Annotated in this window: 236 protein-coding genes, 6 tRNA genes, 6 pseudogenes and 1 riboswitch (2 of these 249 running past the window's edge); of the genes and pseudogenes, 131 read left to right on the top strand and 117 right to left on the bottom strand. The window is 40.2% G+C overall.

Translation table 11 applies throughout. The features are described from left to right. The 12 genes from FA584_RS12405 to FA584_RS12460 all read right to left on the bottom strand — a co-directional run. On the bottom strand, positions 1-137 hold the 5' portion of the coding sequence (locus tag FA584_RS12405) for a twin-arginine translocation signal domain-containing protein (protein WP_096047473.1). Its footprint begins 61 nt before the window's first position; only the first 137 of its 198 coding nucleotides appear in the window; its start codon is at positions 135-137; the stop codon falls past the left edge of the window. Positions 138-220: 83 nt separating this feature from the next. Next, on the bottom strand, positions 221-964 hold the full coding sequence (locus tag FA584_RS12410) for a TorD/DmsD family molecular chaperone (RefSeq protein WP_167749648.1): 744 nt from the start codon (positions 962-964) through the stop codon (positions 221-223). Positions 965-1,314: 350 nt separating this feature from the next. Beyond that, positions 1,315-3,312 carry a TonB-dependent receptor plug domain-containing protein gene (locus FA584_RS12415; protein ID WP_167749649.1) on the bottom strand — a complete coding sequence of 666 codons (1,998 nt, stop codon included), beginning with the start codon at positions 3,310-3,312 and terminating at the stop codon, positions 1,315-1,317. Positions 3,313-3,397: 85 nt separating this feature from the next. Beyond that, complete coding sequence (locus FA584_RS12420) at positions 3,398-4,186, bottom strand: ABC transporter ATP-binding protein (RefSeq protein WP_167749650.1); 789 nt, start codon at positions 4,184-4,186, stop codon at positions 3,398-3,400. After that, positions 4,183-5,199 (bottom strand): FecCD family ABC transporter permease, encoded by a 1,017-nt coding sequence (locus FA584_RS12425; RefSeq protein WP_167749651.1) that lies wholly within the window; start codon positions 5,197-5,199, stop codon positions 4,183-4,185. Before FA584_RS12425 ends, FA584_RS12420 begins: the two co-directional genes overlap by 4 nt. Further along, the gene (locus tag FA584_RS12430) at positions 5,196-6,212 is read right to left on the bottom strand and encodes an ABC transporter substrate-binding protein (RefSeq protein WP_167749652.1); all 1,017 of its coding nucleotides are present in this window, start codon (positions 6,210-6,212) and stop codon (positions 5,196-5,198) included. Before FA584_RS12430 ends, FA584_RS12425 begins: the two co-directional genes overlap by 4 nt. Next, the gene (locus FA584_RS12435; RefSeq protein ID WP_167749653.1) at positions 6,209-7,243 is read right to left on the bottom strand and encodes an LLM class flavin-dependent oxidoreductase; all 1,035 of its coding nucleotides are present in this window, start codon (positions 7,241-7,243) and stop codon (positions 6,209-6,211) included. Before FA584_RS12435 ends, FA584_RS12430 begins: the two co-directional genes overlap by 4 nt. Continuing rightward, complete coding sequence (locus FA584_RS12440; RefSeq protein ID WP_167749654.1) at positions 7,240-7,785, bottom strand: globin domain-containing protein; 546 nt, start codon at positions 7,783-7,785, stop codon at positions 7,240-7,242. The genes FA584_RS12435 and FA584_RS12440 overlap by 4 nt, the downstream gene beginning before the upstream one ends. 9 nt (positions 7,786-7,794) lie before the next feature. Beyond that, positions 7,795-8,487: an energy transducer TonB gene (locus FA584_RS12445; RefSeq protein ID WP_191342055.1), complete on the bottom strand. Its 693-nt coding sequence runs from the start codon at positions 8,485-8,487 to the stop codon at positions 7,795-7,797. Then, positions 8,480-8,689: an ExbD/TolR family protein gene (locus FA584_RS14615; protein ID WP_167749656.1), complete on the bottom strand. Its 210-nt coding sequence runs from the start codon at positions 8,687-8,689 to the stop codon at positions 8,480-8,482. The genes FA584_RS12445 and FA584_RS14615 overlap by 8 nt, the downstream gene beginning before the upstream one ends. Beyond that, positions 8,661-8,888: an ExbD/TolR family protein gene (locus FA584_RS14620; RefSeq protein ID WP_167749657.1), complete on the bottom strand. Its 228-nt coding sequence runs from the start codon at positions 8,886-8,888 to the stop codon at positions 8,661-8,663. Before FA584_RS14620 ends, FA584_RS14615 begins: the two co-directional genes overlap by 29 nt. Further along, positions 8,878-9,324 carry a MotA/TolQ/ExbB proton channel family protein gene (locus tag FA584_RS12460; protein ID WP_167749658.1) on the bottom strand — a complete coding sequence of 149 codons (447 nt, stop codon included), beginning with the start codon at positions 9,322-9,324 and terminating at the stop codon, positions 8,878-8,880. The genes FA584_RS14620 and FA584_RS12460 overlap by 11 nt, the downstream gene beginning before the upstream one ends. 271 nt (positions 9,325-9,595) lie before the next feature. Here FA584_RS12460 and FA584_RS12465 point away from each other — a divergent pair, with 271 nt between their 5' ends. The 6 genes and pseudogenes from FA584_RS12465 to FA584_RS12490 all read left to right on the top strand — a co-directional run bounded on the left by FA584_RS12465 (position 9,596) and on the right by FA584_RS12490 (position 14,893). Next, entirely contained in the window at positions 9,596-10,369 is a 774-nt protein-coding gene (locus FA584_RS12465; RefSeq protein ID WP_167749659.1) for a TOBE domain-containing protein, read from the top strand. A gap of 194 nt (positions 10,370-10,563) precedes the next feature. After that, positions 10,564-10,938 (top strand): globin family protein, encoded by a 375-nt coding sequence (locus FA584_RS12470; RefSeq protein WP_167749660.1) that lies wholly within the window; start codon positions 10,564-10,566, stop codon positions 10,936-10,938. Between the two features lie 7 nt (positions 10,939-10,945). Further along, positions 10,946-11,137: pseudogene (locus tag FA584_RS12475) on the top strand (globin domain-containing protein); the annotation flags it as partial. A gap of 37 nt (positions 11,138-11,174) precedes the next feature. Beyond that, positions 11,175-12,197, top strand: coding sequence for an ABC transporter substrate-binding protein (locus tag FA584_RS12480; RefSeq protein WP_167749661.1), 1,023 nt, complete (start codon positions 11,175-11,177; stop codon positions 12,195-12,197). A gap of 79 nt (positions 12,198-12,276) precedes the next feature. After that, positions 12,277-14,058, top strand: coding sequence for a radical SAM protein (locus FA584_RS12485; protein ID WP_167749662.1), 1,782 nt, complete (start codon positions 12,277-12,279; stop codon positions 14,056-14,058). A gap of 70 nt (positions 14,059-14,128) precedes the next feature. Further along, positions 14,129-14,893: a class I SAM-dependent methyltransferase gene (locus tag FA584_RS12490; RefSeq protein WP_167749663.1), complete on the top strand. Its 765-nt coding sequence runs from the start codon at positions 14,129-14,131 to the stop codon at positions 14,891-14,893. 34 nt (positions 14,894-14,927) lie between these two features. Here the strand turns inward: FA584_RS12490 and FA584_RS12495 are convergent, their stop codons facing one another. The 5 genes from FA584_RS12495 to FA584_RS12515 form a co-directional block, all read right to left on the bottom strand. After that, positions 14,928-15,137, bottom strand: a complete 210-nt coding sequence (locus tag FA584_RS12495) for a TOBE domain-containing protein (protein ID WP_096047483.1) — start codon at positions 15,135-15,137, stop codon at positions 14,928-14,930. A gap of 86 nt (positions 15,138-15,223) precedes the next feature. Then, the gene (locus tag FA584_RS12500; protein WP_167749664.1) at positions 15,224-16,303 is read right to left on the bottom strand and encodes a sulfate/molybdate ABC transporter ATP-binding protein; all 1,080 of its coding nucleotides are present in this window, start codon (positions 16,301-16,303) and stop codon (positions 15,224-15,226) included. 9 nt (positions 16,304-16,312) lie between these two features. Beyond that, complete coding sequence (gene cysW, locus FA584_RS12505; protein ID WP_167749665.1) at positions 16,313-17,149, bottom strand: sulfate ABC transporter permease subunit CysW; 837 nt, start codon at positions 17,147-17,149, stop codon at positions 16,313-16,315. A gap of 9 nt (positions 17,150-17,158) precedes the next feature. After that, positions 17,159-17,989: a sulfate ABC transporter permease subunit CysT gene (gene cysT, locus FA584_RS12510; protein WP_167749666.1), complete on the bottom strand. Its 831-nt coding sequence runs from the start codon at positions 17,987-17,989 to the stop codon at positions 17,159-17,161. Continuing rightward, complete coding sequence (locus FA584_RS12515; protein ID WP_167749667.1) at positions 17,986-19,005, bottom strand: sulfate ABC transporter substrate-binding protein; 1,020 nt, start codon at positions 19,003-19,005, stop codon at positions 17,986-17,988. Before FA584_RS12515 ends, cysT begins: the two co-directional genes overlap by 4 nt. 373 nt (positions 19,006-19,378) lie before the next feature. Between FA584_RS12515 and crcB the strand changes: the two genes are divergently transcribed. The 4 genes from crcB to FA584_RS12535 all read left to right on the top strand — a co-directional run bounded on the left by crcB (position 19,379) and on the right by FA584_RS12535 (position 22,506). Further along, complete coding sequence (gene crcB / locus FA584_RS12520; protein WP_167749668.1) at positions 19,379-19,768, top strand: fluoride efflux transporter CrcB; 390 nt, start codon at positions 19,379-19,381, stop codon at positions 19,766-19,768. Further along, positions 19,765-20,076 (top strand): DUF190 domain-containing protein, encoded by a 312-nt coding sequence (locus tag FA584_RS12525; protein ID WP_167749669.1) that lies wholly within the window; start codon positions 19,765-19,767, stop codon positions 20,074-20,076. The genes crcB and FA584_RS12525 overlap by 4 nt, the downstream gene beginning before the upstream one ends. A 491-nt stretch (positions 20,077-20,567) precedes the next feature. Then, complete coding sequence (locus FA584_RS12530) at positions 20,568-21,380, top strand: helix-turn-helix domain-containing protein (RefSeq protein WP_167749670.1); 813 nt, start codon at positions 20,568-20,570, stop codon at positions 21,378-21,380. A 73-nt stretch (positions 21,381-21,453) separates the two neighbouring features. Then, positions 21,454-22,506, top strand: a complete 1,053-nt coding sequence (locus FA584_RS12535; RefSeq protein ID WP_167749671.1) for a hypothetical protein — start codon at positions 21,454-21,456, stop codon at positions 22,504-22,506. A gap of 24 nt (positions 22,507-22,530) precedes the next feature. Here the strand turns inward: FA584_RS12535 and istB (FA584_RS14935) are convergent. From istB (FA584_RS14935) to FA584_RS12575, 8 genes and pseudogenes are all read right to left on the bottom strand, one after another. Further along, positions 22,531-23,348, bottom strand: a pseudogene (gene istB / locus FA584_RS14935) (IS21-like element helper ATPase IstB). Beyond that, the gene (locus FA584_RS12545) at positions 23,323-23,694 is read right to left on the bottom strand and encodes a hypothetical protein (RefSeq protein WP_167749672.1); all 372 of its coding nucleotides are present in this window, start codon (positions 23,692-23,694) and stop codon (positions 23,323-23,325) included. Before FA584_RS12545 ends, istB (FA584_RS14935) begins: the two are co-directional and overlap by 26 nt. Beyond that, the gene (gene istA, locus FA584_RS12550; RefSeq protein WP_167749673.1) at positions 23,691-24,449 is read right to left on the bottom strand and encodes an IS21 family transposase; all 759 of its coding nucleotides are present in this window, start codon (positions 24,447-24,449) and stop codon (positions 23,691-23,693) included. Before istA (FA584_RS12550) ends, FA584_RS12545 begins: the two co-directional genes overlap by 4 nt. A gap of 67 nt (positions 24,450-24,516) precedes the next feature. Next, complete coding sequence (gene fdh3B / locus FA584_RS12555; RefSeq protein WP_167749674.1) at positions 24,517-25,038, bottom strand: formate dehydrogenase FDH3 subunit beta; 522 nt, start codon at positions 25,036-25,038, stop codon at positions 24,517-24,519. A 10-nt stretch (positions 25,039-25,048) separates the two neighbouring features. Then, entirely contained in the window at positions 25,049-27,874 is a 2,826-nt protein-coding gene (locus FA584_RS12560; RefSeq protein WP_369805721.1) for a formate dehydrogenase subunit alpha, read from the bottom strand. A gap of 21 nt (positions 27,875-27,895) precedes the next feature. Next, the gene (locus FA584_RS12565) at positions 27,896-28,099 is read right to left on the bottom strand and encodes a Tat pathway signal protein (RefSeq protein WP_167749676.1); all 204 of its coding nucleotides are present in this window, start codon (positions 28,097-28,099) and stop codon (positions 27,896-27,898) included. Between the two features lie 222 nt (positions 28,100-28,321). Next, on the bottom strand, positions 28,322-29,035 hold the full coding sequence (locus tag FA584_RS12570; protein ID WP_167749677.1) for a TorD/DmsD family molecular chaperone: 714 nt from the start codon (positions 29,033-29,035) through the stop codon (positions 28,322-28,324). Beyond that, positions 29,032-30,714 carry a 4Fe-4S binding protein gene (locus FA584_RS12575; RefSeq protein WP_167749678.1) on the bottom strand — a complete coding sequence of 561 codons (1,683 nt, stop codon included), beginning with the start codon at positions 30,712-30,714 and terminating at the stop codon, positions 29,032-29,034. The genes FA584_RS12570 and FA584_RS12575 overlap by 4 nt, the downstream gene beginning before the upstream one ends. 204 nt (positions 30,715-30,918) lie before the next feature. On the opposite strand from FA584_RS12575, the gene FA584_RS12580 reads away from it, so the two are divergent. Genes FA584_RS12580 through selB form a run of 5 tightly spaced genes read left to right on the top strand, consistent with a single transcriptional unit; the run spans position 30,919 to position 37,542 of the window. Further along, positions 30,919-32,082 (top strand): ABC transporter substrate-binding protein, encoded by a 1,164-nt coding sequence (locus FA584_RS12580; RefSeq protein ID WP_167749679.1) that lies wholly within the window; start codon positions 30,919-30,921, stop codon positions 32,080-32,082. Position 32,083: 1 nt separating this feature from the next. After that, positions 32,084-33,715, top strand: a complete 1,632-nt coding sequence (locus tag FA584_RS12585) for a sensor histidine kinase (RefSeq protein ID WP_167749680.1) — start codon at positions 32,084-32,086, stop codon at positions 33,713-33,715. Then, positions 33,696-34,370 (top strand): response regulator, encoded by a 675-nt coding sequence (locus FA584_RS12590; RefSeq protein WP_167749681.1) that lies wholly within the window; start codon positions 33,696-33,698, stop codon positions 34,368-34,370. Before FA584_RS12585 ends, FA584_RS12590 begins: the two co-directional genes overlap by 20 nt. Continuing rightward, on the top strand, positions 34,367-35,707 hold the full coding sequence (gene selA / locus FA584_RS12595) for an L-seryl-tRNA(Sec) selenium transferase (RefSeq protein ID WP_167749682.1): 1,341 nt from the start codon (positions 34,367-34,369) through the stop codon (positions 35,705-35,707). The genes FA584_RS12590 and selA overlap by 4 nt, the downstream gene beginning before the upstream one ends. Beyond that, complete coding sequence (gene selB, locus FA584_RS12600; protein ID WP_167749683.1) at positions 35,707-37,542, top strand: selenocysteine-specific translation elongation factor; 1,836 nt, start codon at positions 35,707-35,709, stop codon at positions 37,540-37,542. Before selA ends, selB begins: the two co-directional genes overlap by 1 nt. Before the next feature lie 76 nt (positions 37,543-37,618). On the opposite strand, the gene FA584_RS12605 is transcribed toward selB, so the two are convergent. Beyond that, positions 37,619-38,134, bottom strand: a complete 516-nt coding sequence (locus FA584_RS12605; protein WP_167749684.1) for a hypothetical protein — start codon at positions 38,132-38,134, stop codon at positions 37,619-37,621. Positions 38,135-38,311: 177 nt separating this feature from the next. Here FA584_RS12605 and FA584_RS12610 point away from each other — a divergent pair, with 177 nt between their 5' ends. The 5 genes from FA584_RS12610 to FA584_RS12630 all read left to right on the top strand — a co-directional run bounded on the left by FA584_RS12610 (position 38,312) and on the right by FA584_RS12630 (position 41,478). Beyond that, a complete protein-coding gene (locus FA584_RS12610; RefSeq protein ID WP_096047499.1) occupies positions 38,312-38,767 on the top strand; it encodes a MarR family winged helix-turn-helix transcriptional regulator in 456 nt (151 codons plus the stop codon). 61 nt (positions 38,768-38,828) lie between these two features. Beyond that, a complete protein-coding gene (locus tag FA584_RS12615) occupies positions 38,829-39,395 on the top strand; it encodes a YceI family protein (RefSeq protein ID WP_096047500.1) in 567 nt (188 codons plus the stop codon). A gap of 118 nt (positions 39,396-39,513) precedes the next feature. Further along, on the top strand, positions 39,514-40,221 hold the full coding sequence (locus tag FA584_RS12620) for a pirin family protein (RefSeq protein WP_167749685.1): 708 nt from the start codon (positions 39,514-39,516) through the stop codon (positions 40,219-40,221). Between the two features lie 18 nt (positions 40,222-40,239). Beyond that, the gene (locus tag FA584_RS12625) at positions 40,240-40,452 is read left to right on the top strand and encodes a CDGSH iron-sulfur domain-containing protein (RefSeq protein ID WP_096047502.1); all 213 of its coding nucleotides are present in this window, start codon (positions 40,240-40,242) and stop codon (positions 40,450-40,452) included. 111 nt (positions 40,453-40,563) lie between these two features. Beyond that, positions 40,564-41,478, top strand: coding sequence for a DUF234 domain-containing protein (locus FA584_RS12630; RefSeq protein WP_167749686.1), 915 nt, complete (start codon positions 40,564-40,566; stop codon positions 41,476-41,478). Positions 41,479-41,666: 188 nt separating this feature from the next. Here FA584_RS12630 and FA584_RS12635 read toward each other — a convergent pair whose 3' ends face one another. Both FA584_RS12635 and FA584_RS12640 read right to left on the bottom strand, forming a co-directional pair. Beyond that, on the bottom strand, positions 41,667-42,641 hold the full coding sequence (locus FA584_RS12635) for an HD domain-containing protein (protein WP_167749687.1): 975 nt from the start codon (positions 42,639-42,641) through the stop codon (positions 41,667-41,669). A 28-nt stretch (positions 42,642-42,669) separates the two neighbouring features. Next, entirely contained in the window at positions 42,670-42,876 is a 207-nt protein-coding gene (locus FA584_RS12640; RefSeq protein WP_096047504.1) for a hypothetical protein, read from the bottom strand. A 94-nt stretch (positions 42,877-42,970) separates the two neighbouring features. Between FA584_RS12640 and FA584_RS12645 the strand changes: the two genes are divergently transcribed. The 13 genes from FA584_RS12645 to FA584_RS12705 all read left to right on the top strand — a co-directional run bounded on the left by FA584_RS12645 (position 42,971) and on the right by FA584_RS12705 (position 54,477). Further along, the gene (locus FA584_RS12645) at positions 42,971-43,690 is read left to right on the top strand and encodes a thioredoxin domain-containing protein (protein ID WP_096047505.1); all 720 of its coding nucleotides are present in this window, start codon (positions 42,971-42,973) and stop codon (positions 43,688-43,690) included. A 58-nt stretch (positions 43,691-43,748) separates the two neighbouring features. Further along, positions 43,749-44,888 carry a PAS domain-containing protein gene (locus tag FA584_RS12650; RefSeq protein WP_167749688.1) on the top strand — a complete coding sequence of 380 codons (1,140 nt, stop codon included), beginning with the start codon at positions 43,749-43,751 and terminating at the stop codon, positions 44,886-44,888. 107 nt (positions 44,889-44,995) lie between these two features. Next, complete coding sequence (locus FA584_RS12655; protein WP_167749689.1) at positions 44,996-45,676, top strand: response regulator transcription factor; 681 nt, start codon at positions 44,996-44,998, stop codon at positions 45,674-45,676. Continuing rightward, positions 45,673-46,905: an ArsS family sensor histidine kinase gene (locus FA584_RS12660; RefSeq protein WP_096047508.1), complete on the top strand. Its 1,233-nt coding sequence runs from the start codon at positions 45,673-45,675 to the stop codon at positions 46,903-46,905. The genes FA584_RS12655 and FA584_RS12660 overlap by 4 nt, the downstream gene beginning before the upstream one ends. Positions 46,906-46,926: 21 nt before the next feature. Beyond that, complete coding sequence (locus FA584_RS12665) at positions 46,927-47,547, top strand: DJ-1/PfpI family protein (protein ID WP_167749690.1); 621 nt, start codon at positions 46,927-46,929, stop codon at positions 47,545-47,547. Between the two features lie 77 nt (positions 47,548-47,624). Continuing rightward, positions 47,625-47,939, top strand: coding sequence for an ApeI family dehydratase (locus FA584_RS12670; protein ID WP_167749691.1), 315 nt, complete (start codon positions 47,625-47,627; stop codon positions 47,937-47,939). Next, positions 47,926-48,633 (top strand): glycosyltransferase family 2 protein, encoded by a 708-nt coding sequence (locus FA584_RS12675; RefSeq protein WP_167749692.1) that lies wholly within the window; start codon positions 47,926-47,928, stop codon positions 48,631-48,633. The genes FA584_RS12670 and FA584_RS12675 overlap by 14 nt, the downstream gene beginning before the upstream one ends. Further along, positions 48,630-49,496: a lysophospholipid acyltransferase family protein gene (locus FA584_RS12680; RefSeq protein ID WP_167749693.1), complete on the top strand. Its 867-nt coding sequence runs from the start codon at positions 48,630-48,632 to the stop codon at positions 49,494-49,496. Before FA584_RS12675 ends, FA584_RS12680 begins: the two co-directional genes overlap by 4 nt. Further along, positions 49,493-50,182, top strand: a complete 690-nt coding sequence (fabG, locus tag FA584_RS12685; protein WP_167749694.1) for a 3-oxoacyl-ACP reductase FabG — start codon at positions 49,493-49,495, stop codon at positions 50,180-50,182. Before FA584_RS12680 ends, fabG begins: the two co-directional genes overlap by 4 nt. Then, entirely contained in the window at positions 50,182-50,715 is a 534-nt protein-coding gene (locus tag FA584_RS12690) for a hypothetical protein (RefSeq protein ID WP_167749695.1), read from the top strand. The genes fabG and FA584_RS12690 overlap by 1 nt, the downstream gene beginning before the upstream one ends. A 3-nt stretch (positions 50,716-50,718) precedes the next feature. Further along, a complete protein-coding gene (locus tag FA584_RS12695; protein WP_167749696.1) occupies positions 50,719-51,201 on the top strand; it encodes a hypothetical protein in 483 nt (160 codons plus the stop codon). Continuing rightward, positions 51,185-53,299 (top strand): MMPL family transporter, encoded by a 2,115-nt coding sequence (locus FA584_RS12700; protein WP_167749697.1) that lies wholly within the window; start codon positions 51,185-51,187, stop codon positions 53,297-53,299. Before FA584_RS12695 ends, FA584_RS12700 begins: the two co-directional genes overlap by 17 nt. Before the next feature lie 2 nt (positions 53,300-53,301). Next, complete coding sequence (locus tag FA584_RS12705) at positions 53,302-54,477, top strand: AMP-binding protein (protein WP_228448221.1); 1,176 nt, start codon at positions 53,302-53,304, stop codon at positions 54,475-54,477. Between the two features lie 33 nt (positions 54,478-54,510). On the opposite strand, the gene FA584_RS12710 is transcribed toward FA584_RS12705, so the two are convergent. The 6 genes from FA584_RS12710 to FA584_RS12735 all read right to left on the bottom strand — a co-directional run bounded on the left by FA584_RS12710 (position 54,511) and on the right by FA584_RS12735 (position 58,674). Next, on the bottom strand, positions 54,511-54,909 hold the full coding sequence (locus tag FA584_RS12710; protein WP_087439545.1) for a hypothetical protein: 399 nt from the start codon (positions 54,907-54,909) through the stop codon (positions 54,511-54,513). A 98-nt stretch (positions 54,910-55,007) separates the two neighbouring features. After that, positions 55,008-56,330, bottom strand: a complete 1,323-nt coding sequence (locus tag FA584_RS12715) for an alpha/beta fold hydrolase (protein WP_167749699.1) — start codon at positions 56,328-56,330, stop codon at positions 55,008-55,010. After that, a complete protein-coding gene (locus FA584_RS12720; protein WP_167749700.1) occupies positions 56,327-56,689 on the bottom strand; it encodes a hypothetical protein in 363 nt (120 codons plus the stop codon). The genes FA584_RS12715 and FA584_RS12720 overlap by 4 nt, the downstream gene beginning before the upstream one ends. Next, positions 56,686-57,330, bottom strand: coding sequence for a beta-ketoacyl synthase chain length factor (locus FA584_RS12725; RefSeq protein WP_167749701.1), 645 nt, complete (start codon positions 57,328-57,330; stop codon positions 56,686-56,688). Before FA584_RS12725 ends, FA584_RS12720 begins: the two co-directional genes overlap by 4 nt. Next, positions 57,327-58,436 carry a beta-ketoacyl-[acyl-carrier-protein] synthase family protein gene (locus FA584_RS12730; protein ID WP_167749702.1) on the bottom strand — a complete coding sequence of 370 codons (1,110 nt, stop codon included), beginning with the start codon at positions 58,434-58,436 and terminating at the stop codon, positions 57,327-57,329. Before FA584_RS12730 ends, FA584_RS12725 begins: the two co-directional genes overlap by 4 nt. Then, positions 58,423-58,674, bottom strand: a complete 252-nt coding sequence (locus tag FA584_RS12735) for a phosphopantetheine-binding protein (RefSeq protein ID WP_096047522.1) — start codon at positions 58,672-58,674, stop codon at positions 58,423-58,425. The genes FA584_RS12730 and FA584_RS12735 overlap by 14 nt, the downstream gene beginning before the upstream one ends. Before the next feature lie 391 nt (positions 58,675-59,065). Between FA584_RS12735 and FA584_RS12740 the strand changes: the two genes are divergently transcribed. Then, the gene (locus FA584_RS12740) at positions 59,066-60,856 is read left to right on the top strand and encodes a DEAD/DEAH box helicase (protein ID WP_167749703.1); all 1,791 of its coding nucleotides are present in this window, start codon (positions 59,066-59,068) and stop codon (positions 60,854-60,856) included. 85 nt (positions 60,857-60,941) lie between these two features. Here the strand turns inward: FA584_RS12740 and FA584_RS12745 are convergent, their stop codons facing one another. Together FA584_RS12745 and FA584_RS12750 are read right to left on the bottom strand one after the other, a co-directional pair. After that, positions 60,942-61,475, bottom strand: coding sequence for a hypothetical protein (locus tag FA584_RS12745; protein WP_167749704.1), 534 nt, complete (start codon positions 61,473-61,475; stop codon positions 60,942-60,944). A gap of 71 nt (positions 61,476-61,546) precedes the next feature. Next, positions 61,547-62,173, bottom strand: coding sequence for a LysE family translocator (locus tag FA584_RS12750; RefSeq protein WP_167749705.1), 627 nt, complete (start codon positions 62,171-62,173; stop codon positions 61,547-61,549). Positions 62,174-62,322: 149 nt separating this feature from the next. Between FA584_RS12750 and FA584_RS12755 the strand changes: the two genes are divergently transcribed. Beyond that, entirely contained in the window at positions 62,323-62,874 is a 552-nt protein-coding gene (locus FA584_RS12755; protein ID WP_167749706.1) for a GumC domain-containing protein, read from the top strand. A 14-nt stretch (positions 62,875-62,888) separates the two neighbouring features. Here FA584_RS12755 and FA584_RS12760 read toward each other — a convergent pair whose 3' ends face one another. From FA584_RS12760 to FA584_RS12780, 5 genes are all read right to left on the bottom strand, one after another. Beyond that, positions 62,889-63,164 (bottom strand): heavy-metal-associated domain-containing protein, encoded by a 276-nt coding sequence (locus tag FA584_RS12760; protein WP_167749707.1) that lies wholly within the window; start codon positions 63,162-63,164, stop codon positions 62,889-62,891. Continuing rightward, positions 63,161-63,493 (bottom strand): mercuric transporter MerT family protein, encoded by a 333-nt coding sequence (locus tag FA584_RS12765; RefSeq protein ID WP_167749708.1) that lies wholly within the window; start codon positions 63,491-63,493, stop codon positions 63,161-63,163. The genes FA584_RS12760 and FA584_RS12765 overlap by 4 nt, the downstream gene beginning before the upstream one ends. Positions 63,494-63,496: 3 nt before the next feature. After that, positions 63,497-64,585: a transglutaminase-like domain-containing protein gene (locus FA584_RS12770; protein WP_167749709.1), complete on the bottom strand. Its 1,089-nt coding sequence runs from the start codon at positions 64,583-64,585 to the stop codon at positions 63,497-63,499. A 186-nt stretch (positions 64,586-64,771) separates the two neighbouring features. Continuing rightward, positions 64,772-64,987 carry a hypothetical protein gene (locus tag FA584_RS12775; protein WP_088437503.1) on the bottom strand — a complete coding sequence of 72 codons (216 nt, stop codon included), beginning with the start codon at positions 64,985-64,987 and terminating at the stop codon, positions 64,772-64,774. Between the two features lie 47 nt (positions 64,988-65,034). After that, on the bottom strand, positions 65,035-66,012 hold the full coding sequence (locus FA584_RS12780) for a DNA adenine methylase (protein WP_167749710.1): 978 nt from the start codon (positions 66,010-66,012) through the stop codon (positions 65,035-65,037). Between the two features lie 86 nt (positions 66,013-66,098). On the opposite strand from FA584_RS12780, the gene FA584_RS12785 reads away from it, so the two are divergent. Further along, a complete protein-coding gene (locus tag FA584_RS12785) occupies positions 66,099-66,455 on the top strand; it encodes a response regulator (RefSeq protein WP_096047532.1) in 357 nt (118 codons plus the stop codon). A 45-nt stretch (positions 66,456-66,500) separates the two neighbouring features. Here FA584_RS12785 and FA584_RS12790 read toward each other — a convergent pair whose 3' ends face one another. The 12 genes from FA584_RS12790 to FA584_RS12845 all read right to left on the bottom strand — a co-directional run bounded on the left by FA584_RS12790 (position 66,501) and on the right by FA584_RS12845 (position 80,111). Continuing rightward, complete coding sequence (locus FA584_RS12790; protein WP_167749711.1) at positions 66,501-66,896, bottom strand: allophanate hydrolase-related protein; 396 nt, start codon at positions 66,894-66,896, stop codon at positions 66,501-66,503. Continuing rightward, complete coding sequence (gene atzF / locus FA584_RS12795) at positions 66,893-68,221, bottom strand: allophanate hydrolase (protein ID WP_167749712.1); 1,329 nt, start codon at positions 68,219-68,221, stop codon at positions 66,893-66,895. The genes FA584_RS12790 and atzF overlap by 4 nt, the downstream gene beginning before the upstream one ends. Beyond that, a complete protein-coding gene (locus FA584_RS12800; RefSeq protein ID WP_167749713.1) occupies positions 68,218-69,099 on the bottom strand; it encodes a DMT family transporter in 882 nt (293 codons plus the stop codon). Before FA584_RS12800 ends, atzF begins: the two co-directional genes overlap by 4 nt. A 5-nt stretch (positions 69,100-69,104) precedes the next feature. Beyond that, positions 69,105-72,713 carry an urea carboxylase gene (uca, locus tag FA584_RS12805; RefSeq protein ID WP_167749714.1) on the bottom strand — a complete coding sequence of 1,203 codons (3,609 nt, stop codon included), beginning with the start codon at positions 72,711-72,713 and terminating at the stop codon, positions 69,105-69,107. A 99-nt stretch (positions 72,714-72,812) separates the two neighbouring features. Next, on the bottom strand, positions 72,813-73,436 hold the full coding sequence (locus tag FA584_RS12810) for an urea amidolyase associated protein UAAP2 (RefSeq protein ID WP_096047537.1): 624 nt from the start codon (positions 73,434-73,436) through the stop codon (positions 72,813-72,815). Between the two features lie 9 nt (positions 73,437-73,445). Further along, on the bottom strand, positions 73,446-74,183 hold the full coding sequence (locus tag FA584_RS12815; RefSeq protein ID WP_167749715.1) for an urea amidolyase associated protein UAAP1: 738 nt from the start codon (positions 74,181-74,183) through the stop codon (positions 73,446-73,448). Continuing rightward, positions 74,180-74,959 (bottom strand): ABC transporter ATP-binding protein, encoded by a 780-nt coding sequence (locus FA584_RS12820; protein WP_167749716.1) that lies wholly within the window; start codon positions 74,957-74,959, stop codon positions 74,180-74,182. The genes FA584_RS12815 and FA584_RS12820 overlap by 4 nt, the downstream gene beginning before the upstream one ends. Beyond that, positions 74,956-75,774, bottom strand: a complete 819-nt coding sequence (locus FA584_RS12825; protein ID WP_167749717.1) for an ABC transporter permease — start codon at positions 75,772-75,774, stop codon at positions 74,956-74,958. Before FA584_RS12825 ends, FA584_RS12820 begins: the two co-directional genes overlap by 4 nt. A gap of 37 nt (positions 75,775-75,811) precedes the next feature. Then, a complete protein-coding gene (locus tag FA584_RS12830) occupies positions 75,812-76,879 on the bottom strand; it encodes a putative urea ABC transporter substrate-binding protein (protein WP_167749718.1) in 1,068 nt (355 codons plus the stop codon). Between the two features lie 46 nt (positions 76,880-76,925). Further along, positions 76,926-77,025: riboswitch (guanidine-I (ykkC/yxkD leader) on the bottom strand. Positions 77,026-77,132: 107 nt separating this feature from the next. After that, on the bottom strand, positions 77,133-78,425 hold the full coding sequence (locus FA584_RS12835; protein WP_167749719.1) for an ArsS family sensor histidine kinase: 1,293 nt from the start codon (positions 78,423-78,425) through the stop codon (positions 77,133-77,135). After that, positions 78,418-79,089, bottom strand: coding sequence for a response regulator transcription factor (locus FA584_RS12840; protein ID WP_167749720.1), 672 nt, complete (start codon positions 79,087-79,089; stop codon positions 78,418-78,420). The genes FA584_RS12835 and FA584_RS12840 overlap by 8 nt, the downstream gene beginning before the upstream one ends. Before the next feature lie 74 nt (positions 79,090-79,163). Further along, entirely contained in the window at positions 79,164-80,111 is a 948-nt protein-coding gene (locus FA584_RS12845) for an EF-hand domain-containing protein (RefSeq protein ID WP_167749721.1), read from the bottom strand. Between the two features lie 208 nt (positions 80,112-80,319). Here FA584_RS12845 and FA584_RS12850 point away from each other — a divergent pair, with 208 nt between their 5' ends. From FA584_RS12850 to FA584_RS12860, 3 genes are read left to right on the top strand one after another with little or no spacing between them, the layout of a single operon-like run. Next, positions 80,320-81,966, top strand: coding sequence for a CFI-box-CTERM domain-containing protein (locus FA584_RS12850; protein WP_167749722.1), 1,647 nt, complete (start codon positions 80,320-80,322; stop codon positions 81,964-81,966). Continuing rightward, positions 81,963-83,141 (top strand): hypothetical protein, encoded by a 1,179-nt coding sequence (locus FA584_RS12855; protein WP_167749723.1) that lies wholly within the window; start codon positions 81,963-81,965, stop codon positions 83,139-83,141. The genes FA584_RS12850 and FA584_RS12855 overlap by 4 nt, the downstream gene beginning before the upstream one ends. Beyond that, on the top strand, positions 83,138-83,905 hold the full coding sequence (locus tag FA584_RS12860; RefSeq protein WP_167749724.1) for a hypothetical protein: 768 nt from the start codon (positions 83,138-83,140) through the stop codon (positions 83,903-83,905). Before FA584_RS12855 ends, FA584_RS12860 begins: the two co-directional genes overlap by 4 nt. A gap of 3 nt (positions 83,906-83,908) precedes the next feature. On the opposite strand, the gene nspC is transcribed toward FA584_RS12860, so the two are convergent. Continuing rightward, complete coding sequence (gene nspC, locus FA584_RS12865) at positions 83,909-85,036, bottom strand: carboxynorspermidine decarboxylase (protein ID WP_167750648.1); 1,128 nt, start codon at positions 85,034-85,036, stop codon at positions 83,909-83,911. A gap of 145 nt (positions 85,037-85,181) precedes the next feature. On the opposite strand from nspC, the gene FA584_RS14805 reads away from it, so the two are divergent. Continuing rightward, positions 85,182-87,311, top strand: coding sequence for a methyl-accepting chemotaxis protein (locus FA584_RS14805; protein ID WP_167749725.1), 2,130 nt, complete (start codon positions 85,182-85,184; stop codon positions 87,309-87,311). A gap of 23 nt (positions 87,312-87,334) precedes the next feature. Here FA584_RS14805 and FA584_RS12875 read toward each other — a convergent pair whose 3' ends face one another. From FA584_RS12875 to mltA, 5 genes are all read right to left on the bottom strand, one after another. Continuing rightward, the gene (locus tag FA584_RS12875) at positions 87,335-88,168 is read right to left on the bottom strand and encodes an SDR family NAD(P)-dependent oxidoreductase (RefSeq protein WP_167749726.1); all 834 of its coding nucleotides are present in this window, start codon (positions 88,166-88,168) and stop codon (positions 87,335-87,337) included. Next, on the bottom strand, positions 88,165-88,503 hold the full coding sequence (locus FA584_RS12880) for a DsrE family protein (protein WP_167749727.1): 339 nt from the start codon (positions 88,501-88,503) through the stop codon (positions 88,165-88,167). The genes FA584_RS12875 and FA584_RS12880 overlap by 4 nt, the downstream gene beginning before the upstream one ends. Positions 88,504-88,686: 183 nt before the next feature. Beyond that, a complete protein-coding gene (locus FA584_RS12885; RefSeq protein ID WP_167749728.1) occupies positions 88,687-89,901 on the bottom strand; it encodes a saccharopine dehydrogenase family protein in 1,215 nt (404 codons plus the stop codon). A gap of 221 nt (positions 89,902-90,122) precedes the next feature. After that, entirely contained in the window at positions 90,123-90,713 is a 591-nt protein-coding gene (gene rdgB / locus FA584_RS12890; RefSeq protein ID WP_167749729.1) for an RdgB/HAM1 family non-canonical purine NTP pyrophosphatase, read from the bottom strand. Between the two features lie 48 nt (positions 90,714-90,761). After that, positions 90,762-91,832, bottom strand: coding sequence for a murein transglycosylase A (gene mltA, locus FA584_RS12895; RefSeq protein ID WP_167749730.1), 1,071 nt, complete (start codon positions 91,830-91,832; stop codon positions 90,762-90,764). 221 nt (positions 91,833-92,053) lie between these two features. On the opposite strand from mltA, the gene FA584_RS12900 reads away from it, so the two are divergent. From FA584_RS12900 to FA584_RS12920, 5 genes are all read left to right on the top strand, one after another. Continuing rightward, a complete protein-coding gene (locus FA584_RS12900; protein ID WP_167749731.1) occupies positions 92,054-93,370 on the top strand; it encodes an MFS transporter in 1,317 nt (438 codons plus the stop codon). Positions 93,371-93,373: 3 nt separating this feature from the next. After that, positions 93,374-93,796: a YqaA family protein gene (locus tag FA584_RS12905; RefSeq protein WP_167749732.1), complete on the top strand. Its 423-nt coding sequence runs from the start codon at positions 93,374-93,376 to the stop codon at positions 93,794-93,796. Beyond that, complete coding sequence (locus tag FA584_RS12910; RefSeq protein ID WP_167749733.1) at positions 93,793-94,059, top strand: transcriptional antiterminator Rof; 267 nt, start codon at positions 93,793-93,795, stop codon at positions 94,057-94,059. The genes FA584_RS12905 and FA584_RS12910 overlap by 4 nt, the downstream gene beginning before the upstream one ends. Positions 94,060-94,151: 92 nt before the next feature. Beyond that, the gene (locus FA584_RS12915) at positions 94,152-94,595 is read left to right on the top strand and encodes a hypothetical protein (protein WP_138070113.1); all 444 of its coding nucleotides are present in this window, start codon (positions 94,152-94,154) and stop codon (positions 94,593-94,595) included. Positions 94,596-94,902: 307 nt separating this feature from the next. Continuing rightward, positions 94,903-96,330, top strand: coding sequence for an SLC13 family permease (locus FA584_RS12920; protein ID WP_228448013.1), 1,428 nt, complete (start codon positions 94,903-94,905; stop codon positions 96,328-96,330). Positions 96,331-96,557: 227 nt separating this feature from the next. Here FA584_RS12920 and FA584_RS12925 read toward each other — a convergent pair whose 3' ends face one another. From FA584_RS12925 to folE, 9 genes are all read right to left on the bottom strand, one after another. Then, positions 96,558-97,592, bottom strand: coding sequence for an ABC transporter substrate-binding protein (locus tag FA584_RS12925; RefSeq protein ID WP_167749734.1), 1,035 nt, complete (start codon positions 97,590-97,592; stop codon positions 96,558-96,560). A 44-nt stretch (positions 97,593-97,636) separates the two neighbouring features. Next, positions 97,637-97,843, bottom strand: coding sequence for a CPXCG motif-containing cysteine-rich protein (locus tag FA584_RS12930; protein WP_167749735.1), 207 nt, complete (start codon positions 97,841-97,843; stop codon positions 97,637-97,639). A gap of 89 nt (positions 97,844-97,932) precedes the next feature. Beyond that, positions 97,933-99,147 carry a molybdopterin molybdotransferase MoeA gene (locus FA584_RS12935; protein WP_167749736.1) on the bottom strand — a complete coding sequence of 405 codons (1,215 nt, stop codon included), beginning with the start codon at positions 99,145-99,147 and terminating at the stop codon, positions 97,933-97,935. Then, complete coding sequence (locus tag FA584_RS12940) at positions 99,144-99,590, bottom strand: molybdopterin synthase catalytic subunit (protein WP_096047563.1); 447 nt, start codon at positions 99,588-99,590, stop codon at positions 99,144-99,146. The genes FA584_RS12935 and FA584_RS12940 overlap by 4 nt, the downstream gene beginning before the upstream one ends. Positions 99,591-99,593: 3 nt before the next feature. Further along, the gene (locus FA584_RS12945) at positions 99,594-99,815 is read right to left on the bottom strand and encodes a MoaD/ThiS family protein (RefSeq protein WP_096047564.1); all 222 of its coding nucleotides are present in this window, start codon (positions 99,813-99,815) and stop codon (positions 99,594-99,596) included. Positions 99,816-99,883: 68 nt separating this feature from the next. Beyond that, a complete protein-coding gene (locus FA584_RS12950) occupies positions 99,884-100,873 on the bottom strand; it encodes an iron-sulfur cluster assembly scaffold protein (RefSeq protein WP_096047565.1) in 990 nt (329 codons plus the stop codon). Between the two features lie 25 nt (positions 100,874-100,898). Further along, complete coding sequence (locus FA584_RS12955) at positions 100,899-102,089, bottom strand: NifS family cysteine desulfurase (RefSeq protein ID WP_087439591.1); 1,191 nt, start codon at positions 102,087-102,089, stop codon at positions 100,899-100,901. Positions 102,090-102,181: 92 nt separating this feature from the next. Then, positions 102,182-103,486 (bottom strand): flagellar protein export ATPase FliI, encoded by a 1,305-nt coding sequence (gene fliI / locus FA584_RS12960; RefSeq protein ID WP_087439592.1) that lies wholly within the window; start codon positions 103,484-103,486, stop codon positions 102,182-102,184. Further along, entirely contained in the window at positions 103,486-104,061 is a 576-nt protein-coding gene (gene folE / locus FA584_RS12965) for a GTP cyclohydrolase I FolE (RefSeq protein ID WP_167749737.1), read from the bottom strand. The genes fliI and folE overlap by 1 nt, the downstream gene beginning before the upstream one ends. A 128-nt stretch (positions 104,062-104,189) precedes the next feature. Here folE and tig point away from each other — a divergent pair, with 128 nt between their 5' ends. The 13 genes from tig to FA584_RS13030 all read left to right on the top strand — a co-directional run bounded on the left by tig (position 104,190) and on the right by FA584_RS13030 (position 112,594). After that, positions 104,190-105,488, top strand: coding sequence for a trigger factor (tig, locus tag FA584_RS12970; protein WP_167749738.1), 1,299 nt, complete (start codon positions 104,190-104,192; stop codon positions 105,486-105,488). Further along, positions 105,488-106,078, top strand: coding sequence for an ATP-dependent Clp endopeptidase proteolytic subunit ClpP (gene clpP / locus FA584_RS12975; protein ID WP_096047570.1), 591 nt, complete (start codon positions 105,488-105,490; stop codon positions 106,076-106,078). Before tig ends, clpP begins: the two co-directional genes overlap by 1 nt. Positions 106,079-106,098: 20 nt before the next feature. Next, a complete protein-coding gene (locus FA584_RS12980) occupies positions 106,099-107,190 on the top strand; it encodes a GGDEF domain-containing protein (protein WP_167749739.1) in 1,092 nt (363 codons plus the stop codon). Then, positions 107,187-107,702 (top strand): peptide deformylase, encoded by a 516-nt coding sequence (gene def / locus FA584_RS12985; RefSeq protein WP_096047572.1) that lies wholly within the window; start codon positions 107,187-107,189, stop codon positions 107,700-107,702. Before FA584_RS12980 ends, def begins: the two co-directional genes overlap by 4 nt. Positions 107,703-107,704: 2 nt before the next feature. Continuing rightward, positions 107,705-109,240, top strand: coding sequence for a YifB family Mg chelatase-like AAA ATPase (locus tag FA584_RS12990; protein ID WP_167749740.1), 1,536 nt, complete (start codon positions 107,705-107,707; stop codon positions 109,238-109,240). Between the two features lie 9 nt (positions 109,241-109,249). Continuing rightward, entirely contained in the window at positions 109,250-110,647 is a 1,398-nt protein-coding gene (locus FA584_RS12995; RefSeq protein ID WP_167749741.1) for an NAD(P)H-hydrate dehydratase, read from the top strand. Further along, positions 110,638-111,210 carry a phosphoribosylglycinamide formyltransferase gene (gene purN, locus FA584_RS13000; protein WP_167749742.1) on the top strand — a complete coding sequence of 191 codons (573 nt, stop codon included), beginning with the start codon at positions 110,638-110,640 and terminating at the stop codon, positions 111,208-111,210. Before FA584_RS12995 ends, purN begins: the two co-directional genes overlap by 10 nt. 9 nt (positions 111,211-111,219) lie before the next feature. Continuing rightward, entirely contained in the window at positions 111,220-112,011 is a 792-nt protein-coding gene (locus tag FA584_RS13005) for a thiazole synthase (protein ID WP_167749743.1), read from the top strand. 76 nt (positions 112,012-112,087) lie between these two features. Next, positions 112,088-112,165: transfer RNA gene (locus FA584_RS13010), tRNA-Pro, on the top strand. Positions 112,166-112,191: 26 nt separating this feature from the next. After that, positions 112,192-112,268, top strand: a tRNA-His gene (locus FA584_RS13015). A 23-nt stretch (positions 112,269-112,291) separates the two neighbouring features. Next, positions 112,292-112,368 (top strand) — tRNA-Arg (locus tag FA584_RS13020). A gap of 16 nt (positions 112,369-112,384) precedes the next feature. Next, positions 112,385-112,461 (top strand) — tRNA-Arg (locus FA584_RS13025). Between the two features lie 48 nt (positions 112,462-112,509). Then, positions 112,510-112,594 (top strand) — tRNA-Leu (locus tag FA584_RS13030). Positions 112,595-112,597: 3 nt separating this feature from the next. Here FA584_RS13030 and FA584_RS13035 read toward each other — a convergent pair. Both FA584_RS13035 and FA584_RS13040 read right to left on the bottom strand, forming a co-directional pair. Next, entirely contained in the window at positions 112,598-113,629 is a 1,032-nt protein-coding gene (locus FA584_RS13035) for a tyrosine-type recombinase/integrase (protein ID WP_167750650.1), read from the bottom strand. Between the two features lie 153 nt (positions 113,630-113,782). Further along, complete coding sequence (locus FA584_RS13040) at positions 113,783-114,547, bottom strand: hypothetical protein (protein ID WP_167749744.1); 765 nt, start codon at positions 114,545-114,547, stop codon at positions 113,783-113,785. A gap of 117 nt (positions 114,548-114,664) precedes the next feature. On the opposite strand from FA584_RS13040, the gene FA584_RS13045 reads away from it, so the two are divergent. Further along, on the top strand, positions 114,665-115,378 hold the full coding sequence (locus FA584_RS13045) for a helix-turn-helix domain-containing protein (RefSeq protein WP_167749745.1): 714 nt from the start codon (positions 114,665-114,667) through the stop codon (positions 115,376-115,378). Between the two features lie 41 nt (positions 115,379-115,419). On the opposite strand, the gene FA584_RS13050 is transcribed toward FA584_RS13045, so the two are convergent. From FA584_RS13050 to FA584_RS13060, 3 genes are read right to left on the bottom strand one after another with little or no spacing between them, the layout of a single operon-like run. After that, entirely contained in the window at positions 115,420-115,623 is a 204-nt protein-coding gene (locus FA584_RS13050; protein ID WP_191342057.1) for a hypothetical protein, read from the bottom strand. Between the two features lie 53 nt (positions 115,624-115,676). Continuing rightward, positions 115,677-117,323 (bottom strand): restriction endonuclease subunit S, encoded by a 1,647-nt coding sequence (locus FA584_RS13055; RefSeq protein WP_167749747.1) that lies wholly within the window; start codon positions 117,321-117,323, stop codon positions 115,677-115,679. Continuing rightward, positions 117,316-117,960 (bottom strand): N-6 DNA methylase, encoded by a 645-nt coding sequence (locus FA584_RS13060; RefSeq protein WP_167750651.1) that lies wholly within the window; start codon positions 117,958-117,960, stop codon positions 117,316-117,318. The genes FA584_RS13055 and FA584_RS13060 overlap by 8 nt, the downstream gene beginning before the upstream one ends. Before the next feature lie 85 nt (positions 117,961-118,045). Here FA584_RS13060 and FA584_RS13065 point away from each other — a divergent pair, with 85 nt between their 5' ends. Genes FA584_RS13065 through istB (FA584_RS13075) form a run of 3 tightly spaced genes read left to right on the top strand, consistent with a single transcriptional unit; the run spans position 118,046 to position 119,965 of the window. Beyond that, positions 118,046-118,438 carry a helix-turn-helix domain-containing protein gene (locus FA584_RS13065; protein WP_167749748.1) on the top strand — a complete coding sequence of 131 codons (393 nt, stop codon included), beginning with the start codon at positions 118,046-118,048 and terminating at the stop codon, positions 118,436-118,438. Next, positions 118,389-119,156 carry an IS21 family transposase gene (gene istA / locus FA584_RS13070; RefSeq protein ID WP_191342058.1) on the top strand — a complete coding sequence of 256 codons (768 nt, stop codon included), beginning with the start codon at positions 118,389-118,391 and terminating at the stop codon, positions 119,154-119,156. Before FA584_RS13065 ends, istA (FA584_RS13070) begins: the two co-directional genes overlap by 50 nt. Continuing rightward, positions 119,147-119,965 carry an IS21-like element helper ATPase IstB gene (istB, locus tag FA584_RS13075; RefSeq protein WP_025344704.1) on the top strand — a complete coding sequence of 273 codons (819 nt, stop codon included), beginning with the start codon at positions 119,147-119,149 and terminating at the stop codon, positions 119,963-119,965. The genes istA (FA584_RS13070) and istB (FA584_RS13075) overlap by 10 nt, the downstream gene beginning before the upstream one ends. On the opposite strand, the gene FA584_RS13080 is transcribed toward istB (FA584_RS13075), so the two are convergent. The 4 genes from FA584_RS13080 to FA584_RS13095 form a co-directional block, all read right to left on the bottom strand. Beyond that, a complete protein-coding gene (locus FA584_RS13080; RefSeq protein ID WP_167749750.1) occupies positions 119,962-120,321 on the bottom strand; it encodes a recombinase family protein in 360 nt (119 codons plus the stop codon). The genes istB (FA584_RS13075) and FA584_RS13080 overlap by 4 nt on opposite strands. A 1,129-nt stretch (positions 120,322-121,450) precedes the next feature. After that, on the bottom strand, positions 121,451-122,386 hold the full coding sequence (locus tag FA584_RS13085) for a YajG family lipoprotein (RefSeq protein WP_167749751.1): 936 nt from the start codon (positions 122,384-122,386) through the stop codon (positions 121,451-121,453). Beyond that, the gene (locus FA584_RS13090) at positions 122,386-122,697 is read right to left on the bottom strand and encodes a hypothetical protein (protein WP_167749752.1); all 312 of its coding nucleotides are present in this window, start codon (positions 122,695-122,697) and stop codon (positions 122,386-122,388) included. The genes FA584_RS13085 and FA584_RS13090 overlap by 1 nt, the downstream gene beginning before the upstream one ends. 12 nt (positions 122,698-122,709) lie before the next feature. Continuing rightward, on the bottom strand, positions 122,710-122,964 hold the full coding sequence (locus tag FA584_RS13095; protein ID WP_167749336.1) for a hypothetical protein: 255 nt from the start codon (positions 122,962-122,964) through the stop codon (positions 122,710-122,712). Positions 122,965-123,109: 145 nt separating this feature from the next. On the opposite strand from FA584_RS13095, the gene FA584_RS13100 reads away from it, so the two are divergent. The 8 genes and pseudogenes from FA584_RS13100 (at position 123,110) to FA584_RS13130 (ending at position 130,669) form a co-directional block, all read left to right on the top strand. Beyond that, a complete protein-coding gene (locus tag FA584_RS13100; protein WP_369805717.1) occupies positions 123,110-123,340 on the top strand; it encodes a helix-turn-helix domain-containing protein in 231 nt (76 codons plus the stop codon). Positions 123,341-123,563: 223 nt separating this feature from the next. Then, entirely contained in the window at positions 123,564-123,857 is a 294-nt protein-coding gene (locus FA584_RS13105; protein WP_167749753.1) for an MBL fold metallo-hydrolase, read from the top strand. Positions 123,858-124,334: 477 nt separating this feature from the next. Continuing rightward, positions 124,335-124,706, top strand: a pseudogene (locus FA584_RS14940) (hypothetical protein); the annotation flags it as partial. A 315-nt stretch (positions 124,707-125,021) separates the two neighbouring features. After that, positions 125,022-125,672: pseudogene (locus FA584_RS14565) on the top strand (HD-GYP domain-containing protein); the annotation flags it as partial. Positions 125,673-125,727: 55 nt separating this feature from the next. Then, entirely contained in the window at positions 125,728-126,684 is a 957-nt protein-coding gene (locus FA584_RS13115; protein WP_167749754.1) for a hypothetical protein, read from the top strand. A gap of 529 nt (positions 126,685-127,213) precedes the next feature. Then, positions 127,214-127,651, top strand: a complete 438-nt coding sequence (locus FA584_RS13120) for a hypothetical protein (RefSeq protein WP_191342059.1) — start codon at positions 127,214-127,216, stop codon at positions 127,649-127,651. Positions 127,652-127,678: 27 nt separating this feature from the next. After that, positions 127,679-129,268 (top strand): hypothetical protein, encoded by a 1,590-nt coding sequence (locus FA584_RS13125; RefSeq protein WP_167749756.1) that lies wholly within the window; start codon positions 127,679-127,681, stop codon positions 129,266-129,268. Between the two features lie 230 nt (positions 129,269-129,498). Then, positions 129,499-130,669 (top strand): annotated as a pseudogene (locus FA584_RS13130) (IS256 family transposase). A 281-nt stretch (positions 130,670-130,950) separates the two neighbouring features. On the opposite strand, the gene FA584_RS13135 reads toward FA584_RS13130, so the two are convergent. Continuing rightward, the gene (locus FA584_RS13135; RefSeq protein ID WP_167749757.1) at positions 130,951-132,078 is read right to left on the bottom strand and encodes a Fic family protein; all 1,128 of its coding nucleotides are present in this window, start codon (positions 132,076-132,078) and stop codon (positions 130,951-130,953) included. Positions 132,079-132,183: 105 nt separating this feature from the next. Beyond that, on the bottom strand, positions 132,184-133,425 hold the full coding sequence (locus FA584_RS13140) for an ATP-binding protein (protein ID WP_167749758.1): 1,242 nt from the start codon (positions 133,423-133,425) through the stop codon (positions 132,184-132,186). A gap of 764 nt (positions 133,426-134,189) precedes the next feature. On the opposite strand from FA584_RS13140, the gene FA584_RS13145 reads away from it, so the two are divergent. The 13 genes from FA584_RS13145 (at position 134,190) to FA584_RS13205 (ending at position 151,177) form a co-directional block, all read left to right on the top strand. After that, complete coding sequence (locus FA584_RS13145; protein WP_167749759.1) at positions 134,190-135,413, top strand: MdtA/MuxA family multidrug efflux RND transporter periplasmic adaptor subunit; 1,224 nt, start codon at positions 134,190-134,192, stop codon at positions 135,411-135,413. Further along, complete coding sequence (locus FA584_RS13150; protein WP_167749760.1) at positions 135,410-138,493, top strand: MdtB/MuxB family multidrug efflux RND transporter permease subunit; 3,084 nt, start codon at positions 135,410-135,412, stop codon at positions 138,491-138,493. Before FA584_RS13145 ends, FA584_RS13150 begins: the two co-directional genes overlap by 4 nt. A gap of 2 nt (positions 138,494-138,495) precedes the next feature. Next, positions 138,496-141,561: a multidrug efflux RND transporter permease subunit gene (locus tag FA584_RS13155; protein ID WP_167749761.1), complete on the top strand. Its 3,066-nt coding sequence runs from the start codon at positions 138,496-138,498 to the stop codon at positions 141,559-141,561. A gap of 14 nt (positions 141,562-141,575) precedes the next feature. Beyond that, complete coding sequence (locus tag FA584_RS13160; protein ID WP_167749762.1) at positions 141,576-142,979, top strand: efflux transporter outer membrane subunit; 1,404 nt, start codon at positions 141,576-141,578, stop codon at positions 142,977-142,979. 143 nt (positions 142,980-143,122) lie between these two features. Then, positions 143,123-143,503 carry a GtrA family protein gene (locus FA584_RS13165; RefSeq protein ID WP_167749763.1) on the top strand — a complete coding sequence of 127 codons (381 nt, stop codon included), beginning with the start codon at positions 143,123-143,125 and terminating at the stop codon, positions 143,501-143,503. Continuing rightward, entirely contained in the window at positions 143,500-144,447 is a 948-nt protein-coding gene (locus tag FA584_RS13170) for a glycosyltransferase family 2 protein (protein ID WP_096047598.1), read from the top strand. Before FA584_RS13165 ends, FA584_RS13170 begins: the two co-directional genes overlap by 4 nt. Further along, positions 144,431-145,336, top strand: a complete 906-nt coding sequence (locus FA584_RS13175) for a carbohydrate deacetylase (RefSeq protein WP_167749764.1) — start codon at positions 144,431-144,433, stop codon at positions 145,334-145,336. The genes FA584_RS13170 and FA584_RS13175 overlap by 17 nt, the downstream gene beginning before the upstream one ends. Next, a complete protein-coding gene (locus FA584_RS13180; protein ID WP_167749765.1) occupies positions 145,320-146,780 on the top strand; it encodes an ArnT family glycosyltransferase in 1,461 nt (486 codons plus the stop codon). Before FA584_RS13175 ends, FA584_RS13180 begins: the two co-directional genes overlap by 17 nt. A gap of 37 nt (positions 146,781-146,817) precedes the next feature. Beyond that, a complete protein-coding gene (locus FA584_RS13185) occupies positions 146,818-147,393 on the top strand; it encodes an undecaprenyl-diphosphatase (RefSeq protein WP_167749766.1) in 576 nt (191 codons plus the stop codon). A 170-nt stretch (positions 147,394-147,563) separates the two neighbouring features. Beyond that, positions 147,564-148,610: a DUF362 domain-containing protein gene (locus FA584_RS13190; RefSeq protein WP_228448017.1), complete on the top strand. Its 1,047-nt coding sequence runs from the start codon at positions 147,564-147,566 to the stop codon at positions 148,608-148,610. A 23-nt stretch (positions 148,611-148,633) separates the two neighbouring features. After that, the gene (locus tag FA584_RS13195) at positions 148,634-149,122 is read left to right on the top strand and encodes a nucleoside 2-deoxyribosyltransferase (RefSeq protein WP_167749767.1); all 489 of its coding nucleotides are present in this window, start codon (positions 148,634-148,636) and stop codon (positions 149,120-149,122) included. A gap of 126 nt (positions 149,123-149,248) precedes the next feature. Then, the gene (locus tag FA584_RS13200; protein WP_087439620.1) at positions 149,249-150,745 is read left to right on the top strand and encodes an aldehyde dehydrogenase family protein; all 1,497 of its coding nucleotides are present in this window, start codon (positions 149,249-149,251) and stop codon (positions 150,743-150,745) included. 54 nt (positions 150,746-150,799) lie between these two features. Beyond that, positions 150,800-151,177 (top strand): DUF779 domain-containing protein, encoded by a 378-nt coding sequence (locus FA584_RS13205; protein WP_087439621.1) that lies wholly within the window; start codon positions 150,800-150,802, stop codon positions 151,175-151,177. A gap of 19 nt (positions 151,178-151,196) precedes the next feature. Here FA584_RS13205 and FA584_RS13210 read toward each other — a convergent pair whose 3' ends face one another. After that, positions 151,197-151,631: a hypothetical protein gene (locus tag FA584_RS13210; protein WP_087439622.1), complete on the bottom strand. Its 435-nt coding sequence runs from the start codon at positions 151,629-151,631 to the stop codon at positions 151,197-151,199. A gap of 149 nt (positions 151,632-151,780) precedes the next feature. On the opposite strand from FA584_RS13210, the gene FA584_RS13215 reads away from it, so the two are divergent. Next, positions 151,781-152,701 carry a phosphoglycerate dehydrogenase gene (locus tag FA584_RS13215; protein ID WP_167749768.1) on the top strand — a complete coding sequence of 307 codons (921 nt, stop codon included), beginning with the start codon at positions 151,781-151,783 and terminating at the stop codon, positions 152,699-152,701. A 63-nt stretch (positions 152,702-152,764) separates the two neighbouring features. After that, positions 152,765-154,024, top strand: a complete 1,260-nt coding sequence (locus FA584_RS13220; protein WP_096047607.1) for a hypothetical protein — start codon at positions 152,765-152,767, stop codon at positions 154,022-154,024. 3 nt (positions 154,025-154,027) lie between these two features. Here the strand turns inward: FA584_RS13220 and FA584_RS13225 are convergent, their stop codons facing one another. Next, positions 154,028-154,249: an SHOCT domain-containing protein gene (locus FA584_RS13225; RefSeq protein ID WP_096047608.1), complete on the bottom strand. Its 222-nt coding sequence runs from the start codon at positions 154,247-154,249 to the stop codon at positions 154,028-154,030. A 123-nt stretch (positions 154,250-154,372) separates the two neighbouring features. Here FA584_RS13225 and FA584_RS13230 point away from each other — a divergent pair, with 123 nt between their 5' ends. From FA584_RS13230 to FA584_RS14810, 3 genes are all read left to right on the top strand, one after another. Continuing rightward, entirely contained in the window at positions 154,373-154,642 is a 270-nt protein-coding gene (locus FA584_RS13230; RefSeq protein WP_167749769.1) for a metal-sensing transcriptional repressor, read from the top strand. A gap of 12 nt (positions 154,643-154,654) precedes the next feature. Further along, positions 154,655-155,530, top strand: a complete 876-nt coding sequence (locus FA584_RS13235) for a nickel/cobalt efflux transporter (RefSeq protein ID WP_228448568.1) — start codon at positions 154,655-154,657, stop codon at positions 155,528-155,530. A 167-nt stretch (positions 155,531-155,697) separates the two neighbouring features. Further along, a complete protein-coding gene (locus FA584_RS14810) occupies positions 155,698-157,332 on the top strand; it encodes a methyl-accepting chemotaxis protein (RefSeq protein ID WP_087439627.1) in 1,635 nt (544 codons plus the stop codon). A gap of 23 nt (positions 157,333-157,355) precedes the next feature. Here FA584_RS14810 and FA584_RS13245 read toward each other — a convergent pair whose 3' ends face one another. The 3 genes from FA584_RS13245 to FA584_RS13255 all read right to left on the bottom strand — a co-directional run bounded on the left by FA584_RS13245 (position 157,356) and on the right by FA584_RS13255 (position 160,849). Continuing rightward, on the bottom strand, positions 157,356-159,473 hold the full coding sequence (locus tag FA584_RS13245; protein ID WP_167749770.1) for a helix-hairpin-helix domain-containing protein: 2,118 nt from the start codon (positions 159,471-159,473) through the stop codon (positions 157,356-157,358). Positions 159,474-159,572: 99 nt separating this feature from the next. After that, on the bottom strand, positions 159,573-160,193 hold the full coding sequence (locus tag FA584_RS13250; RefSeq protein WP_167749771.1) for a hypothetical protein: 621 nt from the start codon (positions 160,191-160,193) through the stop codon (positions 159,573-159,575). Positions 160,194-160,291: 98 nt separating this feature from the next. Beyond that, on the bottom strand, positions 160,292-160,849 hold the full coding sequence (locus FA584_RS13255) for a hypothetical protein (protein WP_096047614.1): 558 nt from the start codon (positions 160,847-160,849) through the stop codon (positions 160,292-160,294). Positions 160,850-161,112: 263 nt separating this feature from the next. Here FA584_RS13255 and FA584_RS13260 point away from each other — a divergent pair, with 263 nt between their 5' ends. After that, the gene (locus FA584_RS13260; RefSeq protein ID WP_228448569.1) at positions 161,113-162,498 is read left to right on the top strand and encodes a PDC sensor domain-containing protein; all 1,386 of its coding nucleotides are present in this window, start codon (positions 161,113-161,115) and stop codon (positions 162,496-162,498) included. A 5-nt stretch (positions 162,499-162,503) separates the two neighbouring features. Further along, positions 162,504-162,869 (top strand): annotated as a pseudogene (locus tag FA584_RS14570) (methyl-accepting chemotaxis protein); the annotation flags it as partial. A 190-nt stretch (positions 162,870-163,059) separates the two neighbouring features. On the opposite strand, the gene FA584_RS13265 reads toward FA584_RS14570, so the two are convergent. The 7 genes from FA584_RS13265 to FA584_RS13295 form a co-directional block, all read right to left on the bottom strand. Further along, entirely contained in the window at positions 163,060-164,154 is a 1,095-nt protein-coding gene (locus FA584_RS13265; RefSeq protein WP_167749772.1) for an ABC transporter permease, read from the bottom strand. Continuing rightward, entirely contained in the window at positions 164,151-165,242 is a 1,092-nt protein-coding gene (locus FA584_RS13270; protein ID WP_167749773.1) for an ABC transporter permease, read from the bottom strand. The genes FA584_RS13265 and FA584_RS13270 overlap by 4 nt, the downstream gene beginning before the upstream one ends. Then, positions 165,232-166,944, bottom strand: a complete 1,713-nt coding sequence (locus FA584_RS13275) for an ATP-binding cassette domain-containing protein (RefSeq protein WP_167750655.1) — start codon at positions 166,942-166,944, stop codon at positions 165,232-165,234. The genes FA584_RS13270 and FA584_RS13275 overlap by 11 nt, the downstream gene beginning before the upstream one ends. A gap of 2 nt (positions 166,945-166,946) precedes the next feature. Continuing rightward, positions 166,947-167,927: an HlyD family secretion protein gene (locus tag FA584_RS13280; RefSeq protein ID WP_167749774.1), complete on the bottom strand. Its 981-nt coding sequence runs from the start codon at positions 167,925-167,927 to the stop codon at positions 166,947-166,949. Positions 167,928-167,929: 2 nt separating this feature from the next. After that, positions 167,930-168,616, bottom strand: coding sequence for a CerR family C-terminal domain-containing protein (locus FA584_RS13285; RefSeq protein WP_167749775.1), 687 nt, complete (start codon positions 168,614-168,616; stop codon positions 167,930-167,932). A 141-nt stretch (positions 168,617-168,757) separates the two neighbouring features. Next, positions 168,758-169,513: a nitroreductase family protein gene (locus FA584_RS13290; protein ID WP_167749776.1), complete on the bottom strand. Its 756-nt coding sequence runs from the start codon at positions 169,511-169,513 to the stop codon at positions 168,758-168,760. A 9-nt stretch (positions 169,514-169,522) separates the two neighbouring features. After that, the gene (locus FA584_RS13295) at positions 169,523-169,816 is read right to left on the bottom strand and encodes a putative quinol monooxygenase (protein WP_167749777.1); all 294 of its coding nucleotides are present in this window, start codon (positions 169,814-169,816) and stop codon (positions 169,523-169,525) included. A 435-nt stretch (positions 169,817-170,251) separates the two neighbouring features. On the opposite strand from FA584_RS13295, the gene FA584_RS13300 reads away from it, so the two are divergent. The 12 genes from FA584_RS13300 to FA584_RS13355 all read left to right on the top strand — a co-directional run bounded on the left by FA584_RS13300 (position 170,252) and on the right by FA584_RS13355 (position 181,592). Beyond that, a complete protein-coding gene (locus FA584_RS13300) occupies positions 170,252-171,352 on the top strand; it encodes a GTP pyrophosphokinase (RefSeq protein WP_167749778.1) in 1,101 nt (366 codons plus the stop codon). 10 nt (positions 171,353-171,362) lie between these two features. Then, positions 171,363-171,965 carry a pentapeptide repeat-containing protein gene (locus FA584_RS13305; RefSeq protein WP_167750656.1) on the top strand — a complete coding sequence of 201 codons (603 nt, stop codon included), beginning with the start codon at positions 171,363-171,365 and terminating at the stop codon, positions 171,963-171,965. 136 nt (positions 171,966-172,101) lie between these two features. Beyond that, positions 172,102-172,650 carry a hypothetical protein gene (locus FA584_RS13310; protein ID WP_167749779.1) on the top strand — a complete coding sequence of 183 codons (549 nt, stop codon included), beginning with the start codon at positions 172,102-172,104 and terminating at the stop codon, positions 172,648-172,650. A 117-nt stretch (positions 172,651-172,767) separates the two neighbouring features. Then, positions 172,768-173,064: a c-type cytochrome gene (locus FA584_RS13315; protein WP_167749780.1), complete on the top strand. Its 297-nt coding sequence runs from the start codon at positions 172,768-172,770 to the stop codon at positions 173,062-173,064. A 94-nt stretch (positions 173,065-173,158) separates the two neighbouring features. Then, entirely contained in the window at positions 173,159-173,818 is a 660-nt protein-coding gene (locus FA584_RS13320) for a Crp/Fnr family transcriptional regulator (RefSeq protein ID WP_167749781.1), read from the top strand. Positions 173,819-173,883: 65 nt separating this feature from the next. Beyond that, positions 173,884-175,161, top strand: coding sequence for a TolC family protein (locus FA584_RS13325; protein WP_167749782.1), 1,278 nt, complete (start codon positions 173,884-173,886; stop codon positions 175,159-175,161). After that, on the top strand, positions 175,158-176,306 hold the full coding sequence (locus FA584_RS13330) for an efflux RND transporter periplasmic adaptor subunit (RefSeq protein WP_167749783.1): 1,149 nt from the start codon (positions 175,158-175,160) through the stop codon (positions 176,304-176,306). Before FA584_RS13325 ends, FA584_RS13330 begins: the two co-directional genes overlap by 4 nt. After that, on the top strand, positions 176,303-177,439 hold the full coding sequence (locus FA584_RS13335) for an ABC transporter permease (RefSeq protein WP_167749784.1): 1,137 nt from the start codon (positions 176,303-176,305) through the stop codon (positions 177,437-177,439). The genes FA584_RS13330 and FA584_RS13335 overlap by 4 nt, the downstream gene beginning before the upstream one ends. A 4-nt stretch (positions 177,440-177,443) precedes the next feature. Further along, entirely contained in the window at positions 177,444-178,145 is a 702-nt protein-coding gene (locus FA584_RS13340; protein WP_096047622.1) for an ABC transporter ATP-binding protein, read from the top strand. Between the two features lie 153 nt (positions 178,146-178,298). Further along, a complete protein-coding gene (locus FA584_RS13345; protein ID WP_096047623.1) occupies positions 178,299-178,979 on the top strand; it encodes a tRNA-uridine aminocarboxypropyltransferase in 681 nt (226 codons plus the stop codon). Between the two features lie 25 nt (positions 178,980-179,004). Further along, positions 179,005-180,090 (top strand): glycoside hydrolase family 3 N-terminal domain-containing protein, encoded by a 1,086-nt coding sequence (locus FA584_RS13350; RefSeq protein ID WP_228448024.1) that lies wholly within the window; start codon positions 179,005-179,007, stop codon positions 180,088-180,090. Positions 180,091-180,116: 26 nt separating this feature from the next. Next, positions 180,117-181,592: an amidohydrolase family protein gene (locus FA584_RS13355; protein ID WP_167749785.1), complete on the top strand. Its 1,476-nt coding sequence runs from the start codon at positions 180,117-180,119 to the stop codon at positions 181,590-181,592. Positions 181,593-181,653: 61 nt separating this feature from the next. On the opposite strand, the gene FA584_RS13360 is transcribed toward FA584_RS13355, so the two are convergent. Continuing rightward, positions 181,654-182,283 (bottom strand): LysE family translocator, encoded by a 630-nt coding sequence (locus FA584_RS13360; protein WP_167749786.1) that lies wholly within the window; start codon positions 182,281-182,283, stop codon positions 181,654-181,656. Positions 182,284-182,415: 132 nt separating this feature from the next. Here FA584_RS13360 and FA584_RS13365 point away from each other — a divergent pair, with 132 nt between their 5' ends. After that, positions 182,416-183,081 (top strand): nitroreductase, encoded by a 666-nt coding sequence (locus FA584_RS13365; RefSeq protein WP_167749787.1) that lies wholly within the window; start codon positions 182,416-182,418, stop codon positions 183,079-183,081. On the opposite strand, the gene FA584_RS13370 is transcribed toward FA584_RS13365, so the two are convergent. After that, positions 183,065-183,634: a GNAT family acetyltransferase gene (locus FA584_RS13370; RefSeq protein ID WP_167749788.1), complete on the bottom strand. Its 570-nt coding sequence runs from the start codon at positions 183,632-183,634 to the stop codon at positions 183,065-183,067. The genes FA584_RS13365 and FA584_RS13370 overlap by 17 nt on opposite strands. A gap of 53 nt (positions 183,635-183,687) precedes the next feature. Here FA584_RS13370 and FA584_RS13375 point away from each other — a divergent pair, with 53 nt between their 5' ends. The 5 genes from FA584_RS13375 (at position 183,688) to FA584_RS13395 (ending at position 186,700) form a co-directional block, all read left to right on the top strand. Beyond that, a complete protein-coding gene (locus FA584_RS13375; RefSeq protein WP_228448026.1) occupies positions 183,688-184,239 on the top strand; it encodes a GNAT family N-acetyltransferase in 552 nt (183 codons plus the stop codon). 100 nt (positions 184,240-184,339) lie between these two features. Continuing rightward, entirely contained in the window at positions 184,340-184,843 is a 504-nt protein-coding gene (locus tag FA584_RS13380) for an NADPH-dependent FMN reductase (protein WP_096047629.1), read from the top strand. 142 nt (positions 184,844-184,985) lie between these two features. Next, positions 184,986-185,423: a MarR family winged helix-turn-helix transcriptional regulator gene (locus FA584_RS13385; protein ID WP_167749789.1), complete on the top strand. Its 438-nt coding sequence runs from the start codon at positions 184,986-184,988 to the stop codon at positions 185,421-185,423. Continuing rightward, positions 185,417-186,127 carry an SDR family NAD(P)-dependent oxidoreductase gene (locus FA584_RS13390; protein ID WP_167749790.1) on the top strand — a complete coding sequence of 237 codons (711 nt, stop codon included), beginning with the start codon at positions 185,417-185,419 and terminating at the stop codon, positions 186,125-186,127. Before FA584_RS13385 ends, FA584_RS13390 begins: the two co-directional genes overlap by 7 nt. Before the next feature lie 117 nt (positions 186,128-186,244). After that, positions 186,245-186,700 (top strand): hypothetical protein, encoded by a 456-nt coding sequence (locus FA584_RS13395; RefSeq protein WP_167749791.1) that lies wholly within the window; start codon positions 186,245-186,247, stop codon positions 186,698-186,700. A 39-nt stretch (positions 186,701-186,739) separates the two neighbouring features. On the opposite strand, the gene FA584_RS13400 is transcribed toward FA584_RS13395, so the two are convergent. The 4 genes from FA584_RS13400 to FA584_RS13415 are packed head-to-tail and all read right to left on the bottom strand — an operon-like array spanning position 186,740 to position 192,367. Beyond that, positions 186,740-189,817 carry an efflux RND transporter permease subunit gene (locus FA584_RS13400; RefSeq protein WP_167749792.1) on the bottom strand — a complete coding sequence of 1,026 codons (3,078 nt, stop codon included), beginning with the start codon at positions 189,815-189,817 and terminating at the stop codon, positions 186,740-186,742. Beyond that, entirely contained in the window at positions 189,814-190,800 is a 987-nt protein-coding gene (locus FA584_RS13405; protein ID WP_167749793.1) for an efflux RND transporter periplasmic adaptor subunit, read from the bottom strand. The genes FA584_RS13400 and FA584_RS13405 overlap by 4 nt, the downstream gene beginning before the upstream one ends. Beyond that, complete coding sequence (locus FA584_RS13410; RefSeq protein ID WP_096047635.1) at positions 190,797-191,981, bottom strand: TolC family protein; 1,185 nt, start codon at positions 191,979-191,981, stop codon at positions 190,797-190,799. Before FA584_RS13410 ends, FA584_RS13405 begins: the two co-directional genes overlap by 4 nt. Continuing rightward, positions 191,981-192,367: a FixH family protein gene (locus tag FA584_RS13415; RefSeq protein ID WP_167749794.1), complete on the bottom strand. Its 387-nt coding sequence runs from the start codon at positions 192,365-192,367 to the stop codon at positions 191,981-191,983. The genes FA584_RS13410 and FA584_RS13415 overlap by 1 nt, the downstream gene beginning before the upstream one ends. A gap of 128 nt (positions 192,368-192,495) precedes the next feature. Here FA584_RS13415 and FA584_RS13420 point away from each other — a divergent pair, with 128 nt between their 5' ends. Further along, a complete protein-coding gene (locus tag FA584_RS13420; protein ID WP_167749795.1) occupies positions 192,496-193,377 on the top strand; it encodes a hypothetical protein in 882 nt (293 codons plus the stop codon). 6 nt (positions 193,378-193,383) lie between these two features. Here the strand turns inward: FA584_RS13420 and FA584_RS13425 are convergent, their stop codons facing one another. Then, on the bottom strand, positions 193,384-193,680 hold the full coding sequence (locus FA584_RS13425; RefSeq protein WP_167749796.1) for an STAS-like domain-containing protein: 297 nt from the start codon (positions 193,678-193,680) through the stop codon (positions 193,384-193,386). A 140-nt stretch (positions 193,681-193,820) separates the two neighbouring features. Further along, positions 193,821-195,065, bottom strand: a complete 1,245-nt coding sequence (locus tag FA584_RS13430; RefSeq protein WP_167749797.1) for an EAL domain-containing protein — start codon at positions 195,063-195,065, stop codon at positions 193,821-193,823. Between the two features lie 294 nt (positions 195,066-195,359). Between FA584_RS13430 and FA584_RS13435 the strand changes: the two genes are divergently transcribed. The 14 genes from FA584_RS13435 to mnmA all read left to right on the top strand — a co-directional run bounded on the left by FA584_RS13435 (position 195,360) and on the right by mnmA (position 208,455). Then, positions 195,360-196,022 carry a response regulator transcription factor gene (locus FA584_RS13435; protein ID WP_167749798.1) on the top strand — a complete coding sequence of 221 codons (663 nt, stop codon included), beginning with the start codon at positions 195,360-195,362 and terminating at the stop codon, positions 196,020-196,022. Then, positions 196,003-197,178, top strand: a complete 1,176-nt coding sequence (locus tag FA584_RS13440; protein WP_167749799.1) for a sensor histidine kinase — start codon at positions 196,003-196,005, stop codon at positions 197,176-197,178. Before FA584_RS13435 ends, FA584_RS13440 begins: the two co-directional genes overlap by 20 nt. Positions 197,179-197,324: 146 nt before the next feature. Then, a complete protein-coding gene (locus tag FA584_RS13445) occupies positions 197,325-197,552 on the top strand; it encodes a DUF2061 domain-containing protein (protein ID WP_096047641.1) in 228 nt (75 codons plus the stop codon). Next, positions 197,549-198,244, top strand: a complete 696-nt coding sequence (locus FA584_RS13450; protein WP_167749800.1) for a phosphoadenylyl-sulfate reductase — start codon at positions 197,549-197,551, stop codon at positions 198,242-198,244. Before FA584_RS13445 ends, FA584_RS13450 begins: the two co-directional genes overlap by 4 nt. A gap of 4 nt (positions 198,245-198,248) precedes the next feature. After that, positions 198,249-199,127, top strand: coding sequence for a sulfate adenylyltransferase subunit CysD (cysD, locus tag FA584_RS13455; RefSeq protein WP_096047643.1), 879 nt, complete (start codon positions 198,249-198,251; stop codon positions 199,125-199,127). Further along, the gene (locus FA584_RS13460) at positions 199,127-200,515 is read left to right on the top strand and encodes a sulfate adenylyltransferase subunit 1 (RefSeq protein ID WP_167749801.1); all 1,389 of its coding nucleotides are present in this window, start codon (positions 199,127-199,129) and stop codon (positions 200,513-200,515) included. Before cysD ends, FA584_RS13460 begins: the two co-directional genes overlap by 1 nt. A 34-nt stretch (positions 200,516-200,549) precedes the next feature. Then, positions 200,550-200,756 carry a sulfur carrier protein ThiS gene (gene thiS / locus FA584_RS13465; protein ID WP_096047645.1) on the top strand — a complete coding sequence of 69 codons (207 nt, stop codon included), beginning with the start codon at positions 200,550-200,552 and terminating at the stop codon, positions 200,754-200,756. Continuing rightward, positions 200,753-201,559 (top strand): HesA/MoeB/ThiF family protein, encoded by an 807-nt coding sequence (locus FA584_RS13470; protein WP_167749802.1) that lies wholly within the window; start codon positions 200,753-200,755, stop codon positions 201,557-201,559. The genes thiS and FA584_RS13470 overlap by 4 nt, the downstream gene beginning before the upstream one ends. After that, entirely contained in the window at positions 201,556-201,951 is a 396-nt protein-coding gene (locus FA584_RS13475; protein WP_167749803.1) for a M67 family metallopeptidase, read from the top strand. Before FA584_RS13470 ends, FA584_RS13475 begins: the two co-directional genes overlap by 4 nt. Positions 201,952-202,148: 197 nt before the next feature. After that, the gene (locus FA584_RS13480; protein WP_167749804.1) at positions 202,149-204,434 is read left to right on the top strand and encodes a ferredoxin-like domain-containing protein; all 2,286 of its coding nucleotides are present in this window, start codon (positions 202,149-202,151) and stop codon (positions 204,432-204,434) included. Continuing rightward, positions 204,431-205,699, top strand: a complete 1,269-nt coding sequence (cobA, locus tag FA584_RS13485; RefSeq protein ID WP_167749805.1) for a uroporphyrinogen-III C-methyltransferase — start codon at positions 204,431-204,433, stop codon at positions 205,697-205,699. The genes FA584_RS13480 and cobA overlap by 4 nt, the downstream gene beginning before the upstream one ends. A gap of 155 nt (positions 205,700-205,854) precedes the next feature. Continuing rightward, positions 205,855-207,078 (top strand): aminotransferase class V-fold PLP-dependent enzyme, encoded by a 1,224-nt coding sequence (locus FA584_RS13490; protein WP_167749806.1) that lies wholly within the window; start codon positions 205,855-205,857, stop codon positions 207,076-207,078. 102 nt (positions 207,079-207,180) lie between these two features. Next, positions 207,181-207,256 (top strand) — tRNA-Thr (locus FA584_RS13495). A gap of 179 nt (positions 207,257-207,435) precedes the next feature. Beyond that, entirely contained in the window at positions 207,436-208,455 is a 1,020-nt protein-coding gene (mnmA, locus tag FA584_RS13500) for a tRNA 2-thiouridine(34) synthase MnmA (protein ID WP_167749807.1), read from the top strand. Positions 208,456-208,472: 17 nt separating this feature from the next. Here the strand turns inward: mnmA and FA584_RS13505 are convergent, their stop codons facing one another. The 8 genes from FA584_RS13505 to FA584_RS13540 form a co-directional block, all read right to left on the bottom strand. Beyond that, the gene (locus FA584_RS13505; RefSeq protein ID WP_167749808.1) at positions 208,473-208,934 is read right to left on the bottom strand and encodes a C-GCAxxG-C-C family protein; all 462 of its coding nucleotides are present in this window, start codon (positions 208,932-208,934) and stop codon (positions 208,473-208,475) included. Further along, positions 208,934-209,173: a thioredoxin family protein gene (locus tag FA584_RS13510; RefSeq protein ID WP_167749809.1), complete on the bottom strand. Its 240-nt coding sequence runs from the start codon at positions 209,171-209,173 to the stop codon at positions 208,934-208,936. The genes FA584_RS13505 and FA584_RS13510 overlap by 1 nt, the downstream gene beginning before the upstream one ends. Then, positions 209,170-209,631, bottom strand: a complete 462-nt coding sequence (locus tag FA584_RS13515) for a rhodanese-like domain-containing protein (RefSeq protein WP_096047654.1) — start codon at positions 209,629-209,631, stop codon at positions 209,170-209,172. The genes FA584_RS13510 and FA584_RS13515 overlap by 4 nt, the downstream gene beginning before the upstream one ends. Before the next feature lie 10 nt (positions 209,632-209,641). Continuing rightward, the gene (locus FA584_RS13520) at positions 209,642-211,075 is read right to left on the bottom strand and encodes a sensor domain-containing diguanylate cyclase (protein ID WP_167749810.1); all 1,434 of its coding nucleotides are present in this window, start codon (positions 211,073-211,075) and stop codon (positions 209,642-209,644) included. Positions 211,076-211,126: 51 nt separating this feature from the next. After that, positions 211,127-212,086: a permease gene (locus FA584_RS13525; RefSeq protein WP_167749811.1), complete on the bottom strand. Its 960-nt coding sequence runs from the start codon at positions 212,084-212,086 to the stop codon at positions 211,127-211,129. Continuing rightward, positions 212,079-212,486, bottom strand: a complete 408-nt coding sequence (locus FA584_RS13530) for an arsenate reductase ArsC (RefSeq protein WP_191342060.1) — start codon at positions 212,484-212,486, stop codon at positions 212,079-212,081. Before FA584_RS13530 ends, FA584_RS13525 begins: the two co-directional genes overlap by 8 nt. Before the next feature lie 115 nt (positions 212,487-212,601). Then, positions 212,602-213,609: a rod shape-determining protein gene (locus tag FA584_RS13535; protein WP_167749812.1), complete on the bottom strand. Its 1,008-nt coding sequence runs from the start codon at positions 213,607-213,609 to the stop codon at positions 212,602-212,604. Between the two features lies 1 nt (position 213,610). Next, positions 213,611-214,354 (bottom strand): TerC family protein, encoded by a 744-nt coding sequence (locus tag FA584_RS13540; protein WP_096047659.1) that lies wholly within the window; start codon positions 214,352-214,354, stop codon positions 213,611-213,613. 118 nt (positions 214,355-214,472) lie between these two features. Here FA584_RS13540 and FA584_RS13545 point away from each other — a divergent pair, with 118 nt between their 5' ends. Both FA584_RS13545 and gdhA read left to right on the top strand, forming a co-directional pair. Beyond that, entirely contained in the window at positions 214,473-215,144 is a 672-nt protein-coding gene (locus FA584_RS13545) for an MqnA/MqnD/SBP family protein (RefSeq protein WP_096047660.1), read from the top strand. 21 nt (positions 215,145-215,165) lie between these two features. After that, a complete protein-coding gene (gene gdhA / locus FA584_RS13550) occupies positions 215,166-216,527 on the top strand; it encodes an NADP-specific glutamate dehydrogenase (RefSeq protein WP_096047661.1) in 1,362 nt (453 codons plus the stop codon). A 50-nt stretch (positions 216,528-216,577) separates the two neighbouring features. Here the strand turns inward: gdhA and upp are convergent, their stop codons facing one another. Genes upp through gltX form a run of 3 tightly spaced genes read right to left on the bottom strand, consistent with a single transcriptional unit; the run spans position 216,578 to position 219,881 of the window. Continuing rightward, positions 216,578-217,210 (bottom strand): uracil phosphoribosyltransferase, encoded by a 633-nt coding sequence (gene upp, locus FA584_RS13555; protein ID WP_167749813.1) that lies wholly within the window; start codon positions 217,208-217,210, stop codon positions 216,578-216,580. Further along, entirely contained in the window at positions 217,211-218,488 is a 1,278-nt protein-coding gene (locus FA584_RS13560; protein ID WP_167749814.1) for a malic enzyme-like NAD(P)-binding protein, read from the bottom strand. A gap of 1 nt (position 218,489) precedes the next feature. Continuing rightward, positions 218,490-219,881 carry a glutamate--tRNA ligase gene (gene gltX, locus FA584_RS13565; protein ID WP_167749815.1) on the bottom strand — a complete coding sequence of 464 codons (1,392 nt, stop codon included), beginning with the start codon at positions 219,879-219,881 and terminating at the stop codon, positions 218,490-218,492. A 199-nt stretch (positions 219,882-220,080) separates the two neighbouring features. On the opposite strand from gltX, the gene FA584_RS13570 reads away from it, so the two are divergent. After that, a complete protein-coding gene (locus tag FA584_RS13570) occupies positions 220,081-220,932 on the top strand; it encodes a peptidylprolyl isomerase (RefSeq protein ID WP_167749816.1) in 852 nt (283 codons plus the stop codon). Positions 220,933-220,978: 46 nt separating this feature from the next. Here FA584_RS13570 and FA584_RS13575 read toward each other — a convergent pair whose 3' ends face one another. Both FA584_RS13575 and accB read right to left on the bottom strand, forming a co-directional pair. Continuing rightward, positions 220,979-222,310, bottom strand: a complete 1,332-nt coding sequence (locus tag FA584_RS13575) for an acetyl-CoA carboxylase biotin carboxylase subunit (protein WP_087439691.1) — start codon at positions 222,308-222,310, stop codon at positions 220,979-220,981. Then, on the bottom strand, positions 222,310-222,771 hold the full coding sequence (accB, locus tag FA584_RS13580; RefSeq protein ID WP_096047665.1) for an acetyl-CoA carboxylase biotin carboxyl carrier protein: 462 nt from the start codon (positions 222,769-222,771) through the stop codon (positions 222,310-222,312). Before accB ends, FA584_RS13575 begins: the two co-directional genes overlap by 1 nt. A gap of 91 nt (positions 222,772-222,862) precedes the next feature. Between accB and dcd the strand changes: the two genes are divergently transcribed. Genes dcd through FA584_RS13595 form a run of 3 tightly spaced genes read left to right on the top strand, consistent with a single transcriptional unit; the run spans position 222,863 to position 224,535 of the window. Beyond that, positions 222,863-223,423: a dCTP deaminase gene (dcd, locus tag FA584_RS13585; protein WP_167749817.1), complete on the top strand. Its 561-nt coding sequence runs from the start codon at positions 222,863-222,865 to the stop codon at positions 223,421-223,423. Between the two features lie 6 nt (positions 223,424-223,429). Continuing rightward, positions 223,430-224,068, top strand: a complete 639-nt coding sequence (locus FA584_RS13590; RefSeq protein WP_167749818.1) for a GNAT family N-acetyltransferase — start codon at positions 223,430-223,432, stop codon at positions 224,066-224,068. 11 nt (positions 224,069-224,079) lie between these two features. Further along, entirely contained in the window at positions 224,080-224,535 is a 456-nt protein-coding gene (locus FA584_RS13595; protein WP_167749819.1) for an SAM-dependent methyltransferase, read from the top strand. An 18-nt stretch (positions 224,536-224,553) separates the two neighbouring features. Here the strand turns inward: FA584_RS13595 and FA584_RS13600 are convergent, their stop codons facing one another. The 5 genes from FA584_RS13600 to FA584_RS13620 all read right to left on the bottom strand — a co-directional run bounded on the left by FA584_RS13600 (position 224,554) and on the right by FA584_RS13620 (position 228,724). Continuing rightward, entirely contained in the window at positions 224,554-225,324 is a 771-nt protein-coding gene (locus FA584_RS13600) for a hypothetical protein (protein ID WP_167749820.1), read from the bottom strand. Positions 225,325-225,415: 91 nt separating this feature from the next. Further along, positions 225,416-226,588 (bottom strand): class I SAM-dependent rRNA methyltransferase, encoded by a 1,173-nt coding sequence (locus FA584_RS13605; RefSeq protein ID WP_167749821.1) that lies wholly within the window; start codon positions 226,586-226,588, stop codon positions 225,416-225,418. Further along, positions 226,581-227,363 (bottom strand): alpha/beta hydrolase, encoded by a 783-nt coding sequence (locus FA584_RS13610; RefSeq protein WP_096047671.1) that lies wholly within the window; start codon positions 227,361-227,363, stop codon positions 226,581-226,583. Before FA584_RS13610 ends, FA584_RS13605 begins: the two co-directional genes overlap by 8 nt. After that, positions 227,360-227,947, bottom strand: a complete 588-nt coding sequence (locus FA584_RS13615; RefSeq protein ID WP_096047672.1) for a class I SAM-dependent methyltransferase — start codon at positions 227,945-227,947, stop codon at positions 227,360-227,362. Before FA584_RS13615 ends, FA584_RS13610 begins: the two co-directional genes overlap by 4 nt. A 27-nt stretch (positions 227,948-227,974) precedes the next feature. Further along, the gene (locus FA584_RS13620; protein ID WP_167749822.1) at positions 227,975-228,724 is read right to left on the bottom strand and encodes a flagellin; all 750 of its coding nucleotides are present in this window, start codon (positions 228,722-228,724) and stop codon (positions 227,975-227,977) included. Between the two features lie 130 nt (positions 228,725-228,854). Here FA584_RS13620 and pseB point away from each other — a divergent pair, with 130 nt between their 5' ends. After that, the gene (pseB, locus tag FA584_RS13625; protein ID WP_167749823.1) at positions 228,855-229,844 is read left to right on the top strand and encodes a UDP-N-acetylglucosamine 4,6-dehydratase (inverting); all 990 of its coding nucleotides are present in this window, start codon (positions 228,855-228,857) and stop codon (positions 229,842-229,844) included. Further along, a protein-coding gene (gene pseC / locus FA584_RS13630; protein WP_167749824.1) for a UDP-4-amino-4,6-dideoxy-N-acetyl-beta-L-altrosamine transaminase crosses the window boundary here: on the top strand, positions 229,841-230,686 show its 5' portion. Its footprint extends 276 nt past the window's final position; 846 of the gene's 1,122 nt are visible here — the first part of the coding sequence; it begins with the start codon at positions 229,841-229,843; the stop codon falls past the right edge of the window. The genes pseB and pseC overlap by 4 nt, the downstream gene beginning before the upstream one ends.

Genomic DNA, 230,686 nt, shown 5'->3' on the forward strand with positions numbered 1-230,686 from the left:
TTTTTAGATTTACCTACAACAACGCCATTTGAACCTTTTGAACTAGAAGAACTTGCTTGTGCACCCACTACACCAACGGCAGCGACAGCACCCACAAGTGCAGCTTTTGCGACAAAGCCACGTCTGCTCTCATTCATACAATGCTCCTTGTATACATTAATCCCTTTTGCAAGAGATTGCTCAAAAAAATCACTATTTTCTTGAGCAACCTCTTTCGTTGCTAGCGCAGGGTACGCTCTACTTTTGCATCCAGTCCCGCTATCTTTTTAGCTTTATTGTCCGCTCTTCGTTTTGCTTCTGCTCCAGAGATCACTTCCACAGGCTTTTGAACCCTAATTTTTTCTTTGAGAGGTGGTTTTGCGACTTCAAAATACATACGCTCAAATGCCATAAACGCATTAAGAACAATTGCAATAGATTGGTATGTTTTTGACATCGGGTGCTCATAGACATTGATGATAAACTCATCCACGAAAGGGTTAATCACTTCGGTGAAAAGACAGTGCTGGATAGTTTCATACTCTTTTTGATTTTTCATAATAAGTTCAATGAGCTCGTGCATAAAGGTAAAGATAAACCCAACGCTGTCTTCGTTCTCTTTGAAGTTTGTTTCATCCCGTCTGATTTTTGTTTTGGCTAAGAAATTTTTAACAGCTAAGCGTTGATGCCCACTCTCAACACCCTCATCGTAATAGGACGCGGTATTGCGAACGACTTTATAGGCAGGATTATGGAAGATGTCATCGTACTCTTGAATCAGTGCATTTTGACCTTTTTCAACCAAAAATATTTTAATTTCTTTGAGTGCTTCAGCGGAATTTTCATCAATCGGGTTTTCGATCATCACATCAAGCGCTTCTGAAACACCTTTATAACGATCTATACTTGTTGTAAAAACAAATATTTTGCTCAAGAAGCCATAGTAGAGTGAGCGGGCTTTATTAACAGATTCTTTATTTATCATTTTTTTGTTCCTCATTTCTTAAAGTCAACAAAACTAGACCAATTGAGTCCAGATTCATTGAAACAGCTTAAAAAGCTCGAAAACAAGGGGAAACACGGTATCTTTGTAGAGACAAGACCCTCTTTTTACGATGCGTTATGTGATTTTAGTAAACAACTGTTTACCGATTTGTAGTAAATTTACCACAGATTTGCTTAGGTGAAAATGGTAAAAAAAGAGTAGTTTAAAAACTTAAAAGTAACTTAAATATTCAAATTAAGCATATTGCTTGGAGGTTTATAGCAGTGAAAGAAAGTATAGTTCAGAGAACATTAAAGCTCTCTGAACTGTTTTACATGTAAAAAATAATTTTAGAAGCTATAACGCGCATTAGCGTAGTAACTTCGGCCTTCTTGAGGATAGCCATAGCTATAAAAATAATCTCGATCAAAGATATTTTTAACGCCAACAGCCAGCTCAAGAGCTTTAACTGGGCGATAGGCAACTTTCAAATCCATTAAGAAAAAATCTTTGGTTTGATAATCACCATATCGGTAATCATTGCTTACATAACGTTCACTTTCATAACGAACTTGAGGAATAATATCAACCATTGCGATTGGAGAATATTTTAAACGTCCAGCAAAGCTATGTTTTGGTATATCCGTAACGTAAGGATTGATTGGATTATCTTTAATATCTGCATCAATATAGGTATAGGATACGCTACTACTTAAATATTCATCCCAAAAAGAATCTAAAGAGACTTCAACGCCTTTATGTTCTTCTTTCCCTATATTTTGACTTTGCTTGCATTTACCACCTGTACAAATACCTGCGACATCTGGAACATTCACGGAAGCGATATAATCATCCGATTCGGATAAGAAAAGAGCTACATGCGCCACGTGTGCATCCGTTAATTTTTGGTCAATACCCACTTCATAATTAATAGATTGTTCCGCTTTTAAATCAGGATTGGGGATATACGTACCCAGTTTAGTTGAATATCTATCTTTTAAGGTAGGCATATTACTTTTTTTGGCAATACTTCCATAAAGAGTCGTCGCATCACTGAGTTTATAGTAGAGTGCTGTTTCTGGATTAAACGCATCAGTATCATATTTTGGGAACTCTTTAATGGCTGTACCACTACGATATTCTGCTTTATCAATTTTATTCTCATCATAAGAGGCGCCCGTAACCCATGTGATTTGATCAGTCACTTTTAATGAATATTCTAATCCATAAGAAGTTGTTGTTCCCTCAGCTTTTATATCAACACCTGGTGTAGCAGAATCAATGTCTTTATGATAATCTTTTTTTTGCGTAACCGATAATTTTAACATTTGGGCTTCTGTTAACTTAAAATCTAACTCAGCATTACCGCCTAATGTATAATCATCATACTCCGTTACTTCCGTTATTTTAGAGCTTGTTGAAGGTAAATTATTGTACCAATTTATCTTATTATAAAACTCATCTCTGTACCAACGCGTCTTTAACATAATTGCATCATTGAGTGCTGTTTTTGTCAAGAAATAATAACTGGTTTTGTCCCAATCTGGCCAATACCAATGTCTATTTGTTGCCATAGCAACTGGTGCCGTTATATCGCTAGCAAAATACGGTTGCCCTTTTTCTCCACGTTGTGCAATATAATTAAAAGCATATTCATCTGTATCGTTGGGTGTATATCCAACTTTAATATTTATTTTTCGATCTTGGGAATCTGAGTTTTCTCGTTTACCGCCATTTTCATACCCATTGGCAGTATAATCATTTGATAATTTAAAATAATCTCTTTCGTAGTTTGAAACAGAGATTAACCCATAATATTTCCCTTGATTGGTTCCCATTGTTAAATACTCTTCTTGCCCATTACCGCTAAAAACACCTGCACCCACTTCGCCTTCAAACTCTTTCGTTGGTTTTTTGGTGATAAGGTTAACAGCTCCACCCATTGTATTTGCCCCATACATTGGAGATACATAGCCTTTTGATACATCAATCTCATCAATATCATAGGTTGTGAAGCGACTTAAATCCGTTGTTTTATCATATGGTACATAAACAGGAATACCATCTACATAGATAGGCACACGACTTTGATTAAAGCCTCGGATACGAATACCTGTATCGTTTCTAGCACCTGTTTGTTGAATATAAGTACCTGGAATGTTTTCCAATGCTTGAGCAACTGTTTTACTCTCTGTATCTTTTATTGTTTGTGCATCTACAGATTCTGTCGTCTGATTTGCACTAATATCTTTTGATTCACTGACCTCAATTTTTCCTAACTCAAATGTCTCACCCATCAACACGGATGCGGTGATCAATGAAAGCGCTAAGCCAACGTTGTATTTCATATTTTCTCCTTTTAAATGTTTAGCAAACATAGTATTTTATTTTATATAACGATAGATCTGCCCTGCCCAAAAACCGACCAACCTCCTATACTTTAGAATTATGAACAAACGAAGGGATACATACAGGATAGCCACACGAAGTCTGTTTGAGCTCAATATCCGTATGATAAAGTTCGTTGATAAGCTCTTGTGTAATTGTTTTACATGTAAGCCCGTGTGCCAAAATGTGACCATCTTTCAGCGCATAGGTATAACCACCGAGCATTAAAGCATGTTCGGGGAAATGGGTTGATTTTAAAAAGGTGTAACCCTCTTTGGAGAGGTTCATAATCGTTTCCAAAAGGCGCAGCTGATTGCCATAATCCAGCCCCGAAACCGGCTCATCCATGACCAAGATTTTTGCCCCTTGCGCTAAAGAACGGGCAATGAGAACCAACTGTTTTTCCCCACCACTCAGGGTTTGGAATGTGCGTTTTTCCAAATGTAAAATACCCAACCGCTCCATCGCCTCGCGTGCCAAGTGTATGTCAGCTTGACTTGGCTTTTTAAACCATGTCTCAAAAGCGATGCGACCCATAAGCACAATATCGAGGGCAAAAAAGGCAAATGCCACTTGTGTGCTTTGCGGAACATAGCTTACATGTAAAGCGCGCTCTTTAATAGAATAATTCTGTAATGTTTTGCCTTTTAAGATCACTTTGCCACTTTTTGGGGTTAAAAGCCCCAAAAAGAGTTTCATCAATGTACTTTTTCCTGTTCCATTGGGACCTAAAAGTGAGACTATACTGCCTTCTTCAATCGAAAGGTCAACACCTTGTAAAACGGGTTTGTCATTGTAAGAAAAAAAGATATTTTCCGCTTGGTAAAAACTCATGCAAATCCTTTTTTCGCGTTTTTAAGCGCAAAGACAAAAATCGGAATACCAATCAGTGATGTAGCAATGCCGATGGGAATTTCAACACTCATCGAAGTACGGCATAACGTATCAACGACCACTAAAAATGTCGCACCCAAAAGGGCACACATGGGAAGCAAAATGCGGTTATCTGCTCCTACCAAAAAACGTGCGATATGCGGAATGATAAGCCCTACCCAACCAATCATACCTGCAACGACTACTGTGAGCGTACTCAGAAGCGTGGCGAGTAAAATGGCACTGTTACGCACCCACGTTACCCGTATACCAAGCGCTTTGGCATCATCATCACCAAGGCTTAAGACATTGAGGTATTTACCCATTAATGAAAGCACAATCGTGCTCAGAATCAGAGGCATTGCAACACTAGAGAGTGTTTTCATATCTACCGCGCTGAAAGAGCCCATCAGCCAGTAAACAATGGTCGGAAGTTTATTGTAAGGATCCGCAACATACTTCACCGTAGAAAGCAGTGCAGAGAAAAGTGAACTAGAAATAACACCACCTAAGACTAAAAGAATGGTCTGTGAGCCACTTCGACCATAAATCTTTGCCACGCCAAGTGCCACTAAAACCGCCACAAAACCAAAAACAAACGAAAAGAGTTGCACCCCAAGCCAGCTATTGGAAATCATAATGCCAAGGGCTGCACCAAAAGAAGCCCCCGCAAGCACACCTAAAATTCCAGGAGAAACCAGAGGATTCACAAACATCGCTTGAAACGCTCCACCTGAAACCGAGAGGGCTGCTCCCACAAGAACAACGGCTAAAATACGTGGTAAACGTATATCAAAAACAATATTTGAAAGTAGTGCTACTTCGTTAGGCGCACTGCCTATGGTAAAAAATTTCCATAATAAAAGCTGCAAAAGGGTACCAAGATCGATCTCATAGCGACCAAGGGCGAGCGAAATGAGCAGGCTTGCGCTCAGTGTTGCGATCATCATGCTAAAAAGAAGCGAGTTTTTCATACAGTGCCCAAAATAGAATTGATTTGCGTATCGTTCAAATTAATATTTAAAAAGAGTTTGTAAAATTCACGCATTTCTTGTGTAAATTGCTCTGAATTTGGCGTATTGTAAAGGATATGTGTTAACCATCTTACCCCTAAAAGGCGCATAAAGGATGGTGGACGATCAATCCAGTTAAACGGTACCTTCGGAACTAAAAAAATCTTACCCTCACGAACGGCCTTGATAGAGTTCCACCTTGCATCGCTTTTGACTTTCTCAACAAATTCTCGCTCTTGCGCCACAATGACATCAGGATTGTAGAGGATGACTTGCTCTAAAGAGACTTTTTCCATCCCCATGCCACTTTTAGTGGTGCATAAATGCGGGTTAATACCCCCTGCAAATTTGATTGCTTCATAATGAAACGATTGGTCGCACTCGGTGGCAAGTCCATCCGCCCCCTCAGCGTAGTAAACAACAGGGCGTTTAGCGGCATTGGTTTTGACAACCTCTTTTGTTTTTTCAAGTGCTTTTGTTGCATAGTCTGAAAGTATCTTCGCTCTTTGCTCTTTGCCTAAAACCTCACCAAAGAAGAGATAGGCTTTCGGTAAACTCTCAACACTTTCAAGATCAACATCAATGCTCGGAATTTTGCTACTTTCAAAGAGATACTGCGCCAGTTGGCTAGAAGCATCGTTATTCCACAAAAAGACGATATCGGGATGCAACGAGAGCAAGGTTTCACGGTTCATGCTGTTCCCTCCCCCTTGAAGACCTCCCACAACAGGAAGCGCCATAAAGCGAGGATCGAGCATGTTGGAGGATTCATTATTCCCACGGGCATGGTTAAAGTTAAGCCCCACAATCAGTGAAGAATCAATCGTATAGATCATGTAAGTTGAAGGCGGTGACGTACCAAACACTTTGGTAATGACATCAGGAATTTCGACTTTTTTACCACCCATATCGACAATTTCACGCGCACTTAGGCTTAAAAGTAAACACAAAAGTACCCACACTATTTTTTTCATACCAGTTCCTTTTTTTCATTGCAATAAGGGCGTACCGCTTCATTGAATGTTCGTAAAAGCGTTATATTTTCAAAGAGATCAACACCAAGTGGTTTAAGCGTTATCGTGACATTGTCTAAACATGCTTGAATGGCTTTGATTTTAGAAATACATGTTTTTGTATCGCCGATAATGCCACAATCAAAAAATTTCTGCCCATCAAAAAAGGTGCTCCGTTCAGCTATAAGCTGTTTGTATCTGCTTTGATCAAAATGGGGAGATTTATGGAATGAAGATGCCGCACGCATTGACTTCGCAAAATGGTCAATCGCAGGACGTGCTTTATAAGCGGCTTCTTCATCACTTTTGGCAACATAAAATGTCCGCAAAAGTACGATCTGTGGTTTAAATCCAGCAATGGTTTCATACGCTTGGCTTACGCGTGCACATTCATCTAAGTCAACCCCTTGCGAAAGCATCAGCCCAAAACCTTTTCTGGCTGCATATGCGATGGTTTCATCTGAGGCAAACGTTGCAATGTACGTGGGAATCTTTGCTTGAAACGGTTTTGGCTCAATATCAACTTCTGAAAAATTAATAAATTTACCCTCAAAACCAACGGGTTTATCCTTTACATGTAAAAGCTGTGTAACAGCATCCACACACTCAAACATCATCGGGCGAAGGTTTTCCACCGTGACATTAAAATGCTTTGAATCGGGTGCAAAAGCGCCTTTGGCAAAGCCTAGATTGATTCTACCTTGACTTAAGTGATCTAGCGTTGCGACCTCTTCCGCTAAGCGAATCGCGTCGTAAAAAGGGGCTAAAAAACCAGCACATCCCAGCCTCACATACTTCGTTCGTGCCGTAGTGTACGCTAAAAGAAGTGACGGAGAGGGGCAAATGCTAAAATCATTAAAGTGGTGCTCTCCCAGCCAAACTTCATCAAAACGCATTGCATCGACCAATTCAATCAGTTTGAGCTGATTTTCAATCGCTTGGTTGGCATTGACATTAAAGCGCTCAAAGAGGCAAAAAATTCCCCATTTCATAGAATCCCAAACTCCTCTTTCATATCTTTATACAAAAAACGCTTCATGGGTCTTGTCGAACTTCGACGGTTCACCATTCGCATGGAAAAAGGCTCTATCCAGTTCCAAAACTCTTCGATCAACTCTTTAGGAAAATCAAGATCATGAAGCGTTTGCTTGTACATCATAAGCCATACTTCCCTACTTTCATCGTCAATAGCAAAAGGAGCATGGGTGCGACAAAGGGCAGGTGGACCATAACTATACGTATAGGTTTTTTCACCCCCTAAGGCTTGAATCAGAAAATGACTCGCTTTGGTCACACCTTCTAAAAAATGAGCATCATCGGTTGGGTACATCTGGGCAATAGCACTTTTTTGCAGCAAGCGATGGTGATGTAATACAATTTTAGGAATAGTTTCAGCGCCCACTTTGTCTAAGAAACTGGGCGTTGGGAAAATAATCGGAGGTAAAGAAGCTTTGAGATCAAAGCTACTCCATTTAAGGGTTTCGCTTTTTTTGGGAGTAGCCAGTTTATGAAGAAAGTGATGACCATTGCACATAAAATTTCCTTAGGATTTGAGCTTGAAAACAACCGGTATTGCGATTTCTAACTCCTCTTTGGGTGGGAGTTCAAAAGGAATAGCATCTAAGACAGCATCCATGGCATTACGATCTAAAATCGCTTTACCACTTGATTTTGCAATCTTAATAGACGATGCATCTACCATACCATTGGCATGAATCAAAAACTGCACAACCGCCTCACCCTCTAAGCCCATTTTTTTAGCCATTGAAGGATAACGAAGACTCTCTTGGATCTTATGCCTTACTTTGGCGAGATAGATAGAGAGTAGATCATCATTATGAGGGGAAGATGGCGCAGAAGCTTTTTCTTGCGTTTTGGCACTTACGGGTATTTGCACTGTTTGTTCAACAAAAGAGTCACTTGATGGAGCTGACGATATGATAGGCTCTTGAATGTGTTTTTGAATGGGTACGGTTTTAACAGGCTCTTTTTGAACTTTTTTTTCAGGTTTTTTTTCTATGATTGATTCATGTTTAAGGGGAACTTCTGGTTTAATCTCTTCTGCAGGTGGTGTAGGTTTTGGCTCTTCTAAGAAGCTTACCTGTGTCACGACAAATTCGTGTATAGCAGGTTTTGGAATCATCATACTCCCCATAATAAGGGCATACGCAATCATTACACATGTAAAAAGAGTGTTCCAAAAGAGGCGACGAAAAAATGCGATGCTTTCATGCACCCCCCTTAGTCGTTTGAATTGCAAACGTACTGATACGATGTTTTTTGCAAATATCAATTACTTTGACGACATATTCAAATGGCGTTTTAGCGTCACTGCGAAGTACAATATGAGGTTCTTTCCCCGTAACCTGTGCGATTTTTGCATCCAAATCATCCAGTGAAAGTGCCTCATCATCCGTAATAAAGTTCTCCCGTTTCACTCAAAGAGAGCGTGATGGGCTTTTGGTCATCTTTGTGATTTTCAGCATTCGTTGCTTGTGGCAAATTCAAAGGGATTTTACCTTGTGTTACAAAGGTAGCTGTTACCATAAAAATAACCAAGATAACCAGCACAATATCGACAAAAGGAGTCATATTGATCTCAGCAATATCACTCTCGTAGACAGGTTCACGCCTCATTGAGTTGCGCTTCTTTCTGTGTTAAAACCACCTTCACACGTCGGGTAAAATAGTTATACGCAATCACACACGGAATAGCAACAAATAACCCTGTTGCAGTTGCAATCAAAGCTTCAGAAATCCCTTGCATAATGGGCTGTACATCAAAAGCGTTGGAAGAGCCTATCATATGAAACGCTTGAATAATGCCCAAAACGGTTCCAAAAAGTCCTATAAAAGGGGCGTTATTACCAAATGTGGCTAAAATACCTAAATGGGCTTCAAGACTCAAACGTAATGTATAATAATCAATACTTTGATAGTTTTTTTGAATCGCTCCAAATGCCAATAAACGCTCAATTATCACTCCAACGGCAATGACACTCATGGAAACCAACACCCAAAGTACTGGGTCGATTCCTACAAGAGCGAATGATAATAATTTTTCACTGAGCATTTTTTCTCCTTACAACAAATACAAAACCCTTTTCGCTCAATCGCTATATACTATACCTAATAACGGTTGAGCGAAAAAAAGCAGACAACAAGAAACGAGAACATTATATCGCAATATATTTACAAATACAACGTAAAATATACACTTTACAGTATTCATTCTGTTTAAAAAATAGGCATGCTATACTGAAAAAAACACACGAAGAGCGCTTCATTCGACTTTTGTGCTATACTTATTTCTTAATTTCACCTCTAAAATAGATAGGAATACCATGTTAGAAGCACGACTTTGGATGAAAAAAAGCGATAAAAATTATCTGGGTAAAGGGCGTATAGAGCTTTTAGAACACATTCGAGAACATGGCTCCATTCATGCGGCAGCTAAAGCGATGAAGATGAGTTATAAGGCTGCTTGGGATTCAGTGGATGCGATGAACAACCTTTCTGAAATTCCACTGGTGCAAAAAACAAGCGGTGGTAAAGGCGGTGGAGGAACACTTCTAACCCCTAAAGGTGAAGAGGTCATCGCAGCATTTCACAACTTACAAGAAAAACATCAACAATTTTTAGATCTTTTTGCAAACAGTGAAGACCTACTTACTATCGTTCAAACACTCAGTCGTCTCTCTTTAAAGCTCAGCGCACGCAACCAACTGATAGGTACTATTAGTGCTATTAATGAAGATGCGGTGAATGTTGCCATTGAACTTACCATTAAAGCTGCTGATAAAATTTACGCAAGCATCACTAAAAACAGTTATCAAGAACTTGGTCTTCATCTAGGGGAGAATGCTATTGCTATCATTAAAGCAAGTTCAGTGTTGCTTTCTAAGAGCAAACCCGCTATTGCCTGTGAAAATTTACTTAAAGGGACTATTATTCAAATTCTTAGTGATACCTCCAATACAGAAGTCACGTTGGAGCTTGAAAGTAAAAGTACCATCACTGCTACCATTGCCAATGATGCGTTTGAGCCATTAAACCTCAAAGTCAATGCAGAGGCCTATGCCTTTTTCAAAGCATCTAATGTTATCTTAGGCGTTTAAAACTGTTTTAACGCCTCTTCTCTCTTTCAAAATGCTTAAATAGTAACCATTTTATTGCACACTAAATAATTCCTATCCCTTTTATCTCTTTAAACTCTTGCCATATACATTTTTTCCTGCTACCATTATGTTTTAATTTATATAACGAATGTGAGTAAAAATTATCAACTATTTTAATAGTTCAAGGAGACACTATGCCCGTTATGATTGATGGTGTTCAAGTACAACTCTTTAGTGAATGTAACCCCAACGCCCCTTTCCCCCAAACCGATGAAAATCCAAGACGTGCCCACCCAAAGATTGATGTGATCTTTCCAGAACTTTTTTTTCCTTCCAATAAAACTTATCTAGCAATTGGGGAAGCCAAAATTCGTGAAGTGGTTAAACGACATCATGATCTCGTACGTAAAAGCAAAATAGGTCATCTTTATCCTCAAGATGAAGCTGCTTTTATTGCAGCCACAACCAAAATTGAAGATTTTTTTGTGCAAATGTTAGGCGGTGCTGATCTGACCCTATACCTCCAAACAAGGCCATCCAAAACTCAGAGAGCGTCACTTTCCCTTTGAAGTCACTGAAACAGGGCGTGACATCTGGCTGATGTGTTTTAAAAAAGCACTCAAACAAGCTCACGTTCCTAAAGAGCTCTTACCCGAAATTTGGAATTGGGTTGAGTCCATCTCAATGCGTATGATCAATAGACGCACCAGTATGGAGATGCTCAAACGTTATCCTTATGAAAGCATACAATCTTATTTTGATGCTTAATGCTCTTTACATGTAAAAATTATCCAAAGGATTTTTGATGCGCTATTTACTGCTCTTTTTACTTTTTTTTAGCTCACTTTTTGCCAATAATACACGCACATTTACTGATATTTCGGGCAAAACGATCAACTTGCCTGAACATATCACACGTATTTATGGCTCAGCACCTCCTATCACTTTTATGCTCTATGTCATCGATGACGCACCGTTGATTGGTGTAAATTTTCCACAGACAAACAAAGACAATAGTGATGGTGAGAAATTTTTGAGCAAACACTTCATGAGCCTTCCCGTGCTAGGGGGATGGCATGGAAACAACACCCCTAACTTAGAGGCAATTATCGCAGTAAAACCAGATGTCATTGTGACATGGGATACGCCACTTCTCAATGAAAAAACGTCCAAAGATTTAGCACGCATCAACATCCCTGCTCTTAAAGTGAATATTGATGACTCTCGTAATTACCCTGAAGTCTTTCGCTATCTTGGAAAAGTGATGCACAAGGAAGAGCGTGCCAATCAGCTCGCAAATATGGCACAAAATTATTTGGACGAGCTTAAAAATTTTGTAGCAACTGTTCCTGAACAAGAGCGTACCAAAGTTTATTACGCCGAAGGTGATTTCGGACTTCAAACAGAGTGTGACGTCTCATTTCACTCTGAACCTCTAACGCTTGCTGGAGGAAATTTAGTCCATAAATGTATTCAAAACAGTGTTATTGGATTGCAAGAAGTTAGTTTTGAGCAAGTTCTCATCTATGCTCCTGATGTCATTATTGTGCAAAATCCTGCTTTTTATAAAACGATTTTTACCGATAAAAAATGGACTATGCTTAAAGCAGTTCAAACCAAAAGAGTGTACTTAGTACCAAAATCCCCTTTTAATTGGACAGATCGCCCCCCTTCCTTTATGCGTATTATTGGGGCACATTGGATTGCAAGTAAACTCTATCCAACACGTTATCCTTTTAAGATTCAAGAGAAAGTGAGAGCATTTTACCAACTCTTCTTTGGCGTTGCACTAAGTGACGAAGATCTCAAAACTTATTTTGAGCTTTAAAGGCTAAGGCTCTCTCATCGAACCTTTTAGAGAGCCTTTGGTTTGTAATAAAACCTACTTTTGATGAAAGGAACACCCTATGATCTGCTCAATTTGTGAACGAAGATGCCGTGTTGAAGAGAACAATATTGGTGCGTGTGGACGTTATCAATGTCACAACAATACCATGATCGAACGCTTCCCCAATTCCTATCTTGTAGTAGCTCCTATTTCTGCTGAGACGATGCCCGTGCTTCATTTTCATCCCCGTGCAAAATTTTTACAAATTAGTACCACAGGGTGTAATTTTGACTGTTTGGGGTGTATTTCAACGGTAGTTGCCAAAGAGATGGATGTGCAAAGTCCCGCGCTTAAAAAACTCTCTCCCATACAAATTGTGAACAAAGCGTTGGAGCAAGAGTGCGATGGTATTGCTTTTTTAATGAACGATCCCCTCGCCTCTTTTTATAGCTTTCTTGAAATCTGCACTCTTGCCAAAGAGTGTGGGCTACTGACAGGCTGTTCCACCAATGGCTATTTCACACCCGAATCGCTTAATCTCCTCGCTCCACATTTGGATTTTGTCAATATTGGACTTAAAGGCTTGTGCAATGACGTCTACAAAAGTTGTGGCGCAAACAGTTACAAACCCGTTTTACGCAATATTGAGCTCTTTTACCGTAAAGGTGTGCATGTTGAAGTGGCGTGTATTCATAAAAAAGATAATGATGATGAAGTCCTTGCTATTGCAGATACTATAGCAAAGATTTCAAAAGAGATTCCGCTTCAAATCATGCGGTTTATTCCCATTGATGATGCCAGTATTAACCTTGAGCCATCTATCTTAGCTTCTGAAAAGCTTTATAAAAAACTCACATCCCACCTTGATTATGTCTACCTTTTTAACTCCCCAGGCTCAGAGTGCCTGAACACCTATTGCCCCGAATGTGGTGCGCTCATTTTTGAGCGAGATTTTTACGGTCCAATGGGTTCCAAATTAAGAACGATCAGCCACCACTATCAGAACAATACCTGTTCGCACTGTCATCACAAACTGCCTATCGTAGGAAACCCTTGCCAAAAAGTGTTTGATGAAGATGGTTTTGAAGGTGGATACCCTCTTACTAGAGCACTCGAAATTGTCGAAGGAACACTCGCAACACTCGGAGTGACAGAGCAAAAAGAGGTTACAAGATGTTGGGAAGAACTTTTACGTGGAGATGGACTAAAACGTTTACATGTAAACATTCAAAATTTTGAAGATTATGCCAACACCATCCATTATCTTGCCACAATGACCCACACAGAACCTACCGCCAAAAAACTTTTAACCTTTATGCGAGATAAAATTGCCATGATTGCGCAAGAACTCCCCAAGGTAGTAACAAAGCCACATGTTTATTACGTGATGGGCAAACCTTTATTTGCACTCGAAGAGGAGCGACTTGAAAATCAATTGGTCGAGATGGCGGGTGGTATTAGTGTCAATAAAACGCTCAGTTTAAAAGGAAGACCCGGACGGAAAATCTCTGTTGAAACACTCAATGAACTCAACCCAGACGTTATGTTTATCTCTTCTTTTTTGGATTGTCCGTTGGACGAGTTTTACACTTTTTGTGAAGAGCAAGGTATTGTTGTCAATGCTGTAAAGAGTAAACGCATCTATACACACCTAGCCCCTTGCTTTGATTTTGGGAGCCCCCGATGGATTTTAGGCTTGATGCACATCGCCAATATGTTGCATCCTGAACTTTATCATTTTGATGTTTTACACGAAGCAAAGGTCTTTTATCAGGAGTTTTATGACACACCATTAAATATACCTTCTATCAATCGCTCCTTTGCAAAACCAAGTCCATACCACAAGATGCTTCATATTTAAGCAGTACCCTCTTGTACTTATGGTTAAATTTCGTTATAGTTCCAAGTATATAACGTATAAAGGATGTTTTATGGAACCAGCGTTTAATTTTTGGGACAACATGGCGAAGCGCTACCCACGCTTTAACGATATAACAATGAGTCAAGACGTCAATCATATTTTAAATTGGTGCCAAAATAAAAATGTTTCATTTGAGGGTGCTTCTATTTTAGATATTGGGGCAGGAACTGGAACCATTGCCATTCCGTTGGCACAAAAAGGCGCACAGGTAACTGCTATGGATATTTCAGAAGGAATGTTGGCAGCACTCAATGAAGATGCAAAAGAACAAGGACTCAGTGCAAAAGTTTCTACGCACCAAAGTGATTGGGACTCATTTCCATTAAACCAAAAATACGACATTGTCATCGCTTCAATGACTCCTGCGATTAGTGACCTACAAAAAATTGAAAAAATGCTTGGAGCTACAAAAGGGATAGGTATCTATGTTGGTTGGGGAAAATACCGCATTAATAAATTGGTAGAAGCTCTCGTGAAAGCTCATACAAAAGAAGAAGAGGATTGCGCATCAGGTGGCTGTATCAAAGCCAATCAATTTATTGAAATTTTAAAAGAGAAAAATATTCCTTTTGAGAGCGATTTTTTTGCAACATCTTGGGTCGATATGTACACTTTTGATGAGGCAAAAGAGTATTCTTATGATCAACTCAAACGTAAAGAGATAACCCCTGATGAAGAGATTGTAGAATCTATTTTAGTCTCGTTTCTTAAGGATGATAAAGTCCATGTAAAAACGGAAGCAGAAAAAGGGATGGTTTTGTGGAACGTCGCTTAAGAAGATACCCTTAATTGGGCATCTTCTTTTTTATTTATTCTTTAATCAATAAAACGTTAACGGCTTTAACAATGACTTTGACTTTATCACCCTCTTTGAGTCCCATCTCTTCGATGGATTCCATGGTCATAACGGAGCTCATTTTGTTAGCAATAATATCACCAACATCAACCTGACACATCACTTCGCCTTTTTTGATCTTCTTAACTGTTGCTATAATTTCATTTCGTGCGCCGTATTTCATTGTCATACTCCTCGGTTTAAATAGAACAAAATGCTACTCCAAAGCCTTATAACCTGTCAATTCCAAACGCTTTACATGTAAAAATTTTAAATGACATAATCATTCCATAAAGCCTCATTCGTATAGATGCGTGCACTCTCAAAATGGACAAACAAAGCGCCATTTTCATACGCTTTAATTGCTTGCCATTCGGTTTTTGAAATCTCAGCTTCCACCTTTTGGCGCTCATGCAGTGTTTCAAGCTCTACCCTCACGCGAGGACCTACCAGTCTCCAGCCAATCAGTTTCGCTTCAATGCCACCACCAAGGGCGTTATCAATACTAATGTGAATCTCATGCGGACGAACAAAAAGCGATGCTTCTTTGGAGCTCCCAAGATCGGGCGTATTTAGCTCGGTGTTTTCAAGATGGAGTGAGCCTTGCTCCACGCGGGCGTGAAACAGATTGACATTGCCCAAAAAGCCATAGACAAACGGATTAGCAGGTCGGTCATACACCTCTTCGGGCATGCCAATTTGCTCGATTTTGCCTTGATTCATCACAACGATTTTATCGGAAACTTCAAGTGCTTCTTCTTGGTCGTGGGTCACAAAGACACTGGTAATGTGAATTTCATCGTGCAGATTACGAAGCCATTGGCGCAGTTCTTGGCGCACTTTAGCATCGAGCGCACCAAAAGGCTCATCCAGTAACAATACTTTTGGCTCCACTGCAAGGGCACGCGCTAAAGCGACACGTTGACGTTGACCACCTGAGAGTTGTGAGGGATAGCGATTAGCAATCCAATCTAGCTGAATGAGTTTCAGCAGTTTATGGACCCGCTCTGTAATCTCCTCTTCACTCGGACGTGTTGCTTTGGGACGCACACGAAGTCCAAAGGCAACATTTTCAAACACACTCATATGGCGAAAAAGCGCGTAGTGCTGAAATACAAACCCCACTCCCCGATCACGCACATGCGTTGCGGTCGTATCTTCACCGTTAAAATAAATCGTTCCACTATCCGCCTCTTCTAGTCCTGCAATGATGCGAAGCAGGGTCGTTTTCCCTGAGCCTGAAGGGCCAAGAAGCGCTACAAGTTCACCATCGGGAATGGTCAAATTGATGTTATCGAGGGCTGTAAAAGTATCAAAACGTTTATTAATATTTGAAATCTGAATACTCATTCTTTATCCTTAATGCGCGAGTGAGCGTTTTTTACCGATGCGCCACTCAATGAAACTTTTTAGCACCAACGTTACCAGTGCTAAAAGGGTTAAAAGTGAAGCAACCGCAAAGGCCGCGGTGAAAAGGTACTCGCCATATAAAATCTCTACATGTAAAGGCATTGTGGTAGTCAAACCCCTGATGTGACCTGAAACAACTGCAACCGCACCAAACTCGCCCATCGCTCTGGCGTTACTTAAAATCACGCCATACAGCAGTCCCCATTTGATGTTAGGAAGCGTCACTTTCCAAAAGGTTTGCCACCCTGTTGCTCCCAGCGTTAAAGCAGATTCTTCTTCATCTTTGCCTTGCTCTTGCATCAAAGGAATGATCTCACGTGCCACAAACGGTGAGGTGATAAACAAGGTTGCAAGGATAATGCCGGGTGTGGCAAATACAATGCGTATATCATGCTCCCCAAGCCACGCGCCAAACCAACCTTGACTTCCAAATAACAGCACAAAAATCAGACCTGCAATGACGGGTGAAACGGCAAAAGGCAGATCAATCAGAGTAATTAAAAACCCTTTACCCCGAAATTCAAACTTGGCAATCAACCAAGCCGTGGCAACACCAAAAACGGTATTGAGCGGAACGGTAATGAGCACGACTAAAAGGGTTAGCTTAATCGCAGCAATGGCGTCAGGTTCACTGATAGATTCCCAGTAGATTTTCCACCCTTTTGCAAGCGCTTCACTAAAAACAACCGCCAAAGGAAGCGCTAAAAAAATGCCTAAAAAAAGAAGCGTAATACCCAATAAAAGCGGTTTCAGCCACTTCGGTTCTAAACGATGTTCTGTTTGCATCTTCTCTTCCTATAAACTTTTTTCACGACTGTAAATCTGAATCGCATTGATCAAAAATAAAATGATAAATGTGGCAAGTAACATCACCGTTCCCACCGCTGTTGCGCCCACATAATCAAATTGTGAAAGCTTAGTTACGATGATCAGTGGCACGATTTCACTCACAAAGGGCATATTGCTTGAGATAAAAATAATCGAACCATACTCTCCCAGTGCCCTTGCAAATGAGAGTGCAAATCCTGTTAGAAGTGCTGGCAATAAAGAGGGTAAAATCACTCTTGTAAACGTTTGCACCCACGATGCACCCAAACTTGTCGCTGCTTCTTCAAACTCTTTTTCAAACTCTTCAATGACAGGCTGAACGGTACGCACCACAAAAGGAAGCCCGATGAAGATGAGTGCGACCACAACACCTGCCCTAGAATAGGCGATCACGATGCCTAAGGGATCTAAGAGTCTTCCAATCCAACCTGTTTGTGCAAAAATAGCCGCAAGGGCAATACCCGCAACCGCTGTGGGAAGGGCAAAAGGCAAATCAACCAGTGCATCAACAATTTTTTTACCCAAAAAGTTATAACGCGCTAATGCCCATGCGATAATTAGTCCAAAAAAGAGGTTGATAACTGCCGCAATCAGACTCGCTCCAAAACTCAGTTTAAACGAAGCTAATACTCTAGGGTCTATAATGACCGCACTAAATTCGCTCCATGAAAGTTTGGTCGTATAAAGCAGTAACCCTCCCAGTGGAATGAGCACTAGGAGGGTTACGTAAGTCAGGCTAAAGCCAAGCGTTAAGCCAAACCCTGGCAAAACACTGGGCTTTCTAAAGCGCCATTTCATCGCTTAATTGAAGCGAAGATCTTGTCAAACTCGCCACCGTCCGCAAAGTGTTTCTTTTGAGCTTCCCCCCATCCGTTAAAGAGCGCATCAATCGTAAAGAGTTTTAGTTTTGGAAATGTTGATTCACTCTCTTTAATAATTTCAGGATCGGTTGGACGGTAGTAATTTTTAGCCGCAATTCTCTGTCCTTCTTTAGAGTAGAGGTACTCTAAGTAGGCGGTTGCTACCTCTTTCGTTCCTTTTTTCTCAACGTTTTTATCCACAATGCTCACACTTGGCTCAGCTAGAATACTAATACTGGGAACAACGATGTCAAATTTATCGGGACCTAATTCTTTAATTGACAAGATCGCTTCATTTTCCCAAGCAATTAAGACATCGCCCAAACCTCTTTGAACGAAGGTATTGGTAGCTCCTCTAGCGCCTGAGTCAAGGACGGGGACGTTGGCGTAAATTTTAGAGACAAACTCTCTGGCTTTCTCTTCACTGCCGTATTTTTCAAGCCCATAGCCCCACGCCGCTAAATGGTTCCAACGTGCTCCACCTGAAGTTTTAGGATTGGGCGTTATAACTTTAACATCGGGCTTTGCTAAATCATCCCAGTCATGAATTCCTTTAGGATTGCCTTTTCGTACTAAGAAGACAATGGTAGAGGTATAAGGGGCACTGTTATGAGTAAATCGTTTTTGCCAATTAGGATCAATCGCATGCGCTTTTTCAGCAATCGCATCGACATCGTACGCAAGAGCTAAGGTAACCACATCTGCATCCAAACCATCGATAACACTTCTGGCTTGCGCACCTGAACCACCATGTGACTGACGTACGGTTACGTTGTCACCTTTAATCTCTTTCCAATGTTTAGCAAAGGCTTGGTTATACTCTTTGTAAAACTCTCTAGTTGGGTCGTACGAGACGTTAAGCAAGGAGATATCTGCGGCGTGAATGGAAGGCACGATAAGTGCCAAAACTGCAACAGCTAATGAAAAAAGACGTTGTGTGTATAAGAATTTCATGTTTTTTCTTTCTGATTTTTTTCTGGAGTTCTCAAAGAACTCTTGTGATGACTCTTGAGTCAAGCTCAAAAGCTCTGCTAAACGCTACTTGCCTCTTACACAAAGAAATTTTGCACAACTGAATGCATTTCTTTTTACATGTAAGACGTTTTTTTAGCAACACATCAGACAAAAAACATGAGTACTCTTTCCATGAACAATGGCTTGTTTAGACTTCATGGTTTACCTCCTTGTTTTAAAGTGACGAAATAATAGCAGAATTATTTTTTATTGTCAATAATACCAAGCGATTTACTAATGTATTATGGGTTTTCTCATCTCTTTTAATGCAGTTATGTTATAATCTCATCAAATTCACTCAAAGGTCTCTTTGATGTTTTATACCGTTTTGGCTATTTTTTCAGGTGCTGGTTTTGGTGCACTTTTGCGTTGGTTTTTAGGAACAAAACTGAACAGCATTTACCCGTCCATTCCTCTTGGAACACTCAGTGCCAATCTTATTGGCGGTTATCTCATCGGATTATTCATTGCTTTTTTTGCTTCCAATACAGCCTTAGCACCAGAATGGCGACTTTTCATCATCACAGGTTTTTTAGGCGGACTTACAACGTTTAGCACGTTTAGTGCCGAGATCGTCTCCCTTATTCAAGAAGGGCGTCTTAGTATGAGTATCGTTGCCGTTCTTTTACATGTCATGGGTTCTATCGCTATGACATTTTTGGGTATTGCCAGTTACACCCTACTTCAAAAAGGAAGTTTATGAAAGGTTTTCAACTTATTTTTTCAACATTACAAAGTCGCAAACACCCCAATGGTGAGCACATTAGCCATTGGCTCGTTGAAGTTACCGAAAAAATTGGCATTAAAGGCGTCACGATTTTAAACGCTGCACAGGGGATCGGTCGTGACGGAAAACTCCATTCATCAACCTTTTTTGAGCTTGCGGATGAACCACTTGAAATCATCATGAACGTAAGCGATGCAGAATGTGAAAAACTCTTTACTCTTTTAAATGAAGAAAAATTAGGACTTTTTTACACAAAAACTGCTATCGAGTATGGAACAGTTTGAGCATACACTATATTATTTAGATAAATAATTCTCTTTTCAATATTCATCATAGACTATAAATTTATATTATATTTACCCACTTATAAATAGACGAATTTTATATTTATCATTTTTCTATCAATTATTTCAAACACAAATAACTAGTGTTATATACTTTTCATAACCATATCAAGTATATTTTATTAAATATACTAAAAGCATAAGAATACAAAAACACAATTATGTTCTAAAAGTACCATAAAAACGCTCTAAAATGTATATTTTAGACACTAAAAAGACACTTTTAGTACAAAATGTGGGCTTAAAAGTACAATCATTTCTCTCTAAAATCCATTTCTATTGAACTTACCTATCTGATATACTTCACAAAAATATAGAAATATTAAGATTTCGTTATTCTTTTTTTGCACATTACTGACGAAAAAAATATAACTAATTTAATGTATCTATACATTTTAATCCATCAAATTTTTCCAAATAAGGAGGGAATGATGACACTACCTATCTTTACGATTAAAGAAGACCATTTTAAAATAGATAAAATAGACTATCTTTCTCCTGTGCCTAGGCATAAACATGATTGTTATGAGCTTTTCTTTATTTTTAAAGGAGAGGGAACATTTTATGTTGATTGTCAAAGTTATGAAATTCACGAGAATTCATTTTTTTTAGTATCTCCTAATCAAATCCATGGATGGGAATATACACAAAATCTTCATGGTTATCTTCTCAAGTTTGATATGTCTTTCTTTTCAGAAAGGTCATTTATTGAATATCTGTCTATTTTCCACTTTGATACGGTCAATGTTAGCGAGTCAGAATTTTTATCCTTTGAAACTATTTTGAAAAGCTTACATGTAGAATATAGGATGACAAAATCATTTAAAGAGTGCACGATTACGAATCTCATTCAAATTTTGCTCATCTATGTAAAACGCGCCTTGCCTGCTAAACCAGCATCTGTCATGACAAATACACTCTTTACAAAGCTCAATGATCTTATGCATGAAAATAACTATCAACTCACACCTGTGACTTACTATGCAAAAAAATTAAAAACAAGTATTAAATTGCTGAATCAAGCAATTAAAGAGAGTACCGGGTTTAATTGCAGTGAGTTTATTCGTTCAAAAACAATACAAGAAGCCAAAAGACTTCTCAAATATGACACGATGTCTTGCAATGAAATTGCTGACCATTTAGGCTTTATCGACCCCGCTTATTTCAGTCGTTTCTTCAAAAGAGAGGTTGGTACTTCTCCTAAAAGCTTTCGAAATGAATTGGACGAAAAGTACAATTTTTAATAATGAAAATCCATTTTAAAAATAAATGTTACAAGTTATAATTTATCTGAAATTAAATTTTGGAGGAATTACAATGAAAAAATTCGCTGTTGTACTTTTAAGTACCGTTGTTTGTGGCACTTTGGCGAGTGCTAAGATTGTTCAACAATTTGAACCAGAAAAAGACACTTCTGCTTTTAAAGGTAAACCAGAAGTCAGTTTTGCAGTTGACTTATCTTTCTATTATCAAGGAATAGACCAAGCGTGGAGTGCCTCTAAGTATGCACCTCATGTTGATGCTAATACATGGAATGTTCCAGGTAATACAGGTGCAGGAGTTGGTGATGCAGAGTCAGCTTTAAGCTTGCCAAGTGCCAACTTAGATATCAATGCAAAAGTGATGAGCGGCTTTAATGTTAAGTTACAAACTATGCTAGCATCTCACCATCACAATGAGACTTATGTTAAAGGTGGTTATGCAACCATTGATAACCTTGATTTTATCGCTCCCGGATTCCTATCTGGCTTTATGAAAGATGCAACCATTAAAATTGGTGTTAATGACATTGACTATGGTGATGATCAATATAGAAGAACCGATAATGCAAACGTAATGAGAAATCCATTTATTAATAATTTAGCTGTTGATGCTGAAGATCAAGGCACTCACATTGAATTACTTTATCGTATTCCTGCGATTAGTTCTTTTGTCGTAATGGGTGTTACCAATGGTCAAGCCAATCCTCAAGATACAGCAGAAAGTGATACCTATGGTACGACAAGTAATACCTATGCAGTCTATGGAAAAATAGGCTTTGATCATGAATATACTGATGACTTAAGACTCAGAATTACAGAATCTGTTTACAATGTTTCTGGTGTCAATAGACAAGATTTATATGAAGGTGATAAAGCAGGTAATGTTATTCGAAATGTTTATGGTACTGTTAATTCAGCTGTTTTATCTTCTGGTTGGGATCCTACGAGAAATTATGTTAATTATAAGGGCACAAAACAATTTTCATCTGCTCCAGATCTTTTAGCCTCTAAAACCAATCTTTTTATAAAATATCAAGATACAGAATTATACGGAATGTATGAAATTATGGATGCTGTCAAGCGAAGCGCAGAACTGGTCAGTTTATAGTGTAAAAAAGTTGCGAATTGAAACTTAAACCACCTCTTGATTTTGACCTTCTATGTTTGAAGATTTAGCTTCAAACTTATAGATTTCTGAGTGTAAAACTCCTGTTTGTTTCTTCTCTTTAAGTCGGTAGCTATCTCCTTGAATATTGATGATATGTGAGTGATGTAACACTCGATCTAATATAGCGGTTGTAACGATTTTATCTCCTGCAAAGACTTGAACCCATTTACTAAATACAAGATTTGAAGTAAAAATGGTAGAGCTTTTTTCATAGCGTTTAGAAATAATTTGAAAAAAGTGATTGGCTTCTTCTTTGCTCATATTGAAATATCCAATCTCATCAATGACAAGTACCGATGGAGAGGCGATAGATTTCAAGAAGCTATCATATTTTTCTCTTTTTTGGCTCTATTTGCATTACTTAAAAGCTCACTTATGGTGGTAAATCTTACTTTATAGCGATGTTGCACCGCTTTGAGTGCTAGCGCAATAGCAAGATGTGTTTTACCCACACCACTTTCACCTAAGAGGATGATGTTCTCATACTTTTTAACAAATATTAGGCTTGAGAGTTCTTCAATCTGTTTACGGTTCACGCCAACGGAGAAAGTGTAATCAAACTGCTCTAATGTCTTAATAACTGGGAATCCTGCGAGTTTGGTCAACATATTTTTAGACCTTCCTAGTCTATTATCTACTTCCACTCGTAATACCTCCTCCAAGAACTGTGTATATTGCCAATTCTCTTTAGCTGCCATACTGGCAATATCATGATATTTTTCGCCTATGATAGAGAGCTTGAGTTCTTTACATAACTCATCGATAGAGGTATCTAACTCCATAATGCACCACCATAAAATCCAACAGGAAGGATGATGTTTGCAACCATGGGTATAAACTCATCGTAACATTGAATGTCTCTATTGGGGATATATAATTTTTCCAAGTCTTTGTGAGAATTGATTGGGGAATATTTTTAGCTACACTTTCAATCAAAGCTTTAGGGTGGATTCCTTGATAGGCTTTAGGCACAGGAAGTAGCTGTAACTGCTCCTGTGCTAACAACTCAAATGGCATCTGTAATGTCGTTTGGTGGATGCGTTTATTGGCGGTATTGTCCAACCATTTTAGAACTTCCGCATTTGCATTATCAAGCGTTAATGTGTAATGTTTCATAGAGAGTCTCACTCGTAATCCATTATGAAAGTTATACCGCAGATAATGGTTAAATCTCTCAACTTTTCCTTTGGTTTTAGCGCGATAGGGTTTGCATACTTTGATACTAAATCCACAGTGTTTGGCAAAGTCAGCAAACAAGGGATTGAATCTATGATCACCTTACCATAGTCATTTCGTGACAATATGACAGTTTTCATATTGTCATATAAACACTCTTTTGGAACACCACCAAAGTAGGCAAAAGCGTTCATATGGCACCCTATCAAGGTCTCAATCTTCTCATTATTAACGTATTCCACATAAGATGCTCTAGAGTAACCCATCGTCGCTACAAAGGCGGATAAATTATCCTTGGGAAACTCTACCCAGTCAACTTGCATCTGCTGGGCTGGTTTGGTTTCAAAGCGTATAATAGGCTCATCTAATTTGGCTCGAGCTCTAAGCTCATATCTTAGTATGACTTGTTGAAGCCACCTTAGACTTCCATCATATCCAAGCTTCTTAATCTCTTCATAAATGACGGTTAAGGGTATTTCACTTTTCTGCTGCTCTGCCGTCTCTAACATCTTGGCGATATGTGGCAAATAAGGATCAACACTGTTAATCACAGGAGGTCTATTGATATGGGGAATATAATCATCTGGAAGATTGGCATAGCGCCTTACAGTTTCTCTTGAAATACCTAACTTTCTAGCAATGGCACTTTTACTAAACCCTTCAGCTAAAAACTTCTTTATCATTTTAATTTCACCTTTTTTTAACATTCAACTCCTTTCCAAAAAATTGAAAATGGAGTTTAACCAATTTAACTTGGTTCTTTAAGGTTTTAAATCAAAATGCAACTCTCAAATTACATTTTCTACTGACCAGTTTAGCAGTTCGTTTGACACACATCGGTACTTTCCCCTCTGCGATACGGTTTTGACCGTAAAGTTCTCGTTCATGAACCGAGTTTGTCTCAAGCGGTCCACCAGCACACATCGTACATTTATCCATAGCTCCCTTAGCGCCAAATGCGCCATCTCTTGGGAACTGCGGCGCACCGAATGGACATGCGTACAAGCAGTAACCACAACCGATACATTTGTTTTTATCATGAAGCACGATACCGTCTTCACGAATGTAGAAACAATCTACCGGACAGACTTGCTCACAAGGAGCATCGGTACAGTGCATACAAGCGATTGAGGTTGACATTTCTTTCCCCTCAACACCATCTTGCAATGTAATGACCTTACGTCGGCTAATACCTGTTGGAAGATCATGCGCTTCGGCACACGCAACAGAACAAGCAAAACATTCGATACAACGATTCGTATCACAATAAAATTTCATTCTTGATAATTCACTCATCATCCACCCCCTATGCTTTCTCGACGCGGCATAGACCGGCGTTGAACTCTGAAATTTGTGTGATCACATCAAAACCATAGTTTGTGATAGTATTTGAACTCTCACCGATAGCATACGGCTTCGTACCTTCTGGATAATTCGCACTCAAATCGATTCCTTGGAAAATACCCGCAAAGTTGTACGGCATACAGATACGATCCGGTGTTACACTGTGATTATGGTATGCTTTAACCTTAATTTTTGTACCTTGAGGCGCGTGAATCCACATCATATCGCGATCTTTAATGCCATGTTTCAGTGCCAAATCTGGGTGAATGTTACAGAACATCTCTGGCGTAATGGCGGAGAGGTATTTACTGGTTCGCTCTAGCATACCCGCACCGGAGAGGTTAACAACTCTCATACTGACCAACATGGTTGGGAACTCTTTAGACCAGTCTTGCTTTTGTTGCTCAGACTTAAATTTTGTCTCAACACGGAAGTTTTTAGGCTGATCATCATAGGTCGGATATTTCGCGACCAAATCCCAGCGTGGTGAGTGGATCGGCTCTCTATGCAATGGTACTGGATCTGGGAATTCCCAAACAATCGTACGTGCTCTTGCATTTCCATACACACAAACCCCTGCTTCACGTGCTTTTTGCTGAATGAGTCCACTAAAGTCCATCGCCCAGCTTCCACCCATTTGCGCTTTTTCTTCTTCAGTTAAAGTAATGCCAAGCACTTTTTCGATGTTCTCTTTGGTAAGTTGTGGATAACCACCCTCGACTTTTGAGCCCGCAACCGTGACACTCTTATCGGCCAATTGGCTGACACCATTGTGCTCTAAACCAAAGCGATTTCTAAAGCCCATACCGCCCTCAGCCACAGGCACATCACGACGATAAAGAATCGGAGAGCCCGGGTGTTTGTCATCCCAACACGGCCATGGAAGTCCATAATACTGACCTTTCATCGGTCCTTGTCCTTCTAAGGTAACAGGATCGAACATGTGCCAGTTCTCTTGGTGTGCACGAAGACGCTCAGGTGTCCAACCGCTTAGACCAATCGATTTGATCGTTCTGGCGATTTCTCTTTGCGCATCATCTGGCCATTTAAAGTCATTTTTCACTTGAACGACTTTGCCATCTTTGACATCCATCTTCATACCCTGAACAAACTGGTCATAGAAGCCAAATTTTTTCGCAAAAAGGAACATAACCTCTTCATCTGTTTTGCTCTCATAAAGAGGCTCAACGACTTTGGTTCTCCATTGAGATGAACGGTTTGTTGCAGTTACGGTTCCTTCAGACTCAAATTGTGTTGCCACTGGAAGAATGTAAATGCCATCTTTGCGACTGCTAAGCACAGCGGCTTCATTGACAAATGGCTCTGCAATAACCACAAGATCAAGTTTGTCCAATGCTTCTTTAATTTTCGCTTGTTGAGACATGGAAGTAATACCCGTTCCTTGAATCCAAACAGCGCGAACAGGGCTCGAAGAGTATGTTTTTACCTCTTGAAGAACACCTTGCCACCATTGAGAAAGCGAGTAACCTTTTTCATTCATCCATTTTTTCTCAAAGAATCTGCCTTTGAGCCATTCGTAATCCACACCCCAAGACTGCGCGAAGTATTTCCAAGCACCATCATCAAGACCATAATAGCCTGAAAGTGAGTCTGCAAGGTTACCCATATCGGTTGCGCCTTGAACGTTGTCATGTCCACGAATGATGTAAAGACCACCACCTTTTTTACCCATATTGCCAAGAGCAATTTGAAGGATTGGAAGGATTCTGGTATTCGATGAACCAACACTGTGTTGTGTAATACCCAGTGACCATGCAATAGCGCTTGGAGTATTTTTAGCAAAAAGTGTTGTTGCTTGAATGATTTGATCGACCGGGATGCCTGTAACATCAGAAGTGAGTTCTGGTGTCCATTTAGCAGCTTCTGCACGGATTTGATCCATCGCATAAGAGCGTGTGTCGATAAATTCTTTATCTTCCCAACCATTTTTAAAGATGATGTGAAGCATACCGTACACAAACGCGATATCTGTACCTGAACGAATACGTAGGTAAAGATCTGCTTTTGCAGCACTTCTGGTATAAATTGGATCAACAACGATCAATTTCGTTCCAGCTCGATCTTTTGCTTGTAAGAAGTGTTTAAATCCAATAGGGTTCGCAACCGCTGAGTTTGCACCAATCATCATAATGACTTTTGCATTAACCGCATCACCAAATTGTTGTGTCATAGCACCGTATCCAAATGTATTCGCAGCACCTGCGACGGAAGCACTATGTCAAATTCGAGCGACGTGATCTATATTGTTTGTTCCCCACATTGCAGCAAATTTTCTAAAATAGAAAGATTGTTGCAAGCTGAATTTTGCAGAACCTAGAAACTCTACAATGTCTGGGCCATTTTCGGCGCGCATTTTAAGCATCTTGTCTGAAATCTCGTTAACGGCTTGATCCCAACTGATACGTTGCCATTTTCCATCGACTTTTTTCAAAGGATACTTAATACGTTGTTTGCTCTTAATCAAATCAATCTGGTCAATACCTTTACAACAATGACTACCTTGACTAATCGGGTGATCTTGTGCCACATCTTGGCGAACCCACACACCATTTTGAACTTCAGCGATAATACCGCAACCTGCAGAACAAATACTACAAATCGTTTTGACTTTCTTCGAACCTGGGAATGGATTTTTCACTTCTTCTTCGGTAGCTGGTCTGATTGAATCACTGGATGCAAACGCACTGCCTGCTCCAAAACTCGCTCCGATCGCTGCCATTTTAAGAAATGATCGTCTTCCCATGTGCAAAGAGGCGTCTTTTAACATCTCTTTACTCATCTAATCTCCTTAGACTGCCGCGTGATAATACGCGTCCCAATTAGCTGTTTTTTTGTAGAGAATCTCTTTTTTCTTCGATTTTCCCTTAACAACACCATTACTTCCTGCTATTGTGACACCGCTTTCGTTAGCAATTGCACTAACGCCAACAGCGGCAACAACAGCACTTGCGCCTAGAGTTTTTTTAAGAAAACTCCTTCTTTGATCTTGCATGGTCATTTTCTCCTTGCAGAATTTCTCTTTGGAGTACAAAGAGAGAGCTAAAAAAACCGTGATTTCCTTAGCTCAACCTCTTTACATGTAAAGATTTTAACTATGCAAAATAAGCATATTAATAGAACATAGAGCACCAAAGGTGCGTGGGCTTTCTGCTAAAGATTGCCCAGTGTTAACGTAGTCTTTAGAGCTTTGCTTTAAAGACGTATCAAGAGTTTTTTAAAGGACAAACTCTTCCATATTTTTCTTCGGTCTTGGCGTCAGTGGTTTATGGGGTTTCTTAAACTCTTTGGTAAACACTCTTGGCGCTTCACTCTCGCGTAATGGTTTTTTCACATCCAGATAAAGCCTCTCAAGCGCGACAAACGATTGCATAATGATTGCGACATCTTCGTAAAAATGGCTGTCCTCATGGATATGAAGGGCGGCGATAAACTCATCAATAAAGGGATTTAAAATCTTCTCAAAAACTTCACGTCCTAGTTGTGCGCTCTTCTCATTACCCAATAACTCATCTTCGATCATTTTTTGCATAAACAAAACAATAAAACCGATGTGATCTTCTAACTCTTTAAATTTTTCGTTATCGCGTCTATAATTGGAACTTAAAACATATTTCACCATTTCTTGACGCATTTTGCCATCGTCTCTGTTCTCTACAAAAAACGAAGCGGTGACAGGAATATACGCTGAATAGGGACTAAAAAAGACTTTGTCGCTTTCCTCTTTTAAAAGCGTATAGCCTCCAGTAATAAGCAAATTTTGCATATTGCTAAACGCCAAATGACTCTCTTCATCCAGTGGATTCTGCGCTAGTACATCAATCGTTTTTTGAATCATTCCAAGATCACTTGAATTGTCAAAAAACGTTAAAAGGGAGGCAAAGAGCCCATAATAAACGGCTCTTGCTTTATTGATCGCCTCTTTATTCATACGTTCATTCCTTTCATTTCGTTTTCCATGTGTGCTTTAAACATCACTTTGGGTTTGCATGCCGCACAGCAGTAGAGTGTTCGGAGTTTTACCTCATCATTGCCAAAAAGTGGTGTCATGACCGCTGCAATTTTTTCAACGGCTTTAACGGTCGCAAACGGCATTCCACACTCAAGACAGGTAAAAAGTTCGTCTTTTGCCATAATACGTTGGCTAAACCAACTTGGTTTCAAACTGATCTCATCGCGCACAACGGTTAAACACTCTTGCTCAGGACAGGTCACTTCACAATAGGTACAATTTGTACAAATCGAAGCATTAAAACGAAGGGAATTGTCTTCTGGATGAGCCGTTAAAGCGCGAACATTACAAGCACCCACACAACTAAGGCACAATGTACATTTACTCTCATCAATTTTGATGTCACCGTAATGAACATGCTCACCCGCTTTAACCACACCTAAATCTTCATCACCCACTAAGTGAGCAAGGCGTGCAGAGAAAATTTCACGTTTGCGAAGTCCATCCTCATTGATGCCATACATACACTCAGGAAAACTTTCCATCGTTTCAAAAATACGCGCTAAATCAGCTGTGTCTTCACACACATAGATCGCTTTTTTATGGTACTTTCGCTCAAAAATCTCATTGATCATGCGAATGACATCGCCCGTGCCTTTCGAGATAAAGTCCGTGTAAAAGATAATTGGATTGCCACTGGTTTGCAAAAGCGTCATTAAATGCGCTTCGTGCAAATACTTCTCACCTTCGATCATTAAAGGCAATACGCCCTCATACAGAGGAATATCAATCAAGCCTAAATCCATTTTATGAGGAATAATCAGTGCCGTTGCACCTTTAAAATACGCACATAAATGTGAAAAAGCAATGCGTGGCATTTGGGTATAATCAAGCGCGCCACTGGGGCATACGCTAATACATCCACCACATCCATGACAATCAATGTGCGAAAAGACTAAATGCTTCGTTTCATCTTCTTTCAAAATAGCGACGGTGGGACAAACCTCAGCACATTTGCCGCAAATCTCTTCGCGTCTTTCATGATACTGACAAATGGAAGGATCGTAATTAATATAATTTTTATAGTGGTACTCACCTTTGTTGTCACGAAGCTTTTTGAGCGCACCTTCTAAACCAAGAAGTGCTGGGTCATACACACCACTTTGTTTCATGGCAAAACTAGGAGCATTCCACCAAATGATCTGATCGCACTCTAATTCAAGAAGTTCATCCTCTTTTTTCAGCGTTACATGTAAATCCCCAATGTGTCCATTCACATCTAAAATCATCGAAGGGGAAAGAAGCATGACCGTAAAATCATCCTCTCTTAACTCCTCTTTCAATGCTTCATGGCTTGCATCTTCACTGACGATTAAAACCTTACCGCCGACCTCTTGTGAATAGTCCATATCTTGTGCAAAATCAAATCCAAGCGCACGCATCGCGTAAAGTTTTGTAACATTATTTATTTTTTGTGCAATGGTATCATTGGATTGTTTGAGGTAAAAATTGATCTCTGGCGCGTAAATAATCGCTTCTGCCTCAGGGTGATTGGAGACAAGATACTCGCCTTTAGAAGCCACTTTGACAAGCTCTATCTCTTCACTCAGTGGAAAATCTAAGCCGATGTTATCGTAAAAAATATATTCTTTTTGCATTTTGTTTCCCATATTGGTAAATCATTGTTTACCTAATTGTAAAATGAATTGGTTTAAACGGATCTTAACAAGAGAAAGTTTATCCGCTTGAATATCGTTATATATATATTTATATAACAAATTATAGGGGCTTCTTTCACTATAGGTTGCGTTAATCTTCTTCCGCTATAATAGCTATCATCAAATAATGAAGGTGACTTTATTTTGGTAAACAAAAACTTTCTGATAATGAGCTTTTTTGCTCTATTTCTTATCCTATTTTATTTTATGGTCGCTCCACAGTATCAAACCTATGAAAAAAATACGATTCTATTGGGCGCTTCACTTCCGCTAAGCGGTATCAATAGCCATTTAGGGAAAGATATTGTTGTGGGTGCAAATACGTATTTTAGCCATACCAACGCTAGAGGTGGTATTCAAGGTAAAAAGATAGAATTTATCCAATATGACGATAAATATGAGCCAGAAAATACGTTTAGTAACACGATCAAACTTATTACCAAAGACGAAGTTTTTGCTCTTTTTGGCTTTGTAGGCACACCAACGGTTAAACGAGTACTTCCCCTCATTATAGAAAGCAACATTCCTTTCATTGCGCCCTACACGGGTGCTTCGTTTTTACGTACCAAAGATACCGATAACATTGTTAATTTTAGAAGCTCGTATACCAATGAGCTTGATGCCTTAGTGGAGTATCTTACGAAGCAAAAAAACATTACGCGCTTTGCGATCTTCTATCAAAATGATGACTATGGAGAAGAGGGGTACATCGCACTCACAAACGCACTCTCCAAACGCAACTTATCACTTATCGCAGAAGGCACCTACAAACGTAATACCCTCTCCATTCGTCATGCCATCCATGAAATTGAAGCGGCAAAACCTGAAGCTATCATCTTAGTCGGTGCGTATAAACCAACGGCACGTTTTATTGAGAAAGTCAAAGAGTATGGTTCTTCCAAAATTATTTTTTGTCCCATTTCCTTTGTCAATGCAGATGCTTTAATGGGAGAACTACAGGGAAAAGGCGACAATATTCTCTTCTCGCAAACCGTTCCCTCTTATGATGATTTTTACTCCAAAGAAGCGGTAGAGTACCTCAGAAACCTCGCATTTTACTACCCTGAGGAGAAACCTTCTTTGGTCTCATACGAAGCGTACCTTTCCGCCAAAACAACCGTTGCAGCACTGCGATCGATTAACGGAACCATTACCCGTAGCAAATTTCTAGACAAACTCAAACATGTTTCACCTCGCACACTGGATAACATTCCTCTTTTGTACCACAATGCTCAACTTTTAAACCAAGTGTATCTTTCAAACTACGTCAATGGCAAATTTGAGATTATTCAAAAGTATGAGTATTAAGATGACTTTCTTTCAATTTATTAACCAAAAACTAGAAACGATCAAGTTTTCCAATAAAACAAAAATTCTCATCTTTATCATCTTAAGTGGCACGATGACGATTGGTTTTTTGATGTTCGTCTCTATTTTTGCGCTCAAATATGACTACGAGACACTGTTTCAAAAACACACCCAACCTCAAGTTGATTTGGAAGAGATTAAAGACAGTTACAGAGTCAATATCGCTGAAACACTCCATGACATACGCGAAAAGCAGATTAGTAATGATGATGCTATTGAAGTCATCTATCTGAGTCAACAGATCATCCACAAACAATGGAATAGCTACCAATTTGCCACCAATCGCCATATTGGTGGGCTTCCTTATTACGCGAGTAAATGGCTCAGCCTCTTTTTGGTGACTCCCGATATTCCTGAAAAAACACTCTTTCAACAAGGTATTGTGGAAAAGGTGAGTGTCAAAATGCAAAATATCGATAGCAAAATCAATATTATGCTTGAACTGTTAAAATACTCTAAAAATGAGCAAGCTAGTTTTTTAATCGACGATATTCTTTTAGAAACCAACTCTTTGAATATCTACCTCTCTAGCCTGATTACCACGCATCTTAAACAGTCCATTACCGAAAAACAGGTCAATGACAGTCTCTTTCAAACCAGTACGGTGATGCTCATTCTTCTCATCGGTATGATCTTCTTTTTTATTACCATGGTGCTTCTCATCATCATCAACCATTTTAAAAATCTGCACAATTACCTTGAAGAGAACGTCTTGATTAAAACCAAAGAACTCCGTGATCTCAATGATTCGCTCGAACTTCGCATCAGACGTGAAGTCGAAAATAGCCGTAAAAAAGACAATATTATGTTCCAACAAGCCAGACTTGCGAGTCTGGGCGAAATGCTGCAAAACATTGCCCATCAATGGAGGCAACCGCTGGGGTCTTTGATGATGATTATCCAAAGTTTTGAAAGCAAATTTTTTGCCAAGAAACTCGATGAAACCTTCATTGCTTCACGTGTTAAAGATGCACAACTGCTCTCTTCCACGATGTCAGATACCTTAGAAGATTTTCGTACCTTCTTTAATCCGAACAAAAGTAAAAAAGAGTTTAGCATCAACGCTGTCATTCAAAAAGCGATTGACCTCTCCAAATATCAACTAGAGCGTGAGGAAATCACCCTTGAATTGTTTATCAAAGATGATCTAGAAGTCTTTGGCTTTAAAAATGAACTGATCCATGTTTTGCTCAATCTTATTGGCAATTCTAAAGATATTTTAGCAACCAAAACCGATCAATCAGCCAAGATCATACATATCATTGCCAAGCAAAATTCTGAGCGTATTTACATCAATGTTATTGATAATGGTGGTGGAATAAAAAGTGATATAATACCCAAAGTTTTTGACCCCTATTTTACGACCAAACACAAGAGTGTAGGTACTGGAATTGGGCTTTATATGTCCAAACAGATGGTCGAAAAACATATGCACGGTAAGATTACATGTAAAAATATTCGCCATAAATTAGGAACAAAACTTTTTTGGGCGTGTACGATGTTTACGATAGAAATACCAAAAAATTACATCAATACAAATGAGGGTGATGACGATGAACAAGCGCAATTTTGAATTACTTGGGAGCTTCACGATTCTTTACATTGAAGACGAGGCTGATCTACTGAAGCACACGACAGCTGTTCTTGAAGATTTTGTGAAAAAAATCTACCCCGTTCAAACCATTGAAGAAGCTTTGAAAATTATACAAAGCGAAAAAATAGACGTCATCGTCGCCGATATTCACCTCAAATACAGTAATGGTCTTGACTTCTTGCGTACCCTCAAAGATGATCTTGAAATTGAACTTCCCTGCATTGTGACGACCGCTTTTACCGATACGGAATATCTACTTGATGCGATTAAACTCCATGTCGATAATTACATCATCAAACCCGTTAACATCAAAGAACTTTTAAATTCCTTACACGATGTGCTGCTTCCTAAAATTCAAGCCAAAGAGATTGAGCGCTCTTACAATATCATCAAAACCATTTCTGCCGTAACCGATAGTAAGCAAGTGGAGATCATTCGATTTATCATTAAAAATTTGGACTATGAGAACATACTCAACTATTCGTATAGCGAGATTATGGAACAAGTTAATGTGAGTAAACCTACGGTTATTAAACTCTTTAAACAACTGAGTGACCAAGGAATTCTAACGAAGATTCAAAACAAAAAATACCTTTTTGATGAGACCAAACTACCGCTTCCGGTGAATGCATGAATAGCCTAAGAGCCCTTCCTAAAGTAGACAAATGCGTTGCACACTCCCTTTTTGAAGGCTGTAATGCAACCTTAGTGATGAAAATTGCTAGAACAAAAATCGAAGAAATACGCCAAAAACTAATCCACAAAGAGATCGAAAGCTTTGATGAAGAAGCTTTGATGCACGAGATCAAAAAGGCATATGATGCCCTTTTTGAGCCTTCCTTGATACCCCTCATCAATGCCACAGGTGTTATTTTACACACCAATATGGGCAGAAGCCTCATCTCTAAAGCCTTGCTGGATCGCGCGAGCGAAGTCATCTGCAACTACTCTAATTTAGAGTATAACGTCGCATTAGGAAGTCGCGGAGAGCGCTACGAACATGTTAGCACGCATCTGAAAGAACTTTTGAATGTTGAAGATGTACTGGTCGTCAATAACAATGCCGCAGCCGTTTTTTTGATCTTAAATACTTTTGCCAAGAACAGAGAAGTGGTCGTTTCACGAGGTGAGCTTGTTGAAATCGGTGGCAGCTTTCGCATCCCTGAAGTGATGAAACAAAGTGGCGCTATTTTGAATGAAGTTGGAGCAACCAATAAAACCAAAATCATCGACTACGCCAACGCCATTAATCAAAACACGGCAATGCTGATGAAAGTGCATCAGTCCAACTTCTCTATCGAAGGTTTTAGCGAAGCGGTAGAGTATGAAACACTCAAACAACTGGCTTCAAACAATAATCTTTTGGACTACTACGATCTAGGAAGCGGCTATGTCCCCAAACTGCCCTACAACCTCGGTAACCGTGAGCACTCCTTAGAAGAAATTCTTGCATGTCATCCTTCCTTGATTAGCTTTAGCGGTGACAAACTCTTTGGAAGTGTACAAGCGGGCATTATCGCGGGACGCGCTGATTTGATCGCAAAATTGAAAAAGAACCAACTTCTTCGTATGCTTCGTGTCGATAAAATCACGCTGAGCTTACTTGAAGAGAGCATCAAAGCGTATCTGGCAGAAGAGTATGAGCAAATTCCTACCCTTTGGCTTCTGTTTCGAAGTGTCGAAGCATTGAAGCAAAGAGCGTTACATGTCAAAGAGAGTGTCGGCAAAAATACATGTGAAGTTATCGAGAGTGAAACGTACATGGGCGGAGGTACATTGCCCAACCGACGCTTCCCCACAATCGCTTTACATGTAAAGGGTAAAGCGACTGCGTTGGAGAGACAATTTCGTGAAAAGCATGTCATCGGGCGCATTGAAAATGATCAATTTTTGCTCGACTTTCGCACCATTCTTCCAAACATTGAAGAAAAACTCATTGAAATCATCAAAAGTATTGTAGGCAAGCAGTAATGGAATATAGCATCATTGGAACCGCAGGACACGTCGATCATGGTAAAACAGCCCTTATAACCGCGCTTACAGGCTTTGAGGGGGACAGTTTAGAAGAGGAAAAACGTCGAGGCATCACCATCAACCTCAGTTTTTCCAGTATGCAAGATGAGACCAAAAACGTCGCGTTTATCGACGTTCCAGGGCATGAAAAGCTGTTAAAAAATATGATTGCTGGAGCGTTTGGATTTGATGCAAGCTTGGTGGTGGTTGATGCCAATGAAGGTATTATGCCACAAACCAAAGAGCATTTAGAGATCTTAAATCTTTTACATGTAAAGAATATTATCGTAGCACTGACTAAAAAAGATCTTGCAACCCCAGAGATTCTTGAACAACAAAAATACGAAATCACCGAACATCTCAAAACATTGAAAAACCTTCATTTGGTAGAGATTATCCCCGTCAGTATTTATGAGCCTTCCTCCATTCAAACCCTTAAAAACGCGCTTTTTGCGCTACCCGTAACGCCTAAAAAAAGTAATGGACTTTTTCGTTACTACGTCGATCGCTCTTTCTCCATTGCAGGAGCGGGAACGGTTGTGACGGGAACAGTGCTTGATGGAACCATTAAAGTCGGTGAAAAGCTTTTTGCACCTGAACTGGAGAAAGAGTTCGTCATCCGTAACCTTCAAGTCCACGACCACGACGTTGAGAGTGCCTACTCCTCTCAGCGAACCGCAATTAATCTTCAAAATGCTCAAAAAACCTCTTTCGAAAAAGGGGCATTGCTGTGCAAAAAAGGGTTTATTCGTGGCTTTGACTGTGCCGATGTGTGGGTTGAAAGCATTGGAGGACATTCTCTCAAACACAATGCTAAAGTGATTTTGTATGTGGGTACGAAGCAAGTGGAAGCACGCATTTTGTTTTACGAACATGACGATAAAGCGGACAAAGGCTATGCTAAACTGCAATTTAACCATAAACTCTTTTTAGTCCACGATGAGCCGTTTATCCTCTGCTCCAGTGGTCGCACAATCGGTGGTGGACGCGTACTGAACCCAATCAATGACCCGATGAAGAAAAGGGTTAAATTAGAGCTTCTCAAAGCACTGGATACTAAAGATTTTAAAACGACATTTACCATTTTAGTGGAAATGCACAAGCACGGTTTTGGACTCATCTCGTCTAATCAACGCTTTGGACTGAACCACGAAGAAGCCAAAGAGATTGCCAACGAAATGAGTGATGTTTTTGTCGATGAAAAGGGCTTAGTCCTCTACCCTATAACGATGCAAGAAGAGTTGGGACGCATCGTTCAAGCCATTTACGCTAAAAATGCATATGCCCTCCTCTCAGCGAACTCTCTCTCTTTAAAACTCAAATGGGCGAGTGTTGCTTTAGTGGAGAGTGTGTTACAAAATCTTTGTGATGAAGGTATCCTTGATTTTGTGAATGGTGTCTATAAAAATGCGCAAATCGATATCGACAATATCGAAACCCTTATCGAAGATAAACTCTATGACACCTTGCTCAAAGCTGAATTTACACCCGAAGCACCCTATAACATTTACGATGAACTCGACATCGACCGTAAAATGGGTGATGATGCACTCAAAAGCCTCACCCGTGCTAAAAAGGTCGTACGCTTAGAGCATAACCTCTTTGTCACCACCATTGCATTAAGTGCCATGATGGCGCATCTAAGAGACATTATGCGCAAAGAAAACGGCATCGACATCAAAGCCTTTAAAGAGCACTTCGATATCAGCCGCAAATACTTAGTTGCCTACCTTGATTATCTCGATAATTTTGAAGATGTAAGAAAAGAGGGAAACAGAAGAGTTTTAGGGTAAAAATGGTTGGAAATTCACTATTTTTACCCAAATAGTGTCATTGAGAAGCTTTACATGTAAAGCTTCCTTTCATTTGCTATTCTCCCGCTTTAATGCATTTTTCGCATTTTTCCCGCTCCCACTTGTGCTTCATCCCTTTGATGTAGACAATTAAGATAAAAAAGAGTGCAGAAGTAACGCCCAGCACGAGTAAAAGCAGTGTTTCAGAAGGGTCTGTTTCTAGTAAGATGAGCTTTCGCACCAACACGACAAACGAAATCTCAAGAAAGGTCACGGCATAGTCAAACCCATCTTGTATAAAGAGCGTTTTGACAATCGCCAAAACAATCAAGATAAACAAACCATCGGTCAAAATGATCTTGATAGAGCTAAAATCAAGTGCCCCTTGTGAAATGGTAAAGGAAATCATCTTATAGCCAAGACTGATAAGACACTGCCCCAAATAGACAATCATCATAACAATAAAGACATAACGCGCGATATTGAGAACATTGAGCAGTAATTTTTCTACTTTACCCTCTAAAAATTCATTGAATGCGAACACTTTACTTGAGATATTTTCATTGCATTTTTCGTTATTTTTTTCTTCCATCGTTTCTCCTAGTGCATTTTACTTGGTAAAATGCGGCGCAATTATATAATAATTTCTGTGAATTCAGTTCTCATTTCCAGTCAAAATGACATTTTTGTTCTTTTTGAAGAAAAAATTCATTTTACTCTTGACATTATTACTAATTAGTAATATAATTTCGGCAAAGGAAGGAAAAAGATGAAACTGAGATCAAATGTGAAAAGCTATGGTGAACGCACCGATAGAAGTATGCAAACCTGGATTCAAATCCTACGTGCATTTCAGAAAATCCGTGCCAAAGAGTTGAAGTACATCAACGCATCAGGCTTAAGCATGAATCAATTTGAAGTCTTAGAAGTCCTTTACCACCGTGGCGATTTGAATATAGGTGCTATCACCAAATTGATCGAAAGCACGCCTGGCAATGTCACCGTGGTTGTGAAAAATCTCATACGAGATGGTTTAATCGAAGCACTGCCCTCACCTGAAGATAGCCGTGTACGCATTGTCAGCATTACCGAGAAGGGAAAAGAACTCATCGGGAGCATGTTTCCTCAGCATGCAAGCAATCTGCAAAGCTATTTTGACGTGTTGAGCGATGAAGAGTTGATCGCATTGTACGATCTGTTACGTAAATTGCAAAAAGCGCAATAGGCTTCGTGTAAGCACGCATTTTTTTGCTCAAATACTACTAATTAGTAAAAAAGGAACTATTATGAAAATTAAAACATTACTCGCATCTTCTTTGTTGGCAGGAACTGCCCTATTTGCCGGAAACTATAACGTTGATCCTATGCATTCCAGTGCAGATTTTAGTGTTAAACACGCCATGATTTCAACCGTCAAAGGAAATTTTTCAACATTTAACGGAAGTTTTGTATACGATGAAGCAACCAAAACGCTTAAATCTCTCAATGGAACGATTCAAGCCGCAACTATCGATACAGGCATTAAAGACAGAGACGATCATTTACGTTCTGCTGATCTTTTTGATGTTGCAAAGTATCCAACCATTACGTTTGTACTTGACGAAGTTAAAGGTGACAAAGCGTATGGAAAATTGACTATGAAAGGGGTTACAAAACCCGTTGTGTTAGCTTTTGAAAACGGTGGCGCTGCAACGGATTTATACGGTAACAAACGTGTAGGACTGGGTCTTACTGGTAAAATCAACCGAAGCGATTTTGGTATCTCATGGAACAAAGCCCTTGAAACAGGCGGTGTGATCGTGGGTGAAGAGGTGAAAATTGATGTTGCCTTAGAGGGAATTTTACAAAAATAGTTTTCCTTATTATTCAATGTGTGGGCTCTCTGCCGAAGAGAACCCAGTGTTAGCGTAGTTTTTAAAGCTCAACTTTAAAAACGTGTCAAAATAGTTTACATGTAAAGAGGAGTCAACCATGTCATTGTCCATTCATAAAGCCAACCAAAGAGGCGTTGCAGAGCATGGTTGGCTTCACAGCCGTTTTAGTTTTTCCTTTGCCGAGTACTACAATCCTTCCCGTATGGGATTTGGCGCGCTTCGCGTTATCAATGACGACATCATCGAAAAAGGCGAAGGATTTGGGATGCACCCGCATCGCGACATGGAGATCATCTCCATCGTGACACAAGGGGTTTTGATTCACAAAGACTCTTTTGGTAATCATGGTGAAATTCATGCCGGTGAAATTCAGTATATGAGCGCAGGCGAAGGGGTATATCACTCCGAATTTGCCTCAAAAGATGAGACAACGGCTCTGTTTCAAATTTGGATACACCCCAATCAAAAAGGCGGAATTCCACTCTACAATCAACGCGATTTTAGAGATGTCACTAAAAAAAATCAATGGGTTACACTGGTTTCTCCTGATGGTAGAGAGAGTTCTATTGCGATCAAACAAGAGGCGTTTATCGCCACTACCGAGTTAGAAGAAGGTAAAACTATTTCCTTAGCACCTTCTACTCCAAATCGTGGTAAACTCGTACTTGTTGTCGAAGGAAGCATTGAAATCGATGGTGTCGTACTTGAGAAAAGAGATGAAGTACAAATGACCGAAAGTAAAGCTTATGAGATAAAAGCGTTGAAACCCGCGTGGGTTTTAGTTTTTGATGTGCCGATGCACTAAATTACGTAAGGAATAAAAATGTCACCTGTTAAAATGTCACTCGAAGCCAACAAAGAGTATCACTTCTGCACCTGTGGTAAAAGTGCAACAAAAGTTTTATGTGATGGTAGCCATAAAGGCTCAGGTTTTACACCCAAAGCGTTCACGGTTACGGAAGCAAAAGAGTACTATCTTTGCGCCTGTAAAAAAAGTGCCAATGCTCCTTTTTGTGATGGAAGTCACGCTAAATAACCAAACGCTCTTGAAGTCGCAAAGAGATCTTTGCGACTCTTCTTTTTCTGCTCCTTTGAAAATCCTTTTATTCGTGTATAATTGTTAAAAACAATACAAAGGTCTCGTTTCATGCCAAAACATCCAACTCTTTTACACCAATTTCGCTCTTTTTGTCTCCAAAATCATGCCGATGATATGGAAAAAGCCATTGAGTATTTTTCTGTATTTGGAGGGACAAGCTGGAAAGTGGATATGCACAAGCCTCTTTTAGAGCTTATGGAGACTAAGATTTTCAAAAATTATCCCTACATTCACAGTGACATTGCCAAAATAACCTTCAGCAACAAGCTCAGTCATACGCTTTTAAGCGCTATGGCAACGGGAGATCGTCGGGTGCATTCAACCTTTAAGAGAGCACACATTAGCCGAGAAGAAGGCGAATCTGCACTCGATACCCTTTTAGACAGTGCGCTGATTCGTTTTGAGTATTCACTGGAGCGTCCTGTCAATATCGACGACGATAACTCCGATAAACTCAGTTTCATGACCCCTTTTATGCGCTTTTGGTTTGCCTTTGTCTCACCGTTTTATAAGACAATCAAAGAGGGTGATTACAGTGAAGTTGAAAAATCATTTGCTTCTCGCGAACAAGAATTTTATGAACTTATCTTTAAAAAACTCTCATTTGAGCTTTTGCGAAAACTAATGCCTGATGACCCGATTGTGGAAGTGGGAAGCTATTGGGATAAAAACGCTGAAATTGATATTTTGGCTAAGACAGTCTCAGGAAAGCTCATCGCAGGAAGTACCAAATACAAAAATACCAAGGTGAAAAAAACCGAACTTACCAAACTTAAAGAGCAATGTGCCAAAGCAGACTTTGAGCCTGATCTGTTTGTGATTCTTTCCAAAAGTGGATTTACTTCTGAACTTAAAGCGCTTAAAGGTGACGATCTAAAACTCTTCACGATTAAAAGCATGAAAGCGTTGGTGGAAGATGTGAGTGAAAAAGAGTTAATTCCGTGTGAGGGGAAAAAATATTAACACGTATCAAAAAGGGATTTGACTCCCTTTTTGATACGATTGCCCTTGATAAATTATCGCGCTAGAACAACACAGGTTGCGACAAAGGCGACGACCTCAGGGGTGTATTTGATATAGTTTATCCATACACGCATGACTCATCCTTTTGTTGTGATATTTACAACCTAAGCATACTTCGTTCCAAAGCGTTACATGTAAAGTGGATATGCCTCAATTTTTTCATGCAGTTTATGGGCTAAATAGTAATGCGCATAGCCAAGTTCGCTCAAAATCAACTTCGCTTCTTCAAGGTATTTTTGTTTTTTTGCTTTATCCCAGTGTTTGGGAGGCACACCCAAATTGGTAATGCGATCGGCAAGTTTGACCAGTGCTACGCAGTTTTGACGCTTTTTCAGTCGCTCAAGACTGTCTCGCATCTGCGCCTCTTTAGAAGGCAGGGTTTTATCTTTGGTAAGCGCTTGTACCCCTTTGGCGATCACTTCACTATTGCCTGCTAAAAAACTCTCTTTGGTAATTTGAGTGGTTGTATCTTCATTGACATCATGCAAAAGCGCGCACGCAATGGCAACATTGTTTTCATCGAAACTCAGTGGTTCCATATAAAGAGCGTTAATCACTTCACTAGCAACACTTAAAAGGTGCATCGAGTAAGGCAAGCCGTGTGGGGTTTTTTGCTCACCGTGCGCGAGAAGAGCAAACGCGAGATTTTCTTTAAAAAAATCCACACTAAAAAGCTCTTTAGGCAAAGACTCTTCACTGCGTTTGACCTGTGGTAATGAGGGTTTTTTATCTTTTTCGATTTTGGCATAGTGTGCCTCTTCCTCATCCTCGCTGAAGAAAAACAGATAACTGCCTTTTTCACAGACAAACTCCAACTCTTCAAAACGCTCATGCTCACCAACAGTGGCATAAAGGTTTACATGTAAAATCTTTGTGAACATTTCACTCGGAGAATAAGGCATTTTTGCAGGGGGAAGTGGAATGCTGTCGAACTTAAAAAACTCAAAATAGCCCAAAGAACCACCTGCAACATGAAAATTAATGGTGAGGCTTTTAGGTTTCCCCTCTTTGAGATAAACAATTTCGATGAGCGCATGCAGCGTATAAAGACCGATGACTTCACACCCTTCAATGTCGTTTAAATAAGCCCATTTTTTATCCATAAGTGACCTTTACATGTAAAGAGTGTAACTACTTTTTACAGAGTTCATCAAACCATGCGTCATTTTCAGAGGAACGGTTCATTTTGGAGCGTAAAAGCGTTTCGCGTACTGAGACCAAATCGTCTAATTCTAAGAACTCTAACATTGAAAAGGAAGAAATTGGAGCATTTGGATCAGATTCTATCAATTTTTCGATTTCTTCTATAAGTGCCATTTTGTCGGCATTCTCTGGCATACATTGACCTTTCGTTAACAAACTATGACTCTTTTTATTGTATAATACCTTACATTTCATGCAGATTAGTTTCTGTAACTTATAAGGAAAATGAATGAAAAAACACATTTTATGGTTAGTTGCGCTTCTTTCTAGCACACTTTTTGCCGCAACAGACGCACAGATTGTTGAACACTTTAAATCAACGATTCAAGTACCCAATATTACCATTGAAGTTGTCTCTCGCAAAAGCGTTGATGGCATTGATGGCATGGATTTCGTGACTCTCAATCTTACCGATGGAACACGTTCACAAAAACTCAGCATCTTTACCAAAGATGATTTGATTTTCCCTGATGTTATCAGCATCAAACAAGGCGGAAGCATCAAAGAGATGATGGAGATGGCAGAGCTTCAGAAAAAGCTTTCAGCAATCTACAAAAAAGAGGAAAAGAAAAATATAATCTCTTTAGGTAATGATCCTAAAAAAGATACCTTGGTCGTTTTTACCGATCCTGAGTGCCCTTACTGCAGACAAGAGCTTGCTCAAATCGAACAAAGACTTACAACTAATAACCTTAAGTTGATTTTCACACCGGTTCATGAGCGAAGCTCTCTTGAAAAAGCAGCTGTTATCTACACGGAAACTGCCAAAGTCAAAACCGATGCAGAAAAAATCAAAATCTTGAAAAAATACTACGATGAAAACATCAAATTTGATCAAAAAGTTAGCGATGCTGAAGTCGCTCACATTGATGAACTTAAAAACAAATACTTTGGTGCTGGTATCAAAGGCGTTCCATTCATCGTTAAAGAGAAAGAGCTTTTAAAATAGTCTTCGCCTTTCTATCCCGCTTCTAAAGGCGGGATAACTCTAGTTCAAAGAGGTTTGTATGACAGAGATTGCCCTTTTTGCGTGCATTGGTGTGTTACTGGCTTCTACTACAACTCTGTTTATACTTCTTCAAAATCAAAAAAAACAAACAACACCTCAGAATGTTGCCTCTTTCGATGATATTTTTCAATCCATTCCCCTTCCCTTTCTCTACAAAAAAGAGAATAGACTTTATTACAATAAAGCGTTTGAAAAAGCGTTTGGATCTTTTTTGAAAGCAACCATAGATCGTATTAGTACACTTCCCAAAAGTGGTGAACACCCTCTTCTACTCACCTTTGACAACAATATACCTAAGCAAACAACCGTTCATATGTCAACCCTCTTTGATGCTCAAAATAGTATTATAGGCTTTGCATCACTGATAGTTGACATCTCTGCACTGCATAAAAGCAAAGAGCTTCTTTTAACGCAAAAAGAGAGATTGGAACTTGCGCTTGAAGGAAGTGATGAAGCTTTTTGGGATTGGGATATGAAAAGTGACGATGTCTTTTACTCTCCAAAATGGAAACAGCTCATGGGCTATCATGAGACTGAAACCCCTTCAACACTCTCCTCATGGCTAAATTTAGTCCATTCTAAAGATATGGCTCTGGTCAACGAACGTCTTAAAGCGCACTTGGATGGTCATAGCGAATACTTCATGGTTGATCATCGCATTCGTCAAAGTGAGCCTCTTCGTTGGGTGAAAGTTCGTGGTCGCGTTATTCGTGGGAAAAATGATCGCAATATCCGTATGGTTGGTATTATTCGTGATATAAGCCAACAAAAAGCCAGTGCCGCTCAAGAAACTATAGAACATGAACGGTTTATCGCTTTTGTGGAGCATATTCCCGCTCCCGCTTTTATCAAAAATGCGCAAGGGAAGTATCTTTATATGAACCAAGCGTATCAAAAATTTATCGGCTTCAAAACATGGAAAAACAGAAATGCCGCCGATATTTTTGACTCTCATACGGCAGAAGAAATTGCCGAAACAGACCGTCTTTCTCTTTATGAAGGAATCGTGACACACGATATTAGCTTACCGACTGCAGAGGGAGCTAAGAGTTATTTTCATCTTTATAAATTTGGTATTGAAAGCGAAAATGAAAAATTACTCTGTGGCTTTGGTATTAACAAACCGTTCAAAGAGTAAGTGTATTATTTGACAAGATTTTGGGCAGAGGTCTTCTCCAGCCAACCGTCTTGGCATAGCAAAGACTTTTGATACATGCCCCTATAAAATCACGATAGGACAAAACCATGCAACCCAACCTTTTAATGATTGAAGATGATGTCGAACTTGCAGAAATTTTATGCAATTTTTTAAAACGCTACAACATCATCGTCACCAACTATGAAGACCCCTATCTAGGCATTAGTGCCTTAAGCCTCACCAAATATGACCTGCTGATTTTAGACCTTTCTCTGCCAGGGATGGATGGATTAGAAATTTGTAAAGAGGTGCGTTCTAAAAGCGATATTCCTATCATCATCTCCTCTGCTCGTAGCGATTTGGAAGATAAAATCATAGGTTTAGAGCTGGGAGCAGATGATTATTTGCCCAAACCTTATGAGCCCAAAGAGCTTTATGCACGCATTATGAGTGTACTCAGACGCTATAAAAAAAGTCACTCTACCACCGAAGACGTCTCATCATCTGCCCTTTTACTGAAAGAAGAGAGTCATACTATTTTATTTAACAACACCCCGCTTACCCTCACCCCTGCAGAGTACGATGTCTTAGGTCACCTCATCAAAAAAAATAACTGTGTTGTTTCTCGAACGGAACTCCTCAATAGCACACTTAGCCTGAACGAAGATAACGAAAGTAGAAGCCTTGATGTCCTTATTAGTCGCATCCGAACCAAATTAGGAGAAAGTTCTAAAGAACCTCATTTTATTCACTCGGTACGTGGCATCGGTTATAGGCTTCAAGCATGAGATGGTATCATTCGATTATTACGCGTATTACGCTTATCTTTGCGCTCGCGCTTATCGGCATTGGCGCTATCTTTTTTTCACTTACCATGCATGAGCGAGAGACCAATCTAAGACGCATGCACGATTATTCGCATCTTGCTGTGCGTTCCGCCATTGATCCTTCCACCAAACAACTTGATTTTAGTAAACTTGATGAAATGGGCTTTATTCTCGTAGAAGATAAAAAACTTCGGGAGAAGCTTCTTTCCTTGCCTAAACCGCCTCGTCCTTTTCCTATAATCAGACAAATGGAAGAGAAGATGCGACTGGGACTCGATGTCATTCCCTATGGCATTCATATCTATGCTATTTTACAAAAAAGGAACGATGAGCCTGTGATCTTAGAAGTGCCTTTTGAAAAAGAGGTTTTTCCTCAAATTCTTTTTCCGTTCCTCACCTTTGCCTTTGTGATTTTCCTTTACATTGGCATTATTCGAAGTATTCTTCCTCTTAAAACGCTCAGGGAGAAGATCAAACACTTCGCCAATGGTGATTATGACATTACATGTAATAGTACGAAAAAAGATGAAATAGCTATGCTTGCCAACGAATTTGAAAGTGCCGTCATTAAAATAAAAGCGCTGCGTGATTCGCGGCAACTCTTTTTGCGTAACATTATGCACGAGCTGAAAACACCGATTACCAAGGGAAAACTTGCCGCTGAGATGATCGAAGATGCGACCTACACCAAGATATTGCAAAATGTTTTCAAACGCCAAGAAGCTCTGTTAGAAGAGTTCTCGCGCATTGAAAAGTTAAGCTCAGATGAACTTAAACTGGAGATCAAACACTATCACATCGAAGATGTGGTAGACTTTGCGCTTGATATTTTAGATGATAAGCAAGAAAACATTACATGTAAACTCACCCCCGTGGAACTCAATGTTGATTTTGAGCTTTTTGGTGTAGCACTGAAAAATCTTTTAGACAACGGTGTTAACTACGCCACAGACCACCATGTCTTCTTGTGCAATGATGCTAAAAGTATCACCATTTCCAACAAAGGTCCTGACTTGGAGTTCTCACTAGAGCGTTACGCAGAGCCTTATTTTTTAGAAGGCAAAAAACAAAAAAGCTCCCGTGGACTTGGTTTTGGTCTGTTTATTACCTGGCACGTCATTCGGTTACATGGCATGAAACTTGCCTATAAACATGAAGGCGATACCAACTATTTTTATATTTACATGTAACGTTAAGAAGGAGAGAAATTTATGGCATATTCAGTGGGTATTTTTATCTTTGACAATGTTGAAGTCCTTGATTTTGCAGGTCCTTATGAAGTTTTTACCACCGCATCACGTGTCTTTAACAAAACGGCTTCTTCTCCAGAGAACCTTGCCTTTGAAGTCTTTACGGTTGGTAAAACCAAACAATCCATTTATGCAAGAGCTGGGCTCAAACTGCATCCTGATTATTCCATTACTTCACATCCAACACCCGATCTTTTACTGATTCCCGGTGGCGTGGTCACTAAAGAGCTTGAAGACAACGATATCGTTTCATGGATCAGAAGTACCTCGTCCCATACCACGATCACCGCTTCTATCTGTACGGGTGCATTTTTACTCGCAAAAGCTGGACTCCTAGAAGGCAAATCCTCAATAACCCATTGGGAAGACATTGACGATCTTCGTGCCATGTTTCCCACTTTACATGTAAAAGAAAACAGGCGCTGGGTCGATGAAGGAAACATTGTCACATCCGCAGGCATTTCAGCAGGCATTGATATGAGCTTGCATCTTGTGGAACGCCTGATGGGAAGAGAACTTGCTCTTCAGACCGCCAAACAAATGGAATTTGACTGGACGCAAAATGTGCCACTGCTCTCATAAATACACTCTTTTAAGCTCATATTTTAACTAGATTTATATAATACGCTTGTTTGTTTTAGAATCGCTGCAAGGAGTGTATGATACTCAACCATTTGTATACGCTTACATGTAAAGAAGGGACACGCTTTTGTGTGAGACTCAGCGATGCGTCACACCCCATTTTTCAAGCGCATTTTCCTACAAATCCTATTCTTCCCGGGTTTATCTTGCTTGATTTAAGTGCAGAAATTTTAGGAATTGAAATTGTAAAAATTCAAAAAGCAAAATTTTTAAAAAATATTACGCCTCTTAGTGTGCTTTGGTTCGACACGCAAACGCATGAAAAAACACTCAAAATTCGTGTCACACAAAATGAACAAAAAGTAGCAGAACTCACGTATGAAAAAAGATGATATCGTTGTTGTGATTCCTACGTACAATAATCCTCTTACCATTGAGAAAGTGGCACAAGACGTTTTAACACACGGGTATGCTTTGATTATTGTGGATGATGGCTCTGAGATCAACGTAGCTGACATCATTCCAAAACCGCATGAAAAACTCACGATTATCAGGCATCTCGCCAACCAAGGTAAAGGCGCTGCCATCATGACAGGTGCTCACGAAGCTCAAAAACGCGGGTTTGACTTCTTTATCAGCCTAGATGGCGATGGACAACATCTGGCTTCTCAAATTGAAAAGATATGCGACGCCTGTGATGGTAAAGATCAAATTATCATCGGAGCACGTAACTTTGAGATCAACGATGTTCCCAATGGCTCCAAATTTGGCAGATGGTTTAGCAACTTTTGGGCCTGTTGGGACACCGAGCAGAGTATTACCGACTCACTTTCTGGATTTAGACTCTACCCCACTTCCATCCTAGACCTCATCATCCAAACCAAACGGTTTGACTGGGAAATGGAAGTGCTTGTCAAACACGCATGGAAAGGTCGCCTCATCAAAGAGGTGAGCATTGAATGCTATTACCCTACCCCAGAAGAGAGGGTGAGTCACTTTAAAAAATTTTGGGATACCGCGGCGATTGTCATGGTACATGTCAAACTTTTGCCGTGGAAATTTTTTCTCAAGAAAAAGTACCAATGAACACGAAACAGCGAGGAAGCGGCTGGAGTATCAAACTCGTTTTTACCTTTTACAGACTCTTTGGCTACACGTTTATCTATTACCTGATGTATCCTGTAACCTTTTTCTATTTTTTAGTTGCGGGCAATGTCAAAGAGGCACTCAAAGATTACTATGCGCATATCAACCAGCCATTTAACAACGGAGTCTATTTTGAACACTTACGTCACTTTGCAATCACCATGTGTGACCGTTTTGTCTCCAAAGTGAGCCCTCAAGATTACACTTTTGAAATAGCCAACAAAGAAGCCTTGATGAACCATCTTCATCAAGGTGGCATCTTGCTTTTATCGCATTTTGGCGGATGGGCGAGTGCTGGTAACTGTTTTTCAGATCTTAAAATCAACATTGTCATGCAAGAATCACTCATCGCACCCATCAAGTGTATTGAAGACAACCTCGAAACCAAAAATCCACATCTCAACATCATCAACCTCTCCAAAGGGGGAGTGTATGTCACCATGAAAATTGCAACAGCCCTTCTCAATAACGAAATTGTAGCGATGATGGCAGATCGTGCAACGGAAGCCAAAAACAGAGAGTGTGTCACTTTTTTTGGCAAAAACGCAGCATTCAATAAAAACCCTTTTAGCATCGCTTATAAAACCGAAAAACCGCTCATGGGTATTGCCTTTAGTTATCAAAAGCCCCAACATTACCGTATCGAATTTATTGAAATCACCATGAACAAAAACAACCATGCAGAAGAAGAGATCCACAAAGCCATGCAAACTTATGCCGATTTTTTTGCATCGCATGTTCGTGCGTACCCTAATCAATGGTTCAATCTATACCCTTTTTGGAAAGAGGAAGTACCTTTATGAAAAAAGTCTTAGTCACCGGAGCAACAGGTAGTCTTGGCGAGGCCATTGTGCGCTATTTTGCCAAAGAGGGTTACTTTGTGTATATCCACTACAAAAGCCACAAAGAGAAGGCTCTTGCACTGCTTGATGAGATCAAACATGGGGAGATTCTCCAATTTGACATTACTCAAAAAGAGGAAGTGAAACTCGCCTTAGAATCTTTACATGTAAACGTGTTGGTGAACAATGCGGGCATCACCAAAGATAAGCTTTTTTTCTTTATGGAAGACGAAGCGTGGAGTGATGTCATGGATGTTAACCTTAACAGCCTTTTTTATGTCACCAAACAAATTCTGCCGAATATGATCAAAGAAAAAGCAGGCTCCATCGTCAATGTCTCCTCCATTTCTGGTCTCGTAGGAAATGTGGGGCAAGTGAACTATTCAGCTGCAAAAGGTGGCATCATCGCTTTTACTAAGGCGCTTTGTGCGGAAGTAGCACGCTATAATATCAGAGTCAATGCCGTAGCGCCGGGTGTGATTGAATCTGAGATGGTTCACGCTGTGGATAAAAACATCACCGATCTGATTCCCTGTGAACGTCTCGGTCGTCCCGAAGAAGTCGCTGAAGTCGTCTTTTTTTTAGGCGATAAAGCAACCTATGTGAATGGTGAAGTGATCAATATTAGTGGAGGAATGGTAAGGTAATGCATATACTTTTTTCGTTTTTATACGCACCCATCGTTGTGGTGCTCCTTGGTTATTTTGATATTAAAACTGTCGCTATAGGACTCTTTGGCTTTGGTGTTCTTTGGCTTTTGAGTCAAAAAAAACGCGAGATCAAAACCACAATTTTTCCTCTTTTTTACATGGCGGTAGCACTAGGAGCCTATTTTTTAGATGACTTTTTGGTGCTCAAATTTCTACCCCTTTTGATTTCTTTGGCATTTATCTTTTTCTTGATTGCAAGCTATTTTGATAACGACTCCATCATTTTACACTTTGCGCGCAAAATCCATAAACGTTCTCTTAGCGTCGCAGAAGAAGCATACGTCAACCGTTCAACGATTTTTTGGATAGCCCTTGCAAGTGTCAATATCCTTTTACATGTCAGCATACTGCTTCTTAAAAATGACCACTATTGGATTATTTACTCTTCCTTTGGCTGGTATTTGGTTTTTATCCTAGGCGGCATTGTGCAGTTCTTGCACCGCCATTTTATCTTTCTAAAACGGTTGTGATCCATGAAAGTCATTGTTTTAGGCTGTCTCTTTTTTCTGTCTCTTTTTGCCAATGATAGCGCTGCTTTCAAAGAGACACGCTACCTCTATGCGCTTGATAAGAACGTCACCTTAGAGGGGTATATCACTTTTGGAGAGCAAAATATTGTTATCGAATACGTCAAACCTGAGCCTAAAGTCTTGACCTATTTTGAAGAAAAGCTCACCATTCAAGATGCCAAAGGCTATCACGTCATTGATGCGCAAAGTATGCCTTCCATGAACTATTTTTTTATGATTATCAAAGCGGTTCATGATGAAAACACACTCTTGCTCAATTCCTTTTTTGATGCAACAACACAAGGCGATGAGACCCTCTTAACCCCCAAAGGCGTAGCGGCGGAAGTGCTTGAGGAAGTGCGTATTGTACGGCATGAAAAGAAGCTTCACTCTTTACATGTAAAGATTAAAAACGGCGATAGGATCACCATTGAAGTTCTGGACTAAAACCCTCAATTTTTTTCTATTTGCCATCGTTGGCACACTTTTTTTCGTTTACCAAAGCACCGTGCATGTTTCCACCAATTTACTCTCTTTTTTACCTGAGAGTAAGGGTAAAGAGGCACTGGAAATCTATTCACAGTTCAAAAATTCTAAAGAAATTCTGATCGCTTCGGAAGGGTTCGATAAAGAGTCTCTTGCCAAAATAAAAACCATCGAAGATACACTGCTCGCTTCCAATCTTGTAAAATTGGAAAGTAGCATAACGCCGAATGCAAAGCTGATCGAATACACCAAAAATAATGCTTTTTACCTCAAAAACCTCAATAAAGACGACTCAGTCAGTATCCACGAGAAGCTAAGTTCGCTTTATGAAAAAATGACAAATAATCCCTACTATACGGCGATAGACGCCTCTGATCCGCTGGGGTATTTTACACCCAAAGAGAAACCCATCACGATGAGCATTCGCGATGGTCACTTAGCCTTAGGTGACTTTGGGTATTTTAGTGTTTTTAGCATCAAAGACACGTCCAACACGATAGAGAGTTACAAAACCGTTTACGATCTTGTGCATCAAGAACTCAAAGGTATGCAAAATGTCCGCGTCTTTAGTCCGACCTTTTACTTTGTGGAAAACTCTCAAAAAATTCAAGAGGATGTCAATTTTTTAATTGCTCTCTCGACTGTTTTACTTCTGATACTCTATATTTTCATCATTAAAAACATCTACCTTCTTATTAATACCATTGTGACGCTTACCACCTCAACGCTTCTTGCATTTTTGCTCATGGGTATGATTTGGAGTGAAGTCTCCGTCTTTGTGTTAGCCTTTGGTAATGCCATTGGCGCACTGGCGATTGATTACATGTTTCTCTACTACTTTTGCGGTCATTACGAACACAAAAAAGGGTTTAACACCTCCGCTTTTTATGGCTTTTTAACGACATTTGGCGGGTTTATGGTCTTTTCATGGATCAATTTTCCCCTCATCCAACAAGTGTGTGTGTTTGCGATGTTTTCACTCTCACTCTCTTATCTTCAATTTGTTTTTCTCTTTCCGCGTATTGGGTTTAAAAAGGCTCAACCCTTTGCAAATTTCACCTTCTCACTTCCACTTCCTTACCGCGCCATCGCCTTGCTTTCTTTGGTAGCCATCACCGTTTCCGTCTATTTTTTACAGGTCGATACCAACATCAAAAAGCTGGATTACCAAAATGTAACCCTGATGCAAGAGGAAAAATTCTTTAAAGACGCGATTAAAAAAGAGGGCTATACACCAATTTTAATCGAAGCTAACTCGATTGATGAGCTTATAGCGCATAGTAACGCCATCAAAAATCGTTTTAAAAATGCCACGGTTCCGCTCTCCTACTTTTTCGATAGAGCCTTTTACGAAGAGCGAAAACAAGAGCTTGAAGCTTTACATGTAAAAGAGAAAAAAGTGCACATCGAAGAGGAAGCCACGAAGATTGGTTTTCGTGAAGGCTTCTTTAAAAACGCCTATAACGATCAACTTTTATCTCCAAGTTACCCAAATCTTGAGCTCGAAACGCTGAATGCGATGGGGTTTGATGTCGTACACAAAGAGGGTCAATATTTCACGTACGCGCTTGTTAAAAACAGTGAGCGAGGGTTATTGGAAAAGCTTGACTTTGCTTACTCCATTGATGCGAAAGGGATGTTCCTCGTCGCACTTCAAAAAATCATGCACCAATTACTTCTTAGTGGAGCGTTAAGTGTTGCTTTTAACGCCTTCATACTTTTTGCCGTTTGCCGCAAAACATTGGCACTGAGTTCGAGTTATGTTTTACTCCCCTCTGCCCTTATTTTAATGCTTTTAGGGCTTAATTTTACGATTATTCATCTTTTTATGCTGTTTATTGTGATCTCCTTTGGAATTGACTATGGCATTTATATGGGAAGCAGAAAACATCTTGAAAGCGAGACTAAAAGTACGATCGTAGCTTCTCTCATCAGTGCTTTCGCTGGCTTTGGTGTCTTGGTCTTTAGCGACATTGGAGCACTTCATTATATGGGTTTAGTTTCATGTATTGGCATAGGCGCTATTGTCGTTTTATTAATGGGGAGGACAAGTCATTGAGAATGATCGTACAAAACGATGATGGTAGCAAAAACATTTACGAGAGTGAGAGCCTCGTTAACACAACACTCAAAAACAAAGTCATCCTTGTTCCCTCCAAAAGCAAAGAAGCAAATGCCATTGAGATTTTAAGAGCTTACCTTTCAGGTGCAAAACCTATTTTATACGACCAAGAAAATCTCTCACTCAAAGAAAAAATCGAATCACTGGGCGCTGAAACATTCAACGACATTGACTTTGCCGCCATGTTTTTCACCTCAGGTAGTACGGGATTTCCAACGGGAGCCTTTAAAAGCAGAGAGAACATCGAAACCGATATGGAAGCCTTACTGTTAGAATTTGGAAATTTTGAGATTCAAACAGTGATTGCAACCGTTCCTTTCATTCATATCTATGGTTTTTTAGCCGCCCTTTTGCTACCGCTTAAACTGAATGTCGATTTACTCTTTAAAGAGCATTTCCTGCCGCACGATCTACTGGCATCTGCCAAACCTCACCACCTTATCGTGACCACACCCCTTTACATCAAATCGCTTTTGAGGTTGGATGAAACCAAGGATTTGAGCCAGACGATTTTCATAAGTTCTACAGGTCCTTTGCCCACTGAAATCGCCAAAGAATTTACCGATAAATTCAACACCACGCTCATTCAACTCTTTGGCTCGACTGAATGTGGAAGTATCGCTTTTAAAAAACAAGACGATACCTTTTGGACACCTTTTCAAGGAGTAGAGATAACGCTCAATGCCGAAGGACTTTTACATGTAAAGTCTCCGTTTATCTCAAAAACCTTGTGGCAAGAGGGTTTGCTGCAAACAGGTGGGGAGATTCAGAGCTTTGATTATGCAATCCTTGAAAAGGGAAAGTTTCAACTCATTGGGCGAAGCAGTAACATTGTCAAAATCGCAGGAAAACGTTATGCAACGGCGCAGATCGAAGAGATTTTAGAAGCACTGGAAGGTATTTCTAAAGCGCTGGTACATGTCAAACACAACAATGCGGAGCTGAAAGATGAAATGGTGGTGATTTTCTTAGAAACGACTCAGCCGATCACGCTAAAAACAGTCAAAAGCACGCTTAAACACCGTATTGGAAAGATCAATTTGCCTATCGAATTGCACATTGTGGATAAAATCTCTACCACGCTGATGGGGAAAAAATGTATGCCTCTACTCTAAAAGGATGGCAAGCTTGCCATCCTCTTTGGTGTATTAGAGCAAGCTAAGTTGTACTTGAATGGCCTTGTTAAGGTTTTGAATCCATCCGTTGTAATTACTGTGAATCGTATTGTTTTCCGCGTTATAATCTAAATTAATACTGCTTTCGTAGTTAATACTATATTCTTGTGTATTGTACGTAATCGCAACCACAGCAGTATGCGTTCTTAAAACAAGCGTACCCTTTAGCAAACCCTCTTTCTCTTTTTTGATAATCCAGCCAAGTCCTCCGCCCGCACGGATAATGGCTTTTTCAACATCAGACATGCTTGCTTTTTTATCTGCTGTTACAGCAATGGCATTGTTATTAACATTATAAACAGGTGGTGTTCCACAACCCAAGAAAGTGACACTTAAGACAAAGGCAATCGTTAACATCAGAAGCTTTTTCATTACCATCCTTTAGAAAAATTTAAATTCATTCTATTGACATTAAGATTAAATTTTACTGAGTTTGTAGTATTTAAAAGCCTAAAATAGGCACTTATCACTTAATGTAGCCCTAAAATTTCTTTTCCATGAATTAGTTTGTTGTTGATTTGACACAGCGAATAAAATACCATCGAAGTCGAGAGTGCCTCAATAGGTTTTCCAAAGGTATCCATCGTAATGCCCAAGAGATGAAGTTTGGTATTTTGCAGTTTAATTCTACCCGAAATATCACTGGCAACAATAAAAACTTTCGCATTTTGAGCCGATAGTACCACCGCTTTTGTACTTTTAATGGTACTGTTGATAATCTTTACATCTGAATTAATAATTCCCAATTCTTCAATCACCGCATCTTTAATGATGATTTTTTGAGAATTAATGATGCTCATATTCCCAATTCTTCCTGTGTAAACTCTACCATCGATATCTCTAATGGTGGCACTATAGTTGGGAGCATTGGGGGGCACGGTAGGTCGCACAATTCCTTCTTGATTTAAAAGATGTGCCTCAAGAAGATTTAAAAAGGTTTCTTCATTACTGATCATAGGAACATGCCCCGTACGTGGGAGTATTTTCAAAGAGGCATTGGGCATCAGTTTATGCAGAACATAGCCTGTTTCTATGGGAGCAACAGTGTCTGCTTCACCCCAAATAATCGTCGTTCTTGTGTTAATTTTTTGAGGAATTCCGTTAAAATTCTCCTCTACCAACGCTACGGCGGCAATGCTATAAGGGCTTCCACCTAGAATGGTAGCACGCAAATCTTCACTGGAGAGAACCACCTCCATATCTAAAGACATTTTACGATCAATTTTTTCTGCGATTTTATCAATAAACGAGGTTACTTTTTGCGTTTGAAGCCCTTGTATCAGACCATTTTGCTCATCAAAAAAAGCATTGACACCATTTTGCACTAAAAAGTTATTGTACTCAGAGCGATGCAGTATCCCCGCCGCATCCACAAGCACTAAACTCTCCACGTCGGAAGGATACATACTGGTATATTTCAGCGCTATCGCCCCACCCATCGAGTGACCTACCAAATGAAACGGCTTTTTCACATATGTTTGAGTGATGTAATGAATAAACTTGGCATAATTAAGCGGAGAATAGAGTTCATTGGATTTACTCGATTGCCCAAATCCGGGAAGATCAAATGTCACCACAAAGTAGTCATCTTTCAACCGCTCAATACTGCCCTCCCAAATGGTAGACGCTTCATCTCCCAACCCATGCACTAAAACGACTGCTGGATTGTCAGGATTACCGACGGTTTGCAGATAAACAGAAGCATTAAAAATAGGCTCGGTAATAAACGTTCCACGGAACTCTTCCGCATGAAGTCCTACAATAAAAACCCACATCAGCACAAAAATTTTCATACACTACCCTCTTCAAGCACAACCATCAATGATCCACTCGCAGACATCATCCCACCCTCTTTTTCAAACACCTCAAAGTAAAACTCGCTCGAATTTCCAAGCGATGTACGCGCTTCAATGATAATGACACAGGTTAAGCTTTGTACCTTTACATGTAAAGAGACATCTTTGATCAAAACCAAAAAACCGTTTTGGAGTGTATCTGATTTGGCAAAGGCTGATGAGGCTTGAGCGGCGGCTTCTATGAGCATGGGAAGCGTTGGTAAACATGGAAATTCACACAACACCGTGGCATGTTTATCGTTACATGTAAAGACTTCTTTGACAAAACGAATCGGTGGAAGATGGGGTAAATTCATAAATTCACCTCGATAATGGCACGCTCTAATTGCGGTGCATTTTGCGCTACATGTAACATCTCACTGATAGAGTTTGGAATACCTTTCAGTTCACTTTTTTGAAGCCTTAAAGTCGCTTCTCTTTCCGTCACACGCACCACTAACGCCACCCCACTTTCAAGGTAATCAATACAGTGATTGACCTGTTCAATACCTGTAATATCTAAGGTTTCAAAGCATAAAAGAAGCAGTGTATCACCATCCAATGCTTTCAGCGCTCCGGCTTTAAGAACATTGAGTGCCGTCTTATCGCCACTGGAGATGGTTAAAATTTCATTCTGGTTGTGGTACAAAATGGAGAGGTATGAAACTGCGGTATTGTAAACTGAATTTTGAAAATCGGTGGGACTAAGAGGCTCTTCCTTGTCGATCGCATTTAAAATATTTGCCGTCGTTTCAAGCTCGCCAAATGCACTCCCGCACAAAATGCGACCGCCTTCAAAATGCTCCACACTGTGCAACAACTCTACACATATTTTAGCCGCTTTGGTCAAACGGCGACGCGTCATCATGTGAGGTACCAACTCTTTGATGCGAGTTAGTTCCAAACTATTACCACCGAGCAGATAAGCACTGCTTAAAATCTCTAAATTGACCTTCATTGGGGTAGTCCAAAAAGAAGTGCCGTGTTATTGCCACCAAATGCAAGTGAATTGCTCAAAGCGTAACGAAGTGTTCGGGATTTGGCAGCGTTTACCAAGTTAAGCGTTTTATTTTCAGGCTCAAAAAGATTGGTGTTAGGTGGAAGTATCTGTTTTTGAAGTGCCATAGCACAAACGATCGCTTCCAGTGCGCCTGCTGCTCCTAAGGTATGCCCCGTAATCGATTTGGTGGAGCTGACAGACACTTTGTCTCCAAACAATCTCGCAATGGCACACGCTTCACTGGTATCGTTTGCCTGCGTTCCAGTACCGTGCGCGTTGATGTACCCTACTTCTGATGGCATAATGTGAGCACATTGAAGCGCTTTTTGCATTGCGAGGAGTGCTCCTTCTCCATCAGGACTTGGGTGCGCCATATGATGCGCATCCGAGCTGTACCCCGCACCCAAAAACTCAATGCTCTCTTTGCAAGGCGTGTTTTGCAGCAACACAACAGCGATGCCTTCCGCCACATTCATGCCATCACGATTCATATCAAAAGGCTGACACGGACGCGAACTTAGCACGCCAAGTGCATCAAAGCCTCGTATGGTTGTCAATGAGAGCGTATCAATCCCTACCACCAAAACACTCTCATACACCCCTTTAGCGATCATCTCATAGCCATACCCCAAAGCATTGGCACTGGAGGTGCAGGCGGTTGAAAAGGAGATGTCATCTTTAAATGTGAAGTGTTGGGAAAGGATGTGCGCGATGGCATCAATCGCATGCAGTTTTGGGTCAATGTTGGCATAGTGATGGTCTCGTAAAAAAAGGAGTTCGCTTCTTTGCATTCCACCCACGGAAGAGCCGACAACCAGGAGTGTATTTTCAAAATTTTCAAGGCTACTTTGGACTAAAACCTTTTTACATGTAACCGCTAAAAGGGATTCAATGGAAAAAGGTTTTTCGATTTTACCTAAAGCGATGGACTTGTTAGGAATGAATTCATTGAAAGATTTAATGCCACTTTGATGCGTACAAATAGCCTCAAACAGTGCTTCACTACTTTCGCCTGCACAGCAAACCGACTCAAAGCAATTAACATAAACACTATTTGTGGGCATTAATAAAATCTAATAAACTTTGAACATTTGCAAATATTTTTTCGTATTCTTTGGAGTCAGAAATTTTGACACCAAATTCTTTGTCAATGGTTAAAACAAGCTCAATGGAATCCACAGAATCGAGCCCTAAACCATTCTCTCCAAAAAGTGGCATCGTGTCATCTATATCTTCAGGTTTCATATCTTCTAATTTCAAATTTTTAATCAAAATCTCTTTCAGTGTTCGTATATCCACCATTGTTTATTGACCTTTAACTATAGCGTTTAATTTTAATTTCAAGTGTACTTTAACCTATCTTGTACTTTTATAAAAAAGCCAATAAATAGCAGGATACTGGCATTTTATGTCACTCTTTTGGCAAGCATTCAGTCGTGAAAAACCAAACCAGTTACAAACCTTAATATTGTTTTAAATAATTTCCACTATAATGCTCGTAATTTCAAGACTTCATTAAGAAACAAAGAACTTCACCTAAAACCTACCAGATTTGAGAAATCCTCAGTGAGTATGTAGGTTTTTGCATACGATATTGACGGGTTCGTCCCCCATTAAAATTTTTATGTACATAAGTTTTGTGCCTAGTCGCACGTTAGTATTGTTTTGGAAAAATCACATACATGGAAAACACATGGAAAATAACACAACCACATTTGAATCATTTGGCTTAAACCCAGAGATTCTTAAAGCCGTCGTAGAGGCTGGCTTTACAGAACCAAGTCCCGTACAAGTCGAGGCGATCCCTTTAGTACTAGCGGGTAACGACATCGTTGCTCAAGCACAAACCGGTACCGGTAAAACGGCCGCTTTTGGTCTCCCAACACTCAGTATGCTCGACCAACACCTTAATAAAGTACAACTTTTAGTCATTACACCAACACGTGAACTTGCAACGCAAGTCAGTGATGAGCTCTACTCACTCGGTCGTTTTTGCGGTATTAAAACCGTTACCATCTATGGTGGTAGTTCGTATTCACGTCAAATTGGCTTGATCGAAAAAGGTGCAAGCGTTATCGTTGCCACACCGGGTCGTATGCTTGATCTTCTTAAAAATGGCAGACTTCCAGGTTTTGCTCCTAAGATGGTCGTTTTAGATGAAGCGGATGAGATGCTTGATATGGGCTTTTTAGAAGACATTGAAGAGATTTTTACTTACCTTCCCAAAGAGCGTCAAACCCTACTTTTTTCTGCAACGATGCCAGATCCTATCAAACGTCTTGCTAGCAAAATCTTACATGAGCCAAAATTTGTCAGCATTACGCCAAAAGATCACACCACCAATGAAGACATTGAACAACTTTACTACGTGATCAACGAGTATGAGAGAGACGATGCAATGATTCGTCTTTTGGACGCTTTAGAGCCTGAAAAATCCATCGTTTTCTGCCGTACCAAAAAAGAGGTTGACAGACTTTCAACCCAACTCATGGCAGTCGGTCATGCAGCCAAAGGGTTGCATGGCGATATGGAACAAAATCAACGTGAGAGCGTGATTAAAGCATTCCGTAGTTCACAAATCGAAATCCTTGTGGCAACCGATGTTGCGGCACGTGGTTTGAATGTTGCTGACATCAGCCACGTTTTTAACTACCACATGCCATTTGATCCAGAGAGTTATGTTCACCGTATCGGTAGAACCGGACGTGCGGGCAAAAAAGGGACTGCGATTACCTTGGTAACCCCAATTGAATTTCACTCCATGCAACGCATCGGTAAAAAAGTTGGCTCTAAAATCGAACACAGAATTGTTCCAAGTTTACGCGATGTAAAAGAGAACAAGCTTGTTAAAATTGCCGATGATATTAAAAATGCAGATCTTAACGAAAATGCAAGCAAACTGCTTTCAATTCTTGAAGAAGAGATGGATATGTCGCAAATTGCGCTTAAACTGCTTTCAAATCTTCTCAAAGAAAACACTCCAGTCGGTCCTGATAAAATCGGTTTAGATAAAAAAACCTTAGAGTCCGTCGTTAAAAACATCGAAGAGCGTGATGGTGGTCGTGGCGGCAGAAGTGGCGGTTACAGAGGAAACTCTGGCGGCGGTTACAGAGGCTCACGTGATGGTGGCGGTTATAGAGGAAACTCTTCACGCGACGGCGGTGGTTACAGAGGTACATCATCCACAGGTTCTCGTGATGGTGGCGGCTACAAAGGGGCTAACCCACGTGATGGCGGAAGCAGAGATGCTCGCCCTCCAAGAGGTGATGGTGTGCCTAGAAGTGATAGCAGAGGCGAAAGCCGTAACCCTTTTGCCAAAGAGGGAAGCAGTTCAACACCACGCGAAGGTGGGTACAAAGGCAACCGTGATAGCGGTGATAGCAGACCACCACGCGCGCCAAGAGCCGATAGACCCAGTGCTCCACGCTCTGATGCAGGACGCGCTCCCAAAGCCGCTCCAAGAAACGCATACAAAAAAGACTAATAACGTCTAGAGTTTGGCTTCGCAAGAAGCTAGACTCTGGCTTGTAATACAATGGCGTGATGTTTATCACGCCATCGCTCCTCGTTTAATTTTCCTTCTCGATCATTGCCTTCAACGCTTCAGCGTTTTCAATATACGCCACTTTTTCAACCTGTTTATTTTTCAGTGTTACCACCGTAATGCCATCCACTTTTGCCCCTTTTTTCAAAGAGGTAGCAATCGTCTCATCCAAAATGAGATTGACACTGTAAGGTTGTGTTTTAAGATCAGGAAGTGCAAACGTATTGCGTATCACCACAGGCATCGGACTGATGTCCGCCACAAACGCCGCATGATGCGTCGTGAGATAATCCGCACTTTGCGCCCCAAGAAACGCTTTAACCGCATGTCCCGTATCTTTTGCAAATACTAAAATGAGCGTATGAATCGAATCATCGAGCGTATGTGCTTTGCCAAATTGATCAAAAAGCGTGTACGAGATCGTCGAGCCGACATTGAGCCCATCGCTCAGCGACACCGAAGACGTATGCCCCTCATACGTATCTTTACCTTTCAACAAAAACAGCACTCCCGCCGCAACGACAAGAAGCGCCAACGCACCTAGTAATATCTTTTTCATATCAAACCTTGTATGCTAAATTTACGAAAGATTGTACCGTAACCCATCTTTGCTTTTTTTCGCACTCGTAACTACACCCTATCGAGCGCTAATTTAAGACCTAAAATACCGAGTACGCTTCCTGCGATTCTATCGATGTATTTCTTTGTGCGCAAGTAAATCTTTTGCGCTTTTTGCGTTGATAAAAGTCCGACAACACACGAGTACCACGAAGCATCAATGATAAACGCGATAAGGCAAATAAACAGCGTTCCAAAAGGCGGTACCTCTTTGGGAAGCAAAGCGGCAAAAATACTTCCGATGATGATCGCCGTTTTTGGGTTGCTCATCTGTGTGGCAAAACCAAATAAAACGGCCTTAAAAAAACTCTTTGGTTTGTGCTCTAAACTGAGCTTAGTCTCTAAAGGTGTGGCGGCGTATTTCCACATTTTATAGGCTAAATAGACAAGGTACATGCCTCCTGCTACTTTTAAAGCGCCGTACAAAAAAGGCACGGTTTCTAAAATGGCGTAGAGTCCAAAAATGGCTAACAGTGAAAACACAACCGCACCCATGCCCAAACCAATCGCCACGCCAAAGCCCTCTTTGCGAGACTTGGAAACAGCCGTTTTGGCAATCAAAATAAAACTAGGTCCCGGACTCATCGTCCCTAACATAAATACCGTCGCTATCGCTAAAAGAAAAGCATACTCACCCATGATGTGCCTTTACATGTAAAAATTTTAACCAAAATTTTGGCTTGTGAAAGTTTAGCATGTGAATGTGGATAGGGAGATAAGAGAGGTTGTTTAAATGGTTTTTTTGATAAGATTTCTTGGAAAGTTTTACATGTAAAGATGGAGATGCAATGGAGATATTGACAAAAATATATGAAGATGCAAAACAAAACCCATTCATTACTATTGTTGTATTCATTTGTGGTGTTGGTGTTGGCGCATTCGGGTATAGCAAAATTTTGGATAATTTCGGTATAGATAGAATCTCAAAGAATAGTTACTTAACTATTGACAAAATCAATGAAAACTATGTCGAGAAATCAGAATTTACGAAATTAAAAGAAAGCGTAAATAATTCTACTGTTTTAAACTCAAAATTACTTCAAGCAGAAAATGCTCTTAATGAAGGAAAACGTGTACTAGAAAAGTGTCAAATCCAGAATAATCAACTTTCAAATGAATCTCAACTATTAAATACCAAAATAAGTAATTTTAATCAACAATCTCAGCTTGAAGAACAAAAAAAAGAAATTTATAGAGAAATTCGTAGATTGTCTCGATTTAGTGATTTTGACAATGGAATTTCACCTGCTAATCAAAAGCAAATTGAGATATACATAAAAGAAGCAGATCAAATACAAGCACAAATTTTAAATCTTATGAATCAAAATATTAAACAATAAATTAAAAAATTAGCCTACTCCTTCAAATGCTTACGTGAAACCATCACGCCCTCATACCCTGTCGTTTTCACCGCTTCTAAAAACGTCTTATCGTCAACACCATCTTTGGCAATGACGACCGCTAATTTCGTCTCTAACGTCACTTTAGATGACTCAACACCCTCGACACTTTTCAGTGCTTTTTTAACCGCGGTGGTGCACATTGGGCAGTGCATTTCAGCGACTTTGATGACCACTTCTTCTTTGGCAAAGAGCATCAACGGCAAAAGGAGTATCAACCATTTCTTCATTCATCATTTCCTATCAGTAAATTTGCCCATTCAGGGTAGAGCAATATCAATACAATAACGCCTAAAATCAGCGAATAAAACAAAACATAACGCTTCCTCTTTTGAGGGTTACATGTAAAGGTGTGATGCGTGTAACTTCGCCATGAAAGCCACAAAACAAAGAGCGATAATAAGGAGAGTGGTATGCGAAACGGGGTGAGGACTTCCAAGAAACTTAAAAATCCAAAAGAGATTCCAAAGAGTAAAAACAGCAGTGGTGGCAGACAACACGCCGTTGCGGCAAAGGCTGAGAGCAGTGCTGTTAGTACGCCTAGAATCTCTTTTTTCATCGCTTAGAGTTTTTCTTGAGAAACAAAACTATAACTGAACGCCGCAGGAGCGTAATAGTCTAGCACTTCATCTTCGACTTCGCCGTACGGGTAACCAAACATATTGAGTGGTTTTTGCGCTGGTGTTGGAGAGAGCACGAAATCACGCGCTGTGTTGTAACCCATCCAGTTCATCTCCCAGTTGCCGAAGAAATACTCACGGACTTCTTTCACAAGTGGATCGTTCAGCGTCATTTTCTCTGTCAAGATGACTTTAGCCACATCGGCAGGATCGCATGGAACCCAGCCTGCGCCATCAAGGTAAAACTCAGCTCTACAATGCTCGCCTCCGGTGATTTTTGACAAACCTTTTTCATCACTGCTTCCGCATGCTTTGGAGTAACGCGAACTGCCTAAACGAATACCAAACACTTCACGAGCCGGCACGCCCACACTTCTCATAAGCGCGACAAAAACAGAGCTGATGTCCGTACATTTTCCACCCATGATGTTATTTTCAATTGCTTTGCCCGCGTCGCCTAAACCACAACCGACGACGGCATTGTCACGGTACATATTTTCAGTGACCCATGCGTAAATTGCTTTGGCTTTTTCAAGAGGTGTTTTAGACGTAGCGGTAATTTTAAGCGCTAGCTCTTTAACTTTTCCACTGGTGGGGATATGCGCGGTTGGTTTGAGGTAGTGCGCGACATCTTTAGGGTATTTGGTTGAAGCGGTTGCTTTTGAGAGGTCAGTATTGCGCTCATTCGTCGTAATCGTGTAGGTCACTTCGAGAAGTTTTTCGCCACCATTTTTCCACTCAGCGTAAAGCGTTCGGGCTTTGTAGCTATTTTTGTCGGTCACATACGCATTGGTTGCGTTAGAACTAAATTTAAAATCGCTCACTTTTTGATAACTTGTTTCTTGAGGGAGAGGAATCCAAAGTTTCGTCAAACCATTTTTATTTTCGTGTTTGAGGTTGTAACTGTTTGTGACGAAAAAAATACGTGTTTTTGATTTTGGTTCACTGGCTTCCAAAATTGAAACCTGAGGTAAAATAACGGAGCTAGCACCAAGTGCAACACACCCTTTCATAAACGTTCTTCTTTGCATAGAAAATCCTTACATGTAAAGTGGCACGCGAAGAGGGGAAAACATAAAAGTAGGTAAAAAGTGCTTATTACGATTATGTTTGTCTAAACCTTAGACGTCGTGCATTGGAGGGATTTTACAGTGGATTAGCTTAAAAATAAACCTAGAAGTTCTGATAGTTTAACACTACCAGAACTTGCTTAAGCCTTACGCAACTTTAGATGATTTTTTTTTGGTCTTCTTAGAAGCTACGTGATGTTTAGGGGTGCTTTTTTTAGCAGCTGTTACTTTTTTTGCAGTTTTTGTTTTTACAGTTTTTGTTTTTGTTGGTGCTGCATCTTCTGACGAAAGATAGCTTTGAGCAAATACTGATGATGATAAAAATGCAACCATAGCCATGACTAGTGTTAAACGTTTCAACATGTTTTCTCCTTTCTTAGAAATAAAAGCGCTATTGTACACTGTAAAATCTAAATTTTTTCCAAAATATGAAGATGCTCGTAGTTTAGGCGTTTTTTGAGCCTATTTTGATAGGATTTAAAGCGTTGATGCGGCACTTTTACGTTATTATATTTTCCATACTTTTTCATCATGGAAGCAATCTCCTCACAAGCGATTAATCCTTCATCATTGTAGCTCAAAAAAATATACGAAAACTGTGCCTCTTGAATCAATTTTTCTAATGCACGCAACGCCGTTATGGGTTTACAAAAAGATGAACTTTCATAGCTCCTGACACCTGTTTTACCTTTAGGGTTAAAATGATCATAATGTGCAATCGTATTTAAAATATGATAATTCGCCCCATATTGGCGACGATTATACGGTGGATCAAGGTAGAGAATATCGCCCTTTAGTTTTGAGATAAGCACATTGGCATCTTCACAAAAAATCTGATGAGGCTTTTGCGTTGGCTGATAATCCAATGGTTCAAACGATAATGAAATTTGGGCTAAAGGCTTTAAATGCTTTAAAAAAGCGCTGTACACTGAAGCCGTATTTGCAACTTTATCGGCACTGAGCAACAAGGATGCTAACAGAAAAAAGTAGTGTTTTTCATCTTTTTTATACGCTTCAATCCCTTGGCGCAAGGCATCTATTTTTTTGCCATTTTCATCACTAAAATAGTTTCTACCACTTCCGCTACCGTGACAATAATAGTCATAAATTAGCCCCTCTTTAAGAGGTAATTCATTCAGCGATTCCATGATGTTAGAGACATCATCAAGCACGCCTGTTTGCAAAAGTGCCTGATTGAGGACATAGCTGTAGTATTCAAGATCGTTGCTCAAAATCGTGCACCCTTTTTGCGCAAATGAGTGCCCAACGATGCCGCTACCCGCAAAAAGATCACAAAAGACTGTGGAAGAGAGATCATGCCCCACAAAAGCTTCTATGGTGGCATGAATGAAAGGAAGAAGCTTTGCTTTTGAACCAATATAGTTCATCTCTTTTCCTCAAAATTTTCCATATCATAGCAAAAGTAGAACACTTTTTGCTTAGGTATATATAAGAATTTTTCAAAGGATAAAACATGCATTTTTTAGTGGTTGATGATAGCTCAACAATGCGCAGAATTTTGTGCAACACCTTAGGCAGTATCGGGTACAGTACAACAGAAGCAGAAGACGGACTGGATGCGCTTAAAAAAATCAAAAATCAAAAATTTGATGCCATCATGACTGACTGGAATATGCCTAAAATGAACGGCTTAGAGCTTGTACGCAACCTTCGAGCCATGGAAGAATATAAATACACTCCCATCATTATGGTCACAACCGAAGGCGGCAAACGTGAAGTGATTACGGCGATCAAAGAAGGTGTCAATAATTATATTGTCAAACCTTTTACGGCTAATGTTCTTCGTGAAAAGCTGAAAGAGATCGTCTAAAATTCTTTCTCTTTTGCTCACGTGAGCAAAAGAGAAAGACCGCTCTTAATCTTTACATGTAAGATAGTTTCGCCATCCACCATATTGACTGATTTCTTTCGCGCCTTTCAGAGCATCCGCTTCACATAAAAAGCCATACACACTGCTTCCATCTTCTAACACAACCGTACCAATGCACAAAGGAGAAGCGATCTGCACCATAAATGCTCCAAAATTTTCCAGTGGCATTTCCCACACTTCCAGCTCTAGCGCGTATGAGCTCGTGCTGTCTTTGAGCATTCCTGGTCGGGGTGGTACTTTTTGGGGAACATCAAAGAGACGATACCCAGCAAGCGTTTTGCACGTTTTGACAAACACGGCGTCTAGGCTAAGCAGTTGATGATTGAGTGGCAGACCTTGCATATGTGCGCCACATACGGCAATTTGAATGGTTTTTTTCATATGGACTCCTTCATATAGCGTTCACCCATCTCCAGTAACGCTTCATCGTTAAAATGATCGGCAAAAATCGTAATGCCAAAAGGCAGATGATTGCTGCGTTCTCCTGCTGGCAAAGCATACGCCGCAAGATCGAGAAGGTTCATAAAATTGGTGTAATAGCCCAAATTGCTATTGAGCGTTATCGGGTCAGCTTGAATGGCTTCGATGGTATAAATCGTTCCCGTGGTCGGTGTTACACAAAAGTCCACTTCGGCCAAAATCTTCTCCGCCGCTCTGCGGTAAGCCTTGAGTTGATACTCTGCTTCAAAATACTCACTCGCTTTTTTTGCCTCACCTTGAGCAATAATGGCACGGGTTACCTCTAAAAAGCTCTTAGGCGATGTGTGAAGCAGTGTTTGAGTCGCAACATAACGTTCGCTTACCCAAGGTCCACTGTACAGGAGATTGGCCGCTTCTAAAAATGGGGTAAAGTCAATTTCCTTAGGCACTCCACCTAAGCCAATCAAACGCTCTATACTCTTCTCAAACAGCACTTTTGCCTCTGTATCGCCAAAAAATTGAAGATCGCTCGCTTTGGGGACACCAAAGGTAAAGTTTAAAGGTATCGCACGCTTTTGGGGCGGTAACGCTCTAGCATAGACATCTTCTTCATCAAACGACGCCATAATCTCGAAGATCGCAGAAACATCGCTTGCCTCTTTACAAAACAATGAGACACAGTCCAAACTGCGACACGCGGGTACTACACCGGAGGTACTCACGACCCCTTTGCTGGCTTTAAAACCACAGAGATTATTAAACGCCGCAGGCACTCTGCCCGAACCTGCTGTATCGGTTCCTAAAGAAAAAACGACCATATCAAGCGCAACACTCACCGCACTGCCTGAACTAGAACCGCCTGAAATATACGCAGAATCAATGCTATTTTGACATGCGCCATACGGCGAACGCGTACCCACAAGTCCTGTGGCAAATTGATCCAGATTGGTTTTGCCGATGGGAATCGCGCCCGCTTCAATCAGTTTTTCGACCACAAAAGCAGATCGCTCTGGCACATAGGTAAAATCAGGACACGCCGCAGTGGTAGGAATGCCCGCTAAGTCAATGTTGTCTTTAATCGCAAAAGGAACACCGTAAAGCGGTAATGCTTCCATCGAAGCTTGCTCCAGTCTCGTCAAGTAAGGCTCTAACTCCGTATCGCTTAACACATGCAACCAGATAGGATTGTCTGAAAAGTGTGCGATGCGCTCTTTAATCTGTTGCACCAATTCTCGTGGTGTACACGCATTTTGAGCGTAATTTTGCTTTACATGTAAAAGTGTCATGCTCTCTCCTTTGTCTCATCTTCTTGGTTTCGCACCGCTTCGATGAGCGCCGCACTGAGGATTAAAAATCCACCGATATATTCTCTCAAATCCATCGTTTCGCCTGCAATGATAGTTGCCGAAATGGCTGCAGTGATCAGCTCCATAATGATAATAATGGACGAACGCCCCGCTTCCATATGGGTCACGCCCCATTGTGAACCGATATTGGCAAGCAACAACCAAAGCAGTGCATACAAGCCAAGCGCTCCCCAAGCGTGAATTCCAACATTCATAACAAAAGGTTCCACATGGACTAAAAGTAAAAGTCCCGCTAACGCAAAACAGCCGTAAAACATGGCTCCGATTTTAGATGCCACGGGAACACTTTGCGCAAAACGAAATAGCAAGTTATTGAGCGCAAACAACAGTCCTGAAAGAAGCGCCAACGCATCCATCCAAGAAGGCGGTGTCTCTAAGATTTTAAAGCCGCCTAAAATTAAAAATGCCCCTAAAACAGCCGCAACAACTCCAAACCAACGCCATCTATCAATACGCTCTTTTAAAAAAAAGTAGCCCCCTAAAACGCCCCATACGGGCAAAAGGTAAAAGAGTACCATGACGCGTATGACGTCACCATTGATGAGCGAATAGGTAAACGCAAGGTTTGCCCCTCCGCCAAAGAGCGCGATGAGAAACATCACTTTGCGATGGCTCCACCAGACTCTGCGTTGCCTTAAGAGTTGTGGACTCATCACCAAAGCGATGATGCCATACGCTCCTAAACTCAGCGTAATCCCTTGTATGCCCATCGCATTGATGGCTTTTAAGGGAATCCATGAAAGTCCCCATAAAATGGAAGCTCCGAATAAAACAATGACGGGTAAATAGGCTTTCATGATGCCTACGCTTTCAAAGGCTCTAAGATAAAAAGTTGTTTGCCCGCATAAATACTCTCACCCTCTTCGCACAAAATGTCGACAATCACGCCATCTTCTGGCGATTCGATTTCCACTTCCATCTTCATCGACTCAACGATAGCGAGGCTTTCACCCTCTTTCACCGTGTCGCCTACTTTGGCTAAAATCTTCCATAGATTGCCTTGAATTGGAGATTCAACGGCTTCTTTATCGTCATCAATCACCACAGAAGCACTCTCATCATGGTGCTCTTCGTGTGCGCTTTGTGAGGTAAAATTGGCAAGACCTGTGCGCTCCCACATGGTGCGTTCTTCTTCAAATGCGTTTTGTTGCGTGGCTTTAAAAGCTTTAATCGTGCTCTCATTTTCTTCTAAAAATGCTTGGTATTTTTTAAGGCTGAACGTCGTCTCTTCGATGCGCAGTTTGGCTCGTCCTCGTGGGAAATCCTCACGCAAACGCAGTAACTCTTCCGCACTCACTTCGTAAAAACGGATTTGGTCAAAAAAGCGCAATAACCAAGGTTTGCCTTCTTTAAAATCTTGGGTTTGACGGTGGCGATTCCACATTTGAACCGTGCGCCCTACAAACTGATAACCTCCTGGCCCTTCCATGCCGTACACACACATATACGCTCCACCAATGCCCACCGCATTTTCAGGTGTCCATGTTCGGGCGGGATTGTATTTAGTCGTGACCAAGCGGTGCCTTGGATCAAGCGGTGTCGCCACGGGAGCGCCTAGATAGACATCGCCCAAGCCCATAACCAAATAGCTCGCTTCAAACAAAATGCGCTTCACCTCATCAATGCTCTCTAAACCGTTGATGCGACGGATAAATTCAATATTGCTCGGACACCAAGGTGCATCAGGGCGGACGATTTTCATATACTTATCAATCGCAATGCATGTTTGTTCATCATCCCATGAAAGCGGTAAATGCACAATGCGCGCAGGCACTTCAATATCTTCAATCGACGGTAAAGAGAGCTCTAAGCGCTGTACTGTTTGCATCAATACCTCGCGCTCACACAAGCGAGGATTAAAATGAATTTGCAAGGAGCGAATCCCCGGGGTTAATTCAATGACACCCTTAATATTGGCATCCATAACGGCTTGCATCAACACATGTATGCGAAAACGCAAGCTAATATCGAGTTGCATTTCACCGTATTCAATCAGTAAGTTACTATCTCCTGATTGGCGAAAGGTTACACTTGGCAGAAGAGCACTGCTCTCATCGTGATACAAAATAGGCGAGCCTATCTCTTTTTCGTGGAGCATTAAGCGTTCATCGTATGTGGAAAGAGAGGCTATCGCCTCCTCTTGCAAACGAAGCATTTGCATCGCTTCATCATGGCAGATAGGCACAAACGTGATGGTGTCTCCCGCGCGCAACTGTCCTATCTTCCAAAGCTCTGCACTCACAATCGTCACAGGACAGACAAAACCGCCTAAACTTGGTCCATCAGGCCCTAAAATGACGGGCATATCACCCGTAAAATCCACTGCACCTATGGCATAGGCGGTATCGTGAATATTAGACGGATGTAACCCCGCTTCTCCCCCATCATTGCGCGCCCATGAAGGTTTAGGACCTATGAGTCTCACTCCCGTGCGATTGGAGTTGTAATGCACTTCCCAACGTGCTTCAAAAAAGGATTTGATATCTTCATCCGTAAAAAAATCAGGTGCGCCATGCGGTCCATACAACACCCCAATGCGCCACTCATTTCCAAACGCTCTATAAGGTGTCATGGCTTCAAAATGGGCATTTTTGGCAACCATTGCATCGACATGCAAAACGTCTCCTGCAAGCAAAGCTCTTCCCGCATGCCCTCCAAAAAGGCCTAAAGAGAACGTCGAACGACTGCCAAGGTACAAAGGTACATCAATGCCCCCTCGTACCGCAAGGTAGGTTCGAAAGCCTTTAGTGTGCACTTTTTTCAGTTTTAAAACACTCCCAGCCTTTACATGTAACGCTTGGTTCATCCCCACTTTAATGCCATCTAAAAAAGCATCGATCACCGCACCGCACAACGCGATAACACCTTCGTAATTAAACCGAAGCGTAGGCCCTGCAATGGCAATTTCAAATCCAGCAGCATCTTCACTATTGCCCACAAGGGCATTGGCATAGCGAAAACTGAGATTATCAAATGGACCACTGGGCGGCACGCCAATATCCCAATATCCGATTCTTCCCGGATAATCTTGTATCGTTGTATGGGTTCCCGGACGCAATACATCAATACTCTGAGGCGCAAAACGAAAGTGATTCAAAAACTTAGTGGTTTGCTTCCCTGCTTGAAAAACCTCACCTTCGACAATCGCGCCAAGGTAGTCTAAATTGGTTTCAATCCCATCAATGCGCGTCTCTTTAATTGCCTGCGCCATTTTGGCTAACGCGTTTTCTCGTGTATTTTCTTTCACAATAAGCTTTGCAATCATCGGGTCATAAAACGAAGAGACATTCAAACCCGTTTCAATAAACGTATCGCAACGAATATGCGGTGCAAAATGCACGTGGGTGAGCACACCAGAGCTGGGTTGAAAGTTTTTCATTGGATCTTCAGCATACACACGCACTTGGATAGAATGCCCATGAGGCATGTGCTTATAATCGTACAATTCAGGATTATACCCAGACGCTTGATTCACCATCCACTGCACTAAGTCGATGCCACTGACCTCTTCGGTGACACCGTGTTCGACTTGCAAACGGGTATTGACTTCCAAAAAGTAAAACTGCTCACTTTGCGTATCATAGACAAATTCAACCGTACCGGCGGAGAGATACTTGACCGACTCACACAAAGTACGCGCCGCACTCAAAAGCGCTTCGCGTGTCTTTACATGTAAAAAAGGTGCAGGTGTTTCTTCAATGACTTTTTGATTACGGCGTTGTACTGAACAGTCTCTCTCCCCAAGTGTTGCCACATAGCCTTTGCCATCACCAAAGACTTGCACCTCGATATGGCGCGCATGTTCAACGTATTTTTCTAAGAACATTCCGCCATTGGAGAAATTGTTTTCACTGAGGCGTTTGACCGAAGCATACGCATCGCAAAGGGCTTGTTCGTCATAACACAACTGCATCCCGATGCCACCACCGCCTGCTGTACTTTTAAGCATTACAGGGTAACCGATACGTTTGGCTTCCACTATTGCTTCATCTAAATCCAAGAGCAGTGAAGAGCCGGGAAGGAGAGGTACATGATTAGATTCTGCAAGAGCGCGTGCGGTATGCTTGAGCCCAAAAGCTTCCATATGTTCAGCCCGTGGCCCAATAAAGACAATGCCCTTTTCTTCACACGCTTTGGCAAACGCGGCATTTTCACTTAAAAATCCATACCCTGGATGAATCGCCTCCGTGCCACTTTTACAAACCACATCAAAGATTTTTTGGGTGTTCAGGTAACTCTCGCTGGCTAATCCTTCACCGATACAATATGCCTCATCGGCTAAGCTTACATGTAAAGAATCTTCATCGGCTTTGGTGTACAAGGCAACAGAAGCAATGCCCATCTTTTTGAGTGTGCGTATGACGCGACACGCGATTTCGCCTCGGTTGGCGATCAGTATTTTTGAAAACATTTCTCATCCTGTATGATGGTTTTGGGTCGTCCCAAGTTCATCTCTTTTCTAGGCCGTCCTAGCAAAGAAGAAGATACGCTCTTCTAGGCGGTTATGCGATCACTCTTTATCCCAGACGATCATCTGAATGGGTGTTGGATTAAATCCATTGCACGGATTGTTGAGCTGTGGGCAGTTGGAAACTAGGACTAAGGTATCCATTACCGCTGTCATTTCGACATAATCGCCCGGTTTGGAGATACCATCGACAATCGCTAAGTGACCGTTTTCTTCCACGGGGACATTCATAAAAAAGTTAATATTATTGGTCAGATCACGAGGATTCATCTCCAATTCACCGACTTCAAACAAAAAGTTATCGCGACAACTGTGCATGTACTTTTTATCATGCCCAAAACGTACCGTATTGCTCTCGGCACTGCAATGTCCACCAAGGGTATCATGGTTTCCACAGGTATCTGCTACCACTTCCATGAGTACGTTATCATCACTGGAGATCAGTTTCGTTCCTGTGGTGATAAAGATACTGCCTTGCTCTCGTATCGTATCGGACGCACTGTAACGCTCTTCATGATCATTTGCATTATAAAACAGTGTATCAACCGCTTGACATCCCTCTAAATCCACAATGCGCAAAGTTTGCCCTTTATAAATGACTTTTGACCATGGAATGCCAGAAGGCACATGTTCGTTGTAAATGGCGGTTTGAATTTCTCTTTTCATCACATCTCCTTACGCAAAATAGCGGGCATTGTTCTCAAAACCACGTTTGGCTTCGGGACTAAAATTCATACAAAAATCATCTTCACTCAAAGGAGCGCCTTGGTAAATCGTGATTTGCACATCACTGGGGTTATAGACTCCTTTTTCCATCACATGCGGTGTGTTGGAGAGCACTAAAAGCACATTCATCTCTGCTCTAAGTTCAATATAACCACATGGCTCTGGGCGCAACGGTGAGAGAGAAAGTTTGCTCCCCTCTTTCACATCGACTTTACGAAACAGATTCAGACACGCAACGATGTCTCGTTTTCCCATACCGTATTTTCCAAGTTCTACCAAAAAATTTTCACGATCACTCTTGTAGTAGCGGTTGCGTATATCGTTAAATGAGCCTTCGCCAAAATTCTCTTTGACAAGGCGTGGATTGCTCATGCCCGCCACTGTATCCATGAGTCCGTTGGTCGTATCTTCGGTAATAGAAAAGAGAATATGTCCGAGTTCTGAAAACAGAACTTTGCCTTTTCCTAAAAATGCGTTCCATTGAATTTTAACCGTATCGGCAAAGTTATAACGCTCGGCTGTATTATCGGCATTGTAAAAAAGAGCACTGACGGCTCCTTTGCCATCTTCCGTACTGATACGTACTTTTTGACCTCGCTTGATGATTTTAGACCATTTTGCACCGCCGGGCAATACTTCATCCAGCACAATACACTCTTGCTTAAGATTGAGATGTTTGCTTATCATAATGCTTCCCTCGTTATCGTTTGATTAATTTTTTTAAACACAGTTTCCTTCTCCTTTTTATCGTGAAGAGGAATATCATAGGTTATTTTCGCACCAAAGGCATTCGGTGCTTGTGGGTCAAGGCGTACTTTATCGAACACCAGAAGCCTTGTTCCTAAGTAAAATCCTTCGTGAAGATCATGCGTGACCATCACGACCGTTAAATTATTTTTTTTCCATAAATCCAAAATGAGTGCGTGCATATCAGCCCTGATACCCGGATCAAGTGCACCAAAGGGCTCATCGAGAAGCAACAGTTTTGGCTTTTTCACCAACGATTGCGCGATGGAGAGACGCTGCTGCATACCGCCTGAGAGTTGACTTGGATAGTGATGTAACACATCACCTAATCCCACAGCTTCAAGCATCGCTATCGCCTCTTCACGTGCTCTTTTCTTCGCTTTACCAAAGAGTTTGCCCAAAAGAGGCGAAGCCCCTAGTTCAATGCCGAGCATCACATTTTCCAATACACTCAGATGCGAAAAGAGTGAATAGCGCTGAAAAACAATACCTCGCTCAGCGCTCGGCTCGGTAGGAAACGGTTTGCCTTCAAATAGAAACAGACCTTTTGTCGGGCTCTCTTCCCCTAAGAGCATTTTTAAAAACGTACTCTTGCCACAGCCTGAAGGACCAACCAGCGTACAAAATTCTCCTGCTTCAATATTTAAGGAGAGGTTTTCCAACACAACCGTTTCACCATAGCGTTTCCACAGGTTCTTAATGGTGATTAAACTCATGCTTTATCCTTATTTTCGTACCATGGGAAAAGTTTACATGTAAACTTTTTGAGTAGAAAATCTGCTAAAAAAGCCAACAACGTAATCCAAATAACATAGGGTAAAATCATATCCATTGCCAAATAACGACGCACCAAAAAGATGCGATACCCAAGCCCCTCCGTTGCAGCAATAGCTTCTGAGGAGATCAAAAATATCCACGCGGTTCCTAAGGTCAAACGCACCGAATCTAAAAGACGCGGAAGCATTTGCGGAAGGATGATGCGAATTACAAGCGTCCATGTCGAAGCGCCCAATGTTTGCGCTTTAATCAGCTGCTCTTTGGAAAACTCCTCCACTCGGTGTTGTAAATCACGCACAATAAGCGGTGTAACCCCGATAACAATGAGTGCCACTTTTGCCACTTCCCCCATCCCAAATATAATAAAAAGGATAGGCAAAATGGCAATCGGTGGCACCATTGAAAAAGCGGCGATAAACGGTGAAAAACCCGCCCTGACCAACGGAATAAGCCCTAGAGGAATGCTAATGATAAGCCCCAAAAGAGCGCTAATTACCACGCCAATGCCTAAACGTTTGAGCGAGGAGAGCGTATCATTGATAAAAATAACCTCTCCTGAGCGCTTGCTAGGAGTTAAGGCCGATTTTTCCATCGTGTCAACCATATGCGAAAAGGAAGGTAAGAGTTTATCATCTTCATTTTCCTGTAGCCTTGCATTCGATGCAAAAACATACATTAACACAATCAGTAAAAAAGGCATCAGTCCTAGCACAAGAGCTTTGGAATGGGAAGGCTTTTGGTTAATCAGTCGCATAGTTCATCCTCTTTGATCGAGAGTTTTAACAAAACCCTTACAGTTTACCTTCACTCGCTAATTTCATATATTCATCGCTAAAACGAAGCTTGATATTGCTTGCACTGCCATACGCTTTTCCATTTGGAAATGCCATACCGACAAACGTTGCATCTTTAGCGCCATCACCTAAAATGCCATGCTCAAAGGAAAACTCACTTACTTTTTGCATTGTTGCAGGCAGTGCCGCACTGGTTGAAAAGGCTAAAGCATCTTTCGCATCGTAAAACATTTTGGTGGTTTTAAGTTGGCTGTTAAAACCCACGACATCCGTTCCAGAAGCTTTTGCCATCATGCTAATCGCTTGTGCATCACCTTTTTTCATTTGTGCCATCACTTCATACCATGCGCCTGTAAGTGCTTTAGCAAGCTTTGGATTATCTTGCATCGTTTTGGTGTTTAACACAAGCATATCGATAATTTCGCCAGGGATTTTGCTGGAATCAAAAGCCAAGGTTGCACCTTTCATCGCTTTGATTTCACTGAGTTGTGGATTCCATGTAACTAAAGATGTCACATCTTTAGAAGAAAAAGCAGCCACGATATCGGCATCAGAGGTGTTAACCACTTTCACATCTTTTTCGCTCATCCCAACCGATTCAAGTCCACGTGCTAAAAGATAGTGAGAAACAGAGAGTTCCACTAAATTGACATTTTGACCTTTGATATCGGAGAGTTTTTTCTTATCTTTGAGGATAATACCATCGTTTCCATTGGAGAAATCGCCAATGATAACCGCTGTTGAATCCACACCACCCGCTGCTGGGATAGTCAATGCATCCATATTGGTCATCACACAGCCATCAAATTTGCCTGCGGTATATTGATTGATGGATTCGACATAGTCATTGACTTGTACCATCTTTATCTCAATACCGTATTTTTTAGCCCATTTGTCAATAATGCCAGATTGCTCAGCATAATCCCAAGGCATCCAGCCAACGTAAATGGTCCAAGCCACTTGAAATTTATCTTTAACTTCTGCTGCAAGAGTAGAAGCACCAATGGACATAGCCAGCGTTGCGGCAACTAATAACTTAAGGGTGGGTGAGAAGAAAGAGTTCATAAGAGGCTCCTGAGTAGATAAGATTAACACGCCAAGAGGTTGAGAAACCTCCCGGGCTTTTATCCCTCCGTGAACCTCTACTCAAGAGGTTGATAGCTCTCGGACCAGACACAAATTGCTTTGTCGGAACCCTAGCTACCTATTAGTGTGCGAGGCCTCACAGCCTCATGACATGTTTTCTGAGGTAAGTATAACAAACACTCGTATAAAAAAGAAGAGCCTAAATGATTAAAAAATAGGCAATTAACTGAATTTATTTTACATGTAACGCATTGGGTGAGAAATGAATCGTAAAATGGTTTAGCCCTTCTACATGTAAATAGCTCAAACAGAATCCATGCTTTTCAACAATAGCGTTAGCAATGTAAAGCCCCAACCCTAAACCCGTGCTAGACCCCTCAACTGTTCGATTAAACGCGCGTGAAAAATCGAGTCGCTCGTTCGGTATTTTTTCACCAAAACTACAGATGCTGATACTTTCCAGATCAATATCGACGTCAACGTCTCCGCTTGAGTGTTTGAGTGCATTGTCCAGTATATTTTTAATGGCCGTGGCAAAAAGTTCAAAGTCAACGTTGACCAAAGGTGCCATTTCTTGTGGTGCAATGTGAATACGCTTCGTGTCACTCAAAAGGAGTAAATCCATGGCATGATCAAGGACATCAACCAAACGGTACTCTTGCGTCTCCAAAATCCATTCATCTGAGCTTAGTTTTTCGACTTTGACCATCTCTCCCAAAAGGGTTTCTAAACGTTCAAAAATACGCTCCATTTGAGATTGTTGTTTGAGATCAAGGATAGAACTTGAAAGAATCTTACCCTTCATAATAGGTGTTTTAAGCTCATGCAAGATATTGCGTAGAAAAAGGGTACGCGCTTCTTTTAAGAGATGAATTTTTTCCATGGCTAAATTAAATTCTAATGCGATTTCGCCTAATTCATCTTGACTATCCACTCCAATCGCTTGAAATTTTTTCGTATTGCCAAAGGTACGAATGGCACTTTTCAGATTACTCAGACGCAATACTTTTCGAAGCACAATTCCAAAAAAGAGGAGTAAAAGAGCGTTGGTGATACTCCCTAAAATAATCAGCCTGTAAAACGATGTCTCTTCTACATTCTCCAATACTGGAGGCTCTTCCCTTCTCATCTTCGGTGGTGGTGGCGGTGGAGGAAAAGGAAATGCCCCTTCTCTCATAAACGGTTCATTAGGAGGGGGAGGATGCGGAAGCTTCCTCGGAACAAGGTAGAGCTTTTTCTCGTATAAAATCATATCGGCAAAAGCGTCTTCTAAGAGCTTTTTACCCTCTTGTAGTAAGATGTTCTTATCGTGATCACTAATGCGAATACCCAGCTTTGCAAGCGTTGCATTGCGATCAGGCACATTGTCATGCATCATCTTCATCGCGACTAAAAAACGTCGAAAGGTGAAAAACTCTTGGTCGCTTATTTGGCGTTTATATTCGATGACAAAGGCAATGTTTATGACAACAAAGCTCAGTGCGAAAAAAATAGAGATAAGGGTAACGATCGATATTTTACGCATTAACAAATTTATACCCGACACCTCGCACAGAGAGAACATAACGAGGTTTTCGAGGGTCATCCCCTATTTTTTGACGAATTCTACCCATGATGACATCGATGCTTTTCAAACTACTTTCATATTTGATCGAACCAATATTAAGTAAAATTTCTTCTCTTGAAATTACAAAACCCTCTTTTTTTAACATATACGCCACAATGTCATACTCTGCCATGGTAAGTTTTAGCTCATTTTGCCCTCGCTTGATGATGTGCCTCTCTTCATCAAGGCTAAAGGTATGATACGTGGGTTCATTAAGCGTTGAGCCTCTTCGCAAAATCGCACGAAGCCTGTAAGCAAGCTCTCTTGGGTCATACGGTTTGGGTAAAAAATCATCCGCTCCACGCTCAAAGCCCATCACTTTATCACCCATATCGGATCTAGCTGAGGAGATAATAATGGGGAGTGTAGGAATGGCTTCATGGACAATGCGACAAATCTCTAACCCATCAATTTGAGGTAAAGAAAGATCAAGGACAAGTGCATCAAAGATATCGTGTTGAAGTGCTGTTAATCCATCTAAAGGGGTAAAGGCGAGGATGGTTTCAATCTCTTCTTTGAAAAGAGATTCTTGAAGCAGTTGTGCGAGTTCAACATCATCTTCGATCATTAAAATTTTAATCATAGTTGATTATAACGAAGATAAAGTAAATGAAAAGTAACATAAAACCACGCCTTGCTTAGAGCGTGGTTTTAAACTTAGGCACTAAAACTAACAGAACTACTTGAAAGAGTATTTTGGGTAGCGTAATTCGAGATGATTTGCGCTAAAAGTGCTTTCATCAAGGAATTTTCAGTCGTACTCTCATCGGTTGTTACAGAAGCACTGGTTGTTGTACCAATACTTGCCGCTTTCGTAGAGTCTTGGTATGCCTTCGCTTCAGCAGAAGTCACTTTGCCATCGCCGTTGCTATCAGCCGCATCGAAATTCTGAGCCAATGTATCAAAAAGAGAAGCAAGGTCACTATCGGTTGATGAAGTATCACTCGCCATAGCGGTAAGTTCATCTTTCGTATAGCCCGTATCTTCTTGTGTAGAAGAGGACGGTGGCGGAGGAGGTGGGGGCATACTTCCTGACGCTGCAACGTTACTTGCATCGGTTGTTCCACTGGTTGTCGTATCTTGTTGCGTTGATTGCTGATAAGCCATAGCTTCAGCAGAGGTTACCTTACCATCACCATTGGTATCAGCTGCTGAGAAATTCTCAACCACTGAAGAAAGTAATGAGGCAAGATTGCTGTCTGTAGATGAAACTTCACTCGCCATAGCGGTAAGCTCATCTGCCGTATAACCTGTATCTGTTTGCGTAGAAGAAGACGATGACGGAGGAGGTGGGGGCGTACTTCCTGCCGCTGCTGTAGACTGCTGCGCGGATAGCATAGACGTTAATTCATCTACACTGATCTTGCCGTCTCCATTACTATCAAGTGCTTTAAAAGCGTTATTGACTGTGCTTTCATCAGCATTTGAAAGTTTTAGAGCAGCACTGCTAAACTCAGTACTGTCCACAGAACCACTCGAATCACTATCCATAGAAGTAAGCAACTCTTCTGCGAATTTTGACATTAACGAGCTAGTACTGCTGGTACTGCTGCCATACGTCGCGTACGATGACGTTCCGTAAAGAGAATTTGAACTTATAGTCATATTCTCCTCCTTTATTTGGCTTGGGGATATCCCAGTAGCAATGCTAACGCTAAAGCAGTAAACAAAGAGTAACATAATGAAAAATCGTAACAATGGGCGAACAATCAAAAAAGTTGATCTTTTGCTTCAAAAATTTTTAATTTTTAGGAGAGTAGAATGAATATACTTTAGGACAATATTTTATCTTGCCTTCAAGAGGAGTCACAACATGCATCTTTTTCTCAAACGCTTCTTCTCTTTCTTGATCGCCTTTATTCCCACGTTTATGTTGGCCGATATCAACGATGAAATCAGTGCTGCACATCTGCTCATCTACCAAGGCAAATATGCCCAAGCCGAAACAACCTATACGCAACTTATGACGCCGGCATCGGAAGAATTTATTGCCGGAACCGCTTTAGTCGATATGCTCCATTTTTATCGAGGAACAGCTCGATTGATCCAACACAAAAATCAATCAGCTCAAGAAGATATCGAAGCAGCTTTGCATCCTCAAAGCAGTATGATGTACGATGACACCGGATATATGCTTCGCGCGAGACTCCGCTTGATGCAAGGCGATACCAAAGGTGCTTTCGAGGACTATGATGCCCTTCTTAAAACCACGCAAAAAGGTATCGCAAACGGTTATCGCTTGTCAATGGCTCTAGCTCAGCGCGGTTGGGCGTATATCCTTTTAGGAGAACAAGAAGCAGCTAAAAAAGATTTTCTGGCTGCTATTGCAACTGAGACAACTATGATCGGCATGGAGTTAAACTCTCTCCAAAAACCGTTTTGGCAAGCCGTCGTGCAGGAAATCATTCCTCTTGTCGGTACGCACAATGATGTGTTGATCATCAAAACACTTGACGATATTTTAAAGAAACAACAACTAACAACCTATCCTTTTACGGATGATCGAAGTGTACACGACGAAAGAAATTTTTCGAATGTTATTTTGATGTATGAAGTCTACGGTCCTGCTTTTTTACTACGAGAAAAAATACAAAAAGAAAAAGCACAAACATACCAAGCCAACGTCAATACCCTTTTTGCTTCCGCGCAACAATCTCTTTTAAAAGGCGACAAACTCGGTGCATTCAATAGTTTTGTGAATGCTTTCCAACATTCAGCGCCAGAAGATCAAACCAGTCGTACAACTGCTGTGCAAGGGATGTCAGGCATTATTCGCTCCGGGTTTACGCCACCCGCACCTACAGAAAGTTCACGTAAACTTGCCATTAAAGCACAAGTCGTTGCTCAAGAAAAAGCGTATCAAGAGGCGATCGAACTCTATGCCCAAGCCATCAATGAAACACCTTGGGTTGCCAATTTTTACTATGATCATGCTTTATTGATAGCCGAGGCGGTGCAAAAAAGCGACGATTATAATGCCGCCATCGCCGAAATGAAACGTTTTATTCTCCTTTCTACCAATGCTTTGGAAATTCGAGAAGCACAAGATCGAATTTATCAATGGGAAGTCAAACGAGACCGAAGCGCACAAAAACAAAATGCTGCACCGCAAGGTCCGCATCTCTCATCCAGCGCAACAGGGAGTTCCAGCGATTGTTTTATCGCAACAGCGGCATATGGCTCTTTTCTCGATCCCCATGTCGTCACTTTAAGACATTTTCGTGACCGCTATCTCCTTACGAATGCACCAGGTCAATGGGTCGTCGAGAATTATTATCACTACTCGCCACCTATTGCCGATAGTATCCGGAAAAACTCTGCTTTACGATTATTGACACAAATGGTTTTAACGCCCATTGTTTTTTGCATCGAATATCCAATTTTTTTGAGTATTCTTATCAGTAGCTTTGGCCTTTTGTTTTGGTTTAAAAAGCGCTCTTCTAGGTTCATTATCCGATGAAACGCTTTATATTCTGTTTGAGTCTATGGCTTACTTCGCAGACACTTGATGCGGAAAGCGCTCTACAGCAACTCTACGATGCCGGCGGTTCGCCCCCTGAAGTTCCAATGCCACAGCTGAAAACACAACCGTATAATAGCGGTACTTCTTCGACATCCTCGTCATCAACGCCTCGAAGTACGTCGCCAAAACCTTCTCGCGCACCCAGTCCGGCAGCCACCGTCGGAGCTACCGTCTTTGGAGCCCTTTTAGAGAGCGTCCTTTTTGACACTCCATCCAATGCGCCAGATCCCGAAACGTTACGCCAACAAGAAGAGGAACAACGACAAGCGCAAGAAGCCGCAAAAAAACAAGAACAAGAGGCGCAAAAACAACATCAAAACCTGATGCACTCTTTCAAAAGTGTTCCCGTTGCAACAACAACCACAGAGACAACCTCACCCTCTTCTGGACTTTTGTTTAAATCTGCACAAACCTTGAAAGAGACAAAAATTGACACGAGTTCAAACGAAGCAATGAGAGAATCTGCTTCTAGACCTTTTGACGGAGGCACTTCGCATATGGCTTTGCCATTGACATGGAAACCTTATCCACTTGGAAAAACGCCCGTCTCTTTTTCAAAACCAAGTGTATTATGTCAAAACAAAGCCTGTACATGGCCGAAAGCAACACCTCTTAACACGACGCTTCCCAAAGCAACTGTACGTCACACGCCGATCAATCTTGCTCAAATAGGCGTACCTACGGCACCCAATCCCAGTACGCTTCTTAAAACCATTTTAGCTTCCAAAGAACAAGATACAACGCAATTTTACGTTATTCTCAATCGCTTAAGTTATTTTGGTAAAGAGATCGGTAAAGAACTTTTAACAAGTATCGCCATGAAACTTTTAGAGTCAACACCTGCGGGAGAAAAAATCGCTTTAATGAAAGAGGTACACGATCTAGCGACCAACGATATGGAGGATGCTAACAAAGTTGCGTTATGGCTTGGATCAACAAATATTGACCAACCTCCTGAAATTACCTCATTGGCAGATGATGCTAAACCTTTTTTAATACGCGGCATCAGCACCCAAGAGTCCTTTGAAAAGTTAGGCGAACTGATCAGCGATACCAACGACGTGTTTGACATGTCGGCAAAATTTTCCGATATTATTAAGAATATGCCATGAAATATCTCATCATTTCCCTTCTTTTTTCATTGCTCTCATACGCATCGGAAATCGAATTAGCACCGAAATTAATGTTAAATAGTATGCCAAAAGCACTAATCGATAAAATTGATTGGTGTCAAAACACCCAACTTCACGTCGATGCGAACGGATTGTGGATTTTGTCGCAAACCAACCTATTAAGGCTTGATAAACCGGGGAAAGCATTGATGGCGCCATTGCACACCACTTCGTTTAGCCTCGCCAAAAGTGGTCATCCCATCGCTGTCGTCGATGATCGATTAGGACTCATTCGCCACGGCATTTTTCTGCCGGGACCAAAACTTCCCGATGCTAACTATGTTCTTGCACAAGGGCAAAATGACACGCTGTATGTGTATAATCCACAAAAAGTAACTCCCATATATCGTTTTGACGGTCAAATGATTCGTTCGATTGCTCAGCCTAGCCAACCTGTTTTAGCACTGAGTGCTTTAGGCGACAGTATTGTATTTGCAACCAAAGAGGGAATTTTTACGCTTCAAGAAAATAAGCCGTTAGGCCTTGTGATGCCTTTAGCCGAGTTTGGTCCCATCACTTCCCTTGCAGTCAACACCCAAACAGCAGAAATTTTTGTCGGTACGCCCCATGCCGTTTACAGTCTTCAGACGAATGTCATGGTTCCTTTAGTGACCGGAATCGGAGGAACGATTGCTTTTTACGACAATCGCTTATGGATCGCCGATGCTTCTTTGCATCAGCTCTATATTTTAACGCCAAAGTAGATATTAATTGCGTCTTTTGTATTCATCATACCCAAACTGGCTCGTCACTTCGTAGCGTCCATCTTTGTGAAGAACGGCTAAATCGGGCAGTTTCACGCCATTAAATGTGGTGTTTTTAACGATGGTATAGTGGATCATATCTTCAAAAATCAGTTTGTCACCAATTTTGAGTGGTGCATCAAAACTGTAATCGCCCATGATGTCGCCTGCCAAGCACGTTGGCCCTCCAAGGCGGTACACGTACGGTTTTTCACCCACTTCTCCCGCACCGCGAATCTGTGCGCGATACGGCATTGCTAAGGTGTCAGGCATATGCGCTTCGGCGGAAATGTCTAAAATGGCGATGTCCATGCCATTGTGCACGATGTCTAAAACACTCGCTACCAATGGTCCTGTTTGCCACCCCACCGCTTCACCCGGTTCCAAATACACTTTAATGCCATTATATCGCGCTCTAAAATCGTTAATGATTTTGATAAGTTTTTCCACATCATACCCATCTCGAGTGATGTGATGCCCTCCTCCAAAATTGACCCATTTCATGCGAGGAATCAACGCTCCAAAACGCTCCTCAAAGCCTTTTAAAACTTCTTCAAGCGCACTGGCATCTTGCTCACAAAGGGCGTGAAAATGAAGTCCTTCAATGCCTTCAAGATTGTCATACTGCATGTTCTCTTTCGTAATACCCAAGCGACTGTAAAGCCCACAAGGATTGTAAAGATCGACGGGGCTGGAAGAGACTTCAGGGTTAAGACGTAAACCACAACTCGTTTTTCCAAGTGCTTTTGCTTTGTATTTTTCCCATTGATGGAACGAATTAAAAATAAGATGGTCACTTAACGCGATCACCTCATCAATATCCTCTTCTTTATACGCGGGCGAATAGGTATGAATTGTACCTTTAAAATACTCTTTCGCAAATTTAGCTTCGTGAAGTCCACTGCAGGTACAGCCGCTCAAATAGCGATCGACCAAAGGAGCAAGTGCTTTAAATGCAAAGCCTTTAAGAGCGAGTAAAACGGTAGCACCTGAACGTTTGGCAACCTCTTCTAAAAGAGTCAAGTTTTGTTCTAATAACTGCTCTTCACACACATACACCGGTGTTTTAATCTCATGTAAAATAGTTTCGATACGACTTATTTTTAACATACTTTTCTCGAAATTACACATGAAATGTAACATTTTTTGCCTTAATGGAAAAAAACACCTATAAATATCATCATTTTGTATCATAATGCCGATAGTATAATAGTGATATTCCACTCAAGGATAAGATATGTATCATCTAAGCATTAAAATAAAAGCGCTCTTGTTATTTACACTAACGATTTTTTTTGTTGCTGGGACTTCTTTGCTCGTTATGGCCTATAAATCGAATGAACTTAGAAAAGCACAAACAAAAGATACCGAAGAGCTTATTTTAGATCTCAGCAAAAATGAGCTGAAAGCGTATACGCGTATGGCAGAAAATGCCATTAGCACCTTTTACGAAGCCTCTTCTTCTGAAGCAAACATCGCGCAAAATATTACATCAGACGCTATGAGTTTGAAAAAGACACTGGATGATGTTTACCAAAACAATAAAGATAAACTCTCCAGTAACGAGCTTAGAACCATGCTTTTAAGCCTCATCAATGGGTATCGTTATAACAACGATATTGGCTACTTTTATGCCTACACAACGGAGGGTATCAATGTAGTCCATCCCATTAACAGAGCGCTTGTCGGCAAAAATCTTATGGATATGAAAGATAAAGAAGGAAACTTTGTCATTAAAGACCTTATCAAAGCTGCCAAAGAGGGAACAGGAGTCACGCGTTTTATTTGGCCTCATCCTGTCACCAAAGTCGATGAGCCAAAGCTTTCTTACAACTTTTACTATGAACCGCTTGATTTGGTGATTGGTACAGGCGATTATGCGTCAAGTATTAAGGAGCGCTACCAAAATGAAGCCATTAAAGTTTTAGAAAAACTCCGTTATGCAGACGATGGTTATTTTTATGCCATCAAAAAAACAGATAAAGGGTATGCCTATGCCTTTCATGCAACAAATCCTTCACAAAAGAACAAAGAGTTTAAACTCGGCATCAAAGATTCCCACGGCAATATGTACCGTGATGAAATCGTTCAAAATGTAGCCAAAAATATGGAAGAAGGTACCTTTGTACCGTACTATTTTGAACATCCAACAACCAAAAAAGATGCTCCTAAAATCGCCTATGCTAAGTATTTTAAAGCGTGGGATTGGATCATAGTTTCAGGTTTATACACGGACTCCATTGAAGCATACACGGCAACACAAGATAAAAAGGTCAACTCCAATATCAATGCTATGCTGATTGGGACGATTGTATCGGGAGCTATTGTGGCACTTTTGACCATTTTTGCCATTTATTTTCTTATTACGGGACTTATCGCAACACCTCTGCTCAATCTTAAAGCAACCGCCCACAACCTTGCAGAAGGGGATGGTGATCTTACCAAACAATTAGCAATCATACACAACGATGAGATTGGTGGTGCATCCAAAGAGATTAATAATTTTATTGAAAAAGTGCGTGCAACCATTGCGCTTGCCAAAGATACCAGTAGCGAAAATGCTTCCATTGCACATGAGCTCTCTGTCACAACCTTACAAGTCGGTAAACGTGTCGAGGACTCAACCACTATCATTAACCAAACAACTCAAATGTCCACTATCATCAAAAAAGAGATCAGTGTGTCAGTGGAAGAAGCAAAAGCCTCTAAAGAAGAGGTCATCAAAGCGAACCAAGAACTAAAAACGGCTCGCGGGTTTGTCCAACAGTTAGGGGAGCGTGTTCAAAACAGTGCCCACACGGAAATGGAACTTGCACAGAAAATCCAACAGCTTAGCAGTGATGCCGATCAAGTCAAAAATGTTCTGACGGTTATTAGCGATATTGCCGATCAAACCAACCTTCTTGCACTCAATGCTGCCATTGAAGCGGCACGCGCGGGGGAACACGGAAGGGGATTTGCGGTTGTTGCCGATGAAGTGCGCACATTAGCAGAACGTACCCAAAAAAGTTTAGTGGAGATCAATGCTACCATTAACGTCATCGTACAAGCGATTATGGACAGCAGTGAGCAGATGAATCATAATTCTAAAGAGGTACAAGAACTCGCTGTGATTGCGGAAGATGTGGGTAAAAAAATCAACATAACCGTTGATATGATGAATATTGCGACTAATTTGAACGATAAAACCGTCACCGATTATATTAAAACAGGGGCAAAAATAGAAGAGATTGTCTCCAAAATTGAAGAGATCAATGCACTCTCCACGCAAAATACCAGAAGTGTGGAGGAGATAGCAGGTGCAAGTGAGCATCTCAACTCATTGACTGAAAAACTCAACGCAATTCTCAATAAATTTAGAACCTGATAAGAGGTCTCTTTTGAGACTTCTTATTCCCCCGCTTTTCTGGCGATCGAATCCATAATACATGTCGGTAAAATGCGTTTTAAGACGGTAAAAAGTTTGGTAGGAAATGTAACGGGGTAGCGAAATTTTGGTTTTGCAGACTCCATCGCTTCAACCAAGACTTTTAAAACTGCCACAGCTCCTAAAGTAAAAGCGCTGTCACCACTTTTTTGAAGGCGCTCAAGTGTTTTTTCATAAATTGCTTTGTGAGCAGAACGCTCTTGGTCAATGTTGGCAAGAAACTTCGCCAGCGCATTTTTACGAAAATGGCTACGAATCGGACCTGGCTCAATCAAAACAACGTCAACGCCACTGCCATGAAGTTCCAGTCGTAACGTATCGGCTAAGCCTTCAATCGCAAATTTTGAAGCGTTGTATGCTCCTCGGTAACTCATCGCCACAAACCCTAAAATGGAGCTGTTGAAAATAATCCGTCCATGCCCTTGTTTTCGCATATAAGGAAGTACTAAATTGGTCAGTTCAACGCTTCCAAAGACATTGGTTTCAAACTGTTCTCGTAATACATCTCGTTTGAGGTCTTCCACGGCTCCTGGTTGTCCAAAAGAGGCATTATTAAAGAGCACATCAATGCGCCCATCAGTTTGCGAGAGCATCCACGCAAGCGCTACATGTAAACTACCAGAATCGCAAAGATCGAGTTTACAAGCATTCAAACCTTCCGCTTGCAAACGCTTCACATCTTCATCTTTTCGACACGTGGCAAAAACATTATAACCTTGCTTTTGCAATCCATGTGCGCAGGTGTAGCCAATGCCCGAAGAACAGCCCGTTATCAGGATAGATCGTGCTTTTTTCATACGCTGAGAATGGTTTCACCAGAGTTGATCCACGCACTCAAAAGTTCGCCCGTGTAATAAACATCAATGCCACAGGTTTGCAAAGGAGTCGTAATGTCCATCGTGTCGGCACATTTCAGACATGCGATCATTTTGACACCATCTTTGATCATCGCTTCCACTTTGGCTCGCACCTCAGCATCTTCGGCAATCAAACGTTGCGAAGCGCCCCAGACGAGCACTTCAACTTCGTCCATCCAGCCTTTTAAAAGTGCATTGTGCGCATAAAGGCAAACCATATGCAAGGCGGTTTCTTTGTTATCTGTGGTCCATAAGATTTTTGCTTTTTTTGACATAATCATCCTTTACATGTAAAGTTGTCAAAGAGGAGGCTCAAAACTTTACATGTAAAGCTTTGAGCAAGAGACATTATATTTTTATAACGCTTTTTAGGCAAAGCCTAAAAAAGCTACGCTAGCCGCTGTGGCACTAAAGCTTGCCTTTACAAGGCAGAGGTTTCTTGCAATTATGCAAGAAACTTACTTAACTTCGAACGTTTCCTCAGGTTTCATTTCGATGATTTTCCAAGGAAGCCCTTGAGTGTTCAGTTCATCCATAAAGGGTTTTGCGTCGAATTGTTCCATATTGAAAACACCTTTGCCACTCCATTTTCCTTCCAACATCATCTTTGCCCCGATCATCGCTGGCACACCTGTGGTGTAACTGACCGCTTGAGCACCTGTTTCGCGGTAACATTCTTGATGGTCACACACATTGTAAATGTACACTTTGCGTTTTTGACCATCTTTAAATCCTTCAAAGACACAACCGATGTTCGTAAAGCCAACGGTTCTAGGTCCCAAACTTGCAGGATCGGGAAGCAGTGCTTTTAAGAGTTGGATTGGCACGATTTTCACACCATCGACCTCAACTTCATCAATGCGAAGCATGCCCACGTTTTCCAAGCATTTCATATGGGTGAGGTAGCTTTGACCAAACGTCATAAAGAAACGAATACGTTTTAGCCCTTTGATGTTTTGAACGAGGGATTCTAACTCTTCATGGTAAAGCAAATAACTGTCTTTTGGTCCAACTTCTGGGTAATCCCACACCATCTTCACAGAAACAGGCTCAGTCTCGATCCACTTACCCTCTTCCCAATAACGTCCTTTGGAGCTGACTTCTCTAAGGTTGATCTCGGGGTTAAAGTTCGTTGCAAACGCATACCCATGATCGCCCGCGTTACAATCTAAAATATCGATAGAGTTGATCTCATCAAAGAGATATTGCTGTGCGTAAGCGCAGTAAACATTGGTGACACCTGGGTCAAAACCACTGCCCAAAAGCGCCATAATACCCGCATCTTTAAACGCTTTATCTCTTGCCCATTGCTCTTTGTACTCAAATTTTGCAAGGTCTGGATGCTCATAGTTTGCGGTATCGAGGTAAGGTACTTTGGTTTTAATGCACGCATCCATGATCGTCAAATCTTGATACGGAAGAGCAATGTTCATCACTAAAGCGGGTTTTACTTTTTCGATTAACGCGACCAACGCAGAGACATCATCCGCGTCGATCGCAGCCGTCTCGATGTTTACATGTAAAGACTCTTTGATCTCATTGGCGATTTGATCGCACTTTGATTTCGTACGACTTGCCAAGACAATGTGTGAAAATACCGCACTGTTCATCGCACATTTTTTGGTGACCACACGGCTCACTCCACCCGCACCAATAATTAATACTGTTGCCATTTCTATCCTTTGAGGTTTCATTATGAGGCTTCTTTAATAAGCGCTATGAACCATAGCCATTATCAAAAAAGCCTAGTCTACTTATTTTTCAATACGCTTTTAAAGCAAAGCTCCAAAAGCTACGCTAACGCTAAGTTCACGTAGACACTGAGCCCACGCACTTTCGTGCTTTTCTTTTACAAACAAATGTTGTAAAAGTGTAATCAGTTTTGATTACATTTTTATTTCAAGCTTTTCAGTACGATGTACGCGAGCTCCAACGCACGTGCTCGGTGCGAAAAGGCTTTTTTCACGCTCTCATCCAACTCTCCCAAAGTTTGTTTGTATCCGCAGGGGATAAACATCGGATCATACCCAAAACCGTTGTTTCCACGCGCATCAGCAATCGCTTCGCCGTGCATCCAACCGTGAACGCAAAATTCACCTTTGGCGCAAACAAGCGCAATCGCTGCCGTGTAAAACGCGGGTGTTTTCTCGATACCATTTTCTTTTAGGGTCGCAATCAATTTGGCAAGATTCTCTTTAGCATTGGCATTGATCCCAGCATATCGCGCACTGTAAATCCCAGGAATACCTCCCAGTGCGGGCACGCTAATGCCGCTATCATCGCTTAAAACGATGTCGTTTTTACTCTCCAGTTTTTCATACACGGCGCGTGCTTTAATGAGGGCATTTTCTTTAAAGGTTGAGCCCGTTTCCTCAATCTCAAAAGGAGCCATAATGTCGCTGTACGCGACTACTTCGTAATCGCTGATCCACGATTGAAACTCTTTGACTTTACCCTGATTGGACGTGGCTAAAATAATTCTCAAATGCTGCTCCACAAAACGAAATAAGGTTTTATTCTACCTATTTTTTGTTTAAAACTTCGGTTGCATGATCCACACTTCCAGTGGAGCTTTCAGCTCGCCTGCTATCCATTGTGCCCTCTCGCCATAACCCATAAACATATCCGCACGATTTGGTCCTTTAATGGCGCCTCCCGTGTCTTGGGCAAAGACAAATTTATCGACTTTGTAGTTGGGGGATTCACTCTTGAGCGCTAAAAGAGAGCCTAGAGGAATGTAACTGCGATCTACCGCAACGGAGCGTTCAGGCGTTAAAACCAAGCCTAAACTTCCCGTAGCACGTTGTTCCATTTTGCGAAAGAAAACATAACTTGGGTTGGTATTGAGCAGTGCGTCAATTTGGCTAGGATGCGCCACAAGCCACGCTTTGATGCTCTGCAAAGAGATATCTTCCAGATTGGTAAAAATACCCCGATTGAACATCTCTCGACCGAGTGATTTGTACGGATGCCCATTTGAATCAGCATAGCCTATAAAGACAACTTTACCATCTTCAAATTCAACCCTGCCAGAACCTTGCACTTCCATAAAGAAAAGATCGATTTTATCGTCCACATAACAGAGTACTTCGGCGTTAATTTTATGCTTTTCGATCTCTGCACGGGTATAGTACGGAAGCATTTTGCCTTTCACGGAGCGTCCACGCATTTTTTTGTCGCGTTCTCCCACAATGGCAACCAAATCTTTGGGCTTGGCATACACAGGGTATTTAAACCGTGCGCTTTTTTTCAAACTGCCATGCAATAAAGGCTCATAATACCCTGTCAGCATTGAACGTTGCTCATTGGGCTGAATCTTTTTGAGCTCAAAAGAGTTTTGAAAAAATGCTCTGGCGTCTTTTACATGTAAAGATTGTTCACAGACATTGGGATACGCTTTTTTGCTCAGTGGCGCGGCGCAATTTTGGCGGAAAAGCGAAAGAAGTTCATCAAAATTCTCATGCTCCGCAAGCGCGTTAAAGCGTTCATTTTGGGCTTTCAAAGAGGAGACAAAGGCTTCATCTTGAGGCGTAGGAGCAGATTTTGGAGCACAACCGCTCAACACAAACAGTAGACAGATCAAAAGGGGGAGACTATATCGCATCACAATCCATTACAAGAGCTACCCTTAAAGGTATCTCATCATTTTTTTAACTTGTTGAGCTTGACAAAAGCCATTTTGGGAGTATCAAACGCAATAAATGTATCGAAAAATTATAACATAAAACAACCTTGCTCTAAATTCACCCAAAATTATCTATAGAATTTTCAAAGTTTAACAAGGGTAAAATTGTCTTTAATTAATCTTGAGGAATTTTTGCACCCATGTTTAAAACTATTTTCCCCCTTAGCCTTATCATTTCACTCCGTTTCTTAGGTCTCTTCATCGTCCTACCCGTTCTCTCCGTTTACGCACTTCACTTGGAGGGCTCCAACGAATTTTTAGTGGGCATTACCATTGGTGGGTATGCACTCACACAGATGTTTTTGCAAATTCCTTTTGGGATTTTATCCGATAAAATTGGACGTAAAATCACTATTTTTGTGGGGCTCATTGTTTTTCTAATTGGCTCACTTGTGTGTGCGTATAGTACCACCATCTACGGACTGATGATCGGACGCTTTTTGCAAGGAGCGGCGGCGATTGGTGCTGTTGGAACGGCGATGATCAGTGACATGGTCAAAGAAGAAGTGCGCGGACACGCTATGGCGATTATGGGAGGCTGTATCGCGGCAAGCTTTGCGATTTCCATGATGTTAGGTTCTGTCATTGGTGGTTATTATGGGGTCGATAAACTCTTCTTTATTACCGCCGCCCTTTCCGTTTTTGCGATGATCGTACTCTACACCAAAGTGCCTAACCCACCCAAGATCATTCACAACTACGGTGCCGATGAGACGCAACTGAGACATATTCTCAAAGATAAAGACCTCATGAAGATGAACATCACCAACATGCTTCAAAAGGGAATGATGACGCTTGCATTTATGGTCATTCCTATCATCATGGTACAACAATTTGACTTTGCTAAAAAAGAGCTTTGGATGGTTTATCTGCCTGCGATGCTCTGTGGTGTGCTTGCGATGGGACCTTCTGCCATTTTGGGAGAAAAAAAACATAAAGCCAAAGAGATGCTGATGATTGGTGTAGCACTTTTTGCGATCAGCTACGTCATGATGGGCTACGCGCACAAAGCTCCATGGTTTATCGTGGGTGTAGTTATTTTCTTCATCGGCTTTAATATGCACGAACCGCTCATGCAATCCATGGCAAGCAAATACGCTAAAGTCCATCAAAAAGGTGCAGCCCTTGGCGTGTTTAACACCTTTGGTTACGGTGGAACGTTTGTAGGTGGTGTGTTTGGTGGTTATTTCCTACAACATTTTGGCATTATGGAGATTGCGTGGGTGATCTTTATCATCTGTATTCTTTGGCTCTTTTTGATCGCCAGTCTTAAAAACCCAAGCCACAACAAAAACATTTATTTACCTTATGGCGAATTTGATATTTCACGTGTGGAGCACCTCAAAGGACTTAAAGGCGTTGTGGAGTGGTATCGCAACGAGAGTGAGCACATCTTGGTCGTCAAATACGATGCTAACCTCACCGACAAAGAGACGATTTTAGCGGTCATTTCCTAATCAGTGAGTTATCTCTCTCTTTTTTTAACAAGTTTCGCCTCTGCCACGTTACTACCTGGTGGAAGCGAAGCGCTTTTTCTCTATCTTCTTAGCCTTCATCTAAACCCTTTTTTACTGCTTCTCATCGCAACACTGGGCAATACACTGGGCGCATTTGTTAACTATCTGCTTGGAAAATACGCTACAGACTTCGCCCTTCGCAAAAACTATATGAGCGAAAAACACCTCCAAAAAGCCTCCACTCTTTTTGAAAAATACGGCGCTTGGAGTTTGCTTTTTTCATGGCTTCCCATCATTGGCGATCCACTTACGTTTGTTGCAGGTGTCGTACGTTATGAGTGGTGGAAGTTTATTATCATCGTTGGCTTTGCCAAATTGGCACGGTATATTTTTGTTTATCTTGGATTTTTGGCGGTAACACAATGAACGCACCCATCTCCTGCGAATTTTATGACCAACTTATGGTCGCCATAGAACGTAAAATTCCCTCCACCATTGTCTATCTGGAAAACGAGCAAAGCACCACACTTAAAGGGGTAGTCACAGAATTAATGATGATTGAGTATGAAGAGTTTTTGATGTTAAAAGGTGGAAAAAAGATCAATCTTCAAACAATTTTTTCGTTTAATGGCAAAAGGCATAAAGAGGTTTCGTTTTTACATGTAAAGGGAGATAATTTCACAGAATAATGCCCTATTCGTCAATAATTTACGAATCGTTAACAGAACAGACTTATAATAGATCAAGATAATTTTAAAATATGAATTTTGGAGCTTCAACAATGTTGTACCCTACTAAATCAAAACTAAACAGCCTTTGCATCAGCAAAAGTTTTATGATCACGCTAGGCATATTTTCCCTAATCACTCCATCACTTTTTGGAGCAGGTTATATCTTACCAAGTGGCACAGTTGTATATGACAACACAGCAGACCAAACCATGTACAGAGTCGAAAGAGTTTCACCTATGCCCCCTTCTTCGCACGTTATCGTAGAAGGATCTCCTATGCAGACTACAACGGTTATGGTTGAAGATAGAGTCGTGACCTATGATCGACCTGTTATTATTAGAGAACGAATCATTGACAGAGGTCCTGTTTATGATGTTGTCGATGCGGCAGGTACTGTCCTCTTTTACGGGCTATTATATGATGCCTTAGGACATGGCTTTTACCATTACGGACCTCATCGACATTATGACCGTTTCGATCACTACAGAAGATAAGTCGACTCAAAAGAGCTAAACGTTTAACTGACATCCTTTTCTTTACATGTAAAAATTTTGCCTTCCAAGATTGCGCTTATTTTGAAAAAGCGCAATCTCAAAGTTATTTAGCTCCACTCTTTTTCCTCCTAGAAAAACTGGTCATTTCACACCAAACCTCTGAAAATATAACTTTTTTTTATTCCTCAAATTTAAGGATTCTTATCTTATTCTACTTCAAGAATCAAATTTAATATTTTTAATCTTTACTATAAGTAATTTTTCTATTTCTCTCATCTGACATCTAAAGTGTATACCAGGAGGTTATATGTTTAATACGAAGAAGATGATTTTTATTGTTTTGGCGTTAGTCGCTATGCTCTCCATGATTTATCTCACACCAGAAATGCCGGGACTCAATTTTAAAGGAAAAGTAGCGCTGGGTGTTGGCATCTTTGCTATCATCGTCTGGATTACACAAGCCCTTGATGACGCACAGAGCGGTTTCTTAATCATTGCTTTTTTAGTTTTGTTTGGTGCAGGAAAAATTGGAGAAGCATTGATCGGTTACTCTTCTACGGGCGTTTGGATTGTCGTTTTGGGTATGATTATGGCAGCGTGTATGGGCGATACGGGACTTTCTAAAAGACTCGCTCTCATTATCGTGAGCAAAATCGGAAAATCTGCCATTAATTTGTATTGGGCGATCTCACTTGTGACGCTGATTATGACCTTTTTTATTCCTTCTCTTGCAGCAAAAACTCTTTTGGTTTTGCCGATTATCACCTCGATGGGTTTGGCATTTGGTGCCGAAAAAGGGCAAAGTACCCTCGTAAAAGGGTTAATTTATATTGTCACTATTGCGGGAACGATGTACTGTATGGGCATTATGACCTCTCATGCCGCCAATCCTATCTCCGTCAGTCTTATCAAAAATGCAACAGGCGTTGACGTCAGCTGGATGGAGTGGTTTAAAATCGGTATGCCGCCCGCTTTACTCATGGGTTTAATTGCAACCTATATCATCATTAAGATGTTTCCACCTGATATTGAAGACATATCTGCTGGTCGCGATGTGATGAATCAACAATTAAACGAGATGGGAAAAATGAGTCCAAAAGAGATTTATGCTTTTGTCATTTTCATCGCAACACTTCTTCTGTGGGCGACCGATAAACTGCACGGTCTCAATGCAACCCTTGTTGCTATGCTTGCCGTTGCCGCAATGATCGCTCCCGTTCCTACACAAGTCATGACATGGAAAGAGGCTGAAAAGAAAGTGCCTTGGAATGTTTTTATCGTGTATGGCGCTGGTTTGTCCATGGGTTCCCTGCTCGTTAAAACGGGAGCTGCCGCATGGCTTGCCAGCACGTTTTTTCATCCGTTACTTAGTCTTGATGTCAAACTTCAAGTCGTCATTTTCATCTGGCTGATGCTGGCACTTCAAGTCTTGTTCACAGGGGCAGGTCCTAAAACAACAGCATTGACACCCGTTGTCATCGCTCATGCCATCGCCGTTGCAGCGCTTCCTGCCAATGCGGGCATGCAAGTCACCGCATTTGTTCTCTTGGTTGCCATGAATATGCTCCACCAATACCTACTCCCCGTCTCCAATCTCCCGAACATCATCGGTCTGGCAACGGAAGAGATCACCTCAAGTGAATTAATCAAAGTGGGTGCGATCATGAGCCTCTTTGGTGCGGTTTTTTGTACGATTATGGTTTACACGTATTGGAGTTGGATAGGGCTATTTTGATACGATTAGCTTAAAATTGGGTGTTCCATTAAAGCCCCTATTTAATGGAACACTATAAAGAAATGAAAAAAGTAGATAAAAAACGTTAAGAAGCTTGCATTCTTAACGTTTACATGTAAAAATTTTGAAGGTCATTATTTTTAATTCCAAAACTAACCTACCATTGAATTTTAAGCTCAATAGGCGTTTGATAAAGGATGCAGTCATCAATCGTCTCAATATCTACTTTATTTTTGCGGAGGAATCCCTTTGATAATCATTTTTGCCTCTTCTTTACTTAACGGATAGTCAAAAAAGCGTGTGTAAAAAGCAATGGTTTCTTGTTCGATGTCAAACTCTTTAAATTTTTCAGGATAAAAAATCTGTGCTGCCCATTGCACTTGTAAAATGGCTTCGGCACTGTATCTGTCCCAGAAAAACATCCCTTTTGGGTTGATGTAGACGCGTTTGGATAAGGTTGCGGAAGTATTTTTAAACATCGGATTATTGAGAAAATCACTCGCTTGAACCTCACTAGAGGTGGAACCAATGATGACAATATCGGGATTCCATGCAATGATTTGTTCGGCTGAGACGGTTTTACTGGGGCCTTGAAGTGCACTAGCGACGTTAATGCCTCCCGCTAGTCGTATCCAAGAGTCCATCATGGAACCTGCACCATCCACCACAAACGAGGTGCTAATATTGCTCAGATGCAACACTTTGGGTCTTTGCTGAGCGGGGACATCTTTGAGCCTCTCATCAATCTTCTGCGTGACTTGATCTAAATAGAGCGCATACTGTTCCGCTTTCGCGAATGCGGCTTTGCCCAAAATTTTGCCTGTCAGTAAAACGCACTCTCGTAAGGAAGGAAAATCTACAAGCGAAAGTTCGATAATAGGCACGCCTAAATTTCGAAATACCCCAATATTTTTATTGCCTACAAAGGTGAAAACAACGTCAGGTTTGGCTTTTAACAACTCTTCTATGGAGCTCATCGCAACGGTATTATTACTAAAAACAACGGCCGCTTGGCGCATGTGTGGGTTGATCTTATAGAGCCACGGACACATCTGCTCTGTCACAATGGTTGCTACAATTTTATCGCCAGCTCCGAGCATCGTCACAATCGCATTATGCGCAGGCCATGCATCGGCGATGCGTCCAATGGAATCGGGAATATTCGTATGCGTCGTGTTGGCGTTATCGGTAAATGTTTGTTCTGCAAGAAGAGATGTACAGCTTAACGCGAAAATCATCAGTAGATAAATAAAGTATTTCATAAGGTATCTCCAAATCAAGAGGCTTTACATGTAAAGATTTTAGCTTAAAATTCATTGCCCTCTACACGGTTAATACGAACATCCACAGACTCATCATTTTTGGATGCAATGTAAATTTCGATGGGACGACAGCAGACGTAACAGTCTTCAATATAACTCTCGCCCGTTTCACTACTTGGCTCAATAAAAATGGAAAAACTTTCCCAGCAGTAAGGGCAGGTGATAGTTTTGTCAAAGAGGGTGTTATTCATAAAAACCTTTCAGAACACAGCGGTCATAATTCAATTTCTATCTTTACATGTAAAGATAGAAATGAGGTTTTTTGGGTATTGCCAAACTCTTACAAGTCTAGCAATACAATATCAACCATCTCGCCTTTTTCAATTTTTTGGACATCTTTTTCAACGCGTAAAAGAACGGGATTTTCTAAGAGGTTATTGAGGATGGCACTACTGCCCTCTTTTTTGCCCTCTAAATCAACAACAAGCTGACCCTCAATAAATCGAAGATTGCACGCGGTAAATTCCACAAATTTGGAGCGTTTTTTATAGAGCTCGCCCATGTAAGCTTTAATCGTTGGCAAGGCAAACGTTTGTGCGCGCATTTTACGAAGCAATGGAGCGATGAATAAAAAGGTACAGACCGAAGCACTGTACGGAAAGCCTGGGAGTGCGTAGATATATTTGTGACCTGTTTTAACAACACGTATATGGCGCCCCGGTTTCATGTACGAACCATCGATGATATTTTCGATTTTCATATCGGTGAGAATGCTCTGTAAAAAGTCAAAATCTCCGACACTTCCGCCACCTGTGGTGATCACGATGTCACTCCACATGAGCGCTTGTCTGAGTTGTTGCTCGATCACATCTCGATCATCTCGGATAAGTTTAAAACGCATACACTCACAGCCGAGTTGGCGCAAAATCGCTTCAACCGTAACGTGGTTGGAACTGCGAATTTGAGCACTTGAGACTTTTGGCTCACCGAAGTCCAAGATTTCATTGCCCGTGGAGAGAATGGCGATACGAGGTTTCATAAAGACTTCAACCTGCACCATACCCACTTCTGCCATCACACCAATTTCCGCAAAACCGATCTTCGTGCCTTTTTTGATGAGCACTTCACCCGCTTTATAGTTCTCTCCCACAGGACGAACTGCAAAGCCTTTGGAGACGGCGGAGGTAATGTGAATCTTGCCTTCTTTGACCTCAACATTTTCAATGGGAATCAGCGTATCGCTACCTTCGCTCATCAAGGTGCCCGTAAAAGTTTTAACACATTCACCTTTGTTCACGACACCGTGCGTCTCAGTCCCAGCTGGGATAAAATCGCTAATGATCAACGAACCTAGTTGCTGATCAACAAAGCGAATGGCGTAGCCATCCATCGAAGAAGTTGCATGCGTTGGATTGTTTTCAGGAGCTACAATATCAACGGCAAGAAAACGACCCAACGCGTCACCAATAAAAATATTTTCAATGCCAATTTCGGTTTTTACAGAGTTTTCAAGCGCCTTCAGCGTCTCATCAAAAGGAGGAAATGTATGGCTCATGCGTCCGCCTTTAATAGACCTGATCCACTCAAAATGTGAGATCGCTCTTTGGCATACACACGTTTTCCGTCCACCAAATCATACTTCCAAATGGGAGCGTTGGCTTTAAAATCTTCGACAAAATCATTAATCATTTTGAGGGCTACCTTTCGTTTGGGAGAAACAACAGCGGCAATATAACTTGAAGTATGGTTAGGTACATCACCACGGGAATGTGCCATAAGAAGATACGCATTTTGCGCTTTGGCTTTTTCTTGCCACGCGTTAAACCAGTTATTTAAAATAGGCTCGTAAATATCAAAACTAAGCCCTTCAATGCCATCTTCATCTCTGACAATTCCCACAAAAGGAATGAACGCACCATAGTTTTTATCGCTAATTTTGGCGTACCAATCTGCCAAAATCGTGTTTACATGTAAAGATCCATTGTGAAGTTCTACCATAGATCAACCTCCACAAACAGGAGGGAGAAGTGAGATTTTATCGTTTTTGGAAAGGGGAATATTGAGGTCGCAAACAAGGGTGTCATTGACAGCGACGGCGCAGATAGCAAGCCAATCTTGAAGTTCTTTGTCTTCTTTAAAAAAGGTTTTGAGTTCACTAAGATTTGAGATATCCACCTCAATACTGGGGCGACCAAGGGGTCCTAAAAATTCGACTTTTGCCACATCTTTTCCTTATTACATGTAAGAAATTTCGAAAGATTAGGAGGGGAGGAAAAACTCCTCCCAATCTTTTAGATAGGTAATATTCGTATATTTTTACTTAATTTCTCTTGTAGGACAGCTTCAATCGCAAAAAGCGTGCCTGTAGAGCTACTTGCACAGCCGCTGCAAGCGCCAAGGTATCGGATATACACATCACTCACGCCACCATCACCCTCTTTAATGTCGAGGATTTCAAGGTTACCGCCATCCATAACCAGCATTGGACGAATGTTTTCATCAATGATTGATTCAATCGCTTGGAATTTTTTAACGATGGTCAGATCATCAAAGTCAACGGTATTGCTACCTTCGATTTTGGAGTTAGAGATAGCTAACAAATGGTCATGTTCCATTTCCGCTCTGGTATCTCTTAAAATGTCAACCAAGTAATGTTCTCTTGCCTCATGCCCACCTGGTTTGATACACGATTTACAAAACGCACCTGCTTTGGTGTAGTTGGTAATCTCTTCAACCGTTTTAAGGTCATTAATTTTAATTACTTCTTTAATCGTTCCAAGGCTGACACGTGCACATTCACACACAATGATGTCATCTTCAAAGGAAGCCGCATCAACGCCTTTATACGAAGCTGCTGCTGCTTTAATAACGTCGTATGCCATAACCGAACAGTGCATTTTTTGAGGTGGAACTGCAGGAACATCAGGGGTATCGCGCATTGCATGTTCAACATCAATATTGGTAATTTTAACCGCTTCAGAAACCGTTTTACCGATACAGAGTTCTGCCATAGTGTCAGAACTTGCGATCGCTGTACCACAACCAAAACTTTTAAATTTTGCTGCCTTGATGATTTCGGTTGCTTCATCAACGATCCAGTAAAGTCTTACGGCATCGCCACAACTCTCTGCACCAAAATCAGCAATGATGAGCTTGCCACCCATATTTTTTGCATCTTCTTCGGTCAACTCACCCATATTTTGTGGATGGTTCATCAAATCTTGTACTTTTTGGCTGTATTCCTCCCAGATGGAGCCGCCAATCAAACTATTTTTTGCCATTTTTTTATCCTCTATCGTTATTGAATTATAATTTACTAACGTGCCATGATGGCGCGTATGCATATGTGCTTGAAATAGCACGAAGGCGTGTTACTGCATTGTTTAAAACTTCTATTGTATAGTCTATCTCTTCCTCCGTTGTAAAACGTGAAAGAGAGAGTCTTAATGCCGTATGAGCCAAATCAGCCTCTGCTCCAATAGCTTCCATAACAGGATTAGACTCTAAGGCTTCACTTGCACACGCACTTCCTGTACTAGCAGCAATGCCACTTTTATTTAAATCCCATAACATCGCTTCACCTTCAATACCTTTGACGCTAACCAAAATGGTATTAGGAACTCTTTGCTCTTTAGTACCAATCACTAACGTTTCGGGTATAAGCGCAATAGCATCTTCAAGTTTATCGCGAAGGCGTCGGACATTATTTTTTTCAAAATCAAGGCTTTCAACAGCAAGTTCCATCGCTTTTCCCATGCCTACGATGCTTGGAACATTGAGCGTACCACTACGACGTCCACCCATGTGCTCTCCACCATGAAAGAAAGGAGTCAGTTGTTGTCCCCCTCGAATATAAAGCCCACCAATACCTTTAGGTCCGTGGAATTTATGTGCAGAAAAACTCAGAAAATCAACATTGGCTTTTTTCACATCCACAGGAATTTTACCAACGGCTTGAACAGCATCGGTATGAAAAAGCACACCTCTTTCTTTACAAATCGCACCAATCTCTTCGATAGGGAAAATCATACCGGTTTCATTGTTTGCCCACATAATAGAAACAAGTGCTGTTTTATCAGTAATAGCATTTTTAAGGTCTTCGACGTTGATAACACCATTGGTATCAACAGGTAAATAGGTGACTTTAACACCAAGCGTTTCTAAAAATTTACAGGAAGCGCCCACAGCGGGATGTTCGACTTCGCTGGTAATGATATGGTCTTTATCACCATTCAAAATATAGTCGTTATAGATACTTTTAATCACCCAGTTATTGCTTTCGGTAGCACAGGATGTAACAACAATATCATCGTCATCACTTGCATTAATGCCCGCATAGAGTTGATCCATCGCTTTGCGAAGTGCGGGATGACTCTCACTACCAAATTGGTGCAAAGAATTTGGGTTACCATACATCTGACAAAAATAAGGAACCATCTCTGCAAAAACTTTAGGATCAACTATGGTTGTCGCGTTATTATCTAAATAGACTCTCATTGTCTTCTCTCTCCATTTCTATATAGGATAAAGTTTATCCTAATTAATTTTTGAATACTATTACTTTCTATATTAAAAAATACTAAAGAAATTTAGGCAATGATCTGTTTTAACTCAGCAACCGTTGCTTCAAACTCAAAAACCTCTTCTGGAGCTTGTTGCAAAAAGCCATTCATTTTCTCTTTTTTATTAATTGCCATATCTAACTCTTTATCGTTCCCTTTTTCGTATGCACCGATGCGAATGAGAACTTCGTTCTCTTTTAAAATGGAATTGAGCCGTTTAAAACGCATTGCTGCTTTTTTATGCTCGCCATCAATGACATCACCCATAACCCTTGATGCACTGTTTTGAATGCTAATCGGCGGGTAGATACCATAATCTGTCAATTCGCGACTGAGCACAATATGCCCATCCAAAATACTTCTGGATTGATCCGCAATCGGATCACTGAGGTCATCACCCTCAACCAATACGGTAAAGAACGCTGTAATCGAACCTTTCCCCTCTTCTTTTCCCGCTCGCTCCATGAGTTGCGGCAAAAGTGCCAAAACAGATGGTGGATAGCCTTTAGACGTTGGAGGTTCGCCTAAAGCAAGACCAATTTCACGCTGTGCCATCGCAAACCGTGTCACAGAATCCATCATAAACAAAACATCTCTGCCTTGATTTTTGAAATACTCGGCAATGCTCATCGCACTAAACGCACCGTATTTTCGCATCAAAGGAGAATCATCACTGGTGGCAACAACGATTACGGTATTTTCAAGATTGCCCCCCAAGTTTTTTTCAATAAACTCAGGAACCTCACGTCCACGTTCCCCTATGAGTGCCACCACTTTAATTGAGGCTTCCGCACCACGAACGATCATACCCATGAGTGTGGACTTACCCACACCACTTCCTGCAAAAATACCCATTTTCTGACCCTTGCCACACGTCAAAAGACCATCAATGGTTTTCACCCCCACACGAAACGGCTCATTAATTAACCCTCTTTTCATAGGATCCAATGGAGCTTTCATAATAGGTGCCATAGACTTTGCACCTATTGTTCCTTTGCCATCTTTTGGGCGAATAAAAGGGTCAACCACGCGTCCAAGCAACTCTTCTCCTACGGGGATCATCATGCCTTGCTCGCTAATAAACACTTTATCGCCTGTTTTAAACCCTTCAATAAAACCAAAAGGTGAGATAAAAAAGGAGTTTCGATCGACTTCAGTGACCATTCCAAGCTCACTTTTTTTACCATCTAAGGAGGCAATTTTAACAATGTCACCAATACTCGGTCTAAGTCCACACGCCTCAATGGTCGTGGAGCTAATTTTGGTGATCGTGCCAAACATGGGAGAGAGGCTTTTGCCGTGAAGTTTTTCTTTAAGGCGAGCTAATGGCATTAGTAACGATTAGCCTGTGGTGCGTTGATAATATCAAAAAACTCTTTTCTCGTGTCTGCTTTAAGAAAGAGTCCACGAAGTGCGGAGGTTGTAGTGTTGGAGTGTGTTTTTTCAACGCCTCGCATCTCCATACACATATGGCGCGCTTGAATAACGACACCTACCCCTTTGGGAGCAATCACATCATCGATCGCTTTAGCAATTTGTTCGGTCAGTTGTTCTTGAATTTGAAGACGGCGTGCAAAAATATCCACCATACGAGGAATTTTAGAAAGTCCAACAACTTTTCCATCGGGAATGTAGGCAACATGAGCTCGTCCAATAATCGGTAAAAGGTGATGTTCACACATCGAATAAAACTCTATATCTTTAATCAATACCATTTGATTATTGTCGCTCTTAAAAAGTGCTTCGCCGAGAACTTCATTTGGGCTTTGGGCATAGCCTTGCGTCATATATTCATACGCTTTAAACACACGCTCTGGTGTTTTTAAAAGCCCTTCGCGATGGGTATTTTCCCCAATAATTTCAAGCATCGTTTTGACGGCTTGTTCAAACTCTTCTCTTCGTTGCATTTTGATTCACTTCTGTTAAAATTAAGACGAGATATTTTATCTCCATTTTGCTTTTTAATGGATAAAAAGCGACTTAAAAGCAAATTTTTGCTATATTTGAGCAAAATTTTATATCGAAAAGGGATTTTATGCAAATTAAAGTTAACCGTACAAATAGTGCTAATGCTGCAGTTGAGGCAACCATTTCACCCGCGCTATTACAAAAAAAAGAAGAAAAGATGATTGCATCTGCGGCTTCAAATATGAAAGTTGATGGTTTTAGAAAAGGAAAAGTTCCTGCACATATCGTTAAAGCACGCTACGGCAAACAACTCAAAGAAGATGCACAAACAGAAGCACTGAGAGAGCTTTTCACTAAAGCATTGACTGAGCTTGACATCAAAGCTGACCTTGTCGTTGGCGAGCCAAGTTTCTCAAAATTTGAAGAGAAAGATGGCGGGCTAGAGCTTGTTATGAAACTTTCATTTAAACCAACGATTGTTGTTGAAGGATACAAAGAGTGTGTGCCTGAGTACAAAACTCCAAAAGTAACCAAAAAAGAGATTAGTGAGCGATTGGATAAAACATTAGCTCTTGTTGCAGAGCTTAAAACGGTCGAAGAAAAACGTGCTGTTAAATCAGGTGATTTTGTTGTGATTGATTTTGAAGGCTTTATCGATGGCGTCGCATTTGAAGGTGGCAAAGCAGAAGGATATACACTTGAAATTGGAAGTGGTTCATTTATCCCTGGTTTTGAAGATGGCATTATCGGACTCAAAGTCAGCAGTAAAAGCAAAGATATCGAAGTAACATTCCCAGAAACATATGGCAATAAAGACCTTGCAGGAAAACCAACGGTATTTAAAGTCACCGTTAAAGAGATTAAAGTTAAAGATATTCCGGAAACTCCAAATGAAGAGATGATCAAAAAATTGCTTCCAGGTGTTGAAAATCCAACACTTGAAACACTAGAAGGTCAAATCGAAGATGAAATCCGCAATGAGAAATTAGCAAAACTTTTCAATGAAGATGTTAAACCTAAGTTTGTTGAAAATGTTTTAGAGAAAATCACATTCGACCTTCCTGAGAATATTGTTGATCAAGAGATTGACCTACAAATGAGAAGCGTTTTTAGTAAACTCAGTGAAGATGAAATTAAAGAATATTCTACTAACCCAGAAAAAATTAAAGAAAAAAGAGAAGAGTTTAGAGCAGAGTCAGAAAAAAGTGTTAAACTCACTTTCATTGTTGATGAGTTAGCAAAGCAAGAAAGTATCAATGTGAGTGATCAAGAAGTGCTTCAAATGATCTACTTTGAAGCAATGCAACAAGGTGCAAATCCAAAAGAATACTTAGAATATTATGAGAAACAAGGTGTTCTTCCAGCGATTAAAATGTCTATTATTGAAGAGAGACTCTTCACAAAGCTTTTTACAAAAGGTAAATAATGAGCTACTATGTTCCTGTCGTTATAGAAAAAACGGGTCGCGGTGAGAGAAGTTACGATATTTACTCTCGCCTTTTAAAAGATCGTATTATTATGCTCAGCGGTGAGATCAATGATGTTGTTGCTTCTTCAATCGTAGCTCAACTTTTGTTCCTTGAAGCAGAAGACCCTGAAAAAGATATCTATCTTTATATCAACTCCCCAGGTGGCGTTATTACGAGCGGTTTTAGCATCTATGACACGATGAATTATGTCAGACCAGACATTAGCACGATTTGTATTGGTCAAGCAGCATCCATGGGAGCGTTTTTACTCAGTTCTGGAGCTAAAGGTAAGCGTTATGCGCTTCCTAATGCACGTATTATGATTCACCAACCACTGGGGGGTGCTCAAGGGCAGGCAACAGATATTGAAATTCAGGCTAAAGAGATTTTAAGAATGAAACAAGTCTTGAATGAAATTTTGGCAAAAAACTGTTCACAAAAACTCCCTAAAATCATTAAAGATACAGAGAGAGACTTTTTCATGAGCGCTGGTGAGTCATGTGAATACGGTTTGATTGATAAAGTATTGGATAAAAGTTTTAAATAACCTATCAAAGAAGGCAAGCAATGGTTCGTTTTAATAAAGAAAAAGGGAAAACAGGGGTTTATAGTATCGATGCGAAAGATGATGTCGTCGAACCATCCCCACCTCCATCACCTCTCAAAGAGCCTATTGTAACGCAAGCTTCCAATGTTGAGCTTGAAAAATTTGCCGCGTTAGTTTTAAAGGTGTTGGGAGATGAAAGTATCCCTCCAACACCTACTAATTTTCAGATCTATTTCGACAAGCTTTTAGAAAGTAAACCTGCGGCCTTTAAGAAACGTATTAATGACTTTTTGGAATTAGAAAGTACCAATAATGATGAAAATCATGCACGCATTGAACGAGAAGTCAAAGAGGGATTTTCGCAAATTAAGAACATTATGCAAGTCGTCTCAACTGTCTATCGAAACCTTAACGTTATGCAAGAGATCATTAAGAAAAGAGCTTCACAGCTGGAGTCCAATGCTAATCCGCTTTCCATTCAAAATATCATCTCTTCGTTGAGTGAAGACCTTAATAAAATGTTTGGTTTAACCACCAAACAAATTGATCTTTTAAAAGATTATTATCAAAAAACAACAACTATTTTGCAAGAAGTTGATAACCAATCTATTTTTGACGTGAAGTATGGCGTTTATAATAGACGCTATCTTCTAAAAACACTTCAAGATGAAATTAAGTTGATTAAAAATTATGCCCATTCGAGTTCTTTAGTGCTTGCGCGTGTTAAAGAGAGCTCATTGGAAAAAGTCATTAACAAAAAAGATAAAGATACTGTTGTACGCAATATCGCAAAGTTACTGCTCAAAACATCTCGAAGAAGTGATATTGTTGCTCATTTTGGCGATGGAATTTTTGCAATGATCTTAAAACATACAGACATTATTGGTGCTAAAAAAGCATGCGATCGTATCAGTGAGTTGGTGTATCAAACTAGCTTTTTTGTAGGGACAGGAGAGGTAGAGACCGATATTGAACTCTCCATTGTTGCGCTCGACACAGATCATAATGCCGAAGAATTTATTGCTGCAACCCTTGAAGAGTTACCACATACAGGAAAAAGGCTCGTCCCTTATATTGTGTGTGTGCCATCTATTCCAAGCGAGGAACAATGATTTTAGATGTATTAGTTTATCCCAATAAGCTTTTACGAGAGTCTTCAAAAGACGTCGTACACTTTGATGCACAACTCCATACGCTTTTAGATGACATGTATGACACGATGGTCATTAAAGAAGGTATTGGACTTGCTGCTATTCAAGTCGCTGTACCACTGAACGTATTGGTGATTAATCTTGTTGATGAAGAAGGTGTGCAAAAAAGAGAAAATCTCTATGAAATTATCAACCCTGTCATCCTTGAAAAAGATGGTAGTACGATTTACCAAGAAGGTTGTTTGAGTGTGCCTGGTTACTACGATGAAATTGAACGTGCGGAGCATATCAAAATAGCCTATTATGATCGCAATGGTACTAGGTGCGAAGCAGAATTTACAGATCTTATGGCTATTGCTGTTCAGCATGAGATGGATCACCTCAAAGGTCGCCTTTTTATCGAAAAGCTCTCTTACTTAAAACGTAAAAAATTTGACAAAGAGTGGAAAAAAAAGCAAAAAGCAGGTAAATAACAGTGGAAGAAGCAGTTGCTCTATCCAAAGTTAAACATGCAAAATGTGCAACATTATACGGCAATAAAGCCCATGAAGTCGATGTAGAATCAACTTTGGTGCGGGCACTTCCTGGATTTAATATTGTTGGACTTACCGATATTTCTATCCAAGAGTCACGTGAACGCATCAAATCAGCTCTTGCAAGCATCGATTTTCAATTTCCTGCTCAAAAGATTACCATTAATCTCTCACCATCCGATCTTAAAAAAGAGGGAAGCCATTTTGATTTGGTAACGGCTCTGCTGATTGCCATTCAAAAAGAACGCTTTACATGTAAAGATTTTTTCATCTTTGGCGAGCTAGGGCTTGATGGTAAAATCAAAAAAACTAACTCCATATTCCCTATTATTCTCTCCTTGGCGGCGCATACACCCGATCTTCGAGTTCTCGTTCCTAGTGAGCTATTGCGCAAAGTGCAACAAATTCCCAATATTGAGGCTTTTGGGGTTGAAACACTGAAAGAAGCACTACTTTTTTTTAAAGAAAAACGCTTTGAAACAGAAGCGCCAATGCCCCACCAAAGTTTTTGTGAAAATCACTTAGACATTGATACCAAACGCTATTTTTACGCTACACAGTTTCCCCTTGATTTTAGCGACGTCTTAGGTCAACACCGCGCCAAACGTGCGATGGTAATCGCTGCTGCTGGCATGCACAACCTTTTGATGGAAGGAAGCCCAGGGTGTGGCAAAAGTATGAGCATCAAACGCCTTCGCTATATTTTGCCTCCTCAAAGCATTGAAGAAATTTTGGAATCAAACGCCTATCAATCACTCCAAGAAGAGGATGTTGAACTCAGCCCTCTGCGCCCTTTTAGAGCGCCTCACCACACCTCTTCACGCCCATCTATCTTTGGCGGAGGTAGTTCTCAAAGCCGTGCAGGTGAAATTGCCCTCGCTCACAATGGCGTCTTATTTTTTGACGAGTTTCCCAACTTTTCCAAGACCGTTTTAGAAAGCCTGAGAGAACCTTTAGAAGATCATCGAGTCCTCATCTCACGGGTTAATACCAAAGTGAGTTACGCAACCAAATTTCTCTTTGCTGCTGCTCAAAATCCTTGCCCATGTGGGAATCTTTTCAGCCAAACGCATGAGTGCCGTTGCTCTGAAATCGAGATCAGTCGCTATAAAAACCGTATTTCTGAGCCCATAATGGATCGCATTGATCTTTATATTCAGATGAGCGAAGAGAGTTCAAAAGAGCAAGGTCTTAGTTCGCACGAGATGTTTAATCAGGTCTTACAAGCCTTTGTCATGCAAAAAAAACGTGGACAAAATGAGCTTAATGGTAAATTGGATGAGTCCAATACCATGCGTTTTTGTACCCTCGAAGCCAAAGCCAGTGAGAGTTTAGAGATGGCGCAAAATCGCTTGGGGCTGAGTCAGAGAAGCATTCACAAAGTGCTTCGCATTGCGCGCTCCATCGCCGATTTGGCGCAGAGTGAGTTGATCTTGCAAGAGCATCTTTTAGAAGCTCTGAGCTTCCGTAAGCGTTAGGAGAAACCGATGCAGTACGTCTATGAAGAGACCGCTAGTCTAGATGAGCGTTGTTACACAACCTTTGGTTTAACCCCTGAAATTTTAATGGAGCATGCAGGATCTGCGCTCGCTCGCGCTGTGAAAAAAAAGCTTACATGTAAAAAAAGTGCACTCTTTATCTGCGGCATGGGAAATAACGGAGCCGATGGCATTGTCGCCGCACGTTTGCTTCATGGTGCGTACAATATCAGTATTTATCTCCCCTTTGAACTCAAATCTGCCCTTGCCAAACGCCAACTTGAACGCGCTAAAAAAGTGGGCGTTGTTATTGTAGACGAACTCATAAATGCCGACATTTACGTCGATGCACTCTTCGGCGCAGGACTCAATCGTCCTTTGGATACGTTTACATGTAAACTGCTTGAAACGCTCAATACGCGAAAAGGCTACAAGATTGCCTGCGATATTCCCAGCGGTATTTTGAGTAATTTAACACTTAGTTCTGTGATCTTTCAAGCCAATGAAACCATCACAATGGGTGCCTTGAAACTAGGGCTTTTAAACGATAATGTTAAAGATGCCGTAGGCGATATCAAAGTCGCCAAGCTTGGTGTTTCCCGCAGTCAATATGAAACGCTAAGTCCTCTCTTTCTGCTTCGTAAAAGCGATCTTAAACTGCCGATTCGTGTCAAAAAAAATGCCAATAAAGGCACCTTTGGACATGCTGCGATTGTGCAAGGTTCTAAAGAGGGAGCGGCACGACTTGCAGGCATGGGAGCATTTCATTTTGGTGCTGGACTGGTAACGCTCATAGGTGAAAAACCTAAGAAATTGCCTCTTTATCTGATGAACAGTGAAACACTGCCCAAAAATGCCAATGTGATCGTTGCCGGCATGGGGCTTGAGATGCCTTTTGATGAAATAGCACTTAAAACACTTTTGCTCTCCAATGATTTACCGCTGGTTATCGATGCCTCATTGTCGCATCATCCACTGATCGTGGAGATTATTGCCTCCCAAAAGCCCGTCGTCTTGACACCGCATCCTAAAGAGTTTAGCGCGATTTTAGAGCTTACATGTAAAGAGCACATCAGCGTTGAAATGATCCAAGCTAACCGCTTTGAGCATGCCAAACGCTTCAGCCTTGCTTTTCCTCACGTCGTTCTTGTCCTCAAAGGTGCTAACACCATCATCGCGCACAATGGCGAGCTTTTCATCAACACTTATGGCACACAAGCGTTAGCCAAAGGTGGAAGTGGTGATGTTATGTCTGGCATGATAGGTGCTCTCATCGCACAAGGCTATTCGCCTAAAGATGCGGCTATTAACGGCTCACTCGCGCATGCCCTCGTCTCCAGAGCGTTTACATGTAATAATTTTGCACTCACGCCCGTAGATATTTGTAAAGGTCTTAAATGGTTATAAAGAAAATTGCTATTTTATTTAGTGGAGAAGGGAGTAATTTGGAAAAATTACTTGCCTCACTTCACAACCAAGTTTTTGAACACTGTAAAATTGAAGTGGCTACCACCATTTGTAACCGCCCTAACGCCGCAGGAATTGAAAAATCGCGTGCCTATGGTATAGAACCTCTCATCCTCGATCATACCCGCTATGAGAGCCGTGAGGCCTTTGATGAAGCCCTGGTAAAAGCTATCCACAAAAGCGGTGCTGAACTAACCGTACTAGCAGGTTTCATGCGTTTTCTCACTCCGTATTTTACAGCACATGTTAAAGCGATCAATTTACATCCCTCACTCCTTCCCCTTTTTAAGGGAGGCAATGCTATAAAAGAGAGCTTTGATTCACCCATGAAGGTCGCTGGCATCAGCGTTCACTACGTCAGCGAAGAACTTGATGGCGGTGAGATCATCGCACAACGCTGTTTTGAGAAAGTTGAAGGTATGAATTTGGAAGCATTCGAAGCCAAAATCCACGCTTTAGAACACGATCTTCTTCCCGAAACCGTGAAAAAATTACTCAATTAGGAACTAAAAATGAATGATATCCTCAAAGTAGGCAATATTGAATTTGCAAGCCGTTTGATCGTCGGAAGCGGTAAATACCCTGACTTTCAAACGACGAAAGATGCAACGCTCGCGAGTGGCTCAAAACTCATCACCGTGGCGGTACGTCGTGTCAACATCACCAATCCAAACGAAGAAAATCTCATGGATTACTTCAAAGGCACGGATATTAAGCTACTTCCAAACTCTGCTGGATGTACCACCGCCGAAGATGCTATCACGCTTTTTCGTATGGTTCGAGAAGCGACAGGACTTGATCTTATCAAACTCGAAGTCATCGGCGATACGGCCAAAACACTCTATCCAGATGTGATGGAAACCCTTAAAGCCTGCGAAGTCCTCGCCAAAGATGGCTTTACCATCATGACGTACACTAACGATGATCCGATCATGGCAAAACGACTCGAAAATGCGGGAAGTGCTGCTGTCATGCCTTTGGCGTCACCTATTGGCAGTGGTCTTGGTATCCAAAACCGCTACAATGTTCTTTTCATCAAAGAAGCGGTTAAAATCCCCGTGATTGTTGATGCAGGCATTGGCTGTGCGAGTGACGCAGCCATTGCAATGGAAATAGGAGCCGATGGCGTACTGACCAATACCGCCATTGCACAAGCTAAAAACCCTATTTTAATGGCGGAAGCCATGAAACACGCCGTACTTGCGGGACGTGCTAGCTTCCTTGCTGGACGCATTGCCAAGAAGCCTTTTGCAACCGCTAGCTCACCGACGGAGGGACTGATCGAGTTTTCCAACAAAGCCTAAAAACTTTTCCTTGACAAAAGGCTGGATTTTGGCTAGAATTTCAGCCTTAAAAAGACCAATAGGTTTTTTTAAATGTCGGGGCGTAGCGCAGTCTGGTCAGCGCACCTGGTTTGGGACCAGGGGGTCGAAGGTTCGAATCCTTTCGCCCCGACCACTTATTTCTCAGAATTAAATTAGATGGTGAGTGTAGCTCAGTCGGTTAGAGCATCAGGTTGTGGTTCTGAGGGTCGTGGGTTCGATCCCCATCACTCACCCCATTGTTTTGTGTGGCGCGGTTTATGCGCTCGTAGCTCAATTGGATAGAGCAACGGACTTCGGATCCGTAGGTTGTAGGTTCGACTCCTTTCGAGCGCACCACCTAAACCGAGAAGATGCGCTCTTAGCTCAGCTGGATAGAGCAACGCCCTTCTAAGGCGTAGGTCACACGTTCGAATCGTGTAGGGCGTACCACCCTTTTAAGACGAAGCTTTTGCTTCGCAAAATTTATTACTGTTGTGTGCGGATATGGTGAAATTGGTAGACACGCCAGACTTAGGATCTGGTGCCGAGAGGCATGGGAGTTCGAGTCTCTTTATCCGCACCACTACTACAACGTTTTAACCACTTTGGTGTCTTTTTTAGTGCCTAAAACCGAAAAATCCCTTGGAATTATATCAATCTCAGACTTGATAAACTTAGCATACTTTGTAAAAAGCATTTGCACTGAGTTATGCCCTAAAATCTTGGCAATCTGTGTTGTTTTAAATAAACCACTGTCCAACGCATTTATAGCAAATGTATGCCTTGCTTGATATAAAATCCTATGAGACATTTCGCATTTCTTTAATAAGGCATGCCAACGTTTTTGCAAGTTTGCAGGATCATTTAACCCAACAAATACCCTACTTTTAAGCCCTGTTTCTAGTTGTTGAGCATATAAATATGAGCGTAAATCATCAAATATTGGGATATCCCTAATATTGTCTGTTTTTGTACTGCTCACCTCACCTTGTGCTAGAGTCTTAGACACTTTAATAAAGCAATCATCTATATCTTTCCACTCTAATGCTATCGCCTCACCTATTCTCATGCCAGTCATAAAAAGTACCGCAAGTAAATTTTTAAACCATCCTGTTGCATTATTTATCAACAACTCAACCTCTTCACTATTAAAAGGTTGTGGCTCAAACTTGTTTAGTTTAGGTGGCTTGATGTGCTCAAAAGGATTTTTGTCTATCGCCTCATCATACAATGCTTCATCGAATATCTGCCTAAAGACTGTGGCATTTAATCGTAAGCTTTTAGGGCTCAATGATTTACTCATCCACTCTTTAAGTTCGGATACTTTGAAACTATTAATCTCTCGATCCCCGAATTGCTGAATGTGATTTTCAAATATGCTAGCATATCGACGAATAGAACTACCTTTGAGATCTTTTTGCCTCATCATCAGTTCATAGTAATATGATACTGTCTTCTTAGGAGTAAAATCATTTTCCTCAAGCTTTGGAATTAGATCTCGCTCAACTCGCTTTCTGTTTTCTCGTGTGTCTGAAAGTTTTGTGGACTTTCGCACCCTCTGCCCATTTTGATATAAACTCACCCAAATCACGTTGTTCTTCACATAAATACTTGCCATTTCGCTCCCTTATATAGCGATAAATAGCATCTTCATCGTAGATCATTTTACGTTCTGAATACTTAAAATAATGTTCACCTATTTTAAAGACACCTTTTAACCGCTCTCTTTTTAAATCTATCCCTAGTTGAGCAGATAGTAATTTTTCAGAAATCATTTTGCATTCTCGATGATTTGTTCAGCCGTCATATCTGTCTCAAAGTAGTTGTCAAAGACTACATGATAAATATTTACATCTTTTTTAGAATAATTGATAACGCGATAACCAGTGATACGTTTTGTTCGTAAAATTTCAAAAATATCAGCATTAGGTATGGTAGATTTTGGTAAGAACTCCATTAGTGGCTTCTTATGTTTTTCTAGCCATTTTTGAAAATTATTCCACGTTGCTATATCTTTGGTACGTAGTTGTTTTTTGATTTTTGCTCGATAAAAAACTGGACTTGTTTTTGCAAGCGCAGACATCGCATCTAAAAAAAGACGCTCATCTTCACTCTCATCATCTTGAGCATAACTTTGTGTATCTTGTGATGTAGAACCTCTTAGCTTACGCATATACGAACGCATTTTTGCTTGCTGTTTGGCTAGTGCCGCTTCAAGTCGTTCACGCAATACTTTTGCTTTTTTAAGGGCAGTATTTAAGTCAAATAAATCTCGAAGGACAATCGTGATAAAACGAAGCGCTTTACGATAATCCCATCCCCACATTCGTGCCCATGCAGATACAGTTTGTGAGTTGGCACGCAATTCGCCCATACGTACCTTTTTAAAGAAAAAGCCAAGGTCATGAAGTGCAGCAACGTACGAAACGATACCTTTATTGAGCTTATCGCCATTGTGATATCGACGGTCTTTTTCAACCGCCCATGAAAGTAATTCAGTACCAAAGGGGATGAAAGATATATTTTCCTTGCTCATACCATGCTCCATATTAATCATATATTGAAATATAAAACAATAAATGTTATAATAAATAAATTTATATATCATTTGTTATATTTTATAACGTTTGTTATTTGTTGTCAAGGAGAGTTCATGAAAAAATTTGATTTTCCTGAAAAAATTTTAGAAATTAGAAAGCAATCTGGTTTGAAACAATCAGACTTCGCTGAAAAATTAGGTGTATCTCAGGTTGCTATATCAAATTATGAAAAAGGTAGCCGATCAGCAGATGTAAATTTTGTATATAGATTAATCAGTGAATTTCATATTAATCCACAATGGTTTTTTTATGATATGGGAATGCCTATTGAAAAAATTTCCTTTGACAATAGCTTGTATACTGCCTATCTTTACGCAGCAGAAACAGCAAAAAAAAATGAGAAAATCGATGAATTAATTCTAATGCTCACCTCTTTTTCAGAAAATCAAAATGCATTGCATCTTGTACTTCCAAAAATAAAAAGTATCAAGGGTCAAGGTGTATTTTCCATTGCTGTGGAATCTTGGTGTGGGAAAGGTGAGAGAATGGATATTATACTGATAAAATTTTTACGATTTTTAGAGCCAATCAACCTATCATGCGCAAAAGATAATGCAAAAATCTATTTTATTCAAAAACTCAAAGAATTTGAATTTTCAATGTTTGCTATTTCAGAAAAAGACAAAAGTAATCTTGTAGAATGGGTCTCTAAAGAACTGAATGACTTAGATTGCTACATTTTACTTCTCAATATTCCAGAGATAATTGAGGAACTTAAAAAGGATATTAATGTATTTAATAAATTTAGGCTACTGTTTGAAAAATAATTAACGCAAGTTCTTATAAAATAAATACTTTTGAGAACTTGCTACTCATAAGATATCAATTGTTTCTCTTTCATCCATTCAATAGCTCTTTCCCACTTTTCTATTTCAATAGTCTTTTTTCTATCATGCCAATTATTTCTAGCTTCATTTATTAAGATTTGGCTTGAAATTTTTTGTTGCATAGATTTTAAATCTTTATACACACTATAAAGAGTAGCAACTATTTCTGCTTGAAGCGTTGTCATCGGTTTCATAAGAGAAAACATTTTCTCGATATTTTCAAACTTAAGGTATCTGTTCAAATATTTTTTATACTCATCACTTTTTTCCAAAGGTGAATAAATATACCGTCCCTTATCACCATCCATTTTTTTTCACACTTAAACCATTTGTTTCTTTTGAGTTGAAGATCAACAGATCTCAAAAGTTTTGGATCGTATGGCCCCATAGCATGTCGTTTATAATGTGAGTCAAAGTCTAAATTATTTGCAACTTCACACATAAAAAGCATTTTTTGCAGTTTCACATGACCGAAATATTTGTCTTCAAGACTATTATCTACAATGTACGCTGCTAAAACACTTCTTTGAAAAGCTTTCGAAGCTTTTGGCTGATTGTTTGGAATATCTAGAGCTGAAAACACTTCTTTAAGTACGCTTTGCATTAGTTTTTTTGTTTCTACTTTGCTATTTTGTACTTTAAATTCCAGTGCATTGCATACAGTCATAAGTTTTTCTACTTTTTCAACTATACGTTGTTGTTCTTCTAGTGGAGGAAGTGGAATAGCTGTAGATTTTACTTTTTGGAGATTTAAGTTAGGCTGAGCTCCTCCTGCTGCTAACTCTCTTATTTCCAAATAATATTTCTGAAAAAATAGTTTCAAATATTGTTTCAAATATTTTTCAAATCCATATATTACAATGGCTGCACAAGCTTGATTAATCGTTGCATCTATGGCCAACTCACTTATTTGTCCTCTAGTCTTTCCTTGTCCATACATTGCTAAAATTAATGTTTCTTTGGGATAAATTTTGCAATTTGTTTCTAACAATGCTTTTTCTGTTATGAATATTTCTGCTTGACTTATTATGGAATTTCCAGTTAATGAACTTGTAACCCAAGGTATAGTGCCATTTTTATAATAGTTAACTTGAGATTTTAAAGGTGTTGCGCCAGTTCCAACATCAGCAAGTTCATTTAATCTACACCAAATCCAGCCATCTGGAAGTTCATAAGGTATTTCATCTTCACTGATTGGTGGTAAAGGTTTTTTTGTTTTTGTTTTTCCTTCTTTTATGAGCTTCTCTTTTTCAGCTTTTATCTTATCAAGTAAAACTTTAGTACTTTCATCATTTCGATTTTGTGGGACTAGCTTACCTCTTACGGCACTGCTGAGTATTGAGCTTCTAAGTTTGCTTATAAGCTCTGATTGTGTTTGGAGTTCTTCTAAAGTTTGAGAATGTTTTTCTTGAAGCTTTTTAAAGTGTTTTATAAAGCTGTTTTGTTCTTCTATTGGTGGCAAAGTAATTTTTTGATTTAAAAACTTTTTTTCATCAAGGTATTGTCTATTTGTAGAGCCTGAACTTGAATTTTTACAGAGTTCATCAAAAAATGGCAACGATGTCATGATATAAAAAAGTTCTATATTTAATTCTTCTTCATTAACTTCGTAAGTCCAAAAATTACCCGTTATTATAGCTCCATCAACTTCATCTAGAACTATCCCAAAAGCACCATTTCTAGCATCAATTTTTGAAAGTAAAAACTGCCCTTTCTTTATAAAGAATTGTTTTTTTGTTCCAATATCTTTACCATGTTGAGAATCTCTTAAAAAAACACCTTGATGTTTTGTTTTAATTGTAACTCGTTTATAAAGGACATCATCTTCAAGTTCTATAGGTTCTTTTATCCTTGTAAGAACATCTTTGACTTGAAGCTTACGCATTCGCCAAACCTCTTATCTCTTCAAGTAGCTCTACACTCTTACTCATCGAAGCTTCAATCTTACTTATGATTTCACTTGTTGTAAGCTCTTCTTCTATTTCACTTTTATGAGGATTTTTTACATCAAGATTAAAATTATTTGCTTTGATAGTGTCTATATCCACTTTGTAAGCTTGTTCATTTTCAACCCTCTCAGTCCACCAGCTTTGCAGTTCATCAAAATCTTGTAATTTTACTGGCTTTGTTTTGGTGTATTTTTTATACCCTTGTGGAAGTGGTTGTTCGTAGTACCATATCTCTTTTGTAGGTTCACCTTTCGTAAAGAAAAGCAGATTTGTGTTTATATCAGTATATGGAGCAAATATGCCGTTTGGTAGCCGTACTATGGTGTGTAAATTACACTCTTCAAGAAGCTTTTCTTTTATTCTAGCCGTTACGCCATCACCAAAAAGTGTGCCATCAGGTAGTACTATCCCCGCTCTTCCTCTTGGTTTTAGCATTTGTATAAACAGCAGTAAAAACAGATCCGCCGTTTCTCTTGTACGAAATGTTGCTGGGAAGTTATTTTCTATGCCTGTCTCTTCTGTTCCTCCAAAAGTGTCAAACGAACTGCTAAACTGGTCAGTAGAAAATGTAATTTGAGAGTTGCATTTTGATTTAAAACCTTAAAGAACCAAGTTAAATTGGTTAAACTCCATTTTCAATTTTTTGGAAAGGAGTTGAATGTTAAAAAAAGGTGAAATTAAAATGATAAAGAAGTTTTTAGCTGAAGGGTTTAGTAAAAGTGCCATTGCTAGAAAGTTAGGTATTTCAAGAGAAACTGTAAGGCGCTATGCCAATCTTCCAGATGATTATATTCCCCATATCAATAGACCTCCTGTGATTAACAGTGTTGATCCTTATTTGCCACATATCGCCAAGATGTTAGAGACGGCAGAGCAGCAGAAAAGTGAAATACCCTTAACCGTCATTTATGAAGAGATTAAGAAGCTTGGATATGATGGAAGTCTAAGGTGGCTTCAACAAGTCATACTAAGATATGAGCTTAGAGCTCGAGCCAAATTAGATGAGCCTATTATACGCTTTGAAACCAAACCCCCAGCAGATGCAAGTTGACTGGGTAGAGTTTCCCAAGGATAATTTATCCGCCTTTGTAGCGACGATGGGTTACTCTAGAGCATCTTATGTGGAATACGTTAATAATGAGAAGATTGAGACCTTGATAGGGTGCCATATGAACGCTTTTGCCTACTTTGGTGGTGTTCCAAAAGAGTGTTTATATGACAATATGAAAACTGTCATATTGTCACGAAATGACTATGGTAAAGGTGATCATAGATTCAATCCCTTGTTTGCTGACTTTGCCAAACACTGTGGATTTAGTATCAAAGTATGCAAACCCTATCGCGCTAAAACCAAAGGAAAAGTTGAGAGATTTAACCATTATCTGCGGTATAACTTTCATAATGGATTACGAGTGAGACTCTCTATGAAACATTACACATTAACGCTTGATAATGCAAATGCGGAAGTTCTAAAATGGTTGGACAATACCGCCAATAAACGCATCCACCAAACGACATTACAGATGCCATTTGAGTTGTTAGCACAGGAGCAGTTACAGCTACTTCCTGTGCCTAAAGCCTATCAAGGAATCCACCCTAAAGCTTTGATTGAAAGTGTAGCTAAAAAATATTCCCCAATCAATTCTCACAAAGACTTGGAAAAATTATATATCCCCAATAGAGACATTCAATGTTACGATGAGTTTATACCCATGGTTGCAAACATCATCCTTCCTGTTGGATTTTATGGTGGTGCATTATGGAGTTAGATACCTCTATCGATGAGTTATGTAAAGAACTCAAGCTCTCTATCATAGGCGAAAAATATCATGATATTGCCAGTATGGCAGCTAAAGAGAATTGGCAATATACACAGTTCTTGGAGGAGGTATTACGAGTGGAAGTAGATAATAGACTAGGAAGGTCTAAAAATATGTTGACCAAACTCGCAGGATTCCCAGTTATTAAGACATTAGAGCAGTTTGATTACACTTTCTCCGTTGGCGTGAACCGTAAACAGATTGAAGAACTCTCAAGCCTAATATTTGTTAAAAAGTATGAGAACATCATCCTCTTAGGTGAAAGTGGTGTGGGTAAAACACATCTTGCTATTGCGCTAGCACTCAAAGCGGTGCAACATCGCTATAAAGTAAGATTTACCACCATAAGTGAGCTTTTAAGTAATGCAAATAGAGCCAAAAAAGAGAAAAAATATGATAGCTTCTTGAAATCTATCGCCTCTCCATCGGTACTTGTCATTGATGAGATTGGATATTTCAATATGAGCAAAGAAGAAGCCAATCACTTTTTTCAAATTATTTCTAAACGCTATGAAAAAAGCTCTACCATTTTTACTTCAAATCTTGTATTTAGTAAATGGGTTCAAGTCTTTGCAGGAGATAAAATCGTTACAACCGCTATATTAGATCGAGTGTTACATCACTCACATATCATCAATATTCAAGGAGATAGCTACCGACTTAAAGAGAAGAAACAAACAGGAGTTTTACACTCAGAAATCTATAAGTTTGAAGCTAAATCTTCAAACATAGAAGGTCAAAATCAAGAGGTGGTTTAAGTTTCAATTCGCAACTTTTTTACACTATAAACTGACCAGTTCTGCGCTTCGCTTGACATTAGGATATGAATATTGACTTTCTTGGAAATAAGTTGATTCACAATAGTGACTACATTCACCACGCTTCGTCCGATACGGCTTAATTCTGAGACGATCAAATGATCATGGGGTTGAAGGGTTATTAAAAGCTCATCGATCTTTCGATCTTCTTCACTCTTTTTGCTGCTGATTTTAACTTCCACAAACGAAACTTTTCCTAAACCCTTTTGATTTACATAGGAAAGAATAGCATGGTGTTGATTTTGGAAGTCTTGATTGTTGGTACTAACACGAATATACCCTATCGTTTGAGCCATTTTTCAACCTTTTACCTCTTTTTATAATTATACTAAAAAATATCTTAAATATTTACTTTTTATATATACTATTTAACGTAAATATATAGACTAAATAAATGAATAATATATAGTAAAAATTTTAAGTATTGAGTAAATGATTATAGGTGTAAAATATTTTATTTGTTAAAGAATTTTATTTTTGGGAATAAAATGCCTATATTATATATAGTTACGTAGGGATGTTTTACTATTTGGGAATAAAATGCACATATCCTCTAAAGAGGTAGCATCTAAAATCATTTTTGGGAATAAAACCCCTATATTATGAACGACAGTGAATAGTGCTGTATAAAGGCTTCAAAATCCTCTCTGAAAAAATTAACTGCAATGCTTGAAATCTTCTATGAATATTTTGTTACAAAAATGGCATATATATAGTCTGTTACGATAAAAAAGTTTTGTTACGAAAATAGCCTATACCTCTTATAGAGGTAGAAAAAATAATCTGCAAAATTCTATTTTTTGTTACAAAAATAGCTTATATATGAACGATAGTGAATAGTGATGTACGGAGGCTTCTCTTTTTATGTCAAAAATAACCTTTAAAAACTAACCACAATGCTACTTAAAATCTTCTATCTATATTTTGTTTCCAAAAGGTTATATATATTACTCTGTTTCCATATAAAATAAAATGTTTCCAAAAGGGCATATACCTCTAAAGAGGTGTATAAAAATTGTCAAAAATTCTTTTTTTCTGTTTCCAAAAGGGCATATATATGAACGATAGTGAATAGTGATGTACCAAATACTTTGGAGTGATAACAAAGGTACAAACTAAAGATGGCTAGCAAATCGTTAAAATATTTTTATTTTAGGAGGAATTTTTTCAAAAGAAGCTTTAGAAGAGATTTACCATACTTCTTCTTTTGAGTTATTTCGTAGTGTGTTGATTGCCTTTATAATATGGACTATATTTGGAATAGCCAGACTCATAACGAAGCTTGGCAATCGCTAGAGCAGCTACAATGAAAGATAATGTGCCAAATATGATATTAAACCATGTCATCGTTAATCCTTCCATGTTTTTATTTTATGCTTTAGAAATTATAGAACAAATTGTTCTAAATCACCAAAGAGAAATGTCTTATTCCCCTTTTTTATATTCTAGTTGTCTATCGGTATGAATCAATGTAAAGCTCTGTGCTGGGTTAGCACTGTTTTTACATGTAAAGGTCTCTTGATTCATAAAAACATTGATCGTTGTTAGATTCATAGTCTCTAAACGCATAAACAGATATTCATCCATCGTAATAGGTTTAAATTGTGTTAAGGCATTCGAAACAAAGAGTTCACCGCCATGATAGGTGCAATACTTGTGAGCTCCAGTAATACGTTCATATTTCCAAGGAAAAACAGAGCTATTTTTCTCCAAGTCGAGTAAATCCTCGAACGAAGCATACTTCGTTGAAATTTGAGCGTATTTTGAGCCTTTTAGCCATGTTTTTAAGCCAAGGCTTTGCGCTTTATCGTGTTGAATCAGATAAAAGCGTGAATAGGTCTCTTTTAGATCTCGTTTATTGCCAAGAATAGCACGTTGTTGTAACTCAACGTTATCTTTCATGGAAACGATGGAAAAACCATCATTGGGTGAGAGGCATTGGTAAAATCCTTCGTATTTTCCTAATCCTTGTTCTCGTATAGCGCTTTTATAACTCACATAATCAAGACTGAGCAGGGTTGGACGTGCATTTAAAGCTTGAATTGCTTTATCACCATAAACACTTTTTCCTTTGATGCTTTCACAATAGCCTTTAGCATCATCAAGGACTTCCATGATGTCACGAGCATCTGCCACATTCATTGCTTCATCGTAGGTTCGATACTCAATAATTGATTGATGCTCTCTTTCGGCAATCACATTGTAGTTTATTGTCTCACCACCTCGTTTGAGGGCAATGTATTCTTTTAAAGAAGTTGCTTGCTGCAAAGAGGAAGGATTAGGTTGTGAGGGTGTTGTGGCACAACCAGAAAGGAAAACTACCGTCATGATGCTTGATAAAAGAATATGTGTTCGTTTCATTACCACTGCCTTATACCGGTATCGTGCTCAAAAAAGACTTTATCAAGGTATTTACACGTATTAAATTCTGACTTTTTAGGAGTGCTTTTATACTCTGCTGTATGAAAGAAGCATCCAACAAGAAGCAATAATGAAAAAAACTTTGCAGCATCACATGTCAATGTAGCTTTCATGGTAATAACGGCTATTGCATAATCACGAAAGATCCAATAGAGTATGAAAAATCCAAACAAAACTAAACCACCAAAGAAAGCCCCAACAATGATTTTAGACAAGACCATAATGAGGTAATCACGAATCATGGAAAGCATCTTTATTCTCCTTTACAGATTTTTGTTTTTTTCAAACACAAGGTACACATTATTATTCTGGGTATAGGAGTTTATCAATCGCCATCCATCCCCGTAAAGCTCTTGTGTGGTTGATGATTTTTTAAAATCACCCGAACAGGTCATTGGACTATCTGCAAATGCACCTATCTGTCTTGCCTCAAAACGACAGGTTGTGACTGATTTTTGCCCTTCGCTTGCAAAGAGACAACCAACGACCATAATCAACGCTAAAAGAACCTTTTTCATCGATGTTCCTTATGACTAATTTATGGATAAAGGATACCGTAAAAGAGCTTATTAAACACTTATAAGTGTTTGTTGTAAATCCCGTTAATCACTACTATTTCATCAACTTATAGGTGTTTATTAAAGGTAATGTATTGTGGAAAAAATGATTGAGCGTTTTATGGATCAAATTGTTGAAAATGTGAAAGCTGAAAGAACTAAAAGAGGTATCAGCCAATTAGTATTAGCACAAATCCTTGGTCATAAATCACCCAATTATGTAGCTAAAATAGAAACACGTAAGCATGATGTCAGTTATAACCTTGAACACCTTTATAAAATTGCTTCTGAATTTGGTTTGGAAGTGATAGATTTAATCCCTCAGATAAAAAAATGATGCAGTAACCCTATAGTAAATAGAGCCAAAAGTCCTCTTGTAGTGATAAGTCAATATCTCTATATATAATCTTAAAAATAATCAAAAAATGTTACTCTTTGGAACTCTACGTAATAAATTTATCCAAAAATAGCTCAAAGTGTAAATTTCTCTGGCTCCAAAAAGAAATATATATATAGGGATTCTTTTTTATCAAAAATCTACTTTGCTCAAAAGGTCATTAATGACACTTACCATTCACAAAGGGACAAATGAAATAGGTGGAAGTTGTATAGAGCTTTCAACTCAAAGCACTACTATTTTATTCGATTATGGTACACCACTTAATTTAGAATCAACAAAACTTGATTTTAAAAATAAGAAGATTGATGCCATTGTTATTTCTCATCCACATCAAGATCATTTTGGTGAAATTACAATGGTTGAAACCTACTATTCCTATTTACTGTGGGAAGCTTTCAAAAGAGCTTATGAACGCAACAAAGCTTTTTACAGGACAAGGACTGCTTGCAAATAAATTTCATCATTTTGAAGCGTGGAAATCCTTTCAAATTGGAGATATAACCATTACTCCCTATTTGGTTGATCCTAGTGCGGCTCTTGAATATTTTACATATTATATAAAATCATAGAAAAGTTCATTTTTGTCGATAAAAATTTGAAAATTATCAGGCATATGCAAAAAATAATAAATTATACTACTTCTTTCATTCCTGTTAAATGCGAACATATTGTGGTAGGCATAATGGATTACGCAAAGTTGCAATGAATAAAGTGCAATATCAATTGTTGATGATTGCTAACTCTTGTAGTTTTATGTATAATACTTCTGATAATATTTATATTATAATAATTTGCAATTGAAAGATATACTTTGGAAAAAAGTTTTGTAACACCAAATGCTATATTATCTATAAAAATAAGAATTCTTATTTATCTCATATCACTATCTCCACTGTTTTTTTTTCAAAACTATTTTATTAATGTTTGCCCTTTGTTAGATAATCTCCCAAGAGAAGAACTTTTATTAAATTTATTTATACTTTTTTGTATCCATATTGTTATACGCAAATTTTTGTATAGCTATTTTAAAAAACCATTTGGATCATTAACACTTCCCAGACATATGTACTATTTATCTATTATTTCATGGGTTGTAGTAGGGATAACTGCTTTTTTCTTTCATCAATTTAAGTATCCAGATTTTCCATGGATCAGTCATGCTAAATTATTAAGTGGTTATTGGATTTTAGGGGCTGGCGTTTTGGCTCAGTTAGAATATTCTATTTTTGAAAAAACATATAAAACAATTGCTACGGATGCTCATTACTATGTATTTAATGAAAAAATTTCATACCGAGTTATCGAGAGTTTTTTCATCTTAACGATTGCTCCAGCATTGACATTATTGCTAGTATTAACACGTTATCAGGGAGAAAATACTTCAAGTGAACATATGATACAAGAGCTTACTTATCTAATAGCCCTTTTTGTCTCCGTTGCTCTGGTGTGCGCTAAAATTTTTGGTGATATGCTTAAAAAAGATACTCATACTATTTTACAATCAATTCAAAAAATTCAAAAAGGCACATACATTGTAGATATTGAGGTTCATAGAGCAGATGAATTAGGTGAAATTTCCTCAGCCATCCAAGCAATGGGAGCCGAAATAGACCAAGGCATTGGGAAGGTCAATACTTTAAATAAAGAAATTGTTACTACACAAAAAGAAATTGTCTATACTATGGGTGAAATTGCCGAAACACGTAGTAAAGAAACCGGCAATCATGTTAAGCGAGTTGCATTATATAGTAAACTCTTAGCCTTATTTTATGGACTTAGTGAAGAAGAAGCTGAATTACTCAAACTGGCAAGTCCTATGCATGATATTGGGAAAATAGCTATCCCCGATCATATTCTAAATAAACCAGGAAAACATACCAGTGACGAGTTCAAAGTAATGCAAACTCACGCACAAATTGGTTATGAAATCCTAAAAAACTCAAATAGACCTATTTTAAAAACAGCAGCTATTGTGGCAGCACAGCATCATGAAAAATGGAATGGGAGTGGATACCCAAATGGTTTAAGCGGTGATAATATTCATATTTACGGAAGAATTACTGCTGTTGCAGATGTCTTTGATGCACTAGGAAGTGATAGAATTTATAAACAAGCATGGGGTGATGAAAGCATATTTGCCCTATTAAAAGAAGAAAGCGGTAAGCATTTTGACCCAAAGCTAATAGAGATCTTTTTTAACCATTTAAATGAATTTCTATCTATTAGAAATTCCTTAAAAGATTGTATGAATCATCACAATTCCATATAAAAAGGCTTTATCCTATGATGTTTTTCAAAAAATATAAGGTACCACAGGTGTATCAATGAATATTTTTAAATTTTTGTTATGTTTATGCCTGTGCACCTCAATATCATTTGGTTCAATCTTTAATTTTTCAAAAGACAGCCAATATGTTACGTTGAAAGAATTAAAAAAAAATGGTCCATCAGCTATAGAAATTTATGTGTCGCTACTCAAGCTTGAGATTATGAGAGCCGCACAAAAAAAGCATAAAAAAGAAACATTTGCATTAGCTTTAAAATTAAATCATGAAATAAAACAAGTACTAGAGGAAGAATTAACACCTAATATCACTCAAGAAACATTAGATCAACTCAAAAATGAATGGAAAATTTCTGCTTCCAAAGACCAGAAATTGTTGGCAAAGACATTGTTTCGATCTAACAATGCTAGCTTGTTTCATGCTCCTAAGAATAAAAAAGATATTTTTTGGATAGCGGATTATATGAAATTTCCAATTTATGATATCGCACGGAGTTCTCAATTTTCAGCAGAAACCAAGCAAAAACAATTCATGTCTAGTCCGGTTCTAAGTTATAATAATATACTGCAAGATCGTAAGGAGCAGACAGAAAACGCTCTTTTAGCTAAATATAACACCAATTTTACAACATTAAGCCAAATTGCGACTGTAATGTACAATAGAAATTCTTTTATGGATGAATTTTTTGTAATGTATTTATCATTTTTATATACGGTGGTTAATCAATTCCCCATTTTTTTATCTATTATCATAATATTATGGTTAACCCCATTGGTAAATAAATTAAATGGATCAGGTGATACAACAGTGGCGATAAAGTTCAATAGATTTATCATAAATATGTTATTCGCAATACTCGGACTAATTGTGATAATTTTTTCTTTGATGGCTTTAGGCGATATTTATGAGAGTTCTTGTCACTATATTTGTAGGAATTATCTTAGCCCCATTACTATTATTTTCTTTTTTATTTGGATTAAGTTTTTCAACAGATAGTTTTATCTTTTTTGAAGATTCTTCTATTGGCGTTATTATCACAGAAATAATTCGATATAAATTAATTGAAATGGGACTTGATATTGAGCTAAATCATGAGCTTTTGTGGTTTTGTATTAAGCTTTTCGTGCTTCTTGTAACATCTAATAAAATATACTTTGCAATTTCGATGATTGCTAATTATTTTAGTGGAATAAGAAGATATAAACATTTTTTTGCTACAGGTGGGGTCTTTTCACTCTTTATTATTATGTATATATCTGATTCCAAACATCTCGTTGCGTTATTTGAAATCTGTAAAAGGTATTTTGTATGAGTCTCATTTTTCTCTATTTAGGTGTAGTATTTTATATTTTTATATTTGATGTCGAAATTGAATACCTCTTTTTTGTATACATATTTGACAGCCTTGGTTATTTCTCCTTTAAAAAATATCAAAGTGAGCAATTTTAACTTCAAAGAGATAGAAAGTCATTTTCTACACATTTTGCTATTCAGTGCACTTTTTTTATTTTTATATGGATTTCAAATGTTGTATTATGAGAACTTCCAGATCAATCGACTTTTATTTCATTTTAACTCTGATATCGTGCCGGATATTTTGGAAAATACAATTTCTTTTTATAAAGAATGGACTCCAAAACTTTTTGATAATTCATTGATTGACCTTATCTGTACTGTTATTTTCAATCTTTTTTTGATAGTTATAAAAATAATAGGATTAGTTATTGCTATTCCTATTGTTGTGTGTTCAATCATATACATGATTTTTATTGGAGGGTTTATAGCATTAATTAATTCTATAATTGCTGTTATTATTATTGCCTTAATGCTCTACCCAATTATTTTTGCTAATAAAAACATTATGAATATTGTTGATAAAGACGAGTTGAAATATGGACAGTTTTTGAAAAATTATATTGAAATTAGTAAAATTATCTTATTTTTTATCTTTGTTGCTATATAAAAATTTATTTTGGTGGAAAGGGTTTGCATGGAACATCCAAACTTATTACAATCGATTGTTGTTAAAGAAAATTTTACTCCAGATAAGTTTTTATTTATTAATCCATCTTTGTTTACAAAAGAAAAAGACCAAAAAATGCTTATGAAAAGCATCAGTAGCCTTGATCATGTTGGCTGGGAAGATGTGGTTTTATTCATTACAGCAAATAGTAGTTCAAAAAATGTTTCTGTTATTTTAACTGAAGAAGGAATACACACAAGCAATGGCGGGTTTTTAGCATTTTCAGAGATTGAAAGTGTAAGATCTTCATGGTTTTTTAAAACTATAACTTTTAATGGTAAAACTTACAGTTTACAACAACTTAGTGCCTCCAATGTAGTACTCTTAGCTTCCATTATTAAAAAATATATTGATGCAAAATCTTCAGCCCTTGATATTAATATAGACCAACAAGAACTTATCAATAAAGCGAAGGAGTTTAATCAGCATAAAATGCCATTATGGAAAATCCTATTGTTTTTGATGATTTTTGTTCCAATAGGAATGGGGATTTTTGGTGTAATTAAAGATAAATACCATCAAGAAGAGTTAGCTAATGAACGAATACAAAAAGAACAAGCTATCAAAAAACAAAAAATAGACATACTTGAAAAAAAGCTTGAAGCATCTGTTGAAATGCAAACCTTACTTGAATACAAACAGCTTAAAACACTTTCAACATTATACTGGATTATTGATGAAGATAGTGAACTTAAAAAAAGTATTGACATATACAAAGCCAAACAAGACTTCACGCATGAGGAGGATAATACCTTTTTCTTTGGACTTTTTGGTAAAAAAATTAATCGCCCTATACCAAAATATGGATATATCTTTGTTTACGATGATAAGATGATTTATAACAAGAATACGTATGCGGTCAAAAAAGAAGAATTACAAAACTTTGCGAACATTGTTTTTGATCACACCAAGCAAGTTAGTCTTTCAAAGTTTTTAGATTCTACCTCTGTTAACATTACTAAATTGGAAAAAGAAATTCACAAAGTGCCTGAGAGCAATTCCAATGAATTTAAACAAATTTATGCTTCTTCATCGTATCTAGGGTTGATTCAAAGTATTAAAGATCGCATAGAAAAAAACTTTATAGAACGTTTTATATCCTCACTCAATTCTACGGATATTTTGTGCATAGCGGCAGTATTATTTCTTCTATTTTCATGGAGATCTGAGGTTAGAAAAATAAGATCAAATCCTTTAGGGTATATTGCAAATATGTTTAATCCTTTTTCATCAAGGAGTGCTAAACCTACCGCCAATTCTTCTAATTATCAAGAAAAGAAAGAAGCTCCTAAACAAGAAACAGTTACTAAAGAAGAATCCGCTGTAAAAGATAGGGAAGCTAATTTTAAATGCCACAAAGATTATGGATATGATTATTTTTATGTTGATTGGGATAAAAAAGAGTGGTATTCTCACAATAGCTGGAGCGGTCATTGCAATGATTATGAGGGGAAATTTTCAAGTGAAGCTGATCTTAAGGTGAAAATTGCAAAATACATGAGCAAAATCGACGAATTTTTCTTTGAAAATCCTGGAAAATGGAATTGTAAACTATAAGTTAGTCAATTATCATAATTTAAAAGAATTCTAGAGTATGTACCACTACTAGATAATTAAACGATAAAGTCATCTTTGGTGATGGTAAACTCATTTTTTCATAACACTGAGCCGTAAAAACTAATAAAATATTTAGGTCACTTAGATTTGTTTTGTTTATAGCTCTACTCTTATATAGGGAGCGTTAGAAATTCCGTGTCAACTTGGTAAAATAATATCAAGGATTGACAATGGAAGAACAAATCGGGTTTGATTTCAATGAGATATTGGAACAATACAGAAGAGGTAAGAGACTTACAGGCAAAGATGGGCTTTTGGCTCCACTTATTAAACAACTCACAGAAGCAGCACTTGAGGCAGAGGTTGAATCACATATTGCCAATGATGTTTTAAGTGGTAATCGCAATCGAAAAAATAGTGTCAATAAAAAGACCATTAAAGGGACAAGTGACGGATCATTTGAGCTTGAAACTCCAAGAGATCGAAATGGTACATTTGAACCCCAAATAGTTAAAAAACATCAAACAACTATTTCAGATGAGATCGAAGAAAAAATACTTTCAATGTATGGTCTTGGAATGAGCTATACAGATATATCATCTCACATTGAATATTTATCAGGTGTCAATTTCAACAGCAACCATCAGTGCCATTACCGATAAAATCATTGACAAAGTGAAATAATGGCAAGCTCGTCCACTAGATAGTATGTATCCCTTTGTGTGGCTTGATGCCATACACTATAAAATCAAAGATGGTGGGAAACATATCTCTAAAGCAGTTTATAACATCCTAGGTGTTGGGATGGATGGCAAAAAGGAGATACTTGGACTCTATCTATCAGAAAACGAAGGAGCCAATTTTTGGCTCTCTGTATTGACTGATTTGAACAACCGAGGTCTTAAAGATATACTCATCGCTTCAGTTGATGGATTAAAAGGCTTCCCAGAAGCCATTAAAACCATTTTTCCAAAAACAGAAGTGCAACTGTGTATTATCCATCAAATACGCAATTCAATGCGTTATGTAGCTTCTAAAAACCATAAAGAATTTATGAAAGATCTTAAATGTATTTATCAAGCGACAACCAAAGAATTAGCAGAAGATGAACTTGTAAAATTAGATGAAAAATGGGGTAAAAAATATCCTATCGTGATTCAATCTTGGCAGAATAAGTGGGAAAATTTATCGGTTTATTTTAAATACCCTCCTGAGATTCGAAAAGTCATATACACCACCAATATCATTGAATCTGTACATCGCCAATTTCGCAAACTCACCAAAACAAAAGATGCTTTTCCTAATGAAAATTCACTTTTGAAATTACTCTATATGGGTATTAAAAATGCTGAGAAAAAATGGACTATGCCTGTGTGGAATTGGAGTTTAACCCTTTTCTAACTGGCTATATTCTTTGAGGGTAGATTGGATAATGAACTTAAAATTTAAGTTTGGCTGTGATAGGATTTCTCCTATCAGATTTTATGTTGACACGAAATATTTAACGGTCTCCTTATATAAAAATATTTTGCAAATTTTTTAGTCCATATTTTTATATCATCATCTTTTTTGCCTCCATCTGTCCATTTCAAGCTTCTAATGTTCACAGCCCTGCTTATATATAAAGTATACACATTGTATATATACTTTAACTCATAAGTGGGGAAATACGAAAAGATACTTTACAAAACGATTCTATAACCTACATTTCTCCCAGCAGTTCCTTCAATCTGCTCGATACACCCAAACTCCAATAAATCTACAATATCTCGTGATGCTGTTGTTGAAGCAGTATCGGTAATACTCATGTATTTCTTCTTACTCAAATTCCCTTTGAAATTCTCTATGCCTATATCTAAAATAAAGTTTAACACTTTGATCTGTCTAGCATTAAGTGGTTGATCTCTATGTTTATCCCAAAATTTCGTTTTAAAAACAATATGATTAAGCCTGCCTTTTGCATCAAGGAGTGCTTGATAAAGCGTATTTAAAAACCATTCACACCAAAAAGTAATATCAAGATGATTATCCACCTTTTTAATATACCCAGTTGTGTATTCAAGTGCAGAATAGTAAGCTTTTTTATTCTCATTAATGGCACTTGACATAGAGTAGAGTCTTGAGATTTTAGAGTTTTCAATATTGGATAACACTAAATCAGTAATAGCCCTTGTGATTCTTCCATTACCATCATCAAAGGGATGAATAATAACAAACCATAGATGAGCAATACTGGCTTTGATAAGGCTTGGTTTTTCAGTATTAAACCATTCTAAAAAGCGTTGCATCTCTTTGTCTAAAGCTTGCCGTGGTGGTGCTTCATAATAGACAACTTCTCGTCCAATTGCACCACCTACAATTAGCATGGTCTCTTCACCCCTAAAGGTCGCTGTATTAATCTTACGTAATCCACTATATCCTTTAGGAAACAGTGCATTATGCCAGCCAAAGAGTCTCTCCAATGTTAAATCTTTATCATAGTTCGTATTGGCATCAATCAGAATTGCAACGAGATTATCTGTTGAATCAATAATCTTCTTATCATCGATCTCTTTCAATCCAAATTTCTTAGCAATAGAAGCTTTGACACTATCACGATTAAGTATTTCTCCTTCGATGGCAGCAGTACTTAGTGTTTCATTTAGCAAAGCATCACATTGTCTTTGAAGAATGGTATCTTTACTCATTGTTTGCGTAAGAGCAAGAAGATAGCCTTGCTCCATAGAGATCTTTTGAAGTAACTGTTCTAGCCTCTCAAAATTGTAAGTAAAATGTGGATAATTATTGTATTGCCAAATCCATCGTTTCATAGTTGTATTCCAAAGTGGTTTGATTAGATGGTATAATCATACCATAAATGGTTCGATTATTTATATTTAATCGTTTCCTTATAAACCTCTTTTTTTTCATATTAACTAATATAAAAATCCAAAGAGCCATAATGGGATTTTGTACCCAATGCCTATTTCTAAATCATCACTCACAACATAAGAATCAGGGGTGTCTTTAATTTGACTAAAACCCTTCTTTTTACCACCCACTTCAAATGTATATTTCTCCTCACAGTAAAAATCTCCACTTTTACCAGCAAAGATACCATCATCACTAAGGCTTCGTTTGATTTTATAATAATTGTCTACTTGATTTACAAAGAAAGTTTCTCTCAAATTCCCAATATCTGGCTCTTTCGTGTACATTAAATTTGGATTGGCTAGATAAATCTTTTCTGGTTTATCAATAGACTTCATGGCTAAAGCGTTTCGCATCAAAAGCTTAATAAGCCCTGCGTCATCTAGTTTTGAAAGATACTCTTTTAATGTTCTATCATCGGTGATATCTGCTGCTTTTTTCATATCACTCATATTGGGTTCAAACGGTACGCTTTTGATAATAATAGAAAGTAAGGTTTTGATTTTTTTAATACTAGTGCCATTGAGTTTTGGATAGACATAGAGTAGGTCACTCTCAATGGAGACATTGATATTCTGTTGAAGTGTTTGTAAGAAAAGCGTTGTATTGGGCATTGATAAATAGTAAGGATAATAACCGTATTTGAGATAATTTTTAAACAAAGGGATAATCTTATGCTCTTTTTGTTCAATCTGTTTTTTAATCTCTGTTGCTAACTCTACATGCTTTTCTAAAACATCTTGTAACCTATATGGGCTAAATTCAAAACCATAGTGCAATTCTAAAAATTCTCGAAAGCTCATTCCCACCATTGTATAGACGATAGCTCGTCTGCTGAGATCATGGCTACCTTGATTGATTTGTAAAGCCGAACTTCCTGTAGCAATAATTTTAAGTTCACCAAAACGGTCATAAATATTTTTAAGCTCTGCTGACCAAGAGTTATATTTGTGAATCTCATCAAAGCATAGTAGCTTTCCACCATTTAAAACAAACTCTTCTGCAATCTCTGTCATGCTAAATTGGGCGGTGTTTTGAATATCATCGAGGTTAACATACAAAGCTTCATGCTCTTTATAATACAAGCTCATATATTGTGCTATGGTCGTTGTTTTACCAATACCTCTTGCTCCAACAATAATAGAAAGCCTATGTTCTAATGGCTGTGTTGTTAAAAAATAACGCTTATATACTTGGTTATTGAGTGCTATAAATTCACGACTTTTAATAAATAGTTCTTCTAACATAACTTATCCTCATGTTTTATAAAACAATTATACATCAAATTTATATGTAACACAATACATATAAATAACTTCTAAATTATCTCTCTCTCTTTTTCTTCCAACAACCATCGCAATAATAATTACGATAATTTCATTTTTTCATTTAGTTAAGATAGAGAGATATTTATTTATAAATATCTTCTTATTAAGTTTAGTATAGTTTATAAGAGAATAGGTGCTAACCCACTGCTTACTTACTGCTAACAATCTTATAAGCATCTATTTTAAGGGCTTTTCTTCACTGCTTACATGATGTCAACACACTGCTATAAAATTTATGTGTGTTTCTTTGTCTATGTTTTTGAGGTTAAAAAATTAAATTTATGAGGTATAAAAAGATAGAGATTTTAGTGCCTAAATGGTGCCTTTTTAGTGTATTTTAATAGACGCTAATGATGATGAAGATGCCTATTTTAGGACATTAACGGTTACTAAAAAGAATTCGAGTCTCTTTATCCGCACCATCCCTTTATTAGGGGCTTTCAAACAAATTAAAATCTTCAAATTTTTTTACTCGTTAGCCATAAATTACTAAAATAATTAAATATCCGTGTATGTTAAAAAGCTTATATGCCTAGAAATAAACTTCATTTAACATTAGATGCCTCATTCCATTAAAGTTAGTTAACATTTCATTGATATAATACCGTCACAGATACCAAACCTTTATTTTCGTTTGGCAAAAGCGTGTCAAAGACTCTTTATTTTACAAAAAGGTCAATTTTATGTCATTTTCCACTCCTTCAGAAACCATCAAAAATCAAAAATCATCTCTCAAAAAATGGGCTCTCGTCCTCATCATAGGCACTCTTATTGGCATAGCAAGTTATTTTACTGTTTTTAAAAGTCAACCTAGCACAAGCAATGATCCTAGAAAAGCCTTTGCTACACGAGCGATGTCCGTTTCAACGGCTCCTGTTCAGCAAGGTGCTATTAAAATCTTTTTTCAGGGTCTTGGAACCGTCATTCCTTTGTCCAATGTCGTTGTTAAAAGTCGTGTGGATGGGCAATTAATGGATATTTTATTCACCGAAGGACAAATGGTTAAACAAGGCGATGTTCTTGCAAAAATTGATGCAAGAAGCTTTGAAGTACAGCTCAAACAAGCGCAAGGGCAACTGTTGAAAGACCAAGCGCTCCTTGAAAATGCACTGATTGATTTAAAGCGTTATGAAGTGCTTTTGCAGCAAGATTCTATCTCCAAGCAAGTTTTAGACACCCAAACAGCCCTCGTGCATCAATACCAAGGGACGATAAAAGTAGACGAAGCCTCCATCGACAGCGCTAAACTGCAACTAGACTACAGCACGATTACAGCACCTACGAGCGGACGAATAGGTCTTCGCTTGGTCGATAAAGGCAATATGATCCACGCCTCCGATACCACAGGCTTAGCGGTGATTGCGCAAATCAATCCGATTTCAGCCACCTTTACCTTACCCGAAGACAAAGTTCCTGCCATCACCCAAGCTTTACACGACACGAAAACACTTGAAGTTGAAGCGTACGATCGAAGTGACTCCATACTCATCGCCAAAGGGCACCTTGCCAGTATGGACAATCAAATCGATACCGCAACAGGCACACTCAAATTCAAAGCAGAATTTGATAACACTGAGAACAAGCTCTTCCCCAATCAATTTGTTAACATTCATCTTTTAGTTACAACGAAGCAAAATGCACTGTATGTTCCCAGTGCAGCCATACAACACGGCTCGCAAGGTAATTTTGTTTACCGTGTCAAAGAAGATCAAACGGTGAGTGTGCAACAGGTTAAAATAAGCTCTACCCAAAATGGCAATTCGATCATTGAAGAGGGCTTAAACCTGAGCGACATCGTTGTAGTCGATGGTGTGGATAAATTGCGTGAAGGAAGCAAAGTTGACATGAACGCCACGAAAGAAACGCCTTCAAAAGCTTCTCGTACTAAAAACGATACGCAAAAATGAACCCTTCTCGCATCTTTATTTTAAGGCCTATCGCAACATCGTTGGTGATGCTTGCTCTCTTATTAGCAGGCAGTATCGGCTATCGCATGCTCTCATTATCGGCATTGCCTGAAGTTGATTACCCGACCATTCAAGTCGTCACGCTTTACCCAGGGGCGAGTCCTGATGTCATCACCTCTTCGATTACGGCTCCATTAGAGAGACAATTTGGGCAAATGCCAGGACTCAATCAAATGTTATCCACCAGTTCGGGCGGGTCTTCTATTATTACGTTGCAGTTTGATCTCAAATTGGCCTTAGACGTTGCCGAACAAGAGGTTCAAGCGGCCATCAATGCCGCTACATCTATGTTGCCAACCGATCTGCCCACGCCTCCTATTTACAACAAAGTCAATCCTGCGGATACGCCCATTTTAACCCTTGCCGTGACTTCTAAAACCATGCCACTGCCTGTGGTACAAAATTTGGTCGATACGCGTATTGCTCAAAAAATTTCACAATTAAGCGGTGTGGGGTTAGTCAGTTTAAGTGGAGGACAAAAACCCGCTGTTCGTATCCAAGTTAACCCCAAAGCGTTATCCTCTTATGGCATCTCTTTGGAGACGCTACGAACCATCGTCACTAGTGCTAATGTCAACCAAGCTAAAGGCGGATTTGACGGTCCTAAAAACGCCTCGACCATCGATGCTAATGATCAACTGAAATCTGCCAAAGAGTATGAAAATATTATTATCGCCTACACAAACGGCAGAGCTATTCGCCTTACCGACGTTGCAACCGTCATTGATGACGCTGAAAATGTACGTTTGGCGGCATGGAAAAATACCACACCTGCTATTTTGATCAATATTCAACGCCAACCTGGCTCCAACGTGATCGAAGTCGTCGATCGTGTCAAAAAACTTCTCCCTCAACTGCAAGAATCCTTACCCAATGCGGTGGAAGTTTCACTGCTCACGGACCGTACGACAACCATTCGTGCTTCGGTTCAAGATGTCAAACAGGAGCTCATCTTAGCGGTTATTTTGGTGGTGATGGTCATCTTTGTTTTTTTACGCAATATCCCTGCGACGTTAATTCCAAGCGTTGCCGTACCCCTTTCATTGGTCGGAACATTTGGGGCAATGTACCTTTTGGGCTTTAGCTTGAACAATTTAACGCTGATGGCGCTGACGATTGCCACAGGATTTGTTGTCGATGATGCTATTGTCATGATTGAAAATATCGCACGGTACATTGAAGAGGGAGAAAATCCCTTGGATGCAGCGCTCAAAGGCTCGAAACAGATTGGATTTACCATCATCTCTTTAACCATCTCACTTTTGGCGGTTTTAATTCCACTTGTTTTTATGCAAGATGTCGTTGGAAGACTGTTTCGTGAATTTGCCATCACCTTGGCTGTTGCTATTTTGATTTCAGCATTTATTTCCTTAACATTGACACCGATGATGAGCGCTAAATTGTTGGGTAAAAAACCGATGAATGAGCAGGGTAAATTTTACCGTTACAGTGGCGCTATCATTGATGCGATGATTCAAGGCTATGCCAAGATGCTCACATGGGTTCTTGATCGTCAAAAAATGATACTCACCATTGCTGTGTTAACCATGTTTTTAAATGCCTTGTTGTACGTGTACATTCCCAAAGGATTTTTTCCCGTCCAAGATACGGGTGCTATTCAAGGGATCACCGAAGCACCACAAGCCATTTCCTTTAGCGCTATGGCACAAAAACAGTGTGAGCTTGCCGATAAAATCTTAGAAAATCCCGATATCGAGAGTATTTCCTCTTTTATCGGCGTTGATGGTGTGAATACCACACTCAATAGTGGACGCATTCTCATCAACCTTAAGCCCCATGATCAACGTCAACACAATGCGCAAGAGATCATTCAAGCACTTCAAACGAAGCTTCATGATGTAGAGGGCATTACGCTTTACATGCAACCCATTCAAGACTTGAGCCTTGAAGATAGGGTGAGTCGAACTCAATACCAATTTACCTTAGAGAGTGCCAATGCCAAAGACCTTGAGACATGGACACCCAAAATTATCGAAGCGCTCCATCAGCTTCCACAATTAAGAGATGTTGCAAGCGATCAACAAGATCAAGGACTTCAAATCTACGTCGATATTGACCGCTCGACCGCAAGTCGTTTGGGCATTAGTGTTGCGACCATCGATGCGGCACTCTACAATGCGTTCGGACAACGTTTAATCTCAACCATTTACACACAAACCAGCCAATATCGCGTTATTTTGGAAGTAGAACCTCGGTATCAAATGGGACCTGGTGCGCTTGAAAACCTTTACGTCACGAGTAGCACGGGGGTGAGCATTCCACTCAGTGCTATCGCCCATACCAGCGAGCGCCAAACGCCTTTAGTCATCAATCATCTGGATCAATTTCCGACCACAACCATTTCATTTAACCTTGCACCCAACGCCTCTTTGGGCGATGCAACAGAGGCGATCCAACATCAAAAAGATACGCTTGGGTTACCCCCTAGTATGGAATTACGCTTTCAAGGAGCGGCGGCGGCATTTCAAAAATCACTGACCAATACGTTACTTCTTATTCTTGCAGCCATTGTGACTATGTATATTGTTTTAGGTGTTCTATACGAAAGTTATATCCATCCTCTTACCATTCTTTCAACACTTCCTTCTGCGGGGGTGGGAGCTCTTTTGATGCTCTTATTTACCAAAAATGATCTGGACATTATCGCCATTATTGGTATTATTTTATTAATTGGTATCGTTAAAAAGAATGCCATTATGATGATTGATTTTGCCCTTGAAGCAGAACGTCATCAAGGACAATCACCACGAAATGCCATCTATCAAGCCTGTTTATTGCGTTTTCGTCCTATTTTAATGACCACCTTAGCCGCACTTTTTTCAGCGATTCCCTTGATGGTCGGAACAGGCGTTGGCTCTGAATTAAGACATCCATTAGGGCTTGTAATGGTGGGAGGATTGCTCGTAAGCCAAGTGTTAACCCTGTTCACGACACCCGTCATTTATCTCTTTTTTGATCGTTTGGCTACGCGATTCAAATCTTTACATGTAAAGCATTAGCCATGCATCTCAGCGCCCCTTTCATCGCAAGACATGTCGCAACAACACTGTTAACGATTGGTATTGTTTTAGCAGGCGCCCTTGCGTTTGGCTTGTTGCCCGTTTCTCCTTTACCACAAGTGGCTTTCCCGACGATTTCTGTCTCGGCCTCTTTACCAGGTGCAAGCCCTGAAACGATGGCAGCGACGGTCGCAACGCCTCTAGAGCGTAGTCTTGGGCGTATCGCTGGGGTAACGGAGATGACCTCATCCAGTTCGATGGGGTCTACTCGCGTCACCTTGCAATTTGATTTGGATCGCGACATTAACGGTGCGGCACGCGATGTTCAAGCGGCCATTAATGCCTCTTTATCGCTTTTACCTACAGGTATGCTCAGCAATCCAACGTACCGAAAAGTCAATCCTGCCGACGCTCCGATATTGATCCTCTCCATGACATCTGACACCCTGACACAAGCGCAAATGTATGATGCGGCTTCAACCATTTTAGCGCAAAAACTTTCACAGGTTGAGGGTATCGGACAAGTCATTGTAGGAGGTAGTTCTCTGCCTGCGGTACGGGTTGAAATCAATCCCTCAAGCCTCAACCATTACGGCATTAGTTTTGAAACACTACGTACAAGCATCAACGCAACCAACGCCAATCGCCCCAAAGGCACGGTGGAAGACGCTGAACACCATTGGCAAATAGGGGCAAACGATCAAGCCAAAAAAGCCGCAGATTATAGGCCTCTTATCGTTTCGTATCACAATGGAGCACCCGTTTTACTCCAAGATGTTGCAACCGTGATCGATTCCAACCAAGATTTGCACAATGCAGGCTCGGCAAACGGTAAACCTTCGGTTCTACTCATCTTATTTCGCCAGCCCGATGCCAATATTATCCAAACGGTCGATGCAGTCGTAGAGTCACTGCCATGGCTCTCCTCATCCATTCCTCAAGGAATCGACTTAAAAATTGCAATGGATAGAACGCCCACCATTCGTGCATCACTTCATGAAGTCGAGCGAACGCTTATTATTTCTCTTTTTCTTGTGATTGCCGTTGTCTTTTTATTTTTGCGTAATTGGCGTGCGGCGTTAATCCCCAGTGTTGCAGTACCCGCTTCGCTGATAGGGACATTTGCCATCATGTACTTGCTTGGCTACAGCCTTGATAACCTCTCCTTGATGGCCTTGACCATCGCCACAGGATTTGTCGTGGATGATGCTATCGTTGTTTTGGAAAACATCTCCAAAAAGATGGAACAAGGCTTGAGTGCTTTTGAAGCAGCCCTTGCGGGGAGTAAAGAGGTTGGCTTTACCGTCTTATCGATGAGCTTATCGTTGATTGCAGTTTTCTTACCCATTTTACTGATGGGAGGCATTATAGGGCGTCTGTTTAGAGAATTTGCAATCGTACTCTCCATTGCCATTATCATTTCACTAATTGTTTCACTGACAACAACACCGATGATGTGTGCCTATTTACTCAAAGCTCCCGAAAAAAAACAGGGTCGGGTAGCTGAGCTCAACGAAAGAGTGTTTACCAAAATTTTAAACGCGTATGAGCGCTCTTTGGCATGGGCGATTCGCCACTCAAAGTTGATGCTCGCCCTCTTTTTTACGACGATTGGCATTACCATTGCTTTATACATCATCATTCCTAAAGGGTTTTTCCCTCAACAAGATACGGGACGGATTATAGGGGGAATTCAAGCGGATCAATCTATCTCGTTTCAAGCCATGTCTCAAAAACTGAGTACGTTTGTCTCCATTGTCAAAGCCGATCCTGCCATTGAAAATGTCATTGCCTACACAGGAGGACAACAGGCCAATAGTGGGCGAATGTTCATTAGTCTCAAGCCTTTGTCGGAACGTAAAATTTCGGCCGATAAAGTTATTGCGAGACTGAGAGGTAAACTAGCCCACGTTCCAGGTGCCAATCTGTTTTTAGTTCCCGTACAAGATATCCGAATCGGAGGAAGGCAATCAAATGCACAATACGAATACACCCTTCAATCCGATGACTTAAGCACTTTACGCGAATGGGAGCCCATCGTTCGTAAAACATTGATGCAACTTCCCCAAATTATCGATGTGAGCAGTGACCAAGAGATTAAAGGCTCCCAAACAAAACTGGTAATCAACCGTGATGCGGCCTCAAGACTGGGCATTACCGCAAGTATGATTGATGCCGTTTTAAACGATTCTTTTGGACAACGCACAATCTCGACCATCTATAATCCTCTGAACCAATATCGTGTGGTGTTGGAGGTCGATCCCAAATTTTCGCAGTATCCTAACGCCTTAGATTCGGTCTATATCATTACCAGTGATGGCTCACAAGTACCCTTATCAGCTTTTAGTCATTATGAGCCTTCACTCACCTCTTTGGGGGTTAACCACCAAGGACAATTTGCCGCCGCAACACTCTCGTTCAATCTTCCCCTTGGCGTTTCGCTCTCTGAAGCCTCCGATGCAATCACTTCTGCGGTTGAAAAATTGAATTTACCCGTTTCAATTCACGGAAGTTTTCAAGGTAGCGCCAATGCCTTTAAAGCGTCCCTTCAGAGCCAACCGCTGTTAATCTTAGCTGCCATTTTAACGGTTTACATCGTACTGGGTATTTTGTATGAAAGCTATATTCACCCACTTACCATTCTTTCTACTCTGCCTTCTGCGGGCGTGGGTGCCCTGCTCGCCCTCATGGCCTTTCATACGGAATTTAATATCATCGCGCTTATAGGTGTCATTTTACTCATCGGTATCGTCAAAAAAAATGCCATTATGATGATCGACTTTGCCATTGCTGCGCAAAGAAATGAAGGACTATCCGCAAGTAATGCTATTCAAAAAGCGTGTAGTTTGCGTTTTAGACCTATTATGATGACGACAATGGCAGCCCTTTTAGGCGCGATCCCTTTAGCCATAGGATTTGGAGATGGGGCAGAATTACGCCAAGGGCTCGGTATTTCTATTGTAGGAGGCTTGATTTTAAGCCAATTATTGACGTTATATACGACACCCGTCATTTATCTGTACGGTGAAAAAATTCGTTCGAAATTTTCCAAGACACCTCAACCATGAAAGGTTCATTGATTATGCGATACTCACTTTTATCCATACTGCTTATCACCAATACACTCTTTATAGGGTGTGCTCAGCAAAATACACCTTCTGTACCAACAGATGTTGCTATTCCACAAGCTTACCATGAAGAGGGAAATTGGAAAAAAGCAACGCCGAATGACAATGCGGTTCGAGGAGCGTGGTGGGAGATGTATCACGATGCAGAATTGAGTACTTTAATGGAAGAGTTATCGCACTTCAATCCATCCATTAGCAAGTACCAAGCCTTATACAAACAAGCTTTAGCGGTTATGGAGTCTTCACAAGCATCCCTATTCCCAACCTTGAGTGTTGGAGCAAACGTCACAAGATCTCAAACCTCTGCGGGGAGTAATTCAACGAACAAACAAAGACGCTCAACCGATTATAAACTCCCACTTCAAGCATCATGGACACCTGATATTTGGGGAGATACGCATCGTTTAGTGGATGCCTATTCCCTCAGTGCGGAAGCGAGTTTGAACGATTTGGAAGCCGCAAAGCTTTCAGCACAAACACTTTTGGCACAAAATTATTTCCAGTTGCGAAACGTGGATGCACAAGAGGCATTTTTACAACAAACACTTGAAGCCTACGAGCGATCCCTTCAGATTACCCAAAATCAATACCATGCAGGCATCGTAACCAAAAAAGATGTCATCACAGCGCAAGCCCAGATAAAAAGTGTTGAAGCGCAAACAATTGATCTGCATGCGCAGAGGCAACAGTTAGAACATGCCATTGCCGCATTAATCGGCAAAACGCCTTCAGAATTTTCAATACACGCTAATCCAAAGCTGCCTATTGTTCTGCCCGATATTCCTTATTCTTTACCTTCGGAACTTTTGGAGCGACGACCCGATATCGCGGCTGCGGAACGTAGGATGAAACAAGCCAATCTTCAAGTCGGTATTGCGCAAGATGCATGGTTTCCAACTTTTAATCTGACCGCTTCAAGTGGTTATGAAAGTAACGTACTTTCTTCGTTGATTTCCAAACCAAACCTTATCTGGGCAATCGGTGGAGCACTGTCTCAAACTGTTTTTGATGGAGGTGCGCGTGAGGCAACTTTGAAGCAAATGCAAGGTGCTTATGAAGCCAATATTGCGACGTATCGACAAAGTATCTTAACCGCTTTTCAACAGGTTGAAGATGCCCTTGCTACCCTTGAAACACTTTCAAGAGAAGTAAAAGTACAACACGAAGCCGTTGACTTGGCGCAGCAAGCATTTGATTTCAATATGTATCAGTATCGACAAGGTATTGTGAACTATACGAGTGTTGTTGTAGCGCAAACATCGCTTTTAAGCAATCAAATCACCGTTCTTAACCTTCAAAATAGACAACTTCTGGCGACCATCTCATTGATCTCTGCCTTAGGAGGTAATTTTCAATAATAAACATTAAAAAGTGTTCATTTTGAATTCATCTAAATCTTCTACTATATCATCAAAGATTCTTGTTAAAAAGAACGTGACAATAACTCATTAACGTTTATGTTAAGATCAATTTTTTGAGCATGATTTTTGGGGAGTATGATGTGAATTGGAATCAACTAAAACGTTTTGTTATGAGTGGTGGTGGAGCGACACTCCTTCATCTTTCCAGCATGACTTTGTTAGTCTGGTTAGGTGCCAATGCCATTTTTGCAACTGCTTTTGGAATGGTATTAGGGGCTGTGGTTAACTACATTTTCCAATACTATTATACGTTTGATTCCAATACGCAACACCACACATCGATTTTCAAATACTGCATGAGCGTCGCCCTATCGTTTGCAAGCAATATGCTTCTTTTTACACTCTTCTATACGCTCTTGCATTTCAATGCGTTTGTATCGCAGTTCCTGACATCCGCACTCGTGGCAATACAAAATTATTGCATTTATAAAAAATTTGTTTTTCTAAGGAATGTACAATGAACCTTCCTTTAGTCAGCATTGTGATTTCTTTATACAATGAAGAGGGTAATCTTGTGAAATTATTTGAAGAACTTTTCAAAGTAGAAATCGCTCTTCAAGAAGTGGCTACTTTTGAATACATGTGTGTCAACGATGGCAGTACCGATGCAACACTTCAAACGCTTGAAACACTAACCAAAACCTATCCCAATATCCAAATTTATAACTTGTATCGAAACTTTGGACATGAAGTTGCAATGAGCGCTGGTATGGATAATGCGCGAGGAGATTGTGTTATTTTTATGGATGGTGATTTACAACATCCTCCTTATTTAGTGGAGGAGATGGTACATTCGTGGCTCAATGGTCATCAAGTCATCTTAACCAAGAAAATAAGCAATGATGCCGAAAAATCTTACATGTATACCTATTTATCAAAAATATTTTATTGGATACTTGACAAGCTTTCTGATATTAAAGTCCCAAAAAATTATCCAGATTTTAGACTACTCAGTCGTAAACATATTGATACGCTCAAAACCATGAATGAAAACGATAGGATGTTTAGAGGGTTACTCAATTATATTGGGTATGCAAACTGTAAAGTTCTCGAATTTGAGGTTCCTAAACGTTTTTCAGGACACACCAAATACAATTTTAAAAAATCGTTTGGACTAGCGATTGATAGTATCATGCAATTTTCCATTAAGCCATTGCGTTTTGCCATCTATATCGGCGTACTGACCGCTTTTATCTCAACAATGTTAGGTGCATATACTTTTTTTGATTATATGTTATTTGATGTGAAACGCACAGGCTATGCCACAACGCTGATTGTGACTATTTTTATGAATTCAATTCAACTTGTTGTGTTAGGCATTATTGGCGAGTACATTGGAAAAATTCATCTTGAAGTGAAAAAACGACCCCTTTATTTTGGAGAATTAGTTGAACATCATCATTAATGCCGACGATTTTGCCAATTCTATGGCGATGAGTGAAACAATCTGTCGTTGTTTTGATGAAGGCATGCTCACATCAACCAGCATGATGATCAATACCCCTTATGTCGAAGATGCATTCGAAAAAATACGTCAAAGACCCTCTTTAAGAGTCTCTTTGCATCTAAATATTGCTGAGGGAAAACCGCTTGCAGATACCAAAGAAATAGCCTATTTGGTGGATGAAAAAGGATTTTTTTGCAAACGCTATGAAACGATACTCACACATTACTATTTTGGCAATGTGATGCAAAAAAAGATCATCAAATCAGCGATCAAAGCTGAATATGCCGCTCAAATTACACGCTATGCAACATTACTAGGAACTGAGACGATTCATCTTGACTCCCATCAGCACTATCATACAATACCCTTTATCAGCGATATATTGATCGAATTATCGCAAGAATTACCCTACCAAATAACGTATGTTCGTGTGCCGAAAGAGCCTTTTTTTCTTGAACTTTCTTCTTTTCGCGATCTAAAAAATTATTGCGGTCTTAATATCATTAAACATTTTTTGCTCAATCTGTTTTCACATCAGCTAGCACGAAAACTTAAAGCACATCACATTACATGTAATACCTCTTTTATTGGTGTTCTGTTTACGGGAAACATGACCCTTGCTTCCATTCAAAAAGCATTGCAAAAATGTCATCAAGAGGATTTGATTGAGATTTTACTGCATCCTGGATTTTTAGCAGAGGCTGAAGCCACAAAATGGTCAGAATCACCCTTTAAAACCTTTTATACCCATCCTCATCGAAAAGAAGAGATGGAAATTTTACTAAGTCCTATATTTAAAACATTCATACAAAGCATCGCTGGGAATCATTATGCAAAACACATTTAAAAACCTCATTCTGGCATTATTCTCTCTTGTAGGTGCTCGTCTTATTGTGATGTATTATTTTCCTTTAACAGACAGTACCGAAGCACGTTATGCCAATACCGCCCTGATGATGGCAAAGCTCAACGATTGGATTAGCCCTTATTATGATTATGGTGTCCCTTTTTGGGGAAAGCCGCCCTTGTCTTTTTGGGCAGAAGCACTCTCCTATAAGTTTTTAGGCATCAGCGATTTTGCGCCACGCCTGCCTTCCTTGTTCATAAGTTTAGTAACCGCTTGGCTGATGTATCACTTTGTCAAAACATTAACAAACACAAAAAGTGCCTTATGGTCCGTTATCATCTATTTTGGTATGCTCCTTTCATTTCAACTGAGTGGCGCTGTATTGACAGACCCTTTTTTAGCATTTAGTACCACCTTGTCCTTGGTCGCTTTTATGCTGTTTACCCTCAAAGGAAAGCGTTCATGGGAATATCTTTTTTTTATTGGGTTAGGATTGGGGCTTCTTGCCAAAGGACCTTTGGCTTTGGTCATTGTAGGAGGAATTCTTTTTTTATGGATGTTCCCTTCCATTAAAACACGTTTTGCACAGCTAAGGCAACTTCCTTGGATAAAAGGTACGCTTTTAATGGTGTGCATTAGCCTTCCTTGGTATATTATTGCAGAAATGAAGACACCTGGATTTTTGAATTATTTTATCATTGGAGAGCATTTTGGTCGCTTTTTAGATGCTGGATGGCATGGCGATAAATACGGCTATGTTCACAAAAATCCACACGGTGCTATTTGGTTGATGTGGTTGGCGGCATCTTTACCATGGGGGTTGAGTGCTTTCTTTTTTGGCTATCAAAGTCTTCATCAGCACACTCAAAAAGAGGTGTTTTTTAAGCTCTTTAAAAATCCTATTTTGTGTTTACTGATCATTTGGGCGCTCTTTTTAGTCCTGTTTTTTACATTGGCAAGTAATGTCATTTGGACCTATATCTTGCCATCACTCCCTGCTTTTGCCATTCTTCTAGCCCTACTGTTAAATCAAAATGAAGGCAGTTTGATTCAAAAATATTCTAAAGTGATCGCTTTTAACATCTATCTTGTACCCGTTGTATCATTGATTGGGTTGGTGATTGTCGCGTGGTTTCCAAACCTTGTGATGAGCGAAAAATATCTTATTGCTTCTTACCGCCATCATACTTCTTCACAAGAGCCTATTTACTTTTTAGAAAAGAAATCTTTTTCCTCCATGTATTACATGAATGAACCGATCCAAACAACTTCTCTTGAAGCATTTAATGATCTCAATCTCTCCAATGAATCGCATTATTTTGTTGTTGTGAACAAAGGAGATGAAAAGCATATTACCCAACAAATAGACTTACATAAAGTTTATAGTAGCAAGAGCTATGTTCTCTATGAAGTAAAAAATACTTTTTTGAATATAGAAAAATAAAAACTTAAAATAATGAAAATATGAAGAAAAGTGAGCGATGATGATTTTAAATATAGAAGAATTAAATTTAACATGGTTTCAGAGTATCAATGCTTCGGCTAATGCTCCAGAATTAGTTGTGAATAGTGCAAAATTTTTTGCGGAATATGTACTTTATGCGCTTCCTCTTTTTTTTATATTTCTTTGGTTTTTTGGCACTAAAGCTCAAAAAGAGATTGTTCTTAAATCACTCTTGGTCATCTTCATTTCACTGTGTATTGGGCAGCTCATTATCATGTTCTTTCCGCATCCACGACCTTTTATGATGGGGGTTGGAAGAACATTGATTGTCCATGCGCCAAACGCTTCATTCCCCAGTCATCATATGATATTTTTTAGTGCTGTATTCATCAGTCATTTTTTGGCAAAAAACTATAAAATTAGCCTGATTTTTTTTATTTTAACGCTTCTTGTCGCTTGGTCTAGGATTTATTTGGGTGTTCATTTCCCCTTCGATATGATCGGAGCATTTTGTATAGTGATGTGTGTTGCACTGTTGCTTGAGCTTTTTTGGAAACGAATCAGAAGCATTATCATGAATTCTTTGATACTTTATAAGCACACCCAAAAGTAATATAAAAGACTCTATTTACCTTCATTCAATATTTGCAGAATCAGACAATGAAAATGGTCAATTATGCTATCCAACATAAGGTATTTAGATTTATACTATCGAATAGATTGGATTATCTACGTGTGAAGCATCATTTGCTTTCAACTCTTGTTACGAAAAAGGAGATAGAAATGAAAATGGATACATTTAGATTGGCTGACAAGCTCCCCTCTGAACTTAATCGCCGTGGTTTTTTAAAAAACAGTGCTGTTGTACTTGGCGCTATTACAGTATGTAATTTAGGAGGTCTAGAAGAGGCTCCTGCGGCACCTAATGAAAAGGCACAAGTTTATTTTACTGATGATATTAGTGTCAACGGGCTACTCAAAATTTATGCCAAAGTCAACCAAAACATAACGGGTAAAACGGCAATAAAACTCCACTCTGGTGAACCACATGGTCCAAATTTACTACCCATTGAGCTTATCACAGGATTACAAGCTACCATTCCAAACAGCACCATTGTTGAATGCAATGTTCTTTATGAAAGCCCTAGGCAACATACCCAGAGCCATCTGGAAACACTTAAAATTAATGGATTTGATTTTTGTCCTGTTGATATTATGGATGCTGAAGGAGATGCAATACTTCCTATATTTGGTACGAAAGAACTGCTTGCGAAATGGGAAGACTCCCCTAAGCGTCCTTTTGAAGATGGAACACATCTTAGCGAAATAGCCGTAGGTAAAAACCTGTTAAATTATGATTCACTTTTAGTCTATACACACTTTAAAGGGCATACGATGGGTGGTTTTGGCGGGTCTTTGAAAAATATTGCTATCGGTTGCGCATCGGGACAAGTGGGGAAGCTCCAAATCCATGAAAAAGGATGGAAAGGTGGAAAATTATTTTTAGAACGTATGGTAGAAGCAGGTAAAGGTATTAGCGATCATTTTGGCCCACGTATCACTTATATTAATGTGTTAAAAAATATATCTGTCGATTGTGATTGCGATGCACATGGCAAAAAACCTACCTGTAGGGATATCGGTATTGTCGCTTCAACTGATATTCTTGCTATTGATAAGGCTTCGATAGATCTTGTCTACGCACTACCTCAAACAGAACTCAAAGATATTAAAGAACGTATTGAAACGCGTAATGGTCTACATCAACTTGAATACATGAAATTGCTTAGGATGGGGAAAGAGCATTATGATCTTATCAATCTTGGATAAACAATACCATCGAGGAGAGGCTGATGCAAAAAATTTATCTTGCAGGTCCTGAAGTTTTTTTACCCAATGCTACTGAAGTTGGCAAAGCACATAAGCACCTGTGTCAGCAGTATGGTTATGAAGGACTTTTCCCACTTGATAACACTATTTCAGGAAATACCCCCAAGAAGATAGCAGAAGCAATTCGTCAGGCCAATGAAGCAATGATACGTACATGTGACATCGTTATTGCCAATCTCTCCCCATTCAGAGGGCCAGAACCAGACAGTGGCACGGTTTGGGAAGTAGGTTTTGCGCAAGGACTAGGTAAAAAAGTTATAGCCTATTCTACAGACCTTCGCACCCATAAAGAAAAAACTCAATCCATCCTCAACTTAGGAAATGCAAACTATGATGCTTTGGGTATGGCAATTGAAGATTTTGGACTGACGCACAATCTCATGTTTTCACCTATCGTCATTGCAAATAGCTTTGAAGCTTCTCTTCAATACCTTGCACAAAATGGCTTATAAATATTTAATCCAATCTAAAAAAAATAGTTAGTTGTCGCTTTGTCTTTGTTGTTAAAGCTAGCTGGTATAGAGTAACTAAAGAGATAATTATTATCTTTTAACTCTATTATTAAGGAAGGTGCAAAAATGGCATATTCAAGACCTACATACAAACCTCGTTATGAGAACTTTATCGGCGGCGAGTGGGTTGCTCCACTTAGCGGTGAATATTTTGACAATCTTTCCCCTGTTGATGGTGAATTTCTAACTAAAATCCCTCGTTCATCTGAAGCAGATGTTGATGCAGCAGTTGCAGCTGGCGTTAAAGCGTTTGAAACCTATAAACATACCTCCGTTATTGAACGAAGCACATTACTTAACAAAATTGCTGACGCTATCGAAGCCAATTTAGAAGCTCTTGCTATTGCAGAAACACTCGACAATGGTAAAGCGATTCGTGAAACTCTCAATGCAGACGTTCCTTTAGTTGTGGATCACTTTAGATATTTCGCTTCTGTTATTCGAGCAGAATCAGGAACCGTTTCAGATTTGGATGAAAACACAATTTCCCAAGAAATTCATGAACCACTCGGTGTTGTTGCGCAAATCATTCCATGGAACTTCCCACTCTTGATGGCAGCATGGAAAATTGCTCCTGCTATTGCTGCTGGTAATTGCGTTGTTTTGAAACCAGCAAGTGCGACACCAATGTCTATTTTAATTTTGATGGAAACCATTCAAAATATATTGCCAAAAGGCGTTGTTAACATTATCAATGGTGCAGGTGGAAAGATTGGTAAACACCTTGCAACGCATCCTGACATCAAAAAAGTAGGCTTTACCGGTGAAACGACGACAGGTCAACTTATCATGCAATACGCTACTGAAAACATCATCCCTTCGACATTGGAACTCGGTGGTAAATCGCCTAACGTTTTCTTTGAATCTATCATGGCAAAAGACGATGAATTTTTTGACAAAGCGATTGAAGGACTTGTTTTATTTGCCTTTAATAGTGGTGAAGTCTGCACATGCCCATCACGTGCCCTCATCCAAGAGTCTATTTATGAGCCGTTTATGAAACGTGTTTTAGAGCGTGTAAAAGCAATCACTCAAGAAAATCCTCTTGATCCAGCAACTAAAATGGGAGCACAAGCTTCTGTCAATCAAAAAGAGAAAATCTTAGATTACATCCGCATTGGTAAAGAAGAAGGTGCAGAGTGCCTCATCGGTGGTGCAGAATACAAAAACAAAACCTTCCCAAAAGGAAATTACATTCAACCTACTATCTTCAAAGGTCACAACAAAATGCGTATCTTCCAAGAAGAGATTTTTGGACCCGTACTATGTGTCACAACCTTTAAAGATGAAGCGGAAGCACTTGCCATTGCCAATGACACAATTTATGGTCTAGGCTCAGGCGTTTGGTCAAGGGATGCGCATCAACTTCATAGCATGTCACGCGGCATTGAAGCGGGACGTGTATGGGTAAACTGCTACCATCTCTACCCATCTCATGCCTCTTTTGGTGGTTATAAAAAATCAGGTATCGGACGTGAAACACACATGATGATGCTTAACGCTTATAGACACACCAAAAATATCTTGACATCATTCAATAAAAATAAACTCGGATTTTTCTAAACCGCAAGAACGCATGGGCTTTTACGCCCATGCACTTTTTTTAAAGGAGCCTTCATGACTATTCATCGACTTACTGCAACCTCTGAAGCTCTCAAAGTTATCGAAATGCTTAAAAATGAATATGGCGAACTCGTTTTCAACCAAAGTGGTGGCTGTTGCGATGGCACAGCACCGATGTGTTATGAAAAAAAAGACTTTCATGTTCCCTCACGCAATATTAAAATGGGCGAAGTCGGAGGATGTGAGTTTTTTATCGATAAAGACCAATTCGAATACTTTCGTTATTCTCAAATTGTCCTAGATGTGAAAGAAGAAAAAGCCGCTTTTGGAAACTCCTTTTCATTGGAAATTGATGAAGGGTATCAGTTTATTACACGTTCGCGTATCTTTAGTGATGAAGAAAACAAACTTTTAGCAGAACAAGAGAAGTGAAATTCACTTCTCTTACATGTTAGAGTTTATCTTTAAAATCAATAGCCGTAACATTGAGATTATTAAGTGTAATGATGGTGATTTGATCCTCTTTTTTAGGAAAATACGCCACATCTTTTTCATTTTCTAAAAGTCCAATAGCATAAGAATATTTTTTAAATTTTGGTAGCATAAACATACTCATCACCATGCTAGGAACTGCTGTTGCATCCATCAAATAAAGTGCACTGTTCTCGCTTAAATAGTTTGGATTTGCTTCCAAAAAGCTCTTTAACAGATCCCCTTGAGCTTTAGTATATGCGATGATAATCTGCTTGGTTTGAGGTGTAATGTCCACCGTTTTTTCAAACTGGTCTTTAATAACAGGTGCTTGTATTGTCGTACCCTCTTTCAGCGTATCGGCAAAGAGTCCAAACGGTAGAAGAAGCATTACTGCAAAAAAAAGTTGTTTCATAGAGTTCCTTTATTGATAATAATTATCTGATTGTATCTTTTCAAAGTAAATAGCAGATTAACAAAAATTGATCAATCTTCTCAATAAAGTTTCTCAAAAGCATGCTATACTTTTTTAAAAAAGATGTTTTACATGTAAAAGGAAATTTCATGAAAATTGCTGTTATCACACCCCTCTTTTCTCGCTCATCCGAACTCATGAATGAACTTACATTTCATTTTCCAGATGTTAAAAACAACGCCGACAACAGATTGAAAACCAAAAAAGATATCATCGCTTTTTTGCAAGACATGGATGGTGCCATTGTTGGTCGTGAAGAGATAGACGATGAGATATTAAGCGCTTGTCCAAAACTCACAATACTCTCCCGTTATGGTGTAGGACTGGACAATTTAGATCTTGATACAATGAAAAAAAGAGGTGTCAAACTCGGTTGGAGTGGTGGAACAAACAGTAACTCAGTTGCAGAAATTACTTTGAGTCTCATGCTCTCGCTCATTCGAAACTTACACATAGCCACAACACTTCTTAAACAGCATGTTTGGAAAGTTAACGGAGGCAGCGAGCTCACAGGAAAAACCATTGGCCTTTTTGGCTTTGGCAACATTGCAAAGCGTGTCATAGAGCTTTTAGCCCCTTTTCACTGTACCATTTTGGTCTTTAATCGTACTCAAAATGAAGCAGAAGCCCAAAAATATGGCATTACCTTTGCCAGTAAAGAACGCATCTTAGAAGAAGCAGACATCATCTCCATTCATCTGCCACTTACATCGGAGAGTAAAAATCTCTTCTCAACAGCCGAATTTAAAGCGATGAAAAAGAGTGCGTTTATTATCAACACAGCCCGTGGCGGTATCATCGATGAAGAAGCCCTCAAAGTGGCACTCAAAGGTGGTGAAATTGCAGGCGCTGGTCTGGAAGCTTTTTTGGTTGAACCAACACAAGATTGGGAACTGATCGATCTACCGAACCTTGTCTGTACTCCCCATCTTGGTGGTAACTCAAAAGAGAGTATCTTGGCGATGGGATATAGCTGTATTGAGCATCTTAAAGCTCATTTTACACATTAAGTGTCACCAAAATTTTATTATTTTCAGGTACAATAAAACCGATTTTACATTGATAGGGAAGTTATGGAAGAGTCATCATTTAGTCTCGTTGAAAAAACCATTGAGAAATTTTTTGAAAATTTTGAGCCAAAAGAGTATTTATATCTGGATGTGTTATACCGTTTTGAAGAAGAAAATATTGAAGAGGTTCTTACCAACGCGCGCAGTTGTAAACTACCTAAAAAATACCATTCATACAAAGACCTTTTACAGGAACAAATCGCTAAAAAACTCTCTTTAACGAACAATGATCTCTTTTTATATACAGAAAATGTGATTTACGTCAAACGATTTTTTCAAGTAGAAACACCTGCGGATGGACCCGATAGAAGAGCATGTGGTATTCCTCCTGAAATGTTGCAAGAGTATAAAAAACGTTTTTTCCCAAATGATGAGTACAAAGCACGAATGTTGGAACTTCTCACTTTTGCACTTGATAGCACACTGAATATTAAAAAAATAAACCCATCCGAATTTCGCGCTCTTTTTATCCCTGTCTTTGTGAACATCTCCGACATTGTTGTAATCGAGTCCAGTGAACTTGAAGATTTGCGGGAAATTCGGGGACTAAGCTACTTTTTACTGCGCGAGATGTTTGAAAAAATGATGCTCAGCATCGCTGAAATTATTTTATTTCACTTTTCAAATCAAGAGAAAAAAGCTATTGAATTTCTCAGTCACTATGGCATTCATGAGACCATTGATGCCAAAGGCAATCATTACAAACCAAACCCTATTTTAGATGAAAGCAATCGCGCATGGAATATGACAACCATTCGCTCGACGATGATTCAACATAAAAAATCCAAACAAACACTTTACGATAAACGAAACGATATTATCGCCATTAAAAAGAAACTCAACACATACCGAAATGAACATAAAGAACTTACAAAACATCTCTATAAAGAACATAAAGAGTATGAGAAAGTAGAAGAGAAATTAGATCATATCCATCAAACACTTGATAGACTCGAATATACCGATGCTAAAGAGGTCAAGTTTTTAGAAAATGGCGAAGAAAAGCTCTATGAGCGTAAACCCTTGATCACCCATCTTTTCAAGAGCGAAGATTTACTGCTAAACCAAAAAGCTCAGCTTCATAAATCAACCAAAGAGCTAGAGCTTACCCTTTCAAATAAACAAAAAGAGATTTACGTGTGGGAAAAGAAACTGGCGGAAAGTGAAAGTGCCCTTAAAAATCTTGAATCCCACGGACACCCCATTGACTCACAGTATGAGAGAATTCAGCGAGCATTGGCTAAAACTCTCTCACAGAGGTAATACTTAAGCGTTGAGCTTCTCTTTGATCTTTTCAAAAGCCTCTTCGTCGATCTCTCCGCGTGCAAAACGCTTACGGGCGATCTCTAACGCTTCATCTTCCTTCTCGCGATGATGGCAAGACGATCTACCACCTCGCATCACCATAAAAAACACTAAAAGCATAATGGGAAATACAATCATCCACGGCATAAAAAACCCGTGCCCCATCCATTCATATCCATACATGGTGACTCCTTTGAATCAAGTTATCGTATTGTAATCTTTTTGTGTGAACAACATGTTAACTCTTTCAATTTTTTCACAGAGTTATTAAACTATAATATCCTACCCCATAGGATAGGATACATCATGTTGCAACATCTTTCACACGAAGATATACTCAAACGCCTTAAAAGAGCTGATGGACACCTTAAAAGTATTATGACAATGATCGAGAAAGAACGCAACTGCTCTGAGATAGCCCAACAACTCCATGCAGTAGAAAAAGCCATCTCAAATGCTAAAAAATTACTCATACACGACCACATCGACCATTGTCTTGATAGCGCTGCAAAAGATGGCTCGCTCAGTTCTGATGATGTTATCCAAGAGTTTAAACAAATAACAAAATACTTATAAATAAGGAAATAAATGACCGACATCGCTTCAATCATTCAAAGTAGTTCAGGCAACGCGTGGCTTTTTCTGCCTAGTGCCATTCTTCTTGGCGCACTGCACGGCTTAGAGCCCGGACACTCCAAAACAATGATGGCGGCGTTCATCATCGCCATTAAAGGAACGGTGAAACAGTCCATCATGCTGGGCATTGCGGCAACGCTTTCGCATACAGCGGTGGTTTGGGCTATCGCGCTTTTGGGTATGTATTTTGGTGCTCGCTTTGCAACCGAAGCAGTAGAGCCGTACCTTGAAATTGTTTCGGGCTGTCTCATGGTAGGCATTGCACTCTGGACACTTTGGCAAACACGCAAAAATGAACGTGCCTGCTTCACAACACATGAACATGACGACGACCATCATCATTCGCATGAGCATGGTCATGACCACGATGAGCATCATCATCATGAGCATCACCACAGCACAGAAGAGATCATCTTTGAAGAGCTTGGAAGTTGCAGTGACCCGCATGAGCTTGCACACGCCAAAGATATTAAAAAGCGTTTTTCAAACAAAGAGGTCACCAATGGACAGATCTTACTTTTTGGATTAACGGGTGGACTTATCCCCTGCCCTGCGTCGATCACGGTGCTTCTCATCTGTCTACAACTCAAACAGTTTACACTCGGTGTTGCGCTTGTGTTAGCCTTTAGCATTGGTCTTTGCACTTACGTTGGTAGCATCAGGTGTCATCGCCGCGTTGAGTATGCGCCATCTCTCAAAAAGATGGAATGGCTTTGGGGAATTTGCCAAAAAAGCGCCTTATTTCTCAGGCGGCCTTATTTTGCTTGTGGGCTTGTATATTGGGTATCAAGGCTTGCACCATTTTTTCTAAGGGATCTTTACATGTAAAGTATTTCATGTCGAGTTATTTACTTGATTAATAAATAGGCAAATAGCGTTTTTATTCACATCAAAATATTTCAAAATTGATTATTTATTAATCAGCCAAGGATGACCTAGCATTTATTTCTCCTGTAAAATAGGGTGTATATTTGAAATTTTACAAAGGATCTTTAATGTTTAAGTCCATCACCATAAAACTGCGGCTTTGGGGTATTGCGATTGTCTTTATCTCAGGCTCATTTTTATTTGCATTTTTTGCCTATACAACCATTCATGAAGTTAAAATCAATGGTAAACTTTACAATGAAATTATCCTCGCCAAAGATTTGGTTGCTGACATTTTACCGCCACCTGAATATATTATTGAAACGCGTCTGGTTAGCTTAGAGATGTTACGCACCGAGAACAGCGCTGAACTTGCCACTTTTATCGCAAAAATCAAAACATTAAAGCAAGAATACGAAGAAAGACATGCCTTTTGGGTCAAAAACCTTCACCATGAGAAAATAAAACCACTGATGGTTGAAAAAGCGTATGCTCCAGCGATGCGCTATTTCACACTTTTGGAGACAGAGTTTATCCCTGCTGTGCAAGCAGGAGACTTTAAACAAGCATCTCTCTTAGCCTCTGGAAAACTGAAAGATGCCTATGTAGAACATCGAAATATTGTTGATCAAATTGTTGTGTTAGCCAATGAATATGCCAGTGCCAATGAGACCAATGCCAGTGATCTTTTGCGCAATGAAAGTATCATGCTTAGTTTTATATTCGCGTTTATCTTTCTTGCGACCATTACTTTAATTTATCTCTCCATTAAAGTTATTTTGCACCGTATTAAAGCCATTTCCTTCTTAGCTCAAGAGTTCCAACAAGGCAACCTTCTTTACCAAGTGACCTTAGATGGAAACGATGAAATTTCAAATGCTACCGACAACTTTAACCATTCCATTGCCAAAATGCAGAGCATTATGCACAATGTCAAAGAGGCTTCTGAAAAAAATGCCCTCACGGCTGCAGAGCTTAGTCAAACGTCCCATACGATTGGCATGCATATTGAAGATAATGCCAAAGAGATCAATCTCAATCAAGTAGAATTACTCAAACTTGAAGAGGTCATAGAAGCAACAACAGAGCAATCTGTCATGATGGTTCAAGAGATTGATAATGCGAACACCATGTTGCAAGAAGCAAAAACTAAAATCAGTCGCATGGAAGCGGACATCCAACAAAGTTCAGAATCCGAAAATGCCCTTGCTGGCGACTTAGAGAGGCTTTCACAAGAGACGGAACAAGTACAATCCATCTTAACCATGATTAGCGATATTGCCGATCAAACCAATCTTTTAGCGCTCAATGCCGCCATCGAAGCGGCGCGTGCGGGTGAACATGGGCGTGGATTTGCCGTGGTAGCCGATGAAGTACGAAAACTCGCAGAACGAACCCAAAAAAGCTTACTGGAAATCAACGCAACAATTCAGGTCATCGTCCAGTCAATCAATAGTGTCAGCGAAAAGATGAGCGTCAATGCTCGTTTTATTCAAGAGAGCTCAGAATCTTCTAAAACTGTTCAAAAGGTCATTACCTTAACAGTCGATACGATGTCAAAAGCGAAAGCGAAAGTCGAAGTCACTGCCAATAATTCTACACAGATCAAACTTGGCATCCACAATATCTTAGCACTCTTTGAAAAGATCAATACTTCTGCTGCCTCAAATGTTGTAAGCATCGAACAAATCGCTGCAACTTCGCATGATCTTGATGCCATGAGTGAAGCACTCAACGCTCAACTCAAACAGTTTAAAGCATAAGAAAATGAAACGGAGCTACCAACCTACGGTAGCTCTTTAAGACTAAGACTCACTTTGCCTTTTTCTTTATCCACTTCAAGGACGCGAATACGTGTGAGTTGTTGGTTGATGCTGAGCACTTCCAAAGGATGAGCGATGCGTTTGTCGCTCATTTGCGAGATATGAATGAGTCCGTCGTTTTTAAGCCCAATGTCCACAAATGCGCCAAAATCAGCAATGTTTCGCACCACGCCTGAAACAATCGAACCCTCACTCAGCTCGCTGATGTCGGTCAAATCCGAACGAAAGGCAATCGGTGGCAAGCTCTCTCGTGGGTCAAACCCTGGTTTTAAAAGCTCGGCAATGATGTCTTGAAGCGTTGCTTCGCCAATGCCCTGCTCTAGCGCTAAAGTGATAATCTGCTCTTTGGAAAGTGTTGCCAAATCAGCACGCGCCAAAAGCTTTTGCGCAATGGCATAACTCTCAGGGTGAACGCCTGTGTTATCAAGAACACTTTTCCCCTCACGAATACGAAAAAACCCCGCACACTGCTCGTACGCTTTCGCCCCTAAACCTTTTACATGTAAAAGTTCAGACTTACATGTAAACGCCCCTTTACTCTCACGGTGCTCGACTATGGCTTTGGCAAGTTTTGCACCAACGCCTGCCACATAGGAGAGTAGCGAGATAGAAGCGCTGTTGGGATCAACGCCGATGCGATTGACTAAATCTTCGATCACTTCATTCAATTTTTTCTCGAGCTGTTTTTGATCGACATCGTGTTGGTACTGACCAATGCCAAGCGATTTTGGGTCGATCTTGACGAGTGCTGCCATCGGGTCACGCAGGCGTTGTGCGATGGAGATCGCTCCGCGAATCGTCACGTCAAGGTTCGGGTACTCTTCGGTGGCAATTTTAGAAGCGGAATAAATAGAAGCACCCGCTTCGGAGACCACGGTATAGGCAAGGTTCAATCCCTCTTCGCGGTTTAGACGTGCAAAAAACTCTTGGCTTTCGCGCGAGCCCGTCCCATTACCAATCGCCACGGCGGTGATGCGATACTTCTGAGTAAACTCTTTGATGACCTTAGCAGACTTTTCATAGTCGCTTTGCGGCGGGGTTGGATAGATGACGGCGTGCGTCATGTACGTACCATGTTCATCGACAACCGCGAGTTTACACCCCGTGCGGTACGCGGGGTCAACGCCTAAAATCACGCGCTTGGTCACAGGCGGTGTGTTGAGCAGTTGTGAGAGGTTTTTACCAAAGGTGGCAATCGCCTGTGTGTCAGCTTTTTCTTTAATAAGCGCATGAATTTCCCGCTCTAACGAAGGAAACAGAAGCCTTTTAAACCCATCCAAATAGGCTTCCAAAAGATAGCTTTTGGAACTTTTCGCATTGCGTGGAATGCGGTAACGCTCTATCGCACTCTCCACCCTTTCCATGTCATGCAATATCTTTACATGTAACTCTTTTTCCGCAACACCTCGCATCATTGCAAGGTAACGGTGTGAGGGAATGGAGGCGATTTTCTCGGCTTTGCCTGCGAGCTTGGCGTAAAGTCCATCAGGCTTGAGCGTTTTACTCGCTTTGATCTCAAATGAAGCGTAGTCATGCAGTTGCGCTCTCCAATACTCACGCTCTTTCGCATCATCACTATAACGCTCCGCGATGATGTCCTGCGCCCCTATGATTGCTTCTTTCACGCTTTTAACCGTGTCATTCACAAAACTCTGCGCCCTCTTTTCAAACGCTTCGAGTTCTAACTCTGCCCTCTCCAAAACATCCGCCAATGGCGTAAGCCCTGCCGCAATCGCAAGCGCCGCACGGGTGTTTTTCTTCTCTTTGTACGGTCGGTAAATATCTTCCAATGCTTGTAAACTCTCCGCCTTTTCAACAGCATTTTTCACCGCATCGCTCAACTTGGCTTTTTCAGCAATCAGCCGTAAAATCTCCTCTTTGCGATCGTGCAATTTTTTCGCATACGCATAAATGTTTTCAAACTCACGTAACTGCTCATCGCTCGCACCACCCGTCATCTCCTTGCGGTATCTTGCGATAAACGGAATGGTCGAGCCTTCATCTAACAGCTTTAAAATGTTGATAATATTTTCTTTGGCAATGCCAGTTTTTTGCACTAAAATGGGAATAAGTGGATTCATAATTTCTGCTTTCCTAGGTTTTACATGTAAAGATTTTTTGGAGAGGTATTTTAGCGGAAAAGAAGTATGAATAAGTAGAAATGGCTTTTTATAATTATCCTACCCTAAAATAGATACCATATCTTTTTCATAGTTTTTATAAGTCGTCCAGTCCAATAATCTAATAATTTCAAGTGATTTATTTTTGGGTGGCTTGGATAATAAAAAATCTGAGCCATAAGCAATTTCCAAATTTTTGAAACAGTCTATTATTGGTTGCTGAAAAATCCCTTCCTCAAAATGTAATGTTTGATTTCTACCTTCCCAAATTACATTTTTGAGTGTTTCTGCTCCAAAAGTTTTGTGCCCATTAGGTGCTAAATGTTTATACTTACCATGTACAAAAGAAATCCCTTGTTTTGTAATTTGCAATAATGCACCGCATAGAGCTCGAATCGAAAAATCTTTATTTTGAATGCTTATAGATAATACATGAATTTGACTTTTCAAAATATCAACACCTTTCTTTGATTCAGCCATTTTTATAAAAGCATCTTGTACCTGTAAATCACAAAAATCATCATTAAAATCTTTAAATTCAAATTCTTTTTGATAATGCTGAAATTGACTTTCTTTTGCTGATAGTTCGCTTTTAAAAGTATCGAGACTATGTATTTCATCAAAAATTAAATTTATTAAAATTTCGACACTATATTTTGTATTTATTATGTATGCATGCATTACGTATTTTTCCCTTCTTTAATAAATGTAAATGCAGCTAGACTACTTTTACATGTAAAGCTAATTATACTTCATCCCAAGCCATGCAAACTAGAAAATCATCTCTTCATTGCATTGTCATCCACTGCCAACGGAGCTCTTCGTACCACGAAGCCTGTTGGGGTTTTATAGATTTCAAAGACTTGATTAAGTGTGATTTCTTGGTAGACGGAGCTTCCATATTCAATGTCGACAAAGGGGTTCCATCCCAGCAGGGTGAAACGATCTAATAAGGTGTTTTCGCCAAGATCGTATGAGAGGTTTTGATGGCTGTTTTGGTCTTCACTCTTTTTATAACGCCCTTCAAAGCGCTCTAAAACATAGCGTGAGTCCAGTTTTAAAAGATTGGACCAGTATTTCATTTTCATAAATTTAGCATCGATGCGCCACTGTTCACCATAGATCTTAAAATCGCCAACCACTTTGCCATTTTCACCATTCAAATGCGCGACATGAAAACCACTGCTATCGTAGGGTTTTGTAAAGTAAACCGTTGCGACGAGTGTCTCTTGCGTGAGGGCGGTATAGGTCCATGAAAACATCACCACCAAAACAGCATTTAACACAAGACTTGCGAGGATCAGCCCAAAAGAGATTCGCATCAAAAATCGTCTCATTTTTTCTCCCTTAGCACGTTTATCTTTCCTCTATCATAACTCAATTATTCCATACAATGCTAAAAATTATGCTCGCTCTGAACCCTACGATAAACTTTTCTACTTGATTTCCAACGAAAAAAGTTTATTGATAGCTCTCTTTATTATTTTAATTTTACGTCATAAAATTACTCATAAATTATAAGATGATGTAATAGTTTGGTAATTTCCACTCAGTATCATTGCATAAAAAATTGCACGATTGAGTCAAATAAAGGAACAATATGCATCTCGGATTTAAGCAAAAAATCATTGTATCAGCAGGCCTATTTTTAGGAGCATCTCTCTTTATTTTTGGAATGTTAAGTTTTATCAATCTTAAACAAGACCTACGGCAAGAGATAGAACAGACGCAATTAGCCAAAGCACATGCGTTAAAACTGGAGATTGATTCGTGGTTTGATGCTCAAAAACTCGTCCTAGAGACAACCGCGGAAGACATTGCCCACTTGCCAGAATTTACAGATGTTACGATGAAACCTTATCTCCAAACAGCGTTTAAAAAGACTAAAGCTGCCGTAGCATACATGGGTGTAGAAGAGAGTGGTTTGATGATCTACAGTGACCAAACGAAACAAAAAGAGGGGTATGATCCTAGAAAACGACCGTGGTACATCAAGGCAAAAGCGGAAGGAAAATCTGTCGTCACCGATGTTTACACCGATGCCACCACAGGACAACCCACCATTTCTATCGCCACGCCTGTATTTGTGAATGGTGTATTCACAGGTGTTGTTTCCAATGATGTTTATTTAACCCAAGTGATTGAGAAAATTAATACAAAAAAATTTGAAGGTGGGTATGCCTTTGCAACCGATGCTATGGGAAAAAGAAATGTTCATCCTGATCCAAAATTAATTGGGAAAGTGCTGTATGACGCCAATGAGTCGCTTAAGCATCTTGAGCTTCTTGTCAAAAATAGCCCTGAAGGCATTTATGACTATCAAGCAAGCGACGGAAAAGATAAAGTATTAGTTTTCAATAAGCTAGAAAATAGCTGGATTATTTTTGTGACCATAGACAAAGACGTTGCTTTCAAAGCTATCGATCACATGTTCATCACGTTAACTATCTCTGGAAATATCCTGCTTGGGCTTTCACTGATTCTGTTGTGGTTCATTCTCAATACGCAGTTTAAACCTTTGGAGAGACTCAATGATGTCATCAAAAACCTTTCTAGCAATGATGGTGATTTGACACAACGCCTTACGATACATTCAAGAGATGAGTTAGGCAAGATGAGTCAAAACATCAATCTCTTCATCGATAAAATTCATACCATCATTACAACGGCAAAAACAAACAGTGCGGAAAACGCTTCCGTGGCACATGAACTCTCTATCTCTGCGATTGATGTGGGGAGACGTGCTGAAGAAGAGGCGCTTATCGTAACTAAAACCACCACAGAAGCTACTTCATTAAAAGCCTATTTGAGAGAATCTAGGCATAGTGCAGAAAGCTCTAAAAATGAATTACATGAGGTCACACAAAGCCTTAAAAAAGTCGAAGAAAACGTTTCTAACCTCTCAAGTCTTCTTCAAAATACCGCCCACAACGAAATCGAACTTGCGAACAAACTCACTCTTGTGAGTGATATACCAATGAAGTGAAAAACGTCCTTAATGTCATCAATGACATCGCCGATCAAACCAATCTCCTCGCACTCAATGCCGCCATTGAAGCAGCAAGGGCAGGAGAACATGGAAGAGGATTTGCAGTCGTTGCGGATGAAGTACGCAAACTAGCTGAGCGTACGCAAAAATCCTTGGTCGAGATCAATGCGACCATCAATGTTGTCACACAATCCATCAATGGTGTCAGTGTTGAGATGAATACCAACTCTGAAAATATCACTAAAATCTCTGGCATTTCCATCAATGTCCAGTCCAATGTTTCAGAAGTGGCAACCGTTCTTGCACGTACCATCACCAACACGCAAAAAACCGTTCAAGATTATATCGATACGTCCAAATCAGATTGATGCCATTACCAAAGATATCGAAGCAATTAGTACATTGACCCATACCAATACACGTAGTGTCGAAGAGATCGCGGGAGCGAGTGAGCACCTTCATGAACTCACGGAAACACTCAATCATGAATTGTCGAAGTTTAAATCGTAGTTTTTTTAGGGGCAACCAAGTAGTTGCCCACACACGATTTATATATACTTAACGCGATTTCCGTCTAAAAAATACCATAGCTACACTCATAGAAATAATGCCTAATCCAAACATAGGCGCAATCAGTGGCCATGCAACGCTCCATGTGATATTTTTTAAGAAAACCCCTTTGATCAGAATAAGGTAGTATTTAAGGGGAATGAACTCGGTCAACGGTTGAAGCCATAAAGGCATATTTTCCACAGGTGTCGCAAAGCCTGAGAGTAAAAACGAAGGAAGTAAAAAGACAAATGCCCCTAAAATAGCTTGCTGTTGAGTATTGCAGATTGCCGAGATAAACAAACCAACTCCTGATATGGAAAATAAAAAGACAACCACACTGGCATAAAGAATGGCTAAAGAGCCCATAAGTGGGACACCAAAAAAATAAATGGCAGACAGTAAGATTAAGGTTGATTCAAAAATGCTGATCACTAAGGCAGGGATGAGTTTACCTAAAAGAATTTCAAAAGGGCGCAACGGTGAGACCAAGATCTGATCAAATGTGCCAAGTTCTCGCTCTCTGGCAATGGAAAGCGATGTTAAAAGCATGGCAACCACCATCGTGATGGAGCCAAAAAGGTTGGGGACAATCCACCAAAAATTGCTGATATTGGGATTGTATAAAAATCGAGTGTTGATCGTGACATTGAGTGTTACATGTAATTGGGCGAGAAAAAATGTCTGCACAATGCTACTGATATAACCCTCCGCGATTTGTGCTGTATTGGAACGCCTACCATCTAACAATAACTGCACCGTTGCTTTTTCATTTTGTATTTGTTTGCTAAAGCCTTGAGGTATGACAAGAACAGCTAAAACTTTTTGGGTATTGAGAAGTTCTGCCACGTCATGCTCACTCTTAATCTGCACAAGGTTTTTAATGTACGAAGAGCCTTTAAAGTCTTGAATCAGAGCTTGACTTGCCTGTGAGCCATCGTGATCAAACACCGCTAAATCAATATTTTTTACCTCCAATGTCGCGGCAAAAGAAAATATTAACACTTGTATTAAAGGTGGTACGATCACCACAAAAAGACTTTTTTTGTCATTTTTTATGGCTAACGCTTCTTTACGAATGAGGGCCCATAACCGTGTAATCATTCCAATCCCTTTTTACTTTTCTTGACAACCAGTAAGAAAAAGAAAAGCCCGACAAGAAACATACACACCATGTCTTTGATAAAAATAGAAGGTATATCTCCCACAAGAAAAATTGTCTGCAAGGACTCAACAAAATAACGCGCAGGAATGATGTGTGTAAAAATTTGCAACCAGTAAGGCATATTGTTGATCTCAAATAAAAAACCCGATAATAAAAATGCCGGTAGATAGCCTGCAACGATTGAAACTTGTGCAGCAACAAATTGGTTTTTTGCAACCGTGGAAATCAGTAAGCCAATGCTAAGCGAAGGAAAAAGGTAAAAAGCACTTAAAAGAAATAAGATCCAGATACTGCCTTCAAAAGGAATCTCATACCAAAAATAAGCCACACCAAAACAGAGCACCATCGAGCCCATACCTAAACAAAAATACGGTATTAATTTGCCTAGTATAATCTCCATCATCGAAGCGGGTGTTGCCATCAATGCTTCCATTGTACCTCGTTCCCACTCACGCGCGATCACCAAAGCTGTCAGCAAAGTACCGATCAATATCATGATAACCGCGATGGAGCCTGGAAGTAAAAAATAACGACTCGAAAGTGGTGGATTGAACCAATAGCGTGGAATAACACTAATACCTGCTGAGGGCATTATTCCTTCTTGTACCGCCCATTTTTGGATAATCTTCGAGGCATAATTTTGAATTAAACCTCCTGTGTTAGGCTCTGTCGCATCGATTAAAAGTTGTATCGCGTAGGTATTATTTTTTCCAAAATTACCAGAGACTTCCATCACGCCCTTAAGATGGCCATCTTGAAGTGATTGGATTAATTTTTGTTTATCATACTGTATTGATGTGTCGAAAAAAGGCGATCCAACAAAAGAAGTTACTAGTTCATGAGCCTCTTTCGTATTACTTTTAGGAAATATCCCCAAAGGAATATGTTTCGCATCTAATGAAACAGCATATCCCATCAAAAAAAGTAAAATAAGGGGCAAGATAATAGCAATTAAAATGGCGCTTGGATCACGTATGATTTGAAGGCTTTCTTTGATCAAAAGGGCAACAAGACGTTTACTTTTCATCTATAAGCCTTTGATCATATGCTTGTATCAGATGAATAAAAGCCTCTTCCATTGTCGCATTCAAAGAGACAAGATGTTTAAGCTCATCGGGTGTTCCCGAAGCAATGGCTTTGCCTTTATAAATCAACATAATCCGATCACAATACTCTGCTTCATCCATAAAATGCGTGCTCACCATCACTGAAACACCTTTTTTGACAATGCCGTTGATGTGTGTCCAAAACTCTTTGCGAGTGATGGGATCAACTCCGCTGGTCGGTTCATCTAAGAACAGAACCAAAGGCTCATGCATTAAGGCACACGAAAGCGCTAAACGCTGTTTAATGCCTAGAGGTAAGAGATCTGCTTGGGTTTGAAGATGCGGTTTGAATTCAAATGTTTGAATGATATCTTTTATTTTTTGCGCGCATTTTTGACCAGATAAGCCATACACGCCTGCAAAAAAATCTAAGTTATCTTGAACACTTAAACTCCCGTATAATGAAAATTTTTGTGCCATATAGCCTATATGTGTTCGCGCATTTGCCCCAGCAACATAGAGGTCTTCACCCATCACTTTCGCAGTACCTTGTGTTGGAACAAGCAATCCGCAAAGCATTTTAAAAGTGGTTGATTTTCCAGCACCATTAGGTCCTAAAAAGCCAAATATTTCCCCTCGTCCAATTTCAAAATCAATATGATCTGTTGCTGTAAAATTACCAAATTTTTTGGTTAAATTCTTGGCTTCTATCAGAAGCGAATGGCTCATTGGAGTCGTAGCCATTTTTGTAGCTAAGAGTGATTCAGGTTCGGTTTTAACTCCCAATAAACGGACAAAAGCATCTTCAAAGGTGGGATCACACACCACCGCTTTTGCTTTGGCATCATAGGCATGTAACGCATCAAAGGGGAAAGAGGCATTTTCTTTCAGGTTAACGCGTATCGCTTCACCCACTAACACTGCGTCCATGACGTCTTCTAAATGCAACAACGCCGTTAAGAGTGCTCGCTTATCACTGTTTATGTTTTCAATACGGTACACATAGCCAATCAACGGCGCTTTCATAATTGTAGGCGTGCCTTGGTACAAGGCATTACCTTCATTGAGCAATATCACAGAATCACATTTATCGGCTTCATCTAAATACGATGTGCCCCACAAAACTGCAATATCTTCTTTCAGAAGACTCTGAATCATTTCCCAAAGATTTTTACGCGAAATTGGGTCAACCCCAACACCTGGTTCATCTAACAGTAACAGTTTTGGTTTTTTAATCAACGCGCAGGCTAGACCTAGTTTTTGCTTCATCCCGCCTGAAAGCGCTCCTGCCTTACGTGTATAAAAAGCCGAAAGATCGGTAAAATCTAAGAGCTCTTTGATGCGTTTTGTAGGTTCTTCAACGTCTTGCAAAGCCGCATAAAGTCGCATATTTTCTGCGACACTCAAGTCTTCATACAAACCAAATTTTTGAGGCATATAACCAATTTGCTGTAAAAAGTCACTTTGAGAGCAAGGCATGGTCGTACCTAAAATTTCCAACGATCCACTACTGGATTTTAACAACCCTGCTAAGATACGAATCAGTGTTGTTTTTCCAGCACCATCAGGTCCCACCAGCCCTGTAATCTTTCCGCTCTCGATATTAAAATTTAACGCATCAAAAGCTGGTTTCTGACTATTTGCAAATGTTTTAGAGAGGTTTTGAGCCGTTACAATCGTCATGGTTACTGATCTTTTTGACATGTAATCGTAACAGGCATTCCTTGTTTGAGATGTGAATCAGGCTCTGCAATAATGACGCGAAAACGATACACAAGATCGGGACGAAGCTGTGTTGTTTCAATATTTTTAGGGGTAAACTCCGCAACAGGAGAGATAAATCCAATGTGACCTTCATACGGTTTTTTGCGTGAGTCAACATACACAAGCATCTTTTCACCTTGCGTGATTGAGCCAAGGTCTGGTTCATCAACATAGGCTTGAACCCAATATTCATCTTCTAACGCGATTTGTAAGATACTCTGCCCAGCAGACACAATCGAAGAAGGCTCTTTGTGACGAGCAAGGATAGTTCCTTTGATTGGTGCATAAATCGTCGCATCTTTAATGTCGTATTCAAGGCTTTTGGCTTTAGCTTCAAGTGCCAATACTTTGGCTTTTTGCACCTCAACATCTTCTACTTGATACCCACTTTGAAGGAGTGCATAATTGCTCTTTGCTTTATCGTATGTGGCTTTTGCTTTATCGTATTGTGTCTTTGCTGCGATATAGTCTTGCTCTGTTGTAGCATCCAAATCAAACAGTTTTTTTTGTCTATTATAGATATCTTGTACCCCTAAAAATGCTGCATAGCTTTCTTGCACACTGGCTTGTGCTTGAGCAATATCTTCTGTACGATACCCTTTCATCAGCCTCTTTAGAGTTGCCTTTTCAGCTATGATTTGCGCATTGATATTTTCCAATTCATACCGCAATGATGTAGTATCTAGCGTAACAAGCATTTCACCTTTTTCGATAGACTGACCTTCATCTTTTGCAATTGTTTCAATCTTGCCAAGAAAACGAAACGCCAGATCTTGTGTACGATTTTCGATGTTTCCGTAAAAATGTAGTGTCTTATCCAATACTTTGACATAGTTCTGATAATAGTACCATCCACCACTTCCTAAAAGTGCCAATGTAATCACTATTGCTATCTTCTTCATCGCTATTTCCTTTGTCTGCTCAACTCTTGTAAGACATACTCTGTATTTTCTAAAATTGTACGAATAATAATTTCCATGTTTGTATCCACATCTTCCCCTAAAAAAGGGATACGCTGTGAAATGGTACTTTGTTGAACACTAAATACGATGATCGAGCCAAGAAGGGCATGAGTGCGTGCTTTTACTTCGATGGTAGCACTATCTTGGTGCATGATATGCGCCACCAAGCTATCTAATGTATTCAGCATTGGCTCAAGTCCCTTGGTGTAGAGAAGCTCAAAACCATTGGAAGGTGTCATCTGCTCACGTATTAAAATACGATGCAGATAATTATTGGTTTTCAGTTTACCAAGTATCGTTCGAGCCAATGTTTCGATAAGATATTTTACCCACATTATATAAAATGCATCAGAAGGTATTGATGTTTTGAGCGCTGTTTCATAGGCAAGTGTAAACGCACTGTATTTTTCAGCCATGAGTTCTGTAATGTTGGTCACAACAGCAAGATACAATGCTTCTTTACTTCCATAATAATAGTGAATTGAAGCAATATTGACCCCTGCTTCTTTGGCAGGCTCTCGGATAGAAACATCTTCTGGAGAACGCTCTCCAAAAAGACGATAAGCCGTTTCTAAGATCTTTGCTTTGGATTGGTTGATTGTTTTTGCTTTGCTAGGAATCTTGAACACTGTCTTCCTTTATGAAATATATGGGTCAAATGCTATCACAAAACAGATGTTTATGTCAAACGTTTGTTTTAATTTTAATGGTGACTCTTTACATGTAAAAGAAGAGAAAAGGAATGCCTTGGCATTCCTCTGTTTGAAAGGCTATTCATCCTTAAACGCAAACCCTTGTGCCATTAAAACTTTACCTGTCTTTCGGTAGTAAATACTCGAATACGCATTTGAGGTAATCTCTGCGTAAGTAGGCATTGAACCGCTTCCTGTCGCATCTCTGAAAACTTTAAAGGTCTTATTATATTCCAATACCCCTTTTTTCACTTTTTCACTATCGTAGGTATCTTGCATTGCGAAGCTCTCAAGTGCAACACGTGGTTTCAAAGGAGCATTTTTGGCTTCTTTGGTTGGAACACCGATGGTACACCCTACCGCTAAGAACGTTTTGGGAGGAAGGTTGAAAAGTTTTATCATCGTGTCAGAATTTTCACGCACCGCACCAATCGATGTCGTGCCATACCCCAATGCTTCAGCAGCGACTTGAAGCTGAATAAGCATAATGCCCGCATCCACAGCCCCAACCATAATGCCCTCTGCACTCTGCTCAATGACATGTTTTTTGCCCATACTCTCAGTAATCATATTGGTGCGATTAAAGTCGATGACAATGCCGACAAAAACATCGGCTGTGGCAATGTGCGCTTGATGGTTGCACAACTCGGAAATCTCTTTGAGCTTGGCTTTATCACGTGTGTAAACAAGGCTTATTTGTTGCGCGTTAATGGAAGTTGGAGCACGTTGCGCTGTTTTAAAGATCAGCGCTAAGTTCTCATCGCTGATCACTTCACCGGTGAATTGACGGATTGATTTTCGATTTTGCAGTTGTTTGATGGTTGGATTTTCCATGGTTTTTTCCTATAAAATTTTTTCTAATTTTTGGAGCGTCATACTCTCAACCCGCTCACCCATAAAGGCTTTGTAAGCAGTAAAATGCGCTTTTTCCATATGCTCCGCCAAAAGCGTTTCATTCTCCCACGTCTCTATAAAAACATAGGTATTTTTTTTCTCTCTGTCTTTGTGAACATCGTATTGTAAACAGCCCTTATCGTTTTGATGGGTTGCCTGATGCAAAGCCGTTAAAGCTTCTAGCACACCCTCATTTTTGCCATCTTTTAAAACGACTGTTGCAATTAAAACGATTTTTTTCATAGGTTCTCTTTTAGATTAAGTTCTTACTGAAGTATAAGAATCATGTACTTAAGTTACCCTTACAGTATTTTTATAATGTAAAGGAAAAAATAAGACAAAATTGATTTGTGGAATATTTGTTTGTGGAAAGAAGAAGTTTACATGTAAAGCATTATGGCAAGAGGGACGATTAACGCTCCCTCTTGCATGATACGCTAAGAACTAAGCTTTTTTCGCTTTTTTCTCTTCGCGTTTCTCTTTTAACGACTTTTCGGGTTTCTTTTTGACTTCTTTTTTCATATCTTTACTTTTTGCCATGCTCTCTCCTTTTTTGAAGTTGGTTACTACTTCTGAATTGTATAAGAGTTGGGCTTAAAGTAGACACTCCCTTCTTGCTTACGATCTTAAGCTCGCATACTATAAAATAATTCTATTTATCGCGGACAAGGAAGCATTTTGGAAAATAACAAACACCATCTCATCGCCGAATATGAAAAAGAGCTCAAGCAATATGAGAATTTTAGTGACAAAATGGATATTTTACTCAAAGAACTCCTCGACCAAGAGAAAATTTCCTATCACTCCATTGAAAACAGAGTCAAAGAAAAAAGCAGTTTAGCTAAAAAAATTGATGGTAAAAACAAGTACCAAAACTTGGACGAGATCACCGATATTGTGGGCTGTCGCATCATCAGTTACTTTGAAATCGATGTGGAGAAGATTGTCAATCTTATCTTTAAAGAGTTCAAAATAGACGAAGTCAATTCCATCGACAAAAAGAAAATTCTTGACCCTGATCGCTTCGGCTACCTCTCGTATCACATCATCTGCTCCATCAACGATGAAAGGGCGCAGCTTCGAGAGTATAAAAACTACAAAAAGCTCAAATTTGAGATCCAAGTGCGAACCATTCTCCAACATGCGTGGGCGGAAATAGAACACGACATCGGCTACAAGTCCAACATCGCTGTTCCAAGGGAGTTTCGCCGAAAATTCTCACGCATTGCAAGCATCCTTGAAATTGCCGACGATGAATTTAGCAGGCTCAAACTTGACATCCACAACTATGTTGAAACCATCTCCAAACAAGGCTTTGAAAACATCGATATTAACGCCGAAAGTCTCAAACTTTTCATCGAGCAATCGTATGACTTGGAAGAAATCGAAGCTTACATTATCGAAAAACTAGAACTCAAAACAGTTGCTTTTTCAGAACAGATGCAGTCTGCCAATATCAGCCTTTTTTTGAACATTATCAATACATTTACGACATTTAAAGAGATATTGGAGATTCAAAACTCTCTTCAAAAACACAAAGAGCTGATTAAAAAATTCATCGTCAAATGGGCACACGTGAGAGGAAAATTGCTGGAACGTTTTCGTGAAAATTTTGAGCAAAAAGATGGGTTTATCATAGGCTATGCTCTCATGATCGAATTTTTGGAAACCAATCACAAAGAGGGACTTGGAGCATTTTTCCCAAGCCTTTCAGCGCCTGAGAAAGCTGAAGCCGTGGCATTGGCGGTGAAAATTTACCGAGAAATCACGAGCAATTAAGCTGTACATGATGACTTCTTTACCTATCACGGACAAAATGGACGTATTTGCAGAAAATTTCACAGGTGTTAATCTGCACAAACAAAAGATCACCAAAGCGGAGTTTGACGACTGCACCTTTGTTTCCTGCGATTTTAGTCAAACCTTTTTCGCTTCATGTCGGTTTATCGGCTGTCATTTTGAAAACTGTAATCTTAGTCTTATGAAACTCACCGACACCAAAATGAACGCTGTTGAATTTTCCTCATGCAAAATGATCGGGATTGATTGGACGATGGCAAACTGGGAGAGTCTTTTAAGTCCTGAACCACTGCATTTTCGTGACTGCCTTCTGGGTGATAGCAATTTTTTTGGCTTAACCTTGAACGGACTTGTGATGAGCGAATGTCGTATCACCGAAGCCGACTTTCAAAACGCAAAACTTGAAAAAGCAGACTTTCGAGGCTCTGACCTCAAAGGCTCACTCTTTGGCAACACTCACCTGGAATACGCCAACTTCACAGATGCAAGTAACACGACGATTGATCTGCGCACCAACCACCTCAAAGGAGCTATTTTTAGCCGATTTGAGGCACTTCAACTGCTTGAATTAATGGGGATTGTGTTGGTGTGATAGAGGGTGAAAATCTTTACATGTAAAGATTTGAATTAAAATAAAACATAGCGCCTTCCCTTTATCTTTTTAACTTGTTTTATCAAAATGCATTTGTTATAATAAAAATATAACGTAATTTGATGGAGAAACAAGTATGCAAAAAATTTTAGTCTCACTTTTATTAGGTTTTTTCTGTAATGCAATCGCATTAGACTCTATCAGTTCAATGCCAACGGAACAAAAAAATGTTATTGACTCTGTCATTAAAGCACTTAATTTACCCAGCAATGAAAGTACAAAAAAAATCATCTATGACAAGTTAAATGACTTTTTTGTTCAAAATTGGTCAGCCCATTGGACAACGAACTCTACTGGAAGCACTACCAAAATAAAAAATAGCGATACTCAAATTTGTGACGTAACAATTTATAATAATAACCGAGCTGTTAATTGCACGTTTGTTTATTTCAAAAATGAAAAACAACTTTTTGTTACATTAAAACAATACGTTGAATCTGATTCAAACACAGTTATGAAAATATACAATGAAGCTAAATCCAATCCAAAATATGAAATTCAAAATGAAACAGATAATTATGCCTATTTTAAAGAAAAAGGCTATATGTTCTATGATACATTTCATATCAAATCACCTACAGGAATGGTTATTTACGAAAGTTCATATTTCTTCGATATAAAATAGGAAAAGTTGGCTCTTCTCCTACTTTTTTTTAATGCTTCATTTGTTGATATTCGTCAAGGACATAGCGTGTAATTTATTATATATTTCTAATACAATTCACGTAAAAAGGTTACGATTATGAACAAAATTCTTTTAAGCTTATTCGTTGCTTCCGCATCAACTTTATTTGCCGTTGATGGTGCTGAAATTTATAAAGCTAAGTGTTTCTCTTGTCATGGAGAAAAAGCATCCAAGGCAGCATTGAACAAATCTCAGATTATTGCTGGATGGGATGCAGATAAAATCATCACTTCTGTCAATGGCTATAAAAATGGCGCAGGTGGTGCAATGAAAAATGTTATGAAGCCTATCGCTTCAGGGTTAAATGACGATGATTTAAAAGCCGTAGCTACGACTATCGCTTCTTTTAAATAATTGTCAATTTGGATATTAAAAGAGAAGGCAATCAATATTCCTTCTCTTTATCTATACATACTCTCAACTATTCTCTTTCAAAAAAAAATATGAAATGCTAAAAATTGAAAATCTTCCTTACTTCTCCCATCTAAACCATCATGAAATTGAAAAAATAAAGAAATTTTGCACACTCAAAAAATATATATCTGACGAAATACTCTTTTACGAAGGTGAAACTCCAAAATATCTTTATATCCTTTTAAAAGGTACACTCAAAGTGTATCAAACAACAGCCAAATCCAACCATATTTTCATTCTTTTTTTCACACAACCAGGTGAGATAATCGGAGAATTTGCTCTCTATGCTGACAGTCCTTATCCTAATACTGCGCAATTTGTAACCGAAGGAGAAGTGCTTAAAATAAATTTTTTTCCTATTCAAAAAGAAGTGCTAAATAATCCTATATTAAATCTTCATATCATCCAATCTCTCATAAAAAAACAGAGAGCTTTTTTAAATCTCATCCATAATGAAATTAGTATTAATACAGAAGCGAAAGTTATAAAATTTTTACTCGATAATGAGCAGCTTGTTCAAACACTCAAACAAATTGAAATAGCCGCTATCCTCAATACTACTCCTGAAACACTCTCACGAATGCTTTCAAAATTGAAATCTTTAGGATTTATCCATATTGATAAAAAGCACACCTTAACTTTACAAAAAAAAGAAGCTCTTCAAACCTATTATCGTACCATTATGCAAAATTGATTCATATCAAGTCAAGGATAAATGGCATGGGGTACAATGCTTTAGATTAAAAGAAAGGAGCGCTTATGATGACACTACTACGAACCGTTATTTTCATCCTTTTAGCACTGCAAACACTGTTTGCAAAAACACTTTCATTGCAAGAAGCTATTGACGCTACACTCTTATCGCACCCTGATGCTAAACTCGCGCTGTATCAATTAAATATGGCTTATGAAACGCTAGGCATCACCAAAGCGGCCACGTATCCAGAGCTGAGCGCTAATGCAGAATATTATCCTACAAAAACACTCGTTTCGCAAAATAATGGCAGTTTTGTAACACGAGATCATTTCTCAACGCATTTAGATGTGACGATGACTTATACATTATGGGATTTTGGACGTACGCAAAAACGCATTGATGCGGCACAGCAAGATACAGAGTCTGCCGTAGCGCTGAATGAAAATGCCAAAGCATTGCTGGGTGAAAAAGTCTGGCAAGCGTACTATTCATTAGCATACTTGCAACGTGTGAACACCGCCAATACCCTCTCCCTTGCCTTTTACCAAGCACTGTACGATCAATCGCGTCAAATGAAAAATGTAGGCTTGAAAACCGAAGCCGATAGCGAACGCTTTTATGCTTCTTTGCTGGACGCCAAAGATATATTGGAAACCAGTCGCAATGAAGAACGCAAATACATCCATTTACTGAGTGTCTTAACAGGTCTTTTGGAACAAGACATTAAAATTGAAGATGACTTTACGGCACTTTCGCACACCACTTTACCTTCTTTTCCTGATACCCAATGGCGTTCAATGCTCAAAGAACATAACGCGGAGCTGGAAGCATTGGGCGCTAAAATCAAACAAAGTCACGCATTATACGAGTCATCCAAAGCAGAAAGCTATGGCACCATCATTTCCGCGGGTTCTATAGGCAGCGATACCTCCATCTCTTCTTATTCAAGCAATCAAATTGGCATCAAAGCCTCCATTCCCCTTCTAACAGGAGGAAGAATTTCGCATCAAATTGAAAAAGACAGAGTTGGTATCTTGGTCTCAGAAGAGGCACTGCGAGCGCGTGAATTAACACTGTGGCAAGAGTTGTATGAAGCTATTTTAGATACCAAACGCTTGGATGCGACCATTGAAGCCAAATACATGGCAGCACGTTCTCTCGCCAAAACCGTTGCCATTACCCAAGGTCGTTATAAAGAGGGATTAGCCACCTACATTGAAGTGCTTGAAGCTCAACGCGCTTACGACAATGCTACCATTGCGCAAAGTGCTGCTATGTTACAAAAAATAGCCTCTTTAGCACATATCAAAAGACTTATTCCTAAAGGAGTTTCCCTATGAACAGGGCATCTATGATGAAAAATATATTGATTTTAGTCGTAATAATGGCTATCGGAAGCTTTTTTTATTTCAAAGTATATCTGCCGAAGATCACCTTTGCTTCGATCTCACCCATCATCCAAGATGTCAATGAAACAGCTTTTGGAGTCGGAACGGTTGAAGCAAAAGAGACGATTGTATTAGCGCCTAAAACAACGGCTAAAGTGCTCTCATTGTTTGCCGATCAAGGTGAAACGGTGACAAAAGGAAAACTTCTAGCGATAATGGACCCTTCGGATCTGCTCGCATCCAAAGAAGAGGCTTCGATGGCAATGAAAAAGAGTCAAATGTCGCTTTTTTCGCAACAAAGTCTTCTGAAAGAGTTAGAAGCCAAATATCATTTAGCCTACACGACACTGACACGTTACCAACACCTTATCTCAGAAGGATTTGTGGCACAAGCTGAGTTAGATGCGGCATTTTCAGCCGAACAAAGTGCTAAGGCTCAAGTGGAAAATGCAACGTGGCAAGTGAACCTTATGCAGGCCGATATCACACGAAATGAAGCTCTTGTGAAAAGCAGTAACGCCAAAATTGAGGATCTTGCGCTCAAAGCTCCGGAGAATATGGTGGTTCTTTCGCGTGATGCTGAAGTGGGAAGCACGGTTCTTGCGGGCTCGCCTGTATTTCGACTGATCAATCCATCTTCTATTTGGGTTAAAATCTATATCAATGAACGCCAAAGCGGCGCTTTACATGTAAATGAGTCTGCATCCATTACCTTGCGTTCTCATCCTTCAACGCCCTATAGTGGGCATATTGCTCGCATTGGACTGGAGAGTGATAGAACCACCGAAGAGAGAGAAGTCGACATTGCGTTTGACCAGCCACAGCAACCTCTTTACGTGGGAGAACGCGCGGAAGCTACAATTTCACTGGCGCAGCATACACATGCGTTAACGCTTCCGCTCTTAACACTAACAACGCACCAAGGTATCAAAGGTGTTTGGCTTGCCAAGCAAGGGCATGCGCATTTTCAACCACTAACGTTTCACTCTATCAGTGCCGATGGGCTTATGATTGTCAAGGAAGGCATAACAGATAAAGACACCATTCTTATACCCGCAGGGCGCGATATCACTGAGGGTATGCGGATTCGCTTATGATCAGTTTAGCACAACGAGACATTGCCCATTCTCTGGGTAAATTTCTCACAACATCTGCTGGCATTGGGATGCTTTTAGGGGTTGTTTTAATTATGATTGGGGTGTATCGAGGATTGGTGGATGATGCCAATATTTTGCTCAAAGATACCCAAGCCAATTTATGGATTGTGCAGCAAGACACTCTAGGACCTTTTGCTGAGAATTCACGTCTACATGAAGATATGAAATACCAAATGAAAGTCTTTGCGGGAGTCAAAGATGTTTCAGCGATCACCTTTCAAAATCTTCAACTCTATCGCAACAATCAGCCTATCAGAGTTTTTGCTATGGGGTACGATGTTGGCTCTTTTTACATGCCTCATCTTCTCATAGAAGGAAGACCGATTCTTGCAAATCATTTTGAAATGATTGTTGATAAAAAAACAGGATTTAAACTGCATGATGAGATTGTGATTGGAAGAGATATATTTCACGTTGTGGGCATCACCGAAGATGCAGTCTCTTCCAGCGGCGATTTGATGGTCTATTTTTCGCTTCCCGATGCACAAAAACTCCAATTTTTATCGAGCAATGAACAAATTCGCAATGACCGTGCCAGAGGCAATAAAGCAACCGACACCACAACCATCAATGCGATCATTGCGACCGTGGAAGAAGGAGCTGATCTGAAAGCCATTGCGCAAGAAATCGAACGATGGAAACACGTTAAGGTGTTTACCCAAGAAGAACAATCCTCGCTCCTCACCAAAAACCTCATCGAACGCTCTGCCAAGCAGATCGGTATGTTTACCGTTATTTTATTGCTCGTAGCTTCCGTGATTATCTCGCTCATTATTTACACCATGACCATGGGCAAACTCAAAGAAATCGCCATTTTGAAGCTCATCGGTGCTTCAAATGCGGTGATTATTAAGATGATTGTGCAACAATCGGTTCTTTTAGGCATCTTATCATTCATCGCAGGAACTATTTTCTCACACAGCTTGATGGATTTATTTCCCAAACGTACTATTTTGATGAGTGCTGATGCATTCAGTCTTTTGGTGATTGTCATCATCGTAAGTATCCTAGGTTCCCTTTTTGGCGTGCGCTCCGCACTCAAAATCGATCCTGCTAGCGCCATTGGAGGCTAAGAAAATGCCATCATCACATTCAAGTGTCATTAAAGTAGAACAACTTTCAAAAACTTATGGAAAAGGCGAAAATGCTGTCAAGGCGATTAAAGCGTGTTCGTTTGAAATTTTCAGAGGAGAAACCGTTGCGCTTTTGGGACCAAGTGGGTCGGGAAAGACAACACTCATCACCATGATAGGATGCATCACAGAACCCACGCAAGGGAAGTTATATCTAGATGGTGAACTGATTTTTGATCAACAGTGGTGCATCAACGATACACGGAAATTGCGACGTCAAAAAATCGGCTTTATCTTTCAATCGCACAATCTCATTCCCTTTTTAAATGTCGAAGAGAACATAACGCTCGTTCCACTGATGAACAAAACCAATCCCAAAGAAGCGACACTAAAGGCACAAGAACTGTTGGAGTATTTGGGTGTGGGGAACAAACTCACCGCTATGCCTTCACAACTTTCAGGAGGGCAAAGCCAAAGAGTCGCCATCGCAAGGTCATTAGCCAATAACCCAAAAATTATTTTAGCCGATGAACCAACAGCCGCTTTGGACGGCGAACGTGCTCTCTCGGTCATGCAGTTACTTAAAAAGCTTGCCATCGAACAAGACGTTGCCATCTTGGTCGTCACGCATGATGAACGAATGATTCCGTTATTTGACAGAATTATTCGTGTTAATGATGGATTTGTGATAGAAGAGACTCAGTAAATGTCATAATATTTTTTGACTCTATGCTCTTTTGATCATTTTTTTATTTTACATGTAAAAAATGTTTATAACTTTAATATTGGGTGACTGAACTTTATATTTACTAAGCTTTTCCTATATTCTAGTATAATCCCCATTATTTTAAGGGAATCCATGCAGACGATTTACGGCGATAGAGCAAAATGTTACAGCTGTTACAGACCCAAAAGCTCGTGCATGTGTAGTTCTATTCGACCCATAGAAACACAGACAAGATTCATCGTTTTGATGCACCCCAAAGAGTTTAAAAAAACTAAAAACGGTACGGGGCATTTGACGCATCTTTCCTTACCAAACTCTGAGCTTTTTATGGGCATCGATTTTAGTGACAATGCACGTATTAACGAAATTATCGCAACGCATGAGAGTTTTATTCTCTACCCTTCCAAGCATGCTATCAACCTCAGTCATCATAATCCTCTGGCTGAAAAATCTTTACATGTAAAGAAGAGGATGGCGATTTTCCTCATTGATTCAACATGGGCGTGTTCGCTGAAAATGATGCGTGAGAGTAAAAATTTACACGCGCTTTCGCACATCAGTTTTGACGCGACTAAACGTTCGGAGTTTAAAATCAAAGAGCAACCCTTGGAATATTGCCTCTCGACTATTGAGTCAACACTCACGGTGTTAGAACTACTGAACCAGTGGCAGATCGAAACGATAGCGCAAGAAAAATTAGAAACGTTTCTCACTCCTTTTCACGCGATGATTGACTATCAACTCCATTGCATCCAAAATCCTCTGCATCAAGCCGTGAGATTCAAGCCCAAGAAAATTTTAACTGCGCTATAATTTTTAAAAAATAGAAGGATATTTTTTGCACAAAATTATTCCCTTTTTTATGGTTTTACTACTCAGTACACTCCCTCTTCAAGCGATGCCAGACGATGCTATTTTAAAAAAGATGATAGGGCGAATGCTCGTTGTTGGCTTTGATGACGCAACCATTGACGCGCAAAGTACCATCGTCAAAGAGCTGCAAAACTATGAACTGGGTGGGGTTATTTTATTTGACAGATTTTACCGAGACAGAGAACGTACAAAAAACATTAGCTCTCCTGCACAGCTGAGAGAACTCACCAAACAACTTAAACATTACGCCACAAAACCGCTTCTCATCTCCATCGACCAAGAGGGTGGCAGGGTTGCAAGACTCAAAGCGCGTGATGGCTTTAAAGAGACTCCTTCAGCATTTGCACTTTCTAAAATGTCGCTCGAACAGACCAAAGAGGTTTATACACATATGGCAGAAATGCTCAAAGAGCATGGTATCAACTGTGATTTTGGACCGGTGGTGGATTTGGCGTTGAACCCAGAAAACAGAGTCATCTATAAACTAGAACGCTCATACGGAAAAGAGAGTGAAACGGTTGCCCAATATGCCACTGTGTTTATTGATGCGCTAAGGGGAAAGGGCGTTATCAGCGTGCTCAAACATTTTCCAGGGCATGGCTCTTCCTTAGGTGACTCGCACGAAGGTTTTGTTGATGTGACCCAAACATGGAGCGAAAAAGAGCTAGAGCCGTACCAAAAGCTCATCGACGCGAACAGTGTCTCCATGATTATGTCCGCTCATGTCTATAACGCCAAACTTGATGACACTTACCCCGCAACACTCTCTTATGCCATCAACACTCAGCTTTTGCGTAAGAAAATGCACTACACGGGCGTGCTCATTAGCGATGATTTGCAGATGGAAGCGATTGCAAAGTATTACACGCTTAAAGACACCGTGACCTTAGCGATTAATTCGGGCATCGACATGCTTCTCTTTGGTAACCAACTTTCAAAGACGAAAACCGATGAGATCGTCGAAACCATTTTAGCACAAGTCAAAAACGGTGCTATTCCGCTTGAGCGTATCATACAAGCCAATGAACGCATTGCGAACTTAACGTTCTAAAAATAATTTTACATGTAAGGACAACCATGCACTATCTCAAACACTTAAGCCTACTACTCCTTTTGAGCTTTTTGGTAGGCTGTGCCCCCACGCCAAATCTGCCACATAGCGATGATGAGGGCGCAACCTCAGCACTGTATGAACGCTCTTTTGAGACACATGTTCCCAATGTTGCCATGCTCAACCTTTTTTTCACCCAAATGCCCAAAGGTGGCGACTTACACCACCACTATACGGGCTCTATTTATGCCGAAACCTACCTTGAATGGGTGAAAAACAAGGGGTGGTTTATTGACTCCTGTAGCTTTAAAATACTCAAAGCCAAAGGCAATGAACCCTGCAAAACGCTCAGCGTGGATGAACTCATCGCCAATGATACGCTCTATCGCAAACTGCTCATGATCTGGTCAGACAAAGACTTCGACAACCACAGCCATGAGCAACTCCCGCCCGATAGCAACTTTTTCAATACCTTTGGCTATTTTTCACCCATCTCTGACCAATATATGGATGTGGGGCTGAACATCATCAAAGAGCGCGCACTCAGCGAAAATGTCTCCTACATCGAAACCATGCTCTCACGTGTAGGTGTCAACAGTGCTGAATTTTTCAACGCCGAAGAAACCAAAAATATCAATGCCGCCCTTCGCCATGCCACCACCCAAGAAGAAGTTAACGCTCTGTTAGATCGCATCAGTACGGTTTATGCACAAAACCAAGCCTTTAGCGAAAAAGTGCACCATTTTGTTAGCGAAGTAGAACACCGTCATGAAGGTATCGACACGGAAAATTTTACGATGCGCTTTCAAACCTATGCGGTCAGAGTGCTCGAACCACTGCAAGTCTATACCGACTTGCTTGCAGGGTACAAGGCCGTTCTTAGTTCTCCGCTTATCGTGGGCGTGAACATCGTAGCACCCGAGAACAACACAGTGGCAATCAACGACTACACACTTCATATGCGCATGTTTAACTACCTCGCAAATCACTACCCACAAGTGCCTCACTCCCTTCACGCGGGAGAACTGACCATCGGTATGGTCGAGCCTAAAGAGCTTCTCTTTCACATCACCCAAGCGCGAAAAATAGCAGGAGCAGATCGCATTGGGCATGGTGTTGACATTGCCTATGAAAAAGAGTCACTCTCGCTTCTAAAAGAGCTCAAAGAGCATGCCGCCATCGAGATCAACCTCTCGAGCAATGAGTTCATCTTAGGCGTTGCAGGCAGAGAACACCCCTACTCCCTTTATGCCGCTTATGGTGTACCTATCGTTATCTCAACGGATGATTCAGGTGTCTCACGAGACAACTTGGCACATGAGTATGTCTTGCTTGCCAGCCGTTATCACCCAAGCTATACGACAATCAAAACCTATGTCTACAACAGCATCGACTATTCGTTTTTGACACCTGCGGAGAAAGCAAAAGTAAAAATGCAACTGGATAAAAAATTTGAAGTGTTTGAAAAAGAGATGAGTGCGTTAGCAAAGCATTTAAAATAGAGGTTATTTTTTAAAAGAGACAAAGCTAGAAATTTGGCTTTGTCTCTTTACATGTAAAAGCTTACCCAAACGCCAACCAGACACCCACACCGAGCATCAATGTGCCTGCAATGCGGTTCATCAGTCTGACGTTATTGCTTTTTTGCAGAAACTTACGCATCGTACTGCCGCCACTCGCGTAGATAATCAAACAAATCAATTCAAGCACTAAAATAATGGCTAAAAGTACCGACACCTGAGGAATAAGTGGTTTGCTTTGGTTGATAAAGGGCGGTAGAAGTGCGATGAAAAACGCCCACCCTTTGGGATTAGCAATGGCTGTCACGAAACCTTGTGTCGCTAAAGAGGTCGCAGAGATCGTGGCAGAACATTCGGTTTTAGAAAGTGCCATTTTGCCACGATTGAGCCAAAGTTGTAACCCCAAATAACCTAAGTAAAGTCCACCCGCGTACTTAAAAATCGTAAAAATATCAGGATGGTTGATCATAATCGCCGCAACACCAATGACCGAAGAGAGTGCGACTATCGCCACACCAACCAGTTCACCCGCCATCATGTAAAACGTGCGCTTAAGCCCAATGCTCATACCCAAACTCATCGCAAGTGTCATACACATGCCTGGAGTGACCGAGACAAAAAAGAAAGTGGGAAGAAAAAGCGCCATAATCGAAAAATCAACTGCAGAAGCCACGACAAATCCTTTAAAATAAAGAGGAATTATACCCCATGTTTTCTTTCTAAAAAAGTGTGGTTAGTTTTAAAGTATTTCATTTAATTTCAAGAAAGTTTCGTAGAATAAACAAAAACATGAAAAGGCTAACTCATGACCGTATCGGAAGCACTTAAAATGCGAAAATCCACACGCGCTTTTTTACCCAAAGAGGTTTCACCAACACTCATCGAAGCGATTTTAAACGATGCCAAACACGCACCCTCAGGTGTCAACATGCAACCGTGGCATGTGTGTGTGCTCAGTGGAGAAAAAAAACGCACGCTGGAAACCAAAGTCATCGAAGCCTTTGAACATGGGCACACCGAGGTTATGGACTACGCTTACTATCCGTCCACATGGGAAGAGCCTTATAAAAGCAGGCGTAAAGAGACAGGGCTTTTGATGTACTCTACACTGGGCATTAGCAAAGAAGACAAAGAGAGACAAAAAGAGCAATGGAAGCTCAATTACCGCGCATTTGACGCTCCTGCTGTGCTTTACTTTTTTATCGATGCGCGTTTGGAAAAAGGCTCGTACCTCGACTATGGTATGTTTTTGCAGTCCATTATGCTAAGTGCCACCGAAAAAGGGTTAGCCACCTGTCCCCAAGCCGCTTTGGCTGAATTTCCAAGCATTGTGAAACACGAGCTTGACACCCCAGAAAACATGCTTCTGCTCTGCGGTATGGCATTGGGCTATGAAGATACAAGCGCCCTCATCAACAGCTACCGAACACCTCGCATTAGCTTTGAGGAGTTTGTCACCTTTTATTCGTGAGCGCTTTGGCTGTGTCGTAAACCAGTTCATAATAGTGATTGTTATTGAACGAAAACTCTTGGATCACTTCGAGTCCAATTTTTTTCGTGTGCGCTGCGTAGGAGCGCGTGTTGATTTTGTTAATAAACGTCACTAAAATGGGGTACTTTTTTGCCATCTGTTCCCTTGCAAAATCAAAGATCGCTTCAAGCACACCACTGCCTCGCATGCTTTTATCGACGCAAACAGGTCCATATTGGTAAGAGTTTTCAGGCGTTATTTTTTGCCCTAAATATTCAAGATTTACTAAGTCATCCATCATGTATGCAAAAATCGGCCATGAGGCTAAAAACTGCCACGAAGCAGACATCACGTACGCCACGACTTCGCTCTCATGAATGGCGATGAAAAGCCCCTGCTCTTCGTTGATGAGTTTAGTGAGCTCCGCTTTAGTGAGAGCGGTGGTGACGAAACCATCTTTTTTATCTTCTTCTTGAATTGTACTGATCTGATACTTCGCGTGAAGCTTTAAAACGTTGTCGATGTCACTGAGTTCGGCTATTTTGAGCTGCATATCTTCTCCTTATTATCTCTCCATCATGGGCATGAGTATAACGCAAAGCGTCCTTGGACACAATCCAAAAATTGCTTTCTTTTGAAGAGACGCCACTGAAAAAATCTTTACATGTAAAATGCTACAATAGGCGTATGAAAATCACGATTACCCCTTACACAGACGAGAATGCTACGGAAGTAACTGACCTGCATCATGCGTCCATACATGCGATTGACCCAACGATTTATTCACGCGAACAGCAAGAAGCATGGGCACACACACCACCCAATTATCTGTATTGGGCAAAAAGACTCGCCCTTAAAAAACCGTTTTTGGCGATGGTGGAAGGACACATTGCCGGCTTTATAGAGCTTGAGGCCGATGGGCACATCGACTGTGCGTACACGCATCCTTTCTTTCAACAGTGCGGTGTGATGGCAAAACTGTATGACCATATCGAATCACTCGCGCATCAAAATACAATGCCTCGCCTTTATGTGGAAGCTTCCAAGCTTATCAAACCTTTTTTTGAAAAACGAGGTTTTACAACACTCCAACGCAATGAAATCAAGCGAAATGGGCAGATACTGGTAAACTATTCAATGGAAAAAACGCTAAACTGAATCTTTACATGTAAATTCGTTCTAACCTTATTTTTTCTTGACCCTCTTACTTCTTCGTAATATAATAATCCCAACGCTATTATCTAAAAAAGGATGAATTATGTATTTAATATTGGTTGCAAGTCTCAATGAAAATATGAAGTTAGCCCACACCATTGAAAAAAGCCTAGAAACGATGGGAATTCAAAGTCAAATCATCAATTTAGTCGATCTTGACATAACGCTTTACGATAGCGCAAAAGAGCTCAACGATGGCATTCCAAGCAAGATCGTTGCACTCTCAGAACAGATGAAAAACGCCTCAGGGTACATCATTGTATCGCCCGAGTACAACTACTCCATTCCACCGTCCCTCACCAATGTCATCGCGTGGTTATCCCGAAGCGGTGAAAATTTTAGAGAACTCTTCACCCTCAAATACGTTCAACTTGCCACCCACTCAGGAAGTGGCGGCAATGACGTCTGTAATGCGATGCGTTCACAGTTCTCCAAACTCGGAGCCATCGTTGCGCCTAGAGAGATTGTAGCAACGTATGATAAAAAAGTCGAAGAAGGAAGTTTAAAGAGAATCTTGACACAGTTTGTGGGGATTTCACAAAAGTAGTAGTACTTTTAGATAGCAAAAGAAAGGGTAAATTTTTACATGTAAAGTTGCCCTTATTTTCCTATTGTTATTTCATTGACTTATCAATACTTGTCTTGACAATTAAATAGTTGCTCGTTATAATGCATCGAAAGGAGTAACCATGAACTTTGATATGGACAATTCTTTAGGATTTATTCTTAACAAAACCGCCCTCTTTTCCAAAGCGCATTTCAATAATCTTATCAAACCGTACGATATTTCGCCCGAACAGTGGTCGCTCATTTTTCGCGTTGTCGAACGAAGCGGTCTGACGCAAAAAGAGCTTTCCGATTCGACCTACAAAGATCAAGCCAATATCACGAGAAGCATCGACCGTTTGGAGCAAAAAGGATTATTGAAACGTATCGAACACCCGAGTGACCGCAGGTCTTTTCAACTGATTCCCACGCAAGAAGCGCTCACGCTTGTAGAGCAGATCGTGCCGCTTTCTCAAGCATTTAACCAACGCCTCAGCAAAGGTTTGAGTGAAGAAGAGGCACAAACGCTCATCACATTACTCAAAAAAGTGCATCATAATTTAGAAGGAGAACCATGTTAACCCATAAAACTGTTTTAATCACCGGAGCAAACGGCGGACTAGGCACCGCATTGCTCAAAGAAGCTCTAGCTCACAATGCCAAAAAAGTCTACGCATGCGTACGTGACCCACAAAAGGCCGAGGCGCTTACAACACTTGATCCACGCATTGAAGTGCTCCCGCTTGTCACCACCGATCTCTCAAGCGTTCAGCATCTCGCATCGGTTGTAGGTACCATTGATATTTTGATCAATAATGCCGGCGTTAACAGCGAAAAGCGGATTTTAGAGCCGTGCATGAGCGACTTTGAAACCAATGTTTTTGGAACACTGAACATGTGTCGTACATTTGAAACCAAAATCGCACATCAAGGCGCCATCATCAATATCAGTTCCATTTTGGCACTGGTTAATTTACCCGTCATGGGACTTTACTGTGCCTCTAAAAGCGCGCTTCATTCGACCACACAAGCCTTGCGAGCAGAGTTTGCCCTCAAACACATCGACGTTTACGAAATTTTTCCAGGACCCATGGATACCAAAATGACACAAAACCAAGTGTTCGATAAAGCCGACACCAAAGATGTCGCACAGGAAATTTGGGCAGGCTACAAAGCAAAAACATTTGAAATCTATCCCGACGCTGCCGCCAAAGGCATGAAAGAAGGACTTCTTCACGCTCCCAAAGCCATCATCGCCGAATGCGCTAAATCAATTTTAGGCTAAGTTTACATGTAAATATAACAAAAATTAAAAGTTTGGCGCAGACCCCTAAAATCTGCTAAAATCTGATGGAAGAAATTATTGAGAGTGAGTTAACAAGAAGTTAAAAGGGGATTTTTTATGTTTGATATAGCAACTATTTCAACGGCTTTAGGAAGCGTTAAAACTGCCATTGACATTACCAAACTTTTAAAAGAAAGCTCGGGAACACTCCAAAAAGCCGAAGTAGACCTCAAATTAGCGGAACTCATTAGCTCTCTTGCCGATCTTAAGATGAAAATGGCAGATATTAAAGATGCACTTATCGAAAGTGAAAACGAGAAAAAAGAACTCAAAGCGAAATTGGAATTACAAGCCAAGCTTCAATTTGAAATGCCTTACTATTGGTCAATAGAAGAAGATGGTAAAAAAGATGGACCATTTTGCCAACTCTGTTACGATAAAGAGAAAAAACTTATTCGATTACAAGATGGTAATAATGGAGAATGGAGTTGCTTAGCTTGTAGAGGTTATTTTAGAGATAAAAATTATGTAGAACCGATCTATTCAACAACATCTGATAGTGGATGGAATTAGCATTTACATGTAAGGAAAAATCCTTACATGTAACCCCTCTCACTCCTCGATTTTCTGCATTCGATAATACAGCACTGGAATCACCAAAAGTGTCAAAATCGCCGAACTCACCACACCGCCGATCATTGGGGCGGCGATGCGTTGCATGACTTCGCTTCCGACACCGTTTAACCACATAATGGGCAAAAGTCCGCCAAGGATGGCAAAAACGGTCATCAGTTTAGGGCGAACCCTGAGCACTGCGCCTTCAAAGATGGCTTCTTGCACCGCTTCTTTGGTTTTATGCTTTACATGTAAAAGTGCTTCTTCAAGGTAGATGATCATCACGATCGCCGTTTCCACTGCAATGCCAATGAGCGCTAAAAAGCCTACAATGACGGCAATGGAGAGGTTAAAGTTGAGATAATCCACATACAAAAACCCACCTACAGCGGCAAGTGGCAAGGTCAAAAAGACCAAAAGCGCATTTTTAAACGAGCCTAGCCCTAAATAGATGAGCATAAATGTGACCAAAAGCGTGAGTGGAAGGATGAATTGCAAGCGCTCCATAGCACTCTCTAGGTACTCGCTCTCCCCCGCCCAACCGATGTAAAAGCCTGTTGGAAGCTCCACGCTCTCTTTGAGGATTTTGCTCGCTTCCTCTTTATAGGTTTTAGACGAAAAGCCCTCTTTCATGGTAATGTAGATGTAGTTGACTTTCTTGCCCATTTCGGACTTCAGCTCACTTGCCCCCACATCATAACTAAGATCTACAAAATGTCCAAGGCGTTGAAATCCATACGGTGTTTTGATGGTGAGTTCACTGATGGCACTCAGGTCTTTACGACTCTCCTCTTCCAACCTTAGTGTGATGGCATAACGCTCAATGCCTTGGTAAAGGGTAGTCACTTTTGAGCCGCCGATGGCACTGTCCACAAAGTTTAGAACATCATCTTTACTCAACCCATACGCGGCGATATTTTCAGGTTTGAGTGTCATATTGAGGTAGTAGCCACTGTTCGCTTTGTCCGCAAAAACACTTTTGGTTCCCTCATAGTTGGCAAGCACACTGGCAATTTTGTTCGCACTATCTTCTAGCGCTTGGTCATTGTCGCCATACAGTTTGATGCCAAGCGGTGTACGAATGCCAGTAATAAGCATGTCGATACGTCCGCGAATCGGGTATGTCCACGAGTTGACAAGCCCCGTCATTTGAAGCTGTTCGTTCATCTCATCTCTCAGCTTCTCATACGTCATACCCTCTCTCCACTGTTCTTTGGGCCCCAGCTGTATGATGGTTTCTATCATCGAAAGTGGAGCGGGGTCTGTTGCACTCTCTGCGCGCCCTGCTTTGGCAAAGGTGCTTTCCACTTCGGGAAAACTCTTGATGATCTCATTGCTTTTTTGCGCGTATTCCTTAGCGAGTTCGATGTTAATGCCAAAAGGAGTGACGGGCATATACATAAACGTCTGCTCATTCAGAGGTGGCATAAACTCCCAACGCTGTTTCGTAAAGGTATGATACCCCAACACCAAAAAGCCGATAAAAGCAACTATGGCGATATACCAAAAACGCATATGCAGTTTCAAAAGTGGCGCATAAACCCAGATAAAAAAGCGGTTGAGCGGATTTTTATGTTCTTCAAGAATTTTGCCTTTGACAAAATAAAGCATCAAAAGCGGAACCAGTGTGATGGAAAGCACCGCGCCAATGAGCATTGCAAAGGTTTTGGTGTACGCCAACGGCTTAAAGAGCGCACCCTCTTGCCCACTGAGCGTAAAGATAGGTAGAAAACTAACCACGATCAGCAACAGTGCAAAAAAGATCGGGCGTCCGACTTGTTTGGATGAAGCAATGATGATGGCTTTGCGCTCTTCCTCGCTTTTAGGCTCTCCGTGCGAAAGCTTTTTATGCACGTTTTCGATCATCACGATACACGCATCGACCATCGCACCAATGGCAATGGCAATGCCGCCCAAACTCATGATGTTCGACTCCAACCCAAAAAGCTTCATCGCCAAAAAGGTCAAAGCGATGGTAAGAGGTAGAACGATAATGACGACTAAAGCGCTTCTAAAATGAAGCAAAAAGAGCATCACAACGGCTAAAACAACGATGCTCTCTTCAAAAAGAGCGCGCTTAAGGTTGTTGATCGCTTTGGTGATGAGATCGCTCCTATCGTAGGTTGTGACCACTTCCACATCGTTTACATGTAACGATGCCAGCTTCTCTTTGACCGCTTGAATAACCTTGTACGCATTTTCTTTGTAGCGCACCACGACAACACCGCCAACGACTTCACCCTCACCGTTCAGCTCTGCCATACCACTACGATACGTTGGCACGATACGAGCATCTGCAATGTCGGAGAGTTTCAGAGGAATGCCATTCACCGTTTTGATGGTGATGCCTGCTATCTCGTCCAAAGAGCGCGCAAACCCTCTGGCTTGAACGATCTGCTCAAACCCATTTTCAAGCACGACTCGACCGCCGAGGTCATTGTTGTTTTTGGAAAGTGCATTCATCAGATCATCGATGCTGAGATCATATTTGTAGAGTGCATCTTGGTGCAATGTGATCTCATAGTCTTTGACATACCCACCCACACTGGCAACCTCACTGACCCCTTCAACACCCAAAAGGGCGTAACGGTAGAGGTAGTCTTGAATACTTCGAAGCTCCTCAAGACTGCGATTGTGAGACTTAAGTGCATACTCAAACGCCCAGCCAATGCCCGTGGCATCAGGTCCAAGCTTGATGGTCGCACTTTTAGGCGCGTTTTTAGAGACATTTTGAATGACTTCATTCACCCGATCCCTCGCCCAGTAAAGGTCAGTACCTTCTTCAAAAATGATGTAAACGATGGCGTTTTCATACGACGTAAACGCACGCACCGTTTTGGTTTTGGCTGTCGCTAGAAGGGCATTGGTCAGCTCATAAATGATCTGATCTTCGATGATTTTGGGTGACTGACCCAAATACTTGACATTGACGATGACTTGCGGTGGCGTAAGATCAGGCAAAGCGTCCAGTGGTGTCTGTCTGATCGCCCAGTACGACAAAAATGCACCAATGAGCAAAGCGATAAGAAGGAGTGCTTTGTTTTTGACACTCTTTTCAATGATGCTCTCGATCATTGCATTGCCCCGCCATTGTTTTGAGCATCGGCATCAAACATAAAGAGCGCGTTTGAGACAACCACATCGCCCTCTTTTAGCCCTGAGATAATCTCAAAAGTGTCATTATTAAGGCGTTTGGCTTCAATCTCTCTTGGCTCATACTCGCCCTCAAATTCACCTTTGACAAACACGCTCGTCTTCGCACCCTTTGTCATCACCGCACTTTTTGGAAGCGCTAAATACTCACGCTTGGCTGTCCCAAATCTCGCTTTGGCAAAGGCGTTTTCGTAGATTTCAAGGTCTTTATTGTCAATGACCAAGCGCACATCCACACTTTTTGTTTGCGGGTCAACTTTGGGGTAGATAAAGTCGATTTTGGCTTTGTAAGGCTTTGAATTCATATCAAAAAAGATGTCGGCACTTTGCGCACGTTTAACAAAATCAAGGTCTTTTTCATACACTTTGACGATAAGCCATAAGTTCGTGTAGTCACTGATCTCGTAGAGTTTCATCCCTTTGGGAACGAACGCACCTTGGTTGACTGCTTTTTGGGTTACGATGCCACTGTAGGGCGAAACAATGGTGATGCTTTCAGGTACATTTTTATCTGCGATGATCTTCTGGATGGTCTTCTCATCGACCCCTAAAAGTTTGAGCTTTTGCGTGATGCTCTGCACCATGCTGTCACTTTTAATGCGTAATGCGTTGATGAGTTCTAGTTCAGCAGTATAAATCTCTTGCGAGTAAAGCTTAGCGAGTGGTTCACCTTTTTTAACACTCGTAAAACTTTTGTTCACGTAAAGCGTTTCGATAAACGCGTCATAACGCAAGCTTACCTCTTTGACACTCTCTTCATTCGCTTTGGTGTAACCGTAAAACTCTTTGGCAGAGCCTTCCAACACTTTTTTCACTTCAATGGTTTTGACATTGAAAATCTGCTTGGCATCAAGCTGAGCGCCTAAAAGTAGGAGTGCTCCTAAAATGAGATGGGTGACTTTCATAGCTCGACTCCTAAAAGGGTGTAGATTTTGATGATAGACTCGTTATACGCAAACGTGTTAGCGTTGATCTGCTTTTGTGCTTCAATGATTTGCGTAAGTACATTGAGAAGGCTTAAGAGCGCGTCATTTTGAGACAGAGCCGTGCTTTGGAGCACTTCGTACATCTTCTCATTTTCATGTAATACCTCTTTTGCCAAAGAGATTTTGTCGTACTGCAACTCTTTGTTGAGAAGCTCGTCTCTTAGCTCAAACTGCAAGCTTTTATGCACCGACTGCACACTTTGTTCAGACGAGGCATGGGTGAGTGTGGCTTTTTGGATAGAGGCATTTTCTTTGCCATAAATCGGAAGCGGTACAGAAACGCCTAAAAAGGCATAATCATCTCTTCCTTGTCTTCGATTGTAGCCAAGCGTTACCGTGACATCGGGTGTTTTATTCGCTTTTTCATAACGTAAATTGAGCAGCTCTTTTTGGCTAATCATTATTTGGGTTTGAAGCTTCGGCGATTTTTCCAAAAGCTTCTCTTCATCACTGAGCGTGTAGGGCAATAGTCCATCATGTGTGCTCATCTCAGGCATATGCGCTACGATAATGCTCTCTAATTTTCGCTCTATAGAAGCTTTGTCACGAAGCAGTGTTTTTTTCTCGATGGCTAGATTTTTTTGCAAAATCGTATTGTTCAGGGTATCGACATAGTGCGCGCTGGTGGTGTTGTAAGCAAGGTGGGCGTTTTTAAGGTCTTCCAACACTTTTTCATACTTCATTACCAAAGCAAGGTCTTGATTGATGCGGATGTAACTTTGCTCCAACACACCAATTTCTTGTTGCATCTCTAATTTTTTGGTTTTAAGTTCCAGCTTTTTAATCGCCAAATCTTGCAAAGCAATCGACTCTTTAATGTCCAGTTTTCCACCCGTTGGAATTTTTTGAGAAAGGGAAATCGCCTCATTTTGGGCGTCTTTATCTCTTGTGAGAGGCTCATTTAAAAAGATGTCGTTGACCCCAAGAGAGAGCATAGGGTTTTCCCAAATCTTGCTTATATCAACCTCTTTTTCAAGTGCGCTCACTTCAGCTTCAAGTGCCTTTAACTCATAGTTATGCTCATACGCTAAAGAGGTCAACTCGCTTTGCGCCAAAGCGTAGCCCGAAAGGGCTACGAGCATGAAAATGACGCGTTTCATTAGAGATTTACGCTTGATTTTAAGCGTTGTTTTTTGCCATCACTGGTTTCGATGACGATGTTAAGCTGCCAAGTCCCGTTCATTGAAAACGTAACATGCGCCATATACGCGCCATTTACAAACATCGCCTCAGAGCTTTGCTCCATCGCTGGCATTCCCGGCATCGCTGGCATTGAAGCCGTGACGCTGACTTTCGCATCTTTGATCTCTTTGCCATTCTCTTTGACTTTGATGTTGATCATGTTCATGCCCTGAGAGAGTGGCTTCTCACTGCTATACTCAACTTCTAATGGCCCCGCCATTCCTTTTTTAGACAACGCCTCAGCGGCAAAAGCACCGCTTAGTCCCAACATCACCGCAAAAATCGCAACCAACAGCTTTTTCATCTGTACTCCTTGTAAAGTTATGCAAGCAGTATAGAGGGCGTATGTGGAATATTTGTGGAATGGAATATTATTAGCTTTTTATAATGTTTCTTGGTAAAATGTGATTAAACTATTCGTACGAGGAATTAATGCCAAATTACCGATACAATGGAACATTAGAGCTCAAGTTCTCAAATATTCAAGATCAAATAGACTTTTTTTCAGAATTAGGTTTTTCAGATATGGATAGTGATATTTCATGGTCTGATCCTATTGGCACTGTTATGTTAAAAGCTCATGCAGAAGCACATGAAATTACTATTGATGCTATCCCTTGTAATAGCTATATGAGAAACATGCTTACATTGGGTATTGATTATATCCCTACAAAACCTACTTACACTCCTATTGTCCAAATCAAAGGTCGTCACCAAACAGAGTACATCAGAGATTCTCTCACATCGACAATAATGAAGAATTTTTCTGCCCTTACAGAATCTTTTCAAATTGATTTACGAAGATACCTCAACTATATGTTTAGTGAATTGTTAAACAATGTGTCTGATCATTCGTTTAGCGATATTGGTGGTTTTGCTATGGCACAATATTATGAAACTCATAGAAAAGTGCAGTTTGCTATTGCTGATAAGGGATGTGGTTTTTTAGCCAACATTCAAGCCAAATTTCCAGAGATTCAAACTGAAGAAGATGCTATTTTAAAAGCAATGCAAAAAGCTGTAACAGCTTCAAAGAATTACGTTTACGGACAAACAAGAAATGCTGGCTTCGGACTATTTGCACTTGAAACTATTTTGAAGTATTCTAATGGAAATCTTATTATTATTTCAAACGATACGATGCTAAAAATGGATAGTAGCAATAAAACTATTCACAAATTACCAGTATCTTGGAATGGTGTTGTTGTAGCATTCGAATTTTTTGAAGAAAATACAAATTATAACTTTGAACAAATTCAACGTATTTGGGGAGCCGTTGAAGAAGGAGAAGAGGAAGATGATTTCTTCCTCTAAAAAGCATTATGCAGAAATTTTTCTACTTTCTCTTATCACGAGATTCAATAAAGATTTAATTTCTGCCGTTGCATTATTGAGCATAAGTTTATTTTTAATTAAATCAACGCCGTATGCTCTTACAAGAATTCCAACAATCTCATCTGCAAACGAATGAGATACGCCAGTCATACCGACAAAGTCAAGTGTTACTTTGTCACCTTTTTCTAAATTTGTTTTAAGAGCTTCCCTAATTTTGACACCACTGTCTCGTGAGCCAGCATAGTCAAAACCACCAATTTCATTTCTTACATTGATGACCATAATAGCTCCTTTCGTTATAAAAATTCAACACCTTTTAAGGTGTGCACGGCGGATTATAACACAATATTTCAACCAACTAGTTGAAAATAAAACAATACAATAATCCCATTTAACAACATAGCCTCACTTTAAACTTTCTCTCACAATTTCAACTTACGAAGCGGTTGGGGTTCATTCCAAAGGTAGCCTTGAAAGTAGTCGATACCCTGTTCTTGGCATGCTTCGTATATCTCAAAGTCGGAGACAAACTCAGCGACGGTTTCCATGCCTACTTTTTTGGCAAACGTCACAATAGCTTCGACTACGGCGCGATGTGTTGCATTTTTGGTGATATTTCGGATCAAAGAGCCATCGATTTTAATGTAATCCGCTTGCAATTTTGCCACGTATTCGAAGTTAGAATACCCCGTTCCAAAATCATCAATCGCGATTTTGACTCCTTGTTGTTTGAGTGTCGTTAAAAACGCAACCACCTCGGGGTGATTTTCAATGTGCTCACTCTCCACCAACTCTATTGTCAAGCGAGATCCCACCGAGTAGGCATACATCTTTTCTATAATGAAATTTGCCGTCTCTTGATCTAAAATGTCACTCAGCGTTAGATTGACCGAGAATTCCGCTTCTTTATCGGCAAAAAAGGCAAACGATTTTTCGATCACCACTTTGGTGATGCTGTTGTACAAATTGGCGCGTTTGGCTTGTTCTAGAAAATGATACGGCGAAATAACACCACCATTGGTACTTTTCATACGCACCAAACACTCAAACTTTTTGACTTTCCCACCTTGAATGCCTTGCGCATAGACTTCAAAGCGGTCTTTCAGCAGTGCTTGTCGTATGGCTTTCTGCCACTCCAAATCGGCCCTCGCATTGCTTGCGTTGGGGCGGCACAACGGCACACTTTCAGAGTCATAAATCACCATATCTTTTCCAATGCGTTTGGCTTGTTTGATCGCAAATTCGGCATTGAGAAAAAGATCAACATAGTCGATGGCAACACCCATGCGAATCGCTACGTAAATTTTCTCTTCTTCAATCTCAATCGGCGAATAACCAAAATACCACATACACGCATTGATAGCTTGTATAAACGCCTCTTTGCCGACCTCTTTTCCTGCAAGAACAGCAAAATTATCACCCCCTAAGTGGAAAACAACCGAATGAGGAAAACGCTTTTGCAAACGCTGTGAGATGATTTTTAAAATCTCATCGCCAATGGCATAGCCAAAAACATGGTTAAAATTCCAAAAGCCGTTGACGTTTAAAAGGGCAAGTTTGTTGGCATTGGAATGCTTCAAAGTATTGAGAAATCGCTGTCTATCGGGCAGTTCCGTTATGGGGCTAATGCGCCCGTAGGTTAATTCATATTTTATTTCTTTTTTCATAGGTTCTATCTCTTAACTGTAAAAATGAGTCTGTACCGTTTGGGCTTATTGTAAGATCAAACGAACGAATTTTAAAAGGTTTTTGTGAAATTCTTAGGATATTAGCAGCAACGCATGAGGCATAAAACAGGTGTTGTTCTTCCATGAAATGGGGCATGGTAAAATGTCATGGAGAACTCCTTGTTTTAAAATTGGTAAAATCATAGCACAAAGGTATTTTTATGTCAACTATATCTCCTTTTTTTATAATGTATGGTTTTTACGTTGCAAAAATTTTAGTGTATAATGAGCTTTATGAAAATCCTACTCCTAGAAGATGACCCAATTCTTAGCGAAATTATCGAAGAGTTTTTAGTCGAACATGATTTACATGTAAAGCTCTTTTATGACGGTAAAACAGCGCTTGATGCCATTTTCGAACATAAGTTTGACCTCTTGCTTCTTGACATCAATGTCCCAAGCCTTAATGGGTTTGAGCTTTTAAAAGAGATTAAAAATGCTCACATTAGCACGCCTGTCATCTTCATCACGTCACTGGATCAAATCAGCGATGTAAAAAAAGGATTTGCTCTAGGCGCGGAAGATTACCTCAAAAAACCGTTTGATCTTGAAGAGCTTTTGGTGCGCATTGAACGTACTAAAAAACTCCACAACATCGATACAAACGAGCGCATCACACTCACAAACGATCTCTTTTTTGATCCTTCTCATTACGAGATCATCACCTCCAAGACGTCGTATAAACTTCGCAAAAAAGAGGCGCAACTTTTAGAGTATTTTTTAAAACACAAAAACAGAGTACTGAGTTTTGAAGAGATCATCGAAGAGGTGTGGCGTTTTGAAGAAGTACCGACGTATGCAACCGTGCGTACTTACATCAAAAATCTTCGCAGTTACGGGCTTGAAGCGTTGATCGAAAATACTAAAGGGGTCGGTTATGTCTTTAAGCCATTATGAAAAACGCTCTCTCCTTCGTTTTTTACTGATTTATCTCATTTCGATTTATACGTTTATTTTCATTCTCGCAGGCATGTTTTACAGTATCGAGAAAAAAAATCTGTATGAAAACCATTCATTAAAGATGAATACCATCGCCTCTTCCATCTCGCACAAAATCATCACAGCGCATATGATGGAAGATGAAAAGTTGGTTCATTGTCTGCACCAAGGCTTTATAGAGCAGTGTTTTGATATCGAAAAAGGGTTTGAAATAGCGCTTTTTGGCGTAGGTCAAAAACCTTTACATGTAACGTTTGATGATGCACCTGATTTTACGAAAAAATTCTATCTCAAAGACAACAGCTTTTTTTATGTCGATGACAGCGTGCAACACCATCTTGGCGTGCAATACATTGTCATCAAAGAAAAACATATCTCACACCTTTTGAGTGCCATTTTATATGAAATTATTCTCTATCTTTTGCTCAGCCTTGCGTTTGCGACACTCTTGGGTTATGTGCTTGCAAAGCTCTTTTTAAAACCCATCAAAGCAGAAATTGAAACACTCGACACCTTTATCAAAGATTCAACGCATGAGCTCAACACACCGATTACGGCGATTTTGATGAGCATTAGCACGCTTAAAGATGTAGATGAAAAGAAACGAAAACGCATCGAACTGAGTGCCAAACGCATTGCAACTTTATATGGAAACCTCAGTTATATGCTTCTGCATGACAAACAAAACGAAGAAAAAACTGATGTTGATGTGAAAAAACTGATCGTTGAACGCCTCGAATACTTTGCGGATTTAATGACGAGTAAACAAATCGACTTAAGCCTAAAACTAGAAGAAAAATCTTTACATGTAAACGAAGAGAGCCTTACCAAACTCATCGACAACCTACTATCAAACGCCATCAAATACAACCGTTTTGAAGGAATCATCGAAGTGACATTGGACTTTGAAAAGCTCAGTGTCAAAGACAATGGTATCGGTATCAGCAACTCCAAACTAGGCGACATCACCAAACGCTACAAACGTGCAAACAGCGATAAAGGCGGCTTTGGCATCGGTTTAGACATCGTCAATACCATCTGCAAAAGCAATGGTTTTAAGCTTGAAATTATCTCCATGGAAACACAAGGTTCTACTTTTTCTATCTATTTCTAATTTATATTTTTCGTCATTTTTAGTTCTCTTAAACCAATCTTTCCTCAAAAAATCAGTTCCAAATTTTATACATTACTATTCTAATAAACATACTTGACAATACTCTAGTAAAATGCTATGATTCTAAAAATTAAAAAGGAGGCAACATGGTAGAGGATAAAAAACGTAGTATCGTCAAAGCAATTTCATGGAGATCACTCGGAACGGTTGATACCATGTTGATCAGTTTTATCGTCACAGGAAGTCCACTTGCTGCTGTGTCTATCGGTGGATTTGAGCTTATCACTAAAACGTTGCTCTATTACTTTCATGAGCGCGCATGGAACAAAATCGATTTTGGTCGAGAAAAAAATCAACTTGAGTATCAGATATGAGCCAAAACTATGAGGTAAAAGTCGCAGAAGCGATTAATTCACTGAAAGAACTTGTCGGAGCCAAAGCACTTAAAGTCACATTGGCATTTAGCCATCAAAATGAAGATGCGATAGCCATCTCTTTAGCGAAAAGAGCAGGGATTGATTTTGATCTTTTTACGCTTGAAACGCATAAACTTTTTCCTGAATCACTCGCGTATCAAAAAGAGATTGAAACTTTTTTTGGTGTAGCAATCAAGAGCTTTAGTGCGAGTGATGAAGCGATCAAAACACTCGAAACCAAAGTGGGAGAGTATGGCATTTACGATGACATAAATTTGCGTAAAGAGTGTTGTCATGTGCGTAAACTCATCCCTTTAGCACGGGCGCTTAAAGGGTATGATGGCTGGATCAGTGGTATTCGCATCGCACAGTCCATCACGCGAAGTGATACAAAGCTCGTCGAATTTGATGGTAAATTTGAACTCTTAAAGTTCAATCCTCTCACTTACTTTAGCGATGAAGAGGTTGATCGTTATATGGCTGAATTTGCTATACCTCAAAATGGCTTATATGCTAAAGGCTTTAAAAGTATCGGTTGTCAGCCGTGTACCAGAGCCATCAAAGAGGGCGAAGATATACGCGCAGGCAGATGGTGGTGGGAAAATCCCGAACATAAAGAGTGCGGATTGCATTTACATCAAAAGGACTGAATTTATGGATCATTTAGACAGACTCGAAGCTCAGAGTATTTACATTTTACGAGAAGCTTACAGAAGCTTCCCAAATCTTGCCATGCTTTGGAGCATCGGCAAAGACAGCACCGTACTCTTGTGGCTTACTCGAAAAGCATTTTTTGGACATGTGCCCTATCCATTGGTACACATTGATACAGCATTTAAAATCCCTGAGATGATCAAATACCGTGATGAAATCGCGATTCAATGGGACTTAAACTTAGTCGTTGGGCAAAACAAAGAAGCGCTTGCCAAAGGCGAAACCTTTGTGAATGGACTTGATCGTCTCAGTTGCTGTAAAAAGCTCAAAAGCGATGCACTCAAGTACACGTTAGATGGAACATGGGCACGCCGCAAATGGAATCCTTACAAAAAAGTATGGGAAGATGAGTTAAACGGAGCACCTTATACGGGCGTTATCGTGGGCGTAAGAGCCGATGAAGAGGGAAGTCGTTCTAAAGAGCGCGTTTTCTCAGCCAGAGATGAAAAAAGCGAATGGGACGCAAGCACGCAACCACCAGAGCTTTGGAATCAGTACAAAACGGACTTTGCGCCAGGAACTCATGTGCGCATTCACCCACTCTTAGAGTGGACGGAGCTGAACATTTGGGAGTATATTGAGAGGGAAAACATTCCTATTATCTCACTCTATTTTGATCAAGGCAATGGCAAACGTTACCGCTCTTTAGGTTGTTTTCCCTGCACCGCTCCTGTGGATTCTGTGGCATCTAACCCAAAAGAGATTATCGAAGAGCTCACAAGCGGGAAGTTTAAAGATATCGCGGAACGCTCAGGTCGCGCCCAAGATAAAGACGGCGGCGGCACACTTGAAGCACTCAGAAAAGAAGGATATATGTAATGCAAAGACTTAATATTGTCATCACAGGACACGTCGATCACGGTAAGAGTACGCTTATTGGAAGGCTTCTTGCCGACACCGACTCATTGCCACAAGGAAAACTAGAGAGTGTGAAAAAGATGTGTGAGAACAACGCACGTCCGTTTGAGTATGCCTTCTTGCTTGACGCACTGGCAGATGAGCAAAAACAAGGCATTACGATAGACAGTGCACGCGTCTTTTTTCAGAGTAAAAAACGTGAGTACATCATCATCGATGCTCCTGGTCACATCGAATTTTTGAAAAACATGATCAGCGGAGCGTCTCGCGCTGAGGCGGCATTGCTTCTCATCGACGCCAAAGAAGGAGTAGCGGAAAACTCCAAACGTCACGGTATGTTGCTCTCGCTTTTGGGCATCAAACAAGTGGCGATTGTGGTCAACAAAATGGACTTGGTAAACTTTAGTGAAATCGCCTTTACCAAACTCAAAGTCGAATACAGCGAATACTTGGCAACGCTTGGAATTAAAAGCGACATTTTTATCCCGATCAGTGCACGTGAAGGGGTCAATCTCATAGAGCATTCCGCCTCTACGCCTTGGTATAAAGGACCAACGGTTTTAGAAATTTTAGATAGTTTCAAAAGCGTGGAAGAAAAAGAGAATGATGACTTTAGAATGCCATTGCAAGATGTGTACAAGTTTACACGCGATAACGATGACAGACGCATTTATGCAGGAACCGTAACCAGTGGGGAATTACATGTAAACGATGAAGTCATCTTTTACCCCTCTTTGAAACGCTCACGTGTAGCGAGCATCGAGAGCTTTAACACGCCTGTTAAAAACAGTGTGAAAGAGAGCGAAGCGATTGGCTTTACGCTTCAAACACAAATTTATGTGCGCAATGGCGAAGTGGTAGCCCGTGCTGATCAAAGTGCACCAAAGGTGAGTAACCGCTTTGAAGCGAACCTTTTCTGGTTGGGCACTAAACCGTTGGAGTTGGATAAACCCTACAAGATCAAGATCGGCTCAGCCCAAAGCACCATCTATCTTGAAGAGATCAAACGTGTGATCGATGGCGATACGCTCGATCGTGCCAATGAGCCCAGTGTAGGTCGCCACGAAGCAGCATGTGTCATCTTTAGAGTCCATGATCTTTTGGCAATGGAACTTTTTGCCGAGAACCAAAAGCTCGGTCGTTTTGTCATTGTTGATGAGTACGACATCGCAGGCGGCGGGATTATCACCGAAGTGTTGGAGCAGTACACCACACGTCGTACCAAAGCGTTACATGTAAGCGATCTTTTGGTCGACAAAGCAAGTACCAATGCGGATTTTGAAGAGGAACTTTTTGCGCTCCTTCGTAAACATTTCCCGCATCAATTTCCGACGGATAATATCGGTTAATTTTAAACTATAATAATGAAAAAAAAGGAAGAAAATGAAACTTACCATTAACGGCGATTCAAAAGAGATTAAGGACGGAATCGTTCTTTCAGAGTTATTAATCATTGAAAATGTTGAACAACCTGATATGGTCTCCGTCCAACTCAATGACGAATTTTTAACCAAAGACGAATACCCCACAACCACACTCAAAGAGGGTGATGCCATTAACTTTTTATACTTTATGGGAGGTGGCGCGTGAAAGAGTTTAGCGATGAGGAATTAGAGCGTTATTCTCGCCATATTATCCTCCAAGATGTAGGGATCGAAGGACAAGAGAAGATCGCCAATTCAAAAATATTGGTCATTGGCGCGGGCGGACTTGGTTCACCCGTAGCGCTTTACTTAGCCGCAGCAGGCGTGGGTGAGATCGGCATCGTTGATGGCGATGTGGTCGATCTCTCCAACCTTCAACGTCAAGTGATTCACGCCACAGCCGACATTAGTACACCTAAAGTGCTCTCGGCTAAAGCAAAAATGGAAGCGATTAACCCCAATGTCAAAGTGACCGTTTATCAGAAGTTCTTAGATGCGTCTAACATCTTGGACATCGTCAAAGGGTATGACTTTGTCATCGATGGAACCGACAATTTTTCGGCGAAATTTTTGATCAATGATGCGTGTGTTTTAGCCAATGTCCCTTATTCACATGGTGGCATTTTGCGTTTTGGTGGACAAACGATGACCATTAAACCCAATGAGAGTGCGTGTTACGCGTGTGTGTTTGACAGCCCACCACCTGCCAACGCTATTCCTACCTGCTCTAGTGCGGGTATTTTAGGCGCAGTTGCGGGTATGCTTGGAACGATTCAAGCCGCGGAAGCACTCAAATACATCGTGGGTGTCGGCGAGCCTCTTTACAACCGCCTTTTAACGTTTGATGCGAAAACGATGAACTTTAGAAATGTCAATTTCAAGAAAAACCCTAAGTGTCGCGTCTGTGGTGGCGAAGGAATTAAAGAGATACGAGATTATGAAGCGGTGGTGTGTGAGGCAAAGTTATGATTACCCTACCTCAAAGTGTGTACGATGAGATCGTCGCACACGCTCTTAAAGATACGCCCATCGAAGCGTGTGGTTATCTTGCAGGCATAGAGGGCGAAGTGAAATACGCGATTCCTATGAAAAATACGGACGCAAGTAACGAGCACTTCAGCTTTGACCCGCAAGAGCAGTTTGACGCGTTTAAAAAGACGCAAAAAGAAGGGCTCAGGCTGATTTCCGTGTATCATTCACACCCAGAAACACCCGCACGTCCCAGTGAAGAAGACATTCGCTTGGCGTATGACCCCAATGTTAGCTATATTATTGTTTCATTAGCAGGTGAAACACCAGATATGAAGTCATTTATCATTAAAAACAAAACGGTTGAAAAAGAAGAAATTAACATTATTTAAAGTCCGTAAAGCGCGTTGAAAAATGTAAAACAGCTTACGAAACAACCCTCTATCGACACAGTTGAGACACGATGGGAGCCCCGAAACGCTCCGCTTATTTCTCCCATCGGCTCAAAGTGTCTCTTTCAGGTTATTTCTCCACGTTTTACTTTGAACTGCTTTACTTTATTTACATGTAACGATAAGGAGTTACGATTATGAGCCACTATATTATCCCTCAAATGGTCTATGATGACCTCGAAGTTTTTAAAAAAAACCATGCCGAATTTTTAGCAGGCACACTCGATGACCTGACATTCAAAACGATGCGCGTTCCTTTTGGTGTGTACGAACAACGTGAAGCCAATACTTTCATGGTGCGCATTAAACTCGCAGGCGGTATCCTAACCCCCAAACAGCTTTTAACGCTTGCAGACTTGGCGGAAAAGTACGCGCACGAGGCGATTCACATCACCACACGTGGTGGCGCACAGCTTCACTATGTCAAGATCGAAGATATCATTGACATTATCACCACCCTGCACAGCATTGACCTTAGTGGACGAGGTGGTGGCGGTAACACTGTTCGTAACATTATGGCTGATCCACTCGCAGGTACGGCGAAAGATGAGATTTTTGATGTTTCTCCTTATGCGCTTGCGCTCACGACCAAAATGTTGGAACAAAAAGACTCGTTTGCATTGCCGCGCAAATTCAAAATCACGTTTAGCGGCTCTGAAGCGGATCGCGGATACGCGACGATTCACGATGTTGGGTTTATCGCAAAGATCGAAAACGGTGTCAAAGGCTTTAAACTCTTTGTCGCAGGCGGCATGGGCGCGAAATCTCGCGTGGGCAGTAAATTTCTTGATTTTGTGCCTGAGTCTGAAGTCTTTTTGTACGCCCAAGCCATCAAACAGGTGTTTGACCAAAACGGTAACCGCAAAAACAAACACGCCGCTCGCCTTCGCTTCTTGATCGAAGAGTTGGGCATGGATGAGTTTAGACGACTCGTTAACGTTGAAATCGAGGCTATTAAAGCCAAAGGTGACTGGGAAATGCCCACCACTGAAATCGAGCGTACGGGCGGCGATACCACGCATGAGCCTTTTAGCGTGCCTGAAAACATTTCAAAATGGTGGAACCGTTACGTTTACGCCCAAAAACAAGAGGGGCTTTATGGCTGTAAAGTGCCGATTCATTTAGGCGACATTCACTTTACCAACGCGCGCGCTCTTGCGAATGCCCTGCTTCCCTTTGGTGAAGACGTACTTCGTTTTACAGGCGATCAAAACCTCTATATTCGCAACCTAACAGCGCCTCAAATGGCAAGTTTGCATGACATCTTGATCAACTTTTCCAAAGATGTTTCCAAACCAACGTTTTTTGGCGACATGGTGGCGTGTACGGGGGCGGCGACGTGTCAGCTGGGTATCGCACGTCCTCGTGGTGCAGTCGATGCGATTCAAAAACGCCTTGAAAAACTCTTTGACGAGCGCGACTACGACGCATTGCAAGGCTTTAAAATCCACCTTTCCGGCTGCCCGAACAGTTGTGGCAAACACCTCATTGGCGATCTTGGTTTTTTTGGCAAAGTGCAACGCAATGAAGGCTATTCGTACCCTGCGTACAATGTGGTTGCAGGAACACGCACAAGTGGCGATGGCACAGTATTTGCGCAAAAAGCGGGTGATGTTGCGGCATTTCATTTGCCTGCTTTTGTCGAAGAAGTGTTGGATACATGGCTTTTACATGTAAAAAAATACGAGAGCTTCGCCGACTGGATTGATGATGGCGGACTTAAAATCGTGGAAGAGATTTCTAAAAAATACGTGGAAATTCCTTCATTTAAAGATGATAAAAACCCTTACTTTGACTACAACGCCGTGGAACTCTTCTCCCTAAAAGGAAGAGGCACGGGTGAGTGTAGTGCAGGTATGTATGACCTTATTGAAGCCGATAAAAAAGCCCTCAAAGAGGCGTTGGAAAAAGAGGAAAAAGACTATGAGCTGATTCGTCTTTTGGCCGCTCGTATGCTACTCGTCACACGTGGAGAAGATGCTAGGGATAAAGCAGGCGTACTCAAAGCCTTTAAAACACTTTTTGTCGATACGACACTGCTCAATGCCTACTTTGGCACGATGTTAGAGGGCGATGCGGATGAGAAATCGATCGAGTTGGCAGAAGAAGTTATCAAGCTTTACGAGACAATGGACAATACACTTAAATTTGCCAAAGAGAAAGAGTTGGCAGCGGTTGCAAATGCACCTAAAGAAGAAAAATCAGCCCATTTTAAAGACCTCAGTGGCGTGGCATGTCCGATGAATTTTGTGAAAACAAAAATGGAACTTGCCAAAATTGGAAGCGGTGAAGTTTTGGAAATTTTGCTCGATGATGGTGCACCGATAGACAATGTTCCAAAATCCGTCGCAGGAGAAGGACACAAAGTGGAAGCCACCACCAAAGAGGGCAACGGCTGGCGCGTAAGGATCGTGAAAAAATGAGTACCTTAGGTATCGCGCTTACGCCCAAAAAAACGCTTCTCATTGGTGCAGGCAAAGTCGCTGCCCAGAAAGCGCGCGTGCTCGATAGCCTTGATTTTGCCTATGAAATTGTAGCAACTGAGGTTTTGGATGACTATTTTGCGTCCAAAACCTTTACATGTAAACCGTTTGAGGATACGGATGCTGAAGGCTTTGAGGTGATTATCGATGCTACGGGCAATGAAGTGGTAACCAACCGCCTCGTGGCGTTGAAACCTCAACTTCACTTTTGGCTCAATGTCGTCGATGTCCCCGAACTGTGCGATTTTTACTTTAGCGCGCTCACGCGTCGTGGGGACATTCACGTTTCAGTCAGCAGTGGTGGGAGTTCACCCACACTCGCGCAAGTGATTCGTGACAAAATTGAGCGGATTTTACCACGCGATTTGACCTCTTTGATTGAACGCCTCAAAAACGAGCGCAAAAAGCCCGAACGTGATCTTGAAAACCTTCGAGGCATCGCGAAAGCTGGTGCGGGGAAAGTCTTTTTGATCGGTTGTGGAACGGGCTATGTGGGCAACCTTACATTAGACGCGCTCAATGCGTTTGAACTGCTCGATGTGGCGCTTGTGGATGCACTCGTTTCGCAAGAGATTCGTTCCCTCATTCCGCTTACATGTAAAGTCGTCGATGTCAGTAAAAAGAAGGGGTTTCACTCCAAAAGTCAAGACGAGATCAACGCGCTTTTAGTCGAGTACGCCACACAAGGATTGGTTGTTGGACGACTCAAAGGGGGCGATCCGCTTCTGTTTGGTCGCTTGGGCGAAGAGAAGCAAGTTTTAGCTCAGCATGGCATCGCGTTTGAAGTCATCAACGGCATCACTTCAGCTCTTCGTTCATGCACGGTCTCTGGCATTGTGCCCACGATTCGTGACATCTCCAAAGGTGTCACTATCGTCTCAGCGCACCTAAGAGAAACACTGTTTAATGATGATTGGGTGAGTATTTTAAAACAACCCTTGCACACAGTGATCGTTTTGATGGCGCACAGTTTTGCGAAAAAAATCGAAGATGCCATTGCAAAACAGAACATCGACCCCAACCTTCCCGCGGCATTTGTCTCGAAGATTGACCTAAAAGATCAAATCATCATAGTGGGAACTGTGGGAAAATTGGATAAAATGGCAACATTATGCGCTACACCAGCGGTGCTCATCATCGGTGAGTGTGTCGCACGTGAGAACATTCTACCCGCTGAAAATAGCGGCAAAATTATTTACATGTAAAGGCTAATCAGCTGTCTAAAAAAAGCACAACGGTGCGCGGGCTCGCTGCCGAAGCGAACTCAGCGTTAGCGAAGAGTTCGAAGCTTTGCTTTGAGCGCGTGTCAAAACGTAGGGTTTTTTCGATAGCTGATTTGCATTCAAAAGAAGGATATTTTATGGGATTTACCACCAAAGCATTGCATGCCAAACCTGCACACAAAGACGCTCATGGAGCAATGCGCTTCCCCATCTACCAAAGTTCCGCGTTTGAGTTTGAAAAAGCGGAAGATTTAGAGGCTGTTTTTAAAGGTCAAAAAGCGGGGCACGTCTACACACGCTCGTCAAACCCTTCCATTGAAGAGTTTGAACTCAAGATCAAAGCGATCAGTGGCGCTTTTGGTGTAGTTGCAACAGCAACGGGAATGGCGGCGGTCTCCAATGCACTCTTTGCGCTTTTGAAAAGTGGTGACAATTTTATCACGACGAAGTACCTTTTTGGCAACACGCTCTCTTTGTTTCAAACCCTTTTCAGTGACTTTGGGGTGGAGGTGCGTTATGTGGATTTGAGCGATTTAGAAGCCATTCAAGCGAACATGGATGATAAAACGCGTTTTCTCTTTTGCGAAAGTGTGAGTAATCCGCAACTCATCGTACCTGATTTTAGGACAATAAAAAGCGTTTTAAAAGAACACAATGTGCCTTTCATTGTGGACACAACCGCAACGCCTTGGAATATTTTCGATGCCAAAAAACACGGCGTGGACATTGAGATTATCTCCGCAACCAAATACATCAGCGGTGGCGGGCATGTTTTGGGTGGTTTGATTGTCGATAATGGCACATTTAACTGGAAACATCACGCTAATTTGGCATCGTACTACAAAAAATTTGGACCCAATGCGTTTATGGCGCGTCTTCGCAAAGAGACCTACCGAAATCTAGGTGCGTCACTTTCACCGATGAGTGCGTATATGCTCTCTCTTGGGCTTGAAACGCTTGATTTAAGAGTGCAGAGAAGCTGTCAAAACGCTCTGGCTGTAGCAAAATATTTGCAAGGTAAAGCGGAGATTATCAGCGTGGAGTATCCGTTTTTAGAAAACTCTGTGTACTTTGCCAACGCTTCCAAGCAATTTAGCGGTGGTGGTGGACTTGTGAGCTTTAGCTTTAAAGATAAAGAAGCGACCTATGCCTTTTTAAATCGCCTCAACATCATTAAACGAGGCACAAACGTTCAAGACAACAAATCCTTAGCGATTGCGACGTACCATACGATTTATGCGGAGTATTCGGAAGAGAAAAAAGCGGAATATGGGCTTACAGAAGGGATGATTCGCCTCTCAATAGGCATTGAAGACTTAGAAGATTTGCTGGCGGACATTGACCAAGCTTTAGCCCAATAAGTATGTTTGAGTGAATCAAATTTTTTACATGTAAAGATTAAATTCACTCAAAAGCGGTCGTTTTAAAGTAATAAAAGTAAACATGGGGTAAAATTTCATCGCGCTGGTGTAGCTCAGTTGGTAGAGCAGTTGATCCGTAATCAACAGGTCGGGGGTTCGAGTCCCTTCACCAGCTCCAGCCTCTTCTAAAATTCCCCATGTTTTTAACGCTAAACGTTTAACTTCCCCTGCTTTGTGCTTTTACATGTAACGAAACGTTAAAAGTTTAGCCAAGTCCCTTAGTCGCCCATTTTTGGGTCAACACGAAACGTAAAGACTTTTACTCTTTAGACGTCGAAATGAAATAAAAGAGAAACCATGAAAATTGCACTCCTGATGAGCGGCGGCATTGACTCCAGTTACTCCGCTTATTTGCTCAAAAACCAAGGCCATGAGGTTATTGGTATCTATCTCAAACTCCATGACGATGAGAAAAAACATGCCATCAACATCGCCAACATCGAAAAAGTAAGCCACCATTTGGGCATACAAACCCATGTGATTGATGCCAAAGCGCTCTTTAAAGAGCATGTGTATGACTACTTTGTGAGGTCGTACGAACAAGGGCTTACCCCCAATCCGTGTGCTTTTTGCAATCCGAAAATGAAATTTGGGTTTGCGTTTGAAAAAGCGATGGAGATGGGATGCGAAAAAATTGCCACTGGGCATTACGCACGCGTTGAAAATGGGCATATCAAAGAAGCTTACGATATGTCAAAAGATCAAAGTTATTTTCTTTTTGGGCTTAAAAAAGAGGTGATCGAAAAGATCATTTTCCCACTGGGCGATATGCTCAAAAACGACATCAAACCTATTGCGCTTAAAGAGTTGCCATGGCTTGGTACGCTTGAGAGTTACAAAGAGTCTCAAGAGATTTGCTTTGTCACGGACACTTACATTGAAGTGTTGAAAAAACATATTAACGTTGATCAAAAGGGACTGATCAAAGATGTGAGCGGAAAGGTGATTGGCGAGCACAAAGGCTACATGCACTACACGATCGGTAAACGCAAAGGCCTTACTATTAATGGCGCGCATGATCCGCATTTTGTGGTGAACATTGATGCCAAGACGAACACGGTCGTTGCGGGAACCAAAGAAGACCTACTTCAAACTCAAGTGGTTGCCGAAAATTTCTCTTTAGGTAAAGAGTTTAAAGAAGGTGAGTACGGTGTAAAAGTACGCTACCGAAGTCCCAAAACCAAAGCGCATGTAAAAATTGAAAATGGCAAGATCATCGCCAACCTTAAAGAGGGTGTTTTTGGACTTGCTAGTGGGCAAGCGCTCGTTGTCTACCAAGATGACCTCGTCATCGGCGGCGGTTGGATCGAAGCGTAAAAGAACTAAGAGCCGTTTTACAATGGCTCTTTCTCTTTACATGTAAGCATATGTTCTACTTCCGTAACAGCATAAACCACATAAAGATCGCACTTACAGGTTTTGCAAGTTCCCTCTTTAAATTTTTCTCCGGCATCAGGAGAACTGAGTGAAAAGCCCAAAAGTTTGGCACATTCACAGCTTTCAAAGGCTTTTTCAAAATGCTCTTTAAACAGTTGTACATTGTGATAAAGCGGATCTTTTGGATCACTGGCATTTGTACGTCCTTGAAGCAGTGAAAGAGCCATAACGCCACCACTATATGCACCACAAAGCCCACCGTCGCTGCGAGACAAACCACTTCCAAATCCTGATGCGATAGCAGGAATCAATGGTGAATCAATGCCGTGTTTTTCTGCGATGGTTTTTAAAACTGCTTCACTACACACATAGCCATTTGAAAAATGCTCTAATGCTTTTTGTTCAACCGATTCATTCATCATATTTCCTTACCCAAAAGTGCCACAATTTCATCGACACTTAACAATTTTCCACTACTGACAACTTTACCATCAATAACCAAAGCAGGTGTAGAAGTCACTCCATAATGCATAATTTGCATGAGATCGTCTACCTTTTCTATTTGTGCAAATAGCCCTTTTTGAGCCACCGCCTCTTTTACATGTAATGTCAATGCTTGACATTTAGAACAACCTGTTCCTAAAATTTCAATCTTCATTGTTTCTCCTTAGACGCTTGATACTCCTCTAAAAACTCTTTTGCATTATCCCCACGTAAAAAATCAGCCACTTTCAAAAGCCCATCATTGAGATACTTCGCGTTATAACCATTTTGCACCAAAAAGAGGCGCGCAAGATTAGACCTATCATTATGCGGACATGCGGTGATAATCAGTTTGTCTTTGGGAAGCTCATTTAACCGTTTGGGTAGTTCATTGAGCGGAATATTTTTCGCAAAATTCATATGCCACACTTCAAACTCTTCACGAAAACGGACATCCACTAAAATTGCTTTCCCCTCTTCAATCAGAACCAACATATCCGGTGTTTTGATCTTCATATTTTCACGCTCTTTATAGTCAAAATGCAGAAGATACTCTTCAAAACTCACCTTTTTAAGCTCATCTGCATGAAGCAAACCCATCATCAATAAAACAGCTATCACTACTTTTTGCATATTTTTTTCCTTACGCAACAATGACTTGATCTTTGCCTGCTTTTTTAGCTTCATAAAGTGCGTTGTCCACTTTGTAAACCAACCCATCTTGGCTCTCCAAGCTGCTAAGATGCCCTACCCCAATACTCACCGTAAGAGGTCTTTGTAAAAGACTACTCAGCGCTTTGTCCTCTCGAATAGCTTGGCAAATTTTCTGTGCAATTTCAACACTCTTTTCAGGACTCACATCCACGAAAAGAAGTGCAAACTCTTCACCACCCCAACGTGCTATCATGTCGGAAGAGCGAAGCTCTATGCGCAAAATTTCAGCAACCCTCACTAAAGCTTCATCGCCCACAAGATGTCCAAAGGAGTCATTGACCTCTTTAAAATTATCAATATCAATCAAAACAAGTGTGAGTGAATTGATACCTTTTTTGTAAAGTTTATAGAATTTTTCAAAATGTTCATTAAATTTTCTTCGATTGGCAAGCCCCGTCAGTGAATCTTCACTTGCCATTTTAACAAGCTGTTTTTGATAAATATTGATCGTATAAATAATAATGAGCGTTACCAACAAGGTTACCAAAAGCGAAATCGCTAAATTCGCATAAAATGTTTTCTTAAGCTCCTTAAGATACTCTTTTTTATTAATTTCGACAAAAAGTTGCAGTTTGAGTTTTCCAATGTACTTGGTATTTAAAAGGTATTCACCCTCTTTATTTTTATACTCAAACTGTGTCTGTTCCCCTTTATAAATAGCCTCTTTGATACTTTTTAACCCATCAATATTGGCAATATTGCCACGTTTATTGAGGGCTTGAGAGAAAAGCGTTATCTCTCCTTTTTGATCGACAAAGTAGACGTCATATTTATATTTGGTTTTAAAGGAGTTGAGCATCTTTTCAATGTTGAGAAGGCGCACACCCACACCCGTTACGCCAATCATCTCATTTTTATAGTTCATTACTTTGTAATTGATAAACATGATTAAAGTATCACTTAAATTTGCATTATGATCCAGATTGATTTCATAAGGCTCTGCTTGATCTTTAAAGCGAAAATACCACGCATCGGCACTGTTGTCTTTATTGACAACATCAATAAGCCCTCTAGGATGATAATAGTTTTTGGTTTTATCGGAGACTAAAAATGTGGTAAAAATATCGTATTTTTGTTGGATTTCCGTGAGATAGCGAACAATGCCATCTATATCTTTTTCACCGCTCATCAGCCAGTCTCGTAAAAAAGTATCATGCGACATCAATGAAGAGACCAGTAATGGCTCAATCATGCGCTGTTGAATCTCAGTGTAGATATTGTCAACCGAAAGCGGCAAGGAAGTATTTTGCAGTTGCTCTTGTGTATCATGAACATTTTTCATATAATTGATCACAGAGCCTGCAATGGATACACCTAAAAGCAATCCAGCTATAATCACAACCACTTTAGTTTTTAATCGCATAGTTTCTCCTTGAATACGCGATTATAACACAAAATAGACGACAAAAAAACATCATAACAGTACGTTAAACAGATACCCAACACCCATAATTCCAAGAGCCACAATGCCAAAAAAGAGGGCAATCAGCTTTACATGTAAAATGCGCTTTAAAATCATCGCTTCAGGCAGACTGAGTGCGGTGATCGCCATCATAAAGCTCAGCGCCGTCCCAAGTAACATTCCTTTACTGGTTAACACTTCGATGAGCGGCATCACGCCTGCGGCATTGGAATACATCGGAACGCCCAGTAGTACAGCAAAAGGGACACTGTACCACGCATTGCTTCCTGCATATTTGACGATCAATTCCGTTGGAACATATCCATGAATAAATGCCCCAATGCCCACACCAATCATCACATACAGATAGATTTTCTGTAAAATATCCAGCGTGTAGCCCCATGACTCTTTCACTCTTTTTTTCACCGTCAGTGTAATCTCAACCTCTTTCAAATCACCACTCATGGGTACCACAGGAATTAAGACGTATTTTTCCATCCCTAGTTTGCCGACAATAAAGCCGCCTAGAATGGCAACCAACAGTCCAAAACCAATGTACAGTGCCGTGATTTTCCAGCCAAAAAGCCCAAATAAAAGGGCAATAGCAATTTCATTGTTCATGGGACTTGAGATCAAAAAACTAAAGGTAATCCCAAGAGGAATACGTGCTTGCATAAAGCCTAAAAACAGAGGAATCGCCGAACAACTACAAAACGGCGTAATAATGCCAAAAAGTGCTGCTAAGACATTACCAGTGAACTCACTTTTACCTTGCAAATAGACGCGTACTTTGTCGGTATTAAAATACGTTCTCAAAAAACTCACTGCAAAAATAATCAGCACTAAAAGAATGTAAATTTTCACCGTATCAAAGATGAAAAAATGAACCACTTCTGCTTTTTGTGTCGAAGCATCCAGTCCAAATACCCCATAGACCAGATAATCTACCATCTTTTCCCATACATCAAACATCGCTTAGCTCTTTTTCAATGATAGGCAAAAGCTCTGCTTTAATTGCTTTACATGTAAGAATAAACGCCCCATAATCTTTCCCATCGGGATCGGAAAAGCCAACATGAATTTTTTTAGGAATAGGACGAGGAAACATGGGACAGCTCTCTTTGGCATGATCGCATACCGTGACTACCAAATCGAAGTTTACATGTAAAACCTCATCGAGTGTTTTGGAGTGGTAGTTCTCTTTCCAAATGCCCTCTTCTTCTAAGACTTTTTTCGCATAGGCATTGACATATCCGCTTGCACGCACGCCCGCACTATACGCCTCAATGCCTTTTAAATGTGCGTTTACGAGCGCTTCAGCGATAATACTTCGACAACTGTTGCCCGTACATAAAATCAGTACTTTTTTCATGATCTAGCCTTTACATGTAACAATGATGAAATGGTAGCATAAAATTATCTTTATATCAAGATATATTGATATGTTAGCTCTTAAAGGTAAGCTAAGAGCACAAAATCTATTGCTCTTACGCGCCTAAAAGGGAGCTATAACGGACATCTTCCATGGCACGCCCCGCCCCTAGAATAATATTTTGCAAAGGATTATCCACAACATTGACCGCTATTTCTAATTTGGCAGACAGGTAACAATCGAGCCCTTGCAGCATCGAAGAACCACCTGTGAGTAAAATACCTTGATCATAAATATCTTGTGCAAAGGCTGGAGGAAGTTCTGAAAGCATGCGGTGTGTCAGAGAAACCATTTTATCAACCAAAGGCATAATCGCTTGATGCACATCGTGAGAACTTGCCACAAAGCGCTCAGGAAGGCGAGAGACGAGATTTTTGACATTGATCTGCATCGTTACTTCTTCACGATTGACAAGATTTCCAAGCTCTTTTTTTAAATGTTCTGCATCATTATGCGAGATGAGAATACGCTTGCTCGCTTTAAAATACTCAATAATTGCCTCATCAAGGTCATTGCCAGCAACACGGAGAGACTTTGACATCACAATCCCATTACACGAAAGAAGTGAAATATCGCTCACCCCTGCTCCAATATCCAGTACCAAAACGCCTTTAGGTAATTCTATCGCTTGCATGGAACCAAGCGCGGCAGAGAAAGGGTCTTTGATGAGCATCACTTCACGAGCACCTCCATCTTTACACGCTTCTACCACAGCACCCCGCTCCATCGAATTCAGATCGCTTGGAACACTCACAAGAATCGTTGGCTTGAAAAATCGGCTCTGTGCAATGCGCGCAATGACCTCTTTAATATAGGCTTTTGCAACGGTTAAATTGGCGATTGCCCCTTTGGAAAGGGGATGCATCACTTCGATATGTTGAGGATTTTTACCCCACATTCGCCTTGAAGAAGCACCACTATCAAAAAAAGAACTTCGTTTTGTATCGAATGAAATAGAGGTAGGCTCATCTAAAATAATTCCACGGCTGGGTTGATATACCAATGTATTATTAGTGCCAAGATCAATGGCAAAGGCATTGGAAGAACGAAGGAGAGAAAACATATTACGCCTCTTTTTTAGCTACTGATTTTTTAGCTTTTTTCTTACGACTGTAAATATTAATCGACTCAACAGCAAGAGAAAATGCCATCGCGAAATAAACATAGGCTTTTGAGATATGAAGCCCAAACCCTTCAGCAATAAGCGTCACACCAACTAAAATCAAAAACGAAAGTGCTAAGATTTTAATCGTAGGATTGGCATCAATAAAATCAGAAATAGCCTTACTTGCGAACATCATCACTCCTACCGCAAGGACAACGGCCAAAATCATAATGATAATATTGTTTGCCATACCCACAGCAGTAATGACAGAATCCAGAGAGAAAACGATGTCCAAAACAGCAATCTGAATGAGTGTATTAAAAAAGCCACGTGAACCTTTTTTAAGCTCTTTTTCCTCTTCCCCTACCTCTTCAATGTCTTGGTGAATCTCTGTTGTTGACTTGGCAAGGAGAAATAGACCTCCCACAATTAAGATGAGATCGCGTCCTGAAATAGGATAGGAAAAAAGAGTAAAAAGGGGCGTTGTTAATTTCATAATCCAAAAGAGTGAGAGAAGGAGCATGATCCGCGTGATCATCGCAAGACCCAGTCCAAAAATCCGACCTTTATCTCTTTGATGGGCAGGCAAGCGGCCTACGAGAATAGCAATAAAAATAATATTATCAATTCCAAGAACAATTTCCAAAGCCGTTAATGTCAATAACGCCATAAGTGCTTCGGCAGTAAATAGCGATTCGAGCATAATGCACTATCCTCTTTTTTTCCTTTTATTGTACCTACATTTGGGTATAAGTCTTCTTAGTAACCATCTTGTTAAGCAAGACAAGTTATAATACAAAACCTAGATATAAGGAGTCTGTATGGTTTTTGGAAAGATAGACTATATCAATCTTCTTCCATTTCATGTTTTTTTAAAACGAGCCTCACTACCCAACGCGTTTAAACGTTCATGTGAGCATCAGAAATCTGTTCCGTCCAGTATCAATCGTAAATTTAGAAAGCGTGTTGTGGATGCCGCATTTATTTCCAGTATTGAAAGTAAACGCAAATCAATCACCCCTTTGCCTATTGGCATCGTGGCGCAAAAAAATGTTAAAAGTGTTATTTTAAAAAAGGGCGTTGCTAAAAGAGACCCCGCCTCTGCTACATCCAATATGTTAACCCGCGTCCTTGGGTTAGAAGGTGAAGTTTTCATCGGAGATCGTGCACTCAAACTCTACCTACAAGAGCCCGATGCGTATATTGATCTTGCTCAAGTTTGGCATGACACGTATCATCTCCCTTTTGTATTTGCACGATTGTGTGTGAATGTGCGTCAAAGTTTTTACAAAAAACTCTCTGCAAAGTTTGTTCAATGCCCGATTAAAATTCCTAACTATATTTTAAAGACCTATGCCAAAGAGCGTGGTATTGCAGCCCATGACATTAAAGAGTACCTTAAACTTATCAGTTATTCCATTGGGAAGAAAGAGCAAAAAGCCCTGTTTATGTTTCTCAAAAAAGCCAAACGCCTCAACAAGCCTTCGTCGTAAAATCCTCAAAGGAGTTGCCCGATGTCCGTGAAACGTTATATCGATAAAGTTCTTCAATCAACGATTGAGAGTACCCCCGGTCAAACGGAGTTTTACCAAGCGGTTGAAGAGGTTTTAACCTCTCTTGAACCGCTTTTACAGGCAGAGTCCAAATACGATCAGTACAATATACTAGAGCGTATCGTCATTCCTGAGCGTCAAATCCTCTTTCGTGTTGTCTGGATCGATGATCAAGGCAAAATCCAAACCAATATTGGTTACCGCGTCCAGTTTAACTCTGCCATTGGACCTTACAAAGGCGGCCTTCGTTTTCATCCCAGTGTCAATCTTGGTATCATCAAGTTTTTAGGCTTTGAGCAGACCTTTAAAAACTCTCTGACGGGGCTTGCTATTGGTGGAGCAAAGGGGGGCAGTAATTTTAATCCCAAAGGCAAAAGTGAAGGTGAAATTATGCGCTTTTGCCAATCGTTTATGGTGGAACTCTCCAAACACATCGGCGAGACGAAAGATATCCCTGCGGGCGACATTGGTGTCGGTGGACGTGAGATTGGCTATCTGTTTGGCGAATACAAACGCCTGACGGGTCGTTTTGAAGGAGCCTTAACAGGCAAAGGACTCAATTGGGGAGGATCTCTCGCGCGCACGGAAGCAACAGGGTATGGTTCGGTCTATTTTGCAGAAAACATCCTCAACAAAGCGGGTGACTCGCTTAAAGGCAAAATATGCACCGTATCAGGAGCGGGCAATGTGGCACTTTATACGATTCAAAAGCTCTATGACATGGGGGCAATACCCGTTACATGCAGTGACTCTCATGGGATGATCTACGATAAAAATGGTATTGATTTTAATGCACTTAAAGCCATCAAAGAGATTGCGCGTAAAGATTTAAGCGAATACCTTAATGTTCACGCAGAAGCGACCTATATTCCTGTCAGTCAATATCCCGAAGGAACGAATGCTGTTTGGAGTATCCCGTGTTTTGCAGCATTTCCGAGTGCGACACAAAATGAACTGGGTCTAAATGACATTCAAATTCTTTATAAAAACGGCTGTCGGTTGGTTAATGAAGGGGCGAATATGCCAAGCACCCCGCAAGCGATTGACTTTATGTTGGCACACAAAATGTTTTACGGCCCTGCAAAGGCTGCCAATGCGGGTGGTGTTGCTACCAGTCAGTTAGAGATGAGCCAAAATGCCAGTATGCAAAAATGGAGTTTTGCTGAAGTCGACAGTAAACTCAGAGGTATTATGAAAAATATTTTTGAGCTTTCCTATAAAACATCCAAAGAGTTTGGTGATGAAGGGAACTTGATGTTGGGTGCAAATATTGCAGGATTTCGCAAAGTGGCTGATTCAATGATCGATCAAGGAGCGGTATAGTAAAACGGGCTCTGCCCGTTTTACATGTAAACATCAAAAAAGATTTTTGACTAGCTATTCACCGTATTAAAAACTCTATCTCCCGCATCTCCAAGACCGGGAACGATGTAGCCATTTTCATTCAATCCATCATCAATGCAAGTTGTAAAGACAGGTACATCAGGATGGATCTCACAAAAACGTTTGAGTCCCTCAGGAGCTGAAACCAACGCTAAAAAGCGTATATCTTTCACTCCTTTTGACTTTAAAAAGTTCACAGCATCAATCGCCGTTCCGCCTGTCGCAAACATCGGGTCGATAATAATTGCAATACGCTCTTTATGATCAGGTGGTAGCTTCGCATAGTAAAACTCTGCTTCGAGTGTTTTTTCATTGCGTTGAAATCCTAAAAAGCCCACACTGGCATCAGGAATCAATTTAAAGATACCATCCAACATGCCAAGAGCGGCTCTTAGAATCGGGCAGATCATAATTTTTGCATCTAACTTTTTAGTATTGGCCAACGCAACAGGCGTTTGGACTTTAATGTCGCGAAGAGGTAAATCGCGTGTTGCTTCAAATAACATCAAATGAGATATTTCATCGACTAAAAGTCGAAACTGAAATGGCTCTGTTTTTTCATCTCTCAAAATCGAAAGCTTATGCTCAATCAGAGGATGTTTGATGACATGAACGTTTTTCACTTATTTTTGCTCCGCATCAATAATCGCTTGAAGTTTTGCGCGATACGCTTTCATATCAAAATCTTTCACACGCGCAACGCCATCTTTGATCGCAGCTTCGGCAACTGCAGCAGAAATCCACACAAAAACTCTTCGATCAAATGGTTTTGGAATGATGTAATTGATACCAAATTTAAGATCTTCTCCGTTATAAGCTGCTTTGACATAATCAGGCACATCTTCTTTAGCTAACTTTGCCATAGCTACTGCTGCAGCCATTTTCATGCCTTCCGTAATTTTAGTTGCTCGAACATCCAAAGCACCTCTAAAGATGAAAGGAAAACCTAAAACGTTATTAACTTGGTTCGGATAGTCACTTCTTCCTGTTCCCATCATAACGTCATTTCGTACTGCATGAACTTCTTCAGGTAAGATTTCAGGCGTTGGGTTTGCAAGAGCGAAAATAATTGGGTATGGGTTCATGGATTTAACCATCTCTTGACTAACAACACCTGGTTTTGAAAGACCTAAAAACATATCAGCCCCTCGCATTGCATCTTCTATGGTTCTATCACTGGTTTCCAATGCAAACTCTGCTTTATAGGTATTAAGATCTGTTCTTCCTGCATGGATAACACCCTTACTATCAAGCATCACAATTTTTTTAGCACCCAAAAGTTTGTACATTTTAGCACACGCAATTCCTGCAGCACCTGCACCAGAAACGACGATTTTCATCTCTTCAATTTTTTTGCCACTGATTTCAAGCGCATTGATAAGTCCAGCAGACGTAATCATCGCTGTTCCATGTTGATCATCGTGCATAACAGGGATATCAACACATTCTTGAAGCTTGCGCTCTATTTCAAAACAACCGGGTGCTTTAATATCTTCAAGATTGATACCACCAAATGTTGGAGAGAGTGCTTTACAAATTGCAACAATTTTATCAATGTCATGTTCATCTAATTCAATATCAAACGCATCAACATCTGCGAATTTTTTGAAAAGAACAGACTTTCCTTCCATAACAGGCTTGCCAGCAACGGCACCAATATCACCAAGACCTAGAACCGCTGTTCCATCACTGATAACGGCAACAAGATTACCTTTATTGGTATATTTGTACGCTAATTCATTATCTTTTTCAATCTCTAAACAAGGATGTGCAACACCTGGAGTGTACGCCATTGAAAGATCTCTAGCAGTATCACAACGCGTTTTAACACTAATTTCAATTTTCCCACCAATATGATATTCTAAAGACTCTTCTTTAGTAACTTTCCCCTTATTACTCACACTAACTCCTTTTATAAGATATTAATTTTTGAATTCTTTGTATAACATTCGCATATCCAATAATTTCCAACACTTCAAAGATAGAAGGGCTCACAGAATTACCTACCATCGCAATGCGAATGGCTTGGGCAAGATCTTTAAGCTTTAGACCTCTTTCTTCTAAAAATGCTTTGGTAACTGTTTCAAATTCACTCGCTGTATTGAGTTCTTTTGCACCTTTTAGTGCTTCAAGATACTGCTCTAAAACCGCTAGTCCTTCGGTGGTTAAGAACTTTTCAACTGCTTTTTCATCGTAACACACTGGTGCCTCTAAAATCTGCTTTACCATGGCAGCAAACTCAACTAAGGTCTTAGCACGGTCACGAAGTGCGTCAATCAGTAACTCTTTCTTTACATGTAAAGAAATATCCACATCAAAAAAGCGTAATTCATCAATCAAACGTACATGACTTGCTTGTTTGATGTAATGGGCATTGAGCCATACTAATTTTTCTTGATTGTACGCCGAAGCAGATTTATTAATATTGGAAGGATCAAAGAGTTCTTGCATCTCTTGAAATGAGAAAATTTCTTGATCGCCATGACTCCAACCTAAACGAATCAGAAAGTTAAGCAGTGCTTCTGGCAGATATCCTTCCCTCTTATACTCCATCACATCAACGGCACCATCGCGTTTAGAAAGCTTTTTACCTTGAGGATTCAAAATCATAGGAACATGATAAAATTTAGGAATATCAAAACCAAGTGCTTGATATAAAATGATCTGTTTAGGTGTATTAGAAAGATGGTCATCACCGCGAATGACTTCATTAACCCCCATTAGCGCGTCATCGATGACAACAACAAAGTTATAGGTAGGCGTGCCATCACTTCTAGCAATAATGAAATCATCCAACATATCACTTGCATTAAAGGTCACTTCACCTTTAACGCCATCCACAAAAGAAACAACCCCAGTCGTTGGCGCTTTAATACGAATAACAGGATCAACTCCTGTTGGAGGCGTTCCCGTAAAGTCACGGTATCTCCCATCGTATTTTGGACGTTCTTTACGTGCCATTTGAGCTTCTCGAAGGGCATCAAGCTCCTCTTTACTCATATAACATTTATACGCTTTTCCAGCATCTAAAAGCTTTTGAACATAACTTTTATAGAGATCAAAACGCTCAGATTGATAAACAATCTCACCCTCATGCGCTAAACCAACCCACTTGAACGCCTCTACAATAGCATCTGCTGCTGCTTTGGAGTTTCGAGCAAGGTCTGTATCTTCAATACGAAATAAAAATTTTCCACTGTTTCTTTTTGCCCACAAATAACTGTAAAGAGCCGTTCTAAGCCCTCCAATATGTAAATAGCCCGTAGGACTAGGGGCAAAGCGTGTCACAACCATGACTGTACCTTCATTCTTTTTTTGTAAATTATGTATAAATTATGTATCATTTCGTTACGTAGTGATTAAAAAATCCACTGAAGCTGGAGAAAAAACATTTTTTTAATTTTTTTTGTCAAAAAAGATGTTATCATACGTAGCTTGTTTTGTAAATACAACACGATTATATAGCTATTTTTCTTAAAATAAAGGATTATTGATGAAGATCAAACTAAAGGTGTTAACTTTTGTAACGTTGTGCGCAACCTTACTTTTTTCACCTGTAAATGCAAGTACTGTTGATGGAGTTTCTATCATTATTAATAAAGAGCCTATTACATTATTTGATGTTTTCAAGTATTCACAGCGCTTTAATATCCCCAAAAAAGAGGCATTAGATATTTTAATAAGACAAAAGCTTGAAGAATCTGAAATCAAAAAACAAAATATCGCTGTTGACAATTTTGAAGTCGATCAATATATTGAAAACTTAGCAATTAGTAACAATATGAATCAATATGATTTCCTTAATATGATCCGTTCAAAAAATATTGAAATTTCTGAGTATAAAGAGGATCTTAAAAAGAAATTACAACGTGATAAACTCTATAAAAAAATCGTTAGTACCAAAATGCAACAAATGGGAGATAGTGACCTACAAGCTTATTATAATGAAAATCTTAATGAATTTTCACAAGCAAGTGCATTTGATGTGACGATCTATACTAGCGCTAATCAACAAAGCCTAACTGCCATTCAAAATAACCCTATGAGTGCTGTGAGTGATGTTCAGCTTCAAGAAGGAAAAATTGAAGCAGCAAAAGCAGACCCAAAACTCATAGCACAACTAAACAAAACAGCTAAAGGGAAATTTTCTGCCATCACAAAAACCGATTCAAATTACGTCATGTTTTTTGTAAAAGAAAAATACAATGTTCAAACCGTCTCTTTTGCTGATGCTAAAAACTATATCTACTCAAAACTGGGAGAAGGTAAAGAACAAAAAGCGATTGAAGAGTATTTTGAAAAGTTAAAATCATCTGCTAACATTCAAGTTATCAGAGCACCATAATCAAATACAACGTTAAAGGTCGCCAAAATGGCGACCTTAAGATTATTTAGTAGCGTGAAAGGTAGTTTGTATCAAATCTATTTTCGATAAAATCTTCATTATCCATCATATTTAAATGAAAATCTCTTACCGTTTTAATACCCTCTATTTGTAACTCATTTAAAGCTTCTCTCATCTTTTTAATGGCGCGGTCACGTGTTTCACCCCATACCACCAACTTTCCAATCATAGAGTCATAATTGGGGGGAACAATATAACCTTGATACGCATGAGAATCCATACGAACATTGCGACCTCCTGGAATGATGTACTTGGTGATTTTACCAGGACTTGGAATAAATTTGACAGGATCTTCAGCAGTGATACGGCACTCAATCGAATGTCCACGGAAAGTGAGTGCACTTTGATCGAAAAGTTTTTCACCCTCAGCCACACGAATCATCCACTCAATAATGTCGATGCCACTGACCATCTCGCTCACACAATGCTCGACTTGAAGTCTGGTGTTCATTTCCATAAAATAGAAGTTTTTGTCTGCATCCAAAAGGAACTCAAACGTACCTGCATTTTCATAGCCGATGTACTTAGTTGCTTTCACTGCTACTTCATGAAGTCGTGCTCTTGTTTTGGCATCGAGCGCAATAGCAGGAGACTCTTCAATCAGTTTTTGGTGACGTCTCTGCATTGAACAGTCACGCTCACCAATATGGACAACATTGCCAAAAGAATCGCCAATCACTTGTACTTCAATGTGACGCGGATTTTTGATATATTTTTCCATATAAAGCGTGCCATCGCCGAATGCACTCAGCGCTTCGCTCTCTGCGGCAAGGAATGATTTTTCCAAATCTTCCATCTTTTCAACCACACGCATACCACGTCCACCGCCGCCTGCACTCGCTTTGACGATAACGGGAAGTCCGATTTGTTCAGCCAATTTTTTGGCTTCTTCGACACTCTCAAGCACGCCTTCACTTCCAAGAATAACCGGTACACCCGCTTTTTTCATAACATCTTTGGCTTTCGATTTATCGCTCATTAAAACCATGGAATCAACGGAAGGTCCAATAAATTTGATGTTGTGGTGTTGGCACACTTCAACAAAGGTTTGGTTTTCACTGAGGAAACCATACCCTGGGAAAATGGCATCACAGCCACTGATCTCAGCGGCACTGATGATTGCAGGAATGCTTAAATAACTCTCAGATGATTTTGCACCACCAATACAAATACTTGCATCGGCATATTGAAGATAGAGCGCATCTTTATCCGCAGTGGAATAAACCGCAATCGCTTGTTTTCCCATCTCTTTGATGGTGCGTATTGCGCGAAGGGCGATCTCACCACGATTGGCAACAAGAATTTTCTCAATCTTCATTACACTTTCTCCACCGCAAAGATTGGCATATCGTATTCTACAGGTTGACCATCTTCGACAAGAATATCTAAGACTTTACAGTCAAACTCTGCTTCGATTTCATTCATAATTTTCATTGCTTCGATAATACCGATAGGTTGACCTTTACGGATCACGTCGCCTACTTTTGCAAATGGAGCCGCACCAGGAGCTGGAGATCGATAGAAAGTTCCTACCATAGGTGATTTCATACTTAAACCTGCAGGCGCTGCATTCACACTCGCCTCGCCTCCAACTTGAGCAACAGGAGCTGCTACAGGAGCAACACTTGGAGCTTGCACAACTGGGGCTGCTGCATACGTAACAGGACCATCAAAACCTTTTTGCAGTTCAATGCTAAAATCACCCTCTTTGATTTTGAGTTTTGTAATATCACTTTTATCAAAAATACGTATTAACTCTCTAATTTCATTTTTGTCCATTCGGTTTCTCCTAAATATTTGCCATTTTTTGGCATGACATAAAATGTGTTATAATACCATACTAAATATATACGATCACTTAAGGGAAATTATGGGTTTAAAAGCAGACAGTTGGATACGAGAAAAATCGCTCAAAGAGCGTATGATAGAGCCTTTTTGTGAGGATCAAGTGGGCAAAGATGTGGTCAGTTATGGCGTCAGTAGTTATGGGTATGACATCCGTGTTGGGCGTGAATTTAAGATTTTTACCAATGTCAATTCTACCGTGGTTGACCCTAAAGAATTTGACGATAAAAATGTCATCGATTTTGTAGGTGACATCTGCATTGTTCCCCCAAACTCTTTTGCATTGGCACGCACAGTGGAATACTTTAGAATCCCAAAAAACGTACTGGCGATCTGCCTTGGTAAAAGTACCTATGCACGTTGTGGCATCATCGTGAATGTCACACCGTTTGAACCAGAGTTTGAAGGTCACATTACCATCGAAATTTCAAATACCACACCATTGCCTGCTAAAATCTATGCCAATGAAGGCATCGCGCAAGTGCTCTTTTTAGAGGGTGACACACCCTGTGAGACTACGTACAAAGATAAACACGGTAAGTACCAAGGGCAAACAGGTATTACCTTACCACGCATTTTAAAATAACTGCTGATGGCTTTACATGTAAAGGCTTTAGGGCAAAACAATTTAGAAGAGTTTGATGGCTTTTACGCCATCTACTCTACTTCGTTTCCGCTTTCAGAACAAAAATCTCGTGACGCACTTTTAGCGATGCAACACGCCTCTTTTTACACCATCTATCTGGCATACCATGACGAAAAAATTGTAGGATTTTGCATTATGTATCATCCACACAATGACGATTTTTTCTTGCTAGAATACATGGCGGTCGATGAGCGTCTTCGTGGTATGGGACTAGGCTCCACGCTGTTAAAAAGTAGCATTGAACAGCTTTTTAAAACGCATGGCACACGAGCCCTTCTCATCGAAATTGACTCACCTGAAAAAAGCTCAAATGAGCAAGAAATTCGTGAAAAAAGAGAACTCTTTTACCGTCGTTTAGGCGCTTTAAAAATTGATCCGTTTGATTATATTTTAGCCCTAAAAAGCAGTGAAGAAGCTCCTCCTATGGAACTTTTAGTCTATCATCCCCGTATGCGCGAAGTTTCCAAAGAGACACTGCACACATGGCTAGAAAAACTCTATGTCAATGTCTATGGATGCGCCAAAACAGACTCTCGCATTGCTCAAATGCTTGAGCTTGTACCACCGATGTTAAACCTCATTTAAAAGGATTGTTGATGGAAATTTTTTTAAGCGATGAATATGAAACTCTCTGGACTGCCATTAGTGCTATCATGAGTATTTTAGCTACGATGATGGCTATCTTTGCACTGTTGTATTCGATACGGATGTACCGTAAAACGATGCAAAGTGTCCACTACGGTGAGATTGATAAAATGTACTTTGAAATTCTCAAAGAAGCCCTCAATAAACCTTTTCTGCTCCGAAAAGACCATGAACGCTCCCTTGATGAAGAGATGCAATACAACACCTACGCCTTCATCGTCTGGAACTTTTTAGAGTCCATTCACGATCGTTGTATGCTCGATCACGATCTACAAAAAACATGGTTTCCCATCATCGAAGCCGAACGTAAAACCCACCTTCCGTGGATTCAAGAAGATGAAAACAGAGCCAAATTCAAAGTTGAATTTTTGAAGTTTATTGATGAGGGGAAGTTTGAGGTAGCGTAGATGCTAACTGTAACTTTTTCAATTTTCAATAAAATCTGGTTTTGGGATATCAGGCATATTTTCATACGCTTTTAAAATGGTCTCTAAAGGAGCCAAAGTGCGATTGTCATGCCAATAGACATTTTTAAGCCACATCGCCGCACGAATGTTTTGTCCTACGCCAAGCCAATTGTTATCCAAATGGGTTTGGAGCATCTTGCGCCCTGCTTGAAATAGTTTTTCAGGATCAAATTGCGGTTTAATATGATTAAGACAGAAAGCATATGCCCATTTTCTTGGAGCCATAGAACCTCCAAACGAAACTTTAGAGACGCCGTAGTATTTTTCATACTCCATCACACCTGCTTCATACTGCTCTGCGTGAATACAATAACTCAAATAAGCATCCAATCCATCCGTTTTAATTTTTTTCCCATAAGCAGGCTCCATAACTGATAAAAGAAAGTGTCTTGCTTTATCCCATATTTCTATCGCAGGATCAGAATTTTGAAGCCACAGTGCTAATGCTTTCGCTTCATGTAAAGTAGCCCTATGATAATCTGGGTCAGGATGGTCGCTCCATTCATCTTGTTCTATTGCAATATTGAGCCATTCAAGAGAACGGGCAATAACGGGCTGTATCTCTTTAGAAAGTCCATAAAGATAGCATTCAATAATGCTCCTAATATGGCTTGCAGCCATATTTCCCATAGGATCTCCAGGTTCATATTGTCTTGCTAAAAGCCATTTTAATAAAGAAGCATCATTTTTTAGCCACGATTCTCTTCCTCTAATTGGATTAAATTTCATTGGTTATTCTCCACATATTTTTCCGTTACAAATTTTTGTTGTAACACTATTTTACATGTAAAAAGTAGTTCCCATATTTATTGCGTACGACTTATTTCTCAACTCTCAACAACAATCCATTCAAATAAAACGATGCAGCGGCATTAATTAGGCATGGGTGGTCGCTGTCTTGTTGCATTTGTTCTAACAAAATGTATTGCACTTTAAGATCGTGGGAGACTTCCATGGCGATGTCTAACAGTTCTTTTTTGCCGACGTGAAAGGAGCAGGAGAAGAGCGCGATTAAACCTCCGTCTTTGACGGCTTTGGTAGACTCCATCAAGAGGTGTTTAAAGCCTCGTTTAGCGCCATTGGCTTGCTCTTTGGTTTTGGCAAAAGATGGGGGATCAAGTACAATGAGATCAAAACTGTTTTTGTATTTTTTCTCTTTCATAAAGGTAAACGCATCGGCGGCATACGCTTCGTATGTCTCCATTTTATTGGCTTCGAGGTTGGCTTTGGTTTGTGCTATGGCGGATTCGGAGATGTCTACAAAAACGGCATTTTTAGCGCCCTTTGAGAGTGCATGGATGCCAAAACCACCGGCATTACAGCAAAGATCAAGCACGGTGTCATTCTCTTTGATGTAGCTCGCACAAATAGCTCTGTTTTTACGCTGGTCGAGGTAAAAGCCTGTTTTTTGAGCATCTTCAATATCCACTAAAAAGGTTAAACCATTCTCTTTGAGTTCAAACTCTTTGGAAGGTGTGCCAAAAAGTGTGCCGTTTTTACTCTCCAAGCCCTCAATTTCGCGTGAGTGTTCATCGGATTTTTCAACAATCCATGAAGGATTTACAAGTTGTTTAAGAGTGCTGAGTATCAACTCACGAAAGGTTTCCATACCTGCTGTATTGATCTGAATGGAGAGCGTATCGCCATACTTGTCCACAATAAGCCCTGGCAAGAAATCTGCTTCGGAGTGGATGAGACGCACGGCATTGGTTTGAGATAAAAGTGCCTCACGCTTTGCGATGGCTCTTTTGATGCGGTTATGGAAAAACTTTTTACCAATCTCCTCTTTGCCAAAGCTCAGAATGCGCGCGAAAATCGCGCATTTTGGATTGACATAGGCGGTTCCTAAAAAACCATCTTTTTTGGAAAAGAGCGCGACGACTTCACCGCTTTGAAACTCCTCTAAGCTAGAGTCAATTTCGTTAGCATAAACCCATGGGGTAAAGCGTCTTATTTTGGGAACAACGGAGTGTTTGATATAGACTTTATTCAATGATTTTTCCTAATATAGTTTGTAGCTCTTTTGTAAAGGCAGGGTGTTCAAAAACGTTATTATGTGTTGTATGGCTCAAGATTACATGTAAAGGACGACTCGGCATCACTTCTAAGAGTTTTTCAAGATGGTAATGAGGAATAACGGTGTCATTTTCAACTTCCATCACCGCTATTTTTGACTTGACCAAAGGAAGGTACTCAATGGTTTCAAATTTATTTTTAAGCATCAGATCAATCGGGAAGAAAGGGTACTTAATTTTGGCGATAGAGAGGATTGAATCGTAAGGACTAATAAGCACCAAACCATCCACTACCCTTTGCGAAGCAAGATAGGTCGCAACTCCCGTTCCTAAGCTTCGCCCAATCAATACCACTTTACGCCCTTTTGCGTACGTATCGTAAATCTTGAGCGCATCTTCAAACAAGGCTTGCTCACTTGGCATTCCTGTACTTTCGCCATAGCCTCGATAGTTAAAAGCAATGATGTCGTAGCCTTGAATATCCTTTACATGTAAAAGAAATTGCGTAGCGTCATCCGCATTACCCCCAAAGTAAAGAATGACTCCCGCATCGCTTTGTGCATCATGTCGCAATACCCCTTCTAAATCAACGCCCTCTTTGACATGTAAAGAGAGGGGCTCAATCGTTTCACCACTCACTTTGGCTTGCTTTACAATCGCCTTAATATTGAACACTTGCGCATCTTGGGTAAAATAGAGATACCCCATCGCTACCAAATAGAGCCCAATAATCCCAAGTAAGAGTTTTTTCATACATCTTCCTTTTTCAAAAATACGGTGAAATCACCTTCCATATAGTCCTCATACATTTCAACATCGTAAGCAAACTCACTCGTATATGCTTCAATTTCATGAGGTAAAAAATAGTTAAAATGACCCTCTTTCTCTTCACCTTTGAGCAGATTAAACACAAAACCTTTTTTAGAGGCTTCATAACAACGGCGAATAAACAAAAACGTCTCAAAACGGTTTAAAATATTCATCGAGCCACTGGCAATATAAAAGTCCGCTAATTCAAGCTCGTCATTTAAAATATCTTTACGGGCAAAATGCTGTTTAGTCCGTTTGTGTGCCACAAAAATGGCCTCTTGGAGCGTATCATACCCAATATATTTGCGAGGTAAAGAACCTTTTTGCTGTAAAAAAAGATAGAGATCGCCAAACCCACATCCTGCATCCACAATCTTGCTTGAAGGCAAGTGTGGTTCTAAAAGCGCATGAATCACTTCAAAACGTATGTGCTGCGACTGTTTTGAATTCCAATTCAACCCTCTGGCCGTGCAACCATATCGTTTGATAGCATTTTCATAAAAAGTTTGATTATTGATACGTGGCATGAAAGAAGGCTAAAAAAAGAGCGGCACTTAAACCAAAAGTGCCGAAATATTTTGTTGCATCATATTGTTTTGATGAATTTGAGTTAAAACAGAACTGGTCAGTTTGATCTGATCGCTGTTGATTGCTGCAATCTTTTGATCGAGGGGAGTTTCAGACATCTGAGAATTGGCACTGCTTAAATTCGTCATTGTCGTCAAGGAACTGTTGATACTGCTGCTAGCGCTGTTGATCTGAGAACTGATGGTAGACGAAAGAGCGCTCATATTGTCTCTAAAACTTGCAATGCCCGTTTGATCACTAATTTTAAGATCACTTAAGCCTGAAACATTGAGTCCATAATTACTACTGAGAAGATTTTGACCATTGTAGGTTGTTTGGTTTGCAATATCTTGCATGGCGGTACTAATATCTGTAAACTCTTTTTGCAAGCTTGTTTTTTGCTCACTTCCAAGCGTAGCGTTATTGTAACGCACGGAGAGGTCATTTAATTTATCGGTTCCTGCTTGAATTGCCTGAACAGAAGCGTCAGCAATTTGGTACATACTGACCGTTTCATTTGAATTTTGCACCCCTTGACTTAAGGCTGCTATCTGAGATGCGAGTGAATCTGAGATAACCAAAGTAGCGCCATCGGTGCCATTAACCTCTTTGGTCGCATTGATTTTTTCTAACATAATATCGGTTTGAGATTTATTTTGAGTGATTAAGTTGAGTACTTGCGTATTGGAACTACTGGAAACGTTCATCAGATGCTCCTCATTTAAAGATACATTCATTATACTACTCCTATTATACGAATGTCAAATTCAAAAACGGTACTGAAATTGCTTTTGAGAAGTAAAGCATGCCCCAGTGGCGAGCATCGTCAATTTATGATATCAACGACTTCAATCAAAAAGGGTTATCGTGTTTAATGGCAAAAATATTCTTATCACGGGCGGAACAGGCAGTTTTGGCAAAAAATATACCGAAATTCTTTTAAAAAATTACAAACCCAATAAAATCATCATTTATTCTCGCGATGAACTGAAACAGTATGAGATGGCACAGCAATTCACCGACCCTTGTATGCGCTTTTTTATCGGTGATGTGCGCGATGTTGACCGCCTTAAAAATGCAATGTATGGTGTCAATTATGTCATTCATGCTGCGGCACTCAAGCATGTTCCCATCGCCGAGTACAACCCAATGGAGTGCATCAAAACGAACATTAATGGGGCAGGAAACGTCATCGACGCTGCTCTTGAATGCGGTGTTGAAAAAGTTATCGCCCTCTCAACCGATAAAGCCGCCAACCCTATCAACCTTTACGGTGCAACCAAACTGGCGAGCGATAAACTCTTTGTCGCTGCCAATAACATCAGAGGTGCGCGTAGAACGCAGTTTGCGGTTGTGCGCTATGGAAATGTTGTAGGCTCTCGTGGCTCAGTTGTCCCCTTCTTTAAAAAATTGATTGCGGAGGGAGCAAAAGAGCTTCCGATTACAGAAGCGGAGATGACGCGCTTTTGGATTACCTTGGAACAAGGAGTCAACTTTGTGTTGAAAAACTTTGAGCGCATGAAAGGTGGCGAGATTTTTATTCCTAAAATCGCTTCGATGAAGATGGTCGATTTAGCGAAAAGTATGGCACCGCATTTGGGTGTCAAAATCATCGGTATTCGCCCCGGCGAAAAGATGCACGAAGTGATGGTTCCCAAAGATGACAGCCACTTAACGCTAGAATTTCACGACCATTATGTCATCCAACCAAGCATTCTTTTTACCCAACGTAACGACTTTACATGTAACGCCATTGGAGAGAGTGGAACTCCCGTAAAATACGGCTTTGAATACAGTTCTGAGACCAACACACAATGGCTTGATGCCAAAGGCTTAATGGAGATGATAAACGCATGATTCCCTATAGTAGACAAAGTATCGATCAAAGCGACATCGATGCCGTTGTAGAGACGCTTAAGGGCGATTTTCTCACGGGTGGAAAAAAAGTCGGCGACTTTGAAGAAGCACTCGCCAACTATTTAGGCGTTAAACATGTGTGCGTCATGAACTCTGCCACTTCGGCTCTGCATGTCGCCTATCAGATTATCGGGCTTCAAGAGGGTGATGAAGTCATCACCACACCGCTCACCTTTGCCGCAACCTCTAACACTGCCATCCAATGCGGGGCAACTCCTGTATTTTGCGACATTCGTTATGATGGCAATATTGACGAACGCAAACTAGAGGTGTTAATCACTCCTCGAACCAAAGCAATAGCGCCTGTGGATTTTGGCGGAAATCCACTGCCTATTGACGCTATTAAAGCACTGTGTGACAAGCATAAACTCTATTTAATCGAAGATGCGAGCCATGCACTCGGAAGCCAAATCAATGGCAAAAAAGCGGGTACAACCGCCGATATGACCATCTTTATTTTTCACGCCATCAAGCCTATTACGACCTTTGAAGGTGGAGCGATTGCCACGAATAATACTGCCTTTTACGAACAAGCCAAGTTGCTACGAAGTCACGGCATTGTCAAAAAAGAGCTCTGGAATTCGGACATGGTGATGCTGGGTGAGAACTACCGCCTCAGTGATGTTGCCTGCGCTTTGGGACTTTCGCAGCTTGGACGCTTGGAAAATTTTCTTGATAAACGCAATGAGATCGCACATTACTATGATGAACGCTTTGCCAACAATCCCTACTTCACCACGATTGTGATTGATCAAACCAAACGAAGTACCTACCATCTCTAC

The sequence above is a fragment of the Sulfurospirillum diekertiae genome (genome assembly GCF_011769985.2).
Taxonomy (GTDB): domain Bacteria; phylum Campylobacterota; class Campylobacteria; order Campylobacterales; family Sulfurospirillaceae; genus Sulfurospirillum; species Sulfurospirillum diekertiae.

What these genes read in the sequence shown, in the direction of transcription:
- FA584_RS12995 (WP_167749741.1), top strand. Translation starts at nt 109,250, where the DNA reads ATGCAGTACGTCTATGAAGAGACCGCTAGTCTAGATGAGCGTTGTTAC.
- FA584_RS12830 (WP_167749718.1), bottom strand. Translation starts at nt 76,879, where the DNA reads ATGAACTCTTTCTTCTCACCCACCCTTAAGTTATTAGTTGCCGCAACG.
- FA584_RS13405 (WP_167749793.1), bottom strand. Translation starts at nt 190,800, where the DNA reads ATGAAAGTCACCCATCTCATTTTAGGAGCACTCCTACTTTTAGGCGCT.
- FA584_RS12690 (WP_167749695.1), top strand. Translation starts at nt 50,182, where the DNA reads ATGCATATACTTTTTTCGTTTTTATACGCACCCATCGTTGTGGTGCTC.
- FA584_RS13600 (WP_167749820.1), bottom strand. Translation starts at nt 225,324, where the DNA reads ATGAAATTTAATCCAATTAGAGGAAGAGAATCGTGGCTAAAAAATGAT.
- FA584_RS13040 (WP_167749744.1), bottom strand. Translation starts at nt 114,547, where the DNA reads ATGAGCAAGGAAAATATATCTTTCATCCCCTTTGGTACTGAATTACTT.
- FA584_RS13120 (WP_191342059.1), top strand. Translation starts at nt 127,214, where the DNA reads ATGTTGTATTATGAGAACTTCCAGATCAATCGACTTTTATTTCATTTT.
- thiS (WP_096047645.1), top strand. Translation starts at nt 200,550, where the DNA reads ATGAAACTTACCATTAACGGCGATTCAAAAGAGATTAAGGACGGAATC.
- FA584_RS13135 (WP_167749757.1), bottom strand. Translation starts at nt 132,078, where the DNA reads ATGAAACGATGGATTTGGCAATACAATAATTATCCACATTTTACTTAC.
- FA584_RS13045 (WP_167749745.1), top strand. Translation starts at nt 114,665, where the DNA reads ATGAAAAAATTTGATTTTCCTGAAAAAATTTTAGAAATTAGAAAGCAA.
- FA584_RS12670 (WP_167749691.1), top strand. Translation starts at nt 47,625, where the DNA reads ATGATACTCAACCATTTGTATACGCTTACATGTAAAGAAGGGACACGC.
- FA584_RS12430 (WP_167749652.1), bottom strand. Translation starts at nt 6,212, where the DNA reads ATGAAAAAAATAGTGTGGGTACTTTTGTGTTTACTTTTAAGCCTAAGT.
- FA584_RS13055 (WP_167749747.1), bottom strand. Translation starts at nt 117,323, where the DNA reads ATGCGTAAGCTTCAAGTCAAAGATGTTCTTACAAGGATAAAAGAACCT.
- FA584_RS12465 (WP_167749659.1), top strand. Translation starts at nt 9,596, where the DNA reads ATGTTAGAAGCACGACTTTGGATGAAAAAAAGCGATAAAAATTATCTG.
- FA584_RS12615 (WP_096047500.1), top strand. Translation starts at nt 38,829, where the DNA reads ATGAAAATTAAAACATTACTCGCATCTTCTTTGTTGGCAGGAACTGCC.
- FA584_RS13330 (WP_167749783.1), top strand. Translation starts at nt 175,158, where the DNA reads ATGAACAGGGCATCTATGATGAAAAATATATTGATTTTAGTCGTAATA.
- mnmA (WP_167749807.1), top strand. Translation starts at nt 207,436, where the DNA reads ATGAAAATTGCACTCCTGATGAGCGGCGGCATTGACTCCAGTTACTCC.
- FA584_RS13340 (WP_096047622.1), top strand. Translation starts at nt 177,444, where the DNA reads ATGCCATCATCACATTCAAGTGTCATTAAAGTAGAACAACTTTCAAAA.
- FA584_RS12470 (WP_167749660.1), top strand. Translation starts at nt 10,564, where the DNA reads ATGCCCGTTATGATTGATGGTGTTCAAGTACAACTCTTTAGTGAATGT.
- FA584_RS12630 (WP_167749686.1), top strand. Translation starts at nt 40,564, where the DNA reads ATGCCAAAACATCCAACTCTTTTACACCAATTTCGCTCTTTTTGTCTC.
- FA584_RS12660 (WP_096047508.1), top strand. Translation starts at nt 45,673, where the DNA reads ATGAGATGGTATCATTCGATTATTACGCGTATTACGCTTATCTTTGCG.
- FA584_RS13310 (WP_167749779.1), top strand. Translation starts at nt 172,102, where the DNA reads ATGCAAAAAATTTTAGTCTCACTTTTATTAGGTTTTTTCTGTAATGCA.
- tig (WP_167749738.1), top strand. Translation starts at nt 104,190, where the DNA reads ATGCAAATTAAAGTTAACCGTACAAATAGTGCTAATGCTGCAGTTGAG.
- FA584_RS12930 (WP_167749735.1), bottom strand. Translation starts at nt 97,843, where the DNA reads ATGAATAACACCCTCTTTGACAAAACTATCACCTGCCCTTACTGCTGG.
- FA584_RS12950 (WP_096047565.1), bottom strand. Translation starts at nt 100,873, where the DNA reads ATGGCAAAAAATAGTTTGATTGGCGGCTCCATCTGGGAGGAATACAGC.
- FA584_RS12530 (WP_167749670.1), top strand. Translation starts at nt 20,568, where the DNA reads ATGACACTACCTATCTTTACGATTAAAGAAGACCATTTTAAAATAGAT.
- FA584_RS13335 (WP_167749784.1), top strand. Translation starts at nt 176,303, where the DNA reads ATGATCAGTTTAGCACAACGAGACATTGCCCATTCTCTGGGTAAATTT.
- FA584_RS13315 (WP_167749780.1), top strand. Translation starts at nt 172,768, where the DNA reads ATGAACAAAATTCTTTTAAGCTTATTCGTTGCTTCCGCATCAACTTTA.
- FA584_RS12845 (WP_167749721.1), bottom strand. Translation starts at nt 80,111, where the DNA reads ATGACTATAAGTTCAAATTCTCTTTACGGAACGTCATCGTACGCGACG.
- FA584_RS13445 (WP_096047641.1), top strand. Translation starts at nt 197,325, where the DNA reads ATGGTAGAGGATAAAAAACGTAGTATCGTCAAAGCAATTTCATGGAGA.
- FA584_RS12815 (WP_167749715.1), bottom strand. Translation starts at nt 74,183, where the DNA reads ATGATAAGCAAACATCTCAATCTTAAGCAAGAGTGTATTGTGCTGGAT.
- FA584_RS12750 (WP_167749705.1), bottom strand. Translation starts at nt 62,173, where the DNA reads ATGGGTGAGTATGCTTTTCTTTTAGCGATAGCGACGGTATTTATGTTA.
- FA584_RS12500 (WP_167749664.1), bottom strand. Translation starts at nt 16,303, where the DNA reads ATGAGTATTCAGATTTCAAATATTAATAAACGTTTTGATACTTTTACA.
- FA584_RS12980 (WP_167749739.1), top strand. Translation starts at nt 106,099, where the DNA reads ATGGTTCGTTTTAATAAAGAAAAAGGGAAAACAGGGGTTTATAGTATC.
- FA584_RS12640 (WP_096047504.1), bottom strand. Translation starts at nt 42,876, where the DNA reads ATGCCAGAGAATGCCGACAAAATGGCACTTATAGAAGAAATCGAAAAA.
- FA584_RS13425 (WP_167749796.1), bottom strand. Translation starts at nt 193,680, where the DNA reads ATGGTCATCAATGTAAGAAATGAAATTGGTGGTTTTGACTATGCTGGC.
- FA584_RS12740 (WP_167749703.1), top strand. Translation starts at nt 59,066, where the DNA reads ATGGAAAATAACACAACCACATTTGAATCATTTGGCTTAAACCCAGAG.
- FA584_RS13620 (WP_167749822.1), bottom strand. Translation starts at nt 228,724, where the DNA reads ATGAATGTATCTTTAAATGAGGAGCATCTGATGAACGTTTCCAGTAGT.
- FA584_RS13225 (WP_096047608.1), bottom strand. Translation starts at nt 154,249, where the DNA reads ATGTATGGATATGAATGGATGGGGCACGGGTTTTTTATGCCGTGGATG.
- FA584_RS12765 (WP_167749708.1), bottom strand. Translation starts at nt 63,493, where the DNA reads ATGAAAAAAGAGATTCTAGGCGTACTAACAGCACTGCTCTCAGCCTTT.
- cobA (WP_167749805.1), top strand. Translation starts at nt 204,431, where the DNA reads ATGAGTACCTTAGGTATCGCGCTTACGCCCAAAAAAACGCTTCTCATT.
- FA584_RS13190 (WP_228448017.1), top strand. Translation starts at nt 147,564, where the DNA reads ATGAAAATGGATACATTTAGATTGGCTGACAAGCTCCCCTCTGAACTT.
- FA584_RS12710 (WP_087439545.1), bottom strand. Translation starts at nt 54,909, where the DNA reads ATGAAAAAGCTTCTGATGTTAACGATTGCCTTTGTCTTAAGTGTCACT.
- FA584_RS12760 (WP_167749707.1), bottom strand. Translation starts at nt 63,164, where the DNA reads ATGAAGAAATGGTTGATACTCCTTTTGCCGTTGATGCTCTTTGCCAAA.
- FA584_RS13200 (WP_087439620.1), top strand. Translation starts at nt 149,249, where the DNA reads ATGGCATATTCAAGACCTACATACAAACCTCGTTATGAGAACTTTATC.
- FA584_RS12875 (WP_167749726.1), bottom strand. Translation starts at nt 88,168, where the DNA reads ATGAAAAAAGCACGATCTATCCTGATAACGGGCTGTTCTTCGGGCATT.
- FA584_RS13170 (WP_096047598.1), top strand. Translation starts at nt 143,500, where the DNA reads ATGAACCTTCCTTTAGTCAGCATTGTGATTTCTTTATACAATGAAGAG.
- FA584_RS13115 (WP_167749754.1), top strand. Translation starts at nt 125,728, where the DNA reads ATGAATATTTTTAAATTTTTGTTATGTTTATGCCTGTGCACCTCAATA.
- FA584_RS13385 (WP_167749789.1), top strand. Translation starts at nt 184,986, where the DNA reads ATGAACTTTGATATGGACAATTCTTTAGGATTTATTCTTAACAAAACC.
- FA584_RS13155 (WP_167749761.1), top strand. Translation starts at nt 138,496, where the DNA reads ATGCATCTCAGCGCCCCTTTCATCGCAAGACATGTCGCAACAACACTG.
- FA584_RS13250 (WP_167749771.1), bottom strand. Translation starts at nt 160,193, where the DNA reads ATGCATGCATACATAATAAATACAAAATATAGTGTCGAAATTTTAATA.
- FA584_RS12785 (WP_096047532.1), top strand. Translation starts at nt 66,099, where the DNA reads ATGCATTTTTTAGTGGTTGATGATAGCTCAACAATGCGCAGAATTTTG.
- FA584_RS13305 (WP_167750656.1), top strand. Translation starts at nt 171,363, where the DNA reads ATGACTTCTTTACCTATCACGGACAAAATGGACGTATTTGCAGAAAAT.
- def (WP_096047572.1), top strand. Translation starts at nt 107,187, where the DNA reads ATGATTTTAGATGTATTAGTTTATCCCAATAAGCTTTTACGAGAGTCT.
- FA584_RS12535 (WP_167749671.1), top strand. Translation starts at nt 21,454, where the DNA reads ATGAAAAAATTCGCTGTTGTACTTTTAAGTACCGTTGTTTGTGGCACT.
- FA584_RS13325 (WP_167749782.1), top strand. Translation starts at nt 173,884, where the DNA reads ATGATGACACTACTACGAACCGTTATTTTCATCCTTTTAGCACTGCAA.
- FA584_RS12650 (WP_167749688.1), top strand. Translation starts at nt 43,749, where the DNA reads ATGACAGAGATTGCCCTTTTTGCGTGCATTGGTGTGTTACTGGCTTCT.
- FA584_RS12480 (WP_167749661.1), top strand. Translation starts at nt 11,175, where the DNA reads ATGCGCTATTTACTGCTCTTTTTACTTTTTTTTAGCTCACTTTTTGCC.
- FA584_RS13415 (WP_167749794.1), bottom strand. Translation starts at nt 192,367, where the DNA reads ATGAAAAAGCTGTTGGTTGCGATTTTTGCGGTGATGTTGGGACTAAGC.
- FA584_RS13595 (WP_167749819.1), top strand. Translation starts at nt 224,080, where the DNA reads ATGGAAATTTTTTTAAGCGATGAATATGAAACTCTCTGGACTGCCATT.
- FA584_RS12665 (WP_167749690.1), top strand. Translation starts at nt 46,927, where the DNA reads ATGGCATATTCAGTGGGTATTTTTATCTTTGACAATGTTGAAGTCCTT.
- FA584_RS12790 (WP_167749711.1), bottom strand. Translation starts at nt 66,896, where the DNA reads ATGAAAAAAACCATTCAAATTGCCGTATGTGGCGCACATATGCAAGGT.
- FA584_RS13085 (WP_167749751.1), bottom strand. Translation starts at nt 122,386, where the DNA reads ATGAAACGAACACATATTCTTTTATCAAGCATCATGACGGTAGTTTTC.
- FA584_RS13150 (WP_167749760.1), top strand. Translation starts at nt 135,410, where the DNA reads ATGAACCCTTCTCGCATCTTTATTTTAAGGCCTATCGCAACATCGTTG.
- istA (WP_191342058.1), top strand. Translation starts at nt 118,389, where the DNA reads ATGAGCCTATTATACGCTTTGAAACCAAACCCCCAGCAGATGCAAGTT.
- FA584_RS13395 (WP_167749791.1), top strand. Translation starts at nt 186,245, where the DNA reads ATGTTTGATATAGCAACTATTTCAACGGCTTTAGGAAGCGTTAAAACT.
- fabG (WP_167749694.1), top strand. Translation starts at nt 49,493, where the DNA reads ATGAAAAAAGTCTTAGTCACCGGAGCAACAGGTAGTCTTGGCGAGGCC.
- FA584_RS13390 (WP_167749790.1), top strand. Translation starts at nt 185,417, where the DNA reads ATGTTAACCCATAAAACTGTTTTAATCACCGGAGCAAACGGCGGACTA.
- FA584_RS13435 (WP_167749798.1), top strand. Translation starts at nt 195,360, where the DNA reads ATGAAAATCCTACTCCTAGAAGATGACCCAATTCTTAGCGAAATTATC.
- FA584_RS12825 (WP_167749717.1), bottom strand. Translation starts at nt 75,774, where the DNA reads ATGCGACTGATTAACCAAAAGCCTTCCCATTCCAAAGCTCTTGTGCTA.
- FA584_RS13290 (WP_167749776.1), bottom strand. Translation starts at nt 169,513, where the DNA reads ATGGAAAATCCAACCATCAAACAACTGCAAAATCGAAAATCAATCCGT.
- FA584_RS12725 (WP_167749701.1), bottom strand. Translation starts at nt 57,330, where the DNA reads ATGAAGGTCAATTTAGAGATTTTAAGCAGTGCTTATCTGCTCGGTGGT.
- FA584_RS13475 (WP_167749803.1), top strand. Translation starts at nt 201,556, where the DNA reads ATGATTACCCTACCTCAAAGTGTGTACGATGAGATCGTCGCACACGCT.
- FA584_RS12620 (WP_167749685.1), top strand. Translation starts at nt 39,514, where the DNA reads ATGTCATTGTCCATTCATAAAGCCAACCAAAGAGGCGTTGCAGAGCAT.
- FA584_RS14620 (WP_167749657.1), bottom strand. Translation starts at nt 8,888, where the DNA reads ATGAGGCGTGAACCTGTCTACGAGAGTGATATTGCTGAGATCAATATG.
- FA584_RS12575 (WP_167749678.1), bottom strand. Translation starts at nt 30,714, where the DNA reads ATGCAAAAAGAATATATTTTTTACGATAACATCGGCTTAGATTTTCCA.
- FA584_RS13255 (WP_096047614.1), bottom strand. Translation starts at nt 160,849, where the DNA reads ATGAGACGATTTTTGATGCGAATCTCTTTTGGGCTGATCCTCGCAAGT.
- FA584_RS12605 (WP_167749684.1), bottom strand. Translation starts at nt 38,134, where the DNA reads ATGGAAGAAAAAAATAACGAAAAATGCAATGAAAATATCTCAAGTAAA.
- uca (WP_167749714.1), bottom strand. Translation starts at nt 72,713, where the DNA reads ATGTTTTCAAAAATACTGATCGCCAACCGAGGCGAAATCGCGTGTCGC.
- FA584_RS12645 (WP_096047505.1), top strand. Translation starts at nt 42,971, where the DNA reads ATGAAAAAACACATTTTATGGTTAGTTGCGCTTCTTTCTAGCACACTT.
- FA584_RS12655 (WP_167749689.1), top strand. Translation starts at nt 44,996, where the DNA reads ATGCAACCCAACCTTTTAATGATTGAAGATGATGTCGAACTTGCAGAA.
- FA584_RS12585 (WP_167749680.1), top strand. Translation starts at nt 32,084, where the DNA reads ATGACTTTCTTTCAATTTATTAACCAAAAACTAGAAACGATCAAGTTT.
- FA584_RS12715 (WP_167749699.1), bottom strand. Translation starts at nt 56,330, where the DNA reads ATGAAAATTTTTGTGCTGATGTGGGTTTTTATTGTAGGACTTCATGCG.
- FA584_RS12435 (WP_167749653.1), bottom strand. Translation starts at nt 7,243, where the DNA reads ATGAAATGGGGAATTTTTTGCCTCTTTGAGCGCTTTAATGTCAATGCC.
- FA584_RS13145 (WP_167749759.1), top strand. Translation starts at nt 134,190, where the DNA reads ATGTCATTTTCCACTCCTTCAGAAACCATCAAAAATCAAAAATCATCT.
- FA584_RS13410 (WP_096047635.1), bottom strand. Translation starts at nt 191,981, where the DNA reads ATGAAACGCGTCATTTTCATGCTCGTAGCCCTTTCGGGCTACGCTTTG.
- accB (WP_096047665.1), bottom strand. Translation starts at nt 222,771, where the DNA reads ATGGACAAAAATGAAATTAGAGAGTTAATACGTATTTTTGATAAAAGT.
- FA584_RS12625 (WP_096047502.1), top strand. Translation starts at nt 40,240, where the DNA reads ATGTCACCTGTTAAAATGTCACTCGAAGCCAACAAAGAGTATCACTTC.
- FA584_RS13490 (WP_167749806.1), top strand. Translation starts at nt 205,855, where the DNA reads ATGGGATTTACCACCAAAGCATTGCATGCCAAACCTGCACACAAAGAC.
- FA584_RS13515 (WP_096047654.1), bottom strand. Translation starts at nt 209,631, where the DNA reads ATGCAAAAAGTAGTGATAGCTGTTTTATTGATGATGGGTTTGCTTCAT.
- crcB (WP_167749668.1), top strand. Translation starts at nt 19,379, where the DNA reads ATGTTTTATACCGTTTTGGCTATTTTTTCAGGTGCTGGTTTTGGTGCA.
- FA584_RS12425 (WP_167749651.1), bottom strand. Translation starts at nt 5,199, where the DNA reads ATGAAAAACTCGCTTCTTTTTAGCATGATGATCGCAACACTGAGCGCA.
- gdhA (WP_096047661.1), top strand. Translation starts at nt 215,166, where the DNA reads ATGTCCGTGAAACGTTATATCGATAAAGTTCTTCAATCAACGATTGAG.
- FA584_RS13615 (WP_096047672.1), bottom strand. Translation starts at nt 227,947, where the DNA reads ATGCCACGTATCAATAATCAAACTTTTTATGAAAATGCTATCAAACGA.
- selA (WP_167749682.1), top strand. Translation starts at nt 34,367, where the DNA reads ATGAATAGCCTAAGAGCCCTTCCTAAAGTAGACAAATGCGTTGCACAC.
- FA584_RS13260 (WP_228448569.1), top strand. Translation starts at nt 161,113, where the DNA reads ATGCATCTCGGATTTAAGCAAAAAATCATTGTATCAGCAGGCCTATTT.
- FA584_RS12915 (WP_138070113.1), top strand. Translation starts at nt 94,152, where the DNA reads ATGTTGTACCCTACTAAATCAAAACTAAACAGCCTTTGCATCAGCAAA.
- FA584_RS12755 (WP_167749706.1), top strand. Translation starts at nt 62,323, where the DNA reads ATGGAGATATTGACAAAAATATATGAAGATGCAAAACAAAACCCATTC.
- istB (WP_025344704.1), top strand. Translation starts at nt 119,147, where the DNA reads ATGGAGTTAGATACCTCTATCGATGAGTTATGTAAAGAACTCAAGCTC.
- FA584_RS13400 (WP_167749792.1), bottom strand. Translation starts at nt 189,817, where the DNA reads ATGATCGAGAGCATCATTGAAAAGAGTGTCAAAAACAAAGCACTCCTT.
- FA584_RS13345 (WP_096047623.1), top strand. Translation starts at nt 178,299, where the DNA reads ATGCAGACGATTTACGGCGATAGAGCAAAATGTTACAGCTGTTACAGA.
- FA584_RS13160 (WP_167749762.1), top strand. Translation starts at nt 141,576, where the DNA reads ATGCGATACTCACTTTTATCCATACTGCTTATCACCAATACACTCTTT.
- FA584_RS13275 (WP_167750655.1), bottom strand. Translation starts at nt 166,944, where the DNA reads ATGACGATTGTAACGGCTCAAAACCTCTCTAAAACATTTGCAAATAGT.
- FA584_RS13270 (WP_167749773.1), bottom strand. Translation starts at nt 165,242, where the DNA reads ATGAAAAGTAAACGTCTTGTTGCCCTTTTGATCAAAGAAAGCCTTCAA.
- FA584_RS12440 (WP_167749654.1), bottom strand. Translation starts at nt 7,785, where the DNA reads ATGTGCAATGGTCATCACTTTCTTCATAAACTGGCTACTCCCAAAAAA.
- FA584_RS13530 (WP_191342060.1), bottom strand. Translation starts at nt 212,486, where the DNA reads ATGAAAAAAGTACTGATTTTATGTACGGGCAACAGTTGTCGAAGTATT.
- FA584_RS12940 (WP_096047563.1), bottom strand. Translation starts at nt 99,590, where the DNA reads ATGGTAGAACTTCACAATGGATCTTTACATGTAAACACGATTTTGGCA.
- FA584_RS13125 (WP_167749756.1), top strand. Translation starts at nt 127,679, where the DNA reads ATGGAACATCCAAACTTATTACAATCGATTGTTGTTAAAGAAAATTTT.
- FA584_RS12705 (WP_228448221.1), top strand. Translation starts at nt 53,302, where the DNA reads ATGATCGTACAAAACGATGATGGTAGCAAAAACATTTACGAGAGTGAG.
- dcd (WP_167749817.1), top strand. Translation starts at nt 222,863, where the DNA reads ATGGGTTTAAAAGCAGACAGTTGGATACGAGAAAAATCGCTCAAAGAG.
- istA (WP_167749673.1), bottom strand. Translation starts at nt 24,449, where the DNA reads ATGTTAAAAAAAGGTGAAATTAAAATGATAAAGAAGTTTTTAGCTGAA.
- FA584_RS13590 (WP_167749818.1), top strand. Translation starts at nt 223,430, where the DNA reads ATGGCTTTACATGTAAAGGCTTTAGGGCAAAACAATTTAGAAGAGTTT.
- FA584_RS12570 (WP_167749677.1), bottom strand. Translation starts at nt 29,035, where the DNA reads ATGAATAAAGAGGCGATCAATAAAGCAAGAGCCGTTTATTATGGGCTC.
- FA584_RS13065 (WP_167749748.1), top strand. Translation starts at nt 118,046, where the DNA reads ATGTTAAAAAAAGGTGAAATTAAAATGATAAAGAAGTTTTTAGCTGAA.
- FA584_RS12855 (WP_167749723.1), top strand. Translation starts at nt 81,963, where the DNA reads ATGAAACGCTTTATATTCTGTTTGAGTCTATGGCTTACTTCGCAGACA.
- FA584_RS13295 (WP_167749777.1), bottom strand. Translation starts at nt 169,816, where the DNA reads ATGAAAAAAATCGTTTTAATTGCAACAGTCGTTTTAAAAGATGGCAAA.
- FA584_RS12910 (WP_167749733.1), top strand. Translation starts at nt 93,793, where the DNA reads ATGAACGCACCCATCTCCTGCGAATTTTATGACCAACTTATGGTCGCC.
- folE (WP_167749737.1), bottom strand. Translation starts at nt 104,061, where the DNA reads ATGCAACGAAGAGAAGAGTTTGAACAAGCCGTCAAAACGATGCTTGAA.
- FA584_RS12565 (WP_167749676.1), bottom strand. Translation starts at nt 28,099, where the DNA reads ATGCAAGATCAAAGAAGGAGTTTTCTTAAAAAAACTCTAGGCGCAAGT.
- FA584_RS13245 (WP_167749770.1), bottom strand. Translation starts at nt 159,473, where the DNA reads ATGAATCCACTTATTCCCATTTTAGTGCAAAAAACTGGCATTGCCAAA.
- FA584_RS12770 (WP_167749709.1), bottom strand. Translation starts at nt 64,585, where the DNA reads ATGCAAAGAAGAACGTTTATGAAAGGGTGTGTTGCACTTGGTGCTAGC.
- FA584_RS13575 (WP_087439691.1), bottom strand. Translation starts at nt 222,310, where the DNA reads ATGAAGATTGAGAAAATTCTTGTTGCCAATCGTGGTGAGATCGCCCTT.
- FA584_RS12410 (WP_167749648.1), bottom strand. Translation starts at nt 964, where the DNA reads ATGATAAATAAAGAATCTGTTAATAAAGCCCGCTCACTCTACTATGGC.
- FA584_RS14810 (WP_087439627.1), top strand. Translation starts at nt 155,698, where the DNA reads ATGTTTAAGTCCATCACCATAAAACTGCGGCTTTGGGGTATTGCGATT.
- FA584_RS13215 (WP_167749768.1), top strand. Translation starts at nt 151,781, where the DNA reads ATGAAAATTGCTGTTATCACACCCCTCTTTTCTCGCTCATCCGAACTC.
- FA584_RS12485 (WP_167749662.1), top strand. Translation starts at nt 12,277, where the DNA reads ATGATCTGCTCAATTTGTGAACGAAGATGCCGTGTTGAAGAGAACAAT.
- FA584_RS13380 (WP_096047629.1), top strand. Translation starts at nt 184,340, where the DNA reads ATGTATTTAATATTGGTTGCAAGTCTCAATGAAAATATGAAGTTAGCC.
- FA584_RS13095 (WP_167749336.1), bottom strand. Translation starts at nt 122,964, where the DNA reads ATGAAAAAGGTTCTTTTAGCGTTGATTATGGTCGTTGGTTGTCTCTTT.
- FA584_RS13610 (WP_096047671.1), bottom strand. Translation starts at nt 227,363, where the DNA reads ATGAAAAAACTCTTACTTGGGATTATTGGGCTCTATTTGGTAGCGATG.
- FA584_RS12820 (WP_167749716.1), bottom strand. Translation starts at nt 74,959, where the DNA reads ATGAGTTTAATCACCATTAAGAACCTGTGGAAACGCTATGGTGAAACG.
- FA584_RS13545 (WP_096047660.1), top strand. Translation starts at nt 214,473, where the DNA reads ATGGTTTTTGGAAAGATAGACTATATCAATCTTCTTCCATTTCATGTT.
- FA584_RS12675 (WP_167749692.1), top strand. Translation starts at nt 47,926, where the DNA reads ATGAAAAAAGATGATATCGTTGTTGTGATTCCTACGTACAATAATCCT.
- FA584_RS13570 (WP_167749816.1), top strand. Translation starts at nt 220,081, where the DNA reads ATGAAGATCAAACTAAAGGTGTTAACTTTTGTAACGTTGTGCGCAACC.
- FA584_RS13235 (WP_228448568.1), top strand. Translation starts at nt 154,655, where the DNA reads ATGACCGACATCGCTTCAATCATTCAAAGTAGTTCAGGCAACGCGTGG.
- FA584_RS14805 (WP_167749725.1), top strand. Translation starts at nt 85,182, where the DNA reads ATGTATCATCTAAGCATTAAAATAAAAGCGCTCTTGTTATTTACACTA.
- FA584_RS12610 (WP_096047499.1), top strand. Translation starts at nt 38,312, where the DNA reads ATGAAACTGAGATCAAATGTGAAAAGCTATGGTGAACGCACCGATAGA.
- FA584_RS13505 (WP_167749808.1), bottom strand. Translation starts at nt 208,934, where the DNA reads ATGAATGAATCGGTTGAACAAAAAGCATTAGAGCATTTTTCAAATGGC.
- FA584_RS13185 (WP_167749766.1), top strand. Translation starts at nt 146,818, where the DNA reads ATGATGATTTTAAATATAGAAGAATTAAATTTAACATGGTTTCAGAGT.
- FA584_RS13205 (WP_087439621.1), top strand. Translation starts at nt 150,800, where the DNA reads ATGACTATTCATCGACTTACTGCAACCTCTGAAGCTCTCAAAGTTATC.
- FA584_RS13460 (WP_167749801.1), top strand. Translation starts at nt 199,127, where the DNA reads ATGCAAAGACTTAATATTGTCATCACAGGACACGTCGATCACGGTAAG.
- FA584_RS13355 (WP_167749785.1), top strand. Translation starts at nt 180,117, where the DNA reads ATGCACTATCTCAAACACTTAAGCCTACTACTCCTTTTGAGCTTTTTG.
- FA584_RS12495 (WP_096047483.1), bottom strand. Translation starts at nt 15,137, where the DNA reads ATGAAATACGGCGCACGAAATGAAATTATAGCAACAGTTAAGAAGATC.
- cysW (WP_167749665.1), bottom strand. Translation starts at nt 17,149, where the DNA reads ATGCAAACAGAACATCGTTTAGAACCGAAGTGGCTGAAACCGCTTTTA.
- FA584_RS13510 (WP_167749809.1), bottom strand. Translation starts at nt 209,173, where the DNA reads ATGAAGATTGAAATTTTAGGAACAGGTTGTTCTAAATGTCAAGCATTG.
- FA584_RS12920 (WP_228448013.1), top strand. Translation starts at nt 94,903, where the DNA reads ATGTTTAATACGAAGAAGATGATTTTTATTGTTTTGGCGTTAGTCGCT.
- FA584_RS12590 (WP_167749681.1), top strand. Translation starts at nt 33,696, where the DNA reads ATGAACAAGCGCAATTTTGAATTACTTGGGAGCTTCACGATTCTTTAC.
- FA584_RS12720 (WP_167749700.1), bottom strand. Translation starts at nt 56,689, where the DNA reads ATGAATTTACCCCATCTTCCACCGATTCGTTTTGTCAAAGAAGTCTTT.
- FA584_RS13195 (WP_167749767.1), top strand. Translation starts at nt 148,634, where the DNA reads ATGCAAAAAATTTATCTTGCAGGTCCTGAAGTTTTTTTACCCAATGCT.
- FA584_RS12775 (WP_088437503.1), bottom strand. Translation starts at nt 64,987, where the DNA reads ATGTTGAAACGTTTAACACTAGTCATGGCTATGGTTGCATTTTTATCA.
- FA584_RS13370 (WP_167749788.1), bottom strand. Translation starts at nt 183,634, where the DNA reads ATGCAGCTCAAAATAGCCGAACTCAGTGACATCGACAACGTTTTAAAG.
- FA584_RS12680 (WP_167749693.1), top strand. Translation starts at nt 48,630, where the DNA reads ATGAACACGAAACAGCGAGGAAGCGGCTGGAGTATCAAACTCGTTTTT.
- FA584_RS13035 (WP_167750650.1), bottom strand. Translation starts at nt 113,629, where the DNA reads ATGGCAAGTATTTATGTGAAGAACAACGTGATTTGGGTGAGTTTATAT.
- FA584_RS12935 (WP_167749736.1), bottom strand. Translation starts at nt 99,147, where the DNA reads ATGAGCCATACATTTCCTCCTTTTGATGAGACGCTGAAGGCGCTTGAA.
- FA584_RS13365 (WP_167749787.1), top strand. Translation starts at nt 182,416, where the DNA reads ATGACCGTATCGGAAGCACTTAAAATGCGAAAATCCACACGCGCTTTT.
- FA584_RS13520 (WP_167749810.1), bottom strand. Translation starts at nt 211,075, where the DNA reads ATGCGATTAAAAACTAAAGTGGTTGTGATTATAGCTGGATTGCTTTTA.
- FA584_RS13525 (WP_167749811.1), bottom strand. Translation starts at nt 212,086, where the DNA reads ATGTTTGATGTATGGGAAAAGATGGTAGATTATCTGGTCTATGGGGTA.
- FA584_RS12525 (WP_167749669.1), top strand. Translation starts at nt 19,765, where the DNA reads ATGAAAGGTTTTCAACTTATTTTTTCAACATTACAAAGTCGCAAACAC.
- fliI (WP_087439592.1), bottom strand. Translation starts at nt 103,486, where the DNA reads ATGCCATTAGCTCGCCTTAAAGAAAAACTTCACGGCAAAAGCCTCTCT.
- FA584_RS13050 (WP_191342057.1), bottom strand. Translation starts at nt 115,623, where the DNA reads ATGACAACGCTTCAAGCAGAAATAGTTGCTACTCTTTATAGTGTGTAT.
- FA584_RS12885 (WP_167749728.1), bottom strand. Translation starts at nt 89,901, where the DNA reads ATGGCAACAGTATTAATTATTGGTGCGGGTGGAGTGAGCCGTGTGGTC.
- FA584_RS12735 (WP_096047522.1), bottom strand. Translation starts at nt 58,674, where the DNA reads ATGGTGGATATACGAACACTGAAAGAGATTTTGATTAAAAATTTGAAA.
- FA584_RS12880 (WP_167749727.1), bottom strand. Translation starts at nt 88,503, where the DNA reads ATGTCAAAAAAAGCAAAAATCTTATGGACCACAGATAACAAAGAAACC.
- gltX (WP_167749815.1), bottom strand. Translation starts at nt 219,881, where the DNA reads ATGGTTGTGACACGCTTTGCCCCTAGTCCTACGGGCTATTTACATATT.
- FA584_RS12515 (WP_167749667.1), bottom strand. Translation starts at nt 19,005, where the DNA reads ATGAAATTCTTATACACACAACGTCTTTTTTCATTAGCTGTTGCAGTT.
- fdh3B (WP_167749674.1), bottom strand. Translation starts at nt 25,038, where the DNA reads ATGAGTGAATTATCAAGAATGAAATTTTATTGTGATACGAATCGTTGT.
- FA584_RS13430 (WP_167749797.1), bottom strand. Translation starts at nt 195,065, where the DNA reads ATGAAAAAAGAAATAAAATATGAATTAACCTACGGGCGCATTAGCCCC.
- FA584_RS12460 (WP_167749658.1), bottom strand. Translation starts at nt 9,324, where the DNA reads ATGCTCAGTGAAAAATTATTATCATTCGCTCTTGTAGGAATCGACCCA.
- FA584_RS13210 (WP_087439622.1), bottom strand. Translation starts at nt 151,631, where the DNA reads ATGAAACAACTTTTTTTTGCAGTAATGCTTCTTCTACCGTTTGGACTC.
- FA584_RS13100 (WP_369805717.1), top strand. Translation starts at nt 123,110, where the DNA reads ATGATTGAGCGTTTTATGGATCAAATTGTTGAAAATGTGAAAGCTGAA.
- FA584_RS13320 (WP_167749781.1), top strand. Translation starts at nt 173,159, where the DNA reads ATGCTAAAAATTGAAAATCTTCCTTACTTCTCCCATCTAAACCATCAT.
- FA584_RS12635 (WP_167749687.1), bottom strand. Translation starts at nt 42,641, where the DNA reads ATGGATAAAAAATGGGCTTATTTAAACGACATTGAAGGGTGTGAAGTC.
- FA584_RS13140 (WP_167749758.1), bottom strand. Translation starts at nt 133,425, where the DNA reads ATGTTAGAAGAACTATTTATTAAAAGTCGTGAATTTATAGCACTCAAT.
- FA584_RS13180 (WP_167749765.1), top strand. Translation starts at nt 145,320, where the DNA reads ATGCAAAACACATTTAAAAACCTCATTCTGGCATTATTCTCTCTTGTA.
- FA584_RS13280 (WP_167749774.1), bottom strand. Translation starts at nt 167,927, where the DNA reads ATGAAGAAGATAGCAATAGTGATTACATTGGCACTTTTAGGAAGTGGT.
- FA584_RS13220 (WP_096047607.1), top strand. Translation starts at nt 152,765, where the DNA reads ATGGAAGAGTCATCATTTAGTCTCGTTGAAAAAACCATTGAGAAATTT.
- FA584_RS12900 (WP_167749731.1), top strand. Translation starts at nt 92,054, where the DNA reads ATGTTTAAAACTATTTTCCCCCTTAGCCTTATCATTTCACTCCGTTTC.
- FA584_RS13540 (WP_096047659.1), bottom strand. Translation starts at nt 214,354, where the DNA reads ATGCTCGAATCGCTATTTACTGCCGAAGCACTTATGGCGTTATTGACA.
- FA584_RS12850 (WP_167749722.1), top strand. Translation starts at nt 80,320, where the DNA reads ATGCATCTTTTTCTCAAACGCTTCTTCTCTTTCTTGATCGCCTTTATT.
- mltA (WP_167749730.1), bottom strand. Translation starts at nt 91,832, where the DNA reads ATGCGATATAGTCTCCCCCTTTTGATCTGTCTACTGTTTGTGTTGAGC.
- FA584_RS13090 (WP_167749752.1), bottom strand. Translation starts at nt 122,697, where the DNA reads ATGCTTTCCATGATTCGTGATTACCTCATTATGGTCTTGTCTAAAATC.
- selB (WP_167749683.1), top strand. Translation starts at nt 35,707, where the DNA reads ATGGAATATAGCATCATTGGAACCGCAGGACACGTCGATCATGGTAAA.
- FA584_RS13105 (WP_167749753.1), top strand. Translation starts at nt 123,564, where the DNA reads ATGACACTTACCATTCACAAAGGGACAAATGAAATAGGTGGAAGTTGT.
- FA584_RS12415 (WP_167749649.1), bottom strand. Translation starts at nt 3,312, where the DNA reads ATGAAATACAACGTTGGCTTAGCGCTTTCATTGATCACCGCATCCGTG.
- FA584_RS13230 (WP_167749769.1), top strand. Translation starts at nt 154,373, where the DNA reads ATGTTGCAACATCTTTCACACGAAGATATACTCAAACGCCTTAAAAGA.
- purN (WP_167749742.1), top strand. Translation starts at nt 110,638, where the DNA reads ATGGTTATAAAGAAAATTGCTATTTTATTTAGTGGAGAAGGGAGTAAT.
- FA584_RS12730 (WP_167749702.1), bottom strand. Translation starts at nt 58,436, where the DNA reads ATGCCCACAAATAGTGTTTATGTTAATTGCTTTGAGTCGGTTTGCTGT.
- FA584_RS13420 (WP_167749795.1), top strand. Translation starts at nt 192,496, where the DNA reads ATGCCAAATTACCGATACAATGGAACATTAGAGCTCAAGTTCTCAAAT.
- FA584_RS12420 (WP_167749650.1), bottom strand. Translation starts at nt 4,186, where the DNA reads ATGAGTTTTTACCAAGCGGAAAATATCTTTTTTTCTTACAATGACAAA.
- FA584_RS12800 (WP_167749713.1), bottom strand. Translation starts at nt 69,099, where the DNA reads ATGAAAGCCTATTTACCCGTCATTGTTTTATTCGGAGCTTCCATTTTA.
- cysT (WP_167749666.1), bottom strand. Translation starts at nt 17,989, where the DNA reads ATGAAATGGCGCTTTAGAAAGCCCAGTGTTTTGCCAGGGTTTGGCTTA.
- FA584_RS12835 (WP_167749719.1), bottom strand. Translation starts at nt 78,425, where the DNA reads ATGCGTAAAATATCGATCGTTACCCTTATCTCTATTTTTTTCGCACTG.
- FA584_RS13265 (WP_167749772.1), bottom strand. Translation starts at nt 164,154, where the DNA reads ATGATTACACGGTTATGGGCCCTCATTCGTAAAGAAGCGTTAGCCATA.
- FA584_RS12745 (WP_167749704.1), bottom strand. Translation starts at nt 61,475, where the DNA reads ATGAAAAAGATATTACTAGGTGCGTTGGCGCTTCTTGTCGTTGCGGCG.
- atzF (WP_167749712.1), bottom strand. Translation starts at nt 68,221, where the DNA reads ATGACACTTTTACATGTAAAGCAAAATTACGCTCAAAATGCGTGTACA.
- cysD (WP_096047643.1), top strand. Translation starts at nt 198,249, where the DNA reads ATGGATCATTTAGACAGACTCGAAGCTCAGAGTATTTACATTTTACGA.
- FA584_RS12925 (WP_167749734.1), bottom strand. Translation starts at nt 97,592, where the DNA reads ATGAAATACTTTATTTATCTACTGATGATTTTCGCGTTAAGCTGTACA.
- FA584_RS13440 (WP_167749799.1), top strand. Translation starts at nt 196,003, where the DNA reads ATGTCTTTAAGCCATTATGAAAAACGCTCTCTCCTTCGTTTTTTACTG.
- FA584_RS13535 (WP_167749812.1), bottom strand. Translation starts at nt 213,609, where the DNA reads ATGTTTTCTCTCCTTCGTTCTTCCAATGCCTTTGCCATTGATCTTGGC.
- FA584_RS12695 (WP_167749696.1), top strand. Translation starts at nt 50,719, where the DNA reads ATGAAAGTCATTGTTTTAGGCTGTCTCTTTTTTCTGTCTCTTTTTGCC.
- clpP (WP_096047570.1), top strand. Translation starts at nt 105,488, where the DNA reads ATGAGCTACTATGTTCCTGTCGTTATAGAAAAAACGGGTCGCGGTGAG.
- FA584_RS12810 (WP_096047537.1), bottom strand. Translation starts at nt 73,436, where the DNA reads ATGAAAAGAGAAATTCAAACCGCCATTTACAACGAACATGTGCCTTCT.
- FA584_RS12955 (WP_087439591.1), bottom strand. Translation starts at nt 102,089, where the DNA reads ATGAGAGTCTATTTAGATAATAACGCGACAACCATAGTTGATCCTAAA.
- FA584_RS13080 (WP_167749750.1), bottom strand. Translation starts at nt 120,321, where the DNA reads ATGGCTCAAACGATAGGGTATATTCGTGTTAGTACCAACAATCAAGAC.
- FA584_RS13480 (WP_167749804.1), top strand. Translation starts at nt 202,149, where the DNA reads ATGAGCCACTATATTATCCCTCAAATGGTCTATGATGACCTCGAAGTT.
- FA584_RS12780 (WP_167749710.1), bottom strand. Translation starts at nt 66,012, where the DNA reads ATGAACTATATTGGTTCAAAAGCAAAGCTTCTTCCTTTCATTCATGCC.
- FA584_RS12860 (WP_167749724.1), top strand. Translation starts at nt 83,138, where the DNA reads ATGAAATATCTCATCATTTCCCTTCTTTTTTCATTGCTCTCATACGCA.
- FA584_RS12840 (WP_167749720.1), bottom strand. Translation starts at nt 79,089, where the DNA reads ATGATTAAAATTTTAATGATCGAAGATGATGTTGAACTCGCACAACTG.
- FA584_RS13005 (WP_167749743.1), top strand. Translation starts at nt 111,220, where the DNA reads ATGAATGATATCCTCAAAGTAGGCAATATTGAATTTGCAAGCCGTTTG.
- FA584_RS13450 (WP_167749800.1), top strand. Translation starts at nt 197,549, where the DNA reads ATGAGCCAAAACTATGAGGTAAAAGTCGCAGAAGCGATTAATTCACTG.
- FA584_RS12490 (WP_167749663.1), top strand. Translation starts at nt 14,129, where the DNA reads ATGGAACCAGCGTTTAATTTTTGGGACAACATGGCGAAGCGCTACCCA.